This is a genomic window from Vreelandella titanicae, assembly GCF_014697095.1.
GTDB classification, from domain to species: domain Bacteria; phylum Pseudomonadota; class Gammaproteobacteria; order Pseudomonadales; family Halomonadaceae; genus Vreelandella; species Vreelandella titanicae.
The window spans coordinates 1604076-1834761 of sequence record NZ_CP059082.1 but is presented as its reverse complement, the minus strand read 5'-3'; the positions used below and the strand labels follow the sequence as shown (position 1 = coordinate 1834761).

Annotated in this window: 207 protein-coding genes and 2 pseudogenes (2 of these 209 only partly in view); 97 read left to right on the top strand and 112 right to left on the bottom strand. The window is 55.5% G+C overall.

The window, feature by feature from the left end; all coding sequences use genetic code 11:
* The 4 genes from hydA to HZS52_RS08530 form a co-directional block, all read left to right on the top strand.
* Positions 1–455 carry the 3' portion of a dihydropyrimidinase gene (gene hydA / locus HZS52_RS08545; protein ID WP_190374562.1) on the top strand. It extends 985 nt beyond the left edge of the window, so the window shows 455 of its 1440 coding nt (coding positions 986–1440); its start codon lies beyond the left edge, outside the window; the stop codon is at positions 453–455.
* 34 nt (positions 456–489) lie between these two features.
* Positions 490–1869 carry an NAD(P)-dependent oxidoreductase gene (locus HZS52_RS08540; RefSeq protein WP_022521816.1) on the top strand — a complete coding sequence of 460 codons (1380 nt, stop codon included), beginning with the start codon at positions 490–492 and terminating at the stop codon, positions 1867–1869.
* Complete coding sequence (gene preA, locus HZS52_RS08535) at positions 1866–3200, top strand: NAD-dependent dihydropyrimidine dehydrogenase subunit PreA (protein ID WP_159177409.1); 1335 nt, start codon at positions 1866–1868, stop codon at positions 3198–3200. Before HZS52_RS08540 ends, preA begins: the two co-directional genes overlap by 4 nt.
* A gap of 178 nt (positions 3201–3378) precedes the next feature.
* Positions 3379–4242, top strand: coding sequence for an ABC transporter substrate-binding protein (locus HZS52_RS08530; protein WP_190374561.1), 864 nt, complete (start codon positions 3379–3381; stop codon positions 4240–4242).
* A 70-nt stretch (positions 4243–4312) separates the two neighbouring features.
* On the opposite strand, the gene HZS52_RS08525 is transcribed toward HZS52_RS08530, so the two are convergent.
* The 3 genes from HZS52_RS08525 to HZS52_RS08515 form a co-directional block, all read right to left on the bottom strand.
* Positions 4313–6016 carry a methyl-accepting chemotaxis protein gene (locus HZS52_RS08525; RefSeq protein ID WP_190374560.1) on the bottom strand — a complete coding sequence of 568 codons (1704 nt, stop codon included), beginning with the start codon at positions 6014–6016 and terminating at the stop codon, positions 4313–4315.
* A gap of 296 nt (positions 6017–6312) precedes the next feature.
* Positions 6313–9360: an efflux RND transporter permease subunit gene (locus HZS52_RS08520; RefSeq protein ID WP_190374559.1), complete on the bottom strand. Its 3048-nt coding sequence runs from the start codon at positions 9358–9360 to the stop codon at positions 6313–6315.
* A gap of 1 nt (position 9361) precedes the next feature.
* Complete coding sequence (locus HZS52_RS08515; RefSeq protein WP_190374558.1) at positions 9362–10456, bottom strand: efflux RND transporter periplasmic adaptor subunit; 1095 nt, start codon at positions 10454–10456, stop codon at positions 9362–9364.
* Between the two features lie 180 nt (positions 10457–10636).
* Here HZS52_RS08515 and HZS52_RS08510 point away from each other — a divergent pair, with 180 nt between their 5' ends.
* Positions 10637–11260, top strand: coding sequence for a TetR family transcriptional regulator (locus tag HZS52_RS08510; protein ID WP_039857303.1), 624 nt, complete (start codon positions 10637–10639; stop codon positions 11258–11260).
* Between the two features lie 38 nt (positions 11261–11298).
* Here HZS52_RS08510 and HZS52_RS08505 read toward each other — a convergent pair whose 3' ends face one another.
* Genes HZS52_RS08505 through HZS52_RS08495 form a run of 3 tightly spaced genes read right to left on the bottom strand, consistent with a single transcriptional unit; the run spans position 11299 to position 14389 of the window.
* Complete coding sequence (locus tag HZS52_RS08505) at positions 11299–12201, bottom strand: amino acid ABC transporter substrate-binding protein (RefSeq protein ID WP_027957033.1); 903 nt, start codon at positions 12199–12201, stop codon at positions 11299–11301.
* A 12-nt stretch (positions 12202–12213) separates the two neighbouring features.
* Positions 12214–13107 (bottom strand): amino acid ABC transporter substrate-binding protein, encoded by an 894-nt coding sequence (locus HZS52_RS08500; protein ID WP_141440597.1) that lies wholly within the window; start codon positions 13105–13107, stop codon positions 12214–12216.
* A gap of 4 nt (positions 13108–13111) precedes the next feature.
* Positions 13112–14389, bottom strand: a complete 1278-nt coding sequence (locus HZS52_RS08495; protein WP_223828096.1) for a diguanylate cyclase domain-containing protein — start codon at positions 14387–14389, stop codon at positions 13112–13114.
* A gap of 446 nt (positions 14390–14835) precedes the next feature.
* On the opposite strand from HZS52_RS08495, the gene codB reads away from it, so the two are divergent.
* The 5 genes from codB (at position 14836) to HZS52_RS08470 (ending at position 18530) form a co-directional block, all read left to right on the top strand.
* A complete protein-coding gene (codB, locus tag HZS52_RS08490; protein WP_190374556.1) occupies positions 14836–16101 on the top strand; it encodes a cytosine permease in 1266 nt (421 codons plus the stop codon).
* Positions 16102–16117: 16 nt separating this feature from the next.
* Complete coding sequence (gene codA, locus HZS52_RS08485) at positions 16118–17371, top strand: cytosine deaminase (RefSeq protein ID WP_190374555.1); 1254 nt, start codon at positions 16118–16120, stop codon at positions 17369–17371.
* 77 nt (positions 17372–17448) lie between these two features.
* Entirely contained in the window at positions 17449–17925 is a 477-nt protein-coding gene (locus HZS52_RS08480) for a YbaK/EbsC family protein (protein ID WP_190374554.1), read from the top strand.
* 94 nt (positions 17926–18019) lie between these two features.
* Entirely contained in the window at positions 18020–18274 is a 255-nt protein-coding gene (locus tag HZS52_RS08475) for a type II toxin-antitoxin system Phd/YefM family antitoxin (RefSeq protein WP_022521757.1), read from the top strand.
* A complete protein-coding gene (locus HZS52_RS08470; protein ID WP_022521756.1) occupies positions 18267–18530 on the top strand; it encodes a Txe/YoeB family addiction module toxin in 264 nt (87 codons plus the stop codon). The genes HZS52_RS08475 and HZS52_RS08470 overlap by 8 nt, the downstream gene beginning before the upstream one ends.
* A 1-nt stretch (position 18531) precedes the next feature.
* Here the strand turns inward: HZS52_RS08470 and HZS52_RS08465 are convergent, their stop codons facing one another.
* Together HZS52_RS08465 and HZS52_RS08460 are read right to left on the bottom strand one after the other, a co-directional pair.
* Positions 18532–18987, bottom strand: a complete 456-nt coding sequence (locus tag HZS52_RS08465; protein ID WP_190374553.1) for a rhodanese-like domain-containing protein — start codon at positions 18985–18987, stop codon at positions 18532–18534.
* Positions 18988–18997: 10 nt separating this feature from the next.
* Positions 18998–19447, bottom strand: coding sequence for a GNAT family N-acetyltransferase (locus HZS52_RS08460; protein WP_190374552.1), 450 nt, complete (start codon positions 19445–19447; stop codon positions 18998–19000).
* 92 nt (positions 19448–19539) lie between these two features.
* Between HZS52_RS08460 and pdxR (HZS52_RS08455) the strand changes: the two genes are divergently transcribed.
* The 4 genes from pdxR (HZS52_RS08455) to HZS52_RS08440 all read left to right on the top strand — a co-directional run bounded on the left by pdxR (HZS52_RS08455) (position 19540) and on the right by HZS52_RS08440 (position 22941).
* Positions 19540–21015 (top strand): MocR-like pyridoxine biosynthesis transcription factor PdxR, encoded by a 1476-nt coding sequence (pdxR, locus tag HZS52_RS08455; RefSeq protein WP_190374551.1) that lies wholly within the window; start codon positions 19540–19542, stop codon positions 21013–21015.
* Positions 21016–21213: 198 nt separating this feature from the next.
* On the top strand, positions 21214–21897 hold the full coding sequence (pcsA, locus tag HZS52_RS08450) for a phosphatidylcholine synthase (RefSeq protein ID WP_342211988.1): 684 nt from the start codon (positions 21214–21216) through the stop codon (positions 21895–21897).
* Between the two features lie 14 nt (positions 21898–21911).
* Positions 21912–22514, top strand: coding sequence for a DNA-3-methyladenine glycosylase I (locus HZS52_RS08445; protein WP_022521751.1), 603 nt, complete (start codon positions 21912–21914; stop codon positions 22512–22514).
* A 22-nt stretch (positions 22515–22536) separates the two neighbouring features.
* A complete protein-coding gene (locus tag HZS52_RS08440) occupies positions 22537–22941 on the top strand; it encodes a VOC family protein (RefSeq protein WP_022521750.1) in 405 nt (134 codons plus the stop codon).
* A gap of 8 nt (positions 22942–22949) precedes the next feature.
* Here the strand turns inward: HZS52_RS08440 and HZS52_RS08435 are convergent, their stop codons facing one another.
* From HZS52_RS08435 to HZS52_RS08425, 3 genes are all read right to left on the bottom strand, one after another.
* Complete coding sequence (locus HZS52_RS08435; RefSeq protein ID WP_190374550.1) at positions 22950–23906, bottom strand: zinc-dependent alcohol dehydrogenase family protein; 957 nt, start codon at positions 23904–23906, stop codon at positions 22950–22952.
* Positions 23907–24100: 194 nt separating this feature from the next.
* On the bottom strand, positions 24101–24718 hold the full coding sequence (locus HZS52_RS08430) for a class I SAM-dependent methyltransferase (protein WP_190374549.1): 618 nt from the start codon (positions 24716–24718) through the stop codon (positions 24101–24103).
* 42 nt (positions 24719–24760) lie between these two features.
* Positions 24761–26203, bottom strand: a complete 1443-nt coding sequence (locus HZS52_RS08425; protein ID WP_190374548.1) for an aminotransferase-like domain-containing protein — start codon at positions 26201–26203, stop codon at positions 24761–24763.
* A 165-nt stretch (positions 26204–26368) separates the two neighbouring features.
* Between HZS52_RS08425 and HZS52_RS08420 the strand changes: the two genes are divergently transcribed.
* Both HZS52_RS08420 and HZS52_RS08415 read left to right on the top strand, forming a co-directional pair.
* On the top strand, positions 26369–26581 hold the full coding sequence (locus HZS52_RS08420; protein ID WP_027957044.1) for a YjiS-like domain-containing protein: 213 nt from the start codon (positions 26369–26371) through the stop codon (positions 26579–26581).
* Entirely contained in the window at positions 26568–27440 is an 873-nt protein-coding gene (locus HZS52_RS08415) for a PhzF family phenazine biosynthesis protein (protein WP_022521746.1), read from the top strand. Before HZS52_RS08420 ends, HZS52_RS08415 begins: the two co-directional genes overlap by 14 nt.
* An 80-nt stretch (positions 27441–27520) precedes the next feature.
* On the opposite strand, the gene HZS52_RS08410 is transcribed toward HZS52_RS08415, so the two are convergent.
* From HZS52_RS08410 to HZS52_RS08395, 4 genes are all read right to left on the bottom strand, one after another.
* Entirely contained in the window at positions 27521–27919 is a 399-nt protein-coding gene (locus HZS52_RS08410; RefSeq protein WP_022521745.1) for an Hsp20/alpha crystallin family protein, read from the bottom strand.
* Between the two features lie 37 nt (positions 27920–27956).
* The gene (locus HZS52_RS08405; RefSeq protein WP_022521744.1) at positions 27957–28418 is read right to left on the bottom strand and encodes an Hsp20/alpha crystallin family protein; all 462 of its coding nucleotides are present in this window, start codon (positions 28416–28418) and stop codon (positions 27957–27959) included.
* A gap of 187 nt (positions 28419–28605) precedes the next feature.
* Entirely contained in the window at positions 28606–28881 is a 276-nt protein-coding gene (locus HZS52_RS08400; protein ID WP_082116848.1) for a PAAR domain-containing protein, read from the bottom strand.
* Positions 28882–29006: 125 nt separating this feature from the next.
* Positions 29007–30059 carry a class I fructose-bisphosphate aldolase gene (locus tag HZS52_RS08395; protein WP_190374547.1) on the bottom strand — a complete coding sequence of 351 codons (1053 nt, stop codon included), beginning with the start codon at positions 30057–30059 and terminating at the stop codon, positions 29007–29009.
* Between the two features lie 255 nt (positions 30060–30314).
* Here HZS52_RS08395 and HZS52_RS08390 point away from each other — a divergent pair, with 255 nt between their 5' ends.
* Genes HZS52_RS08390 through HZS52_RS08375 form a run of 4 tightly spaced genes read left to right on the top strand, consistent with a single transcriptional unit; the run spans position 30315 to position 35504 of the window.
* On the top strand, positions 30315–31373 hold the full coding sequence (locus HZS52_RS08390; RefSeq protein WP_009285902.1) for a FecCD family ABC transporter permease: 1059 nt from the start codon (positions 30315–30317) through the stop codon (positions 31371–31373).
* Positions 31370–32167 carry an ABC transporter ATP-binding protein gene (locus HZS52_RS08385; protein ID WP_138799314.1) on the top strand — a complete coding sequence of 266 codons (798 nt, stop codon included), beginning with the start codon at positions 31370–31372 and terminating at the stop codon, positions 32165–32167. The genes HZS52_RS08390 and HZS52_RS08385 overlap by 4 nt, the downstream gene beginning before the upstream one ends.
* 23 nt (positions 32168–32190) lie before the next feature.
* A complete protein-coding gene (locus tag HZS52_RS08380; protein WP_190374546.1) occupies positions 32191–33336 on the top strand; it encodes an ABC transporter substrate-binding protein in 1146 nt (381 codons plus the stop codon).
* A gap of 47 nt (positions 33337–33383) precedes the next feature.
* Complete coding sequence (locus tag HZS52_RS08375) at positions 33384–35504, top strand: TonB-dependent siderophore receptor (RefSeq protein ID WP_190374545.1); 2121 nt, start codon at positions 33384–33386, stop codon at positions 35502–35504.
* 94 nt (positions 35505–35598) lie between these two features.
* Here the strand turns inward: HZS52_RS08375 and HZS52_RS08370 are convergent, their stop codons facing one another.
* The gene (locus HZS52_RS08370) at positions 35599–36249 is read right to left on the bottom strand and encodes a LysE family translocator (protein WP_190374544.1); all 651 of its coding nucleotides are present in this window, start codon (positions 36247–36249) and stop codon (positions 35599–35601) included.
* Between the two features lie 102 nt (positions 36250–36351).
* Between HZS52_RS08370 and HZS52_RS08365 the strand changes: the two genes are divergently transcribed.
* On the top strand, positions 36352–37329 hold the full coding sequence (locus HZS52_RS08365) for a LysR family transcriptional regulator (protein WP_223828095.1): 978 nt from the start codon (positions 36352–36354) through the stop codon (positions 37327–37329).
* A gap of 21 nt (positions 37330–37350) precedes the next feature.
* Here the strand turns inward: HZS52_RS08365 and HZS52_RS08360 are convergent, their stop codons facing one another.
* Positions 37351–38313 carry a LysR family transcriptional regulator gene (locus tag HZS52_RS08360; RefSeq protein WP_190374542.1) on the bottom strand — a complete coding sequence of 321 codons (963 nt, stop codon included), beginning with the start codon at positions 38311–38313 and terminating at the stop codon, positions 37351–37353.
* Between the two features lie 160 nt (positions 38314–38473).
* Here HZS52_RS08360 and HZS52_RS08355 point away from each other — a divergent pair, with 160 nt between their 5' ends.
* From HZS52_RS08355 to HZS52_RS08320, 8 genes are all read left to right on the top strand, one after another.
* Complete coding sequence (locus tag HZS52_RS08355; RefSeq protein WP_190374541.1) at positions 38474–39301, top strand: transporter substrate-binding domain-containing protein; 828 nt, start codon at positions 38474–38476, stop codon at positions 39299–39301.
* Between the two features lie 49 nt (positions 39302–39350).
* The gene (locus HZS52_RS08350) at positions 39351–40007 is read left to right on the top strand and encodes an amino acid ABC transporter permease (RefSeq protein WP_190374540.1); all 657 of its coding nucleotides are present in this window, start codon (positions 39351–39353) and stop codon (positions 40005–40007) included.
* Positions 40008–40020: 13 nt separating this feature from the next.
* On the top strand, positions 40021–40716 hold the full coding sequence (locus HZS52_RS08345; protein ID WP_190374539.1) for an amino acid ABC transporter permease: 696 nt from the start codon (positions 40021–40023) through the stop codon (positions 40714–40716).
* On the top strand, positions 40703–41521 hold the full coding sequence (locus HZS52_RS08340) for an amino acid ABC transporter ATP-binding protein (RefSeq protein WP_317890278.1): 819 nt from the start codon (positions 40703–40705) through the stop codon (positions 41519–41521). The genes HZS52_RS08345 and HZS52_RS08340 overlap by 14 nt, the downstream gene beginning before the upstream one ends.
* Positions 41522–41576: 55 nt before the next feature.
* The gene (locus tag HZS52_RS08335) at positions 41577–42296 is read left to right on the top strand and encodes a DUF1989 domain-containing protein (protein WP_223828094.1); all 720 of its coding nucleotides are present in this window, start codon (positions 41577–41579) and stop codon (positions 42294–42296) included.
* Between the two features lie 20 nt (positions 42297–42316).
* Complete coding sequence (locus HZS52_RS08330; RefSeq protein ID WP_190374538.1) at positions 42317–43606, top strand: M20 family metallo-hydrolase; 1290 nt, start codon at positions 42317–42319, stop codon at positions 43604–43606.
* A 10-nt stretch (positions 43607–43616) separates the two neighbouring features.
* Complete coding sequence (speB, locus tag HZS52_RS08325; protein ID WP_190374537.1) at positions 43617–44603, top strand: agmatinase; 987 nt, start codon at positions 43617–43619, stop codon at positions 44601–44603.
* Between the two features lie 93 nt (positions 44604–44696).
* Positions 44697–45323 (top strand): LysE family translocator, encoded by a 627-nt coding sequence (locus HZS52_RS08320; protein WP_159177425.1) that lies wholly within the window; start codon positions 44697–44699, stop codon positions 45321–45323.
* Here HZS52_RS08320 and HZS52_RS08315 read toward each other — a convergent pair.
* Positions 45306–46268 (bottom strand): nucleoside recognition domain-containing protein, encoded by a 963-nt coding sequence (locus tag HZS52_RS08315; protein WP_159177426.1) that lies wholly within the window; start codon positions 46266–46268, stop codon positions 45306–45308. The genes HZS52_RS08320 and HZS52_RS08315 overlap by 18 nt on opposite strands.
* Positions 46269–46393: 125 nt before the next feature.
* Between HZS52_RS08315 and HZS52_RS08310 the strand changes: the two genes are divergently transcribed.
* Complete coding sequence (locus tag HZS52_RS08310) at positions 46394–46864, top strand: Lrp/AsnC family transcriptional regulator (RefSeq protein WP_159177427.1); 471 nt, start codon at positions 46394–46396, stop codon at positions 46862–46864.
* Positions 46865–46870: 6 nt separating this feature from the next.
* On the opposite strand, the gene HZS52_RS08305 is transcribed toward HZS52_RS08310, so the two are convergent.
* From HZS52_RS08305 to aptA, 18 genes are all read right to left on the bottom strand, one after another.
* Complete coding sequence (locus tag HZS52_RS08305; protein ID WP_190374536.1) at positions 46871–47326, bottom strand: nucleotide triphosphate diphosphatase NUDT15; 456 nt, start codon at positions 47324–47326, stop codon at positions 46871–46873.
* 49 nt (positions 47327–47375) lie between these two features.
* Positions 47376–48122 carry a GntR family transcriptional regulator gene (locus tag HZS52_RS08300; RefSeq protein WP_190374535.1) on the bottom strand — a complete coding sequence of 249 codons (747 nt, stop codon included), beginning with the start codon at positions 48120–48122 and terminating at the stop codon, positions 47376–47378.
* 282 nt (positions 48123–48404) lie between these two features.
* Positions 48405–49010 carry a flavin reductase family protein gene (locus HZS52_RS08295; protein WP_159177429.1) on the bottom strand — a complete coding sequence of 202 codons (606 nt, stop codon included), beginning with the start codon at positions 49008–49010 and terminating at the stop codon, positions 48405–48407.
* Between the two features lie 60 nt (positions 49011–49070).
* Positions 49071–50657 carry a DUF6351 family protein gene (locus tag HZS52_RS08290; protein ID WP_190374534.1) on the bottom strand — a complete coding sequence of 529 codons (1587 nt, stop codon included), beginning with the start codon at positions 50655–50657 and terminating at the stop codon, positions 49071–49073.
* 84 nt (positions 50658–50741) lie between these two features.
* Positions 50742–51350, bottom strand: coding sequence for a carboxymuconolactone decarboxylase family protein (locus HZS52_RS08285; RefSeq protein WP_159177431.1), 609 nt, complete (start codon positions 51348–51350; stop codon positions 50742–50744).
* Positions 51347–52540, bottom strand: coding sequence for a CaiB/BaiF CoA transferase family protein (locus tag HZS52_RS08280; RefSeq protein WP_190374533.1), 1194 nt, complete (start codon positions 52538–52540; stop codon positions 51347–51349). The genes HZS52_RS08285 and HZS52_RS08280 overlap by 4 nt, the downstream gene beginning before the upstream one ends.
* A gap of 12 nt (positions 52541–52552) precedes the next feature.
* A complete protein-coding gene (locus HZS52_RS08275; RefSeq protein ID WP_201304244.1) occupies positions 52553–53206 on the bottom strand; it encodes a glutathione S-transferase family protein in 654 nt (217 codons plus the stop codon).
* On the bottom strand, positions 53203–53997 hold the full coding sequence (locus tag HZS52_RS08270) for an alpha/beta fold hydrolase (protein WP_159177433.1): 795 nt from the start codon (positions 53995–53997) through the stop codon (positions 53203–53205). Before HZS52_RS08270 ends, HZS52_RS08275 begins: the two co-directional genes overlap by 4 nt.
* The gene (locus HZS52_RS08265; protein WP_159177434.1) at positions 53997–54758 is read right to left on the bottom strand and encodes an enoyl-CoA hydratase-related protein; all 762 of its coding nucleotides are present in this window, start codon (positions 54756–54758) and stop codon (positions 53997–53999) included. The genes HZS52_RS08270 and HZS52_RS08265 overlap by 1 nt, the downstream gene beginning before the upstream one ends.
* A 43-nt stretch (positions 54759–54801) precedes the next feature.
* Positions 54802–56004 (bottom strand): 3-oxoadipyl-CoA thiolase, encoded by a 1203-nt coding sequence (gene pcaF, locus HZS52_RS08260; protein WP_159177435.1) that lies wholly within the window; start codon positions 56002–56004, stop codon positions 54802–54804.
* The gene (locus tag HZS52_RS08255) at positions 56004–58100 is read right to left on the bottom strand and encodes a 3-hydroxyacyl-CoA dehydrogenase NAD-binding domain-containing protein (RefSeq protein WP_223828093.1); all 2097 of its coding nucleotides are present in this window, start codon (positions 58098–58100) and stop codon (positions 56004–56006) included. The genes pcaF and HZS52_RS08255 overlap by 1 nt, the downstream gene beginning before the upstream one ends.
* A gap of 40 nt (positions 58101–58140) precedes the next feature.
* Positions 58141–60090, bottom strand: coding sequence for a TRAP transporter permease (locus HZS52_RS08250; RefSeq protein WP_223828092.1), 1950 nt, complete (start codon positions 60088–60090; stop codon positions 58141–58143).
* A 105-nt stretch (positions 60091–60195) separates the two neighbouring features.
* On the bottom strand, positions 60196–61338 hold the full coding sequence (locus HZS52_RS08245) for a TAXI family TRAP transporter solute-binding subunit (RefSeq protein WP_159177436.1): 1143 nt from the start codon (positions 61336–61338) through the stop codon (positions 60196–60198).
* A 158-nt stretch (positions 61339–61496) separates the two neighbouring features.
* Positions 61497–62618, bottom strand: coding sequence for a DcaP family trimeric outer membrane transporter (locus HZS52_RS08240; protein WP_190374532.1), 1122 nt, complete (start codon positions 62616–62618; stop codon positions 61497–61499).
* 100 nt (positions 62619–62718) lie between these two features.
* Positions 62719–63597, bottom strand: a complete 879-nt coding sequence (locus HZS52_RS08235; protein WP_201304246.1) for an alpha/beta fold hydrolase — start codon at positions 63595–63597, stop codon at positions 62719–62721.
* A 178-nt stretch (positions 63598–63775) separates the two neighbouring features.
* The gene (locus HZS52_RS08230; protein ID WP_027957058.1) at positions 63776–64396 is read right to left on the bottom strand and encodes a TetR/AcrR family transcriptional regulator; all 621 of its coding nucleotides are present in this window, start codon (positions 64394–64396) and stop codon (positions 63776–63778) included.
* A gap of 94 nt (positions 64397–64490) precedes the next feature.
* Positions 64491–65987, bottom strand: coding sequence for a CoA-acylating methylmalonate-semialdehyde dehydrogenase (locus tag HZS52_RS08225; RefSeq protein WP_159177438.1), 1497 nt, complete (start codon positions 65985–65987; stop codon positions 64491–64493).
* 31 nt (positions 65988–66018) lie between these two features.
* Positions 66019–67392 carry an omega-aminotransferase AptA gene (gene aptA, locus HZS52_RS08220; RefSeq protein ID WP_159177439.1) on the bottom strand — a complete coding sequence of 458 codons (1374 nt, stop codon included), beginning with the start codon at positions 67390–67392 and terminating at the stop codon, positions 66019–66021.
* 325 nt (positions 67393–67717) lie between these two features.
* Between aptA and HZS52_RS08215 the strand changes: the two genes are divergently transcribed.
* From HZS52_RS08215 to HZS52_RS08195, 5 genes are read left to right on the top strand one after another with little or no spacing between them, the layout of a single operon-like run.
* Positions 67718–67960 (top strand): hypothetical protein, encoded by a 243-nt coding sequence (locus tag HZS52_RS08215; RefSeq protein WP_041158699.1) that lies wholly within the window; start codon positions 67718–67720, stop codon positions 67958–67960.
* 15 nt (positions 67961–67975) lie between these two features.
* Positions 67976–69499, top strand: coding sequence for a sodium:solute symporter family protein (locus HZS52_RS08210; protein ID WP_190374531.1), 1524 nt, complete (start codon positions 67976–67978; stop codon positions 69497–69499).
* 11 nt (positions 69500–69510) lie between these two features.
* Positions 69511–70365: a FadR/GntR family transcriptional regulator gene (locus HZS52_RS08205; RefSeq protein ID WP_190374530.1), complete on the top strand. Its 855-nt coding sequence runs from the start codon at positions 69511–69513 to the stop codon at positions 70363–70365.
* Positions 70366–70383: 18 nt separating this feature from the next.
* On the top strand, positions 70384–71673 hold the full coding sequence (locus HZS52_RS08200) for a Zn-dependent hydrolase (protein ID WP_190374529.1): 1290 nt from the start codon (positions 70384–70386) through the stop codon (positions 71671–71673).
* Between the two features lie 2 nt (positions 71674–71675).
* Positions 71676–73076: an amidase gene (locus HZS52_RS08195; RefSeq protein WP_190374528.1), complete on the top strand. Its 1401-nt coding sequence runs from the start codon at positions 71676–71678 to the stop codon at positions 73074–73076.
* Between the two features lie 16 nt (positions 73077–73092).
* Here HZS52_RS08195 and hmuQ read toward each other — a convergent pair whose 3' ends face one another.
* Complete coding sequence (hmuQ, locus tag HZS52_RS08190; protein WP_022521683.1) at positions 73093–73395, bottom strand: heme-degrading protein HmuQ; 303 nt, start codon at positions 73393–73395, stop codon at positions 73093–73095.
* Positions 73396–73546: 151 nt separating this feature from the next.
* Here hmuQ and HZS52_RS08185 point away from each other — a divergent pair, with 151 nt between their 5' ends.
* Entirely contained in the window at positions 73547–75127 is a 1581-nt protein-coding gene (locus HZS52_RS08185; protein ID WP_190374527.1) for a cryptochrome/deoxyribodipyrimidine photo-lyase family protein, read from the top strand.
* A gap of 180 nt (positions 75128–75307) precedes the next feature.
* On the opposite strand, the gene HZS52_RS08180 is transcribed toward HZS52_RS08185, so the two are convergent.
* From HZS52_RS08180 to HZS52_RS08165, 4 genes are all read right to left on the bottom strand, one after another.
* The gene (locus HZS52_RS08180; protein WP_190374526.1) at positions 75308–76279 is read right to left on the bottom strand and encodes a hypothetical protein; all 972 of its coding nucleotides are present in this window, start codon (positions 76277–76279) and stop codon (positions 75308–75310) included.
* A gap of 312 nt (positions 76280–76591) precedes the next feature.
* Complete coding sequence (gene gabT, locus HZS52_RS08175) at positions 76592–77863, bottom strand: 4-aminobutyrate--2-oxoglutarate transaminase (RefSeq protein WP_190374525.1); 1272 nt, start codon at positions 77861–77863, stop codon at positions 76592–76594.
* A gap of 11 nt (positions 77864–77874) precedes the next feature.
* The gene (locus HZS52_RS08170; RefSeq protein ID WP_190374524.1) at positions 77875–79326 is read right to left on the bottom strand and encodes an NAD-dependent succinate-semialdehyde dehydrogenase; all 1452 of its coding nucleotides are present in this window, start codon (positions 79324–79326) and stop codon (positions 77875–77877) included.
* A 45-nt stretch (positions 79327–79371) separates the two neighbouring features.
* Positions 79372–80787: an APC family permease gene (locus HZS52_RS08165; RefSeq protein WP_190374523.1), complete on the bottom strand. Its 1416-nt coding sequence runs from the start codon at positions 80785–80787 to the stop codon at positions 79372–79374.
* Positions 80788–81065: 278 nt separating this feature from the next.
* Here HZS52_RS08165 and HZS52_RS08160 point away from each other — a divergent pair, with 278 nt between their 5' ends.
* The 8 genes from HZS52_RS08160 (at position 81066) to HZS52_RS08125 (ending at position 89393) form a co-directional block, all read left to right on the top strand.
* Positions 81066–82484, top strand: coding sequence for an aminotransferase-like domain-containing protein (locus tag HZS52_RS08160; RefSeq protein ID WP_190374522.1), 1419 nt, complete (start codon positions 81066–81068; stop codon positions 82482–82484).
* 87 nt (positions 82485–82571) lie between these two features.
* Positions 82572–83252, top strand: a complete 681-nt coding sequence (locus HZS52_RS08155) for a transglycosylase SLT domain-containing protein (RefSeq protein ID WP_190374521.1) — start codon at positions 82572–82574, stop codon at positions 83250–83252.
* Positions 83253–83263: 11 nt separating this feature from the next.
* A complete protein-coding gene (locus tag HZS52_RS08150; RefSeq protein ID WP_190374520.1) occupies positions 83264–84004 on the top strand; it encodes a sulfite exporter TauE/SafE family protein in 741 nt (246 codons plus the stop codon).
* A 69-nt stretch (positions 84005–84073) separates the two neighbouring features.
* A complete protein-coding gene (locus tag HZS52_RS08145) occupies positions 84074–85261 on the top strand; it encodes a M24 family metallopeptidase (protein ID WP_190374519.1) in 1188 nt (395 codons plus the stop codon).
* A 161-nt stretch (positions 85262–85422) separates the two neighbouring features.
* Positions 85423–85794, top strand: coding sequence for a hypothetical protein (locus tag HZS52_RS08140; protein WP_190374518.1), 372 nt, complete (start codon positions 85423–85425; stop codon positions 85792–85794).
* 172 nt (positions 85795–85966) lie between these two features.
* Entirely contained in the window at positions 85967–87361 is a 1395-nt protein-coding gene (locus HZS52_RS08135) for a YfcC family protein (RefSeq protein ID WP_022521668.1), read from the top strand.
* An 18-nt stretch (positions 87362–87379) separates the two neighbouring features.
* A complete protein-coding gene (locus HZS52_RS08130; RefSeq protein ID WP_190374517.1) occupies positions 87380–88081 on the top strand; it encodes a DUF1028 domain-containing protein in 702 nt (233 codons plus the stop codon).
* A gap of 52 nt (positions 88082–88133) precedes the next feature.
* Positions 88134–89393: an allantoate amidohydrolase gene (locus HZS52_RS08125; RefSeq protein ID WP_190374516.1), complete on the top strand. Its 1260-nt coding sequence runs from the start codon at positions 88134–88136 to the stop codon at positions 89391–89393.
* Between the two features lie 20 nt (positions 89394–89413).
* Here HZS52_RS08125 and HZS52_RS08120 read toward each other — a convergent pair whose 3' ends face one another.
* The gene (locus HZS52_RS08120; RefSeq protein ID WP_180089754.1) at positions 89414–90169 is read right to left on the bottom strand and encodes a FadR/GntR family transcriptional regulator; all 756 of its coding nucleotides are present in this window, start codon (positions 90167–90169) and stop codon (positions 89414–89416) included.
* Between the two features lie 182 nt (positions 90170–90351).
* On the opposite strand from HZS52_RS08120, the gene HZS52_RS08115 reads away from it, so the two are divergent.
* Positions 90352–91470, top strand: coding sequence for an alkene reductase (locus HZS52_RS08115; protein ID WP_190374515.1), 1119 nt, complete (start codon positions 90352–90354; stop codon positions 91468–91470).
* Positions 91471–91542: 72 nt separating this feature from the next.
* Here the strand turns inward: HZS52_RS08115 and aguA are convergent, their stop codons facing one another.
* The 3 genes from aguA to HZS52_RS08100 all read right to left on the bottom strand — a co-directional run bounded on the left by aguA (position 91543) and on the right by HZS52_RS08100 (position 95497).
* Entirely contained in the window at positions 91543–92673 is a 1131-nt protein-coding gene (gene aguA, locus HZS52_RS08110; protein WP_190374514.1) for an agmatine deiminase, read from the bottom strand.
* Positions 92670–94016 (bottom strand): Na+/H+ antiporter NhaC family protein, encoded by a 1347-nt coding sequence (locus HZS52_RS08105; protein WP_190374513.1) that lies wholly within the window; start codon positions 94014–94016, stop codon positions 92670–92672. Before HZS52_RS08105 ends, aguA begins: the two co-directional genes overlap by 4 nt.
* Positions 94017–94090: 74 nt before the next feature.
* Complete coding sequence (locus tag HZS52_RS08100) at positions 94091–95497, bottom strand: aminotransferase (protein WP_223828091.1); 1407 nt, start codon at positions 95495–95497, stop codon at positions 94091–94093.
* A gap of 154 nt (positions 95498–95651) precedes the next feature.
* On the opposite strand from HZS52_RS08100, the gene HZS52_RS08095 reads away from it, so the two are divergent.
* Entirely contained in the window at positions 95652–96899 is a 1248-nt protein-coding gene (locus tag HZS52_RS08095; RefSeq protein WP_190374512.1) for a M20 family metallo-hydrolase, read from the top strand.
* Positions 96896–98425, top strand: a complete 1530-nt coding sequence (locus HZS52_RS08090) for an aldehyde dehydrogenase (RefSeq protein ID WP_190374511.1) — start codon at positions 96896–96898, stop codon at positions 98423–98425. The genes HZS52_RS08095 and HZS52_RS08090 overlap by 4 nt, the downstream gene beginning before the upstream one ends.
* Here HZS52_RS08090 and HZS52_RS08085 read toward each other — a convergent pair.
* The gene (locus HZS52_RS08085) at positions 98400–99245 is read right to left on the bottom strand and encodes a helix-turn-helix transcriptional regulator (RefSeq protein WP_190374510.1); all 846 of its coding nucleotides are present in this window, start codon (positions 99243–99245) and stop codon (positions 98400–98402) included. The two genes, HZS52_RS08090 and HZS52_RS08085, sit on opposite strands and share 26 nt — an antisense overlap.
* 216 nt (positions 99246–99461) lie before the next feature.
* Between HZS52_RS08085 and HZS52_RS08080 the strand changes: the two genes are divergently transcribed.
* Positions 99462–99725, top strand: a complete 264-nt coding sequence (locus HZS52_RS08080; RefSeq protein ID WP_223828090.1) for a TspO/MBR family protein — start codon at positions 99462–99464, stop codon at positions 99723–99725.
* Between the two features lie 40 nt (positions 99726–99765).
* Positions 99766–100368 carry a cell division protein ZipA C-terminal FtsZ-binding domain-containing protein gene (locus tag HZS52_RS08075; protein WP_039857361.1) on the top strand — a complete coding sequence of 201 codons (603 nt, stop codon included), beginning with the start codon at positions 99766–99768 and terminating at the stop codon, positions 100366–100368.
* Positions 100369–100414: 46 nt separating this feature from the next.
* Here HZS52_RS08075 and HZS52_RS08070 read toward each other — a convergent pair whose 3' ends face one another.
* Together HZS52_RS08070 and HZS52_RS08065 are read right to left on the bottom strand one after the other, a co-directional pair.
* Complete coding sequence (locus tag HZS52_RS08070) at positions 100415–102004, bottom strand: ABC-F family ATPase (RefSeq protein ID WP_022521655.1); 1590 nt, start codon at positions 102002–102004, stop codon at positions 100415–100417.
* Between the two features lie 114 nt (positions 102005–102118).
* Complete coding sequence (locus HZS52_RS08065; protein WP_190374509.1) at positions 102119–102973, bottom strand: sirohydrochlorin chelatase; 855 nt, start codon at positions 102971–102973, stop codon at positions 102119–102121.
* A gap of 130 nt (positions 102974–103103) precedes the next feature.
* On the opposite strand from HZS52_RS08065, the gene HZS52_RS08060 reads away from it, so the two are divergent.
* On the top strand, positions 103104–103676 hold the full coding sequence (locus tag HZS52_RS08060) for a gamma-glutamylcyclotransferase (RefSeq protein ID WP_190374508.1): 573 nt from the start codon (positions 103104–103106) through the stop codon (positions 103674–103676).
* A 2-nt stretch (positions 103677–103678) separates the two neighbouring features.
* On the opposite strand, the gene HZS52_RS08055 is transcribed toward HZS52_RS08060, so the two are convergent.
* The 3 genes from HZS52_RS08055 to HZS52_RS08045 form a co-directional block, all read right to left on the bottom strand.
* Complete coding sequence (locus HZS52_RS08055; RefSeq protein ID WP_022521653.1) at positions 103679–104206, bottom strand: HPP family protein; 528 nt, start codon at positions 104204–104206, stop codon at positions 103679–103681.
* Between the two features lie 203 nt (positions 104207–104409).
* Positions 104410–104706, bottom strand: coding sequence for a YciI family protein (locus HZS52_RS08050; RefSeq protein WP_022521652.1), 297 nt, complete (start codon positions 104704–104706; stop codon positions 104410–104412).
* A gap of 21 nt (positions 104707–104727) precedes the next feature.
* Entirely contained in the window at positions 104728–105021 is a 294-nt protein-coding gene (locus HZS52_RS08045; protein WP_027957100.1) for a hypothetical protein, read from the bottom strand.
* A gap of 243 nt (positions 105022–105264) precedes the next feature.
* On the opposite strand from HZS52_RS08045, the gene HZS52_RS08040 reads away from it, so the two are divergent.
* The 6 genes from HZS52_RS08040 (at position 105265) to HZS52_RS08015 (ending at position 111924) form a co-directional block, all read left to right on the top strand.
* The gene (locus tag HZS52_RS08040) at positions 105265–106938 is read left to right on the top strand and encodes an isovaleryl-CoA dehydrogenase (RefSeq protein WP_190374507.1); all 1674 of its coding nucleotides are present in this window, start codon (positions 105265–105267) and stop codon (positions 106936–106938) included.
* A gap of 178 nt (positions 106939–107116) precedes the next feature.
* On the top strand, positions 107117–108043 hold the full coding sequence (locus HZS52_RS08035) for a LysR family transcriptional regulator (RefSeq protein WP_009285954.1): 927 nt from the start codon (positions 107117–107119) through the stop codon (positions 108041–108043).
* A gap of 126 nt (positions 108044–108169) precedes the next feature.
* A complete protein-coding gene (dctP, locus tag HZS52_RS08030; RefSeq protein WP_009285955.1) occupies positions 108170–109204 on the top strand; it encodes a TRAP transporter substrate-binding protein DctP in 1035 nt (344 codons plus the stop codon).
* A gap of 122 nt (positions 109205–109326) precedes the next feature.
* The gene (locus tag HZS52_RS08025; RefSeq protein WP_035538735.1) at positions 109327–109842 is read left to right on the top strand and encodes a TRAP transporter small permease; all 516 of its coding nucleotides are present in this window, start codon (positions 109327–109329) and stop codon (positions 109840–109842) included.
* Positions 109839–111113 carry a TRAP transporter large permease gene (locus HZS52_RS08020; RefSeq protein ID WP_022521647.1) on the top strand — a complete coding sequence of 425 codons (1275 nt, stop codon included), beginning with the start codon at positions 109839–109841 and terminating at the stop codon, positions 111111–111113. Before HZS52_RS08025 ends, HZS52_RS08020 begins: the two co-directional genes overlap by 4 nt.
* A gap of 49 nt (positions 111114–111162) precedes the next feature.
* Positions 111163–111924, top strand: a complete 762-nt coding sequence (locus HZS52_RS08015; protein ID WP_223828089.1) for a M15 family metallopeptidase — start codon at positions 111163–111165, stop codon at positions 111922–111924.
* Between the two features lie 29 nt (positions 111925–111953).
* Here HZS52_RS08015 and HZS52_RS08010 read toward each other — a convergent pair whose 3' ends face one another.
* From HZS52_RS08010 to HZS52_RS07995, 4 genes are all read right to left on the bottom strand, one after another.
* Positions 111954–112721, bottom strand: coding sequence for an amino acid ABC transporter ATP-binding protein (locus HZS52_RS08010; RefSeq protein WP_190374506.1), 768 nt, complete (start codon positions 112719–112721; stop codon positions 111954–111956).
* Positions 112714–113379, bottom strand: coding sequence for an amino acid ABC transporter permease (locus HZS52_RS08005; RefSeq protein ID WP_022521644.1), 666 nt, complete (start codon positions 113377–113379; stop codon positions 112714–112716). Before HZS52_RS08005 ends, HZS52_RS08010 begins: the two co-directional genes overlap by 8 nt.
* 22 nt (positions 113380–113401) lie before the next feature.
* Positions 113402–114043 (bottom strand): amino acid ABC transporter permease, encoded by a 642-nt coding sequence (locus HZS52_RS08000; protein WP_022521643.1) that lies wholly within the window; start codon positions 114041–114043, stop codon positions 113402–113404.
* Positions 114044–114108: 65 nt separating this feature from the next.
* Positions 114109–114966, bottom strand: a complete 858-nt coding sequence (locus HZS52_RS07995; RefSeq protein WP_190374505.1) for a transporter substrate-binding domain-containing protein — start codon at positions 114964–114966, stop codon at positions 114109–114111.
* 301 nt (positions 114967–115267) lie between these two features.
* On the opposite strand from HZS52_RS07995, the gene pdxR (HZS52_RS07990) reads away from it, so the two are divergent.
* Positions 115268–116755, top strand: coding sequence for a MocR-like pyridoxine biosynthesis transcription factor PdxR (pdxR, locus tag HZS52_RS07990; RefSeq protein WP_190374504.1), 1488 nt, complete (start codon positions 115268–115270; stop codon positions 116753–116755).
* A gap of 50 nt (positions 116756–116805) precedes the next feature.
* On the opposite strand, the gene HZS52_RS07985 is transcribed toward pdxR (HZS52_RS07990), so the two are convergent.
* A complete protein-coding gene (locus HZS52_RS07985; RefSeq protein ID WP_223828088.1) occupies positions 116806–118152 on the bottom strand; it encodes an aspartate aminotransferase family protein in 1347 nt (448 codons plus the stop codon).
* A 247-nt stretch (positions 118153–118399) separates the two neighbouring features.
* Between HZS52_RS07985 and HZS52_RS07980 the strand changes: the two genes are divergently transcribed.
* On the top strand, positions 118400–119161 hold the full coding sequence (locus HZS52_RS07980; RefSeq protein ID WP_022521639.1) for an SDR family NAD(P)-dependent oxidoreductase: 762 nt from the start codon (positions 118400–118402) through the stop codon (positions 119159–119161).
* 129 nt (positions 119162–119290) lie between these two features.
* On the opposite strand, the gene HZS52_RS07975 is transcribed toward HZS52_RS07980, so the two are convergent.
* Positions 119291–122398 (bottom strand): efflux RND transporter permease subunit, encoded by a 3108-nt coding sequence (locus HZS52_RS07975; protein ID WP_190374502.1) that lies wholly within the window; start codon positions 122396–122398, stop codon positions 119291–119293.
* Complete coding sequence (locus tag HZS52_RS07970) at positions 122385–123545, bottom strand: efflux RND transporter periplasmic adaptor subunit (RefSeq protein ID WP_190374501.1); 1161 nt, start codon at positions 123543–123545, stop codon at positions 122385–122387. The genes HZS52_RS07975 and HZS52_RS07970 overlap by 14 nt, the downstream gene beginning before the upstream one ends.
* Before the next feature lie 100 nt (positions 123546–123645).
* On the opposite strand from HZS52_RS07970, the gene HZS52_RS07965 reads away from it, so the two are divergent.
* The gene (locus HZS52_RS07965) at positions 123646–124296 is read left to right on the top strand and encodes a TetR/AcrR family transcriptional regulator (RefSeq protein WP_022521637.1); all 651 of its coding nucleotides are present in this window, start codon (positions 123646–123648) and stop codon (positions 124294–124296) included.
* Positions 124297–124331: 35 nt separating this feature from the next.
* Here HZS52_RS07965 and HZS52_RS07960 read toward each other — a convergent pair whose 3' ends face one another.
* The 10 genes from HZS52_RS07960 to ltnD form a co-directional block, all read right to left on the bottom strand.
* Complete coding sequence (locus tag HZS52_RS07960) at positions 124332–125204, bottom strand: NAD(P)-dependent oxidoreductase (protein ID WP_022521636.1); 873 nt, start codon at positions 125202–125204, stop codon at positions 124332–124334.
* A 23-nt stretch (positions 125205–125227) separates the two neighbouring features.
* Positions 125228–126688 carry an aldehyde dehydrogenase family protein gene (locus HZS52_RS07955; RefSeq protein WP_138799268.1) on the bottom strand — a complete coding sequence of 487 codons (1461 nt, stop codon included), beginning with the start codon at positions 126686–126688 and terminating at the stop codon, positions 125228–125230.
* 63 nt (positions 126689–126751) lie between these two features.
* On the bottom strand, positions 126752–128029 hold the full coding sequence (locus HZS52_RS07950; protein WP_138799267.1) for a TRAP transporter large permease: 1278 nt from the start codon (positions 128027–128029) through the stop codon (positions 126752–126754).
* Positions 128026–128589, bottom strand: coding sequence for a TRAP transporter small permease (locus tag HZS52_RS07945; protein WP_009285964.1), 564 nt, complete (start codon positions 128587–128589; stop codon positions 128026–128028). Before HZS52_RS07945 ends, HZS52_RS07950 begins: the two co-directional genes overlap by 4 nt.
* Positions 128590–128649: 60 nt before the next feature.
* On the bottom strand, positions 128650–129669 hold the full coding sequence (locus HZS52_RS07940; protein ID WP_159177477.1) for a TRAP transporter substrate-binding protein: 1020 nt from the start codon (positions 129667–129669) through the stop codon (positions 128650–128652).
* Positions 129670–129773: 104 nt separating this feature from the next.
* Positions 129774–130736, bottom strand: a complete 963-nt coding sequence (gene denD, locus HZS52_RS07935; RefSeq protein WP_190374500.1) for a D-erythronate dehydrogenase — start codon at positions 130734–130736, stop codon at positions 129774–129776.
* A 63-nt stretch (positions 130737–130799) separates the two neighbouring features.
* Complete coding sequence (gene otnI / locus HZS52_RS07930) at positions 130800–131597, bottom strand: 2-oxo-tetronate isomerase (RefSeq protein WP_190374499.1); 798 nt, start codon at positions 131595–131597, stop codon at positions 130800–130802.
* Between the two features lie 43 nt (positions 131598–131640).
* Positions 131641–132300 carry a 3-oxo-tetronate 4-phosphate decarboxylase gene (otnC, locus tag HZS52_RS07925; protein WP_190374498.1) on the bottom strand — a complete coding sequence of 220 codons (660 nt, stop codon included), beginning with the start codon at positions 132298–132300 and terminating at the stop codon, positions 131641–131643.
* A complete protein-coding gene (otnK, locus tag HZS52_RS07920; protein WP_190374497.1) occupies positions 132297–133595 on the bottom strand; it encodes a 3-oxo-tetronate kinase in 1299 nt (432 codons plus the stop codon). The genes otnC and otnK overlap by 4 nt, the downstream gene beginning before the upstream one ends.
* Position 133596: 1 nt before the next feature.
* Positions 133597–134532: an L-threonate dehydrogenase gene (gene ltnD / locus HZS52_RS07915; protein WP_190374496.1), complete on the bottom strand. Its 936-nt coding sequence runs from the start codon at positions 134530–134532 to the stop codon at positions 133597–133599.
* Positions 134533–134714: 182 nt separating this feature from the next.
* Here ltnD and HZS52_RS07910 point away from each other — a divergent pair, with 182 nt between their 5' ends.
* Complete coding sequence (locus tag HZS52_RS07910) at positions 134715–135764, top strand: LacI family DNA-binding transcriptional regulator (protein WP_190374495.1); 1050 nt, start codon at positions 134715–134717, stop codon at positions 135762–135764.
* Between the two features lie 13 nt (positions 135765–135777).
* Here HZS52_RS07910 and HZS52_RS07905 read toward each other — a convergent pair whose 3' ends face one another.
* From HZS52_RS07905 to HZS52_RS07880, 6 genes are all read right to left on the bottom strand, one after another.
* A complete protein-coding gene (locus HZS52_RS07905) occupies positions 135778–137178 on the bottom strand; it encodes an amidase (RefSeq protein ID WP_190374494.1) in 1401 nt (466 codons plus the stop codon).
* Positions 137179–137201: 23 nt separating this feature from the next.
* Positions 137202–137669, bottom strand: coding sequence for a RidA family protein (locus HZS52_RS07900; RefSeq protein WP_190374493.1), 468 nt, complete (start codon positions 137667–137669; stop codon positions 137202–137204).
* Between the two features lie 36 nt (positions 137670–137705).
* Positions 137706–138980 (bottom strand): TRAP transporter large permease, encoded by a 1275-nt coding sequence (locus HZS52_RS07895; protein ID WP_190374492.1) that lies wholly within the window; start codon positions 138978–138980, stop codon positions 137706–137708.
* Between the two features lie 16 nt (positions 138981–138996).
* A complete protein-coding gene (locus HZS52_RS07890) occupies positions 138997–139518 on the bottom strand; it encodes a TRAP transporter small permease (protein ID WP_190374491.1) in 522 nt (173 codons plus the stop codon).
* A gap of 62 nt (positions 139519–139580) precedes the next feature.
* On the bottom strand, positions 139581–140582 hold the full coding sequence (locus HZS52_RS07885; RefSeq protein ID WP_179915540.1) for a TRAP transporter substrate-binding protein: 1002 nt from the start codon (positions 140580–140582) through the stop codon (positions 139581–139583).
* Positions 140583–140659: 77 nt separating this feature from the next.
* A complete protein-coding gene (locus HZS52_RS07880) occupies positions 140660–141655 on the bottom strand; it encodes an asparaginase (RefSeq protein ID WP_027957126.1) in 996 nt (331 codons plus the stop codon).
* A 276-nt stretch (positions 141656–141931) separates the two neighbouring features.
* Here HZS52_RS07880 and HZS52_RS07875 point away from each other — a divergent pair, with 276 nt between their 5' ends.
* The gene (locus HZS52_RS07875) at positions 141932–142630 is read left to right on the top strand and encodes a FadR/GntR family transcriptional regulator (protein ID WP_223828087.1); all 699 of its coding nucleotides are present in this window, start codon (positions 141932–141934) and stop codon (positions 142628–142630) included.
* Here the strand turns inward: HZS52_RS07875 and HZS52_RS07870 are convergent.
* Complete coding sequence (locus tag HZS52_RS07870; protein WP_190374489.1) at positions 142627–143532, bottom strand: LysR family transcriptional regulator; 906 nt, start codon at positions 143530–143532, stop codon at positions 142627–142629. The genes HZS52_RS07875 and HZS52_RS07870 overlap by 4 nt on opposite strands.
* A 110-nt stretch (positions 143533–143642) precedes the next feature.
* Between HZS52_RS07870 and HZS52_RS07865 the strand changes: the two genes are divergently transcribed.
* Both HZS52_RS07865 and HZS52_RS07860 read left to right on the top strand, forming a co-directional pair.
* The gene (locus tag HZS52_RS07865) at positions 143643–144281 is read left to right on the top strand and encodes an NAD(P)-dependent oxidoreductase (RefSeq protein ID WP_190374488.1); all 639 of its coding nucleotides are present in this window, start codon (positions 143643–143645) and stop codon (positions 144279–144281) included.
* A gap of 460 nt (positions 144282–144741) precedes the next feature.
* Complete coding sequence (locus tag HZS52_RS07860; protein ID WP_190374487.1) at positions 144742–145587, top strand: alpha/beta fold hydrolase; 846 nt, start codon at positions 144742–144744, stop codon at positions 145585–145587.
* 117 nt (positions 145588–145704) lie between these two features.
* Here the strand turns inward: HZS52_RS07860 and HZS52_RS07855 are convergent, their stop codons facing one another.
* Positions 145705–146598 (bottom strand): LysR substrate-binding domain-containing protein, encoded by an 894-nt coding sequence (locus HZS52_RS07855; protein ID WP_190374486.1) that lies wholly within the window; start codon positions 146596–146598, stop codon positions 145705–145707.
* Positions 146599–146785: 187 nt separating this feature from the next.
* On the opposite strand from HZS52_RS07855, the gene HZS52_RS07850 reads away from it, so the two are divergent.
* On the top strand, positions 146786–147118 hold the full coding sequence (locus HZS52_RS07850) for a hypothetical protein (RefSeq protein ID WP_190374485.1): 333 nt from the start codon (positions 146786–146788) through the stop codon (positions 147116–147118).
* 87 nt (positions 147119–147205) lie between these two features.
* Here HZS52_RS07850 and HZS52_RS07845 read toward each other — a convergent pair whose 3' ends face one another.
* Entirely contained in the window at positions 147206–149341 is a 2136-nt protein-coding gene (locus tag HZS52_RS07845; RefSeq protein WP_190374484.1) for a PhoX family protein, read from the bottom strand.
* Positions 149342–149551: 210 nt separating this feature from the next.
* Between HZS52_RS07845 and hemP the strand changes: the two genes are divergently transcribed.
* The 7 genes and pseudogenes from hemP to HZS52_RS07810 all read left to right on the top strand — a co-directional run bounded on the left by hemP (position 149552) and on the right by HZS52_RS07810 (position 156139).
* Positions 149552–149734 carry a hemin uptake protein HemP gene (gene hemP / locus HZS52_RS07840; protein ID WP_141440563.1) on the top strand — a complete coding sequence of 61 codons (183 nt, stop codon included), beginning with the start codon at positions 149552–149554 and terminating at the stop codon, positions 149732–149734.
* Between the two features lie 119 nt (positions 149735–149853).
* On the top strand, positions 149854–151830 hold the full coding sequence (locus tag HZS52_RS07835) for a TonB-dependent receptor domain-containing protein (protein ID WP_190374483.1): 1977 nt from the start codon (positions 149854–149856) through the stop codon (positions 151828–151830).
* A 31-nt stretch (positions 151831–151861) separates the two neighbouring features.
* Positions 151862–152917, top strand: coding sequence for a ChuX/HutX family heme-like substrate-binding protein (locus HZS52_RS07830; RefSeq protein WP_159177509.1), 1056 nt, complete (start codon positions 151862–151864; stop codon positions 152915–152917).
* A complete protein-coding gene (locus HZS52_RS07825; RefSeq protein ID WP_190374482.1) occupies positions 152914–153858 on the top strand; it encodes a heme/hemin ABC transporter substrate-binding protein in 945 nt (314 codons plus the stop codon). Before HZS52_RS07830 ends, HZS52_RS07825 begins: the two co-directional genes overlap by 4 nt.
* Positions 153855–154895: a FecCD family ABC transporter permease gene (locus HZS52_RS07820; RefSeq protein WP_190374481.1), complete on the top strand. Its 1041-nt coding sequence runs from the start codon at positions 153855–153857 to the stop codon at positions 154893–154895. Before HZS52_RS07825 ends, HZS52_RS07820 begins: the two co-directional genes overlap by 4 nt.
* Positions 154896–154948: 53 nt before the next feature.
* A pseudogene (locus HZS52_RS07815) lies at positions 154949–155650 on the top strand (ATP-binding cassette domain-containing protein); the annotation flags it as partial.
* Between the two features lie 111 nt (positions 155651–155761).
* Positions 155762–156139: a YbaN family protein gene (locus tag HZS52_RS07810; protein WP_190374480.1), complete on the top strand. Its 378-nt coding sequence runs from the start codon at positions 155762–155764 to the stop codon at positions 156137–156139.
* Between the two features lie 82 nt (positions 156140–156221).
* On the opposite strand, the gene HZS52_RS07805 is transcribed toward HZS52_RS07810, so the two are convergent.
* The 5 genes from HZS52_RS07805 to HZS52_RS07785 are packed head-to-tail and all read right to left on the bottom strand — an operon-like array spanning position 156222 to position 162164.
* A complete protein-coding gene (locus tag HZS52_RS07805) occupies positions 156222–158024 on the bottom strand; it encodes an alkaline phosphatase family protein (protein WP_190374479.1) in 1803 nt (600 codons plus the stop codon).
* Positions 158025–158055: 31 nt separating this feature from the next.
* A complete protein-coding gene (locus HZS52_RS07800) occupies positions 158056–159201 on the bottom strand; it encodes a mandelate racemase/muconate lactonizing enzyme family protein (protein ID WP_190374478.1) in 1146 nt (381 codons plus the stop codon).
* Between the two features lie 33 nt (positions 159202–159234).
* Positions 159235–160755, bottom strand: coding sequence for a tripartite tricarboxylate transporter permease (locus HZS52_RS07795; protein ID WP_190374477.1), 1521 nt, complete (start codon positions 160753–160755; stop codon positions 159235–159237).
* Position 160756: 1 nt separating this feature from the next.
* Complete coding sequence (locus HZS52_RS07790) at positions 160757–161194, bottom strand: tripartite tricarboxylate transporter TctB family protein (RefSeq protein WP_190374476.1); 438 nt, start codon at positions 161192–161194, stop codon at positions 160757–160759.
* 37 nt (positions 161195–161231) lie between these two features.
* Complete coding sequence (locus HZS52_RS07785; protein WP_041158759.1) at positions 161232–162164, bottom strand: Bug family tripartite tricarboxylate transporter substrate binding protein; 933 nt, start codon at positions 162162–162164, stop codon at positions 161232–161234.
* Positions 162165–162519: 355 nt separating this feature from the next.
* Between HZS52_RS07785 and HZS52_RS07780 the strand changes: the two genes are divergently transcribed.
* Positions 162520–163506, top strand: a complete 987-nt coding sequence (locus tag HZS52_RS07780; RefSeq protein ID WP_052475657.1) for a LacI family DNA-binding transcriptional regulator — start codon at positions 162520–162522, stop codon at positions 163504–163506.
* A gap of 124 nt (positions 163507–163630) precedes the next feature.
* Here HZS52_RS07780 and HZS52_RS07775 read toward each other — a convergent pair whose 3' ends face one another.
* A complete protein-coding gene (locus HZS52_RS07775) occupies positions 163631–164137 on the bottom strand; it encodes an Lrp/AsnC family transcriptional regulator (RefSeq protein ID WP_041158761.1) in 507 nt (168 codons plus the stop codon).
* Between the two features lie 203 nt (positions 164138–164340).
* Here HZS52_RS07775 and HZS52_RS07770 point away from each other — a divergent pair, with 203 nt between their 5' ends.
* Positions 164341–165357, top strand: coding sequence for a 1-aminocyclopropane-1-carboxylate deaminase (locus HZS52_RS07770; RefSeq protein WP_041158762.1), 1017 nt, complete (start codon positions 164341–164343; stop codon positions 165355–165357).
* A gap of 389 nt (positions 165358–165746) precedes the next feature.
* Entirely contained in the window at positions 165747–167102 is a 1356-nt protein-coding gene (gene mgtE, locus HZS52_RS07765; protein ID WP_190374475.1) for a magnesium transporter, read from the top strand.
* A 67-nt stretch (positions 167103–167169) separates the two neighbouring features.
* Here mgtE and HZS52_RS07760 read toward each other — a convergent pair whose 3' ends face one another.
* The 9 genes from HZS52_RS07760 to HZS52_RS07720 form a co-directional block, all read right to left on the bottom strand.
* Positions 167170–168291, bottom strand: coding sequence for a Gfo/Idh/MocA family protein (locus tag HZS52_RS07760; RefSeq protein WP_190374474.1), 1122 nt, complete (start codon positions 168289–168291; stop codon positions 167170–167172).
* A gap of 75 nt (positions 168292–168366) precedes the next feature.
* Positions 168367–169869, bottom strand: coding sequence for a CoA-acylating methylmalonate-semialdehyde dehydrogenase (locus HZS52_RS07755; protein ID WP_190374473.1), 1503 nt, complete (start codon positions 169867–169869; stop codon positions 168367–168369).
* A gap of 28 nt (positions 169870–169897) precedes the next feature.
* The gene (iolE, locus tag HZS52_RS07750) at positions 169898–170800 is read right to left on the bottom strand and encodes a myo-inosose-2 dehydratase (RefSeq protein WP_190374472.1); all 903 of its coding nucleotides are present in this window, start codon (positions 170798–170800) and stop codon (positions 169898–169900) included.
* 31 nt (positions 170801–170831) lie between these two features.
* Complete coding sequence (gene iolD, locus HZS52_RS07745; protein WP_190374471.1) at positions 170832–172679, bottom strand: 3D-(3,5/4)-trihydroxycyclohexane-1,2-dione acylhydrolase (decyclizing); 1848 nt, start codon at positions 172677–172679, stop codon at positions 170832–170834.
* A gap of 1 nt (position 172680) precedes the next feature.
* The gene (locus HZS52_RS07740) at positions 172681–174639 is read right to left on the bottom strand and encodes a bifunctional 5-dehydro-2-deoxygluconokinase/5-dehydro-2-deoxyphosphogluconate aldolase (RefSeq protein ID WP_190374470.1); all 1959 of its coding nucleotides are present in this window, start codon (positions 174637–174639) and stop codon (positions 172681–172683) included.
* A gap of 100 nt (positions 174640–174739) precedes the next feature.
* Entirely contained in the window at positions 174740–175537 is a 798-nt protein-coding gene (locus HZS52_RS07735) for a TIM barrel protein (protein WP_089691901.1), read from the bottom strand.
* A gap of 9 nt (positions 175538–175546) precedes the next feature.
* On the bottom strand, positions 175547–176437 hold the full coding sequence (locus tag HZS52_RS07730) for an ATP-binding cassette domain-containing protein (protein WP_159177520.1): 891 nt from the start codon (positions 176435–176437) through the stop codon (positions 175547–175549).
* 1 nt (position 176438) lies between these two features.
* Positions 176439–177569 (bottom strand): ABC transporter permease, encoded by a 1131-nt coding sequence (locus HZS52_RS07725; RefSeq protein WP_035581260.1) that lies wholly within the window; start codon positions 177567–177569, stop codon positions 176439–176441.
* Positions 177570–177625: 56 nt separating this feature from the next.
* Complete coding sequence (locus HZS52_RS07720; protein ID WP_027957148.1) at positions 177626–178576, bottom strand: sugar ABC transporter substrate-binding protein; 951 nt, start codon at positions 178574–178576, stop codon at positions 177626–177628.
* A 238-nt stretch (positions 178577–178814) separates the two neighbouring features.
* Here HZS52_RS07720 and HZS52_RS07715 point away from each other — a divergent pair, with 238 nt between their 5' ends.
* From HZS52_RS07715 to HZS52_RS07670, 11 genes and pseudogenes are all read left to right on the top strand, one after another.
* Complete coding sequence (locus HZS52_RS07715; RefSeq protein WP_190374469.1) at positions 178815–179678, top strand: MurR/RpiR family transcriptional regulator; 864 nt, start codon at positions 178815–178817, stop codon at positions 179676–179678.
* 43 nt (positions 179679–179721) lie between these two features.
* Positions 179722–180717, top strand: coding sequence for an inositol 2-dehydrogenase (gene iolG / locus HZS52_RS07710; protein ID WP_190374468.1), 996 nt, complete (start codon positions 179722–179724; stop codon positions 180715–180717).
* Between the two features lie 90 nt (positions 180718–180807).
* Positions 180808–181614, top strand: coding sequence for a 5-deoxy-glucuronate isomerase (gene iolB, locus HZS52_RS07705; protein WP_190374467.1), 807 nt, complete (start codon positions 180808–180810; stop codon positions 181612–181614).
* A 102-nt stretch (positions 181615–181716) separates the two neighbouring features.
* A complete protein-coding gene (locus HZS52_RS07700; protein WP_190374886.1) occupies positions 181717–182460 on the top strand; it encodes a sulfite exporter TauE/SafE family protein in 744 nt (247 codons plus the stop codon).
* Positions 182461–182663: 203 nt separating this feature from the next.
* A pseudogene (locus tag HZS52_RS24375) lies at positions 182664–184655 on the top strand (type VI secretion system Vgr family protein); the annotation flags it as partial.
* Between the two features lie 123 nt (positions 184656–184778).
* Positions 184779–188516 carry an RHS repeat-associated core domain-containing protein gene (locus HZS52_RS24370; protein WP_223828127.1) on the top strand — a complete coding sequence of 1246 codons (3738 nt, stop codon included), beginning with the start codon at positions 184779–184781 and terminating at the stop codon, positions 188514–188516.
* A 1-nt stretch (position 188517) separates the two neighbouring features.
* Positions 188518–188766, top strand: coding sequence for a hypothetical protein (locus tag HZS52_RS07690; RefSeq protein ID WP_190374465.1), 249 nt, complete (start codon positions 188518–188520; stop codon positions 188764–188766).
* Between the two features lie 123 nt (positions 188767–188889).
* Positions 188890–190242 (top strand): RHS repeat-associated core domain-containing protein, encoded by a 1353-nt coding sequence (locus HZS52_RS07685; RefSeq protein WP_190374464.1) that lies wholly within the window; start codon positions 188890–188892, stop codon positions 190240–190242.
* A 533-nt stretch (positions 190243–190775) separates the two neighbouring features.
* A complete protein-coding gene (locus HZS52_RS07680) occupies positions 190776–191114 on the top strand; it encodes a hypothetical protein (protein WP_190374463.1) in 339 nt (112 codons plus the stop codon).
* A gap of 14 nt (positions 191115–191128) precedes the next feature.
* Positions 191129–192031 (top strand): ankyrin repeat domain-containing protein, encoded by a 903-nt coding sequence (locus HZS52_RS07675; protein WP_190374462.1) that lies wholly within the window; start codon positions 191129–191131, stop codon positions 192029–192031.
* Between the two features lie 361 nt (positions 192032–192392).
* Positions 192393–193154 (top strand): hypothetical protein, encoded by a 762-nt coding sequence (locus HZS52_RS07670; protein WP_190374461.1) that lies wholly within the window; start codon positions 192393–192395, stop codon positions 193152–193154.
* A 100-nt stretch (positions 193155–193254) separates the two neighbouring features.
* On the opposite strand, the gene HZS52_RS07665 is transcribed toward HZS52_RS07670, so the two are convergent.
* The 9 genes from HZS52_RS07665 to HZS52_RS07625 all read right to left on the bottom strand — a co-directional run bounded on the left by HZS52_RS07665 (position 193255) and on the right by HZS52_RS07625 (position 204409).
* Positions 193255–194148, bottom strand: a complete 894-nt coding sequence (locus HZS52_RS07665; protein ID WP_190374460.1) for an EamA family transporter — start codon at positions 194146–194148, stop codon at positions 193255–193257.
* Positions 194145–194963 carry a phosphonoacetaldehyde hydrolase gene (gene phnX, locus HZS52_RS07660; protein ID WP_190374459.1) on the bottom strand — a complete coding sequence of 273 codons (819 nt, stop codon included), beginning with the start codon at positions 194961–194963 and terminating at the stop codon, positions 194145–194147. Before phnX ends, HZS52_RS07665 begins: the two co-directional genes overlap by 4 nt.
* Entirely contained in the window at positions 194963–196123 is a 1161-nt protein-coding gene (locus HZS52_RS07655) for a 2-aminoethylphosphonate--pyruvate transaminase (RefSeq protein ID WP_190374458.1), read from the bottom strand. Before HZS52_RS07655 ends, phnX begins: the two co-directional genes overlap by 1 nt.
* 63 nt (positions 196124–196186) lie before the next feature.
* Complete coding sequence (locus tag HZS52_RS07650) at positions 196187–197881, bottom strand: putative 2-aminoethylphosphonate ABC transporter permease subunit (protein ID WP_190374457.1); 1695 nt, start codon at positions 197879–197881, stop codon at positions 196187–196189.
* Positions 197878–199002 (bottom strand): putative 2-aminoethylphosphonate ABC transporter ATP-binding protein, encoded by a 1125-nt coding sequence (locus HZS52_RS07645; protein WP_081742640.1) that lies wholly within the window; start codon positions 199000–199002, stop codon positions 197878–197880. Before HZS52_RS07645 ends, HZS52_RS07650 begins: the two co-directional genes overlap by 4 nt.
* 46 nt (positions 199003–199048) lie before the next feature.
* The gene (locus HZS52_RS07640) at positions 199049–200086 is read right to left on the bottom strand and encodes a putative 2-aminoethylphosphonate ABC transporter substrate-binding protein (protein WP_223828086.1); all 1038 of its coding nucleotides are present in this window, start codon (positions 200084–200086) and stop codon (positions 199049–199051) included.
* 116 nt (positions 200087–200202) lie between these two features.
* On the bottom strand, positions 200203–200913 hold the full coding sequence (locus tag HZS52_RS07635; RefSeq protein ID WP_050712999.1) for a UTRA domain-containing protein: 711 nt from the start codon (positions 200911–200913) through the stop codon (positions 200203–200205).
* Positions 200906–201631, bottom strand: coding sequence for an HAD family hydrolase (locus HZS52_RS07630; protein ID WP_190374456.1), 726 nt, complete (start codon positions 201629–201631; stop codon positions 200906–200908). Before HZS52_RS07630 ends, HZS52_RS07635 begins: the two co-directional genes overlap by 8 nt.
* A gap of 102 nt (positions 201632–201733) precedes the next feature.
* Positions 201734–204409, bottom strand: coding sequence for a bifunctional diguanylate cyclase/phosphodiesterase (locus tag HZS52_RS07625; protein WP_138801139.1), 2676 nt, complete (start codon positions 204407–204409; stop codon positions 201734–201736).
* Positions 204410–204604: 195 nt separating this feature from the next.
* Here HZS52_RS07625 and HZS52_RS07620 point away from each other — a divergent pair, with 195 nt between their 5' ends.
* Positions 204605–205687, top strand: a complete 1083-nt coding sequence (locus HZS52_RS07620) for an HDOD domain-containing protein (protein WP_223828085.1) — start codon at positions 204605–204607, stop codon at positions 205685–205687.
* Positions 205688–205776: 89 nt separating this feature from the next.
* On the opposite strand, the gene HZS52_RS07615 is transcribed toward HZS52_RS07620, so the two are convergent.
* The 4 genes from HZS52_RS07615 to HZS52_RS07600 all read right to left on the bottom strand — a co-directional run bounded on the left by HZS52_RS07615 (position 205777) and on the right by HZS52_RS07600 (position 209927).
* The gene (locus tag HZS52_RS07615; RefSeq protein ID WP_009286009.1) at positions 205777–207081 is read right to left on the bottom strand and encodes a TRAP transporter large permease; all 1305 of its coding nucleotides are present in this window, start codon (positions 207079–207081) and stop codon (positions 205777–205779) included.
* 110 nt (positions 207082–207191) lie between these two features.
* Complete coding sequence (locus HZS52_RS07610) at positions 207192–207755, bottom strand: TRAP transporter small permease (RefSeq protein ID WP_027957165.1); 564 nt, start codon at positions 207753–207755, stop codon at positions 207192–207194.
* Positions 207756–207923: 168 nt separating this feature from the next.
* The gene (locus HZS52_RS07605; protein ID WP_190374884.1) at positions 207924–208907 is read right to left on the bottom strand and encodes a TRAP transporter substrate-binding protein; all 984 of its coding nucleotides are present in this window, start codon (positions 208905–208907) and stop codon (positions 207924–207926) included.
* A gap of 36 nt (positions 208908–208943) precedes the next feature.
* The gene (locus HZS52_RS07600; RefSeq protein ID WP_009286012.1) at positions 208944–209927 is read right to left on the bottom strand and encodes a LysR family transcriptional regulator; all 984 of its coding nucleotides are present in this window, start codon (positions 209925–209927) and stop codon (positions 208944–208946) included.
* Between the two features lie 392 nt (positions 209928–210319).
* Here HZS52_RS07600 and HZS52_RS07595 point away from each other — a divergent pair, with 392 nt between their 5' ends.
* The 3 genes from HZS52_RS07595 to HZS52_RS07585 are packed head-to-tail and all read left to right on the top strand — an operon-like array spanning position 210320 to position 212732.
* Complete coding sequence (locus HZS52_RS07595) at positions 210320–211072, top strand: 5-oxoprolinase subunit PxpA (protein ID WP_190374455.1); 753 nt, start codon at positions 210320–210322, stop codon at positions 211070–211072.
* 5 nt (positions 211073–211077) lie between these two features.
* Complete coding sequence (gene pxpB / locus HZS52_RS07590; RefSeq protein ID WP_422822541.1) at positions 211078–211785, top strand: 5-oxoprolinase subunit PxpB; 708 nt, start codon at positions 211078–211080, stop codon at positions 211783–211785.
* A complete protein-coding gene (locus HZS52_RS07585; protein WP_223828084.1) occupies positions 211782–212732 on the top strand; it encodes a 5-oxoprolinase subunit C family protein in 951 nt (316 codons plus the stop codon). The genes pxpB and HZS52_RS07585 overlap by 4 nt, the downstream gene beginning before the upstream one ends.
* Positions 212733–212785: 53 nt before the next feature.
* Here HZS52_RS07585 and HZS52_RS07580 read toward each other — a convergent pair whose 3' ends face one another.
* The 5 genes from HZS52_RS07580 to HZS52_RS07560 form a co-directional block, all read right to left on the bottom strand.
* Complete coding sequence (locus HZS52_RS07580) at positions 212786–213817, bottom strand: 2,5-dihydroxypyridine 5,6-dioxygenase NicX family protein (RefSeq protein ID WP_022521542.1); 1032 nt, start codon at positions 213815–213817, stop codon at positions 212786–212788.
* A gap of 129 nt (positions 213818–213946) precedes the next feature.
* Positions 213947–215455, bottom strand: coding sequence for a sodium:solute symporter family protein (locus HZS52_RS07575; protein WP_022521541.1), 1509 nt, complete (start codon positions 215453–215455; stop codon positions 213947–213949).
* Entirely contained in the window at positions 215448–215636 is a 189-nt protein-coding gene (locus tag HZS52_RS07570) for a hypothetical protein (protein WP_022521540.1), read from the bottom strand. The genes HZS52_RS07575 and HZS52_RS07570 overlap by 8 nt, the downstream gene beginning before the upstream one ends.
* Before the next feature lie 21 nt (positions 215637–215657).
* Positions 215658–218669: a c-type cytochrome gene (locus HZS52_RS07565; protein ID WP_223828083.1), complete on the bottom strand. Its 3012-nt coding sequence runs from the start codon at positions 218667–218669 to the stop codon at positions 215658–215660.
* Positions 218662–219150 carry a (2Fe-2S)-binding protein gene (locus HZS52_RS07560; protein ID WP_035581321.1) on the bottom strand — a complete coding sequence of 163 codons (489 nt, stop codon included), beginning with the start codon at positions 219148–219150 and terminating at the stop codon, positions 218662–218664. Before HZS52_RS07560 ends, HZS52_RS07565 begins: the two co-directional genes overlap by 8 nt.
* A gap of 463 nt (positions 219151–219613) precedes the next feature.
* On the opposite strand from HZS52_RS07560, the gene HZS52_RS07555 reads away from it, so the two are divergent.
* The 4 genes from HZS52_RS07555 to HZS52_RS07540 are packed head-to-tail and all read left to right on the top strand — an operon-like array spanning position 219614 to position 223097.
* Positions 219614–220774: an FAD-dependent monooxygenase gene (locus HZS52_RS07555; protein WP_009286019.1), complete on the top strand. Its 1161-nt coding sequence runs from the start codon at positions 219614–219616 to the stop codon at positions 220772–220774.
* Positions 220771–221589, top strand: coding sequence for an alpha/beta fold hydrolase (locus HZS52_RS07550; RefSeq protein WP_159177540.1), 819 nt, complete (start codon positions 220771–220773; stop codon positions 221587–221589). The genes HZS52_RS07555 and HZS52_RS07550 overlap by 4 nt, the downstream gene beginning before the upstream one ends.
* A 42-nt stretch (positions 221590–221631) precedes the next feature.
* A complete protein-coding gene (locus HZS52_RS07545) occupies positions 221632–222381 on the top strand; it encodes a maleate cis-trans isomerase family protein (RefSeq protein WP_445533562.1) in 750 nt (249 codons plus the stop codon).
* Between the two features lie 50 nt (positions 222382–222431).
* Positions 222432–223097, top strand: a complete 666-nt coding sequence (locus tag HZS52_RS07540) for an N-carbamoylsarcosine amidohydrolase (RefSeq protein WP_190374453.1) — start codon at positions 222432–222434, stop codon at positions 223095–223097.
* Between the two features lie 44 nt (positions 223098–223141).
* Here HZS52_RS07540 and HZS52_RS07535 read toward each other — a convergent pair whose 3' ends face one another.
* Entirely contained in the window at positions 223142–223621 is a 480-nt protein-coding gene (locus tag HZS52_RS07535) for a MarR family winged helix-turn-helix transcriptional regulator (protein ID WP_022521534.1), read from the bottom strand.
* 209 nt (positions 223622–223830) lie between these two features.
* On the opposite strand from HZS52_RS07535, the gene HZS52_RS07530 reads away from it, so the two are divergent.
* The 4 genes from HZS52_RS07530 to htc1 all read left to right on the top strand — a co-directional run bounded on the left by HZS52_RS07530 (position 223831) and on the right by htc1 (position 229891).
* Positions 223831–226101, top strand: a complete 2271-nt coding sequence (locus HZS52_RS07530) for a xanthine dehydrogenase family protein molybdopterin-binding subunit (RefSeq protein WP_190374452.1) — start codon at positions 223831–223833, stop codon at positions 226099–226101.
* On the top strand, positions 226101–227069 hold the full coding sequence (locus HZS52_RS07525; protein ID WP_190374451.1) for an XdhC family protein: 969 nt from the start codon (positions 226101–226103) through the stop codon (positions 227067–227069). Before HZS52_RS07530 ends, HZS52_RS07525 begins: the two co-directional genes overlap by 1 nt.
* On the top strand, positions 227059–227724 hold the full coding sequence (locus HZS52_RS07520) for a nucleotidyltransferase family protein (protein ID WP_022521531.1): 666 nt from the start codon (positions 227059–227061) through the stop codon (positions 227722–227724). Before HZS52_RS07525 ends, HZS52_RS07520 begins: the two co-directional genes overlap by 11 nt.
* A 181-nt stretch (positions 227725–227905) precedes the next feature.
* Positions 227906–229891, top strand: coding sequence for a methyl-accepting chemotaxis protein Htc1 (htc1, locus tag HZS52_RS07515; protein WP_035538718.1), 1986 nt, complete (start codon positions 227906–227908; stop codon positions 229889–229891).
* A 319-nt stretch (positions 229892–230210) separates the two neighbouring features.
* Here htc1 and HZS52_RS07510 read toward each other — a convergent pair whose 3' ends face one another.
* Positions 230211–230686: the 3' portion of a GntR family transcriptional regulator gene (locus HZS52_RS07510; RefSeq protein WP_009286024.1), read on the bottom strand. The gene runs 292 nt beyond the window's last position; the window shows 476 of its 768 coding nt (coding positions 293–768); the start codon falls outside the window, past its right edge — the gene reads right to left on this strand; the stop codon is at positions 230211–230213.

Genomic DNA, 230686 nt, shown 5'->3' with positions numbered 1-230686 from the left:
AGGATGACTTTACTAAAATCCCCAACGGCACCGCTGGCGTGGAAGACCGCCTCGCCGTGTTGTGGGATGAAGGCGTCAACACCGGCAAGCTGTCGCCCCAGGAGTTTGTCGCGCTGACATCGACCAACACCGCCAAGATTTTCAACCTCTACCCGCGCAAAGGGGCGATTCAAGTAGGTTCCGATGCAGATATCGTGGTGTGGGATCCCAACGGCACCCGGACGATTTCTGCCAAAACCCACCACCAGAACGTCGATTTCAACATTTTCGAGGGCAAAACGGTGCGCGGCATTGCCCGTCACACCATTAGCAAGGGCAAATGGGTGTGGCGGGATGGTGAGCTGCGTGCCGAGCGCGGTGCGGGCCGCTATTTGGAGCGCCCCGCCTACCCCGGTGTCTTCGAATTGCTGGCCAAGCGCGCCGAGCTGAATGCGCCGATGGCCGTAAAAAGATAACAGCTGTGCCCATAACAACAGCGGAGGCTTTACTGTGACTAGCCCACTGAACCACCTACCCAGCGCAAAAGAGGTCGGCACCTACGACCCGGATACGCTGGCAAGCAACTTTAGCGATCTACATCCGCCGCTGACCCATCGCCAGGCGATGATCGAAAGTCAGCGTTGTCTCTATTGCTTTGATGCGCCCTGCGTCGAAGCTTGCCCGTCGGATATTGATATTCCCAGCTTTATTCGCCAGATCAGCGAGAACAATATCAACGGCGCGGCGGAAACCATTCTGGAAGCCAACATTTTAGGCGGCAGCTGCGCCCGGGTGTGCCCCACGGAAATTCTTTGCGAGCGCAGCTGCGTGCGCAACCACGACGCCGAATGCCAGCCGGTGCTGATCGGTTTGCTGCAGCGTCATGCCACCGACCACATGCAGTTCGACGGCCACCCCTTCAAACGCGCCACTTCTACCGGCAGTCATGTGGCCGTGGTCGGCGCCGGACCTGCCGGGCTCTCCTGCGCGCACCGACTGGCGATGCTCGGTCATCAGGTGACCATCTTTGAAGCCGAACAAAAGCCTGGCGGGCTGAACGAGCACGGCATCGCCCGCTACAAAATGACCGACGACTTCGCCCGCAAGGAAGTGGAATTCTTGCTTGAGATCGGTGGCATCGAGATCCAGTACGACCAACGGCTGGGCGCAAACCTGGAGCTTGCTACGCTCCATAATCAGTACGATAGCGTGTTTCTCAGCTTGGGCCTGGGCGCTAGCCGTGCCCTGGGTTTAACCGGGGAGCAAGCACCCGGTCTGATGCCTGCGGTGGACTACATCAAGGTTCTCCGCCAGACCGACGATCTGGGCAGCCTTGCGGTGGCCAAACGCTGTATCGTGATTGGCGCGGGCAATACCGCTATCGATATGGCCACCCAAATGGCCCGCTTGGGCGCTACGGAGGTAACGCTGGTTTACCGTCGCGGCATTGAAGCCATGTCCGCCACCGACCATGAACAAGAGATTGCCAAAGCCAACGGCGTGCGGATGGTGACCTGGGCCCAGCCCGACGAGATTCTGCTGGATGATCAAGGCCGCGTGACGGGCATGCGCTTTGCCAAGACCCATGATCAAGCGGGCCGCTTAACCCCTACTGGAGAAACTTTTGAGATCGCCGCCGATGCTGTCTTCACCGCCATCGGCCAAGGCTTCGAAGGCGCGAGCCTAAGCGATACCACCGCCGCTGAGCTTGCCCGGGACGGCGAGCGCATTCACGTTAATGAGATGTTCCAAACCTCACTGCCCAATGTGTATGCCGGTGGCGACTGTGTGAAGCCCGGTCAAGACCTTACCGTTCAGGCCGTGCAACACGGCAAACTGGCGGCTCACGCCATTCATCAGGCGCTTGTCGCCAAGCAGGAGGCCGCATGAACACACTCACTTTTACACCACCGGGTAAGAAAGACAGCGGTGACAGCGTGGTCAATGGCGTTGACCTATCGGTTAACTTTGCCGGTATTAAAGCCCCCAATCCATTCTGGCTGGCCTCTGCACCGCCCACCGATAAAGCCTACAACGTGGTACGCGCCTATGAAGCTGGCTGGGGCGGCGTGGTATGGAAAACCCTTGGCGAAGAGCCGCCTGCGGTGAATGTCTCCTCCCGCTACTCAGCCCACTACGGAAAAAACCGCGAGGTGATCGGCTTTAACAATATCGAGCTGATTACCGACCGCTCGCTGGAGATCAACCTTAAAGAAATCACTCAGGTGAAAAAGGACTGGCCCGATCGTGCGCTGATCGTTTCCATTATGGTGCCCTGTAATGAAGAAGCCTGGGCCTACATTCTGCCGCTAGTGGAAGCCACTGGCGCGGACGGCATCGAGCTCAACCTGGGTTGCCCCCACGGAATGCCGGAGCGCGGCATGGGCGCGGCGGTGGGCCAAAACCCCGACCTGATCGAGAAAGTCACCTACTGGTGCAAGAAGCACTACTCCAAACCAGTCATCGTCAAACTCACACCTAATATCACCGATATTCGCGTCGGTGCCCAGGCGGCGCTGCGCGGCGGGGCCGACGCGGTATCGCTGATCAATACCATCAACTCGATTACCAGTATCGACCTGGACAATATGGTCGCCAAGCCCACCGTGGGCCACCAGAGCACTCACGGCGGCTACTGTGGCAGCGCCGTGAAGCCTATCGCGATGAACATGGTGGCAGAAATTGCCCGTGATCCGTCCACTCCAACGCTACCCATTTCCGGCATTGGCGGCATTTCCACCTGGCGGGATGCGGCGGAGTTTATCGCCCTAGGTGCCGGCAGCGTGCAGGTGTGTACGGCAGCGATGCTCAACGGCTTTAGGATTGTGGAGGAGATGAAAGACGGCCTCTCTCGCTGGATGGCGGAAAAAGGCTACGACTCCATCGAGGCGTTCTCCCGTAAGGCGATACCGCAAACCACCGACTGGAAACACCTCGACATCAACTTCAAAACCATCGCCAAGATCGATCAGGATTTGTGCATCGAGTGCGGCCGCTGTTATATCGCCTGCGAGGATACCTCCCACCAGTCGATTGCCAAGCTCACCGAGCAGGACGGCGCGCGACGCTATGAAGTGATCGAAGAGGAGTGTGTGGGCTGTAACCTTTGCCAGATCACTTGCCCAGTAGATAACTGCATCACCATGGTGCCCCAGGAGACCGGCCAACCCTTCCTGGCCTGGGATAACGACCCACGCAATCCTTTCCGGGTCGCCTCTTAACCTCTTTACCCTCTTTTTTTTAAACAGCCGTTAGCGCTACCCACCGCCCTCAGTTTGTGAGGGCGGTCGCGTTTTCTGCAACATACTGTTCCATCACCCAGTAGCGACAAAAGTCAGCATCCTTGAGAACATGAGAAAATATCGCATATAAAATTCTTTCTCACAAAAAGGAAACCCAATGAAGTTCGCTACCACTACCACCGCTATACTCTTAGCAACTGCCAGCGCCACCGCGAGCGCCGACCAGCGAATCGCCACCTTCGACTTAGGCAGCCTGGATACGCTGGATGCACTAGGTTTAAACGAGCAGGTAGTGGGTGTACCGAAAGCCAGCCTGCCTGGCTATCTTGAGCAGTATGCAGCCGATGACGTCACCGATATTGGCGGCCTGCGCTCACCGGATATGGATGCCCTTGGCGAAAGCGAGCCTAGCCTGATTCTTTACACTGGCCGCCAGGGTGAGTGGGAAGAGGGGCTTGGCGAAATCGCCCCGCTGCTCAACACCAGCCTACAGGGTGACGACTACCTGGCTACTTTTGACGCCAATGTACGCGAACTAGCGAGTCGTTTAGCAGTGGAAAGCAAAGCCGAAGAGGCGCTTGGTACACTGCATGCCGAGATTGAGACCCAGCGCGAAGCGCTAAGCAACGCTCCTCGCACGCTGGTGGTAACCCACAACGGCGGCAATCTGATGCTGAATCAGCACCCGGTCGTTCACGACGTACTGGGCATTGCAGCATTAGCGATGCCCGAAAGTGTCACTTCTGAAACCCGCGGTACCCGTACCTTTACCCCGCTTTCTCCTGAGGCGATTAGCGAAATTGATCCGCAGGTCGTACTGGTGATTGATCGCAGCGCCGCGATTGGCGATGAACCCGCCGACGCGGATGCCTTAGCGCAAACGCTCTTAGATGCGGGAGCTGAGAAAGCGCGGGTCATTATGCTAACGCCCGCGCTGTGGTACCTCTCCGGCGGCGGCCTGCAGAGTCTGGCGCTACAGGTTGAAGAAGTTGCAGTAGCACTAAACTCGTCAGGTAACTAAGCGCTCACTACCCCCCCTCTTACAGCAATGGCGGAGGGGGAACGCAGCCTAAGCGGCGAGAAACGCTGGCTTAAAAAGCTTCCCAATCATCTTCAGCGCTAGCCGCGGTTTTGCTACTGGTTTGTCTACGCGTCGCTGGCCGCATCAGCGCTGGTGTCTGTTGAGATGAGTGTTGTGGCGTGTGCTGGGGCGAGGTAAGCGGGGCGTGTTGCGTACGGCTCTCCCCCTCAGTTAAACGAAAAGCCGAGACAACGCTTTCAAGCCGCGCCGCCTGTTCTTCCAACGAGCTGGCCGCTGACGACGCCTGTTGAACCAGGGCCGCGTTCTGCTGGGTTACTTCATCCATTTGGGCAACCGCTTGGTTGACCTGCTCAATGCCCGAACTCTGCTCCTGAGAAGCCGCGGAGATTTCATCCATAATATCGGTCACCCGGCGCACAGAGGAGACCACATCCCGCATCGTAGCACCGGCGCTTTCGACTAATGCTGAGCCCTCTTTCACCTGGGTGGATGACGCCTCAATCAGTGCTTTGATCTCTTTGGCGGCATCGGCACTGCGGCTGGCCAGGTTACGCACTTCACTCGCCACCACGGCAAAACCACGACCCTGTTCGCCTGCCCGCGCTGCTTCCACAGAAGCATTGAGTGCCAAGATATTGGTTTGAAAGGCGATAGAGTCGATAACGGTAATAATATCCGCCACTTTTTGCGAGCTGCTAGAAATACCGTGCATGGTGGTAATCACCTGCTCAACCACTTCACCACCGTTGCTTGCAGTGCTTGAGGCATCGTTCGCCAACTGGCTGGCCTGGCGGGCGTTATCGGCATTCTGTTTAACGGTAGCGGTTAACTGCTCCATGCTGGCGGCGGTTTCCTGCAGGGAAGACGCCTGCTGCTCGGTACGCGAGGATAGATCCGAGTTACCACTGGCAATCTCACGCGCCCCGATATGAATCGAACCGCTGCTATCGCGTACCTCAGAAACGGTTTTAACCAAATTACTTTGCATATGCTGCATAGCACTAAACAGCTTGCCGATCTCATTGCTACCACGGTCATCTACTTTACCAGAGAGATCATTTTGGGCAATACGCTCAAAATGCTCCACTGCTTCGTTTAGTGGTTTTACAATAGAGCCCACCATCGCGATGCGAACAAACAGAACGATTAACGCGGCAATCAAAAGTACAGCGATATCAATATAAGTAAGAAACTGCATGCCGCTCTCATAATCGGCAATCATCGACTTGTTTCGTTCAGCCCGATGATCATTGTAAGCACTAACAGCCTCAATTAACTGCTGATTTAAGTCACTCACCATTTCCCTTGCGGTATTAAACTGACTGCTGTTACCCGTATTTAATGCCTCCTCTAAGGGGATAATCCCCCGTTGGATCAAGCTCTCATAGGTGGCAGTCACGGTATCAGAAAGTGCCGACTCAGGCTTGGTGGCTTCAAACTCTGTAAAGTAATCTTGCGCAACTCGCTGAGCATCTTGGGCCCGAGCCAGGTAGTCACGGAATGAACTGGCATCACCTTTCTCAAACGCATCGAAGCTACTAACGTAGAAAAGCTGAGCGTAAGCTATGGATCGTTGACTGCGGCTAAGCGCTAAAGTGCGATCACCTGATAGGTCAAGCTCTTTTAACGAAGTACTGCCCTCTTCGCCTGCCTGATAGCCTAGAAAAGCAATGGTTATTATTAATAATGAAAAGATGGCCAAAACAAGGGTTAAACCCAGTTTGACGGATAGATTACTAAGTACACGATTCATATGCGGAATGCCTCCAGGCCAGATCCATTAGCTTTTGGCAATTTATATAATCTAGCTAGAGCACTTCCAGCGGCTTTAGATTAACTTAAATCGACCAATATCTTTTACGAGGTACTGCTATCGGCCTGGGCAGCATAGACTTTAGTCTAGTTTGAAAATTATTTTCACAAATTAAAATGGAAACGATTTGCAAACAGCAGTGAGCGAAGTGGTAGGCGCATTGAATATCGGTGCAGAGGCTATCTTAGCCGTGGATTGGTCAAGGCCACGGCTAAGATGAAAGAAGTCTGCTCGAGTTATTGATCAGGATGTATGCGAATCCGGTAGAGCACGCAGTAAACTACCGGCAGTACGATTAAGGTTAATAGCGTGGCGACACCCAGGCCACCGATCAGCGCGACCGCCATGCTGGCGAAAAAGGCATCGCTAATTAGCGGGATCATGCCCAACATGGTGGTCAGCGCGGCCATGGCGACCGGACGCACGCGGCTGACCGCAGCTCGCACCACAGCGTGGTAGCGGTCTTGATGCAACGGCAGTTGCACGTTGATCTCCTCTACCAACACGATGGCATTTTTGATTACCATGCCGATCAAGCTCAGCGTACCCAGCAGAGCCATAAACGAGAAAGGTAACCCGGTAACCAACAACGCGCCCACTACGCCAATAATCGTCAGCGGTACCAGCGACCAGATAGCCAACGGCTGGCGGAAGTTATTGAACAGCACCACAGTGAGAATAAACATCATCACTATGCCCAGCGGCAGCGAGGAAAATAACCCACTCTGCGCTTCGCCAGCGGTCTCAAACTCACCACCCCACTCCAACCGGTAACCTGCTGGTAGATCCAAGGCCTCCACCCTTGGTCGAATGTCGGCCAATACGCTGGCTGCGGTCACCCCGCTTAGCGGATCCGGCTCACCGTACACCGCCAGCATGCGTTCGCGATTGCGGCGCATAATCAGCGGATCCGCCACCTGTGTTGTGATATCGCCGATGACTTGATCGGCGGAGATATAGCGGTTTTGCTCTGCGCTCCAGACGTTAAGTGAGCCTAGGTTATCCACATCGTGACGCTGTTCGGGGATTGCCCGCGCCACTATCGGAATCAGGTCGCTGCCGTCGCGGTAAATGCCCACCTGGCTGCCACTGGTACTTAGCGCCAGGGTGCTGGACAGGTCTTCACGGGTCACACCCAGCCTACGTGCAGTATCTTCAAGAAAAACGGGCTCAATCGCCTGCACGCGGTTACGCCAACTGGTGCGCACGCTGGTCAAATTCGGTGTATCAAGGAACATGGCCTCAACCTGATCGCCCAACTGGCGAAGCACCGCTGGATCGCTGCCGTAGAAGCGCGCCTCTAGCTTGGCTTTGGGAGCGGGGCCGACCTCCAACGGGGCGATTTTGTAGTCGATATCGCTATGATCCCGCTCCAACACTTGCTCTACGTCAGCCATGCGGTCGTGTTGAGTCGCTTTATCGTCGGTTTCGACAATCAACTGCGCATAGCTTGCATAGCGGTCTTCCGGTGAATAGGTGAGGGTAAAGCGCTGCGCTCCGCCGCCCACGGTGGTGGTCAGGTGGCGAACGCCGTCCATCTCCATCACGCTCTTTTCAAGCTCGCTAACGCGGCGTTGGGTTTCGAGAATATCGGTACCTTCCGGCGTGCGATAATCGACAAAAAAGATCGGCGTATTAGAGGCCGGAAAGAAGGCATTTTTAACCGAACCAAAGCCGACCACCGCGCCAGCCAATATCGCTACCATCAGCGCCAAGGTTAACCAGCGCCAACGAATACCGGTGATAATGACACGGCCTACAAAACGATAAACCACGCCTTTATAGGGGTCTTCCTGTCCATCGCCGGGGGCAACATTGCGGAAAAACAGCTTGAAGTAGAACGGCGTTAACGTCAGCGCCGTGATCCAGCTCAGCAGTAGCGAGTAGAGCAGCACGAAAAATAACGAGCCGATAAACTCACCGGTGGTGTCTGGCGATAAACCGATGGGCGCAAAGGCTGCAATCGCGATCAGCGTTGCGGCCAGCAAGGGCCAGGCATTTTGGCGAACCACTTGATGCGCCGAATCACGAATCGTGCTGCCGCGCTTTAACCCCACCAGCATGCCTTCGGTGACCACAATGGCGTTATCTACCAGCATTCCCAGGGCGATAATTAACGCACCCAGCGAGATTTTTTCCAGCTGCAAACCATGAAAGCGCATCAACATAAAGGTGCCAATAATGGTGATCAGCAGGATAAAGCCCATTAACAGACCACTGCGCCAGCCCATAAACAGCATCAGCACCACGATCACGATAGCCACCGCCTGGATCAAGCTGACCAGGAAACCGGATACTGCGTCATCGACCACCTGGGGCTGGTTATAAACGACATTCAGCTCCATACCCAGTGGTGTGCGGGTTTGCAGTTCATCCAGACGCTGCTGTAGCCGTTCTCCCACCTCGACAACATTCACTCCGCTTTCAAAGGAGACGCCCAACGAGATCGCCGGCCTGCCCATATCGCGGTAAAGCTGCTGGGGCTGCTCCGCCAGCTCGCGGCTCACATCGGCAATATCGCTCAGCCGCACCAGTTCACCGCCGCCCTCACTGACAATCAGGGCGCGCAGAGCTTCAATATCTGCCGCACTGCCCGTGGGGGTGATACGAAAACGGCGGCCATCCTGTTTAAGATGCCCTGAGTCTGCCACTGCATTTTGGGTCTCAAGCAGTTGCTGTAATCGTGTTAACGGAATATTCAGTGCGCGCAGGCGTTCGCGATCAACTTCGATATAGATGCGCTCTTCGTGCTCACCGCTTAGCGACACCTTCGCGACGCCCTTCACCAAAGCGAGCTCGCGCTTGAGAAAATCAGCATGGTCAGCCAGATCCGGCATGCTATAGCCATCGCCCGTCAGGTTGACCATGAAACCAAATACATCGCCAAAGTCGTCATTTACGCGAGATTGACTCGCACCCGGCGGAAGCGCGGCCTGGGCATCCTGTACTTTACGGCGCAGCGAATCCCATAATTGCTCCAACTCCTCGTTCTGCACCGTACTTTCGAGTTCAACGGTGATCTGCGATAGGCCATCAGAACTCACCGAGCTAACCCGTTTGATCGATGACATCTCCTGAATTGACTCTTCGAGTGTCGAAGTGACTTCCTGCTCTACCTCTTCAGGCGTCGCACCAGGGTACTGCGTGGTGATCAGCGCATTGCGAATGGTAAATTCGGGGAACTCCAACTGGCCCATGCCCAAAAACGACAGCGCGCCACCCGCCAGCAGCACCACGGTCATTAAATAGCTGGTCGCCCGGTGGCGTAGAAAGTAGTCGACCATGTTAAAGCCCCTGCTCTTTTTCCCACGGGGTCACCCTGGTGTCCTCGGTTAAACGGTGGGCTCCGGCCGCCACAACGCGATCGCCCGCTGCCAACTTTCCGCTAACTTCCAGGCCGTTTGAGGTTAACCGACCGACCTCCACCGGCACCGCTTCCACGTTTTCTGGCTCGATGAAGCGCCATACCTGAGCCTGGTCGGGATCATCACCGGCATAGCTCACCGCATCAGTGGGCAGTAGCCACAGCGGGGTGCTATTTTCGGTTTGCAGCGAACTCAAATCGAGCCGCACATTGGCACTCATACCGTCTAACAGGGTGATATCGTCCGGCTGGGGCAGCGTTAGGGTGACTTCATAAGCCAAACTCTGTGCGCTGGCTTGGGTGGTGTAAGAGGCTAGCTGGGCAAGATAGGGTTTATCGCTATTACCAAAGCGCACTTCAAACGCCAACGCATCACCGAAGGGCGTTCCATTATTTCGCGGTATGCGCTGCACGATCTGCTCGGGCAGATGAAACACCACGTCTAGCTGCCCTGGCTGCTGGATCACCGCGACCGTTTCTTGAACTTGAACTATCTGGCGGTTATCCACTGGCACCTGGGCAATCACACCATCGTAAGGGGCGCGTAGCTTTGTATGCTCGACCTGCTCTTGTGCCTGTTCGAAGGTGGCCCGGGCGGCCCGCCACTCGCTTTCCGACTCATCAAACTGGGATTGGCTAACCGCCCCACGCTGCAGGGTATAGCGCATGCGTTCTAGCGTTGCCTCGGCGAGCTCCAAGCGCGAGCGGGCGCTGTCCAGCTCGCTTTGCACATTGCGATCATCAATGCGCGCAATCACCTCGCCTTCGCTCACCTGTTGGCCGGGGCTCACATTGAGCTCCAATAATTCCCCGGCCATACGAAATGACAAATTGCTGCGCGTAGAGGCTTCCACCCGCGCGGGAAACTGCCGTAAGGCCGTAGCATTTGCCGACTGCAGTGTCATCAATTTTACCGGTCGTGTGGCATCAGTCGACTGCGCCAGGGGTTGCTCACAGCCCGTTAGCACAAGCAGAGCCAGTATGATGGGCAGTGAACGGAGAAGAGTAACGGGCACGAGTAGCTCCTTGATGGCGGTCAGTGATGATTTTCAAACCTGCATTCAGGGTACAAGTTGAATAATATAGTCACCTCACTGACATTCATGAATGTCAGTGAGGTGTATAATAATCACCCACCCGCGACTTTGCTATCCATCACTGCCAAAATACCGCTTATTTTAATAATAGGAGCCGCTATGTCCCGTCGTAAGGCCGACGCCGAACGTACCCGAGAAATCATTCTGGACGCGGCAGAGACCACCTTTTTAGCCCAAGGCGTTTCGCGTACCACCTTGGCGCACATCGCCCAGGCAGCAGGCGTGACACGAGGGGCCATTTATTGGCACTTTGAAGACAAAGCTGCATTGTTCGATGCACTCTTGGAGCGCGTGCGTGTCCCTCTGGATGAAATTGTCGATGAGGTGGTGGAACGCCTAGGCTCAGCACCGGCAGACTGCTTACGCGACATTGCTCTACGCTCGCTGGCAGCCATTTCCCACGACCTGCCACTGCAGAGAGCAGCCACTATCGTGTTGCACCGCTGCGAGAAACTGGAAGAGGAGCACCCGCGGATTTGCATGATCACTCGACTCTCTGAGCACGCAGAGGCGCGAGTAGAGCAATTGTTTGAACAGGCCCAAATCGCTGGCACTTTACGCGCTGACTTAACCCCAGCCAGCGCCCGGCGCCAATTTCATGGCTTTTTGATTGGCGTCTGTTTCGACTGGCTGCAGGATCCCCAGCAGCATTCTCTGGCGGATGAGAGCAGTGGTATCGTGGAAACGTTAATGCGTGGTTTATTTAACACTCAAACCGTATGAACCTGCGCTAAATCTTAATCTATATTTATCTAATGCACTTAATCTGCGTTTATCTCGCGAGGGGTGGCAAAGTGCTCAGCCAAGACGGCACTCATTGGTACATTAAGCGTAATGTCTTTGCCAGGGAGAGGTTGCTGAAACCACCGTTCGTAAAGCAACGGCATTTCCGGACTGGTATAAATATGTTCGAGGGCTTTATTTACCTCTGCTGCAAAGGCATCGTCGCCCAATTGCATTAAAAAACCGAGAGGCTCTATCGACGTAATGGCTTCTTCGGAAAGCGCGTACGCGTCAGGGTGATCGGACTCAGCAATCATTGTGCTTAGTAATATATCATCCATTGCAAAAGCCGCTACGCGCCCATCAGCAACTAAATCAAACGCTTCCTGCAATGTACCTACGGGCACCACCGATAAATTCAGTTGGCGTTCTCGATTTACCTGATTAATCTGGCTGACATTGACGGTGCCACGCGCCACGCTCACGCTACGCCCGGCCAAGTCCTCCAAGGTGGTAAAGCCATTTTCCTTCAGGGCCACATAACGCACCGAGACAAAGAAATGGCTAAGTGCAAACTGCGCGCTCTGCCGCCGCTGTTGTGTATTAGTACTGGCATTACACTCAATATCGATATCGCCACTATTGAGCAGTTGCACCCGGTTACTGGGTGTACGATACACATAGGCTATCTCAAGAGAAGGCAGACCTAACTGCACTTGCAGCTGTTTCGCTAAGCGTTGGCAAATATCGATAGAGTAACCGACGACGTTACCCTGACTATCTAAATAAGAGAATGGCGCTGTATCACCATAGCCAACCCTTAACACGCCGGTTGCTTCTATGCGTTCAAGCGAATCGATAGGTGTCGTTGCATGTGCTGCTTCTCCACCAGACATCATTACCAGCAAACTACACCACCCAAGCAATAAACTTCGGCGCATAACACACCTCCTCTACTCTATGTACTGCTCAGGATTGGCGAAAATAGCGGCAAGCGCTGGCGCTAGCGGCAAGTTCAATACTCGGTTATCGGGAGGGAGAGGCTGCAAAAACCATTTTTCATAAAGAGTGTGAATAGTTTCACTCTGATAAATGTTACGCAGTTCCTTATTGACCAGCTCAACAAAAACAGGATCATCAGGCGGCATCATTAAGCCATAGGGCTCGGCACTACTCAGTGTTGCTTGAGAAATATGAAAAGCGGCAGGGTCAACGGCAGACGAAACCAAACCTGCTAACAAAACCTCATCCATCACAAACGCGGAAGCCTGTCCTGAAGCCACCATATCAAAGGCTTCTTCATGATTACGGCTTAGCATTACCGATATTGCTAGCCCCTCGGTGCGATTGAGTTCGTTGAGCTGGGCAATATTGATAGTGCCCGTTGTTGATACCACGCTGCGGCCCGCCAAATCCTGCAAACTGTCCATATGCTGCTCGGCGAGGGATACATAGCGCGTTGCGGTCAGAAAATGAGGGTATGAAAAAGCGGCCTGACGGCGACGTTCAGGGGTATTGGTGGTCACTCCACACTCGATATCCACTTCACCATTACGTACTAATATGAACCGATTTGCAGGCGTTACCGGCACATAATTTACCTTGAGATCACCTAAGCCCAATGTTTCCTCCAGACCTTCGATGACGTTTAGGCACAGGTCAATCGCATAGCCTGTTGGCTGGTCGTTAACCAGGTAGGAGAAGGGGGCTTCGCTGGTACGATGGCCGATAGTAATCTCACCAGCAGACGCAATACGCGACAATGTCGGCGAGGAGTCGATCTCCTCACCAGCAGCGGCACCTTGCCACATCGCACTGGTCATTAATAACGCTACTAGCCACTTCATAGGCTTACCTTTGTTCAATGATCCCGGAATCCATTGTCATCCCTGCGGCATAGAGCATATAACGGTCGCGCCCTTTCGCCTTGGCCGCATAGAGCGCCAGATCTGCGTGACGCAGCAGATCGTGGCTATTGCGGCCATCAGCGGGCGCGGTTGCAATGCCAACACTCACTCCAATGTTAATTTCCTGGTTATTAAACTGATACGGTTCACGTAGAACAGACACAATTGCTTCTGCCAGTACTTTTGCCTCATTGGTGGCACTACGCACAACGCGTTGAATGATGGCAAACTCATCGCCACCAAGGCGCGCCACCAAATCATCGTCGGTCAGCAGCCCCTGCACCCGCTGACTAACTTCAACGAGCAAAGCATCACCCGCCGCGTGCCCCAGACTATCGTTAACTGCTTTAAAATGGTCAAGATCAAATAGCATGACATTAAATACGTCGCCTTGAAGCAGTGAGTGCACAGCGGTTTTTAAAGCATTATTTAATTGCACGCGGTTGGGCAATTTGGTCAGCTCATCATGATGAGCAAGATGCTGAAAGCGCAGCGCTTCGTCTTTAACTTCAAGTAAGTGTTCACGCTCAATGACTTTCTTACGAAGCGCATCTATGGCCTTTGCCATCCGGCCAATTTCATCGTTACGGTCGGTATAAGGCGTGCTGTCAGCAGTCTGGTTTTTAGCGATTTCGGTGAGCGACTTAATTAATACTGGCACGGGTGTAAATAACTGACGCATCAAAACAGTGACTAGCAGGGCTGTTGCGACCAATACCACCAGTAGCGCTACAAATGCTTTACTGATCAGATCATTACGCATCTGATACAGCCCACCTTTCTGGCCTATAGTGGCTACCAGCACGCCTAACAGTTGACCATCAGGAGTAACAATGGGCAGCGAACTAATGAAGTGCTCTTCATTGCCAATGCTGGCAAATCCAACATAAAAATCAACGGCATCCGCTTTTGTTTGCCATGTATCTACCGCCAAGTTGGCAGGTGAGTCTGATGGTGTGTTAAGCGCATCAGCCACTACGGTGAGAGAACCTTCTGATGACTTAGTGAACAGCCATACGTTGTTACGTGTTTGTGCACTTGCTAACGCTAATACATCAATCGGGCTAAACCCAGTTTCCAGAACCGACTCTTCATCGCCAATTGGGCGCTGGGAAATGATATGCGTGACTTGACCCGTGCCATCGGTCTTAACCGCCACGGACGTATAAATACGCCTAATAGTCGCGCTCACTATCTGGGCATTCACCTGCGCTTCGCGCAACCACTGCTCCCGAGCCCCACGCTCAACCATAAAAAAACCTGACAGCGCCCCCGTTACATACGCAAACAGCACGCCCATCAGCATAAACATCACCACCTTACCCACCAGGGTATGATGCCAAGGAAGTTTAGCCGCAGGCAGTGAAGCACTCCTATGCTGGGGTTCTGGCATCTACTCCGGTTCCTTCATGGCTATAGCTGCAGCGGGCGTGTCTGGCCGTAATCACAATGAGCGATCATTTTTTTAACAAACAAGCTTTTTTGACCACTATTTTATTCGGCAAACGTACACAAACAATTAGGTTTTATTTACTAAAGTATCATTAAAATGAGTGGGCATGTCTTAAAAAATGACAAGCGTAATCATTCTTATTGACATACCCTTTTGGCATATCTCTTGCTTTATAAATAGCTAACAGGTTCGCTGATTTATATTAGGAGGGCGTGATGCATCATTCTGACTATCCACTCAGTGAAGTCCCTACCAGCGCCCGCAAGGGCCTGCTATCTACCTCGGCAGTACTGCTTGGGTTTACGTTTTTCACCGCCACCATGTGGGCGGGCGGCACGTTAGGCCAAGCCTTTCCGATTGGCCAACTGCTATGGATCATAGCGATTGGTAACTTGCTGCTGGGGGTGTATGCGACAGCCCTCGCCTATATTGCTTGTAAAAGCGGGCTCAATTCGGTGCTGATGGGACGCTTCTGCTTCGGCGAAAAAGGCAGCAAACTCTCCGACTTTATTCTCGGTTTTACCCAGATCGGCTGGTACGCCTGGGGCACTGCCACGATTGCCCTAGTGTTAGTACGCACCACCGGGATGCCTGAATGGCTGGAAATCCCCTTAATGGTGCTATTTGGGTTTGGTTTCTGCGTGACCGCCATGATTGGCTACAGAGGTATGGACTGGCTATCGCGCTTTGCCGTCCCCGCCATGATGCTATTTATCGTCATCAGCCTGTTTACCGGCCTGGTGGATGTGCGCGGCTTTGCGGGACTGAGCCAGCAGACGCCCACGGAAAGCATGAGCGTAGCAGCGGCGATTACTGTGATTATCGGTACCTTTATTAGCGGCGGCACTCAAGCGACTAACTGGAGCCGCTTCGCCAAAACGCCGAAAATTGCCGTGATCGCGACCCTGGCGGCCTTTTTTGTCGGTAACGGCTTAATGGTTCTGACCGGCGCTCTTGGCACCATGATTTACCAGCAGGCGGATATCGTGGATGTATTGATCGCTCAGGGCTTTGTCACCATCGCCGTGCTGATGCTGTTCCTGAATATCTGGACAACCCAGGACAACACTATCTACAACTTCGCCGTGGCGGGCTGTAATTTGCTGCGCACCGAAAAGCGCCGCCTGGTCACTGTGGGCGGCGCGGCGATTGGCACGGTGCTGGCGGTAGGCGGCATGTATAACCTACTCATCCCATTTCTGGTGTTACTCGGCACCTTTATACCGCCCATGGGCGGGGTGATCATGGTGGACTTTTGGCTCAAGCATAAAGGCCGCTACCCCACATTGGATAAAGCACAACTACCCGACTTCAACCGCCGAGGGTTAGCTGCGTATGCGCTGGGCGCCGGAGCCGCTTACTTTTCCCCGTTACTGCCACCACTGATAGGTGTTGTAGTGGCAGCAGGAAGCTACGCCGTGCTGCTGCGCCTAAATCACGCTACGCTGGGTGATAGCCTTCCATCCACTGCCAAACAATAAGCGAGCAGTTTTTTATATGAGCATGCAAATTATCAACGCCCGCCTACGCCAGCGCCCTGAGCTTTACCGACTTGAGATTGAGAACGGCACATTCACGTCAATTACCGTGCAAGACGCACCACAAACAGCGAGCGAAGGGCAGATCGATGCGGGCGCTAAGCTCGTTTGTGCGCCTTTTATTGAGCCACACATTCATCTGGACGCCGCCCTCACCGCCGGTGAACCAAGCTGGAACCAGAGCGGCACGCTGTTTGAAGGCATTGAGCGCTGGGGCGAGCGTAAGCCTATGCTCACCGAAGCGGATATTCGCGAGCGCGCGCTTAAAACCCTAAACCTGCTAATCGGCAACGGCGTTCAGTTTGTGCGCACCCACGCCGACACCAGCGACCCTAGCCTGATTGGGCTTAAAACCCTGTGCGCCTTGCGCGACGAGTTAAAAGATAAAATTGATATTCAGGTAGTCGCCTTCCCTCAAGATGGCCTGCTCTCTTACCCAGGCGGCGATCGGCTGATGGAGGAGGCACTAGAGATCGGCGCCGATGTGGTGGGCGGCATCCCCCACTTCGAATACACCCGTGAGCTGGGCGTGGCCTCCATGAAGCGAGTGATCGAATTGGCGATCAAGTACGACCGCCTGGTGGATGTGCACTGTGACGAGATTGACGACCCCAACTCGCGCTTTCTCGAAGTATTGGCCTGCGAGGCACTGTTTAATGACTTGGGCAGCCGCGTGACCGCTAGCCACACCACAGCAATGCACTCCTACGACAACGCTTACTGCTCCAAGCTGTTTCTGCTGCTAAAACGCTCGGGTATTAACTTTGTCTCCTGCCCCACCGAAAGTATTCACCTGCAGGGGCGCTTTGACACTTACCCCAAGCGGCGTGGCGTGACACGTGTGAAGGAGCTCAACGCAGCGGGCATTAACGTCTGTTTTGCCGAGGACTCCATCTTCGATCCCTGGTACTCCTTGGGGAATGGCAAGCTGTTGCGAACGCTGGATTTTGGCCTGCATATCTGCCAAATGATGGGCTATCAGGACTTCAGCCAGGCGCTTTCACTAATTACCGATAACAGCGCCCGCACGCTCAATATTGAAGAGCGTTATGGTATCGCGGTCGGCAAACCCGCCAGCTTCAACCTGTTGGAGGGCGAGGATGACTACAGTGTGCTGCGCACTCAAGGCGAAGTGCTGCTTTCCGTACGTCACGGCGAGATCATCATGCAGCGCGAGCCTGCCAAAATCACCACGCCCCAGTGGCTTGGCTAATCTACCAAAGGCACGTTAGATTAGTCATTGAACCGTCTAATGTTACCGACGAATGTTAATGACCGAGGAAATCCAAGATGGGCATCGAAACCGTTCGCCAGTTTTTTGCCGAGCACGCGCCGGATGTAAACATCGAAGAGCTTGAAACCAGTACTGCCACGGTACAACTTGCCGCTGATGCCCATGGCGTAGCACCAGGCCAAATTGCCAAAACCCTAGCGTTCAAAGTCGGTGACAAACCGCTACTCATTGTGGCCAGTGGCGATGCGCGTATCGACAACCGCAAAATTCTCGATACCTTCGGCGGCAAGGCCAAAATGCTTGACGCCGAGACGGTGATGGAACTCACCAGCCACCCGGTTGGCGGCGTTTGTCCCTTTGGCCTCGCCACCGACCTGCCGGTTTACTGCGATGAATCGCTCCACGCCTATGACGAAGTGCTGCCCGCCGCTGGTTCGCCCACTAGCGCCGTACGCCTAAGCCCCAAGCGATTGGCCGAGCTGGTCAATGCCAAGTGGGTGGATGTGTGCAAGCTGCCGGAGAAGGTGGAGTAACCCACAAGCATCTCACTACTCAAGATGTCTTTAATACTGTACATATTGAAGTAGAGCGCTATACTTGTACCACTCACTGTACAGGATATAAAATATGCGTGTTATATCGTTTACCGAAGCGCGTAATGGTCTAAAAGGCGTACTGGACGGTGTGGTCAATGATGCCGATACCACGATTATCACCCGCCGCGACGCAGAAGATGCAGTGGTCATGTCACTTGACTACTATAACAGCCTTATGGAAACCGTTTACTTGATGCGCTCACCTGCTAACGCAGAGCACTTAAACAAGTCCATTGCTCAATACCGTGCAGGGCAAGCTCAACCAAGAGAGCTAATGGATGAGTAACCGCTTACTATGTTGGACTAACGAAGCTTGGAGCGACTACCTCTATTGGCAGGGGCAGGATAAAAAGACCTTAAAGCGCATCAATAAACTTATCTTAGATACGCAGCGTTCTCCCTTTGAGGGCATTGGAAAACCTGAGCCCCTAAGGGAAAACCTCTCTGGCTTCTGGTCACGACGCATCGACGACTCGCATCGTCTGATTTATGCCGTCGATGAATCCACTCTCACTATCATTGCCTGTCGCTACCATTACTAAGCTAACACCCACATGCCACAGGCTCTGCATTTATTAAACTTCCCTGTTGTTCACCTGTTTCGATGAGGTGTTGATCACGACGCCAAAAATCCAACCCTCCGAGCAATTCTTTTACCTGCAGCCCTGCGCTCGCTAGTTTCCAGGCGCCTTTAGTTGAGCCGTTACAGCCAATACCGTCGCAGTAAGTGATGTAAACAAGGGTATTATCCAGCCCAGCTAAGCGTTCCGGCGTCATCTCCTTATGCGGCAAGCTTATTGCCCCTGGAATATGCCCGGCGCAGTAGTGTTCAAAGCTGCGGGTATCGATCACCACAATACCTGCAATACCATTGGCCAAGTCCTGCGCCACATCCCAGGCATCCGTGTGATAGCAGAGCTTATCGTACATCGCGGCGGCCATTGTGGCGGGTTTAGCAGGCGGAAACTCCAGCACCGCAGACTGATGCTCGTTAGTCATCGTTTGCCCCTTATTTGATATCCAACAAATAACCGTAAAACGCCGTATTACGCTGCCAGCCCAATGATTCATAAAGGTGTTGGGCGCGTTCGTTCTCTACCTGGGTCATTAATATCAAACGTACAACGCCGTGATCATGGGCAAGCTGGGTGGCGGCTTCCATTAATGCCCTTCCGGTGCCTTTATCACGGTAATTGGGCAGCACAAAGAGGTCATTTAGCGTCCAGCGGGCATTTAAGCCCACCGTGGAAACACCTGGGTAAAGTTGCACAAACCCCGTGAGCATGCCTTCGCTATTCTCGCTAACCAGAATGAATGAATCCCCTAGCCCCATGCGCTGATCTAAAAAATCACGCGCCGCCTGAATATCACTCGGTTGCTTATAAAACTGACGATAGCCATCAAGTAATGCGCTAAGAGGCTCTAAGTCATTGAGTACCGCCGAACGAACATTAACCATAACGACTGCTCCCTTTGAGTGGTGATTCAACACAGCTTGCCGTCATAGTGGTCTATGATAAAGAGCCACTTATCGCTAAATTGAGGGAACCAGTGAAAAGACGTGACGCTGCCAGCGACTGGATTGCGGAGGCGCTAGCGCTAAGGCTAACTGCGAATGAAGCAGCCACACTTGTTCAGCAGCTTTACTGCTCGCTTAAGGAGTGGATTCAACACGGTGAGCTGACGGCTGGCGATACGCTTCCCTCTTCCCGCTACTTGGCTCGCGCTTTGGGTATTAGCCGTAATACGGTGCTGGCCACCATGGATCGGCTACTGGCGGAAGGGTTACTGATTGCCCGCCAGGGAGCGGGGCTCTATGTGGCGAACCTCCCCGCGCTGTTAACCCGAGCAGAGCTTCCACCACCTTTGCCTGTTCGCTACTCAAGCCGGGGTAACAAGCTATTAACACTCAGCGGAACGTTGAGCCACGACCATCGCGCCTTTGCCCCAGGCGTCCCGGCGCTCGACCTGTTTCCCCGCGAGCAGTGGCAGCGCCTTTTACGGCGTCACTATTATCACGCGGAAATGGCATGGATGGATTATCAAACCAGCGGTGGTCTACCTGTACTCAAAGCGGCTCTTTGTGACTATCTAAGACTCTCCCGCGCGGTGCGCTGCCAACCAGAACAGATTGTGATTACCCAAGGCGCCCAGCAGGCATTTGAACTGATTACCCAACTACTCACCGATCATGGGGATTCGGTTTGGATGGAGGAGCCGGGTTACGGTGGCGCCCAGGCCTGTTTTCTGGCGTCAGGATTAACGGTAACGCCCATCCCCGTCGATAAAGAAGGGTTAAACCCTTCACTTGCCCCTGAGAATGCGCCAGCACCTCGGCTAATTTACGCGACACCCTCCCACCAATATCCCAGCGGCGTGACCATGCCAGTGCCCAGGCGACTGGCATTACTTGAGCATGCTTCTCGCACCGGCAGTTGGATCATTGAAGACGATTACGACAGCGAATTTCGTTACGGCACGCCACCAACGCCCTCTCTACAGGGCCTTGCGGAACAGGCATCGGTTATTTATGTAGGTACCTTTAGTAAAGTGCTCTATCCCGGCTTACGCTTAGGCTATTTGGTGCTGCCTGATACACTTGCCCATGACTTCAGACGTGCCCATGCCCGACTGCACCGTGAAGGTAACTATCCCGTGCAATCGGCGCTTGCTGAATTCATTACCAGCGGGCATTTTACCCGCCACATCGCCCGTATGCGGACCGCTTATCGTCAGCGACAAGCGTGTTTACGCACGGCATTAACGCCTGCAGTGGCCGCTGGGCTTCGGCTTTCTGACGGCCATGCGGGTATGCATCTATTAGCTGAACTCGATACTATCGAGGAAGAAGAGATGCTCGTTAAGCGTGCCAGTGAAGCAGGCATTACGCTTTCTCCACTTTCCCGCTATTACCTTTCCAAAAATAAGCGCCCTGGGTTAGTGCTTGGCTATGCGGGCTCGACTGAAAGCGAACTAATGAACGCAGGTGAGTGGTTAAGTGAGGCATGGCGGCGCTTACACCATTAGTGAATGCATAGCGTGTGAAGTCCAGTATCAATCACGTCATCACAGGATAGGCTTCCGACATATTCTCTGGAAGCATTCTTGTAGTAGTGTATCTTTCTTTACAGGCTTATTTATAAATTCAATTTAAAGGGGACCCACGTTCCCAATGGGGTTAATGTGGTTCAATTTCTCTCTTCGCACACAGAATCCCGCACCTCGATATGGAAGGCATGGAGCGTGCACATATTTACCGCCAGCGGCGTGCTACTCGGCACCATGGCGCTGCTCGCTCTGGTCGACAATAATCCAGTCGCCTGCCTGCTCTGGTTAGGGGCCGCGATGATGATCGATGGAATCGATGGCACTCTGGCCCGCAAGTATGAAGTGAAGGCCATACTGCCCCATTTCGATGGTTCAACACTCGATATGGTGATTGATTACCTGACCTGGGCCTTTATCCCTGCCCTTTTCATCTACTACTTTATTGAGTTGCCGCCCAATTTTGCACTGCTCTCAGTATTCATTATTTTGCTTTCATCGATGTTCTGTTTCTGCAATGTTGATATGAAAAGCCAGGATAATTACTTCGTTGGCTTTCCTGCCGCCTGGAATATCGCCGCAGCCTATTTCTATATTCTCGATTTCCCGCCTTTTATCACCTTTGCCGCTATCACCTTTCTGGCCATCCTCACCGTGACTAATATGAAATTCCTCCACCCCTTTCGGGTGCGCCAGTTCATGCCGCTCAATATCACCGTCACACTCGTATGGTGCGCATGTATAACATCGTTAGTACTCTCAAGCCCCGAGCACGCCGCCTGGGCATTATGGGGGTGGGGGATTACATCGATTTATTTCATCGGCATATGCCTGTGGCGTACTGCCCAAGAGTGGTTCAATTAATAGGTGAGCAGTTGATGGACAACGATTTTATCGCCCCCGATGGGCATCCCCGCTGCAAGTGGTGTGGCGGCGCGGCAGAGTTTCTGCCCTATCACGATAATGAGTGGGGCTTCCCGGTAGACGATGATCAGCGGCTATTCGAGAAGCTCTGCTTAGAGAGCTTTCAATCGGGCTTAAGCTGGCGCACGATTCTTAATAAACGCGACAACTTTCGCGCCGCTTTTCACCGCTTCGACTTCCATCAAGTCGCCAGCTTTAATGAAGATGATGTGCAGCGTTTACTCCAAGATGCAGGCATTATTCGCCACCGCGGAAAAATCGAAGCGACCATCAACAACGCCCAACGTGCAAAGGAAATGGTTGAGCAAGAAGGCTCTTTGGCCGCTTTTTTCTGGCGCTATGAGCCGACCGAATTAGCGACACCACAGACTCAGACCACCTCGCCCGAATCCGTAGCAATGGCGAAAGAACTGAAAAAGCGCGGTTGGAAATTCTTCGGCCCCACCACCGCTTTTGCCTTTATGCAGGCAATGGGGCTGCTCAACGACCACTCGCTAAACTGCATTACACGCGAACGCGTAGAGCAGTCGCGGCAGCAGTTTCAGCGACCCGGCTAAAGCTATCTATTAGGAGCACCTCATGAAGCCGAAAATCAGTCTGATCACCCTTGGTGTACATGACCTGCAACGCGCCATCCGTTTTTATCGTGAAGGTCTGGGCCTGCCGGAGCATGAAACGGACAGCGAGGAAGTTGCCTTTTTCAAAATGGAGGGGGCCTGGCTATCACTTTTCCCACGTGAAGCGCTGTCCAGAGATATCGGCATTGCTGATGATGCACCGAGCGGTTTCAGCGGTATAACGTTGGCTCATAATGTCGCCAGCCAAGCGGCCGTTGACCAAGTGCTTGAACAAGCGGTTGCCGCCGGCGCAGAGCTTATAAAGCCTGGGGAAGAGGTATTCTGGGGTGGTTATTCCGGTTACTTTCGCGACCCAGAAGGTCATTACTGGGAAGTCGCCTACAATCCGTTTATGGATCTGACATAAAGCAGCTTTCATTGCCCAAGAGTGGACAAGTCCAGAAGCACTTTCTGGCCACTCGGGCAAAGCGCCCTCTCGACAGCTTGCCGCCAGTCCTGACCTGGAAACACTTGATAATCAAGCATCGCTGACTGGTCTAAAAGCCCCCAGATAGCCAAGAATTTTTGCTGCCAAGCTTCCGCGGACATCCTGGACAAAGGGTCGCGCAAATGAAACTTCCTATAGAGAGCCCTGGGTTTCGAATCCACTTGAATCGCCTGTCCCGTCAATAACCCGTAGGCGATAAATGTCGTTTCCGGTGCCATGAGTTGCAATATATTTGCCGCAACTGGCCCCCCTAAAGCGTCGAACACCACGTCAGACTTACGGGCCACACGCGAGGTCAGGGACATATCCTGAATCGATACCGGTTTAATACCGAGCTTTTCCAGCCGGGCAACTCTACTCTCGGAGCGGTATATGCCGATAACCTCCCTGGCGCCGTGCTGATATGCCCACGCCCCAAGATAGTCAGCGCAATTGGAACCCGCTCCACTGAGAAGAACACGTTTTCCCTCGACAGGCCAAGTCTCAAGCATGGTCAGGGCAGCCAAGGGATTAATGTAGGCCCGTGCGGCAACGGCGTCAGAAATGGTATCGGGGACAGGTACTGCGAGTGCAGCATCACAATCTAGAATCGTCTGCCAAGTGCCCTCGCCTCGTAATGGGAGCACTCGCTTTCCGATCAGAGAGGCATACTGTATAGGTGCCTCAATAACGCGCCCCACTCCTTCGTAGCCGGCGACCGCGGGAAGCGTTATACGGTGCGAGTAAGCACCGCTGATGGGTATCAGATCAGACGGGTTCACTGGAGCACATAACATTCTCACCCTGAGCTTGCCCTCAACCAAACGTGGAACTTCCGCGGTTTCCACGTTCAATGTTTCAAGCGGCCTTCCGAACGCGCGATAGGTGAGAGCATGACGACGCATGGGTACCTCGAATCTAGGGAGTCAATTCCGCTTACCTGCATATAAATAAGGCTGAATGATTAAGGTGTCACCTGGTCGCCGAGTCAATTGAAGGTGACGGGGCTGCGCAATGATCACTCGCTCACTTGTATCACGCGCGAACGCGCTGAGCGGGCGCGGCAGGCATTTCAACGGCCTGTTAAATAAAGGCGTCGTTACATCATTTTCTTACAAAGACAGTATATAAACTTTTGTTCACTGCCATCAGGCGTTTGATGTGACTCTCTTTCGTGACCGATAAGCTCGAACGGCTCGCCAAACTCTGAGTGCAACGCGCCAGCGCTGTAGCGCACCACGGGGAGCCCACTGCATTGAGTTGGGCCATCTTCGGCAAAGGTAGCCACCATCACAAGCCCACCCGGTTTAACAGCCCCCATCACTTGTTGTACATAACGATGACGCTCTTCTGCACTCGTGAGGAAATGGAAAACGGCGCGATCATGCCAAACATCATAGCCATGCTCAGTAAACTCAGCCTCCAGCACATTTTCTTCACGCCATATGACGTGTGATGCACGCTTGCCAAGCCGTTCTTTGGCTGTGGCCAGCGCGGATGACGATAAATCCAGCACGGTTATCTTTTCATAATCAAGCGCTAACAGGTCATCCACCAGCGTTGAGGCACCACCGCCCACGTCAATTATTGATGCTGATGCGGGAACGGTAGCATTGCGAATAAGCTTTACGGAAAGTGCCGCATGTTCCTGAAACCAGCTGACCTCTGTGGGTGCTTTCTTGGTGTAGACCTTCTCCCAGTGTTCTTTGGATTGCATGATGGCTCTCCCATAGCATTAAACAGCTAAAATGTTGCTCCATCACTCTACCTCCACCGCATGCGCCTGCGCTTCTTCCACCATTTCAGTGGCAATTGCTCCCACGGTGCGCACGGCGTCTTCGATGGTGGGTGTTAGCGTAAACGCATAGTTCAAGCGTAGGCACTGGCGAAACTTACCCGAGGCTGAAAACAGCGACCCCGGCGCAACATGGATAGCATGCTGCGCTATGCGCTGATTGAGATTCACACAGTCCACCGCTTCGGGTAGCTCTACCCATAGCAAAAAGCCCCCTTGCGGGTAGCTAATGCCCGCGCCCTTGGGGAAGTAGCGCTGAACCCAACTGATCATGATATCGCGCTGGCGCTGATATTGGCGGGTGGCGTAACGGATGTGGCGCTCGTAGTGACCTTTGGCGACGAATTCCGCCACTGCCAACTGCGGCAGCGTGGCTGAAGCACCGGTGGAGACATACTTCATATGCAGTGCCTGATCACGATAGCGCCCTGGCGCCAGCCAACCCACCCGTAACCCAGGCCCCACGGTTTTAGAAAAGCCACTGCACAGCATTACGCGCCCGTCGTCATCGAATGATTTCACGGTGCGCGGCCTGGGCAGGGTAAATGACAAATCGCCATAGATATCGTCTTCAATAATCGCCACATCAAAGCGTTGAGCGAGCTGAAATAGCGCCCGTTTGCGTGCCTCGGGCATGGTGTAGCCCAACGGATTATTGTAGGTAGGTGTGACCTGTATCGCGCGGATCGGCCATTGCTCCAACGCCAGCTCCAGGGCTTCAAGGCTGATACCCGCCTGTGGATCGGTGGGGATTTCCAGCGCTTTTAAGCCGTTGGCTTTAAGGATTTGCATGGTGCCATAAAAACTGGGCGAGTCCACGGCCACCACATCACCAGGCTGTGTGAGGGTGTGCAGCGAAATGGACAGCGCTTCCTGGCAGCCAGTGGTCACCATAATGTCGTCAGGGTGCAGCAAGCAGCCGGAGGCAATCGCCAGCCGCGCCACCTGTTGGCGAAGCTCAAGTCGCCCGCTCAGTTTGTCGTAATTAAACCCAACCAGGTCATGACTGCGGTGTAGGCCTGCAAGAATTTTCGACAGCGGGCGAAGCGTCTCATACTCAAGATTCGGCGCGCCACGCCCCAATAAAAGTCGGCTTTCATCCCGATGTGTTGCCACCAATTCCAGTACTTGATCCCACTGGGAAACATCCAATGGCCGCTGGGCCGGGCGCGAGACCGATGGAAGCACCGATGGTGCCCGGCTAGGAAGCACGAAGTAGCCCGATTTTGGTCGAGACTCGATCAATGCAACGTCCATCAGTTGGCGGTAGGCCTCCTGAGCCGTCGAAATGCTAACGTCCAGCTCCTGGCACACCGCGCGAATAGACGGCAGCCGATCGCCTACACGGTAAATACCGTGCTCGATACGCTCCCGCAAAATGCCAGCGACCTCTTCATAGCGTGTCATGACACGTATCCCCTATACAGCCTGATAACGATACAGATGCCCTAGCCAGCGACCATACAGAGGTATAACACGCCTATCTGTATCCTAAAAACAGTAAACTCTATATCTGTATTCAAATGATAGCACTGAGTAATCTGGTTGGGCATATAACACGGAGGATTAGCCATGCCACGCTTCAGCCTCACCCAGCTTCGTTACCAGTTGCGCTATCAACTACAGCAGTACCGTCACTACCGTCGTAGCCGCCGCCACCTGCTGGCATTGGATGATCGGCTACTTGATGATATCGGCATCACCCGCGAACAGGCGAGAAAAGAGGGCCGTAAACCGTTTTGGCATCATTCACTACGTGAAGGAGGAAATTGTGACAACCGCTGAGTATTACCTACTCGATGTCTTTACCGACCAGCCGTTTACCGGCAACCCATTGGCCGTCTTTCTAGAGGCTGATGGGTTGGCAGCCAGTACCATGCAGGCGCTGGCAAATGAGCTTAACCTAGCCGAAACGGTGTTTTTAAGTTCTGCCACTGAACCGAATCACTACCCGATGCGGATCTTTACGCCTACTCGTGAACTACCTTTTGCAGGCCACCCCACGGTCGGCACTGCGCATCTGCTCAGGGAACTGGATTTAGTGAACCGCGAGCAAGGTGTTGTGCTCCACCCTTCCATCGGAAAGCTAGTGGTTAAGTATGAACAAGATAGGGCAACGTTTAAGACCGCCCAACCCGCCATGATCACAGACAGCACTATTGACCGCACCACTGCCGTTGAGCTGCTGGGATTGGACATCCATCAGGTGAAGGGTGATCCGGTGATTGCCTCCTTCGGGCTCCCCTTTCATTTGATCGAACTCACTGACGTGGCAGCGTTAGAGAGCGTGCGTATTTCTACGACGGCTTGGGCAAGTGCTGTTATGTCTAGCAGTGCCGTCCAGATTTACCTGTATGTGATTGAACAACAAGGCGGGGCAGAAACGGTAGTTCACAGCCGCATGTTTTGTATGCATTCCAGCATTTGCGAAGACCCCGCTACCGGCAGCGCTGCAGCGGCCTTAACCGGCTATTTGGCATCACTGCAACCAGGCACCTTGCACTGCAAAATTCATCAGGGTGTCGAAATGGGGCGGCCCAGCGTTATCCATACCGCTGCCAATGGCGAGGTCAAGCCCGGCCTTGTGACGGTGGGCGGTAACGCAAAAGTGGTGGGCAAAGGCGAGTTTTACCTGGAACGATAGCCAACCGCCTCACAAAAAAGAGTGCCCGCTATTTAGCGGACACTCGGCTTTTCGCTCAGTTTGTACTCGGAGACCAGGCCTCAAGCCGCCTGCACTTCTATACGGCGCGTGCGGTGGCTGTCTTTCTTGGGCAGCGTTAGCGTCAATACGCCGTTGACGAGAGTGGCGGTAATGGCATCACTGTCCACTTCGTGACTGAGGTTAAAACGCCGCGCAAAACGCTGGCCGCGAACCTCGGCGTGCAGCGCGCTCAGCCCTTCGGGCATATTTAGCGCTATCTCACCTTCCAGGCTCAGTACGTTGTTGTCGAGCTCTATTTTCAGCGTTTCATTAGTAACGCCAGGCATATCTGCCACCAGTTTGAGCGCATTGGACTCTTCAATGATATCCACCGCTGGCAGCAGGGTTTCTTGAGAAGGTTGCTCCTCGCCACGCTGTAAAAGCGGGGAGTGGTTGGATGAACGAACAACGTTATTCATGATTTATCCCTCCTTATGCAAGGTTAACAAACATGATTTACGCCGCCTGAACATCAATACGCCGCGGCTTGAGTTCTTCGCGTTTAGGCAACACGATCTCGAACACACCATGGGCATGGCGTGCCTCTGCCCGCTCGGCATCTAAGCCATCGGGGAGTGCAATCGCCCTTACAAACTCACCGCTGGCGCGCTCTCGGCGAAATACCGGGCGCGAGCTGCCATCCTCATTGCCACTCGTCACAGAGTCTCGCTTGCCACGTAGCGTCAGCACATTGTCTTGAATATCAATGGTCAGATCAGAGTGTGCCAACCCCGCAGCAAACACATACACACGCACGGCATCATCGCTACGCGCCACATTGATCATCGGGAAACTACCCCGCGGCACCGCACGAATATCCATCGCATTGCCATCGGGGAAGAAGCCGTCCAACAGTTGACTAAACCAGTCAAACTGCCGAGGCGAGCCGGTTTCAAAACGCTTGAGATCATCGAACATATCGAACACCTCCTACGTTAAGCAGACTGTGAGAATTGTCATAAGAGGCAGCCTCTTACGCAACCCACAGAAGCAGCCTCTACGATGTAAAAAATAGGAGCGGTCAGTCGATTTTCAAGGGTCTGGATGGCAATTTTTGAGGCTTTTTTACGGTCGTCAGCGCCCCGATCAATGGAGGCAGACACCACTACTTACCGATAATGACCGTCCCCGATCCGGTGATGACTTCATTACCGTGGGCACCCACACTGCTCAGGACAGCGGCTGGCTTACCGTTGACGAATACGGTGGACGAGACTTCGTGAGTAATAGGACTGCCGCAAGCAGATTTATCGTCTAACCTTGCGGCAGACAAGCTATCGTAAAAAACATCAGGCGAGCCACTGACTAGTGGGTTTGTACCGTGCCCTGGGATAGGGCACGCGGTAAGATCAGTAATACGTGCTGCTGGCTTTCCACTCATGATATAGCTCCTTTAAGCGTATGCCGTTTTAAACATCTCAATAGGACGATTATTTAATATTAATTAATATTCATCAAGTTTGTTAGTGCTCACTTAAGGGCCTACGCTTAGCCAACTGCCAGCCATCAGGCAACCGTAATATCGGTAGAGAGATAGACATCCTGAATCGCATGCAGCAGCTCAACGCCTTCCTGCATGGGTTTCTGGAAGGCCTTACGCCCTGAGATCAAGCCCATACCACCGGCACGTTTATTGATCACCGCCGTGCGCACCGCTTCACCGAGATCAGAATGCCCCTTGGAGCCCCCGCCGGAATTAATCAAACCCGCGCGGCCCATGAAGCAGTTGGCAACCTGGTAGCGAGCCAAATCAATGGGGTGGTCAGTGGTTAGCTCGCTGTAGACATTGTCGTGAGTATGGCCAAACCCTACTGCACGGTAACCGCCGTTGTTCTCAGGCAGTTTCTGCTTAACGATATCCGCCTTGAGGGTTGCGGCCATATGGTTAGCTTGGCTGGTGAGGTCGGCTGCGACATGATAATCAGTACCGTCCTGCTTGAAGGCTGGATTGCGTAAATAAGCCCACAAGACCGTTACCATTCCCAATTGGTGAGCGCGCTCGAAGGCCTCGCTAATCTCCATGATTTGCCGACGGCTCTCATGGGAGCCAAAGTAAATCGTCGCCCCCACCGCCACGCACCCCATGTCGTGGGCCTGGTCTACATCAGCAAATAGCGTCTGATCGTATATCGCCGGATGGCTCAACGTTTCGTTATGGTTAAGCTTGAGCATCATCGGGATTTTGTGGGCATAACGCCGCGCCACCGATGACAACACGCCCAGCGTCGATGCCACGCCGTTACAACCACCTTCGAGTGCCAGCTCAACGATATTGGCCGGGTCGAAGTAGCGTGGGTTAGGAGCAAAAGAGGCGCCTGCCGAATGTTCAATGCCCTGATCTACCGGCAATAGGCTAAGGTAGCCAGTACCCGCCAAACGACCGTGATTAAACAAACTCTGCATATTGCGCAGCACCGCTGGGCTGCGGTCGCTATCCGCCATAACACGGTCAATAAAGTCTGGGCCCGGCAGGTGCAAGCTCTCACGGGGTACGCCCTGGCACGTGTGATTAAGCAAACTCTCGGCGTCACTGCCAAGCAAAGCGGCTATATCAGTCATGATGAGCTCCTTTATATTTGTATGTAACAAAAAGTAAGTGTATGCCAAAAACTGCTTAAATAAAGCGTATCGATTTAATAAAGCCTAGCGCTTCAATAGAGCATAGGGAAAGCACCACCGCAATCAGGTGGCGCTAGGTCTCCCGACAGTTGACAAGACTACGACTAAAAGATGAAAACACAATCAAGAATGAGTGTTAGTCGCAAATAAGACTCCTCTTGTTTCCTTCGCTTCACACTTGGAATCACCTTTATAATGCCCGCCTCTTCGCCACTTATTGCGCCGTTGGCATCCAGCTATCGGCGCTTTATCGTTCTCCGTTTGCTGATTGTCGCGGGTTTAGCCATCGCCTTGGTCATCTCCCTGCTGGCTGATATCGCCAGTGGCCCTGCACATATCCCAATGGCTGATTTAATCGCGCTGTTGTTTGATGCCCATGCTCAAGGCCCGATTCAGCAGGCCATTGTCTGGGAGATCCGCATGCCTGCAGCGCTAATGGCGGTACTGGTAGGCGCCACCCTGGGCCTGGCCGGTGCGGAAATGCAAACGGTGCTGAATAACCCCCTGGCCAGTCCGTTTACCCTCGGTGTGGGCGCAGCGGCCACCCTCGGCGCATCGCTGGTGATTGTCTTCAACTTTTCCCTGTTTGGCTTGAATGCCCACTACGCCACCGCCTTGATGGCGTTTGTGTTTGCGGCTGCATCGATTTTGACCATCAATGCGCTGTCGCGCCTCTACGGGGCCAGTCGTGAGATTATCGTTCTGTTTGGTATTGCGCTGGTCTTTGTACTCAATGCACTGGTTGCACTTTTGCAGCTCATCGCCAGTCCCGATGCGTTACAGCAATTAGTGTTCTGGACGATGGGTAGCCTGTCCCGTGCCTCCTGGGAGACGGTGGGCATCGTGGCAGCAGTACTGGCAGTGTGCTTGCCCTTCTCACTGCGCAGCGCCTGGGCGATGACGGCACTGCGCTCGGGTGATGAGCACGCACGCAGCTTCGGCATTGCGGTTGAACGCCTGCGGCTTATCTCGCTACTGCGGGTGAGTTTACTTGCCGCTGCGGCGGTCGCGTTTGTGGGCACTATCGGCTTTATAGGGTTAGTCGGCCCACATATGGCCCGGCTGGCGCTGGGTGAAGATCACCGCTTTTACTTACCGGGCAGCGCCCTGGCCGGGGCGTTGGTGCTTTCGCTTGCCTCTATCGCCAGTAAAACGCTGGTCGATGGGTTGGTGCTTCCCGTGGGTCTGGTGACCTCGCTGGTGGGTATCCCCTTCTTTATGGCATTGATCATGATGCAGGGGCGAGCACGATGAAGGCAGGTTTTACGCTCAGCAACTTCACGACCGGTTATCGCAAACGGCGCGTCTTCGACCAGCTAAGCCTGCCCACACTGCCCCCCGGTTCGCTGGTCGCGGTGCTGGGGCCCAATGCGGTGGGTAAATCGACCCTGTTAAAAGCTATCGCGGGCTTACAACCGGCCAGCGGGCGAATGCAGCTCAACGATATCGACCTCGCCAGCCTCAGCGGCGCAGCGCGGATGCGCCATGTGGGCTATTTGCCGCAAATGCTCCCTCAGGCCACCACGTTAGTCGCTTATGAAGCGGTGCTCAGCGCCTGCCGTGCGGTGCGCCCCGATTTAAGCCGCGCGGCGATTGAGGCATTGATTGAGCGTGTGTTCGATGCGCTGGCCATTCGACCGCTAGCCTTACGCCCGCTAAGCGAACTCTCCGGCGGTCAGCGCCAGATGGTGGGTCTGGCCCAGGCGATTGCCCGTCAACCGGCGCTGTTACTGCTGGATGAGCCCACCAGTGCGCTGGATTTGCGTTGGCAGCTGGCACTGATCGATACCGTGCGCACAGTGATTGCGGAACGGCAGTCGGTCTGCCTGATGGCTATCCACGATATCAATCTGGCCCTGCGCTTCTGCGACCAAGTGCTGCTGTTTGGCAACGGTGGTCTGTTGGCTGCCGGCGACCCTCACACGGTGATTACCCCCGACGTACTGCACGCCGCCTACGGAGTCGAGTCACGGGTCGAGCAATGCTCGTTGGGGCGGCCAATTGTGCTTAGCGATCGCGTCAGTGAGCAAACTGCGCACTCCATTTAGCGACGTCAATCCAGGATAACCCAATGCGCCACCTGGCTATCAATCTGTTGTGTTGGATCAGTCTGTTAAGCACTACCGCTTGTTGGGCAGCCGGTTCACAGGCGGGCTTTCCCAAACAACTTACCGATCTCGCCGGGCGCCAGGTAACGCTTTCAGCACCGCCATCACGGCTATTTCTTACCCAGCCGCGCCAGCTCTATGCGCTAGCCAGCTTACTGGATAACCCGACCGAACACTTGGCGGGCTGGGTCTATCCGTTGGCCGTGTTCGACCCTTCCATGGCCCAGCGTTTTACTACCCAGTGGCCCGCGCTTGCCCAGCTGCCCACGCTTTCACACGCACCAACCCCCCAGCTCGATAGCGAAGCGCTACTGAATCTGGCTCCGGATCTGGTGCTGTTTGATCTCTCACGTGCCAGCAGCGTTGAAGGCTCCCCTTTGACGCAGCTACTCGACGAGTTGGGCATTGCCTACCTGTTTATCGACTTTAACCGCCACCCGTTGGAAAACACGCCCAAAAGCCTGGCTCTTTTAGGCGAGGCATTGAACGCGACGCCACGGGCCAACCGTATGATCTCTCTGATTGAACAGCGCTTGGCGCGTATCGACCAGGGTTTGGCAGAGCTGAGGTTGACAGAACATCCCACTGAACCGCCCAGGGTACTGATCAATGTCGCCCCTGGAGTAAAAGTTGACTGCTGCCGTACCAATTTAAGAAACGGGCTGGCCGACCTGGTCGCACGGGCAGGCGGCGAGAATATCGCCGATGCATTAACCCCCGGCGCTTCGGCGACGCTAAGCAACGAATGGGTACTGAGCCACCCGCCCGACGTCATTATCAATACCGCGGGGCAGTGGGCCGCGGGGGATGGCATCAGCGTGGGGCTTGGGGTTAGCGATGCAGAGATTGCCCAAGACCTGCGCTCGCTTAGTCAAGAACTGCCCGGCTGGCAACATCTCGACGCCGTTCAGCAAGGGCAACTCTATGCGCTTTGGCACGGGTTCCACCAAGGCCCCTTCGCCATCGTGGCACTGGAGCGTATTGCCCAGTGGTTGCACCCCGCGCTTTTTAGTGACCTCGACCCGGCCGCCACCTTCGACGCCCTGCTCCCCACCACGCCAGAGCTAAGCCGCGAGGGCCACTTCTGGGGTGCCCTCAGCGCTCAATAACGCTTGCTCATTCCACCCACTGACGACCAAAAGGATCAATACCACCCATGTTCCGCTCACGAACCATTGCGCTGTTTTCGCCGCTGCTACTGCTGAACCCGCTGCCCTATGCCTATGCTCAACAAACCGATGAGACCGTTTCAGAAACAGTTTCAGAAACACTGATCGTCACCTCAGATCGCCTCACTGACGTGGCCCCGCAGAGCTATCGTGCCCAGCGCTCCAGCTTGGCCAGCAAACAGCCGGTATCGTTTCTGGAAGAAGCCCGCACCGTAGAGACGGTCACCGCCCAGGTGATGGCCGATCATAATATCGACAGCCTCACCGAGGCGATGGCGATGGTCGCAGGGGTCACCGAAGGCAACAATATGGGTGGCACCGAAGACGGCTTTATCAAACGCGGTTTCGGCAGCAACAGCGATGGTTCGACGTTGATCGACGGCATTCGCCAGCCCCGGGGCACCTTCTCCATGGCGACGGTAGACCATGTAGAAGTACTCAAGGGGCCAGCCTCACTCTTTCAAGGCCAGCAGGATCCTGGCGGGGTAATCAATTTGGTGACCAAACGCCCTGAGTACGAGTGGCAGCGCGAAATCAGCGCCGAAGCCACCTCCTTGGGCGGCGGCAATGCCAGCGTCGATGTCACTGGCCCGCTTGCCGATACCGGCCTGGCGTTCCGCTTTATCGTCCACCATGAAGATGAAGACTCCTTTCGAGCCTTCGGTAACAATCGACGCACTATCGTTGCCCCCTCGCTACGCTGGGAAGGCAGCGACAGTCGCGCGCAGATCTCCTATGAGTATCGCGACTACGACCTGGACCTGGATCGCGGCACGGTGATTGTCGACGGTGAGCCCGCCAAGGTACCCAATGACCGCCGTTTCGATGAACCCTGGTCGCGGGTATTTGGTCACGACGAAGCGGTCACCGCCTGGTGGGAGCAGGATATCAACGACGACTGGTCGACAAGATTGACCTACGGCTGGAACCGCCGCCAGTACAGCGATGGCCAACCGCGGGTATTGCGTGTGAATGAAGACACCGGCGCACTAACCCGCCGTGCAGACGCCAACTACGGCTTTGACCGCCGTGTGCAATACACCGCCTGGGATACCACCGGTACCGCCACTCTGGCTGGCATGCGCCACGACCTGACTGTCGGGATTGATCACGAACGCCGCCGGGACTACGTGGGCGATGTGTATCGCGGTTCGGCGGTCACCGACCAGAATATTTATGATATGAGCTACGGCGGTCTTAATCTGGATAGCGATCGCCTTAACACCTCGCGAAGCAACCGCTTGGATGAGATTAATACGACCGGCGTTTATCTCAATGACCGTTGGCACTTCAACGACCGCTGGACGCTGGGGCTAGGCGGGCGCTATACCCGCTATGAGCAGTTTGGTGGCCGTGGCCGCCCCTTCGTGACCGCCACCGATATCAGCGACGATATTTTCCTGCCGTCGGTCAGCCTGCTGCATCGCCTGACTCCGGATACGTCGGTTTATGCCAGCTATAGCGAAGCCTTTGTGCCCAATGGCGCCGACAGCGATACGGGCAAGACGCTGGATCCTGAGCACAGTATGGGCAGTGAGATCGGCGTCAAACACCTATGGAACGACCAGCTCTCGTTAGCCGCTGCGCTATTTGATATCCGCAAGGAGAATGTCGCCGTCTCCGACAACGGCGTCACCCGCACGGTAGGCGAAGCGGGCTCCCGGGGTGTGGAGCTAACGGTTTCCGGCCAGTTGACCGATCAGCTTTCGCTGTTAGGCGCTTACGCCTATACCGATACCGAGGTGTTGAAAGATACCGAAGGTACCGAAGGTAACCGGCTAACCAACGCCGCACGCCACACCGCAAGCCTTTACTTGGCTCACGACCTGAATACCGGCCCGGAAATGGGCAACTGGCGCTTGGGCGGCGGGGTACGCTACGTGGGTGAGCGCGAAGGCGATGCCGACAATAGTTTCCAGCTAGACGCCTACACCGTCGCCGATGCGTTTATCGGCTGGGATACCCCTTGGCTAGGCGACAACCTGCACCTGCAGCTCAACGCCAAGAACCTGTTCGATACTACTTACTACCCCTCAAGCGGTGGAAGCACACGGGTAGTGGTCGGCGACCCGCTGGAAGTCAGCCTTCAGGCGTCGGTTAAGTTTTGAACAACTCATCGCCTTTGTAGGCTTCAACCAAATGTGACTGCTGCCAAAGCCGGAAGACTAGTGCTTGAATACGCCCGATACAGTACGTCGGGCGTTACATTATCCCTCCGATCCCCCACAACAAACGCATCGAAAAGGCGATGAGCAGCACTCCCATTAACCGCTCGAACCAGTGACCAATACGCAGAAAACGCTCGCGAACAGGCGGGCTGGTGAACACAAGGCTGACCAACACGAACCAACCGGCATTGACCAGGCACATCCAGCCGCCATAAAACATTTGAATGCGCAATGGCGTCGAATCACTGACCACAGTCGTGAACACGGCCAGGAAAAACAGCGTCGCCTTGGGGTTGGTAGCATTAGTCAGAAACCCCAACGCGAACGACTGTCGAAAGCTCCTTGCCCCTCTCTCGGCTGCGGCATCCAGCGCCAACTCGGCTGTGTGCTTGCCTGCCTGCCGGATGAACATGATGCCGAGATATAACAGGTAGGCTCCGCCCACTAACTCGGCCGCACTCAGTAACCAGGGGGTTGTGTGCATCAACGCGCCAACCCCCAGCAAGGTATAGATCACATGTACCGAGATACCGGCACCAATGCCAACCGCCGTAGCGATGCCTAGACGCCTCCCATAGAGCACGCTCTGGCGAATCGTAACGGCGAAATCCGGCCCCGGCGCCACGACTGCAAGAAAGTGGATGGCGGCCAGGGCGAGAAATTCCGCCAGATAATCCGGTGTCATATATCCGCTCCTCTCTCATCGACTATCAATTGTATTGATAAAGAGCAGCTGCGATAATCCAGCGTAAATTCAAATATTTTTTGCCTCATGAGCACAAATAAGATGGTCGCCCTGTTGGGCGAAATGGCAGTCTTCGTCAAGGTGGTCGAAACCGGCAGCTTTTCAGAAGCGGCACGCCAGTTGGGCGCAACACCCTCGGCAATCAGCCGCTCGGTTGCCCGCCTGGAGAAGGCGCTGGGTACCCGGCTGCTCCAGCGCACGACCCGCAAACTGCGGCTGAGCGAAAGCGGGCATGAGGTTCATAGACGTTGCGTCGATATGGTGAGCGCAGCGCAAGCCGTGATGGCCGTTTCCGGGCAGTTCGACCCAGAACCACAAGGTCTAATACGAGTCAGTGTGCCGAAGGCGGTAGGACGTTTTGTCATCCACCCCCACATTCCTGACTTCCTGGCGCGTTATCCCAAAATCGATGTTCTGTTACAGCTCAAGGATAGCTATGTGGACTTGATCGATGATCAGGTGGATCTGGCAATCCGCATTACTGATCGCCCTTCACCAGGTCTTATGGGGCGAAAGCTCATTGACATCGACCACATGCTTTGCGCGACGCCGGACTATCTCAAGCGTCAAGGCACACCAGCGCACCCGCACGATCTGAAAGTGCACAATTGCATTTTTCTGGGCGAGGAGCCCGGTGATTCCCGTTGGAAATTCCAGCGCAACGGCAAGAACGTGAGCGTCAATGTGCATGGCCGCTATGCGGTCAATCACACTGGTGCAAGGCTGGATACGGTGTTGCAACACCTTGGCATTGGCAGCTTGCCGTACTTCACCGCTCGCTATGCGTTGCAGCAGGGGCATATCGTCCAAGTACTTCCGGAATGGGAGTTCAAGACCAGCTATTATTGTGGTGAGGCCTGGGTGCTTTATCCACCGACTCGGTACCTGCCGCCGAAGCTTAGTGCTTTTATCAGTTTTATGGCCGAGCGATTGGATCAGGAGCCCACTTTGTATAATAAGTCACCCCATAAGCTGGAGCTGTTGGCTCCTCCCTACGAATCGCCTGAGACCTCCTTTTAGTGGTCGGCGACCCGCTGGAAGTTAGCTTTCAGGCGTCGGTGAGGTTTTAAAAAGCTCATCCCCCTTATATGCCTCAACCAAATGTGACTGCTGCCAAAGCCTTGCTACCAGTTCCTGAATAAAGGTTCGCACGATAAGCGAGGGGCGTCGCCCCGCTCGGGTAACGACACAAAACGGCGACGCGATTTCGACCTGATCTGGCAGCAGCGCTTTGAGCTCGCCCCGCTCCACCCAGTGGTTGGCATAGTAGCGGGGCAAGTTACCGATAAAGTGGCCACTCAATATCAGCAGAGCCTGGGCTTCCATATTGGAGGCATGGGCGCCCACCTGGGCATTGGGAAAACTCTTAAGCTCTTGCAGGTTGGCATAGGGCCGCACCACAAAGGGGTGATTGATCACTTCTTCTATCGTTAGCTGATCGCTATCACGGGCAAACAACGGATGCCGTTTTGCGCAGTAGATGCCATGCACTTCGGTGTAAACCTGACGATGCTGCAGGCCTTCAATTTGTGCCATTTCCGGTAAGATGCCGAGCTGTACTTCACCATTGGCAATCTCACCAATCAGGCGATCAGGACTGCCTACCGTAATGTTGAGACGCGCTTTAGGGTTCTTGCGCAGAAATTCGCCAATCACCCCCTGCAGATCAAGATCCACATCCATAATGGTGTTATCGACAACACCTAAACGCAGCGTGCCGTAAACGGAGCTGCGCAGCTCGCTCATCTCGCTATCAAAATCATCAACGGAGGCAAGCAACACCTTGGCACGCTCATACACCATTGTGCCCCGCTCAGTGAGCTCAAACCCCTGTCGCCCTCGTCGGCATACAGTGAAGCCTACCCGCTCTTCAAGTGCCCGGATATGAAAACTCACAGCGGACTGACTCATATGCAGCGCCGTTTGCGCGCCCGCAAAACCGCGATGCTCAGTCACGGCAAGGAATACAGAGAGGCTTTTAAGATCGGCAGCTGAGAGTTTCATTAGAGTGCTCTACGTTAGTGCAATTCACATCAATAAAACGGGTACAAACATCGAAAGATAGCAGTTTTATTGTTGCATAACGCCTGCTTTACTCAAGGGGTTGTTGTTCAACGGGCCTTCGCCTTTTGATTCGAGTATCACCACTCCGAGGAGCATCCCCATGCAACGCATCCCGACGATTACCGCAGGCCTCTTACTTGGCGTTAGCTTTGCCTCTACTGCGCACAGTGATTTGCTTGACGATATTCGCTCAGACGGCACCTTTACTGTCGGCACTGAAGCGCGCTTCGCCCCGTTTGAATACATTGAAGAGGGTGAGATTGTTGGCTACTCCGCCGATATCATGGAATACATCATGCCCGAGCTTGAGGGGGTCGAGCTGATCCGTATGGATCTTCCCTGGCAAGGTATTCTGCCGGGCCTTGAGCGCGAGCGCTTTGATTACGTGATCACCTCGGTCACCGCCACACCTGAGCGCATGGAGCGGTATCACCTCAGCGCACCGATTGCCGATGCCACTATGGCGATTCTAAAACGCGCGGGCGAAGAGGGTATCAACTCACCTGAGGATATCGCCGGCAAAGTAGCCGCCGCTCAAGCGGGTTCTGCTCAACTTGAGGCGCTAGAAGCCTTGGCCGCCGAGCTTGAGGAAGCGGGCACCCCTGTTGAAGATATCCGCACTTACACAGGCGTTGACGAGGCATACGCCGAGCTGGGTACCGGCCGCGTTGATGTGGTGATTAACAGCCTGCCCAATTTGCTCGAAGCCGAGCGCACCCGCCCCGAGGTATTTGAAGTGGTCGGCACCTTTGGTGACCCGGTTTACTTTAGTTGGGCAGGTCGTAATGACGAAGAGAGCGCCTCGCTAAATGCCTTTATGGATGAGCAAATTCAACGCCTCAATGAAGACGGCACTCTGAAAGAGCTACAAGAGAAATGGTTCGGCGGCCCGATGGATCTGCCTTTAGAACTGCCAGCGGCCGAGTAACACGCCGCGCAGTTCGCTAAGACGATTCTCTTCTCTCTAAGGGTGCACCATGTTTGAGATTTTACTCAACCACTACCCTGTGCTGCTTAAGGGCTTGACCACCACCTTGGTGGTCTCGCTTTGCGCCATCGCACTGGGCTTGGTATTAGGCGTGTTGCTGGCCTTTGGCTTAACCAGTCGCTACCGTCTGGTGCGCTGGCCCTGTGGGCTTTACCGCAGCTTTTGGCGTGGCACCCCCATCTTGCTGCAACTACTGCTGGTCTACTATTTGCTGCCCGAGATAGGCATTGAGATCGCGCCTATTTCAGCCGCCATTTTGACCTTAACGCTGAATACCACCGCCTTTCAGGCAGAAATTTTCCGCAGTGGCATCAGCCATATTCCCGCTGGGCAAATAGAAGCGGCGCGTATGGCGGGTATTTCGGCGTGGCAAACCAGGCGGCGCATCATCATGCCCCAGGTATTGCGTCTTACCTTGCCGCCGCTAACCAACGAGATCATTACCATTCTCAAAAATTCATCGCTGATCTCGGTGATTGCGGTCACTGAGCTTATGCGGGTGAGTGAGCAAATCGCTTCGCGCACTTTTCAGCCACTGGAAACCTATCTTGCCGCTGCCGTGCTTTATCTTGCCGTCAATCTTGTGCTGGCGCGAATCAGCGCTTACTTAGAACGCCGCATGACCGGCGGCCTAGCCACCGAATAGGGGAGTGTCCGCTATGTTAGATATTGCCCTGCTATGGGAAGCGCGTGGCCTGATTCTGCAAGGCTTGTGGAATACGCTATGGATCTGTTTTTTAGGCTGCCTGCTGGCACTTTCGCTCGGCCTGGTACTCGCAGCGCTACGCTTAGCTAACCCTCGCCTTTTCGGCTACCCGGTGGCCTGTTATGTGGAGGTTTGCCGCGGCACGCCGCTGCTGATCCTGCTGTTTTTACTTTATTACGGTGGCCCCAGTATTGGCCTGCGGTTGGATGCCGAGATTGCTGGAGTCGCCGGCATTGGCTTGTATGGCGCAGGATACTTTGCGGAAATTTATCGTGGTGGCTTCAAGTCGATTGCTAAGGGCCAACTTGAGGCAGCACGCATGCTGGGGATCTCCCCTTGGCACACGCTAATTCGTATTCAGATTCCCCAAATGGCTCGTTTAATCGTTCCTCCGAGTACCAACCAGCTGATTATTTTGGTGAAAGAGTCCGCCCTGATTTCAATCATCTCAGTGGACGACCTCACCAAAAACGCTACCACCATCGTTAACCAAACCTTTCAGGTGATCGAGCCCTATCTGGCGGTCGCCCTACTCTACTGGTTAATGATTGAACTGATTGCCCGGGGAGGCTATGCGCTGGAAAAACGCTTAGCCAATCGTCAACCGCGCCAAGCTGCCCAACCAGGAGCGATCCATGCCAACGGCTGAAACACACTTGCCCGCATCCTCTTCCCGTCAAAAAGCGATGGTTGAAGCACACGGCATCAGCAAACAGTTCGGCGACTTGGAAGTGCTGACCAACATCGACTTCAGCCTTGCGCCCTCCGAGGTGGTCTGCGTCATTGGCCCTTTCGGTTCCGGCAAATCAACGCTGCTGCGCTGCCTGGCATTTTTAGAGCCCTACGATCACGGCAGCGTCTACATCGACGGCCAGCTGTTGGGCTATGAAGACCGCGCCGGTAAACGCGTTCGTACCAGTGAAAAACGCGTCGATGAAGTGCGCGCCCCGGTGGGCATGGTATTCCAACACTTTCATCTCTGGCCCCATCGTACCGCGCTGGAGAACGTCACCGAAGCGCTGCGCTTGGTGAATGGCCTGTCACGCCAAGATGCAGACATTGAAGGCATGGCCATGCTCGAGCAGGTTGGGCTTGCCGATCGCGCGGGTCACTTTCCTGAGAGCCTTTCCGGTGGCCAGAAACAACGTGTGGCCATCGCCCGGGCACTCGCTATGAAACCCCGAGTGATGTTCTTTGATGAACCCACCTCGGCGCTTGACCCAGAACTAGTGGGCGAAGTGCTTGATGTAATGAAAGCGCTGGCCAGCGACGGCATGACCATGGTGATCGTTACTCACGAAATGGGCTTCGCCGCCAAAGTGGCCGACCGAGTGATCTTTATGGATCAAGGTCGGATAGTCGAAAGCGGCTCGCCCGCCACGCTGTTTCGCCAGCCGAAAAGTGAGCGCCTGCAACAGTTTTTGAATACCTGGCGCGAGCGTCATATCGACTGATTCGACTTACATGTACCGATTAGCTAACACCACGACAACACACCTGGAGATTCAAATGAGTACTGACACACGCTTTGACCACGCTCGCATTGAGCAACTACCGCGCAGTAACAGCGAGCCCTGCGGTCACAACCACAGCTTAGACAACCCCATCTCCCCCGACGGCACACCAGTGCTCGGCGAGCGCTACGAAGTCGCCGCCCGTGGCGGCCGAGCGGTGCGTCTAAAAGCCGGCCAAACCATCCGCATTATTAATACCCACGGTACCCAAGTGTGCGACACCTGGGCGTTTAGCACCGATAACATCAACGAGTTCATGTCTTGGGAGCACGGGCGTGCCTGGTTGAGCGCCCTGATTCCCCAGGTAGGTGACCCACTGATAAGTAACCGCCGCCGCCCGATCATGACCCTCACCGCCGACACGTCGCCGGGTATCCACGACACGCTAATGGCCGCCTGCGACCTGTTCCGTTATATGACGCTGGGCGTTGAGGGCTACCACGACAGCTGCGCCGACAACCTGCGGTTAGCGATGAAAGCGATAGGCGTTGTCACTCCCGAGGTACCCCAGCCACTCAACCTATGGATGAACATTCCGGTCAATGACCAGATGAAAGTCGACTGGTGCCCACCCGTTTCCAAACCCGGTGACTATGTGGAACTACGCGCCGAGATGGACTGTATCGTCGCCATGTCCGCCTGCCCCCAAGACATTATTCCCATCAATGGAGCAGACTGTGTACCTGTCGAGGTACATTTCGAAGTCTACGAATAAACATCGCCCAGGAGAGCCTGATGACAAGCCGCCTTAATGAGCCAACCGACAAGCCCGCTATCGACCTGGCGACTATCGCCGCAGCGGTAAGTCCAGAACGCCTGGCCAATGACCTGGCAAACGTAGCGATGATAGGCGGCCGTTCAGATGGCGGCGTGGCGCGTTTGGCGCTTGATGATAACGACACCCGCGCCCGGCTTTGGTTGATCGAGCAGGCAAGCGCCCTGGGTGCAAAAGCCAGCGTAGACGCTATCGGTAACGTTTTTATTGATGTACCTGGCAGTGATCCCTCGCTTGAACCTGTCGTCACCGGTAGTCATTTGGATAGCCAACCGGCGGGTGGCAAGTACGATGGCGCGCTGGGCGTGCTGGCAGGACTCGAGGCACTACGTGCACTGAAACAGGTTGGTTTTACACCGCGCCGCCCGCTATCGCTGGTGAGCTGGACCAATGAAGAGGGGGCGCGGTTTTCCCCTGGCACCTCGGGTTCGGCGGTATTCTGTGGTGTACGTAGTTTGGAGGAAACCCGCCAGATCGAAGACAGCGACGGCGTCAGTCTGGGACACGCCCTGGATATTTGCTTGGCCGAACTGGACGCTGCAGGCGTTCCCCGCCGCCCGCTGGCAACGCCGATGCACGCCTTTCTTGAGCTGCATATTGAACAAGGCCCGATTCTGGAACGTGAAGGGCCTGCCGTGGGCGTGGTCGAAGGTATTCAGGGGGTCAGTTGGTTTGAAGTCACCGTTTCCGGAAGCGCCAACCATGCAGGCACCACCCCGAGCGCCATGCGCCGCGATGCATTAGAAGGCGCCTGTGCGCTGGCAACCGCGCTGCGGGAGGCCGCCCGGGATAGCGAAGACCGCGTGCGTTTTACCATTGGCAAGTTTGCCGTCAGCCCTGGCTCGGTGAACACCATTCCCGACCATGTCACCTTCACTATTGATTTACGTCACCCGGGAGCCGCGACGCTAAAAGCGCTGGAAGCCGAATTCAACGCTCTCGCCCAGCAGACCTGGGCAGGCTGTAAAGCAACACTGACATCACTCTCGCGCGTTGAGCCCGTCACGTTTCCCGCTACCTTCACCGCCCTGCTGGATGACACCGCCCACGAACTGGGGATTACGGCACCCCGATTAGTATCCGGCGCCTTTCACGATTCGATTCACCTCGCCAACCACTGCCCAACGGCGATGCTTTTTGTGCCCTGCAGCGATGGCCTGAGTCACCACCCCGATGAGCATACCGAACTCAGTGATGCCATCGCAGGTACTCAGCTACTGGCCGCCAGCCTGGCGAGCTTAACCCGATAAGGAGAGCCACATGGCCAAGGGCACCGACGGCACTCGCCGCAATGCCGCCTCCGGCGAAAGTTACCTACCGCATCAGGAGCCACGCTATCGTGAAATAGCCAGCTTCTTGCGTGCGCCGCTAGCCGAATCGTTAGAGGAACTCGATATTGCCCTGGTCGGCATTCCGTTTGATGGCGGCGTTAGTAATCGCCCGGGCGCTCGCCACGGCCCGCGGGAGATTCGCAACCAGTCAAGCATGATGCGCAGCCTGCATCATGTTACCCGTCTAGACCCTTTTGCTCAGGCACGCATTGCCGACATAGGTGATGTTCGCTTTTCATCGATCTACGACCTTGAGCAGGTCTCTAATGATATTGCCGCTTATTACTCAGCTATTCGCCGAGCAGGCGTTATCCCGCTAAGCGTTGGTGGAGACCATTCGATTACCTATCCCATCCTGCGCGGCTTGGCAGCCGATGGCCCGGTGGGCTTGATCCATATTGATGCTCATACCGACACCTGGGACGAGTTTCAGGGCTCAAAATTTCACCACGGCGGCCCCTTCCGGCTTGCCTGTGGACATGGATTGATTGATGCCAAACGCACGGTACAAATTGGTATTCGTGGCGCCCAAAACACCACTCAAGGCTGGGACTACTCCGATGCCAGTGGCATGCGGGTGATGTTTATGGAGGAAGTGGATACGCTTGGCATTGAAGCGACGGTCGCCGAAGCACGCCGCGTTGTAGGCAGTGGCCCAGTATATCTATCCTTCGATATCGACAGCATCGACCCCGCCTTCGCCCCTGGCACCGGCACCCCTGAAGTAGGTGGCCTCACCAGCCTGCAAGCACTTCAACTAGTGCGCGGCTTTCGAGGTTTACCGCTTATCGGCGCTGATGTAGTGGAAGTCTCCCCACCCTTCGACCCCAGCGGTAACACGGCCCTGCTTGGCGCTACCGTTATGTACGAGCTTTTGTGCTTAATGGCAGAGCAGGTAGGCAGTGAGAGGCAATAAACTTACCAATGGTTGATAAGGAGTCGTCTACACGGGTGTTATCCATTAGGATTAATGCGATGAGTCACTTCAACCCCGTCAGGAGATGCGCCCATGCTGCTTTCCACTTGGTTGCTTTTTGTTGCCGTGGCACTGGTCAGCATTGCCAGCCCCGGGCCCGCTTTTCTAGTCGCGGTGCGCAATGGCATGGCAGGAGGAGCCAAGCGCGTGGCGCTTTCGTCGCTGGGGAATATCACTGGCCTACTCATACTGGCCAGTGCAGCAGTCTTGGGGCTGGGGGTGGTGTTGAACGCCTCGGAAGTGCTGTTCAACCTGCTTAAACTGGGCGGCGCAGCCTACTTGATCTACCTGGGCATTCGTCAGTGGCGGAGCAAAACCTCCCTTGCGGTCTCAACCAGCCCGGCAAACCCCACTCCCAGATGGCGCACTGTCAGTGAAGGTGTACTGGTCGCCATGAGCAACCCTAAGGCGATCCTGTTCTTCACTGCCCTGTTTCCACAGTTTTTGGATACGCAGCGCGCCTTGCTTCCTCAGTTCTCCATCATGGTAGGTACCTTCATGGCACTCTCCTTTGTCACCTTGATGACCTACGGCACCCTTGCCAAGCATCTCGCCCGCTGGCTGAGCAGTCGCTCGCGGGTGACATGGGTCAATCGCCTGATGGGTAGTGCTTTTATCGGATTGGGCCTATCCATTTTACGCTTACGGCAGCCGGTGTAGCGCCCTATTGATTGTAGTTGCGGGCCAACGGGCAATCATCGCGGTGACAATAACAGCAAAGAGTAGCCGTGCCCATAAAATGCCCGCTATATCGGCCCCGAGCATCAAGATCAGCAGCGTGTCTTCTATAACGCTATGGCAGAGGCCGAGAAAGCATAGTGCAAGCGTGCTATCGCGCTTGCTGAGGACGCCATTTTGCACATCCCGAATCAGCAGCCCTGCGCCATAGCTTAATCCCAACGTAAAACCAATCACCGTTACATTCGCTGCCGAACGGCCAATACCTAATAGCTTGAGTAGCGGTAGCAAGCCAAGATGAATCCAGCGCTCCAGGCCGAGCTTTTTCAGAAGTTTTAGGAGCACAATCAGCGTTAAAATAATCACAAAGATAAGCGCTAGCGTTTCAAGCTGTGCAATAGCCCAACTGCTTAGCGTTGGCGCTGTCGACAAGCTTGGTTGCCATACCAATGCTACTGGCGCTTGCAACAAACCAAAATACGAATAGAAGCAGTGCAAGAGCCAAGCAAGCAGCAAAGCCCCACCTACGCGCAGGACTAACGTAGCCCACCAAGGTACGCCAGCGCGCTTGGCAACGGCCCCCTCAACAGGAATTGAGTGCCCTACCAGCATTAATGCACCCAGCACTGTCACTTGCTCGGCACTCAAGTGCATATCACCAGCTACTTGAAGAAATACCGCAATGGCGGTGTACAAGTTGGTAAAGAGCGCCGCCGCCCACACAACGCCCAACTGCTCGGGCAAACCGAGTATGCTCATTAAGGGAGCTAATACCTTTCCCAGCCAGCCGATAACACCCAAGAGCTCTAATGCTTTGACGATAAGCAATGCTGGAATCAGGATTTTGAGCAGCGTCAGGTACACGCGCAGCGCGTCTTGTAATAGGTGAGTTACCCAAGCCCATAGATGATGAATTTTTATCTGCATCAAGCCCCCGTTGCCATCATTTGAACAACGGTTATGATAATGGGGCAGATGCAGAATATTCTTTTCAATTCCGCACTAACAATCACTATTCGTTCTTTATGAGCTCAGAAAGGACATTTTATTTCATGGACGCCATTGATCGACGAATCCTTGACCAGCTTCAGCGTAACTCCAGCCTGACCAACCAGGCGCTAGCGGATGCGATAGGGCTTTCGCCCTCGGCCTGTTTAAAGCGCGTTAATCGATTACGCGACGCTGGAATCATTGAACGGGAGGTAGCACTACTCAACCCTGACGCCTTGGGGCAGTGCTTGCACATGGTGGTAGAAGTCACCATGGAGAGGGATAACAAATCACTCTACCAGCGTTTTTTAACAACAGCGCTGAGCGCCCCTGAAGTGAAGCAGTGCTATCAGGTAACCGGCGAGTGTGATTTTGTATTGATAGTGACAGTCGCTGATTTAGATGAGTACGACAGCTTTTGTGATCGCGTGCTCTATGGCGATGATAATCTGCGCAAGTTCCGCACGCTACTGTCGCGTAAGCGGCATAAGTTTGATACGTCTGTGCCGATGGAAAGCTTGCGCTCTACATAGCAAAACTCACTCTGCTTGAGCGATAGGATATGTCTCCCAGCCGCTTGGCGACTCATCGCCAAGCCAATATGACAATACCGCCTGACTTGCCGCGAATAACGGCGAGGGAAGAGCGCCGGAGCTAAACCAGCGCCATTGAGTAAACACCTCTGGCTCAAGCAATGCTGCTTCGGCATCCTGCTTCACCGTAACTAACACTGCACCGGTAACTGTAGAGACTGAGCTACTCAGGTGTTGGGTTATCGCCAGTATCTTCACACGTTGCAGCTCGGAAATCCCCGTTTCTTCTGCAATTTCGCGAACAGCAGCCATCTCAAATGACTCCCCCGCATCAACATGGCCACCTGGTAAGCACCAGCTTGGCGATTCACCGAGCTTATCGCGGTACCCAAGCAGTACTGATCCGTCAGGCCGGACAAGAATAGCGCCAACACCGATAATAGGCTGTCCGATACTGTCCATCATTCGCTCCTTTTCAGATTAGCGAGGCCACTTTCTTGATGTTGTTTTTTTATTTGAGTAATTTCATATCAATACGCACCTTATCTCCACGATAAAGTCCATTAGCCACCAAAATCAGAACACCCTGATCATCGATTGCCAAGCGCTGAACAACCGCAATAGGAGCGCCCAATGAAATCTCTAAATATGATGCTGTTTCTGGGTCCGCCTCCCCAATAGACAGAATCTGTCGTGCATCAACAATTTTTACGCCTGGCAGTTCCGATACTAAGCGCATCGCTGTCGTTGTGGTGTACCTCTCCTCTGGAATTAATGAGCGTAGCCTTTCATCGATGTAGACATCGGCAATCAAAAAGGGAGTTTCTTCCCGAGTATGCAGTCGCCTTAAGTGCCTATAAGCAGGCGCAACACTACCGTACTCAAGTAGCGATTGATCAAGCGTTGTCCCATGTTGATCAGACAAAACGGAAATTTTTGCGTTTGCACGCGACATCAACATACCGTTCCAGTCTGTCTGTACTTCACACCAAAGATCCTGCCCAGGGCGCTTGCGGACAAAAGTACCTTTGGCTCGAAAGCGCTCAATCAGCCCTTCTCTTTCCAGCTGGGTTAAAGCTTGTCGAATGGTCATATTCGCGACTTGATACTCACTGGAGAGCTCCGCAACCGTAGGAATTTGACTTCCAACTCGCCACTCGCCGGCTACAATTAGGCGTCGAAACAATCCTGCTAACTGTATATAACGAGCCACTGCACTTTTACCCAAAAGCTCAGCTGTGCTTCCAGACTTCTGCATGACAAATGTCTCCCATCAGCGTTATGAGCAAATTATCATCTATAAAGCTATTCTATAGACTCATGATCAGGATGGAAGATTATTTGATCTGGCTCTACATCATCAACCGTTAGAAAATTCAAACAAATGGTCACTCGCGATAGGCAGATCTGTTTCCGTCCATTGGCGGGCGTTTGATGGTAATAGTGGAAATATAATCTGCCACATTCAAGATAAGACTTTCATAATTGCTCATGCGTGCTCATTTAGGGTTCGCGTTTTGGATGCGCCTGATGCCGAGACTTAATCCAGTACGGGCCGCAGCATCTCAAAAGAGCGCGGTGGAACTGTATATTCGCGATAACCCATCCGGCCAAGTGGTCGTAAGAGCTCTACATCGACAAGCCCTTCACGCAGAATCGACTCGTCTATATGAATACCGATCACCTCGCCGATAACAACACGGTTGGTGCACTGCTCGCCGGTCGAGGGCGTCAAGGTAATCAGTTGTGACAGGCGACATTCGATACTCACTGGGGACTCTTTGACCCGGACGCAAGGAATGTTTCGACAGGGCTCGGCGGTGAGGCCTGAAGCTTCAAATTCATCGACCTCTGATGGGTAGGCGGCTGCACTTTGATTCATCGCCTCACGCAACGCATAGGTGGCGATGTTGATACAAAAGACGCCTGTTTTCTCAGCATTGGTCGCGCTGTCTTTGGGGCTATCGGACGAAAACATGACGAAAGGTGGCTTCGAAGAAATCGCATTGAAGCAGCTGTAGGGCGCAAGGTTGGGCGTGCCGTCCACCGATAAGGTCGAAACCCAACCAATTGGCCGAGGCACGATCAGGGCAAGCCAAGGGTTGTGGGGCAATCCGTGGGATTCGGTACGAGGGTCGTAGAACATCGTATCTATGTTCCCTTTCGCTTAGTCAGATCGGCGGCAGAACCAGCCGATCCGACCGGTTCATGTGCAGGAAAAGCTGCCTGCGCTATTAGTATTACCTGAGCCATCATAAAAGGCAGTGGTCGGATAGGGGCAGAGAGGCCACGTTATGCTTGGCATCTCGGTGCTACTAGCCGTCAAGGTTTCGGGGGCGTCATTTTCCTCAACCCAGGCAACGATGGCGGCCAGTGCATCGAACTCATCGAGACCTGTGCCGCCCCGGCAATGCCCCATACTGGGAACCAAGAACAGCCTTGCGAAGTCTGTCGTGGCTGCGAGCCCACCCGACTCTTGCGTCAATTTATCGTAGTAGCGTGCTGTGTCGAAGGCTGATGTGGCTGGATCGCTCGCGCCATGATATATCAGGATCTTGCCTCCCCTATCGCGAAAGGCTGACAAGTCGGCAGACACGGCGTCAGCAAAGTCGGCAGAGGCCTCCATCCTCAGGGGATCGGTATCAAAGTCAAAATTCTGGATGTCAAAATCGCCATCGGCCGGCGTGATGAAGACGTGTTTAATCCCGTTGTTGCTGAGACCCGCCTTGATCGCATTGGGCTCTTTCGTTTCGGAATCACCAAGACGCCATCTGCGCCAGCCTTCATCGGCGATACCCGGGTCAAAGGGCCATGGCACGTACCACGCATGGCCTGCGCTATCGTGGGAGCCAGAATGGATGGTCTGCATCACCCGCACTTGATCCGTTGAAAGACAACTCTCGTTCTTGTCGCCGTTACATTGTAGGCGGGCAGGATCGTAGTCACACTGCCCTACGTCCGAGACCAGTCCGTCCTCGAGCCCGTCAAGCCCGTCGCAGGCTGCGAGGATGTCATCCGACAGCAGCGCAAGATTGGCGTCGCTATAAGCTCGGGCAAGAATAGGGTCGCCGTCATCATTCTCGGGCGCGATCGCCGTGAGGTTCTGGAGCCCCCAGGCTGTGTCGATATGGGATCGACTCAGACGGAAGACCGGAGCACCCGCGACAATGCCGTCGTATAGGTCCGGATAGCGCTGGCTGGCCATCATGCCTTGCCGTCCGCCGTTCGAGCAGCCGACAAGATAAGAATGATGCGGATCCTCGCCAAAATACGCGCTGACCAGCGATTTGCCGGCCAGGGTCACATCCTCAATCGCTCGGTAACCCCAGACCTCTCGTGCTTCCGTGTCGAATCCGAAGGAACCGTCTGGATAGTCGTGGCCCGCATTGGTTGAGATAACCGTGTAACCTTCGGCCAAAGCAGGCGTGTTCCCGTCAGGCTGCCCGCTGCCGATAGCAGGGCGAACTCGCCCGTCGAGCCCCCCGCCACCTTGAAAGTAGAACCGACCGTTCCAATTATCCGGCATCCGCAGGTCAAATTTTTGGCCGAGCGGGCGGTCTCCTGCACCGAGATGAGCGTCTATAATTCTATCGACTCTGCAGTAAGCGGGTAGATCGGCATTGGTGTCATGGTCGGCTCCAGCCTCAACCCAGGTCGTCGCAACGATCTCCAACCGGTCAGTGGACTGAACAACCAAACTGGCGCAGGCATCAGAATTCGCCACTGCAATTTGCGGCAACATCGCGACACAGACGGTCGACGTCGACAGCACCCAGCGTGTCGTGCACTTCATTATGACCTCCTGCTCGCTGCTCAGAATATCTCGGTTGGCTAGATGCTCAAAGCCGCGCCTCACTGACACTGCGACTTTAAAACGTTAAACAGCTGTATCTGCTGCCGGCATTTGTGCCAGCGTCATCGGTGAGCCGGGCAGCGATGCGGTGACGCCGTCTGGTAAAGGAATGCGATGCACGTTCAGTGTCATCGCAACCATCGAGTAATAGCCAATTACTGCGGTCAACTCGACAGCCCCCACCTCTCCCCAGCGCACGACGATGGCCTGATAGACATCGTCCTCGATGTCGCCCTGCTGCAGGACTTGGCGAGAAAATTCGTAGATCTCCCGCGCCGCGTCGTCCTCGCCAAAATCGGGCAACGAGCAGGTACGGATAGCGGCGGCGATCTCAGAGGATAAGCCCGCGCGATCTGCATCGCCGGCGTGTATCGCCCACTCCAATTCGCTGTTCCAGCGGCGAGCGGTTACTAAGATGGCCAACTCGTTCAGATGCGTCGGGATCGAGGTTTCGAAACGCAGCACCTGACCCAATCGTTGCCAGCGATCTGCCAGGACTGGATTATGCAGCGCAGCTCGAAGCGGCCCGACCAGCGTACGACGCGGGCCAGAGACGATTTGTTCATAAACTTCAAGCTGAGCTTCGGTCATCGTTTCCGGTGTCGGAAAGCTTATTCGTTTAGCACCGTTCATTTATTCTCCTTACCAATACCAAGCGGCTTCAGAATTTCATCATTGTGTTCGCCCAGCAGAGGTGGCGCGTTATCAAACGATAAAGGTGATGCCTTGAAACGCATGGGAGAGACCACTTGAGGCACTTTGCCAGCCAGCGGATGAGGTAGATAGCGCAGCATCTGGCGGTGCTTGATTTGTGGCTCGTCCAGCACCATCGGCACCGTATTAATCGGGCCGCAGGGAACCTTGAGCTCCTGAAACGCGGCCAGCCAATCCGCTAGATCCTTCTCGCGAAGACGCTCACTGATCAAAGGATGCAGCGCATCAAGGTTATTCACACGCTCTGCATTGGTGGCATAGCGTGGGTCTTCCGAGAGTTCGGGCTTACCGATAGCCTTGGCGAAGCGCACGAACTGCTCGTCGTTGCCAACCGCCAACACGAGATAACCATCGCGTACCGGAAATACATCCTGCGGCTGAATATTGGGATGTTTATTCCCCTTGCGGGTTGGCGTGTTGCCAGATACTAGGTGGTTCATCGCCTGGTTCGCCAGCATCGCTGTGGCGACGTCGAGCATGGCGATATCGACCTGCTCTCCTCCCCCGTTCTGACTGCGATTAGCTAGCGCTGCCAGTACCGAAATGACGCTGTACATCCCGGTCATGATGTCGACGATTGGCACACCGACTTTCTGCGGCCCCTCGCCCGGCTCGCCATCTGGCACGCCGGTGACACTCATAAGCCCGCCCATCGCCTGGATCATGAAATCGTAAGCGACATCATTGGCCCTGGGGCCATCCTGGCCAAAACCGGTAATAGAGCAGTAGATCAGATCGGGGTTGACCTCGTGCAGCTGCTCAGCGCCCAAGCCATAACGCTCCAACGTTCCCACCTTGAAGTTCTCGAGTAAAATGTCCGAGGTGCGGGCGAGTTCACGAATATTTGCCTGGCCAGTCTCAGACGTGATATCCACCTCGACAGATTTTTTGCCGCGATTTACCGACAGATAGTAGCCGGACTCCTGAGTTTCTTCCCCGGACTCAGACTTCAGAAAGGGAGGGCCCCAGCGACGCGTATCATCGCCTACCCCGGCGCGCTCGACCTTGATGACTTCAGCCCCCAGGTCGGCAAGAATCTGTCCGGCCCATGGGCCTGCCATGATGCGGCTCAGATCAAGCACGCGAATATGTGAAAGCGGTCCTGACATATCGAACTCCTATTAAAATTGCAGAACGCTGACGTCATCTCCCGCGGGAGCATCGTCAACGATAGGGTGAGCCGCGACAGATGGGCGCTGACAAAGATCCTGATACACCGTAAACAGGGCCGGAAAACGCTGCTCCCAACCACTGCCAGACCACCGGAAGTCAAGCTGACCCAAGGCGCAGACCAGTGCCACATGGCCAATACCAAAGCCCGTTGCACTCAGCGCCTTGGCTTCTTGGTCGAGTTGCGCCATCGTCGCTTTTACCTTGGTCTCGTAGCCATCGCAGACAACCTGCCATGGACCGCCATCTCGGTGTAGCTCGTTGCGCCAAAGCAGCAGAATATCGGTCAACCCATCGGCCAATGCCTGCCAGCGCAACTGTTGGATACGCACATCCATGGCGTCAGGAAAGAGTCCTGCGTGTGACTGATGATCGAGATACTCACAGATGACTCGACTATCGAACAGCGCCATGCCCTGCTCGGTGACCAGCGTAGGAATTTTCGCTAACGGATTGTCTGACAACACATCCGGATTAGGCGGAGAGGCCATGGCGACGACCGAGCGCACCCGCTCGACCTGCTCATCAAGGCCTGCTTCATCCAAAACGATCATCACCTTGCGCACGAATGGCGAGCGCGGCGACCAATGCAGCTTCATGCTCATTGCCAAGCTCCCACACGCTGTAGAAAGCCAGTCAGCACACGATTGACCGCCGCTGGCTGTTCGAAACAAGGAACATGACCGGCATTATCAATAGCCTCAAAATCCGCGCCTTCCAGTTGAGCGGCCAAGCCACGCAAGTTCTCCGGCATTTTGCCGTCCTCAGCACCGGCGATGCATTGCACGGGGCAATCGATCTGCTTAATTACCTCGGCATAGTCATACTTCTGGAGGGCTGTCGCGCCAGCAACAAATCCTTCCAGTGGCGTCGCTGAAATCATGCGTTCAAGCGGGCCCAGTCGTTCAGCGTGACTATCAGGCGTTAGCCAGCGCTGTGCCGTTGCTTGAGCGAAATTCAACATTCCTTTTTCTTGGGCGAAGTCGATACGCTCACCCCAAGTCTCAATCGCATTGGGTGCCGAGCTCGCCTGCCCGTCCATAAAGACCAGTGCTTCAAAACGTTCCGGCGCCTCGCTATAAGCTGCCAAGCCAGTCGGAACCCCCATGGATAACCCAACGTAAACACAACGTTGGATACCGCATTGGTCAAGCAGCCTCAGCAGATCGCTTCCCAACAGATTAAAATCGACAGGTACTGGCGATAATGCCGAATCACCATGCCCGCGCTGATCGTAGCGCAGCACGTTGCAGTGACCCCTTAAGGCTTCTGCCTGGGCTCCCCAAACGGACAAATTGGTCACTAGGGAGTTACCGAATACGATCCAAGGGGCGTCGGGTGAAACTTCTTCAACCTGGTAAGCAAGCTGTGTACCGTTGATATTTGCCGTTAGCATTAGCGCCCCCTGAATTCCGGTTTGCGTTTTTCAACAACCGAGCGTGTCGCTTCGCGGGCATCTTCGGTCGCCATCAATAGAGTGCTGAAGCGTTGTTCGATGGCATACCCTTCATCCACGGGCAGAAATTCGATCTGATTGAGCGCCTGCTTGCCATAACGCAGCCCAAGAGGCGCTTTGGCGGCGATTTTCATTGCCAAAGCACGGGCGGTTTCCATCAGGTCTTCTGGCGACGTAACCTCTTGTACGAAACCCAAACGCCAGGCTTCCTGGGCATCAATCGGCTCGCCAGTGAAGAACATCTTCCGCAACATTCCTTGCGGAAGATGCCGACCCATGTGTGCCGCACCACCACAGCGCCCTACATTGATTTCCGGCATTCCGAAGCGAGCCGTTTCAGCGGCAATGCGAATGTCACAAACTGATGCCAGTACCGTTCCAGCCCCTAGTGCTGGCCCGTTCACTGCTGCAATCGTTGGGATGGCTGCCTCGCGAATCGAGGCAAAGCAGCGACGTACGATCCGTGCTCGCGCCGGATCTTCTTCAATCGTGGCAGCGAGAAACTCGTTGAGATCCAAGCCTGCGCAGAAAGCGCGAGTACCCGCGCCGGTGAAAACGATACAGTGGATATTTTGCCAAGTTTCAGCGACCTCAAAGGCTTCACCGATCTGCTGATATATATCCAGCGTAATAGCGTTGACAGGCGGGCAATTGATGGTGATTTCGGCCACACCGTTGTTAAACGCAATATCCAGTCCCATGCGGTATTCCTATTCGTCAAAATTATTGGCTGATTTAAAAAGCTCAAACCGCTTCGAGCGCGATTGAAATTCCCTGACCGACCCCAATACACATCGTAGCCAGCGCTCTCTTTCCGCCATTTTCCGCCAGTCTGCGTGCTGCGGTTCCGGTGATCCGTGCTCCGGACATGCCCAGCGGGTGACCCAGCGCAATCGCACCGCCGTATGCATTAACGTGCTCCGCATCGTCGGGCAGGCCTAATCGACGCAGTACGGCCAGCGCCTGGCTAGCAAAGGCTTCGTTGAGTTCGATGACATCGAAATCACGGGGCGTTAGTTTCAATCGTTCGCATAATTTTTCCGTCGCTGGCGCAGGCCCCATACCCATGATGCGGGGTGGTACGCCAGCGGTAGCACCGCCAACGATTCGCGCCAGTGGCTTTAAACCGTGACGCGCGATACCGGCTTCACTGGCCAACACCAGCGCCGCGGCACCATCGTTAACGCCGGAGGCATTACCAGCGGTGACGCTGCCATCGCTGCGAAAGGGCGTCGACAATGCCGCCAGTTTTTCGATTGAGGTTTGCCGAGGATGCTCATCGGAGTCGATAATCAGCGGGTCACCCTTGCGCTGCGGTACGCTTACTGGAATGATCTCGTTGGCATGCCAGCCTTCACGCATCGCGACCGCCGTACGCTGTTGACTGCGTAGGGCAAAAGCATCTTGATCTGCACGTGAGATGGCGAAGTCCGCCGCCACGTTCTCGGCCGTTTCCGGCATGGCATCAGTACCGAAACGCTTCTGCATCAGTGGGTTAATGAAACGCCAACCGATGGTGGTATCTTCAATTGAGGCCTGACGTGAAAATGGTGACATCGCTTTAGGCATCACGAATGGCGCACGGCTCATGCTCTCTACGCCCCCGGCAATAGCCAAATCGCTCTCGCCTAAGGCAATCTGGCGGTACCCTGCGAGTACGGCATCCATTCCAGAGCCACAGAGCCGATTGATGGTGGTACCCGATACGCTCTCCGGCAGCCCCGCTAACAACAGCGCCATGCGTGCCACCGAACGGTTATCTTCGCCAGCTTGATTGGCACACCCGTAGATGACATCACCCAGCGAGCCCCAATCCATTGATGAATAACGTGACATCAAGGCCTTTAACGGTAGAGCCGCCAGATCGTCTGTTCGAATCGACGACAGTGCACCGCCGTAGCGGCCAATCGGTGTTCGAATGTAATCGCAAATAAAGACATCCTGCATCAGGTGCTCTCCTCTGTTTCTGCCTTAAGTGACTCGAGCACTGCGCGTACCGGGCCCGCACGATATTCGTGGCCGATACCCGCCGCCAATTTATCGAAATCGATAGCCAGCGCATCGCTTGGCTGTCGGCTGGCCCAATACAGAGGCCCACCGCGCCAGCGTGGAAATCCGTAACCGTTGGCCAGCGTGACATCGATATCGGAGGGGCGCTGGGCAACGTCCTCTTCTAAAAGGCAGGCCGCTTCGTTGACCATTGCCGCCAGCAGTTGCCGCTGGATCATTTCGCTGTCGAAGGTTGTGGGAGTAACCCCCGCCTCTCGGCGTGCTTCGTCAATGATGTTAGTGACCATAGGATCCGGCTTGCCCCGGCCATCGCTATAGTCGTACCAGCCTTTACCGGTCTTGCGCCCTAGGCGGCCTGCTTCGCAAAGACGATCAGCAATGGTCACATAGCGAGCTGAGGGATCTCGATCAGCGGCTTGGCGTTTACGCATGGCCCAGGCAATATCCAGCCCAGACATGTCGGAAACCGCAAACGGGCCCATGGCGAAACCGAACGCTTCTACTGCCGTATCAACATCTTCAGGGCGCGCACCATCAAGCACTAACAATTCAGCTCGGCGGCGATAGGCGGCGTAGATACGATTGCCGATAAAACCTTCAGCAACTCGCGAGACGACGGGCTGCTTGCCCAACCGCCGTGCCAGCTTCAAAGCAGAGGCCAAAGCCCAATCTGCCGTTGCGTTAGCTCGCACAATTTCCAGCAGCGGCATGACGTTAGCTGGACTGAAAAAGTGAAGCCCCAATAGTCGCTGCGGGTGATCGAGCGTCTGCGCCATAGCATCAATATCAAGGTAGGACGTGTTGGTCGCGATCAAAGTCTCGGCCGGTAGCACGGTTTCAAGTGCGTTGAGCACCATTCTCTTGGCATCCAGATCTTCAAACACTGCCTCGATGACAAGATCGCAATCCGCCATGGCATCCAGTTCCGTCACACCAGATAGACGCGCCAACTGCTCATCGCGCTGGGCGTTGTTAAGCCGGCCCTTATCGACTTGGCGCTGAAGAGTGTCACGCAGGCGGTTCAGCGCCGCACCCAAGACCTCTGCATCACGCTCGGCAATCACGACGTGATGCTGCTTGGCCAGAAACGCCAATGCGATGCCTTGGCCCATGGTGCCCCCGCCCACAACCCCCACGCCGGAAACATTGCGGGCTAGCGTACTATCAAGACCGTCGACGGCAGCCGCCCGCCGCTCAGCGAAAAACAGATAACGCAGCGCGAAGGCGTCGTCGCTCAATCGCAGCTGTTGGAAAACGCGACGTTCTTCGGCAAGCGTTTTATCAACACCACCATCAGCGGTACTTTCCACCAAGCGGATGGCCTCAGCAATATTTGGACGGTGCTTGCCGCGCTTAAGAGCACGCTCAGCACTAGTGCTGAGCCGTTCGGCGGACTCTTCAGGTACCCGAATCGCTTTGGCCAGACGTTTGGTGCGAAGCTCAGCTTTCAGCCACTGTTTCGCCGTAGCCAGCAGATCCTCTTCGGCTAAGGCATCGATTAGCCCCAGCGCCAGGGCTTCATCGGCTTCAATTCTCTGCGCACCGCAGATCATTTCCATAGCGCGGCTTCGCCCGATCAGTCGCGGCAGGCGCTGCGTGCCGCCAGCGCCGGGCACCATACCCAGCGAGACTTCCGGAAGCCCCAGCTTGGTACCTACAGACGCGATGCGATAATCACAGCCAAGCGCCAACTCTAGCCCCCCACCAAGCGCGACCCCATGGAGTGCCGCCACAACCGGCAACTCCAGTGTTTCGATGGCGGTGATGACATCCGGCAGTTCCGGCGGACCAAGCGGCTTACCGAATTCTTTCAAGTCGGAACCAGCAATGAAGCTACGCCCCTCACCGATAATCACGACACCTGCCAGCGTATGGTTTGCCGTCTGGGCTAGAGCTTTAATCAAGCCTGAGCGCACCGCATGCGAGCCAGCATTAACCGGTGGATTATTGATACGGATGATGGCGACATCGCCTTCCACGCTAAATGAAACTTTATCCAGCATTGGTGCAGTCTGTAATGACGTATGCGGCATTAGATACTCCTCCGTTGCGGTATGTGAGAAAAGTCGTCTTTCATTGATTGACCGATTTCAACGCTTCCGAAGGGTTTCGCTTATGCAACATACGAGTAGTCATGGCGACGCCCATTAGCACCACGAAAGCGCCAGCATCCGTGATGTATCCCGGCATCACTAAGCCGATTGCCGCGAGACAGAGCAATATCCGCGAAAGTACTGAAAGACGCCCTACGCCGTGCAGCCAACCTTCAGCACTGCATGCCATTAACCAAACGGCAATTAACGCCGTGCCAACGTTATGAATGATGTCGCCCATATCCCCACGCAGAACAAGGGTGGGGTTCAGCACAAAAAGAAAAGGCAATACAAAATTAATGGCACCCAGACGCATAGCGAGAAAGCCGGTGCGCATTCCTTCTGATTTGGCGATTACTGAGGCGGCAAAAGCAGCCAGAGCGACGGGAGGCGTGATGTAAGACAGCATGCCCCAGTAGAGAATGAACAGGTGCGCGGCCACTGGGTCTAATCCGACATCTGTCAATGCAGGCCCTAATACAATGGCCAGGAAGATGTAGCAGGCACTGACGGTCATCCCCATACCCAGTATGAAGGATGCCAGAGCACCCAGTATCAAAAGCAAGACAGTGCTATCGCCTGCCAGCTGTACCAATCCGCCGGAAAAAGCACCACCTACGCCGGTATAAGACAACGCGCCGACAATTAAACCGATACCCGCAAGGATGCCGACGATATTGGCGATATTACGAATACTGTCTTCCAACAGGGCGCTGAAGTGAGTCAGCGTGATGCGATCTTTGCCGGTTACCCAACCCTTTATAATGCTGGTCAAAAACAGCATCGCAGCGGCGTAATAGGGTGCCTGAGCTTCAATACCAGTGCTAACAATCAAGTAAACCAGAACAACCAGCGATAGCAGAAAATGCCAGCCAGACTTGAGAACTGCACCGACCTTGGGAATCTCTGCTTCATCCTGACCAGCGAGCTGGTTGCGTGCAGCATAGCAGTCTGCCTGCAATAGCAAGGCGAGGTAGAAGAGTACTGCCGGTACAATCGCAGCAACCATAACGGTGGCATAAGAGACGTTGAGATTTTCGGCCATGATGAATGCCACCGTGCCCATGACCGGTGGCATTAGCGCTCCTCCAGTGGAGGCGCAGGCCTCAATGGCCGCAGCGTAACGCGCTGGGTAGCCAACCCGCTTCATGGTAGGAATCGTCATTTGCCCCGTAGTCACTACGTTGGAAATCACGCTGCCCGAAAGCGATCCAAAAAAGCCACTGGAAAGGATGGCAACTTTGGAGGGACCACCACGGGTTCGGCCTAGTAACGCCGAGGCAAAATTCATAAAGAACTCTCCACCACCGGTCACGACCAGCGCAGAGCCAAACACCAAAAAGCCGATCAACAGCCCAGCGACTACCCTCATGGGTACGCCAATGATGCTCTCTGTACCTAATGCATGCATCATGACTAGGCCGGATAAATCTGTAGAAGGCCCCCACAGAAAGCCTGGCATTTTCTCGGAAAATAACGGATAGACGAAAAACACAAAGCAGATAGCCAACAGCACTAGGCCACCGGTCCGACGCAATGCCTCAAGCACGAGTAAACACAGTAATCCGGCAATGGCCTGAGCCAGCGGAGGCGCGATAATATCCCAGCCTTCCATCAGGATACGCTCACCGCTCCACGCCAAATACCCGGCGGCGATTAGCGTGGTAAGCGTCAGGCTCCAATCAATCGCGGCACTCGCCCTCCCCGCTCCCAACGGATATACCTGAAAGACCAATGCAAGAAAAATCCCCAACAACAGATAGAAGTAGGAGGTATCCAGCATTACAAAGCCGACAAACATTTGGGTATTAAATAAACGATCAATATTGAGAAGTATGCCTATCAGACCAAGGCTGAGCACTACTCCCCGCGCCACTTTATGTTGTGCCGTGACCATATTGTTAGCTGGTTTTTCAGATAGTTGCGTCATAGCGTTTAAATTCCTGAAGCTAGCATCCGTCGCCACCTTAAAGAAGGCAGACCTTCATGAAACAACGATGCTCAGCTGAACCTATTGTTCAGCTGAGCATGGGCCTCAAGTGGACACGTGCTGATTGCGATAGCTGTCCCAGAAAGTCGGCCACTCATCCTCGGGTTGACCAGACTGCTCAAATGCCTCGCGCGCTTCAGACCAGGCCTGTTGAATTTGCTCAAAGCGGCTTAGCCTTGCTTCCTGCCACTGTTGAGCTTCTTCAGTCCAATATCCCTGCTCTTTTGCATAACGGATGGCACCTTCATGCCAGGGTGCATCAGCAGGCGGAACAATAGACTTTGAGACATCCCAGTTACTTGCTTGCGAGGTAGCATCTTTAAATAATCCATAACTTTCATCGATCGCTTTCACTAAGTTATAAACTTCTTCTTCAGATGTATCTGCGTAAGTCGTCAGCATGGGGTAGCGATAGCCAAGCATCCATACGGGCTCTTCTTCAGAGATGCCCGCCCCCACCGCCTGTTGAATGGGCTCAGCAAAGCTTATCAGCGACCTGGCTGCCTCCCACCCAGCGGTATCTTCGGGCGGGAATTCCAACCACGTCATGCCGCGAGAGGATGATTCAATTTCGCGAGCTAAAGAGGAGGTTGGTACCATTCCCATGGCGTCCAGCTGTCCCGCGATGATGGCATCCTTAAGAGCGCCATAGCTGCCATACCACACGACATCGACATCGTCGCGGGTTAATCCACCAAACGCTAAATAGGCGTCGGTTTTGAGATTAAGCGCGGGGTTGCCTCGCACAAAGCCAACCCGATGTCCTCTTAGGTCTTCGACTTCCTCAGCGCCCAAATCACCAGCAGCAATCAAGCCGACTGAGGCGGGCCGCCCCAACATGACTCGAATCTCTTGCGGCCCCCATGTTGGATCCGCAAACTCGTGTGTCCCCTCAGAAGCGAAGAAAACTTCATTGGAAAGAAATCCAAATTGTGCTCTGCCTGTTTTGATGGGTAGTAACCGACCTATCGACGTACCAGAAGGCAATACGCGCACTCTCGTATCAAACTTATTCTGAACCGCATTGGCGATAGCTGACGCCTCAGAATATCCAGCTGAACCTAGGTCGTAAGAACTCCATACCATGGATTGAGGTAAATTATTGGTCTCTTGCGCCACTGCCACCGCAGTTGATGCAGCCATCGCTAGAACTGATACAAAACATACATTTTTCAAAGTATTGAACATGCCAACACCCCCTTTGAGCCACACGTTAGGTCAAAACCACTTACCTGCGGCTGATTATTTTGGCGTACCACGCACCCGGTCTAGCTGTGCAACACAAAACAACTATAAGCTATATATATAGCTTTTATCTTTAAGCCTTTCGTCGAACAGCCGGATTTTTAGAATGCGTACTTAACCATTCCCTGAATTCTTACAGCATCTCCAGCGGCCCCATTTACCGTTTCTCGACGATGCCAACCAACTTCTACCCCATAGGTAATGGGAGAGGCTGGCGACCAGATATAGTTCAGCCACGCCTCTTCAAATGACTCATTACGATTTAGATAAGCCGGATTACTATCCAGGTCAGCACTAACCAAACTGTAAGCTGCATTAATGTTCCCTGGGCCTGCTTCAAGACTAGCCCCCAACGTCCCCCCCGAGGTGCGAATCGTTTCAAGATCGCCCCCCTCGTTTACATACGCAGGGCTTGGATTAACGCCACCATTTATATAGCCACCAATACCATCCCCCTCGGCGTATCCAGCGCGCAGTGTTAGCGCACTCGTTACGTCCCACGCGGCCTCTGCGGCTAATCCCCAGCCAAACGCACTATCGCTGGAAGACCCTGCACTCGTGCCCTCACTGTCATATTCTAGTGAACGCGCTACAGTAGACAAGGAGTACCCGAACCGGCCGGACCGGTCGGTATAGCGTGCGGTAACGTCTGGCAACGAGCTTTTAGTCCCCGGCGCATCTTCTAAACCACCAATTTCCTCAGGGTCTTCCAATGAGAAAGAAAAATTATCCATCGTGTAACGTAGCTGTGCCTGTCGAGCAGCGCGTGGCCGCCCCCCTGGTCCCGTAAAATCGACAAGCGGCGTTACTGCTACTAAGCCCGTAAAGTTGGTCCAGGTCTTACCCGCCAATAATCCTTGCCACTCACCGTATGCATGACGTAACCGAAAGTCGCCTCCACCATTACCATAGAAGTCCCCTTCCAGCTTTGTCTTGAGCAGACTTCCTTCAACAAGCGTTGCGGTACTGAAGCCCACTCTGCTCTCGTAAGCATGTAGACGCGTATGCCCATCACTTCCAGGAGCACCCGAGAGTCTCGCCCCTCCTCGATTGGTACTGTTACCTAAATCATCATTAACATCATAGATAACGTCCAACTTGGCATAGCCATAAACAGACACATCCGTTTCATCCACCTTGAAGTCTAAAGCACTTACATAAGGTGATATAAAACCCGATAAAAACAGCATTTTAACTATTGTTTTTCGTTTATCTTTAAGCATCTAAACACGCTCTTTTAATTATTAAATCAGCTAAGATAGTCACATCACTAACTTGCGCGATGCATCTATCTGTTATGAGTATTTTAAGTATTGATTACACTTATTGGCTTGGCAGTTGATCTGCCCATTCGGCTATAGCGTCAGCGGTTTCGATCGGCTTTTCCGCAGGCAGTGCATGACTCGCCTCAGGAATAATCACAACACTCACACGACTGCCAAATTCATCTGCCAGTTCTTGGCGAGATGCATCAGGACGGAAAGGGTCCTCTCCACCTTGCAGGTCAAGAATAGGAGCAGAGCCCGCGACCCACCAACTATCACGGTCAGTTAACTTGCGTGCAGCACGCTGACTGACCGTGACGTCCGGATGCCATCCTTCCAACCAAGCCGTTGGATCACTACTGTTGGCAAAAAAAGCAAGCCGTAGCCCAGCAAGTCTTTGATCTTGGGTCGAATCTGGATCATTAATCATCGTAATGGCATCGCTAAGCTCAGAAGGCCAATTTTTGGCTCCTGCCGCGACGAGAGCAACACCGCGCACAAGCTCCGGATGATCAGAAGCTATCGTTCTTGCGATCCAATTTCCGTATGCATGGCCTGCTACAATAGCGCTGCCGCCTTCAGCATTAATCACCGCTGCAAAGTCATCTGCAAAGTCGTGAAAGTCGACCTCACTCATTGGCCCGTAACTAGGCTCAATACCCCTAGGCTCAGGCAGGGCAACGCGATAACCCAATTCTACAAGACGATCTGCTAAAGGCGAAAACTCTGCAGTACCACGTCCAGTCGATGCAATCACAACAATTAGGGGTCCCTCTCCCTGAACGCTATAACCAATAGAGGCCTCACCATTACTGGCGTGATGCATTGAGGTTGGATTTGCACTGGATAACGAGATACTCCCAAACGTTAAAGCAATGGCGATAGCGGTGTAGGCTGCCGCATTTCCAAAAGCTATTTTTTGTTTAAGCTTCATCATAAATTCCTCTATTTATTGTTTATTGAGCTTGATGCATCAACTATTAATGAGAAAATTAAGCATCTTTAGCTTAACTAATATAGGTCATGCCAAAGATGAAAACACAATAAGCTATATATATAGCTTTTTAACTTATACTTTAGTCACAATTTTTGTTTCTATAACCGTGTTGGATGAACTAAGCCGTCAGCCCAATGCCCCTCAAGATCACCGAGGTGACCGACTGCACAGCTTTTTCGAACTGTAAGTCGTCCAGCGGTTGGTCGTCGTTGAGCAGGTAGATCTGGTAGTCAAAATCAGCGTAGTGCTGGGTGGAGGCCCAAATCATATAAAGGAGGTATGAAGGCTCGACGGGGTTGATTTGACCTGACTCGACCCACTCGCGAATTTTCGACTCTTTGAGCTTGGCCCATTCATAGAGGTTGTCGCGCAGGCGCTCTTTAAGGATCGGCGCGCCCTGCATGACTTCGGCTGCCCATACTTTCGAGCCGTGGGCGCGGTTACGGGAGTGGTTCATCTTGGCGCGAATGTAGGTGGAAAGCACGACGCGAGGATCATCGTAGAGCTCGAAGCAGAGAGCATCCTGTTTCCACACCTCAAGAAGCTCTAACAGAACATCTTGATACAGCGCATTTTTGGTCGAGAAATAGTAGTGCACGTTGGACTTGGGAATCTCTGCCAGTTGTGCGATTTCGCCCATGGAAGCACCTGCATAGCCCTTTTCGGCAAACAACTGCTCTGCCGCCTGGAGAATCTTTTTTACGTTGGTTTGCCGAATTTCGTCCTGGGTTCTCGCCACGCTGTTCTCGTCCCTATACGTCTGAAGTACGCACCAAAAAAAGCACCATCGCAGAGCGACGGTGCTGAGAAGATGTCCTAGTTACTCTAAGACGTCAACTTTGATTGTTGGGGAACGAGAACTCGGCCCGGGTGGCCTCGCTCACCGACGGCCAGCGCTGGGAGACCGCCTTGCGGCGAGTATAGAAGCGCACCGAGTCCGGCCCGTAGGCGTGAAGATCCCCAAACAGCGAGCGCTTCCAACCACCAAAGCTGTGGTACGCCACGGGCACCGGGAGCGGCACATTCACGCCCACCATGCCAACCTCGATACCATCGGTAAAGCGGCGGGCGGCTTCGCCATCGCGGGTGAACAGGCAGGTGCCGTTGCCATACTCGTGGTCGTTGATCAGTTGCATGGCGTCATCCAGGCTACCCACGCGCACCACGCAAAGCACCGGCCCAAAGATCTCTTCCTGGTAGATGCGCATTTCGGCGGTGACGTTATCGAACAAGCAGCCGCCCACGAAATAGCCCTCTTCATAGCCTGAGACTTGAAGGTCGCGACCATCGGCAACCAGTGTCGCGCCAGCCTTTACGCCATCTTCGATGTAGCCGAGGACTTTATCCCGGTGCTCAGCGGTCACCAGCGGCCCCATATCCAGATCCCGCTTGGTGCCGGGGCCAACTTTTAATTGAGCGATTTTAGGAAGTAGGGTTTCAACCAAACGGTCTGCGGTCTCGTCGCCCACGCATACCGCTACCGAGATCGCCATGCAGCGCTCGCCGCAACTACCAAACGCTGCGCCCATTAATGTGTTGGCGGCGTTTTCCAGGTCGGCATCCGGCAGCACCACGGCGTGGTTCTTCGCCCCACCTAACGCCTGAACGCGCTTACCCGCGGCGGAACCACGAGAGTAGATCGCCTCAGCCACTGGCGTTGAGCCGACAAAGGAAATGGCTTTAACGGCCTTGGCATCCAGCAGCGTTTCCACCGCTTCGCGACCGCCGTGGACTACATTCATTACACCTTTGGGTAGCCCCGCTTCTTGAAGCAGTTCGGCTACTGCCATGGCCGCCGAAGGGTCTTTCTCCGAAGGCTTCAATATAAACGTATTACCGCAGGCAATCGCCATGGGGTACATCCACAGCGGCACCATGGCGGGGAAGTTAAACGGGGTGATACCTGCCACCACACCCAATGGCTGGAAGTTTGACCAGGCATCAATGCCCGGCCCTACATTGTGGGAATACTCTCCTTTGAGCAGCTCTGGCACCCCACAGGCGTACTCGACGTTCTCAATGCCGCGCTTGAGTTCGCCCATGGCGTCTTCGGGAGTTTTGCCGTGCTCTTCACTGACCAGTTGCACCAAGCGGTTAGCGTTATCTTCGAGCAACTGCTTAAAGCGGTACATCACCTGGGCGCGCTTGGCGGGCGGTGTATCGCGCCAAGCGGGAAATGCCGCCTGGGCGGCGGCAATTGCACGCTCTACGTCAGCGGCATCAGCGTCAGCCACTTGGCGAACCACCTTGCCCGTTGAGGGGTTGGTGACATCCAGCGTGCGTTGGCTTTGCACTAATTCACCGTTAATCAGATGGGAAACATTACTCATATTCAAACTCTCTGAAGTTTAGATCAGTCACTTATGCCAACGAATCCAAGGTGGTCGCCACCGCGTCGAACAGCCGCTCTAGCTCGGCCTCGGTGGTGCCAAAGGGCGGGCCAAACTGTAGGGTGTCGCCGCCGTAGCGCACGTAGAAGCCAGACTCCCAAAGCACCATATGCGCATCCCGGGGGCGAATCGTTGGGTCGCCATCGCGGGGTGTTAACTGAATAGCGCCAGCCAAGCCGTAGTTACGAATATCGACGATATGATTGCGACCTTTCAGGGCGTGCAGCTTCTGTTCAAAGGCGGGCGCAATGGCGCTAACCTGGGCGGGGAAGTTTTCACGCTCCATCATCTCAAGCGCCGCCAAACCTGCCGCGCAGGCCACCGGGTGAGCGCTGTAGGTATAGCCATGGGAAAATTCAATGGCGTGTTGGGGGCCACCGGCGTGCATAAAGGTATCGAAAATCTCGCTAGAGGCGATCACTGCGCCCATGGGGATGGCGCCGTTGGTGATCTGCTTGGCCACGTTCATGATATCCGGCGTGACGCCAAAGGCTTCGGCGCCGGTGGTCGCACCACTGCGGCCAAAGGCGGTGATCACTTCGTCAAAGATCAGCAGAATATCGTGGGCACTGCAGATCTCACGCAGCCGATCCAGATAGCCTTTAGGTGGCACGATCACCCCCGCCGAGCCGGACATCGGCTCAACGATCACCGCTGCAATGGTTGAAGCGTCGTGCAGGGCGATTTGATCCAACAGCGCATCGGCAAGCTCGGCACCGGTTTCCGCTTGACCACGGGTGTAAGCATGGCCCGCTTGTAACGTATGCGGCAGATGCGATACATCCAGCAACTGACCGTAGTGTTTACGATTACCACCGATACCGCCCAGGCTGGTGCCGCCAATATTCACCCCATGATAGCCCTTGGCGCGGCCGATCATACGAGTCTTCTCCGGCTTGCCTTTTAAACGCCAGTAGGCTTTGGCCATCTTGACTGAGGTATCGGCGGCTTCAGATCCTGAGTTGGTGAAAAATACATGATCCAGCCCGGCAGGCGTGAGGCTAGCCACCTTTTCCGCCAGCTTGAACGCCAGCGGATGGCCAATTTGAAAACCGGGGGCAAAATCGAGACTGCCGAGCTGCGCCGCCACGGCTTTCTGTATCTCTTCACGGTTATGGCCAGCGCCGCAGGTCCAAAGCCCGGAAAGGGAATCAAACAGCTTACGGCCCTGATCATCAATGTAGTAACGCCCTTCCGCCCCGGCGATAACGCGCGGGTTAGCACGAAAATCGCGGTTGGCGCTAAACGGCATCCAATAGTGCTGGTTAAGCGCCGTTTTTGAGGGCGTCTCTGCTGACGGGGCACTCGAGGTTTCAGCGGGGGTTTTGCTTTTTATTCCAAACATGCTGTCCAGCTCCATCGCTATAAGACTTGGTCTCAGCATGCGCCAGCAAACACGTTTATAAAATTATGCTTTTCTTTTGTTCACGTTAGAGAATCTATACGTAACAAGGCATCTTGACGTGCTTCTTGAACTTGACGCCGGTTAAAAAAGCACCTAATCATTATATTTATACGAATAAATACAATAAATCTATGGAGCACTCCCAACCAGTAATTGGCACCTATAACGATGCTTCCAAGAAGCTCGCTGTTGGTGGCTGCGTACTGAAAATACCGTTCACAAACTCAATATAAACAATTCACTATGGACATAGGGCAAACTCGCTATGAAGTATTTAACTCCCCTCAAGCTGTCGATTTACAGCGTCATGCTTTTCAGTTTCTTTATGCTGGAAAGCCCCGTCATTATGCTGGCTAACCGGATAGAGCCCCTGTTGATGGGTATCCCTTTCCTGTTGGTGTGGAACTTGTTTTGGTGGTTTGTGCTAACGGCGCTTTTTTTGGTGGCCTATTTCACCAACTGGGGCAGCCCAACATCGACACCGGAAAGCGCCACTAAACAACACTAAGACGGGGGATTAAACATGACCGGCAGTCTATTAATTATTGCGGCATTTATGATTATCCCCTTGATGGTGGGGGTTCTATCAGCACGCCAATCGCAAGAAACCAGTGAAGACTTTTTTGTTCAAGGTCGCGCCATGGGCAGTATTGCGGTATTTTTCACCGTGGCGGCAACCTGGTGGAGTGCCTTTGCGTTCCTTGGTTCTAACGCCACCTTTTATACCAATGGGCCGGTATTTCTTACCGCGCTAGCCTGGAACCTGCTGTTTGGTTTTATGTACTACTGGATCGGTAAGCGGGTTTGGTATTTAGGCAAACGATTTAACTATTTAACGCCCTCAGACTTAATAGGTGACTTTTATAACAGCGAAGCGCTGCGTATTACCGTTGCCGCTATCACACTGATTTTTACCGTACCCTATCTACAAATACAGCTAACTGGCGGTGCCTACTTAATCGAAGTCGCCTCGGGTGGGCTGATTCCTTTCTGGCTCGCCGCGCTGCTGTTCTACTTCATTATTATTATCTACGTATGGATTGGCGGCATCCGCGCCATCGCCTGGACTGACGTTATTTATGGCGCGCTGCTGTTCTTCGGCATGCTGTACGCGGGTTACTACATTTCCAACCAAGTAGGCGGGCCAGCAGCGCTATTTAGCCAGCTTCAGCAAACATCTCCTGAACACCTCACCATGCCAGGGCCTAACGGCACGATGGGATACCCCATGTGGTTCTCGCTGTTTGCCATTACCGCGATTGGTGCTTTTATGGGCCCACAAATCTGGTTGCGCATGTACTCGGTCAAACATGGCAAGCTGTTTAACTTAATGCCCTTTTTGCTTGGCTTAGCCGCCTTTGCCTATGTGGGTTCGGTGCTATCTGGCTACTCCGGCGTGCTGCTTGAGCCCAATGTAGAAAATCCCGATCAAATTCTGCCCATCATGCTGATGGAGTATGCCCCCTACCTGCTTGCCTCGCTGATTATGGCGGCGGGCGCGTCTGCTGCCATGTCTACAGCGAATTCGCAGATTCATGCGGTTTCCACCGTAGTGACGATGGATATCTATAAGCGCTATGTGAACCGTGAAGCAAGCCAGGCACGGATCGTTTATATCGGTCGTTTATCGTTAGTAGGCTTCTCTCTGGCAGCTTATATCATGGCACTAACCGTTCCCGGCGTATTGGTGACTATCGGCATTGCTGCGCTGGCAGGCACCGCACAACTGGTTATTCCTACCATTGGTGCTATCACCTGGAAAAAAGCCCACCCCACTGCAGCGCTCGCTGGGCTTTGGGCCGGTGTTGCCTGTGTACTACTGATGACCTTTGGCCCGCTAAGCGCCCCCTTTGGTTACCACGCGGGCATTTGGGGGCTGTTGCTGAATGCTGTGCTGTTTGTGGGCCTAAGCCATGGGCTGCATCGTCGCGATACAGCGGTAGTAGAGCGCTTTACCCAGGCACGCTACGACTATGATGCCGAGTACCACCCCGAACGTTTGCCTGCTTACACCCAAGAAACGACCAACGCCGCTAACTACAAATAAGGAGTGAGTTGATGGCTCAAGCCCCTGTTTCAAAGACAGTTTCAACCACTGGTTCAGCCGCTAAGCGCCGCCCCAAGCTTGCCGAGCTGATTAGCGATGATATCAAGCGCTGGATTGCCGCCGAGTCATTAGGGGAAGGTGATCGGCTGCCGAACGAAAAAGCGCTGATGGAGCTTTACGGTAGCGCCAAGGCCACTGTGCGCGAAGCGCTCAAGATCCTTGAGGTTGAGGGGCTGATCACCTTAAAAACCGGGCCTAAAGGGGGCGCGGTGATTAATCAGCCAGGCATGGAACCCGCCAGCCGTATGCTGCGTAACTTTCTGCATTTCCAGCAACTGGATGGCAAGCAAGTTTACCAGTTGCGCAAACTGTTGGAAGTAGAGCTGGCGGCATCAGTCGTGGGAAAGCTCACCGAGCACGACTTCCAGCAGTTGGAAGCCAATATGTCGGCCTGCGCCTGTTGCGCGAGCGATGCAGAGGATCACCGACACCAGCGCTTTTTGGAGCTCGAATTTCACCAACTGCTGGCCCGTGTCTGCCCTAACCCGTTGCTCACGTTTATGTGCCAGTTTTTAAACGACATGTTGCGCGACTTGGTGGTGATCAAAAAAGCTTACGTTCCCGAACGTAAGCAGTTCGATCACGCCAATCAGGATTACCACCGCCAGTTGGTGGACGCCTACCGCGCTGAAGATATCCAGCGTGTGCGTCAGGTAATGGCCGAACACATGGCCGATGCCGAGCACCATATGAGCGCGCTGGAAGCGGAAATGGCCGCGCAAATGCTGATCAGCAATGATTCTCCCAATATTCAGAACCATCGCTCCAAGCTACATGATTTACCAACGGAAAACCTGTCCGTTTAACCTTGCGAGGATACTGAGATGAACACCTACGTTTCGCCAACACCTGATATCACCAGCCTACGTACAGACAGTGACCGCCTCTGGGAAGCATTAATGGAGATGGCCAAGCTGGGCGCCACCCCTAAAGGCGGTGTCAATCGTCAGGCGCTTACCGATCTAGAACGCCAGGGGCGCGACCTGTTTATCCAGTGGTGTCGCGCCGAAGGCTGCACAATTCGCATTGATAATATCGGCAATATCTTTGCCCGCCGTGAAGGCAGCGACCCCAACGCCAAAACGGTGATGGCGGGCAGCCACCTGGATAGCCAACCCACCGGCGGTAAGTATGATGGCTGCTTTGGGGTACTCTCCGGTCTGGAAGTGATTCGCACCCTTAACCAGCACAACATCACCACGCAATCCCCTATCGAAGTCGTCGCCTGGACTAACGAAGAGGGTTGCCGCTTTCCCCCTTGCATGATGGGTTCCGGAGTATTTAGCGGCGAGCTGGAATTTGACGCTATGATGGCGCGCACCGACGCCGATGGCGTCACGGTCAGCGATGCCCTGGACGCCATTCACTACCGCGGTAGCGATGAGGTCTCGCCAAGCGAAATAAAAGCCTACTTTGAACCGCATATCGAGCAAGGCCCTATTCTCGAAGACACCGACACTACCATTGGTGTGGTCATTGGTGGTCTTGGCCAGAAGTGGTTCGATTTAACCCTGACCGGGCTTGAAGCCCACGCTGGCCCTACACCGATGAACCTACGTCGGGATGCCATGATGGGCGCAGCCGAAGTCACCCAAGCGCTCAACCGTATCGCCTTTGAACATCAGCCCCACGGGCGTGGCACGGTAGGCTGTATGACACTGCACCCCGGTTCGCGCAATGTGATTCCCGGCCAGGTCAAAATGACCCTGGATATGCGCCACTGGGAGCCAGAAGCGCTTGAGACAATGGGTCAGGCAGTCACCGCCGCTGTTGAGGAGATTTGTCAGCGCCATGGCCTTGAATACCACCTGGAACCCACTGCCAATTTCGCCCCTGAATACTTCGACAAAGCGTGCGTGGACGCAGTACGCCAAAGTGCAGAGCACCTCGAACTTTCCCATATGGATATCATTAGCGGTGCAGGCCACGATGCGATGTTTGTCGGCCGTGTTGCTCCCGCCGCGATGATCTTTATTCCCTGCAAGGATGGCATCAGTCACAACGAGATCGAAAGTGCGACACCAGAGCATGTCCACGCAGGCTGCAATGTGTTGCTCCACGCCATGCTGAATGCCGCTGGCATCGTCAGCAGCGTTGGCGGAACAGGGGAGTAACGATGGCCGAGACGTTTGAAACACTCACGGCAGTCGACGCATTGGCGCGCTTTGGCGAGGGTTCTCTCTCGCCAGAAACGCTGATTGATGACTGCTTGGCACGGATTACCCGCGATAACCCCAAGGTAAATGCGTTTACCTGTGTGAACGAGGTAGAAGCCCGGCGTTTGGCAGCAGAATCTGCACAGCGCTGGCAGGCAGGTACGCCGCTTGGCCCGCTGGACGGAATACCTGTCACCATCAAGGATTTAACCTTAACCAAAGACCTGCCTACACGGCTGGGCTCGACAACCACGCCACCGGATGGCCCTTGGGAGGTGGATGCACCGATCAGCCGCCATCTACGCAACGCCGGGGCTATCATGATCGGCAAGACCACCTCGCCGGAGTTTGGCTGGAAAGGCGTCACCGATAACCCGCTACACGGCATTACCCGCAACCCCTGGAATATCCAACTAACGCCAGGAGGATCATCAGGCGGTGCAGGGGCTGCCGCTGCACTTAACCTTGGTATGCTTCACCAGGGCAGCGACGCGGGGGGCTCTATTCGCATCCCATGCAGCTTCACCGGTACCTTTGGTATTAAACCCACCTTTGGCTGGGTGCCTCAGTGGCCCGCCAGCACCATGAGTACGCTTTCTCATTTAGGCCCTATGACCCGCACCGCCGCTGACAGCGCGCTTATGCTTAGCGTGATAGCGCAGCCGGATGTGCGGGATGGCTATTCCGGCAACCCACTCGGGCCAGACTGGCTAACGCCACCCCCTGTTGACCTACGCGGCTGGCGCATCGCCTTTAGCGCTGACTTTGGCTATGTAGAAGTAGCCCCGGATATTGCGCAGCGGGTTGAGGAAGCCGTGGCCCATTTAGAAGCATTGGGCGCGACGGTAGATCGAATTGACCCTGGCTTTAGTGATCCGCTTAAGACGTTTAATACGCTCTGGTTTTCGGGCGCCACCCAAGCGCTCGAAAAACTCAACGAACAACAGCAGGCAGCACTCGACCCTGGGTTTCTGGATATCGCACGGCGCGGGCAGGATGTATCGCTTTCCGCCTACCTCGCCGCCCGACGTGAGCGCAGCGAATTAACGGCGCAGATGGCGGCGTTTCATCAGCGCTATGATTTGCTGGTCACGCCTACGATGCCCATTGCGCCCTTTGCCGCGGGCCACAACGTGCCACCGGGCGAGCGCTATAAAGACTGGATGGACTGGACGCCGTTTAGCTATCCCTTCAACCTTACCCAACAGCCCGCCGCATCACTGCCTTGCGGGCTGGATAACCAGGGGCTGCCGGTAGGGTTGCATCTTGTGGCAGGCAAATACCAAGATCTAAAAATACTGCATGCCGCTCAGCTGCTGGAGCGCTATTTGCCACCGCTGACGCCGCCAGTTATTGCCTAGATTAATGAAGCATGACTTACAGCACGACTTCATAACCTTCAAACTTAGGTGGGCCAAGATAAATACCTTCGGGTGACTTGGCATTGGCATGGGCTTTCCGGAACGCATCTGACTTGGTCCAGGCGCGGAAGGCTTCTTCCGACTCCCACACGCTGTGGGAGATAAACACGGTGTGATCTTCCTGGCTTTCGCCCTGCAGCATCTTGAACTGTTTGAAGCCCGGCACTTCATCCAGGTGAGAGTCGCGGTTACGCCACACCTCTAAAAAGTCCTCTTCGCGGCCTGGGGCAATCCGAAAACGGTTCATGGCAATATACATCGTTACTCTCCTAGGGGGTTGTTCCTGCAGAGTTGACCCTGCTGGGTTGGTCCTGTTGGGTTGATTTGGCAAACGGTAGCTTGATGGTAACGTCACATTTCAGTGGCGAATAGACTTAGCGGCGTAAAGCCGCTCAACCGCAAGGTACGGCATGGCTAAGGCATCTATCCAGGTTGTTTGGTTCAAACGCGATTTACGTATTCATGATCATGCGCCGCTTGCCAACGCCGCCATGGCAGGCCCAGTACTGCCCGTATTTGCCATTGAACCCGGCCAGTGGCAAGCGCCGGATAGTGCCCTGCGCCATTGGCAGTTTGCCGCTGACTCACTTGTCGATCTTTCTCACGCTCTGAAGACACTTGGCCTACCGCTGTGTATTTGGCAGGGCGATATTATCGATTTGCTGAATGCCCTGAAAACCCATTACGGCGAGTTTGCTCTTCACTCCCATGAAGAGACCGGCAACGCCTGGAGCTTTGCCCGCGATCTTAGCGTCAAGGCATGGTGCCAACAGCAAGGCGCGCTATGGCATGAAGCACGCCAGCACGGCGTAATACGCGGCCTGAAATCCCGGGTGGCAAAGCGCGTTGCATGGGAAAAGCAGTGGGAAACGTTAATGACCGCTCCTACCTGCCCAGCACCGCAAAACGCTCAAGCGGCAGAGGGGTGGCAATACTTTCACCACATTGACGTTGGTCAGCTTCACAGCCTGACGCTGGGGTTTGATACCACGCCCTGCCCCGAGCGGCAGTCAGGTGGCCGCAGCGAAGGCCGCGCAGTGTGGCGTAGCTTTATCAACCAACGCGGGCGGCGCTATCGCGGCTCGCTGTCTAAACCGCTGCTGGCCTGGGAGTTTGGCTCACGGCTTTCTCCCCACTTGGCTTGGGGCACGCTCTCCATGCGCGAAGTGGTGCAGTCGCTGCGCCGCCAGCGAAAAAAGCATGCTGAAGACACCGCTTGGTCGCGCTCGCTGCGCGCCTTTGCTTCTCGGCTTCACTGGCACTGCCATTTTATTCAAAAGCTCGAAAGTGAGCCGATCATAGAGTTGCAAACGCTGCACCCAGCGCTGCGCGGCCTGCGGGAGCGCGACCCCGAACACCCCAACCTGATCGCCTGGAAGCGTGGGCAAACCGGCGTGCCGTTAGTAGATGCCTGTATGCGCAGCCTGATCGCCACCGGTTGGATTAACTTCCGCATGCGTGCCATGCTGATCTCTCACGCCACCTTTGGTCTTGGGCTGCATTGGTACGAACCTGCCCTGCACTTGGCGCGGCTATTTACCGACTTCGAGCCCGGCATTCACTACCCCCAGGTGCAAATGCAGGCAGGCGCCACGGGCACCAATGCCCTTCGGGTGTATAACCCCATCAAACAGGCAGAGGATAACGACCCCAGCGGTGAGTTTGTCGCCCGCTGGGTGCCGGAATTAACCGCCCTGCCGTTAGAGTGGCGCACCAGGCCCTGGGCACTGCCGGAAAGCCTGCGACAACGATTCGGTTTTCAGCCTGGCGAGCACTACCCACTACCCAACGACTTTGAATGTGAGGCGCGCCACTGGAAGAAGATGCTGTATGAGCTTCGCCGCACCCCGGATGCCAGAGAAGCCAGCAAAGCCATTGTGGATAAGCTTGCCAGCCAGCGCCGACCGCCCGCTAAGCGCGCTAAAAAAGCAAAACCCGCTAACCGCCAGCAGCTTTCGCTGTTTGATGAGGGCGGGTTGGAGGATAGGTAGCGGTTATCGGAAGGCGCGATCGTTTTGGCGCTGACTTTGCGCAGCTGATGATGCCACTAAGTGCCAGTTTTATTCTATTTAACTATGCCATCACGGGCACCAGCCACATCGGGTAAAGCCCCGGGGAAGGCGAAGTGTGACCAAATCCTACAGAATTAGCGGTAAAATCATCGAGCCATTCTATTTGTAAATTTTTCTTTTCATACAGCTATCTACGTGCTTTTTCAGTTGCTCTTTACTTGTAGTCATACTTTCATCAGTGTTAATCACACAACTAATTTCACTGCTAATAACTCCAGTCGAATATTTCCACGGAGCTGTAAAGTCGTCATCCTCTAGTGGCCGCGTAAACTTACAACTACCATCTTCAGCTCCATTTAATATTTTCAAAGCGGAAGTAACGTTATTGATAGACATTGATACCAACTGCAGCAACAACGCAGTTTTTTCGAATCTCCAATTTAGAGACTGCTGCCTTGAACGATAACTTCGCTCCCCCTGATTAGAGCTTATTGCTTCTAGCTTTATAATTGTCGTCCCATGCTCAGAATGGCCTATATGTGTCAGTTCATCTTGTGGTGGAGGTATCCCATACTCATGTTCAAGACCAAAAGCTAGAGAAAAACCTCCTGATCGAATCCTAAAACCATGCTTTATACTATTGTATTCATCAATATGGGCATTATTTAAAAACTCATATGCTAATCTAGACCACAACTCTGCAAACAAACTAACAGAGCGCTCATTTTTTTTCGTACCTGGAAGATAGCTTGCAAATACGCACCTAGATATTGCACCCCACGTCACGTTGTCGATATTCAACTTTGTGAACAATGAACCTCCGTCCTTATTCACATTATTGACAAAGTTCCTCAGTTGATTATTTGAACACTTTGCGATCCAAGCATAAGTACAATCAGGGGCTTGAACATAAGCTCCAATTAAAGAAAACAAAGTTTCTAAAGCGTGATGAAAGGCCGCTCTTAATGCTATAGCGGCTCTTCCCTCATCATCAGAGTTTAAATTTATTTCAGCTAAATATGAAAAATAGCCTGGATCGATTCCGTTCAAAAACCCCATATTACGTTCGCTAACATCCACTTCCCAAATGCAATATGGCTCTTTATTAACTACAAAAACTGAGTTTTGCACAGATTCTCCCTGGTAATTTTAATGCCGCGAAACGCGCCAGCATGTTTGATCGAAAAGTGCAGCCTACAAAAACTCTTACAACCCTATGATTCTTTTAAATATTAACAGGCGGCATTTCAAAAATGCGCGCCACTGCTGCTTTTCCCAGCACCTCCACCTTGGGGGTTACCGTACTAAATCCAGCTTAGCACAGGGCGTTTAGGGCGACTGACTATCTCAGCGTTGTACTTTCAACGCCCATAAAAAACCCGCCATCGCCAGCAGCTTTCGCTGTTTGACGATGGCGGGCTAGATGAGACTTAGAAAAGAGTATTAGCTAAGCGCCTCCAAAGATTGCTCGATAATACCCAAGCCCTCTTCCAATACCGCAGAAGAAACCGTCAGCGGCACCAAAATCCGAATGCTGTTGCCGTAGAAGCCGCAGGAGAGCAGGATCAAGCCTTTCTCGCGGGCTTTGGCACAGAGCGCGCCGGTCATTTGTGCATCTGGCTTGCCGTCGCTATCGAGTAGTTCAAACGCCGCCATGGCGCCGAGCTGGCGGCCGTGGGCCACGGCGGGGAAACGCTCTTCCCATACCGCAAAGCGTTCTGCCAGCATCTTGCCCATCTGCTCGCTGCGCTCAAGAATATTTTCCTCTTCGATCACCTCGATCACCGCCAGCGCTGCCGCGCAGGAGAGCGGATTGCCGCTGTAGGTGCCGCCTAGCGAGTTGGGGCCGGAGGCGTCCATTACCTTGGCGGTACCCACAACAGCCGACAGCGGCATGCCGTTAGCGAGGCTTTTGGCGGTGGTGAGAATATCCGCTTCGATGTCGCTATGTTCGAGGGCAAATAGCTTGCCGGTGCGGGCGAAGCCGGACTGCACTTCATCGGCGATCAGTAGAATGCCGTGCTCGTCGCACAGCGCGCGCAGCGCTTTAAGGTAATCCGGTGACGCAATATAGAAGCCGCCTTCACCTTGAACCGGCTCAATCACGATGGCCGCTGTACGGTGCGGGGCGATATCGGTTTTGAACAGCGTGCGAATGGCATCCAAAGACGCTTCTTCGCTGATGCCGTGCAGCGGATTCGGGAATGGGGCGCGGAACACGTCGCCCGGCATCGGGCCGAAGTCGTTCTTGTACGGTAGCACCTTGCCGGTCATGGCCAGGGTCATCATGGTGCGTCCGTGGAAAGCGCCGTCGAAGGTAATAATGCCGGTGCGGCCAGTGGCAGCGCGGGCAATCTTCACGGCGTTTTCCAGCGCTTCGGCACCGGTGTTGACCAGCATCGCTTTGCGCTCAGGGCCGCGCACCGGGCTTAGTTCGCAAAGCTTTTGGCACAGCTGCACATAGGGCGCGTAGGAAATGACCGCGGCGCTGGTGTGCATAACTTTCTTGAGCTGCGCTTCAACGGCGGCGACGATTTTCGGGTGGCGGTGGCCCAAGTTCAGCACACCAATACCGCCCGCGAAGTCGATCCAGCGGTTGCCGTCGGCATCCCACAGCTCAGCATTTTCAGCGCGCTCGGCAAACTGGGTTGTCGGCGTGGCAGCACCGTTAGCCACGTAGCGGTTTTTCAGGTCGTTCAATTCTTGGTTAGTCATCATAGCTTTCCTTATAAACCGCCAACGCAGACATATTTAAGTTCAGTAAATTCATCAAGACCGTGGTGGGAGCCTTCGCGACCCAACCCGGACTCTTTAACGCCGCCAAACGGCGCCAACTCGGTGGAGATCAACCCTTCATTCACACCGACCATGCCGTACTCCAGCTGCTCCATGGTGCGCCAGATGCGGCGGTAATCCGTAGCGTAGAAGTAAGCCGCCAGGCCAAAGGGTGTATCGTTGGCCATGGCAATGGCTTCTTCATCGCGCTGGAAGCGAAACACCGGCGCGACCGGGCCGAAGGTCTCTTCGTCGGCCACGGCCATCTTGGTGGTCACATCCGCCAGCACCGTGGGAGTGAAGAAGCGCTCGCCTGCGGCGTGAGGCTTACCACCGCAGAGCAGCCGCGCGCCTTGGTTCAACGCGTCATCGACATGGCGCTGAACCTTGTCTACCGCCGCTTGATTGATCAGCGGGCCGATGATGCTGCCTTCCGCCAGGCCATCGCCAACCTTCAGTGCGTTCACTCGCTCGGTGAGCTTGCTGACAAACGTATCGTAAATGCCGTCCTGCACCAGGAAGCGATTGGTGCATACGCAGGTTTGCCCAGCGTTGCGGAATTTGGAGGCGATTGCGCCATCAACAGCGGCATCTACATCGGCGTCGTCAAACACGATAAACGGCGCGTTGCCCCCCAGCTCCATGGCGGCCTTCTTCACTGTACTGGCGCACTGGGCAAGCAAGTGCTTACCCACCGGGGTGGAGCCGGTAAACGAGACTTTGCGCACCCGTGAATCCGTGGTGAGCACCTCACCCACCGCTGCCGGTTTTGAGGCAGTAATCACGTTAATGGTGCCTGCAGGCAGGCCCGCTTCCAGCGCCAGGTAAGCGGCGGCAAGCGCGGTGAGCGGCGTGGCTTCGGCGGGCTTGATCACCACGGTGCAGCCCGCCGCCAGGGCCGGGGCGCACTTGCGGGTAATCATCGCCAGCGGGAAGTTCCATGGGGTAATTGCCGCCACCACACCTACCGGCTCGCGCAGAACCAATAAGCGTTTGTCCGCGCCATGACTTGGTAGGGTTTCTCCTGCCATACGCTTGGCTTCTTCGGCGAAGAACTCGATAAACGACGCACCGTAGGTGACTTCGCCTTTGGCTTCCGTCAGCGGCTTGCCCTGCTCCAGGGTCATCAGACGGGCCAGGTCGTCGGCGTGTTCGTTAATAAGCTCAAACCAGCGCCGTAGCAGTGCCGAGCGCTGCTTGACCGGCGTGGCCCGCCAGGCAGCGCCAGCGTTGTAGGCGGCGGCCACGGCGTCACGGGTATCATCGGCGCCCATATCCGCCACCCGGGCAATGGTTTCACCGGTGGCGGGGTTATCCACCGCAAAGGTTTGTTGACCTGTACGCCACTCGCCACCCACCAGGGCTGGAACCGCATCGTGCAACCACTGTTCGATAAAGCTCATACGTTGCTCCTAAAAAGCTTAAGTCCAGAAATCTCGTAGGACGGCTTACAGATCCACTTGCATATGGCGATCGCTGTAGTCACGCCCGTAGGTGCGCAGCGCATGCACGTAAAGCACGATGCCCAGCACCGCCCAGCCAGCAAAGATAGTCCACTCCGCGACGCTCAGTGCCGCCGGGCTACCGGGCAGGTAGAGGCACGCCATACCGAAAGAAAGAATGATAGCGAGGGTGCCGCACAGCTTGCCGTTACTTACCTTGAATGGGCGGGGCATATCCGGCTCGCGCACCCGTAGCACCACAAAGGAGATCGCCACAAACAGGTAGGCCAATACGATGCCCAAGCCACCCGCATTAACGATCCACACCAATGCTGGGCGGCCAAAGAAGGGCGCCAAACAGGAGAGAAAGCCCATCATAAAGATGGCATTAGTAGGGGTTCTGTAGCGAGGATGCAGCTTGGCAAACGGCGCAGGTAGCATGCCTGCTTTAGCGAGGGCATAGATTGCCCGGGAACCGCCAATATAGAAGGCATTCCAGCTTGTAATAATGCCCGCAATACCCGCCATGACCATTAAGTTGCTGGCCCACGCGGCGTTAAACAGGCTTCCCATGGCGTCCGGCACACTCAGTGAACTGGCCGCCAGTTCAGTGCTGTTGAGCGCCAGGCTGGTCGCCAGAATAATCAGCGCATACCACACCACCGCCAGAATGACTGACATCATCAGTACTTTGCCAATGGCTTTATAGGGCAGGTTGATCTCCTCCGCCGCCTGGGGAATAACGTCAAAGCCCACAAATAGGAACGGCACCATCACCAGTACCGCCACAATGCCTGCAAACACGCCGCTATCGGCCTGGGTGAAGAGCGGCATCATATTGATGGTTTCACCTTCAAACAGCGAACCGGTGACAAACATGACCCCCACCAGCAGAATTAACCCAGTCACTACCTTTTGCAGCAGGGCCGCGGTGGTCACACCGAAGTAATTGATGATCATCATGACCAACGAGCCACCTACACCTACCGCTACCCAGGTGGCTTTAACTTCCCACCCGGCAATCGTCCACAGATGACCGACGGCATAGTTGGGCGCCAGATGTTCAATCACTGTGGGAAGTGCTACCGCTTCAAAGGCCACCACGCTTAGGTAGCCTAGAATAATCGCCCAGGTGCACAAGAAAGAAGGTAAGTGGCCCAAGGCGCGGTAGCTGTAGACGTGCTCGCCACCGACTTTGGGCATCGCAGCGGCAAGTTCAGCATAGGTAAGGCCAACCAAGACAATCGCTAAACCGCCGATAATAAACGCTATAATGGCGCCTAGGCTGCCAGCGGATTGAATGGCGGTACCGGTGAGTACAATCCAGCCCCAACCGATCATGGCACCGAAGGCCAGCGCTAATACATCGCCACGGGCGAGTACCCGGACGAGCCCTTCCTGTTGTGATGAGGATGTGGTCATTTGAAATTGTCCTGCGAGTTATTGGATGTTGTCGTAGGCGCTCAGGGGCGCAGTATCCTGATCCTGTTTTAACAGCCTCTCTTTGAATAGGCATGTTTTTAACGGTTTCGCCAAACAGGATGGCCACACGCTAGCAGGCGGGAGAGAAAACGCGAACGCACCACTTTTGCGTTCGACTAGACCACTTTTCATGCGCACCGAAAGGGTGCACTATTTTCATACGGCTTTCGTCTAAGTGCCCGCCGTTAGCGGGTTAAGCGGGATTAAGGGGAGTCCAGATGGATCGAAAGGAGGTCGTGCACCAACTTGTACAGCTTTATGCACTCCAACCGGAACGGTTGAGTAAGCAGGTGCGTATTGAGCAAGCATTGCGACAAGCCATTACCCAGCAGTGGCCTGCCGGGCTGCGTCTGCCCTCCCATCGCCAGTTGGCAGATGCCCTTGGCGTTGCCCGCCAAACCCTGGCGCTGGCGATCCATACGCTACTCGAGGAGGCACTGCTTAAAACCGCCCACGGCCAAGGCACCTGGACCTGCCGCCCCGTTACGCCAAGCCCTCTTCTGCATGGCAATGCACAGCTCTCATCACGCGCCCAGCGGGTGTTGGATGGCCCAGGCGCTAGCATGATCCAAAGCGGCGCCTTCGTGCCCGGCATTCCCGATATCGCCCAGTTCCCGATGCGTAAATGGCGGCAGCTCTACGCCAGCGTGACGGTGCCGCAAAACGCCCTGCTGCTCTCCTACTCCACCGGTGGCTACGGCCCATTAAAGCGCGCGATACGCGATTTTCTGGCGCGCTGGCGCAATATTAGTTGCGACACGGAACAGATCATCATCACTGACGGTACCCATAACGGCATTGAGCTATGCGCCGTGGCACTGGCTGATGTGGGCGACACTGTTGCCATGGAGTCGCCCTGCTACTGGGGAGCGCGCAACGTCTTTACCGCCGCAGGTTTGGAAATCGAACCGGTGGCGTGGCTGCCAGGTCAGGGGCACATGCTTCCGCCTGCTCCTGGCCCGGTCAAACTGGCCTACTTGACCGGCTCGCACCATTACCCGCTCAGCGTGCCTACCAGTGCGGTGGATAAACAGCGCTTATGCGATGTCCTAGCGCCCGCGTATATTGTCGAAGATGATTACGAGTTTAACCGCGACGACCACTCCAATCTGCTCTTTGACCCGCACTCGGAGCGCCACTTGCTGGTGGGCTCGTTTTCCAAGATGATGTTTCCAGGACTGCGCTTAGGCTATTTAGTGGTACCGCGTCATTTAGCGGGGCCAATGAACCGCTTGCGCAGTGAACTATTCCGCGAAGGACGCATGCTGGATCAGGCCGTACTAGCACAATTTATTTTTGATGGTGATTTGGATGCCTGGTGTCGGCGCATTCAACGCGACTATCTAGGGCGCCAACAGGTGCTGCATGATCAACTACGTTCGCTGCCGCAGGTGCGCAGCGTTTCGCCACCGAGCAGTGCTATTAGCCTTTGCGTCGAGTTTGAGCCGGGCGTTAACGATGTGGGAATCGCTCAGTCACTGCTGAAAGAGCATTTAATTGTGCGTCCATTAAGCCCAGTGTGTGCACCAACCGATCCGCGCGTCGGCTTAGTAATGGGCGTCGGCATGCTATCAGGGGAAACGCTGGTGCGTGAAGCACAGCGCCTGCGTCGCAGCCTGGAAGCACTGCTGCGCTAGGCGTTATTAATAGTGCACAGGTAAGGAAGGAAGTGTTTCTCAACACCTTATCCACAAGCTTTGAACGGTTTATACACAAGGACTTTTATGCGTCACCCTGTTGATAATTTCATCGTCGCCTCTTCGGCTGCTTTCGCTAGGCTTCGCCTCTGGGCATCACTAAGTCTTGTGCTCCTGCTCTCGGGCTGCGCCACCTTTGCGCCCAACCCGCCTCAGGATCAAAGCAATATCTGCGAGATATTCCGCGAGCAGCCAAGCTGGTACGACTATGCCCAGGAGTCAGAGGAGAAGTGGGGCACACCGATCGCCACCCAGATGGCGTTTATTCAGCAGGAGTCTTCGTTTCGTAGCCATATCCGCCCGGATCGCAAGTACTATCTAGGCTTTATCCCCGGCCCCCGGCCCTCTTCTGCCAAAGGCTACGCCCAGGCCCAAGACCCCGTTTGGGGGGAGTATGAGGATCAAGCGGGCAGTCTGTTTGCCCGGCGTACTCATATGAAACACGCCACGGATTTTATTGGCTGGTACAACCGTCGTTCCCAGCAGCAAGCAGGCATATCGCTAACCAATCCTGAGCACCTCTACTACGCCTATCACGAAGGCGCAGGCGGCTATCAGCGGGGTTCTTACCGCGGCAAACCACAGGTATTGAGTGCGGGGAGACAAGTAGCTGCTCGCGCTAACCGTTACCAAGCCCAGCTCAATGCTTGCGAAGCGGAGTTTCAATGCCGCAAGTTTTACCAGATCTGGCCATTCTGTCGTAGTTAAGGAAGCTGACGATGTCACTATGGATGGGTGCTGCCCTGGTTAGCGTGGTGTTTTTTACCTCGATGCTCTCCGGGGTGTTTGGTATGGCGGGCGGATTGGTACTGCTATGGTTTCTGCTGCTGATCTTTCCCGCGGGCACGGCGATGGCGGTGCACGGCGTTATACAGCTCACCGCGAATGGGTCGCGAGCATGGCTATCGCGACGCTATATTGTCTGGCCTATCGTCGCTTTTATGACGCTGGGTGTACTAAGCGCCGCGGGCCTGCTTCTGCTGTTCAACTACAGCCCCAATGCCGCCAGCGTCTCACTTTTGATTGGCCTAATGCCGATTTTGGTATGGCTGCCCAAGCGCTGGTTTCACCTGGATGCCAACCGCGCCAGCCACGCACTGTGCTGCGGCATCGCCTCTGGCGGTTTGACGATAGCCGCAGGGGTTTCCGGGCCGCTAATCGATATATTCTTTGTGCGCTCACGCATGGATCGTCGCCAAGTCGTGGCGACCAAGGCAATGATTCAGGTAGTGGCGCACAGCATTAAAATCATCTTCTATCTCGGCGCCGCCATGGCGCTTAGTACCGGCGAATGGGGCATTGTGCTGCTAGCGGCGCCGTTTGCGATCTTTGGCACCCACACCGGCAACCGCATTTTACACCGCCTCACCGATGCCAACTTCCGCACCTGGACGCGCTGGATCGTGACCGGTATTGGGGTCTTCTACTTTTTTCAGGGGATCTTCCTACTCACTCGCTAGCGTTGAGGCAGATAAAAGCGAGCTTAAAGCAGGTGCCTATACTGACCTTACCTATTAATGGAGGTCGCTATGGATTACCACCACTACCGCACAGCCCTTGCGGAAACGCTCGCCCAAAGTGAGCTGCCTTTTCCCGCTGCCGAATACCAGGTGCGCCTGGAGAAGGTGCGCAAGGGTATGGCAGAGCATGGATTAGACGCGCTACTGCTTACCGACCCCGCCGATATCAATTACCTCACCGGCTACCACACTTTTGAAGTCTCGGTGCATGCCTGCTTGGTTTGCACCCAAGCGCGGCTAGTGCTGCAAGTCGCCTCAATTGAAACCGGTGCGGCAGTGGTCACCGCCCGGGTTGATGAGATCATCGGCTACCGCTGGGAAAACCTGGATGAAATCATCACACCGTTGGCAGACCTGCTTTCTCCTTGCTCGAAAATTGGTATTGATGGCTGGAGCAGCGGGCTGCGTTTTGGAGTAATCGATGCGCTGATGCAGACTATTGGCCGTGAGCGTTTTAGCGAAGCAGGCACAGTGGTCGATGCGATTAGGATCGTAAAAAGCCCCGCCGAGCTTGAAATGCTGCAAGAGAGCGCACGAATCACCGCTCTCGGGTTAGAGACCGCGATACAGAGCATTCGCCCCGGTATGACCGACAACGATATTGCCGCCGTGGGCGCCAAAGCGCTGCTCGAAAACGGCAGCGAGTTTATGAGCCTCCAGCCAATTGTGACTAGCGGGCACCGAATTGGGGTGATTCACGTTAATCATAAGCGGCGTGTTATCCAGCCTAACGAGCCGGTTTTCCTAGAGTTCGGTGCCGCCTATCAACGCTATACGGCACCCATGATGCGCACTGCCGTGACGGGTGCTCCAAACCCGGCTCTCTCCGCCACTCGGGATCTTTGCCGCTCACTGTTTGAAGCGCTCTGCGACGCCATGCGTCCAGGCAATACCTTTGATGCCGCGGCCCAGGCGGCTGATACCCTACTCGCTCCCCAGCGTGACCAGTATTTTTTCTCCGGTGTCTTTGGCTATGCCGTGGGCGCTCAGTTTCCGCCTAGCTGGGTGGAGGGCACCGGCTTTATCGCCAAAGGGCAGGCCCGCACTTTTGAAACCAACATGGTGTTTCACCTGCCACTCTGCCTGCGGGTGCCCGGCCAGTGGGGCGTTGGCATAAGCGACACCGTGGTGGTGACTGAAAATGGAGCAAAACCACTGACCAATAACGACTGGCAGCTGTTTGAGGCGGGCTCATAAGCTACTGCGCCTTATAGCCATAGCATTGACAGGTCGATGGAGTAGCGCTATCGTCAACAAAGATGCAAATGAGAAACACTCTCTTTACTTCAAATAGTAGATGGTCGGGTCTATGCCCACATTATGCCCACAGGAAGCAACCAGTGTGAGGGAGCAGTGGAATGACTAGCGAGCAGCGGCAACTTCGCCAAACGGTCATATTTTTGCGCACCTCTTTTGAAGCGGTACAGCACTCTATTGCCGGCCGCCTGGAAGACCCGCTGCCCTGCTGGATGGATACCAGCATGCTTTCCATGCTGTCGCGGGAGCTCACTCGCTGCTGCCAGCAGTCCAAGCCGCTGTTTGCCCCAGCCGTCACCGAACAGCTCTATATCGCCTCACAACAGTGCGAGCTGCTACTCAAACAGTGCCCAGGGGTACTCAGCAGCGCGGTCTGCTATCGCCAGTTGGGAGCCATTATGCTGCCACTCTCTAGTGCGCTCCAGCAGATCGACACTCCTGCCAAACGGCGCTGGCCTTGGCAACGACGTTAATTCCCTTTTCCACAAACAAGCGTGCGATTAAGGCCTCCAAATCGGTCTAATCGGCGCGTTCCTGGCGTTTGAAAATTCAGCCTTGCTTGACCCTGCTATTTATCATGATAAATTCAAGGTGAGGCGCCAACGAGCGTCAACGCTGAGACACATCACAAGACAGGGTATCCTCATGGCTGAACAACAAACCGCGGCAGCCTCTGGCTCGCGTAAAAAGTGGTATCAGGCGGTTCCCGACCCCATGGTGCTAATCTTTATTATTCTGGTTGCTACCTATTTTCTGACCTTCATTATCCCCGCTGGTGAGTTTGAACGTGTTACCCAAGATGGCCGAACGGTGGTGGTGCCGGGCTCTTTTGCCTACTTGGAAGACGTTGCCAACATCCCACTCTTCAATATTTTTGTGGCGATTCCTGAAGGGCTTATCTCCGCCTCGCAGTATTTATTTATCGTCTTTATCGCCGGTGGTCTGTTTCATATTCTGCAAAAGACCGGCGCGTTAGAGAACGCGATCGGCGTAGCGGTTAATCGTGTTGGCGTTGAGCGGCGTAACGTGATTATTGTCGTCGGTACCTTTATCTACGGCTTTTTTGGTGTCGCCGTCGGGTTTGAAAACAACATTGCATTAGTCCCCATTGCGGTTCTCATCGCCAGCGCCATTGGCTGCTCCAGTTTGGTGGGTACCGCTATGGCCGTTGGTGGTATTGGGATTGGTTTTGCGCTCTCGCCCATCAACCCCTATACCGTGGGGGTTGCTCAAGGGATCGCGGAACTGCCGACCTTCTCTGGCGCTTGGCTACGTACGTTGCTGGTGCTTTCGTCACTTGCACTGCTCTCGCTGTATATCTGCAAACGCGTCGTCAAAATGGAGTTTGAAGAGCCGGATAACGCGGAAGCACTGAGCAAGCCGCTTAGCGAATACTCTCTCACCAAACGCAACATTCTTACGATGGTCGTGTTTGTGGGTGGACTAGTCGCTATGCTCATTGGCGTGTTCACTCGCGGTTGGTATATCAATGAAATTGCAGGCACGTTCTTGCTGCTGGCGATCATCATTGGCGCCTTAAACGGCCTATCGGCGAACGGCATTGTTAAACAGATGATGGAGGGCGCAGCCAGCGTGACCGCAGGCGCGCTGGTGATCGGGGTGGCAGCCTCTATTCAGGTCATCCTTGAGCAAGCAGTGATTATTGACACCATCGTTAACTCGCTGAGCGCTATGATCGACGGCATTCCGTCAATATTTTCCGCGATTATGGCCAGTGTGGTGCAGGGTATTATCAACCTCTTTATCCCTTCCGGTTCTGGTCAGGCACTGGTGACAATGCCCATTCTGATTCCAGTGGCCGATCTTGTGGGTATGAGCCGTCAGTTGATGATCACTGCATTCCAAGTCGGTGACGGCTTAACGAACCTGATTGTTCCCACGTCTGGCGGTACACTCGCCATGCTGGCGTTGGGGCGCGTCTCATACGCCCAGTGGTTGAAGGCGATTATGCCCTTTATGGCGTTGGTGTATGTATTAGCCTGGGTAGGGTTGGTGATTGGCCATCTCGTGGGTTACTGAACAACATAGGAAACCGCGATGACGCTTTCACTTGTTCATTGCAATCCTGACACGGGCACCGTCGCTACCATCACCGCTACAGGCGGAGTGGCGGTGGGAGGCTATGTACATCACTGTTGGCGAGGCATTGGGGCATGCGCCACCCAAGGGCGCTTTACCAACCCGTGGTACCCAGCTCGGATATACAAAGCACTTGCCGCGGGCGCCAGCGCCCGGCAGGCGCTTAGAGCCGCCGTAAGCGAGGACAACGACTCGGGATCGCGCCAATGTTTGGTGATGGATTCTCAGGGCCGCACATCAGCACATTCAGGTGCAGAGAATGTGCCGGAAGTGGCTGAAACCTGCTTCCCTAGCGTCGCTGCCGCTGGGAATATGCTGCAGAGCACCGAGGTCGTGAGGATTTTTGCAGAGCAATTTTTACGCCTTAGCGCCACTAATAGCAGCGCTGCCATTCAGCGCGACGAGTCGCCCCGCTTCCCTATTCATCACGACCAACATCTGCTTACGCATCTGATTGATGCTCTTGATGCTGCTCTATCAGCGGGTGGCGATAAGCGCGGTGCGCGCTCGGCCGCGCTGCGTATCGAATCTTTTCATCAAGCGCCTATCGATTTGCGCATCGACTGGTCGGAGGACGTCGTCGGCGCATTGCGGGCGTTAGTCGATGAGTTTATGGCCGAGAACTTTCAAGCCTTTTGGCGTCAACTGCCGCTGCGCTAAAAGCATTTCTACTCTTTTGCTGGCCCCTCTGCCAGCACCTATTGGAGAGTTTATGATCAACACGGTTGCTCACACTGCTTTTAACCAAGGCGAACTGGGAACGGCATTGATTGAACGCCTGGACGAAGCTGCCCAATACTCTGAGCCAGGCCCCGGTGTCACGCGACTGTTCTGCTCCCAGGCGCATCGTCAGGTACTGCCGTTAATCAGTCGCTGGATGGAACACGCGGGGCTTACTCCCCAACTGGATGCCGCAGGCAATCTTGTGGGTCGCTGCCCCAAGGCTCAAGCGGGTGAGAAAACCTTCATTATGGGATCTCATCAAGATTCAGTGATAGAAGGCGGCAAATACGACGGCATGCTGGGCGTGGCCCTACCGCTATTGGCCTTGGAGGCACTTAAACGCGAAGGCGTGACGCTGCCATTCGGGATAGAAGTGGTCGCGTTTGGCGACGAAGAGGGCGTTCGCTTCCCTACCACGCTGGTCGGCAGTAAAGCGCTGGCCGGGAGCGTGACACCTGACCAACTGGAAGCCCAGGATGCCGAGGGAATCTCTCTGCGAGAGGCATTAATAGCCTTCGGTTGCACACCTGAGGATATCCCCGCTACCGCCCGCGACCCTGCCAACACCTTGGGATTTTTAGAAGTACATATTGAACAAGGGCCAATCCTGGAACAGCGCGATCATGCCGTGGGGATCGTTACGGCTTTAACAGGCATTGAACGCCACCAAGTCACGCTAAGCGGCAAGGCCGGACACGCAGGCACTACACCGATGGGCATACGTCATGACGCGCTAGTCGGCGCGGCGGAAATGGTGCTTGCCATCGATAGCGTACTGCAGAATACCGATGAGTTGGTCGGCGTGGTGGGCAGGCTCGATGTCCACCCCAATGCGGTCAACGTTATACCTGCTCAGGTAACGTTCACGATAGAGCTGCGCTCACCCAAAGCGAGCATTCGCCAGCAAGGGCGAGACGTCGTAACAGCCGCCTTAACGGAAGTCGCCGCTCGCCGCGGATTAACCATTAATATTGAAAACACTTACAGCGCCGATGCGGTGGCCTGTGCAGACTGGATGATGACCGCCCTCGAACAGGCGTGCACCCAGGTTGGCCAACCGGCAGAGCGAATGTTTAGCGGCGCTGGGCATGATGGCTTAGCGATGCAGGCATTAACCGATATCGGCATGCTGTTTGTACGCTGTAAAGATGGGCTTAGCCACCACCCAGACGAAGCTATTACCGCCGAAGACGGCGAAGTCGCGACGCGAGTGATCATGGCATTTTTACAGCAGCTGCCACGTCCATAGCGTTTTCCGCCCTCAGCCCGTTACGCTAGTGGCTCAGGTAAAAAGCCTCGGCGTACCTGAGCCTCCTGCTGATTCATCACTTGTTGGGCATCAAGCATATGCTCGCGCATGATGTTATAGGCGCTTTCGGCATCGCCAAGCTCAATGGCATCCAAAATTTCTGCATGATAACGACAGCCAGTCTGTCCTAAATCGTGGGTAACTGGCTCATAAAGACGGTGATAGATCGTCAGATCTGAGAGCACCTGTATGGTGAAGCGGATAATAAATGTCAGCAGTTGATTGCCACCGGCCAGTTCAGCGAGCATTAGGTGGAAATGCAGCGAATCAAGATGTTGCTGACGCTCAGTCTCACTATCGTCCGCAGGGTCTGCGTAACTATGCAGGCTTTCACGTAAGCGTGTCATATCGCTGGCAGCCACTTTCCCCGCTAACGAAGCGGCTAGTTCAGGCTCTAACGCCAAGCGTATCTGGTAGATATCCTTGATTGATATCTCTTTGAAAAACAGGTAATTACTTAATAGCGATACCGCTTTGGCCTCGCTCATCTCACGCACAAAAGCGCCACCTCCGGGCCCTGTGCGAGTTTCGACCAACCCCTGGGCTTCCAGTACTCGCGTACTCTCGCGCACTGTCCCTTTCGACACCTGCAGGGTCTCCATCAGTTCCGACTCGCTAGGTAGCCGGTCACCCGGCTTTAGGTGCCTGTCCACGATCCAGCATTTAATGGTTTCCGCCACCTGATAAGGGCGGCGCTGAGGGGCGTTTTTTAACATGCTATCAACAACATCCTTGGTAATAAGCAGCAAGAGTACCAGAGAGATCGCGAGTTTGGATGCCACATAAAAGGTTATCTAGCGCATAAATACGTTTAAAAATATCTGGCTGGCACTAACTAGTAAACTGGTCTATTCTGGTGCGTACTATTTCATCGAAGCATTCAAAAGGAGCTTAATTGATGGCTTTCGAAACACTGTTTACTTCCTTCCAACTGGGTAGCCTATCGATTCCTAACCGGGTTGTTATGGCGCCACTGACACGTGCGCGTACACCCGATAGCGTACCGGGTGAAATTCAGGAAGCTTACTATGGCCAGCGCGCAGGAGCGGGACTGATCATCAGCGAAGCCACCAACATATCTCCCACTGCCCGTGGCTACGTGTATACACCCGGTATTTGGACGGATGAGCAGGAAACAGGCTGGAAAGGCGTTGTTGACGCAGTACACGCCAAAGGTGGCCGTATTGCTCTGCAACTGTGGCACGTTGGGCGAGTTTCTCACGAAATGGTTCAACCTGACGGCCAACAGCCGGTAGCACCGAGTGCCTTGAAAGGCGAAGGCGCCCAGTGTTTCGTAGAGTTTGAAGATGGCACCGCAGGTCAGCACCCCACCAGCACGCCGCGCGCGCTGGAAACTGACGAGATCCCCGGCATTGTCGAAGATTACCGCCAAGCGGCCGAGCGTGCCAAGCGTGCCGGTTTCGATTTGATCGAAGTCCACGCGGCGAACGCCTATCTGCTTAACCAGTTCCTGGCGACGGGCACCAACAAGCGTACCGACCAGTATGGCGGATCGCTGGAAAACCGGGCTCGCTTCCCGCTGGAAGTGGTTGATGCGGTGATTGACGTTTACGGGGCTGACCGGGTCGGCATCCGTATGACACCATTTATCGAGTTGTTTGGTTTGACCGACGATGAGCCGGAAGCGATGGCATTTTACATGGCCGAGCAGCTTTCCAAGCGCGGCCTTGCCTACCTGCACCTGAACGAACCCAACTGGGCCGGTGGCGATATCACCTTCCCTGACGGTTTCCGTGAGCAGATACGTGAGCGCTTTAGCGGTAGCCTGATCTACTGCGGTAACTACGATGCAGAGCGCGCTGAGGCCCGCATTAGCGAAAACACTACCGATGCAGTGGCTTTCGGCCGCCCCTACATTGCTAACCCCGATCTACCCGAGCGCTTCCGCGTTAACGCACCGCTCACCGAGCCGAATCACGAAACGTTCTATGGCGGTGATGAGAAGGGATACACCGACTATCCATTTATGAATAATGGCTATGACCGTATCCAGTAACGACCAAGAGTGATTTTTATCACCACGCCTTGTTCAGCCTGTGGCTGAACAAGGCGTTTTTCCTGCGAAACGCTATACGCGTGGTTGCTGCTGAGTTATGCAGTGAATGTTCCCGCCGCCAAGCAGTATTTCCCTTGCCGCAACGCCGATCACCCTCTTCGTGGGAAATAACCGGGATAGAATGCCTTTGGCCTGTTCATCGTAACGAGGATCCAGCAAGGGCATCACAATGGCCGAGTTACTAATATAAAAGTTGACGTAAGAGCCTGCCATGCGATCCCCAGGTAAGCGGGGATGCGAGCTGTTCAGGCGATCAATCCCACTGGCCTCATCCTCGGCAATATGTAGAGGGCCTGGCTGGGGCAGCTTATGAATAGTGAGCCGCCTACCTTGAGCATCCGTGGCGTTTTCCAGCACACGCAAGGCTTCCCGGCAAATAGCGCCCTGGGGATCTTGCTCATCCTCACACCACGTTAGCGCAACATGGCCTGGCGCAATAAAGCAGCACAGGTTGTCAACGTGGCCATCGGTCTCGTCGAGATAACAGCCACGCGGTAACCAGATGATGTGACTGACACCTAAATACTCCTGCAGCCAGTGTTCGATCGTGGCGCGGCTCATCTCCGGATTACGATTAGGATTCAGCAAGCACTCTTCCGTGGTAATGAGCGTACCTTCACCATCCACATGAATGGCTCCTCCTTCTAATACGAGCGGGGCCTCGAATCGTTGAATACCCAGCATCTCACTGATTTTACAGCGAACCCGCTTGTCTTTGTCCCATGGGAAGTAGAGCCCCTCCTTCAACCCGCCCCAGGCATTGAACTCCCAGTCCACCATGGCGAGTCGCCCATCGGGATGGGTAATGAAGGTGGGGCCGACATCGCGCATCCAAGCATCATTGCTGGACAACTCAACCACCCGAATATGCGCAGGCAACTGGTTGCGGGCATTTTCATACTGCTCATCGTTAACCCCCACGAAGACCGTCTCGCTCTCAGCAATCGCCACAGCCACATCCACAAAGGCTTGCTGAGCGGGCTTCGCACCGTAGCGCCATGTATCGGGGCGCTGGGGCCACAGCATCCAGCAGGCTGCATGAGGCGCAAACTCCGCCGGCATTGAAAAGCCTAATGCTCTGGGTGTTGGCTCACCCGCCAGAGGTTCGGTGGCCGTTGTAGGAAAGGTCGTCGCGTGTTTCATATATTCCCCACCACTATAAAGAAGCCGGTTGCCACGGCAGCGGCTATTAGGACATAGGGAAGTTGCGTTAACGCATGGGCCATTGGCGTACACCCCGCCCCTTGGGCAGAAAGGACGGTAGAATCACCGTAAAAGCAGGCGTGGCTGCCAAAGGCACTGGCGGAGATTAAAGCCCCCACCACGAGCGGCATATGCGCATCCATACTACTGGCAAGCGGTAATACGATAGGCATCGCCACGGCAAACAGTCCCCAGAAGGAGGCGGTCGCAAAAGCGAGAAAGGCCATGGTGACGAAGACAACCGCCGGTAGCATACCCGCGGTCATTAAAGGTTGAACACTCTCGATCACATAGTTGGTTAAGCCAAGTAGGTCATTGACCTCCTTAAGCACAAACCCAGCCACCAGCGTGCCGAGTGGCATAATCATGGCTTTGAAACCATCTAGCGCGGTATCAAACGTATCGTTAAAGCTTAATAGCCGTTGCACCGCGATAAGCACTAGCGTCACTGCAAGCGCCACAATCACGCCGCGCAGCACATCAATCTCAAAATACCAGGTGAAGAAAATCAGCGTCGCAATGGGAAGCAGAAAATTGAGCAGATGAGGGCGTTTTTTGCCTGTATCTTCTATTTCCAGCGCGCTGTCGTCAGCGCCATCTGGTTGCGGCTGGCCAGCTTCAGCGCGGGCCTCCGCTGCTCGCATCGGGCCAAGGTTGGGGATAATGCCCAGTGCCACCAGGGGCACCAGCGCCGCCGCTATCCAGGCGTAAAACATAAACGGTATGGCTTGGATGTACAGCTCCATGCCGTTACCAGCGACATTGTTCTCTTCCAGCAAACCTGCAAAGAACACAGCCCAGGTGGAAAACGGTACGAGAATACAGATCGGCGCTGCAGTGGAGTCTACGATATAGGCCAACTTCTCACGGGATATGTTAAAGCGATCAGTGATTTTCTTCATGGAAGCGCTAATGGTCAGCGCATTGAGATAGTCATCGACAAAAATGATTAGTCCCAGCCCCCAGGTAGCTAACAAGCTTTGTCGGCGGGTATGGATGCGTCGGGTAACGGCATCACCAAAGCTTAACACCCCTCCGGTTTTTACCAGCAAGGCAATCAAGCTACCAAATAGCCCGCACACCAGAATAACCCACGTCACCGTGTCATTACCCAATACCGATAGAAGTATATCCGACCCTTGGGTAATGACATTGAGGGGTTGAAACATTAATAAGCCTACCAGCGCGCCTGCCAGAAGGGACTCAATCGTGCGCTTGGTAATAATCGCCATGACTAAAACCACTAACGTGGGTATAAGGCTTAAAACTCCATACTCTTCCATTGGTTATTCCCCTTTATCGTTGTCGTAGGTCACTACTGAAGACGGGCGCTAACGCCCGTCCCGAATAGCAGTGTTTATAGGTAACCATCCGCTTTAAGTGAGCGCGTGGTGGCGGCAAACGCTTCGTCGAGAATAGCAACGACGTCGTCGACTACTTGACGCGTCCAGATCAGGGGCGGCGAGATGATATTGAGATGACCAACCGGCCGAATAATCAAACCACGTTTCTGTGCTTCAGCGGCCACGCGGTCACCTACGCGCGCGTCAACGGGGAGTAATTCTTTGGTTGTTTTATTAGCCACATTTTCAATCGCCATCATGAAATGACTGCCACGTATATCACCTACCGTTTCATGAGAGGCGAGCGTTTTGAGCTTGGATTCAAGATAGGGGCCAACTTCGCGAACATTCTCACAAATGCCTTCACGCTCAATGATTTCGATATTTTTAAGCGCTGCAGCACAGCTCACGGGATGCCCGGAATAGGTGAAGCCGGTGCTCAATACCCCGCCGGGGCCTTGAGGAGTACTTAGTACCGCATACAGGGCGTCAGATATCAGCGTTGCACCTAATGGGGCATACCCAGACGAAAGCCCTTTCGCCACATTGATAATATCGGGCTGGGTTTCAAACACGGCTTCTGAGGCAAAGAAGTGCCCTAAACGTCCAAAGCCCGTCACCACTTCATCAGCAATGAACAGAATATCGTTGGCACGGCATATGGCCTGCACGCGGGAATGGTAGCCCTGTGGTGCCATCAACACGCCCCCCGCGCCCATGATGGGCTCAGCAATAAAGGCCGCTATGTTATCCGCTCCTAGCCGGTCAATGGTTTGTTCGAGTTCGTCGGCCAAGTGATCACAATACTCGGCCTCACTCATCCCCTCTGGACGGCGATAGCAGTTGGCTTCGCTCAGATGGGTCACCAGATCAAGCGTATCGAACTGCCAGTTATTGCTGGCGATACCGGTCAGGCTCGCCGCCATGTAGGTGGTGCCGTGGTAGGCGTTGGTGCGCGACAATATCCGCTTTTTCGAAGGCTTGCCCAAGCGATTGAAGTAGTAATGCACAAGCCGGATGGTGGCATCGTTTGCCGTTGACCCGCCGCAGCTATAAAACACATGGTTCAAGTGGGCAGGCGCAAGCTCTGCGAGCTTGGCCGCCAGCTCGGTGGCCGGGGCATTGGAGAGATTGTTAAAAGTGGAAAAGTAGGCCATGCGTGTGGCTTGCTCGGCCATCGCCTGGCCAATTTCGGCACGGCCGTGGCCCACATTGACACACCACAGGCCGGCAATCCCATCGATAAAGCGGTTGCCGTGTGCATCTTCGACATAGATACCATCACTGTCGGTAATTAAGTCACAGCCATTTTCGTGGAACACACTGAAGTCGGTAAAGGGATGGATAAAGTGATTTTTATCTTTTTGCCAAAGGTCTTGCGCGTCGTAAGAGCCTTTCGCCTGCTGTTGAGTCATCGTCATACCCTCGCTTATTAGGAAGCCGTTGTTGAGGTGACTTCACAGGCTAGCGGGGAAAACAGTGTCGGGAATATATCCCCATTGGGGTATATCGGTTGCGCGAAAGGCCTCCTATGGTGGATCTCCTTAACCCAACAAACACAACAGGAGACACGCCATGCAAGTGTCCATTGATGGCCAGCGATTGTGGTCAAGTTTAATGGCCATGGCAGAGATCGGCGCTACCCCCAATGGCGGCAGCAACCGCTTGGCATTGACACCCGAAGATACCGCCGGTCGGCAGCAGTTGATCGAGTGGTGCGCCGATATTGGCTGCCATGTTCGCAGTGATGCCGTGGGGAACCTTTTTTTCCGCCGACCCGGTGCACGTGACGACCTGGAGCCCGCCGCTGTCGGCAGCCACCTGGATACACAGCCCAAAGGCGGTCGTTTCGACGGCGTGCTGGGGGTTCTCGCGGGTCTGGAAGTGTTTCGCACCCTGCACGACCAGCAAATCGTTACCGAGCGCCCCCTTGAGCTGATCGTTTGGACGAACGAGGAAGGCAGCCGTTTTGCCCCCGCGATGATGGCTTCCGGCACCTATGCGGGGGTGTTTACTGTGGAGGAGACCCTAGCTCGCCAGGACGAACAGGGGATTAGTTTTGGACAGGCCCTTGAGGAGACAGGCATGAAGGGAAGCCTGCCTATTGGCGAGCCTCGGTTAGCCAGTTTTCTGGAACTGCATATCGAACAGGGGCCGGTACTTGAAGAGGAGGGCTTAGATATCGGTGTGGTCACTGGGGTGCAAGGGATGCGCTGGTTTGACCTGACGATTGAAGGCAGCGCTGCCCATGCGGGCACCACCCCCATGGCATATCGTCACGACGCCCTGGCCGCTGCCGCCCGGCTCATTGATCGGCTATACGCCATCGCCGCCACCGACACCAGCGGTGACAGCAAGGTGACCTTTGGCTGCCTGGAGATCGATACGCCTTCTCGCAACGTGATTCCCGCCCAGGTCACCATGACTGTCGACCTCCGTCATGTGCACGATGATCAACTAGACGCGCTGGAGGCCCGCTTCTATAGCGAGCTAGATGCCTTGGTAGAGACCTTTGGTGTTGTGATAACGCCGCAACGCCTCTGGAACTCCCCGGTGGTGGCATTTAACGACCACTGCATTGCCTCCATCGAACAGGCGACCAGGGCGCGAGGTATTGCTTACCGCCGTATGCTCAGTGGTGCGGGCCATGATGCGGTGTATGTATCACGGGTGGCGCCCACCGCGATGATTTTTATTCCCTGCCGCGATGGCATCAGCCATAACGAAGCCGAGTACTCAACACCAGAGCAGTGTGCACTTGGCACCCAGGTGCTGTGCGACGCGCTACTGCATAACGCTAACGACCTTGAGGTTACCCAATGAGTACAACTGTCCCAACGAACCAGTCCGAGTGGCAATCACTGGCAGACACACTCTCCTTTGAAACCCGCGCCTATATCAACGACACCTTTGTCGATGCGCAGCGCGGCGCCACACTCACCACGGTGAACCCAGCCACCGGTGAAGTGTTGGCAGAGGTCGCCAGCTGCGATGACGCCGATGCCGAGCTCGCTACCCACGCAGCTCGACAGGCCTTTGACCGGGGGGAGTGGTCGCGCCGCGCGCCAGCTCAGCGCAAAGCCACGTTACTTGAACTGGCGGCGTTAATGCAGGCCCATAGGCACGAGCTTGCCCTGCTGGACACCCTGGACATGGGTAAACCGATTACCAGTGCGCTGGGGGATATTGACGGCGCCATTGGCTGCCTGCGTTATACCGCCGAAAGTATCGATAAGCTGTACGGTGAGGTGGCCCCGACGGGTGATCATCACCTCGGCTTGATTGTGCGCGAGCCACTCGGGGTGGTGGTATCCATCGTTCCCTGGAACTTCCCATTGATGATGACCGCCTGGAAGATTGCACCGGCATTGGCGGCTGGTAACAGCGTTATTCTCAAACCGTCAGAAAAGTCGCCGTTATCGGCGCTACGCCTTGCTCAACTAAGCCAACAAGCGGGCCTACCCGCCGGGGTGTTTCAAGTACTCCCCGGCTATGGCCACACCGTGGGTAAAGCGCTGGCCCTGTCGATGGAGGTCGACTGCCTCGCCTTTACCGGCTCCACTCAAGTGGGCAAACAGCTCATGCAGTACGCAGGCCAATCCAATTTGAAACGCGTTTATCTGGAGTGCGGCGGCAAAAGCCCCAACATCATCTTTGCCGACTGCAAAAATCTAGACGTTGCAGCTCAAAACGCAGCCGCTGCGATTTTTCATAACCAAGGTGAAGTCTGTATCGCTGGCTCGCGGCTGTTGGTGGAAAATAGCATTCGCCACGCTTTCGTCGAGAAAGTGGTGGACGCTGCGGCTGCCATGCAACCAGGCGACCCACTCGACCCGCAAAGCTTTATGGGGGCGATGGTCGATAACACTCAATACCAGCGGGTGCTTGATTATATCCGCCAGGGGCAGGAAGAGGGTGCCACGCTTCGTACCGGGGGACAGCCATTAGATAGCTCCGGGCTCTTTATTCCTCCCACCGTGTTTGACGATGTCACCCCGGCCATGACCATAGGTCGCGAGGAGATCTTCGGGCCGGTGCTGTCGGTGTTTGGCTTCGATACCGAAGAGGAGGCATTGACACTTGCCAACGACAGCGACTACGGCTTGGCTGCCGCCGTCTGGAGCCAGGACATTGATCGTATTATGCGCGTCTCACGCAAGCTGCACTCCGGGCAAGTCTACGTTAACAACTGGGCAGGCCCGGACATGACAGTGCCGTTCGGTGGGGTTAAGCAATCCGGTAATGGGCGGGATAAATCGCTTCACTCGCTTGACGAGTATACCGAGATCAAAACCATCTGGATGGCGCTACAAACCTCGCACCTTAGCCTCTCAACTGCCGGGAAATGAGAGCCACGTGTTCAAGAAATAGCTGGAACAAATGCGATTGACTGGAGACATCCAGACGCTGGTAAATATGCTTGCGGTGTACCTTCACAGTGCCATCGCTGATATCCAGTTCCCGGGCCGCCGATTTGGTGGAGTGCCCTGCGAGCAACAGACGAACGATTTCCTGTTCACGTGCCGTTAAAACCTCTCGGCCAAAGCTTACGAAGGCAGCTTCCACCGGGGCGTCCTTTTCCAATGTCGGCTGGAAGAGGACGCCCTGCCACTTCCAGAACTCCATCAACAAGGTTTCGATCATCGGCACTACATTCTTCAACACCTGCAACGCACGTCGTTTCAAGGGAGCCTCTGCCTGAAAGCCCAGCGATACCACCATCAAGACATCATCCCCCACACGTGCGAAGAGGCCAACCTCATCCGCTAATCCTAACGCACGATAATAGTGAGCATAGTAATCACTGGATTCAAAACGATCAGGGGCTAGCTCCCGCAACCGGTGCACACCGCTATCCAGGCCACCACTCATGGCGGTAAAAAAAGGATCCAATAAATACGCACCGCTGAGGTAGCGATCTATCGCTTGAGGGCGATTTTCTGACGGGTAATCGTCGTGAATCAGTAGTGGTCTATGACGCCCTTTGTAGGTATTGATCAGAATCGTATCGAAACCGGTTAGCGCGCGCAGCACTTGCTCCAGACGAACGGGGAAATCGCGCTGTCCCGATGAGCGTACCAAGCTCGCCATATGCCGATGCCAAGCTGCACTTCCCGCACTTGCCAGAAAGGTACTATCGATATCATCGGTTGTTGAGCAGTATTTCATGAGTAGCGCTTCATTAGGTTGTTTGACAAAACAATACTGCCTTGCGCGAACACGGTAAACTCAGGCAATACAATTGACTCATTACGGCTCGTGATTACTTTGTGTTGAGCCTCTTGGATAAACGCTGCTAGGCTATTGATTCTTTCGTTTGAACATACAGGTAATGAATGCTTGCTTCGCTATTAGCGCTGCTGGTGTCTCTACTGCTCGTCGGCCTTGCCGCCACGACTGGGTGCGCACTTTCGGCCTGATGGTTGGTTCCGCGAACTAAGTAAGCCAAGCTGGACACCACCGAATACCGCTTTCCCCTTCGCTTGGGGCATACTGTATTTGTTGATGGCTATCGTCGCTTGGCGTATTTATATGGCGGATGACTCAGTATGGCGCTCAGCAAGCTTAGCGGCTTACGCGCTGCAGCTTATGGTCAATGCCGCGTGGTCGTGGCTATTCTTTGGGCGTAAACAAACTGTCGTCGGCTAAATAAAGCCTGAGCGCTGATTAAAAAAAGGATTCTGAGAGTATGGATCGCACCACTACTATAATAGTACTCGCCTTCGCATCGCTGGTATTAGGCGCAATGGCAACAGCGATATTTATATATGTCATTGTGCCCTGGCGCCGCCGACGGCGCGCAGCGAAAGCGAAAGCCGCTGCGCCTCGTCCGGTACAAGCAGACAACTCTGAAAAAGCTCAAGAACCTGACACCCCTGCACCCTCAAAGCAAACTAAAAAAGTTAAGCAGCATTCGCTTTTTATAATCTTTGATCAACCCAGTGAAGATTCAGACGAGCGCCTTACCCAGTGGCTGCGGGAGAAAGACGCTCACTACGACGCGCTTAAGAAGATATTTTTAATCGACGGCCAACAGCCTTCCAACCCAGTCACTATCGCCAACGCCTTTCCACCGGGGGAAATGCCTGACCTGCTGCGCGGGGAAACCCATGAGCCCATCAAGGGTATTAGCTTATTAGTGAAACCACCGCTACGTAAGCGACGTAATCAACAAATGCATGTCTACGTAGAACTCGCCAAAGAGATGCAGACGGTGTTTAGCGGCAAAATGCTCAATGACGAGCGCGAACTCGCCACCGACAGCACCTTTGAGCAAATTATCGGCGAATAGATTTACAGAGCTATTCTTACAAAGAACCATGCTGAAAAAAACAGCGTCACACGACTCCTTGGCTGCGCAGGTAGTCATCGTAGCTGCCGCTGAAATCGACAATGCCTTCCGGCTGCATATCAATAATGCGCGTGGCCAGTGACGAGACGAACTCACGGTCGTGGCTCACAAACATCAGCGTGCCGGGGTAGTTCTCCAGGGCCAGGTTCAACGCCTCGATAGACTCCATATCCAGGTGGTTAGTCGGCTCATCCATCAGCATTACGTTGGGCTGAGTAAGGATTAACTTACCAAACAGCATGCGCCCCTGCTCGCCACCGGAAATGACCTTCACCGATTTTCCAATATCGTCGCTGGAAAACAGCATCCGCCCCAGAGCACCGCGAACCACCTGCTCGCCACCTTGAGTCCATGCTGACATCCACTCAAACAACGTGGCATCGACGGCAAAGTCGTCGCTGTGATCCTGAGCAAAAACCCCCACTTCAGCGGCTTCGGTCCACTTCACTTCGCCCGCGTCCGGGTGTAACTCGCCCGCCAGGGTTTTCAGCAGCGTGGTTTTGCCGATGCCGTTGGGGCCGATAATAGCAATGCGCTCACCGGCTTCCACGGTCATGGAAAGACGCTCGAACAGCGGCTTGTCGCCCTCATAGCTCTTGGTAATGCCGTCCACGTTGACGGCATTACGGTGGATTTTCTTCGCCTGATCAAAGCGGATAAAGGGGCTTACGCGGCTGGAAGGCTTGATATCTTCCAGCTTGATTTTATCGATTTGACGCGCTCTAGATGTAGCCTGCTTAGCCTTCGAGGCGTTAGCGGAGAAGCGGCTCACGAACTGCTGCAGTTCGGCAATCTGGGCCTTTTTCTTGGCGTTATCCGAGTGCTGACGCTCGCGCACGGCGGTGGCGGCGGTCATGTAATCATCGTAGTTACCCGGGAACAGGGTGATTTCACCGTAATCCAGATCCGCCATATGAGTACAAACGCTGTTCAGGAAGTGGCGATCGTGGGAGATGATGATCATGGTGCTGCTGCGCGCTTTAAGAATATCTTCCAGCCAGCGGATGGTGTTGATATCCAGGTGGTTGGTCGGCTCATCCAGCAACAGTACATCCGGGTCAGCGAATAGCGCCTGGGCAAGCAGCACACGCAGCTTCCAGCCGGGAGAAACTTCGCTCATCGGACCTGTGTGTTGCTCAATGGGAATGCCCAGGCCTAGCAGCAGTTCGCCGGCGCGGGGCTCGGCGGTATAGCCGTCCAGCTCGGCGAAGCGCACTTCCAGGTCAGCGACGGCCATGCCGTCCTCTTCGCTCATCTCTGCCAGGGAGTAAATGCGTTCACGCTCAGCGGCGACCGACCAGAGCTCTACATTGCCCATGATGACGGTATCGATCACCCGCTCGTTTTCAAACGCAAACTGATCCTGACGCAGCTTACCCAGCCGTGTACTGCTATCCAGCATCACCTGGCCGGAAGTGGGCTCCAAATCGCCACCGAGAATTTTCATAAAGGTGGATTTGCCGCAGCCGTTCGCGCCAATCAGGCCGTAACGGTTGCCGTTATTGAATTTAACGGAGACATTTTCAAACAGGGGCTTGGCCCCAAACTGCATGGTGATATTGGCGGTAGCGATCACAAAAGGAGCCCTGGTTAGCGCATTGTCAGTAACGACGACAGCTTACAACGAATAGAAAGGCTCGCGATTCTACGCGCTATTAGGCGTGTATTCACCCATCAAACCCTAGTGGCGTCAGGCGATTGCCGGGATATCGAGTAGAAAGCGTTCATCATCAAGCGCTTGGCGCAGCCGCGAGTGCAATATATCAACGATCCCTTGATGCTCCCCCACCAGCTTCGTCGTGGTAACGGAAAGCCCTGGATACTGCTGTTCAGCCGCTGCACAAATCTCGGCAATATCGCCGCCCTCCCCGGCGTGGCGCCCCGGCGAAAGAAACAGCATCGCCAGGATCACCGAGCCTATCTTAAACTCGGGTAGCGCCAGCAAGTTTTCCAGCAGTGGCTCATTAAAGCGGTACTCATCGCCCTCGCGCCGCTCCATGGAAGCAGCGGCAACACACGCTACGTCATCGGCTAGCAGCACGCTAAGCTGCCCCGCCAGGCGGTTGCGTACGGCGGTAACCTCAGGAATCGGGCTGCCGTGATCCACCAGCGCCACATGCGGTTTAGTACCTGGGCGAAGCTTGTCGCGCACGTTATCGGCCAGCAGATGGGCTAAACGCAGGTCGTTATCGCCGAACTCATCCACTAAGGGCTGGGCTACCCGCACCTTAACGTGGGGAAAGCGCTCCTGCAGCGTGGCCATGCGCTCGGGCAGATAACCCGTCAGCGCTTTGCTGGGGCCAAAAAAGAACGGTAGCACGATAATCTCCGTTGCCCCCTGTTCGGCACTGCGTTCCGCGGCGGGGCCAAGGGTAGTGGCGGGAATACCTCCCACCTCATCCGCAGGAATCTTATTGGAGTGCAGCAGCGAGGCCGCCTGCACGGTTTCGCCTACAAGCCCGCTAAGCGAAGCCGCCACGCGGCGTAAATTCAGCGTTGCCTGCGCTCGTAGCGAGCCGTTATCCACCAGAAAAATCGCGCGCATGGCTGCCTCCAGTCGTGGTCTTGGCAATCGTGTGGGTGATCAACCGTGACATGTTAAGATGGTGGTTTTACACCGTCGTTGGCCCCCATGTTACTTGAAAAATGTGCCTTAAAAACGCTGCCTGATACCGATGCTTGATACCACTGCACTTAACCAGCAAAGAAACTTCTTCGAAGGCCATGCGGCGATATGGCTATTCGGCTACGGCTCACTGATTTGGAAGGCTGATTTTGCCTACCTGGAGCGCCGTCCGGCCTATATACACGGCTGGGAGCGGCGATTTTGGCAGGGTTCCCACGACCACCGCGGCACGCCTGAAGCGCCTGGGCGGGTGGCGACGCTGGTTCGCGCCGAGGGTTCGATTTGCCACGGCATGGCCTACCGCATTACCCCGGAAGTGCTCGCGCCGTTGGATGTGCGGGAGAAGAACGGCTATTTGCGGGAAAAAGTACCGCTGACGTTTATGGACGAGAAAGGCAACGGAACCGAACAGAGCGAAGGGCTTATTTATCTGGCCAGCGATGACAATCCGGCCTTTTTGGGCGACGCGCCGCTTGATGAGATCGCCCAGCAAATTGCCAACGCCCATGGGCCCAGCGGCCCCAACCGCGACTACTTGGTCAACCTCGCCGTGGCGCTGCGGGAGCTAGGCGCCAAAGATGCCCATATCTTTGCTCTGGAACAACAGCTGAGCCAATTTTAACATTACCAGTAGCGCGGATAACGGCGGTGACGGGCAAGGTTATTGACCAATATGGCGATTACCAGCATCACTATACTGCCCGCTCCGATTGGCAAAAGAGGATACCACCACCCCAGTTGATGAACGCTGGCACCCCCGCCTACCGCAATCAGAGCCGCCGCGGCTCCTGGTGGGTGAACCGTATGGGTTAGCTGCATACCCAGCACCGACAGTGATACGGCCAGAGCCATTGAGAGGGGGGTCGCTCCCAGCAGTTGGTAGCAAGCAACGCCAATACCCGCGGAGAGCACGCTGCCAAAGAGTACATGGCTGGGCTGGGCAAAAGGGCTTTCAGGTGCTGCGTAGATGAGCACCGAGGTTGCGCCGAAGGAGCCTACGATGAGCAGTTGTTGTGACAGCCACGCCGAGCTTAACCAGCAAATGACCGCCATACCGGTAAAGGCCCCGACCCATGACCAAAAAGCATCCTGCCAGCCTACCCTGGCACGCTTGACTGGCTGCCCCCGCATCTTGCCAAGATAAGTTTTCATTACACTCGCTTTGCACAAAATGAGTGCAAATGATGCCAAAATGCACCAAATAAGCAAATGACAATCTATCATGCCCCTGATGAAACTGACTCAAGGGCAACGCGATTGCTCATCATCAGTGTATGGGGTGTTAACCAAGGAGAGAAACGGGGGCATTATTTTATGACATTTTTTATAAACAATACCCGAGCTCGTTCGTCATACTATATAGAGGGATCAAACAGCTTAACTTCGCGTATATCGACCTGCTCCCAGACACGCTCAGTCATATAAGGCTCTTGCGCCAGCCAAGCCTCTAAATCTTCTCGAGTAGCAAATCTGAAATGTGCATTTGAACCGATCATTTTACCTTCATCGTTCAGCACTACCCCACCACTTACGAAATTACCCGACCGATAGAGATTACGCAGTCCTTCCAGGTGCAGCTCGCGACAAGCCAGGCGGCGGTTTAAGGCCCCCTCATCGGTGTAATCATAGGCGATCAACGCAAACTGCTTCATCTACTCCTCCTCTCAGTGTGTCTACATCATCAACCACGAAAGAATAAACAGCCCCAATACGGTACGTACAATACCGCCGATTATCGAGCCTCGCAGAAAAGCGCGCAAACCGCCCCACAGAATCAGCAGCCCAATCACTAAGACAGCAATGCTGAAAAAGGAATCACTGATTCCCAGCGAACGCGTCAAGCCATCGATGAAATCGCCGAACGCACCGAAGAAGTTGGTGAAAATGCCCAGCAGAAACTCAACCACCACGCGGATGGCTTCACCGATAGTTTCGCCAATTTCGTCAAAAAAGCCGTTTGTCTGCATCGCGTTTGCTTGCATTGATAATACCCGTGACTGAGAAGGATAAGCGGCATTGTCGGTTAAATTCGCTGACTGAGCAAAGCAGGATCCATCCCTCCCCTCTTCGCCCTCCGTTTTTAGCGACTTTTCCGTCCAGCAACTACTCCGTCCAGCAACTATGCTCTCATAAACGCTCCAAAATATATGAGCCGTAAAACGTTCGTTTAAACAATCACCCTTATCGTCGTTACACGCTAGGAGCCTGCCATGAACCATCATTACCCCCTGGCCGATCAACTCCAAGCTAATACCCATCAGGTGGAAAACCAGCCGCCGACGCTTGCAAACTACAATAGTTACATAGCTGATCGCGCTCTTCAGGAAGGCGTTAACCGTGAAAGCGGGTCTGACGACGATGCCCCACTCAAGACGTTTGGCCAGTGGGCGGGCTCTGCTGAGGCGATTGCCTTGGGGGTTGAGGCCAACCGTTACTCCCCCCAGTTAGTGACCCACGACCAGCAAGGCCATCGGGTCGATTTGATCGAGTTTCATCCCGCCTATCATCAGCTTATGCAAACGGCGATAGAGCACGGCTTGCATGCTAGCCCCTGGCGAACCCCTCGGCCCGGTGCGCATGTTTATCGGGCCGCCAACTACTTTTTACAGGCCCAGGTAGAAGCGGGCCACGGCTGTCCGATTACCATGACCTTTGCAGCCCTGCCCGCACTGCGCCATCAACCCAGCCTGCTTGAGAGCTGGGGCGATAAAATCACCGCCCCACATTACGACCCGCGCAACGTCCCCTATTTCGAGAAACAGGGCCTCACTCTGGGCATGGCAATGACCGAAAAGCAGGGCGGCTCCGATGTGCGTTTGAACACCACCCGCGCCTACCCGATTGATCAAGGCGGGCCGGGGGAAGCTTTTGAGCTGGTGGGGCATAAATGGTTTGTCTCCGCGCCAATGTGCGATGCATTTCTGGTACTCGCCCAGGCGCCCAGTGGCTTGAGCTGTTTCTTGCTGCCACGCTGGCGGCCCGACGGCAGTAAGAACCCGCTTCATATACAGCAGCTAAAACGTAAAATGGGCAACGTATCGAATGCTTCCAGCGAGACCGAGCTGCGGGGCGCCTTTGCCTGGATGGTGGGCGATGAAGGCCGCGGCGTGCGCACCATTATTGAGATGGTCGCCATGACCCGCTACGACTGCATGATTGGTTCAGCTGCCGGAATGCGCCAAGCCACCGCCCAGTCGATTCATCACGCCTCTCATCGGCATGCCTTTGGGAAGCGGCTCAGCGAGCAGCCGCTGATGCAAAATGTGCTCGCTGACTTGGCTATTGAGAGCGAAGCCGCCACCACCTTAATGCTGCGTATGGCCCGCGCCATGGATCATCAGGACAACGAGCATGAGCGCCTGCTTTCGCGAATCGCCACCCCTGTGGGCAAGTACTGGATATGTAAACGCACGCCCCACCACGCATACGAGGCAATGGAGGTGATTGGTGGAAGCGGCGTCATGGAGACCCACATAATGGCGCGTCTGTTTCGCGAGTCGCCCATCAACGCCATTTGGGAAGGCAGCGGAAATGTGCAGTGCTTGGATATCCTGCGCGCGATTGAAAAACAGCCCGAAGTACTCGACGCCTACTTCGCCGAACTCGGCCTTTCACAGGGCGCCAATGGGCATCTTGACCGTTTTATCCACCAATTACAGCGGCAGATGCAGGATACTCAAACGCTCCAGTACCGCGCCCGCCAACTGGCGGACGGCATGGCCCTAGCGTTACAGGGCGCCCTGCTGGTTCAGCACGCCCCCGCTTATGTGGCCGATGCATTCTGCGCTGGTCGCCTTGCCGACCGCAGTGGCCTCAATACAGGCACGCTACCCACCGGGCTGGATTGCGCGGCAATCATCCAGCGTGCCCGGCCCGTGGAATAACACCCTTGGAGTGAGTCCTTGGAATAAGCCTCGTGGAATAAGCGTTCACGACTATGGCCGTCTTCCAGGCTAAAACCGATCGCGTAAAACTAATCACATTAAAAAACTATTTACATTAAGAGCCAGCAATAATGTGATAGCGGGTAAGATATAAAACACTCCACTACAGGCGTGTTTTATGCTTAACCAGCGTGCATTAACCTACCTCAATGAAGTGATTCGCCGCGGCTCGCTCAGGCGCGCCGCGGCCCACCTGAATGTCGATGCTTCTGCCGTTAGCCGCCAACTAAAAGCACTAGAAGAAGAGTTGGATACCCAGCTATGCGAGCGGCACGGAAGAGGGATGCGCGCAACCGCAGCGGGCCAGCTACTGGTGCACCATTTTCATGCCCAGCGGGCTTCAGAAGAAGCGGTGCTCTCCCAGCTAATGGCACTTCAAAGCCTAACGAAAGGAGAAGTTCGTATTGCCGTGGGAGAAGGGTTTATCGCTGACCTGATCGCCGCACCGTTAGGCACTTTTATGTCAGCGTTTTCCGGTATCAATGTCGAAATTCGCATGGCGGGTGTCAACGAAGCGATGTCGTTACTCAAAGATCGTGAAGTGGATATAGCGCTACTTTATGCACCGCCGGTAGACCCGCAACTTTTCTGCCACGTGGAAACGCGCCAGCCGCTCGATGTGATTGTGCCCCCCAATCACCCACTAAGTGATCTTAACCGCCCGGTAACCCTGCATGACTTAAAGGGGTGGCCCCTGGCGTTAATGGACAATCCTTTTGGTATGCGGCAAATGGTCAATATGGTGGCCCACCAGGAGCGCATTCATCTTGAAGCACGCCTGCACACCAACTCTGTTTCGGTGTTAAAGAATTTCGTCCGCTCAGGCATCGGCGTTACGTTTATGCCCGAACTCACCGTAGCGGATGAGATTGAGCGCGGTGAGATCTTCACACTACCCATGCAGTACCCGGTGATGAACGGTACGCGGGCACAAATTGTTAGCCTGAAAGGGCAGGAACTCCCGGTCGCCTCAATCACTTGCATCGATCATTTGCACAAAGGCATGCGCTTTTTCTCCGCCGATGCACCACGACTGTTGCAATAAAAGCCACAGTTTAGGTATTGCATAGTCAACACCTCAATACATAGTCTTCTAGTAAGCACTCCTTATAAATCCAATAACGCGCCCTTAGCGCCTCATAGCTCACGACAATAAACCAGGAGACTTACGATGTTTACTCAGCACTTTTCACCCAAACGACTCATCTCGGCTTGCCTGATTGGCTCTGCCATGATGGCAGGAAACACTCTTGCAGCCACCACCATTAATCTGAGTTACAACGGTGCCCCAGATCCCGAAAAGAATGCTGTCCACGTCTTTGCAGAGAACCTTAAAACGTTGGTAGACGAAAAAACTGACGGTGAGATACAGCTTGAGCTCTACCCGAATAGCATGCTGGGTGATGAAGAGGAGCGCATGGAACAAACCATGAATACGCCCATGCTCAACGTGGCGTCATTTGCAGGCGTCTCTCCTCTCGTTGATGAGATCTTCGTCAGCGCTATTCCGTTTCTGTTCGACGACTTTGCGGCGGCGCGTAGCTTCTTCGATGAAGGAGAGTATTGGCAGGAAGTCAGCAATGCTCTGCAGGAGCGTGCCGGTATCGATATGCTGGCGGTCGTCGAAGAGGGGGGCTTCCTGGCATTCACCAACAATGAACGGCCTATCAGCCACCCGGACGACTTCGAAGGGCTGCGTTTCCGGGCCATGGATCCCAGCCAGGTAGCCCTCTATGAATCCTTCGGTGCCTCCGGTACTCCCATTCCCTGGACAGAGACCTACATGGGACTGCGTACAGGAGTGGCCGACGGCCAGATGAACCCGCCGATGTATATCATCCTGGGCAGCCTCTACGAAGTGCAGGATTACCTGACCTTGGCCAATATCCAGTACTCCGATCAGTTCCTGGTGGGCAATAGCGACATGATCGCAGGTTGGGACGATGAGCTTCGCAGCACCTTTATGGAGGCCGTCTCCGAAGCTAATCACAATGCCCGTGAGCACAACGAGGAACAGGTTGAGGCACGTATCGCCTACCTGGAAGAGCAAGGTATGGAAGTGATTCGCCCTTCTGAAGAGGAGCTCACCGCTTTCCGCGACATTGGCCAGCCCGCCTATCTTGAGTGGCTCGAAGAACGTGATATCGAGCAACGCTGGATCGATATGGCGCTGGAAGATGCAGGCATGAGCGAACTGCTCGACTAACGGCTGTTAACACCGTTGCAAAACAGGGGCTGGAACCTTACCGGCCCCCTATTTCCAGTACTTAATATCCCAGTACTGAATGTTCTAGTGCTTAACGTTTCTGTGCTTCCTGGAAGGCTGCCATGTTTAATACGCTTCGATCCCGTCTATTGGCGATCAGCCGCCCGGTGTCCCTAACCCTGGCGGGCGCGCTGCTATCCCTCAATGTTGCGGCCATATTGTATGGGGTGTTTGCCCGCTACATCGCCGGTGGTGCCCCCATTTGGACAGATGAGATATCGCGATTTTTGATTATCGCCACCGTGATGCTCGCGGCTGGCACCGTCTGGTCGGAAGGGGGTCACATGCGCGTTGGTCTGTTGGAGAAGCTACTGCCACCCCCTCTCGCGCGTTTGCTGAACGTGTACCAGTGGCTGCTCACCCTGCTGATTGCAGCGGGGGGTGCCTGGGTCAGCTATCGCTATGCACTCTCGGTCAGCATGTTTACCACCTCAGGGCTTGGCATTAGCCGCACGGTGCCCCTCCTCTCGCTACCCGTTGGCTTTTTATTACTGGCTTGGCATGCGCTTCTCTATGGCCCCGCGCCACTTAAAACTGTCGAGGACTCTCCATCCACAACCGTTGAGGACTCCTTATGATTGTGACGATGCTGGTGGTTTTCCTCGGCCACGTTTTGCTTGGGCTTCCTCTGTTCATCGCGCTACTGACCACGGCGATAGTAGGCTTTCTGTTTGTCGACCCCTCGATGATTCCACGTATGCTGCCCCAGCAATTCTTTGGCGGTATCAATGTGTTCTCCTTGATGGCTATTCCGTTATTCATCTTCGCTGGCAACCTGATGAACGTCAGCGGCTTAACCGAGCGCCTGATGGGGTTCGCCCGCCTGATAGTGGGGCACTTGCGGGGCGGTATGGGCCACGTCAACGTGGTGTCGAGCGTTTTCTTCGCAGGCGTCAATGGCTCAGCGGTGGCGGATACCTCGGCACTGGGGTCGCTGTTAGTACCTGCCATGGAGAAGGAGGGCTACTCAAGGGCTTTTGCCGCTGGGTTGACCGCCGGTAGCTCGCTGATCGGCCCGATTATTCCACCCAGTATCTTTATGATCCTCTACGCCTCACTGACCAACACCTCAGTAGGCGATCTATTTCTGGCGGGCGTAGTACCAGGTCTGCTGCTGGGGGTTGCCTTTATGGGCATGAACGCCTGGTATGCCTGGCGCCACCGATTACCCAAAAGTGGCCAGTTGCCCTCAATCGGCCAACTTGGCATAGCCTTCGCGGCCGCTCTGCCCGCGCTTATCGCTCCCTTTATTATTGTTGCTGGCATCGTGCTGGGCTTTGTGACGCCTACAGAATCGGGCGCGTTGACAGCGCTGTATGTGGCCTTATGTGGCTTTGTGCTGGGAGGGTTACGCTTTAAAGAGTGCTGGCAAGCCATCCTTGATACGGCACGCTTAACCTCGGCGATTTTTCTCATCATGGCGGCCTCGGCGACGATTAGCTGGCTGCTCTCCTATGCGCAAGTACCTGCGCAGTTTGTATCCCTGCTATCACCCTACGTGGACAATAGCGTGGTTATTTTATTGCTGCTTAGTGCGATCACCTTCATCACGGGCATGTTTATGGAGGAGGTGTCGGCATTGATGCTACTGACGCCGATCTTTGCGCCGGTGGCTATGATGGCGGGTATAGACCCCATTCATCTGGGCGTCATCATCACACTGAACATTACCATTGCATTGATCACGCCACCGCTGGGCGCCTGTGTGTTCGTGGCCGCCGCGGTTAGTCGGCTTGAGATAGTGTCGCTATTCAGAACCATTTGGCCCTTTGTACTGACGGCAATTGCGGTGCTTATTCTACTCATCCTTTTTCCATCGCTGACGCTGTGGCTGCCTACTCAGTTTTGACAACCAGTTTTAATAACCAGCTTGGATAACACTCTGCTTGGATAACATAATGCCTTTGAGCACACTATTGAAGGCCTTGCCGCCTATACCCAGCCATTCAGCTCCCTGCTGGGAACAGCTGCGCCGCGCGCCTATTGAAGATAACGGCGAGCGCTTGGTACCGATGAGCCTCGCCCCGGCACCGGTCAGCGTGTTCCCCGCCTATGCTCGGCTGGGTATTCCGGGTGCGGTGCCGGAGTGTTTCGTTCGTGAGGGGGTTTATCGGGCGCTACTCGCTGCGGCACGTAGCTTACCCGAGGGCATCGGGTTGATCGTACTGGATGGCTGGCGGCCATGGCGGGTGCAGCAGTACTTGTTTGATACCCTGCATGAAGCCATCCACCACCACCATCCAGACCTCAGCGACGCGGAGCTATTGGAGCGTACAAGAGAGTTCGTATCGGTACCCAGCCGCGACCCTTTAGCCCCCAGCCCGCACCTCACCGGCGGCGCCGTCGATGTCACGCTTTGTGATGCCGATGGCCTGCCACTGGATATGGGCACCTTGTTTGATGAAGCGCTCCCCGCCTCCCATAGCGACTATTTCGAAAAGCTGGAAATGCTTACCCCGCAGCAATATAAGGCGCGGGATAACCGCCGCCTGCTCTATCACACCCTGCAACAACAAGGCTTCACCAACCTGCCCAGCGAGTGGTGGCACTTCGATTATGGCGATCAATTATGGGCCTACTACGGGCCGCATGATCATGCGCACTACGGCCCGGCAGAGCTGGATACCATAGAGAACCGCTGGCGCAGGCAGTTGGGGTAATGATCTAGCCAGCGCCAGATTCAGTGTGCTCACACCGCAGGCGCTTCAAGTTCCAGAAAGCGCCGTACTCGGTCGGTTTTAGGGTTCTCAAAGAACTCGCTGGGGTGGGATTTTTCAATGATGATGCCTTTGTCGAGAAAGACCACTTGATCGGAGACTGCCCGGGCAAACTCCATTTCGTGGGTCACCAGCACCATGGTGTAGCCTTCTTTGGAGAGGTCTTTGATCACCCCAAGCACTTCCCCCACCAGCTCGGGGTCGAGGGCTGAAGTGGGCTCATCGAACAGCATCACCTTAGGCTGCATGGCCAGCGCTCGGGCAATCGCGACCCGCTGCTTCTGCCCGCCTGAAAGCGTGTAAGGGTACTGCTCGCGTTTGTCGGCCATGCCGACTTTTTCGAGCAGCGCCATGGCCCGCTCGTCAGCCTCGGCTTTGCTTAGCCCCTGAACATGAATTGGCGCCTCGGTGACATTACGCAGCACACTCAGGTGAGGCCAGAGGTTAAAGCCCTGGAACACCATGCCCAAGCGCGCGCGCATGCCTGCCAGCTCACGGCGCGACATGGGTTTTCCAGTGTCACTCACGCCGATACGATCACCGGCAATACGGATGTCGCCCCGGTCGGGTTGCTCAAGCCAGTTAATGCAGCGTAGCAGGGTAGATTTACCCGAACCCGATGAGCCCAAAATACTCACCACTTCGCCGGGCTGAACTTCCAGCGATACATCCCGCAGCACCTCAATGCCATCGAAGCTTTTGGAAAGGTTACGAATACTAACAGCGGCGGTCTCAGGCATTTTCGAATCCTCGCTTGGCGCCAAAACGGCCAATCATTTTGATAAATAGTTCTAAACCAATACTGATCAGCCAGTAGAAGCCGATCACCACGATGAACGCTTCCATGGGAATGAAGTAGGTGCTCGACAGGCTGCTCGCCGCCGCGGTGAGTTCGCGCACGGTGATGATCACCAGAAAGGCGGTGTCTTTGAGTAGGATAATCAACTGATTACCCAATAAGCCGCGGGTTTTCAAAATCAGCTGCGGCAAGATAATGCGCATAAACATTTGGGGCTGCGAGAACCCTTGGGCGATTGCTGCCTCTACCTGCCCTTGGGCGAAGGTAGCGCGGCAGCCGCGCAGAATCTCCGCGAAGTATGCGCCATGGTAGATCACCAGGGCGATAATCCCGGCCGTCCAGGCACTCATGCGGATGCCTGCACTAGGTAAGCCGTAATACAGCAGGTAGGCCAGGATCAAAAATGGCAGCATACGCATGCCATCGATAAAAATCCGCAGCGGAACCTTTAACCGTGGGCGGGAACCCTCCAATAAAAACACCATGGCGCTGCCCATTAAAAAAGCCAAGACAGCGGATAAACCAAATAGCTTTAAGGTGTTATAAAAACCACTTAAAAACACATCGTAAGATGACCAAAGAATTTCCCAGTTGCTCATAGAGACTCCCTAAACGACCACCTTAAACGGCCAGCCGGCTGGCTTTACGCTCAGCCACACGTTGAAACCACACCAACAGACTGATAATCAGCATATACAGCGCCGCAGCCGCTAAAATGGGTGGCAGTGGGTCGTAGGTCACCGCCGAAATACGGTTGGTCACACGGGTCAGGTCGACGACGCCGATGACCGCAATAGCGGGGCTGCCTTTAATCAGAAATGACATTTCATTCACCAAGCCCGGCAGGCTGGTAATGGTGATTTGTGGCAGCATAATACGGCGGAAATAGACCCACGGTGTCATACCGATGGCCAGGGCCGCTTCACGCTGCTCTTTGGAGAAGTTGTTAAAGGCAGAGCGCCAGATTTCAGCGTTAAAAGCAGTGGTATTGAGGGTTAACGCGATAATACCGGCCACATTGCGGTTGAGGTTAACGCCCATGGTCGGCGCGGTTAAGAAGATAAACAGCACCAGCGTCACCAGCGGCGTTGCCCGCGCCAAGCTAATGTAGACGCCTAGCAATTGATGCAAAACGGGAATTTTGGCCACCCTAAGCAATGCAATCAAAAGCCCCATTACCACACCGATGGCAATGGAGATGCCGGATATCCAAAGCGTTGTCCAGGCGCCCTGGATGAGAAGCCCCCATGCGCTACTGTCCATGCTCACCCCCTAATTCGCGATAAGAAAACCGCCGCCCAGGCTGGGCGGCAGGCGAATGTGATGGCTTACATACCGGCCATTTCGTGGAACTCTTCCACTGAGGTGATAGGGGTTGTCGGCAGGTCGTCAAAGGACTCGCCAAACCACTTTTCCTGCAGCTCGGCCAGGCGGCCAGAATCACGCAGGTGGCTCATAAAGTCGGTGATATAGGTCAGTAGTTGTGGGCTGTCTTTAGGCATCGGCCAGGCCACGAAGCCTGGACCGGAGACGGCTTGACCGGCTTCAAATACGTCAGGGCGTTCACTGATCAGGTCATTAACCGGCACGATGGAGTTAATCACGTAATCGACACGACCGTTGGCCAGGTCAGCGTAGATTTCTGGATAGGCCTCATACTGCATTACGTCGCCCAGCTCGCCACCACTCTCTTCCAGCATGACCTCCAACTCTGGCAGGCGCGATAGCAGTGCACTGCCCGCCTGAACACCCAGCGTCATACCACTTAAGTCTTCAATGCTGTTGATACGCTCATCACCTGCCCGCTTAATGTAAAAGTGCTGTGCCGATGCAAACGGCGGCGCGTAGTTAAATACCCGCAGGCGTTCGTCGGTCACCGACGCGCCGGTAAGTGCCATGTCGTATTGGCCCGATGAAACCGAGGCCAAAAGCCCCGTCCAAGGCAAAATATCCTGGCGGATCTCGAAGTCAGAGTACTCCTCCAGTTCAATCAATATATCTTTGATAAAGCCATCGGGGTCGCTGCCACTCATAAAGTTGAACGGCGCGTAGTTATCTTCGGTGGCCACGCTCATATAGCCACGGCTCTCTATTTCATCTAAATCCGCAGCGGAAACGGTCAGTGACGCACTTAAAGCAAGCGCGCCGATGCTTATTGCGGAGGCTAAGGCAGCTATTTTTTTCATCGTCTGATATCCCCTAGGTTTTCAAAAATACGCTTTTAAAAAATAGGTTTTAGAAAAAGCAGTCAAAACATCGCTCGCCTTTGCGTTTGCAGTGGGTCTGCAAACAGTTGGGCGATATGCAGAAGCTGACTTCACCCTAGATTTTTATCCTCTCTGCGATTAGAGCCAGTTAGCGCAAATTAAAAGGACAGTTACCGATAGCCGCTGCCGACAACAGAACTGGCACGAAAGATGCTTTTGTTTAAGGAGAGATGCTTGAGTGAATGGGCTAGACGGCCAGGGTTTTGAAGAGGAGATGTGCATGACATCGCTGTGTCTTGAGGTCGACCCTAACACTGGCGCCTGCCTGCAAGAACAACTACGCAAAACGCTGCTGGAAGCGATTCGTATGGGCAGTTTACCCAGCGAGGACGCGCTGCCCTCCTGCCGCAAGCTTTCACAACAGCTGGGTATTTCGCGTAATACGGTGGCGATTGTTTACGAAAAGCTGGTCGAGGATGGCTATTTAATAAGTCGCCCTCGTAGCGGCTACTATTTACACCCTGATTATAGCGACCCTCAATCAACGCTTAGTTCATCACTAACAGCGTTAACCGAAACCAATAACGGCGCAATAAGCGCACCAAACTGGCACAAACGCATTGCTCAGCGCCCTACTAACTACCAAGGAATCCTCAAGCCCGGCAATTGGTCGGAATATGCCTACCCGTTTATTTACGGCCAGTTAGATACGCGACTTTTTCCGTTAGCCCAGTGGCGAGATGTTTCTCGGCGCTTATTGAGTTCGCAACGCGATAAACCCTGGCTGCGCGACCGTATTGACCAGGACGACCCGCTTCTGATTGAGCAATTGCGCAAACGTATTTTGCCGCGCCGGGGAATTTTTGCTCGCTCAGAAGAAATTCTGATCACCATGGGAACGCAAAATGCACTCTATTTGATTGCCCAGTTGCTCTGCCATCGGGGCACCCGAGTGGCCCTGGAATCTCCCGGTTACCGCGAGGCAATGAATGTGTTTGCTCAGCGCGGAGCCAGTCTGCAGTTGCAAACCGTGGATACGCAAGGCATGCGTCTTGAGGGGTCTCAGCAGTGTGACTATCTGTACGTCATGCCCAGTCATCAGGTGCCCACAGGTGTGACCATGAGCCGCGAGAGGCGCGAAGCTCTACTGGCCCAGCTACCCCATCGCGACCAAATCGTGATTGAGGATGACTACGACGCCGAGATTCATGGCGACCAGTTCGCACTGCCAGCCCTCAAAGCCAGCGCGCAGAGCGCCCGAATTATCTACATGGGCAGCTTATCCAAGGCGCTCTCGCCTGGTCTGCGCATGGGTTATGTCGTGGCCGATGCCGAGGTGATCGACGAGCTGCGAGCGCTGCGCCGTATGATGTACCGTCACCCACCCGCTGCGTTACAGCACCAGCTGGCACAGTTTATTTCTCAAGGCTATTACGAGCGCTACCTCAAACTGCATGTGGAGGAGATCGACCGGCGGCGCGACACGATGCGGCTCGCTATTGATCAGGCATTGCCCGGCTGCCTCAGCCACAGCAGCAGTCGCTCCAGCGCCTTCTGGATGGAAGCGGATGCTAGCATCGACACTCAGCGGCTAGCCTGGCATGCCGCCCAGCGGGGTGTGTTGATTGAACCCGGCTTTCAGCACTTCTTCGATGCCGCTCCGCCGCGGCGCTTTTTCCGGCTAGGGTTTGGCGCCATCGAGAGGGAGCGTATCGACCCAGGCATACAGCACCTGGGCCTCGCCTACGATAACGCTCTAAGCACTTGAGAACGGGTACTTTAACAACGGGCACTTAAAACGGGCATTTAAAAACCAATCTAGCGTGATGCCGTATAGTTTTTCAGCACGCGATCCAAGATGGCTAAACCCTCCTCTACTTCAGCGGCCGTTACGATACACGGCGGTACCACATGGATGCGGTTCTCAACGGTAAAGACCAGCAGTCCGTTTTCCATTAATTGCTGCTTGAGTTTCAGCACTTCCGCCCCTGGCAGTGGCGTTTTGTAAACCGGATCGCTGACGAGCTCTAAAGCGTGAAACACTCCAACGCCCCGCCAATCTCCAATGATGGCGTATCGTTCGGCAAGCTGTTGCAACCCTGCGGCTAACGGGCCATTACCCACCGCGTCAGCGTTTTCAACCACGCCCTCTGCTTCCATCGCATCCAGGGTCGCGACTATCGCCGCCATTGCCAGCGGGTGGCCGGAATATGTCAGGCCACCGACAAAAAAGTGGTCATCGAAATAGCGTGAGATGGGCTCAGAGATAATCACACCCCCGGCGGGTACATAACCCGAGTTCACCCCTTTGGCGAAGACGATTAAGTCCGGCGCCATGTCGTAATGTTCAAAAGCGAACCAACGCCCCGTGCGGCCAAAGCCAGCCATCACTTCATCGAGAATCAGCACAATGCCGAACTCGTCAGCGAGCTTTCGGACGCCCAGCAGATACGCCTTCGGTGGTAACAGCACGCCAGCAGTACCGGGGATGGTTTCCAGCAGGATAGCCGCGACCGCGTTAGCACCTTCGCACTCAATCACCCGACGTAGATGTTGCAACGCCCGTTCGCACTCCTCCTCTTCATCCCGCGCCCAGAACTCGCTGCGATAGAGATAAGGGTTGAAGAAGTGCACGTGGCCACTGGCGTACTCGTTGGGCACACGCCGCCAATCGCCGGTGGCGGCAATCGCTGAACCGGTATTGCCATGATAGGAGCGGTAGGCGGATAGTATTTTGCTTCGCCCGGTATACTGGCGCGCCATGCGGATGGCGTTCTCGTTGGCATCAGCCCCCGCATTGGTGAAAAACACCTTACTAAACCCAGCGGGCGCTTTGGCGATAATACGCTTGGCCGCCTCACCGCGGGCTAAGTTGGCATGGGCTGGAGCAATGGTACACAGGCTTGCGGCCTGGGCTTGAATCGCGCTCACCACTTTGGGGTGCTGATGGCCGATATTGGTATTGACTAACTGGCTACTAAAATCCAGATACGAGCGCCCCACATAGTCCCATACGCGACACCCTTCAGCCCCTGCAATCACCATGGGGTCTAAACTGCCTTGCTGTGCCCAGGAGTGGAACACATACTGGCGATCTAAGGTGTGTACATAAGTATTATCCACAACGCTTTCGGGTGGATGTGAAGCGGCAATATTGGTATTCATAGCAAGCACCCTAATTAACTCGTTTAGAAATAGCGTGCTTGCCAGCCTAGTGAGTCAACCGTTTAGGCTGTAGGGCCAGTCTTTACGTGCCAAAGGGACAGACGCATTGGAAAACAGCGATGTCACAGTAACAGGCACGAACTGGCCCTAAAGGCTTGAACCAGCGTTGCTTACAGTGATGTAAGAACGCGCCCATCGCCTTTAATTATTTGCCTTTAAATAGCTTGAATAACGTGGAGAAATTGCAATGCCTAGCGTACTTATTACCGGAGCGACGTCAGGGTTTGGTAAAGCGGCTGCCCAGCGCTTTGCCAAAGCGGGCTGGTCATTGATTTTAACCGGGCGACGCGTAGAGCGCCTCAAAGCACTTGAGGAGGAGCTTTCCAAGCAGGTGCCCGTGCTAACACTGGCGCTGGATGTCCGCGATAGTGACGCGGTGACTGATGCCATTAGCAACTTACCGGAAACGTTTCTGCCGCTGACGTGTTTAATCAATAATGCGGGGTTAGCCCTGGCACCGGAACCGGCGCAAAAGGTGGCGCTGGAGGATTGGCACACCATGATCGACACCAATATCACGGGACTGGTCAATGTGACACACGCGGCGCTGCCGCTGCTGCTGAAAACCGGTAAAGGCGCGAGTATTCTCAATCTCGGCTCGGTGGCGGGTCAGTGGCCTTATCCTGGCGGGCATGTGTATGGCGCGTCGAAAGCCTTTGTTCAGCAGTTCAGCTACAACCTACGCTGCGATCTGTTAGGTACTGGCGTGCGAGTCACTGACCTGGCGCCCGGCATGGCAGAAACCGAGTTCACGCTGGTCAGAACTAAAGGCGACCAGGCCGCTTCGGATGCACTTTACCGGGGTACGACGCCACTTCAAGCAGAAGATATCGCCGAGCAGCTTTACTACTTGGCCACGCTGCCCGCCCATATCAACATCAATCGCTTGGAAATTATGACCGTTCGTCAGGCATGGTCAGCGTTTGCGGTTGATCGCGACCCGGCTTAAGCCTGCTGCGCCGATTTTAATAGGCCACCCGTTGAAACGCGATACCGCCCTTGCTCTTTGACTAGATAAAGGGCGTTATCCACTCGCTTCATTACGCTTTTGACCGATTGTTGATACATTCTATTTTACTCATCCTTGTAAAATAGTCGTGCGGTCATGAGACTCAACATCAACAGATCTCGATACCCACAGCCGATAAAGGGCAGGGGTAAAGAAAAACGACACTAGCGTCGCTAAGAGCAGTCCAAAACCAACGGTTTGCGCGAATGGTGGCCATAGCCCGCCGGTAGCCAACATCAACGGAATTAAGCCTGCAAAGGTAGTGACCGTGGTCGAAACGATATGCCGGCTGGTGGGGCCACTGATCACCGCCAGCATGGCATCGATATCGCCTCGGCGGGCGGCTTCATCGTCATCAAAGGCAGCAATAATGATAATAGTGGCATTAATCGCTACTCCCACCAGCCCCATGATGCCGACGATAATCACAAACCCAAACGCATGCCCGCTTAGTAGCAGCGCCACAATACCCATACCCATCGCCTGGGCTCCGGCAATAAATACGATGGCGGCCCGCCGAAAGGAGTTAAATGCCAATACCACGGTGGCCACCATGGCTATGACCAGCAGCACCACCGAGGCAAGCAACTTGCCCACGGCGTCATCTCGCTCGGCGGCTTCACCACCGGTTTCGATTCGGTAACCAGGGGGCAATTGAAACGCCCCCGACGCCAACGCTGCCTGAAGCTTGGCATCCAACTGAGCCATGGAGACCGCCGGAAGAGCGTCGGCCACCAGGTACCCTTGTACCAACTGCATCCGTTCAGCGTTACGGCGGGTAATCACGCTCCAGGCAGGCGTGAGTGACACCTCTGCCACCGCCGCCAGTGGCAGTCCCTCAGCTACTTGATCGCTGACCAGGCGCAGCGCCGCCAGCTGTTCTGCGTTAGTGCGCCACTCATCGGCGTAGCGCACCCGCACAGGCAGTTGCTGCGTATCCTCCAGCAGCATGCCTGCCGATTGCCCCGAGAGCGCGGCCCCCACTTGTTCCGCTAGCCGCTGCGGCGTTAGACCCGCATCACTCAGTGCGGTGTGGTCGATATCCAGGGTTAACCTGGGCAAATCACGCTGCATGCCAGCGCGCACATGGGTCACCTGAGGCAGTTGGTGCATCAGACCCGCTAGCTCAAGTCCCAGCGATGACAGCACCGCTAGATCATCACCATAGACACGTAGCTCAATCGGGGCTTTAAACGGCGGCCCCTGCTCATACTTGCGCACTACGCTTTGGGCCTGAGGGAAACGCCGATCAAGCGCCTGCTGTAAGGCGGGCACTCGTTCATTAGTGATTTGTAAAGACGCTGTGTCCACAATCAGGTGCAAAAATGCCGGGTTGTTATCCTCATTGGTAAGCACGTTGTAGTACATCATTGGCGCGCTTTCACCGACAAACGCCGAGACGCGGGTGATGCCCGGCAACTCACGAATCATGGCATCGACTTCATGGGCCAGTGCTTCGGTGTTGGCCATACTGCTGGCGGGGGGCAGGCGCACCTCAATGTGAAACTGGTCGCGGTCTGCGGGAGGAAAAAACGCCACATCCAGCGTGGGCATCAACGCCATGCCACCCACGGGCACACACAGGGTGATGATCATGGCGGCCCAGGGGTGACGCAGCGCGCTGCGTACCGTACGGCGGAAGCCGCGCTTGAGCATCCCACTGACGCCGTTATTTCGAGGCGTTGGAGGTTTATCAGCGACCCTGGCTAACAGCATGGGTGACAGCGCAGGCACCAGCAGCAGCGAAACCAGATAAGAACTTACCAGTGCGACCATCACCGCCATGGCCAGGGGCCCCACGAACTCCCCCGCTGGGCCCGGCATCAACACAATCGGCATAAACGCCAATATGGTGGTTAAGGTGCTGGCCAGCAGCGGCACCGCTAAGTGGCGCAATGTGTCCCGGGTAGCGGCAAGCGCTGAATCGCCTTTCAAAAAGCGCTCGCGCAGGGCGTTGGTCATCACAATGGCATTGTCGACCATTAGCCCCAGCGCCACGATAATGCCGGTAATGCTCATCTGGTGAATATCGATACCCAGCGGCTTGAAGAACGCCAGGGTGAGCAGAGCCGTGGCGGGGATCGCCAACCCCACCGTCACCGCCGAGCGCCAGCCCATAGTGATGAACAGGATCGCCACCACCAGCGCTAGCCCCATCAGCAGGCTGCCAGCCACGTCACTTAAGCGCTGGTTGGTGTAACTGGCCTGTTCGAAAACCTCTTCAACCGCGATGCCGACAGGCAATTCATCGGCGAACACCGCCAACTGCTCTTGTGCTTTTTCCACCCAGTTATCGATTCGCTGGCCGGGAGCCATACGTGCGCCGACATACACCGCTCGTTCGCCGTTAAGCAGTGCCACTGCGGCGGGCGGGTCTTGCACGCCCCGGCGTAGCTCAGCCAACTCGCCAAGTCTTACGGTGTGCCCCTGCCGAGTCGTCACTTCTATCTCGCGTAGCCTATCGAGCGCATCAAACTCACCGCTTAGCCCCACCGTCAGCCGGTGGCCGTCGGTGACCACTTCACCTGCGGTACGTCGTCCATCGCTTGCCTCAATAGTGGCCGCTAATTGCCCGACGGAGAGCCCCAAGGCGTTCAGTTCAAGCGGGTTAACCCTCACCTCTACCTGCTCCCCCGCCACGCCAAAGCGGTGGGTATACTCCGTGCCAGGGACGTTTCTAAACGCTGCTTCCAAACGCTCGGCGTAGCGCTCCATCAGTTGGGGATTGGGCGGGGTATCCAGTGTCCAGCGCAATGCGGCCACGATGCTAAATGCGTAGCCCCGATCATCCAGCAGTTCCGGCGTTTGCACGCCGTCAGGCAGTGTAGGGGCGGCATCGGCCAGCTTGTCGCGCACGCGGCTCCACACCGGCGTTACATTGGTCACGGCATCCTCAAGCTCAAGGCTAATCACCGCAATGCCCTGGCGTGAGGTGGATTCCAGCACGTTAATCTCAGCGATGGTGCGTAGCTCATCCTCAATGGGACGCGCCACTAAAGCTTCGACTTGCTCGGGGGTGGCGCCAGGAAAAGGCGCAAGCACGGTGGCCATGCGCGCCACCAAATGGGGGTCTTCCGCGCGTGGCAGCGTTTGAATGGCCGACAGTCCGGCGACAACGAGAAGGCCCAGGGCTAGCGCTAACAGTCGACGGTTAAATAACCACTCAAGGCGCTTCATAGGCCACTTCCTCGCTTAGCGTGACCTGCTGACCTGGCGTTACACGGTGGGTGCCACCGGTAATCAGCCGCATGCCCGACGCCAGCGTGCCGCGTACAAAGGCCTGGTCTCCTTCGCTATGCAATAGCTCCACGCTGGCCTGGGCCACACGGTAGTGATCGTTCTCTAACGGCTCGGCCACCAATACGTTCCACAGGCCACGGTCGGCGGCTTGCAGGGAATCCAACGGCACCCAGTATCCGTTTGCGGGCTCTGTGATCTTGTAGCGCAGCTCTGCCAGATCGCCGGGCACGGCATGGTCTGGGGTTTCCAGCGATACCACCAGCGTCTGGGTGCGACTGTCGCTATCAACCTGGGGGAGCCGAGCACGTACCTTACCGCTGACTTCCTCACCATTCACCATCAGCTCAACGGCTTCACCTGGCGTAAACGTCGCGGCCAGCGCTGCGGGTAGGCCAAGATGCGCTTCTAACTGCTCGACATCGATAAGATCGAAAGCGGTAGTGCCGCTACTCACCAAGCTGCCGACACTGACATGGCGCTCGATCACTCGTCCGCCGAAGGGCGCTTTTAACGTGCTGTCATCCAAATCGGCGGTAAGGCTATCGCGCTCGGCTGCCAGCGCCGCCAGGCGAGCCTGGAGGGTCAGTCGATCTGTCCGGGCCTGATCCAGCGCCGTGCGGCTGGCAAAGTTATTCTGGTTTAGCTGCGCTTCACGCTCCTCCTGGCGCTGAGCCAGGGCGAGGCTGGCACGGGCTTCTTCACTGCGTGCAGCTACCTCCGCTAAGCGGCTTTCCAATCGACGGGTATCCAGCGTGGCAAGCACATCCCCCTGTGCAACCGCATCGCCTCTGTCTGCTGACACAGCACTAACCCGCCCCGCGGGTTCGAACGCCAGCGATACCGACTGGCGCGCCACCACACGTCCGGTTAAGCGCACATCGCGTTGCAGTTGCTCGGCTTGCTCCAGGGCCTTGGTCGACACCTGTAACAGGGCGTTATCAGCGCCTTGCTGGCGGGCCTGCTGAGCACTGCTGTGCTGACTGGAGAGAGAAAATACCGTCGCCAGTGTGGCACCTACCATCAACAGCGCCGCCAGCGTGCCGCGAAACCGGTGGTTCCAGGAAGTTTTTAGAGGAGTGCCCATGTTGGCCTCGAAATGGTTTATTCTTGAACGATACCGTTCACTATAATATTTGTACGCTCACGTTCAATATTTATTTACTCAATAGCCCGGATTGCACCGAATGACAGAGCCCCAACATACATCGCCTGAACCAAAGCGCCGCGCTGGCCGACCCAAGGATATGGTTAAACGGGATGCCATGATGGATGCGGCGGCGTGTCTGTTTTTTCGCCACGGTTTAGAGGGGGTAACGATGGAAGCCGTTGCCCGAGAAGCGGGTGTTTCCAAAGTCACAGTCTACGGCCACTTTGTGACCAAAGAGGCACTGTTTGGCAGTGTGATACGGCGCGAAACCGAAATCATCCGCAGGGGATTAGATAAACTGCCCGACACCCACGAGGGGGTTCGCCAATCATTGATCGAAGTCGGCATGAGCTTAGTGCACTTTTTGTTGGAACCCCATGTCTTGGCGGTTGAGCGGGTGATGAACACTCAGGGAGAGCAGCACCCTGAGCTGCTACAGGCTTTTTTTGAGGCAGGCCCTTGGGCCACTAAGCAGTGGCTGCAGGAGAAATTGGAGGGACTAGCCCAAACCGGGCATTTAACGCTTGGCACACCCACGCTTGCCGCCAGCCACCTGTGCAGTATGTGGCAAGGCATGTTGGTCACAGAAGTCCGCATGGGCGTTCGCCACCTCCCCAGCGATGAAGAGCTGCATCATCAGGTCAGTAGCGCCGTGGATGTGTTTTTGGCGGCGTATGGGAATACCTAGGCCAAACACAGCCCATTGAAAAATCACAATCTGTTTTAACGCCGCTCTAGCACACCGATTAGCGCGGGTATTGGCAGGCTTTGATCCTCTACCGATTTATACAGGTTGCGGACGGCTTCAGCGATACCTCCCTCCACGGCGAGGTCTTCGGTCATCGTATGGTAGTAACCGAGGTCTTTGCTGGCATTGGCAACGCTAAACTTAAAGCCTGAAGGGTCATTGTCAGCGATATAGGGGCGCAGCCGCTCGAGTACTACCCCACCGCCGCCGCCTGCGCCAAGCACTTCAAGCAAGGCGGTATCGCTGATGCCCGCTTTACGTGAAGCGACAGTGGCCTCCGCCAATACCGCAGAAAACCCAAGCGAAACAAAATTATGCAGCAGTTTAAGGGTATGCCCCGCGCCCACATCGCCCGCATGGGCAATATTTTCGGCAAAGCCCTGCAGCAGAGGCAGCGTTTCATCGAACAGTGCCTTCGGCGCACCAACAATCAAGTTGAGCCGCCCTTCAGCCGCTTCTTTGGGGGTGCGCGTCATGGCGGCATCCATAAAGCGCCCGCCAGCCTCTGTGACTCTGGCAGCGACGTTTTCTGTTGAACTGGGCAAGGCGGTGGAGCAATCCACCACGATACTACCGGGCGTTATCCCTTCCAAAACGCCGTTAGGTTCAAATAGCACCGCTTCTACTTGGGGTGAGCCGGTCACGCACAGAATCACCACCTCAGCGCTCTGTGCTACCTCTCGGCCTGAATTCAACGCGGTAGCACCGGCGGCCAGCAGGTCATCTACGGGCTGATTGCCCGAGTGATTGAGAAAGCTGACTTGGTGGCCTGCGCGCAGCAGACTGCTGGCAATCCCATGGCCCATAAGGCCTACGCCGACGATGCCTACCTGGCGAGATGTTGTCATTGTCATTGCTCCATTAATGGTGATTAGTCGTGCTTGATAGCAACCGTCTTAATTCGGGTATAGCTACGCAGACCTTCAAAGCCTTTCTCTCGGCCATGGCCGGAACGCCCAACGCCACCAAATGGTAGCTCTACACCACCGGCGGCACCGTAGTTATTGATGAATACCTGACCGCTGCGAATACCTTTGGCCAAACGGAGCTGGCGACCACCATCGCGCGTCCAAATACCGGCACAGAGGCCAAAATCGGTAGCATTAGCCAGCGCCAGAGCTTCCGCTTCGTCCTCAAACACCTGCACCACCAGCACTGGGCCAAACAACTCTTCTTGAAGCACTTCATGCCCTTCGGGAATATCGGTGAGTAGTTGAGGCACTACGAAGTGGCCGCCGCTTGGCGCGCTTGCGGCTAACTGACCTTTTGCTGCCACGCGAATACCGTCGGCTTCGGCGGCCGCCAAGCGCGCTTCCAGCTTGGCTTTTTGACGCGCATTGATCAGTGGGCCGCAGTCAGCATCCGCTTCGCCTGCATCACAGCGCAGTGCAGCGAAGCGCTCGCTGAGGTTAGCGACCACGCTCTCAGCGATCTCCCGCTGCACCAGCAAACGGCTGCCTGCGGAGCAGGTCTGCCCGGCATTCTGAATAATGCCGCGCACCACCGCAGGAAGCGCGGCATCAATATCCGCATCGGCAAACACTAATTGGGGAGACTTACCGCCAAGTTCCAGGGTGACGGGTACATGGTGCTGCGCGGCCGCCTGGGCGACATGGGTGCCGGTCTCTGGCGAGCCGGTAAAGGAGAGATGATCAATGTTTGGGTGGGCAGCAAGGGCAGCGCCCGCTTCAGCACCAAGCCCTGGCACCACGTTGAGTGCACCCGCCGGAAGGCCATGATCCACTGCCAGTTGCGCTAAACGCAGTACGCTTAAACAGGCATCCTCCGCGGGCTTGAGCACAACGGTATTACCCGCGGCCAGCGCCGCCGCTACGCAGCGCCCGAAGATCTGCGATGGGTAGTTCCAGGGAATAATTTGCGCACACACGCCGTAGGGCTCACGCAGGGTCATGACCGCGAAGTCGGTCTCAAAGGGGATGGTTTCACCGTGAAGCTTGTCCGCCGCACCGCCATAGAAGCGAAAGTAGCGTGCGCAGGCACCAATATCGCCCCTGGCTTGAGTCATAGGCTTCCCGGTATCAGCACACTCAAGCTGTGCCAGTTGCTCGTGATGCGCCTCGATAATATTTGCAAAGCGTAGCAACCATTCGCTGCGCTGCCGGGCAGACCAACTCGCCCACTCGCCCAATTGGCCGGAAAACGCCTGGTGTGCCGACTCAACGGCTGCCTTTACGTCACCCTCCTGGCTACGTGCTATACGTGCCAAAGGCTCACACGAAGCTGGTGCTTCTACTTGTAAGGTAGTGGCCGTATCAACCCACTCACCACCAATCAGCGCCTGCTGAGGCGGTAACACTAATGCATCTTGCATATCGCACTCCTTTAATTGTCATTGTTCGGGTAATGCTAAAAAGCGACAGGATTCAGTAAAAAATTAACCGTAAAAAGCAGTCACCAGCCCCATGGAAATCCACGGCATATAGGTAATCGCCATTAGGCAGGCCAATACCACCAGCACAAAGCGCACCAGCCATGGCAGCATTTGATCGATCGAGATTTTGGCAACCGCACAGGCAGCAAAGAGGTTTACGCCGAGCGGCGGCGTAATCATGCCAAGCGCCAGATTAACCACCATCACCAGCCCAAAATGGACGGGGTGGATGCCAAACTGCATTGCAATCGGGGTCAATATCGGTGCCAACACCAGAATAGCGGCGGAAGTTTCGATAAACATGCCGACAACCAACAGCAATGCATTGACCACCAGCAAAAACATCAGAGGATCATTGATGGTATTGGTGACCAGGGTGGCGATTTGTGCAGGTAGCCCCGTGCGGCTAAGCAGAAAACTAAATAGCGAGGCCGCGGCAATAATCAACATAACGGCGGCGGTAGAGATCACGCTCTGGCGCATAATCGGCCACAGGTCATCGACCTTCAGTTCACGGTAGTAGAAACCTCCCACGATCAGGGCAAAAAACACGGCCACGGCGGAGGCTTCAGTCGGGGTAAATATCCCGCCATAGATACCGCCAATCACGACCACCGGCATTAGCATGGCCACCCAGGCACGCTTTACCGAGATCATAAATCCGGTGCTGTCTTTATAGTCGTCCTTGCCGTAACCGCGCACCTTGCAAAACAGGTAGAGAAAGAGTATCAGCGCGCTGCCAATCAATATGCCGGGGCCAATGCCGGCGAGGAACAGCTGACCAATGGACGTATCGGTACTCACGCCATACAGAATGAGAGGAATCGACGGGGGTATAAGCACACCCAGCTCAGCGGATGACGCCTGAATGGAGGCAGCCAATGGCTTTGGGTAGCCATGTTTCACCATCGCCGGAATCAGGATGGCGCCAATCGCGAAGGTGGTGGCCACACTGGAGCCTGACACCGCCGCAAACATCATGCAGGTCAGTACGCAGGACATGGCCAAGCCACCCTGCACCTTCCCCACGATAGATTTGGCTAAGTCCACCAAGCGCTGGGAGATGCCCCCTGCGGCCATCAAATTCCCGGCAAGAATAAAAAATGGGATCGCCATGAGCGGGAATTTATCAATACCGATAAACATCTGCTGCGGCACCAGCAACAGTGGCAAGCGAGTAAAGAATTCGATGCCGATAATTGACGCCAGGATAATCGAAATCGCGATCGGCACGCCGAAGGTGAATAGAATGATCAGCGACAGGCCAATAACCATATTCATGACTGCGCCCCTCCTTTAGGGAGATGGCCATCTTCAACCAACGCCTTCTCAGGAGTAATTTCGCTATTCTCCGGCCCTACCTTTTCACGTCCACTGAGCTGCGCTAAAAGCCGAGCCGCAACAGCCACAATGGCAAAACTTGAACCCGTGGGAATCGCCGCATAGGCCCACGACATCGAAATATTCATTCCCGACATTGTTTGATTGCTCACCCGCATCGTCATTTGGATGCCGTAATGGATCAGCACCCCAAGCACCAGCAGGCAGCACACCACAATGAGCACCTCTAAAAGAGTGAGAAAACGCGCAGGTACCACTTTATAAACGACCTCCACCGCCATCATGTAACCGCCCCGAAAGGTGGCGGCAGCGGCCATAAATACGCACCAGATCATGGCAGCGCGGGAGGCGACTTCCGTCCAGGTAGAAGGGGCGTTAAACACAAAGCGGGTGAGCACCTGATAAAAGCTGAGGGTTACCGATATCGCCAGCATCACCACTGCAATCAGCATTGCAAGCCGGGTTAACTGATGCTCAAAACGAAGAAATACCGCTAGCATAAGAGATCACCATGCCAAAGCGGCCTCCGGCTACGCCGAAGGCCGGGGAGGAAGAAGCGCTCAGCAACTGCTGGCTTTGTCCTGAATGCGCTCCAGCATTTCGGTGCCGTACTCAGAAGTAAATATCTCATAGGCGGGCTGAACCGCTTCCTGGAAAGGAGCAACATCAATGTCGGTCTTTACCGTCATACCATTCTCTTCCAGCAGCGCCACGCCTTCACGCTCTAGCCGCGAGACCTCTTCACGGGTTGCTTCAGCAGATGCGACAGCAGCTTCCCTAAACCAGCCACGCTCTTCGTCACTTAAGCCATCTAGCAGAATCGGCGACCCCAGGACGATGGCCGGCGAATAGACGTGCCCGGTTAATGAGAGATAATCCTGCACTTCCCAGAAGTTGGTGGCGACGATGACCGTAATCGGGTTCTCCTGGCCATCGACGGTACCCTGTTGAAGTGCCGTGAACAGTTCCGGGAAGGCCATCGGCGTTGGCCGAGCACCCATCTGACGGAAAGCCTCCTGATGCACCTCGTTCTCCATGGTGCGAACGCGCAGGCCTTCGGCATCTGCTGGTGTGGCAATTTCTCTCTGGCTATTGGTCAAATGGCGGAAGCCATTCTCTGTCCAAGCCAGGCCGATCAAATCATGATCGCCCATTTTTTCCAGTAGCTCGTCGCCAAGCTCACTATCCAGCACGCAGCGCGCCTGGTCGTAGTTTTCGAACAGGAACGGCAGGTCGAGCACATAGGTTTCGGGAACGAAGTTACCTAGCGGGCCGGTGGAGGTAATCACCACATCGACGGTGCCAATTTGCAAACCTTCGATCATCTCCCGCTCGCCACCCAGCGACCCCGAGGTGTGCTCGGTTACCGTAAATTCGCCATCAGACAAACGCTCCAGCGCCTCTTTAAAGGCATCTGCACCCACTGAGTAGTGGGAGCTATCAGAAAGGGTGTGCCCCAGGTTCACTTCCGTCGCCGCATGGGCTTGTAGTGCAATGCCAACGGTAGCAATACCGCTAATCGCCGCCACCAGGGCATGGCGTGTAATTGTGGGTGTCTTTGTAGAGTGTTGCTTAGTCATTGAAGTGCCCTCTTTATGTTGTTGTGAGGGTGGAGTGTGGAGCGACACACGCTATTGGTAGCGTCGCCCCAGGCTGTTGCCTACCTCGGGTGGCAGGCCGGAACTCACGACGGTTCAGTAACGAACGCATCAATAATCTGTTTAAAGTTGTCGTCGCCCACAAAACCAAGCTGCTTGGCTTTCGCGGTTTCAAAACGCGCAGGCCAGCTCGCCACAATGGCTTCAATGCGCGGGTCAGGCTCATGGCGTACCAGCGAAAGCGCTTTCTCGCCGGCCACATCGCGCAGTGCTGCCAGCATATCGGCTACCGTGACGGTAATGCCGGGTAGCATAAAGGCGCGAAAAGAGGCCAGGGCTTCGCTCGGCACTTCCGCACCATGAATCAGCGCCTCCACCACTTTGCCCGGTGACATCACAAACATCGGCAGCTCGGTAGGCACCGGGCAAACCGCCTCTTCGCCCTTGAGCGGCTCACGTAGGATGCTGGAAGCAAAGCTGGAGGCCGCAGCATTAGGGCGGCCGGGTCGAATCACAATCGTCGGTAGGCGCAGCACTAAACCATCAATGAGCCCTCGGCGGCTGTAATCGTTGATGAGCAGCTCGCACATGGCTTTTTGTGCACCGTAGGAGTTTTGCGGATGGAGTGCCGTCATATCATCCAGTACCTCCGGCAACTCACCGCCGTAGGCCGCCACGGAGCTGGCCATAATCAAGCGAGTATCGGATAGCTCCTGCTCCCGGCAGCCTTCCAGCAGCGCCCGTGTGGCATCGAAATTCACCCGCATACCGAGTTCCAAATCGGCTTCTGCGGCGGAGCTTACCACCGCCGCCAGGTGGTAGATCACATCAGGTCGCTGCTCTAACACGCTATCCAGTGCGTCGGGTTGGGTAATATCCAGCGCCACTGATGTCACAGCAACGCTTTCCGCTGCAGGCTGCGGCGCTTCGATCTGGTCAATCAGTGTCAAGCGCGTAATAGGCTGCTGGCGAAGCTCACCACGTTCAAGCAATTGCTTGACTAAACGCTGGCCGAGAAACCCAGCAGCACCGGTAATGGCAATATGCATCGTGAGGATCCTGTTGTAGTGTTGTTATTGTTCATTCAGTTGGGGCAGATTAGTGAGTGTCGATCAGTGTGTGATTAGGCCCCACGCCTCGCCCCACCCCAGCCCCGCGCGAGTGTCGACCTTAGGCCGATACTCGCAGCCAATCCAGCCGCTATAGCCCAGCGCACTTAAGCGCTCGAAGATGGCGGGATAGTGCACCTCCCCCACATCCGGCTCGTGGCGCCCGGGTACGCCTGCGACTTGAATATGCCCGATGGCGCTGAACTGGCGTTCAAGGTGGCGAATCAGGTCGCCGTCCATAATTTGGCAGTGGTAGAGATCAAACTGTAGCTTTAGATTTTCTGCCCCTACTTCTTCCAATACCGTCATGGCCTGGGCCTGGCGAGAGAGAAAAAAGCCGGGCATATCGCGCGTATTAATCGGCTCGATCAGTATCTCTCGGCCAACTTTCGCCGCCTCTTCCGTAGCAAAATGCAGATTGCGGATATAGGTGGCGTGGTGTTCAGCCTGGGTCGCGGCATCGGCATCTTCCGGGAGCAGCCCCGCCATGGCATGCACCCGAGGGCAGTTGAGCGCCTCGGCGTAACGTAGCCCTTCAATCACCGAGTCACGAAACTCCCCTTCTCGACCCGGCAGGCTCGCCAAGCCCCGCTCACCTGCTTCCCAATCGCCTGGCGGCAGATTAAACAGCACTTGCTCCAGTTGGTGCTTGTTCAGCGCATCTCTTAACTCATCGGCGGCATAGGCGTACGGGAACAGGTACTCAACGCCTTTAAAGCCCGCCTTCGCAGCAGCGGCAAAGCGATCCATAAAGGCGTGCTCGTTAAACAGCATGCTGAGGTTGGCGGCTAATCGAATCATCGTGGTGCTCTTGTTGTTCAGTACGTCATTGTTAAGTGCGTCGTTAATCCCGTGGAAAGCGCGCTTCCAGCTCCGCCACCTGTTCCGGCGTTAGCCCTCGCGGGTTTTCGCCCCTTAACAACAGGTAGAGCTTGGCGGTTTCTTCCAGTTCTTCGGTGGCGTAGATCGCTGCCTCGAGGTTTTTACCCGCCACCACCGGGCCGTGGTTGGCCAGCAATACCGCGCTGTGTTTGCCCGCTAATCCCCGCACTGCATCGCCCAGCTTGGGGTCGCCAGGAATGTGATACGGCACCAGCGGCAGTTTCCCCACCCGCATCACGTAGTAGGCGGTCAGCGGTGGAATACACTCGCAGGGGTCGACCTCCGGCAAGCAGGAGACCGCCACCGAGTGGGTAGAGTGTAGGTGCACAATCGCGCCGGATTGCGGGCGCTCCTCATACATCGCCATATGCAAAAACTGCTCTTTGGTGGGCGAGTCGCCACTCATCAGTTGGCCGTTACTGTCCAAATGAGAGATTCGCGCAGGATCCAGCCGCCCCAAGCATGCGTTAGTGGGTGTCATCAGCCAGCCGCCATCGTCCAGGCGCACGCTGATATTACCGCTAGAGCCCATGGTCAGGCCGCGGTCAAACAGCGACTTGCCCAGGGTGCTGATCTGCTCCCGCAAACTGTTTTGGGGATGGCGATGCAAGTGGATGCTCATACCAGCACCTCAAACGCCCGGGTAAAGAAATCGACACCACCAAAGTTGCCAGATTTCAGCGCCAGCGACAGCGGCACTTCGCGACCCGTCATGAAAGTTTGCGTCCAGGGCACGCCGGGGTCGATCTGCTCGCCAATGCGCAGAGTGGTAATGCCCAACGCCGAGACTACTGCACCTGATGTTTCGCCCCCGGCGACCAGCAACCGGCCAACGCCTTCATCTACAAGCTTGACAGCCAACTGGCTCAGCGCCTCTTCCACTAACGCACCCGCATGCGCAACGCCAAGGGCTTGCTGGGCGGCGTTAACCTTTTCAGTATCAGCCGAGGCATAGAGCAGTACCGGCGCCTCTTGAGATAAGCGCTTGCGGGCAAAGGCCAGCGCCTGCTCCTGCTGTTGTCCTTCTTCGGCCAACGCCAAGGGATCCAGGGCGAAGCCACCAGCAGGGTGCTTGGCCAGAAAATCCGCCACCTGGGACAGCGTGGCCCGGGAGCAACTACCGGAGAGCACCAGCGCCCCGCCCGAGGCAGGCGATAAACGCCCCGGCTCACTGATCGTGCCCAGCCAGCCCTGGGCACGATACTGGGCGGGCAACGCCTGCCCTAGCCCTGAACCGCCGGTAACCAAGGGCATCGCAACCGTAGCTTCGGCAAGTACATCCAGATCCTGCTCATCCAGGGAATCACAGATCACATGGCGACCCCCCTGATCTGCCAGTATCGTTAAGTGAGTGCGGGTCGCCTCTGCACCTTGAACCAGCACCGCGCGGTTGGCTAAGCCCACCGGGTGCGGCGTTTGGCGGGAGAGTACTCGCACGAGATCTGCGTCCTGCATGGGGTTCAGTGGGTGGTGCTGCATACCGCTGTCGTTGAGCAAGCGGTCGCCTACAAACAGATGGCCCTGATAGACCGTACGGCCGTTAATCGGGAAGGCGGGCACCATCACCGTCTGGTACGCGTCCAGGGCTTCCAGCAGCGCATCCGCCACCGGGCCGATATTGCCCTGTTCAGTGGAGTCAAAGGTGGAGCAGTACTTGAAGAACAGCTGCCGGGCGCCCTGCTGGCGAAGCCACTCAAGGGCAGCCAGTGAGTCCGCCACGGCTTCGTCTACTGGGCAGGAACGCGATTTCAGCGCCACGACCACTGCATCGATATCAGTGAGGTCAACCTCTTGCTGGGGCACGCCAATCACCTGCAGGCAGCGCATACCGCCGCGCACCAGGTTATTGGCAAGGTCGGTCGCTCCAGTGAAATCATCAGCAATGGCGCCCAGTACGATGCTCGCTCCCATCCCCATTTTATTCGTCTCCCTGGGCGTCGTTGGCAGCTTCTGGCAACTCGATGCCCGATAACCGCTGGTAGACTTTAATCACTGCCGAGTCATCTTCGCGACCAAAACCTGCACCGCTGGCAGCGGTAAACTGCTGCAGAGCGCTGGACGCTACCGGTGTTGCCAATGCCAGCTCGCGGCCGGTTTGATGCACAATGTTGAGATCTTTGACGAAGATATCCACCGCCGAAAGCGGCGTGTAGTCACCACTCAGGATATGCGGCACGCGGTTTTCGAACATCCAGGAGTTGCCCGCCGAGTGGGTAATGACGTCATATATCACCTCTGGGTCGAGCCCCATGCGAATGCCCAGCGCCATGGCCTCAGCAGCGGTGGCGATATGCACACCTGCCAGCAGTTGATTGACCAGTTTCATACTTGAGCCAACGCCAGGCGCATCGCCAAGGCGATAAACCTTGGCAGCCATGGCGTTTAGCACCGCTTCGGCGTAGGTAAATGCCTCCGTTGCCCCGGATGCCATTACCGATAGTTCACCACTTTTGGCTTTAGCAGCACCGCCGCTAATCGGCGCATCCATCAGCAGCAAGCCCTCTGCCGCCACACGCTCACCAAGCTGTTTGGCCTGACTGGGCGCCACCGTGGCGCACTGTATGATCAGACTGTCTCGAGCCAAGTGGCTTACCACACCCTGCTCACCGAACAGCACTTGCTCAACCTGCGCCCCGTTAACGACAACCACCAACACGATATGGCAGTGAGCAAGCTCGGCAGGAGTGGCTACGCTTTGCCCCCCTGCTGCCACGAAGGCATCGCGTGCCCCAGCGGAAATATCACACCCGGTCACATTAAAGCCCTGCTTGAGCATAGCGGTGGCCGTACCCATGCCCATGGCGCCCAGGCCAATAAGACCTACTTGAAGTGATTGCTTATCGTGTTGGCTCACCTAACGGCACCTCTTTGTTGTTGAGACGGTGGTTGAGACTGTTACTGAGAACGTTGTTGTGTTTGTTGCTATCGTCGCGGTGCAATTAGAAGCTAAATGGTAGCGCTGTCATGATAGCGCTACCATTCGTTTTAGATTATTGTTGGCGTTACGACAAGCTGAAAATCAGGGACGTGCGACCAATGTCTAAAGACTCGCCCAACGCTGCCTCTCCCAGCCCTGCCAGGCAGCGCCGAAGCTCCGACCAAGTCACGCTCAGCCAAGTGGCGCAAGCGGCAGGGGTATCACCGATTACCGCATCTCGAGCACTGAACAACCCTGATAAGGTCAGCGATAGTGCACGCCTGAGTGTTCTACAAGCCGTAGAGAAACTGGGCTACGTACCCAACTTGGTAGCCGGTAGTCTGGCCTCATCCCGATCACGGCTGATTGCCGTGATCGTGCCGTCACTGATCAATAGCGTGTTTGTGGAAGTCATCAAGGGGCTGCAGGAGACGCTGGAAGCCGAGGGCTACCAGATACTGCTAGGTAACACCGACTACGATCTAGACCGCGAGTATCAGTTGGTACGTACTTTTCTGGGCTGGTCATGCTCTGCACTGGTCACCGCTGGGCTGCGCCATAACAAGGCGTGTCATACGTTGCTGGCGAACTGGGATCACCCCATTATGGAGGTGATGGAGCTGGGCAAAGGCATGGATCTTAACGTTGGCCTGGATCACGTGGCGGCAGGTCGCTGCATGGCCGGCCATCTTATCGAAAAAGGCTACCGCCAGATTGTTTATGTAGGCGCCCGGCTCTCGCAGGATTATCGCGCCAGCATGCGTTACGAAGGCCATAAAGCGGTACTAAAGGAGAAAGGAATCGACGCCCCACTACTGGAACTAGATACCCTGGGCAGCCTACAGGTGGGCGCTGAAGGACTGGCCCAAGTGCTCGCGCAATACCCTCATACCCAAGCCATTCACTTTGCCAACGACGACCTGGCGGCAGGCGCCCTGCTGGCGGCTCAACGTCAAGGGCTAAGCGTGCCAGGGGATATCGCCATTGCCGGGTTTAACGGCCTGCCCCTTGGTCAGCATGTAACTCCTCAGCTCACTACCATTCTTTCACCCAGAGAAGAGATGGGCCGCTTAGCCGCCAAAGAACTCATTCGCCGGCTAAGCGGCAAGAACGTCTACCGCCGCCAGCACGATGTGGGCTTTACGCTCCAAACCGGCGGGAGTACTTAGGCTACCTCAGCGCTCATATCGCTGGCGGTTGACCAAGAATCTCCAAGCCTGATCCCAGCTCGTTTTCAATTGCCTGACCGATTGCCAGCAGGCTGGCGTCTTGCCACGGCCCGGCCAGCACTTGCAGGCCAACGGGCATACCTGCGGCGTCTTTCCCAACCGGCAGCGTTAAGGCACACAGGCCTAGGAAATTAGCGATCACGGTGTTGCGCAGAGCATGCATGTTGGCTTTGGGATAGGCGCCTTCTGGCTCGAGACTTTCGATAGTGGGCGGGGTAATCGCTACCGTGGGAGTAAGGACTGCATCTACATCGGCCATGCGAGCGGCAGCAGAGGCGGCAAGCGAGTCCAGCACCGTGCGACGACGCACATACTCCCAGGCAGGCATGTCATCTGCCGCTTTAACGCGGGCGGCGACGTTAGGATCCAGGGAGTCAATCATCTCGGGTAGCTCGGTGTTTAGAAACGCTGCCAATTCCGGCGCAGCCACACCGCCCAGCTTGAAGAGTTCGTACGCTTCGTCGATGCCGGGCAACTCGAGGGTCACTATTCGCGCCCCGGCGGCTTCCAGCTGCTTAATGGCACCGCGTACGGTTTCCGCGATACCTGGACTGCAGTCATCCCAGAAAAACGTTTCTGGCACCCCAAAGGTCAAACCGGCAAGCATTGGTGTTGCGGGCACTCGATCGTCCTGACCGCAAAGGCCGCCATCCAATGCATCGAACGCAAAGGCAAGGTCATCGACCCGACGCGCCAGTAATCCTGGGGTATCCAGCGTGCTTGAAAGCGGCACAATCTGCTCGGTCGACCAGCGCCCGGCAGTGGTTTTCAATCCCGCTACGCCGGTCATAGAGGCAGGAATGCGCACTGAACCGGCGGTGTCTGTTCCCAACGCCAAGCTTGCCGTGCCGCCCACTAACGAAACACCCGCGCCGGAGCTGGAGCCGCCAGGCGTGCGGTGCTGATGAACATCCCATGGATTGCGCGGCGCCCCCCAGTGGGCATTGGTACCCAAGCCGCCAAAGGCAAACTCAACGGAGTGGGTTTTACCCATCACAGAAGGCAGCTGTTTCAATAGCGTGCTCACCACCGGGCCGGGACGCTCCCAGCGCTTCGGCAGGCGTTGAGAAGAGCCCGCATAAGTGGGTAACCCCGTCACGGCGTAGATATCCTTGATCGATACCGCCATGCCCATTAGCGCCCCCGCATCACCGCCCTGAGCGAGCACCGCATCGGCCGCTTTTGCCATTGCCAGTGCCTGCTCGCCGTTCCAGGTGAGGTAGGCGTGGTCGTGTTTGCCGCGCTGTTGATAAGCCGCAATTGCCGCTTCGGCCAGCGCGGTAGCTTTCAGAGTGCCCGCCCGAAGCCGCTCGCGCTGCTCACGTAACGGTAGAAAAATGGGTGAATCCTGCATGCTTTATGTACCTCTTTGAGGGCTTAACGCACTTCAAAAATCGCTTCGACTTCCACCGCCGCATTGCCGGGTAGTGTCGCTACCCCGATGGCGGTTCTGGCGTGACGTCCTGCATCGCCAAACAGCGCGACAAAAAGCTCGGATGCCCCGTTAATTACCAGCGGCACATCGTGAAAGCCCGGCGCCACATTGACGAAGCCATTCATGCGCACGCAGCGCACCACGCGGGAGAAGTCGCCATCGACAGCATCGCTCAATTCAGCCAAGAGGTTTAAAGCACACGCCTGGGCCGCCAGTTTGCCGGTTTCAAGATCGAACTCACTCCCCACCTTGCCAGGATAGAGAACATCACCGTCACGTTCACAAATCTGGCCCGCTAAAAACAATTGGTTGCCCAACCGGGACCAGGGCAAAAACAGGCCACGCGGCGTTGGAATCGCCGGTAGTGTGAGGCCCTGCTCCGCCACCGCTTGTTCAATCTTTTTGCTCATGGTTCGTTGTCCTTATTAATGTCTTCAAGTGATTTATTAATAAATCAGTGAGGGCAGCCAGGTACTTAGCCATGGGACGTAGGTGATGATAATTAGCGCTATCAGCATCAAGCCAATCAACGGCAAGCAGGCCTTGAACACTTCCTGCAGCGACATTTTGGATATCGCCATGGCCACGAACAGGTTGAGCCCAACCGGCGGTGTAATCATTCCGACCGAGAAGTTAATCAGCGTAATTACCCCAAAATGCACCGGGTCCACGCCCACCTGAGCGGCAATAGGCTGCAGCAGCGGCGAGAGCACGATGATGGCCGAGGCGCTATCGAGGAAGAAGCCAGCAACGATCATCACGACATTAAACAGTGCCATGACCTGAAACGGATCGTCGGTCCACGACAGCACTTCGCCTGCCAACTGGCTGGGCGTACCGGTAATCGCGAGCAGCCAAGAGAAAGCAGAGGCCCCTGCGGTAATCAGCAGTAGCGTCGCGGAAACCAACCCCGAGCTTCTTAGCGTTCCCACCAGTTCCGTTACGTTAATGGTGCGATAGACCACCATGCCGACAAAAAGACCATATACGCAGGCGACCGCCGCTGACTCGGTCGGTGTAAAGACACCACTGTAGATCCCTCCCAGCAGAATCACTGGCAGCCCAAGGCCCCAGGCAGCATCTTTAAAGGCGACTAAAATTTGCCGCAGCGAAGGAAAGGGAGCGCGTTCATAGCCTTTGATGCTGCTAAAGACGATGCAGTAGGCGATGAGGATCGAGGCAATCACAATGGCGGGCAGCAGGCCCGCTGCAAACAGCCGCCCCACCGACGTACCGGTCACTGAGCCGTAGATAATCAACGCAATACTCGGTGGTACAATCGGCCCCAAGGTACCGGCGGTAGCGATCAACCCAATCGCAAAGCGCTTATCGTAGCCAGCAGCGACGAGTGCCGGAAACATGATCGAGCCAATGGCCACCACCGTGGCCGGGCTTGAGCCAGAAATGGCCCCGAAGAAGAGACAAGAGAGCACCGTGGCGGCTGCCAAGCCCCCTGGCACCCACCCTACCAGCGCCTTGGCAAGATTGATCAGCCGGTCGGAAAGCCCGCCAATGCGCATCAGTTCAGCCGCCAGGATAAAGAACGGGATCGCCATCAGCGAAAAGTTATTCATACCGGTAAACATGCGCATCGGCACGATGACCGGATTGGTGGCACCAAAGAATTCAATGGCAAGAAACACCGCCAATGCCAAGGAAGCAAAGATGGGCAGCCCGAGCAGTAGAACGGCAAAAAAGATCGGTAATAATGCAGTAATCATGGTCGCTCTCCAGGGGTTAAATGAGCTTATCCGAACCGGCTACAAGCTCTTCGGAGAGTCCTACCGGAGGCTTTTTCCAGACTTCACTGATGACCCATAGATAACGCAGAATCAGCAGCACACCGGATATGCCAATCGGTAGATAGAACCATGCCATTGGCAGGCGGAGTGCCGCAGTCAATTGGCCGCGATCCAGCGTACTGAAATAGAGCACAAAGCCGTAATAGGTCATGAAGCCAGCGAACACGATACCGATCAGTGCTGCGATCATGTGCAGCCAGCGGTTCACAGCGGGCGTAGCAATGGCATTCAGCACATCCACCGAAATATGCGTGCCATGGCGCACACCCATACTGGCGCCGACAAAACTCATACAGATAATGGAGTAAATAACGACTTCTTCAGCCCAAAATAGCGAACCGCTAAAGCCGTAGCGATACACGACTTGGATGGTAGTGAGGATGGTCGCAATCGACATGAAAACGACCATCGCCACACTTTCCAAGCGATCAAGACATTTGTTGAGCGCTTCGAACATGAGATATCCACACCCTGAAAGGGGTAAGAAGAGAGGAGCTAGGTCTTAGCAGACCCGCTGGATCAATACTCGATACCCACCGCGTCATATACCTTATGCAGCAGCTCGGTAGTGACGATTTCTTCGTACTCTTCGTGCACCGGCATGCTGGCTTCAATAAAGGCGCTGCGCTGTTCAGGGGTGAGCTCGTTGATCGCAATTTCGTCTTTGATCTCTTCCATGATGGTCTCTTCGTCCTGCAGCGTTAGCGCGCGTGACGTGTCTCGACCGTTATCGAAGGCTTCCAGCATGACCGCTTGAAGATCTTCCGGCAGCGAGTCCCAGGAGTCCTGATTTATTACCGCCGCATAGGCGTGGTAGGCGTGATTGGTCAGCGAGAGATAATCCTGCACCTCGTGGAAACGCATGGTGTAGATGTTGGCCAGTGGGTTTTCCTGCCCGGACACCACGCCCTGCTGCAAGCCGTTGTAGACCTCGGTAAACGCCATGGCGGTGGCGTTAGCGCCCAGGTTTTCATAGGTGGAGATAATGATCGGCGCCTGCATGGTACGCATGCGGATGCTGTCCATATCTTCGGGATTTTCGATCGGGCGGTCATTGTTGGTGATATGACGGAAACCTGCGCCCCAGAAGTTGACGCCGTACATATTATGGCCATTCAGGGTGTCGAGGATTTCGCGACCCACTTCACCATCCAGGGTTTCCACCATGGTGTCGTAATCGGCAATCAAGAACGGCAGATCCAAAATCTGCATGCGCGGTTCAAAGTTGCCCAGCGTGGCCGTTGGCGGGATACCGATATCGACCAGGCCCATCTGAATCTGCTCAATGATTTCAACGTCGCCCCCCACTTGAGCAGCGGGCAGTACGTTAATCTCAATACGACCGTCGGATTTCTCCTCTACCTCCTCTTTAAAGCGCAACGCCGCTTGGCCGTTTGGCGTTTCTTCAATCAACACGTGGGCGAAGCTGAAGGTATAGTCGGCCGCATGGAGTTGAGCCGCACTTAGAGAAGCGACAGCAATAGCCGCGGAGAGGGAGGCTTTTGTCAGCGTTAGTTTCATGTCCAGCACCTTATTTAGTTATGGTTAATTGCTTTTTAGTTTCCTGTTACTGCCGTTGAGCAAGGTTGAAAGGCCGCTCACGCCATCAAGCGTTCCATCGCATCCCCCAGCGCTTCGCGCGGGGTACTACTCAGCAGTAAGGCAAGTGCAAGCCTTGCCTTACGTGCGCTGATATCGTTGAGCGCGATCACCCCAGCCGAGACTAAATCGGCCAGGCTGCCGCTAAACTCATAACTGGTATTCACCGGCCCTTGAGCGCAACTACTCACGACCGCTACAAGGACACCTGCGCTAACCAATGCTCGTATTTCGTTCATCCAGCCAGGTGGCACGTGGCCCCGGCCTAAGCCATCGATCACCACCCCCTTCGCGCCACTCTCTAAGCAGGCTTTCAGCAGTGCTGGCGAGGCATCCAGATAGGCGGGCAGTAGATCGACACGCGGCAGCGGAACATCCCAGCCTTCAATGGGGGGCTCAATCGCAGTCCCTGTGTGATAAAGCTTGAGCCGTTGACCGTCGATATACCCCAGCGAACCAGCGCCGGGGGCATCAAATCCATGCAACTGGAAACTGCTCACCTTGCGGGCATAGCGCGCAGCAAACAGCGACTCGTTGAATACCACGACACAGCCAAGCTGACTCAGTTGGGGGCTGACCGCCGCCACGATGGCATCGCAGATGTTTTTAAAGGCGTCGGTACCTAACTGGTGAGGCGCCCGCTGGGAACCGGTGATCACACACGGTTTATCCGCTGGCAGCGTGAGCGATAGAAAGTAAGCGGTCTCTTCCAAGGTATCGGTACCGTGGGTAATCACCAGACCGTCCACATCGGCTCGCGACAATGCTCTCCGCCCTTGGCAATGGAGTTCAGCAAGATCGGCGAGAGTGACGGCATTACTGGGTTTCTGCAGGATCGACATCACTTCTAACGTGACGTCGACACCCTGCGGCAGCGCTACCTGATCCAGCAGCTGCTCGCCGCTTAGCTCCCCTGACTGGCTTCGGCCTGAATCACTGGGCTTGCTGGCAATAGTGCCGCCCGTGGTCAATACCACGATGTGCTTTTTGGTCATTCAGGTTCCCATCTTTTATGCTTTGCGTCACAGACAACAGACATCAGATGTCTGATTTCAGACTAGACTAAAGAACAAACCATTAGCAAGGCAGTCACTTAAAACAATGGAAAATAAGAATATGTCTTTTAAATATATGCAATCGGCTGTCTTAAGCCGCTAGGCTTAGGGCATTGATAAAATGCAGGAAACACCGATGAGCCACGCGAGGCCCTCATGAGTTTTAAACGCCAGCCCGAGATTAGCTCGACCCGTACAGCCTCTTTTGGAGATTCAATGGATCGCAGTTCAGTTGCGCTGCAACTGCTAGAGCGTATTAAAAGCGCTCTTATACGAGGCGACCTCAAGCCAGGGGATTACCTGCCCTCGGAAACGGAACTCACTCACACCCTGGGCATTGGTAAATCCAGCGTGCGTGAAGCCATCAAGATGCTGCAAGCGATAGGGATCGTTGAGGTCAAACGGGGTCAAGGCACCATGATCCGCCGCGAACCAGGCACGCCGCTCGTCGACCCGATGGCGTTCGGGATGATCCTGGCGCGAGGCATGACGCGGGATGTACTGGAGTTTCGCCGTATGTTCGAACCGGCTTACACGCTTCAAGCAATGAGCGGGGCAACGGCAGAGGATCATCAACGTATTCAGCAGAGTATCGACGCCATGGAAGAAGCCATCCGCGCGGGTGCTCAAACCTCCAAGCACGATATTGCCTTCCATCGCGCCATTCTGCACAGCACCCATAACCCCATGACCATCCGCGTCGGCGAAACCTTGCTGCAACTGATCGAAGCCGCACTGGAAACCTCTATGCGCTCACTACCGGAAACCGCCTTGAAGGACCATAAAGCTATCTATGCGGCCTTCAAAGCAGGCGATACCGCCGGTATTCATGCAGCGATAGCCGTTAGCAGCGAAAGCTGGGAAACCAACCTAACTTATGACAGTGACAGCGAATTAAATGCAGCACCCCGTTAAGGCTCTTCTTGTAACCAGGCGTCAAAAAAGGTCATAAATGCGCGCGCTTTGGCGGTTATGTGCCGCCCTGGCGGATAGACTGCATAGGCGCCGCCTTCCGGCAGTGTCCACTCTTCAAGCACACGCACTAAACGCCCAGCCGCGATCTCTGGCGCCGCGGTCATATCCGGCAATACGGAGAGACCGCCGCCAGCGACCATCAGTGCGACTAAGCTCACCGTTGAGTTGGCTGCCAACCCTGCGCTCATTTGCACCTCATACCGCTCATCGCGTCGCTGGAAAGCCCAAGTTAACGGTGCTTTTAACGGTGTAAAGGCGATCCACGCATGGTCTTCCAGCGCCTTGGGGTGTGAAGGCGTGCCGTAGCGTTTCAGATAATCAGGAGCAGCCACCACATGCTGTTGAAAAGTGCCTATTCGACGGGCGCGTAGCGTGGAGTCTTTTAGCCAGCCTAGACGAAACGCTAAATCGATGCCGTCCTGCACCATATCGCTTACTTGGTCGCCGCTACGTAGTTCTATATGCAGCGCAGGGTGCAAGCGGCTAAACGCCACTACCGCGTCGCTCAACACCCCGGCGGCGTAATCTTCGGGCGCCGTGATACGCAACTCACCGTGCAGCTGTTGGGTGTCGCTCACAGCACTGGCAAGCGCCCCCTGTAGATCTATTAACAGCGGGTGGCACTGATGGTAGAGCGCCTCTCCGGCCTGAGTGAGCTGAACCCGCCGAGTGGTGCGTAGGAACAGCGTGACACCCAGGCGCGTTTCCAGCTGCCGAATTTGCAGGCTGACACGGGTTTTCGTGCAGCCTAGCCGCTCCGCTGCTTTGGTAAAGCTGCCGGCTTCCACCAGAGCGACAAAGATCGGCAAACCGTTTAAATCGAACTCGTTGGCGGTGGTCATTCATCGCCCTACTGTTATGAAATCGATAACAGTAAATTACGTTAATCGCTATTTTTCAAATCAATAAAGCGTCCGACAATGCAGCGACAACCCACTTAAGGAGAACTGTTATGAAGATTGCACTGATTGGCGCTAGCGGATTCATTGGATCCGCCCTATTAACCGAAGCGCTCTCCCGCGGCCATCACGTGACGGCGTTAGTGACTCGGCCTGAACGGGTAGCGCCACAGGAGAATCTCACTACCGTTAAAAGTGATGTGTTAAATACCGAGGCACTTGCAGAGCAGCTACGCGGTGCCGAGGCCGTTATCAGCGCCTTTAGTGGCCATGCCCAAGAGGATGTTTACGGCTATTACCTCAAAGGCTTTCACTCGATTTTGTCAGCCACTCAACAAGCTTCCGTGCCTAGGCTACTGATAGTGGGTGGCGCGGCGACGCTCGAGGTAGCGCCGGGTAGGCTGTTGTTAGATGCACCGGGTTTTCCAGCAGAGTACCGGGCCACGGCGGAAGGGGCGCAAACGGCCCTTGAAACACTGCGTACGCAAACAACTCAAGCGTGGACGTTTCTCTCCCCCGCTGCTGAGATTTTCCCCGGCGAACGCACGGGCAACTTCCGGTTGGGCGGCGATACGCTACTGACCGATAGCGAAGGCAACAGCCGTATTTCAGTGCAGGATTATGCCATCGCCATGATTGATGAGCTGGAAAACCCACATAACACCAACCAACGTTTCTGCGTCGCGTACTGATCAAATCGCTATTTAAGTCGTTATGCCCCTCACTGGAGATAGGTGAGGGGTTGCCTCTTTCTTCTATTTCCCCGCCCACTTTTCCCGTTACCCTCACCTATTTACTCTTTCACCTTTTTGCTGAACTTATCGTTCATCGCCGTAAAACCATCAGTCATATTTAACAATGTTAATTAATCCAATCTCACTTGACCACACATTACTTAACAACTGTGTATTAAAAAATTACTTATAAGACATTTCTTACATAAGCATAGCGAATCTCTTACAAATGCTGTCAGCAATATCCTACATACGCAGTCGCCTATACCTTCAACAATCAGGTAAACACAAATAAAGAAATACTAAAAAACTTGCACACTTGTGACAGCTAATGAACTTATTAGGTTCAGAACCCATTACGCAGACATGCACGCACTAGACTCGCATTAACTGACCCAATTACTGCAAGGAAAACATCATGAAAGCCAACACCGAGCTCGTTAAGATAGGCAATCATTGCGTGCATGTAGAAATCTATCAACAGCCACAAAATACTGAAAGTATTATTATGGTCAACGGCGCGCTAGCTACTACCGCCTCTTTTACCAACTGTGTTAAATATTTGAGTGACGGGTTAAACGTTATCCTGTTTGACTTGCCTTTTGCTGGCCAGTCAAAACCACATAACCCTGTGGGTGGCATCATTACCAAGGAGGATGAAGTCAATATCCTCCTAGCTCTGATTGAACGTTACCAACCAACGTCGTTACTTTCCGTTTCTTGGGGAGGCTATGCCGCCATGATGGCATTGGCGCAATCCCCCTCATCGATTAAAAGAGCAGTGCTAGCCTCATTTTCAACTCAGCTTAACGACGGCATGCTGCGCTATATCAATGGTGCTCGCCATTATATTCAAATTGGCGATGTTAAAACCGCGGCTAACCTGCTTAATGAAGAAGTGGGCAAATACTTACCCCGCTTACTAAAATATATTAATTACCGGCATCTCTCACGGTTAGATGATCAAGAGCTTCAACAGGTCTGCTTTCATATTGAACAAATACTCTCCATGAACGACACCGACTACGAGCAGCTACTGGGTAATATTGAGATACCGACGCTGTTCGTGAATGGCAAACTGGATGAGTACACAACACCAGAAGACATCCTGACCGTCGACGACTATATGCCGAAATGCGAGTTCGAAGTCGTGCCCAATGCAGGGCACTTTCTTGACCTTGAGCATGCTGACGCACGGCAGCGAATGGAAAAAATCCTGCGCGGCTTCTTGATTCCTAGCGAGTTTGAAAGTCAGGTTGCCTAACCACTTTCGTTACCCCATTACATGGCCTCACTAAGCAAGAGTGTGGTCATGTAATCTTTAGCACCATCACGCTAAAAAATCATTACCGCTCAAAAGCTAATGATAATTCATTACCACTCACCCCTCACGAAACGCCTCCACCACCCGCTCAGCCAATACCTCGCTGGCATCACCACTGCCTGCACGCTTCACCAGCGCTACTTGATAATCCCCTAGCGGTGGCAGTGACTCGTTGTGGAGACGCTTGAGCGGTGGTCGAATCAAGCTTTTTGGAAAAGCCGTCACGGCCAGATCGGCCAGCATGGCCGCTTCCTGCCCGGCACAGTGGTCGCAGGAGTAAGCGATTCGGTAAGCAATCCCCGCTTGATCAAGGGCATTAAGGGTAATTCTGCGCCACGCACACCCCTGCTGGGCCAGGGTCACAGGCAGTGGCGTTCGCTGCACGGCAACGCCATCCTCACGGCCCGCCCACACTAGCGGTTCGCTGTGGACGATTTCTCCCCGTGCCGCCTGACCAAGTCCTCCGGCCATCACCAGGGCCAAGTCAAGCTCGCCTTCATCCAGCCTAGCGAGAAGGTCTTTGCTACGTCCCACTTCCACATCGACCTGCACTGCCGGATGTGAACGTGCAAACTGGGCGAGCACCGTCGGCAGGATACGCCCGACGACATCATCCGTTATCCCCAGCCCCACACGCCCTTCTATGGTGGGGGCTAAAAACTGTGTGACGGCTTCCGCATTGAGCTTAAGCAGCCGCCGCCCATAGCCCAGCAGCACTTCCCCTTCGGCAGTCAGGCGTACGTGCCGCGCCTCGCGCACAAACAGCGTTTGCCCGAGCGTCTCTTCCAGGCGTTTGATCTGCATGCTTAGCGCGGAAGGGGTACGAAACAGCTGCTGGGCGGCACGGGTGAAGCTGCCGCTCTCCGCAATTGTCACGAAGGTGCGCAACACCTCGCTATCCAGTAGCGGTAAGGCAGCTCGGCTGGGAGCTATGGTCGATAGTTGATTCATCACGCCCACCTTTCAGAAAAACTTAACACTCAGTGTAGATCTTTTCGTTTGATTGATCCAGGGCAAAGTACCAAGCTGATAACCAGAGGTCGCGATCCTCCCATTTATTAATCACTGATCACAGCTGCCCAGTTAGCGCCCTGGCGCCATTGACTGTACAGCCGTTGTGAATAAAAGGAGGTGCGCGATGAAGTATGAAGAGCTTACCCAACATGCCCATACCGCCTGGGAAAAAGCTAGCCAATTGGCGCCGCCGCCCAAGCCGCCGCAACTACAGTTTTACATGCCGGCCATGCCGTCGATGCGGCTAATTCGCACGTTGGATATGGGCATGTGGCACTGCCGGCGGCGGTGGCTTTTCCGCCGTCATATAGTGCCGCTGCTGGCCTACGACGACCAATTACTGCAGGATATTGGTCATAGCCGCGAAGATATTCTCTGGGCCAGCCAGCTTCCACTGAAGGTCGATGCCATTCACGCGTTAGAAACTCGGCAGAAAACGCGTCAGGCTCATCACTAGAATAAAAAAGCTTCGAACCTAAGAGAGGTTCGAAGCTTTAATATAGTGGCGTCTTATCGCGGCAGCGCTTTGCCTCAGCGCGTGATTTTAAACCCCTATTGGCCCGCCATCGCGCTTCTGAATAACAACGGTCGACGCCCGAGGGCGTACTTGGCCGCTGGCCGCAACGGTGGCGTCTTGCACTAGCTCGCTACCATCCGCGGGCCAGTTACCGGGGTGCTGAATGTTAATAAACAGCGCGGTTTTATCCGGCGTGGCAAAAATACCGGTGACTTCACAGCCGTTCGGCCCTACCGCAAAGCGCTTAAGTTGCTGCTGGTTGCTGCTGTTAATCACCGGGCCGGTTCCCTGGATGTCGTCTAGCCCATTCGGTACCACGGCAAGCAGCTGATCGTTGGTGTACTCGGTTACTCCATCATAACCGTTATCGGTTTGGATCCAGAGGATACCCTGACCGTCCTCTCGCTCGTCGAACCAGAGCCCATCGGGACTGGCGAACTGATTCATTTCTGTCAGGCCCGAGTGATTATCGGCATCGTCAGCGGCCGCGCCAAACACAAACACCTCCCAAGTAAAGGCGTTGGGCAACCGGCTTTCGCGCCAGCGAATAATATGCCCTGCTTCGTTATTGGCGCGAGGGTTGGCGGCATTGGTGGGCGCTAAATCGTAACCAACACCTACTTGTTCCAGATGCTCACCGTCATTAGTGTAAGTTGGGGTTGTCTCTTCAGCGGTACGCTGAGTGTTATTGGTTAGGGTGAGATACACCTCGCCGGAGGCAGGATCGACGGAAGCCCACTCAGGGCGGTCCATTGGCGTGGCACCCAACAAATCCGCTGCATCGCAGGTGTTGATGATGATACCTGCCGCATCGTCGTCGGCTAGCCCCAACGCCGCCGCCAGCGTGCGGCCATCGCGCGTTTGAGCACTAGGCGTTAGCGGTAGCCACTCACCGCTGCCATCGGCATGGAAACGAGCCACATAGAGGGTGCCGTTATCCAAATATTTGTTGCCAATGGCAAGACGATCATACTCTTCCCCTGGACGGTTGGCATCGGCGGGATCCCAGGCAGCATCAGAAACATATTTATATACGTACTCGTTGCGGGAATCGTGCCCCGAGTAGTAAACCACTGGCTGACCGGCTTCCAGCTTGCCTAACCAACACCCTTCATGGCGGAAACGGCCAAGTGCCGTACGCTTAACCGCCAATGCATCACTATAGGGGTCGACCTCCACCTGGTAGCCGAACGTGCGTGCTTCGTTGCGATAATCATCTTCAGCACGCTCGCCGCGCGGGGTAATGTCGAAGCGAGCAAATTCGTCATTCTGTTCAGAGGCGTCTCCCGCCGAAGTATCCCAACCATAGCGGCTTTTAGCGGTGGGAATACCAATCCGCGCGTCGTCCTGGAAGCGTTCGCCATGATTAACGAACACATTGGGCCAGTTCTCTTCACAGGCAATATAGGTGCCCCAGGGCGTTACCCCGTTACCACAGTTATTGTTGGTACCACGGGTTTGGGTACCCTCAGGCGAAAAGCGCGTTTTGACGTAGTCACTGCCCGCCACTGGCCCGGAAAGTTCCATCACCGTCGCACTGGTGAGGCGACGGTTATAACGCGAACCCGGCACATGCGCCCATTGGCCACTGGCGTTCTTTTCGACCTCAACAAGGGTGACACCGTGAGCGTTGATCTCAGTGCGCGACTCAGCTGCTGGCCGCTGGCCCTCATCCGCATTAGTGGGGCCTCCTTGGGGCGCCCATAGCGCTGCTTGGTCGATATACTCATTGTTGAGCGCCAGCACAAAACGGCGCGAGGCGTTGTCGGTATCCAGGGCAAAACCGGCCATGCCGTCATGGTGCATGCCCACACTCTCCGCCTGACGCTCAGCGGTCATCGACTGCTCGGGCTGCCAGGTAACATTTTGGTTCAGCGGCGTGCCCCACGGCACCAAGACTTGGGCCACATAACCTTCCGGCACCACCACGGCATCGGTGCGTGATCCTTGAACCGCCTCAAACGCCAGTGTCAGGGGTGTTTTTTGGCTGCTGCTTGAGGCAAGCGCTTGAGCAGCGCCACCAAAACTAAGCATCGAGGCAGCCGCCATGCTCAAACCACCGCGCATCACATCACGCCGGGATACATGACGCGCCAATACTTCCGCGAAAGGTTGGTTGCCGCTGTGGTTAAACAGGCGATGATCTTCGATCTCTTTACTCATTTTAGTCTCCCCCTGATCGTTTGTAGGTCAACGATTGAACGTTACGAGACACTAAAGAAGCTTAATGACAGCACGATGACGGAGCGCCTGCATTTAGATGAAGAAAGGTCGAATGCTAGTCACTTTTACTCCCCAAACCCTATTGAGGGATGTCTGCAACTCTGCTAAATTAACGCTAATAGTTATCATTAACACAGGAGTTACTCTCTCATGCAGTTACCCGCTAAGGGCACTGGCCAGGGAGATACGTCGGCCTCGACGACCCGCGAGGTGGCCCACGAGGTGAATAGCAAAGAATTACTTGGCAACTCAGACCAGTTGGTTATCCACCATGAACAGCGCCGCTATGTGTTGCGCCGTACTAAAAGCGGCAAGTTAATTCTTAACGCCTAAAGCTCTTAATATTTCAGCCCCTGATTAATTTAAAGACTTATACAGCAAAGCCAGCCAGGTAGCCCATCGCACCCAGCCAGCGACCTCTTCCACTTATCCCTGTTGGAAATCTCTGGCTTATGAACCACACACGCGCTTTTGGTGGCCTCTTTTTAACGCTGCTTCCACTGTTAACCGCCCAAGCAGACGACGCCGAGCTTAACCCAGTGACGGTCACCGGCACCCGAGCGCCTACGGACCTTTCACGGGCACCGCTGATTATCGATATTATTGATCGCGATGATGCTGTGCTGGCCACCGCCAGCCGGGTTGAAGACGTACTTAGCCGCCAACCCGGCCTACATGTGGCTGGCCAAGGGCGCCGAAATGGCCAAACCTTAGGTATGCGCGGCTTTGGCAGCAAAGGGGTGCTGGTACGTTTGGATGGCGTTCGTCAGGATATCTCCACCGGCCACATCGGTAACTTCTTTCTCGACCCTGGCCTGATTCAAGAAGTACAGATAGCACGCGGTGCGCTCTCCAGCTTGTACGGCAGTAATGCCATGGGCGGTGTCGTCAGCTTCACCAGTGTGAATGCCAACGACCTGCTTGCCCCCGGCGAAGATAGCGGCGTACGCCTTTCCGTAGGCGGTGCGACGGCCAGCAACGAAATGCGGGGGAGCCTGACTGGCTTCGGCCGCCGCAATACCGCCAACGGCCTGGTGGATGGCCTGTTTTCAATCGGCCGCAGTGAATCCGGCGATATTCGCCGCGCCGGGGGCGATGAAGCCGAAGAGGATGCAACGCTCAATAGTCTGCTGCTAAAAGGCGGTTGGGAGCCAAACGACGACCAGCGGGTATTTATCAGCTGGCAGCACTACGACGAACGCGCCACCCAGCCCGCCAACCCACAACAGCTTTCAACCGATGCCAGCAATCCGCTGCGCGACCGCGATGTGGAAAGCAACAACGTCCAGTTGGGCCACCGCTGGCAGCCCAGCGCTGCCACCGAAGTCACTTCGCAGCTTACCTTTAGCCAGCAGGATATCGACGAGCCCGAGGCCAACCGCACCCTAGAGCGCGTCGGGCTTCAGAGCGACGGCTTCCACACTATGGATCACGGCTGGCTCTCGCAAACGCTGGTGTTCGGTGCCGAACTGGAGCAGGCCCGCCAACGGCCAAGTGGCGATGCCAATGGCTTTCCTAAAGCCGATATCGATACCCAGTCAGCCTATCTCGACACTACTCTTACCGCTGGTCGCTATTTAGCCGATGGCGGCGCCGGGCAGTTTGATATTGGCCTGGGAGCCCGCTACGACCGTTACGACGCCAGCGGCCAAAATGAATCCGATAGCGTCCACGACCAAGTGTCACCGCGCTTTCGTCTTGCCTGGCGGCCCGATGACGCCTTGATGCTGTTTTCGGGCTACGCTGAGGCCTTCCGCGCTCCTAGCCTATCCGAGCTTTACGCCAACGAGCGCCACTTTGCCGGTTTCTGCGCCGGGCCAGCCTTCTGCACACCGGACAATTACTGGATTCCCAACCCTAGTCTCTCGCCTGAATCCAGCCACACCTGGGAAAGCGGCGTGGTCTGGCATCAGGGCGACTGGCAGGTTCGTGCCAGCTACTTCGACACCCGCGCCGACGATTTTATCGACACCCACGTCGACATCATGGCGGGCACCACCCAGGCAGTGAACGTTCAGCGCGCCCAGCTATGGGGCTATGACGCCCGGGTGACCTGGCAGCCCAGCACTTTCCCGCTACTCACAAGCTTTGTGGGCCTTTCGGAAGTCTCCGGTAAAGACCGCGATTCTGGCGAGCCCCTAGGCAGTCAAACACCGTTGGAAGCCACCCTGGGAAGCGAGGTGGTTCTGTATAACAGCGATATCCGCCTGGGCTGGCAAGCGCGTTTTGCCCAATTTTTCGATAAGCAGGGCGATGACGAGCGCCTGCCCGGCTATGGGTTGCACGATGTGCATCTCGCTTGGCAAATCACCCCGGCCGTGGATACCTCGCTGCGCCTTGCCAATATTGGCGACAAGGTGTGGTACCGCCCCGACGGCAGCCTGGGCGATGGGCGCAGCCTGTTCGCCACCCTCAACTGGCAGTGGTAAATCCACGCAGTCAACCCGATAGAGGTGCGTCATGATTACATCCCAACAGATCGCGATTATCGAAGCCTTTGACGCGGCGCGCGCCGCGCAGCCGCGGCTACCTGCGATTGAGATTGCCGAACGCTTATCGATCAGTGAAGGCGAGCTGCAGGCCGCTCGTTTAGGGCGCGACGTATGGACGCTGCCGCTCTCGCCCAGCGATATCGCCGCCTACCTGCCCCAACTGGGGCGGGTTAAAGCGTTGACCCGTTCCCGGCTGGCCGTGCTAGAGCAAACCGGCGACTACCCTGAACTTAGCGGCGGGCCACAAACAGGCCTGTTACTCGACCCAGGTGGCCTGGATCTACGCTTGCTCTATACGAGCTGGCACTGGGCCTGCCTGATTCGTGATTCTATGCCTGCCACCAGTACTCAAGAGGCGCAGTGGCGCTGGAGCCTGCAGATATTCAATCAACATGGCTGCGCCGTTCACAAATGCTTTGCCCTGGAGAACCCACTGCCGCGTCCCTGGGGTGCCTTAGCGGCCTTGGGCACTCGGGATACGCCAGCGTTTACCCAGAGCATGCCTCGCTTGAAGCGCCCACTGCCCGAAGCGCCGACCCTCGCTAGCGAGTGGGGCGCGATGCGCGATGTGCACCAGTTCTTTGCCCTCCTCCAGCGCCATCATCTGGAGCGTATTGAGGCCAACCAGTTAATGGAGGGACGCTATACCCAAACGCTGCCCGTCAATGCCCTGGAAACAGTGCTTCAGCACGCCAGCCTTCGCGCGCTGCCGTTGATGCTGTTTGTCGCTAGCCCCGGCTGCGTGCAGATCCACACCGGCACATTGCCCACCCCTCAACGCGCCCACGGCTGGCTGAATCTATTTGGCGAGCAGTTCACCCTGCACCTTGATGACACTGCGATTGACCAAGTATGGCAAGTCAGCAAGCCCAACCGCGACGGCGGCGTGACCAGCATTGAAGCCTTCGATGCCGAAGGCTCGCTAGTGCTGCAACTTTACGCAGAGCGTCAGGAGGGCCGTGTGGAGCGTCGCGAGTGGAGGCAGTTACTAAGTGAGCTCGGCAACCAAGAGGCGGTGGCATGACCCTCAACCATGTAAAGACACGCTTGTTGGGGATCGTCGTACTGGGATGGCTACTGGCTGGAACACCTCTGGCCCATGCTGACGAGCGCTGGGTGGTGCTGGGCGGCGATATCGCGGAAACCCTGGCCGCGTTAGATGCCGATATCAATGTCATTGCTCGGGATGACACAGTCGTGCATCCACCCGCCATGGCGGAGCTGCCCTCGGTGGGTTACCTGCGCCAGCTCTCCGCTGAAAGCGTCCTATCGGTTAAACCTGACCAGGTGTTAGCCGCCGGGCACGCAGGCCCCAAGGAAGTGCTGGAGCAGCTGACGGCTGTCGGTGTCAGCGTAGAGATTATCAACGCCCCACCCACCCTCAATGCCATCGCCGATAAAGTCCGCGCCGTCGGCCGATTAACTGACCGTCGCGACGCGGCAGAGGCCTTAGCAGACGCCTTGAACGAGAAACTTGACCGGCTAGCCAACCTGCCCGCCCTACCGACGACCCGCGCTATGTTTATCATGCAGCATAGCGGCTTAACCCCCCGTGCGGCGGGCAGCGACACGGCAGCGCATAGCACGCTCGAAGCGGTGGGCCTGGCAAATGCCTTCGCCGAGATGCAGGGCTACCACAGCGTGGGTGCCGAAGCCCTGGCCCGGCAAGCGCCGGAGGTTGTGATTGTCTCCGAGCGGGGCCTGGCGGCAATGGGTGGCGAAGCCGCTCTATGGCAGTTACCCGGTATGGCGTTAACCCCCGCAGGCCGAGAGCAGCAGTTGATTGTCATTGATGACCAAGCGCTGCTTGGCTTTGGCCCGCGCACGCCCGATCAGCTACTCACCCTGCGCCAGGACGTTGAAGCGCTATTGGGCGCACCGACTAGCGCCCAGGCTAATTCTGTCCAAAACAGTTCCGTTCAAAACAGTACCGCTCAAAACAGCACTGCCCAGCTAAGCCCATGATAGCCATTCTTAACACTTACCGTTTCCGGGTGCGGCTGCCGGTTAGCCGCACTACCCGCGTTCTCGTCGGATTAACCGCTGCGTTGCTACTGGCTTTAGGCTGGGCGGCCTCCTCTGGCGCACTGGGCATCTCCCCTTGGGGAGTACTCCGCGGCCAAGCCGATCCACTCAGCGTGCAGGTGTGGTGGCAGCTGCGCCTGCCGCGCTTACTGCTGGGCGTGGCCGTGGGAGCGATGCTTGCCGGTAGCGGCGCCGCCATGCAGGGGCTGTTTCGTAACCCGCTGGCCGACCCGACCCTGCTCGGCCTTGCCAGTGGTGCTGGGCTTTTCGTAGCAGTGTGGATTGTGCTCTTTCAAGACAGCAGCGCAGGCAGCCTTTACGGTCAGTTTGCGGCAGGCTTTTTAGGCGCCTTATGCGTCTGTTTGATTGTCTTTGGCATCGCCAAGCGTCAGGGCGGCGGCAGTGCCGCTGTGATGACCCTGCTACTAGCTGGTTTGGCCATCAACACTCTCGCTGGGGCTAGCGGTGGGGTTTTAGCCTTTATCGCCAGCGATGAGCAGCTTCGCCAGCTTAGTTTATGGGGCATGGGCACACTGACTAACGCCCTGTGGCGCACCACGGCGCTAGCCCTGATACTGATTGCCGCTGCTCTGTGGCTGTTAATGCGCAGCGCACGTGAACTCGACCTGCTCCAGCTGGGCGAAGCTACCGCGCATGCGGCGGGGCTGGATGCAAGCCGCTTAAAACGCCGGGTGGTGGTCGCGACCTCGCTGGGCGTAGGTTTGTGTGTAGCGCTCACCGGAGTAATTGGCTTTTTGGGCCTGCTGGTACCCCACTGCCTACGGCTTTGGTTAGGGCCTGGCCATCGGCTGCTGCTGCCCGCCTCAATGCTCGGTGGCGCGCTGCTTCTAGTCGTGGCTGATACGCTAGCCCGCACCGTTGCTGCCCCGGCGGAGATACCCGTGGGACTGCTTACCAGCCTGCTGGGCGGCCCCTACTTCCTGTACCTACTGATGCGCAGAAACCGAGCATGCTAACGCTCCATCAGGCTGGTTTAACCACCACCCCCGCTATCGCCCCACTAGACGGCACAATTCGCCCTGGCGAGCTACTTGCCATTGTCGGCCCCAACGGCGCGGGCAAGAGCACGCTACTCAGCATGCTGTCAGGCTTTCGCCCTGCCGAGCAGGGCGAGCTACATCTGGATGGCAAACCCCTGCGTGAATGGCCCATCGCCGAACTTGCCAACCGGCGTGCCCTGGTCGCCCAGCAGGAACTGCCCGGCTTTGACTGGCAAACCGACGAACTGTTGAGTCTAGGCAGTAACCCGGCCAAATCACTGGTCGCAGCGCTACTTAACGACCTGGATCTAACCCACCTCGCCAAGCGCAGCGTACTCTCGCTTTCCGGTGGCGAACGCCAGCGGGTGATGATCGCACGGGGCGCCTGCCAACTACTCTCAAGGGGCTCTCCCACCGCCAAGGATGGTGGTATTTTATTGCTGGATGAGCCGACCAGTGCCTTGGATATCGGCCAGCAGCAGCGCTTGATGCGGCAACTACGCGGCTGGGCCGCACAGCACCGCATGGCGATTGTTTGCGTGCTCCACGACCTTAATCTCGCCAGCACCTACGCTGACCGGGTATGGTTGCTGCATCAAGGGCAGCGTATTGACCACGGACTACCCAGCCAGGTGCTTAACCCCGCGACCATTGCGAAGATTTACGCAGCCGAACTTCAGCACATTGAGGGCGGCCCCCATGGCAAGCCTCTGCTCGCCCTGGCGCCTTAAGACAGCTTTCAGCAGCCAACGAGTCGAGTGGCAAAGCCCTCATATAAGTCCATACTTATCCATACGTAACGGGCAATATAGGCATCACCGTGTGCCAATTGGGGAGCAAGAATGAGACTGATCAGCCTCATGTGGGTCGTGTTGGCAGGGATGAGTTTTAGCATCGGTGTATTAGGCATCTTTCTGCCCCTGCTGCCGACCACCGTGTTTATGCTAATGGCTGTTTACTGTGCCTCCAAAGGCTCACCGCGCTTTGAGGCCTGGATCCGCTCCCGCCACTATGTCGGGCCACTGCTGGTTACCTGGGAGCAAGAGCGCGCCATCCCCCGGCACGCTAAGTTGGCGGCTGTTAGCATGATAGCGTTGAGTGCTCTGATCACCGCTTGGTCACTCGGCCCTGGCTGGACTCGCTGGGGCGTGATCGCTCTACTGATGCTGATTGCCGTTTGGCTGGCTACTCGGCCTGAGCCTTCGTCTTCTAATGAGTAAAGCTTGGCAGTGGTGGCTAACACGGCTTTAACGCCGCAAAATTCTGCGCTGTTAACGCCTAACATTTCGCGGCAGCGGCCTGCTATCTAACGTCTCCGTCTAATAGCGCATTCAGCGGCATGCCATCGAGGGTGGTGGTGTCTAGCCCCAGCAAGCGTGCGAACGTGGCCCCGGCATTGTCCATTCGCTGGATGCCGCGTTGGGTATCGAAGGGTAACCTGGAGCCAGGCAGTATTCCTTCACCGTGCAGGATCGCCAAACCATGATTGGAGGCGAATGCGGTGCTGGCGGACGGTACCTGAGGGCCATGGTTGGCTCCGGCACTTTCAACGGCAGCCACGGTATCACCACGTCGGTTAACACCCCAAACGAACCCCGAGGCGTAGGCGAACAGCACATCCCCGGCGTTGTCGCCCCAGTACCCCAGTACACTGGCATCCTGTTTCTTGAGGGCGAAAGCGACCACGTTACGCTCGCCTTGAGGGGTATCGATGTACCACGTGCTTAACGCCTTGAGGATTCGCGTCTGCACCTCGGCCGCATCAGCCTCGGAAACGATTCCCTCGTCCAGGATGTCTCGATTAACAAAGACCTCCAGGCCGCCGCGCTCATCCTTAAGGAAGGCCTGGCTACGCTGACGTATTGGTCGACCATTTTCATCGAGTGTACAGAGCCCAAACGCAGCCAGTCGCCGGTGGATATCACACAGGTAATGGTTCGGCACGTCGCCATGATCCGAAGCGAGCACGATCACGGTGTCCTCGCGGCGCCCAGCCAGCAGGCGACCCACTGCATCGTCGAGCACTTGGTACGCAGTGCGGATGGTGTTCAAGTAACGTTCTTGTCCATCGGAAGTGAAGAATGGAGATTCCGGGTCGCAATAGGCCAGACAGGTATGATGGGTTTCGTCATTGAGACGGAACACCGTGGCGAACAGGCGGAAGTCCTCCTCGTTCAGCAAGGTCAGGGCGCTATCGACGAGCCACTCCAGTTGATAGCGCCCCTCTTCGAAACTGGTTTCATAATAGGGCGAGTCGGGATCCGCTGACACGGTCCACTTGGAGATGAATGGCCCATGGCGTTGTGTCAGCTTCTTGGCCAGGGCCAGGTGGTTGCCCAACTGCTCGGGCATGGTTATCTGCGATTGCAGCAGATCTACGTGTCCCCGCTCGGCATCGTAGGCCAACAGCTTGAAGCTCACATGCCCCCGCTCGTCTCCGGCCTCGACGGGCAACCAGTCGCTCCATTCGCCTACGCCCAGTGTCGCCGCGCGCTCGTTTAGCGTCAGTTGGAGCCGCGTGTCGGTCGCTGGGCTCAAGGTCACTGCTAGGCTATCGCCGGCATTGAGCCGGATAACGGCGTGATAGCCATCCTCCGAGCGCTCGATTGCGTGACGGTTGTGCTTCTGGTGATGGGCCAGGCTACCGCTCGGTGGCCAGCCCAGCGCCTCGTTCTGGGCAGCGTCGGGCCACTGGGAAAGATCCGTGCTATGCACGCCGGCCGGGGCCATCTCCATGGGGGCCGGGCCTTTACCGCTCCAGAACGGCGCCAGACAGAGATCGTTCTTGCCGGTGGGCTTGAGTGACTCGGGGAAGTGCACCAGCGCACAATTTTGTCCCGCTTCGGCCATCAATTCCAACAAGTGCCGCGTACCGCTGGGAGAGATGCGCTGCCCCACCCAGCTGTTCCCTGGTGCCTGCCCGGTTAGAAAGTTAACAAAGTTGGTATCTCCCCAGGTCGAGATATAGGGCATAAGCCGTGTTGTTCCACCCTCGCGACGCAATCGATCGATATGGGGAAGTACACCTTCATGGCAAAACCTATCGACCAACTCGGGAATCAGACCGTCGACGCCCAGCACCAATACTTTTTTCGCGTTGTACATACATTGCTCCCTTGGCTAGAACGTGCGTGCTTCAGAGTCGATAACGGTCGATGACGTCTCGGTCGATCTCGATACCTAGCCCGGGCTTGTCGGGGACCTCCACATAACCCCGTGCGTTGAGCGCGAATTCACCACCAATCAGTTCCTGACGGAAGGGGTGCGCTGATTGGTCGTACTCGAGTATCGGTTCGTCCGGGTTCAGCGACAGCGGCTGTGGCGGCAGTGTGGCAATGAACTGCACGGCAGCGGCAAGGCCGATACCGGTGCCCCACACGTGTGGAATAAGCGGCACGTGCCAAGCCTGGGCAAGCGCGGCGATCTTGCGGCACTCAGTGAATCCGCCGGCGGCTCCTAGATCAGGCTGGATAATATCCAGCGCCCCCTCGCTGATCAGTTCGCGATAGCCAAACTTGGTATATTCGTTCTCACCAGCAGCTACGTAAGTGCGCGACACGCCCTTGAGCTCGCGGTAACCATGACGATTCTCGGGGCTGAGCGGTTCCTCGAAGAAGTGCACCCGCGTATCTTCGAGTTCCATGAGGATGCGACGTGCCGCCGGCACGTTATAGGCGCAGTTGGCATCCATCATCAGTTGCACGTCGTCACCGACCGCTTCTCTCACGGCGCGCATGTCGCGAATGTCCGAATCGACACCGAAACCAGTCTTGATCTTCATCGCCCGATAGCCGTTGGCTTGGTGGCGCAATGCCTCTTCCACGATATCCTCGGGGTAGCACCCGTCTTTGCGACGATAGAATCCGGTCGCATAGGGGCGGATCTCTCGCCGAAACGCGCCGCCCATGAGCCGATGAATCGGCTGTCCCAACGCTTTGCCGAAAAGATCCCATAGGGCAATGTCTATCGCTGCTATGCCAAACAGCGCTGCCCCTTTCTGCCCATAGGGCCGAGTGTGGTTATACATCTCTTCCCAAAGCACCTCGTGATCGAACACCGAGCGACCAATTAGCAAAGGTTTTAGAGCATACTCCACGACGGCCTGGGCGACCTGCGGCGGCTGAAGGCCATGATTGATCGACTCACCCCAGCCGATCAGACCATCTTCTGTATGAACCTCAACCAGCATGGCGGTGCGCTGATGAACCCACCCTTGCGAGAAGGCGAAGGGCTGTTCGAGCGGGGCGGAAAGCACGTGTGTCTTGATATCGGTAATGATCATGTGGCGTATCCAGTAACGAATTCGAAAAGGGCCTTACTTGGCTGAGTCGCTCTCGGCAGGCCGGGGGTTAATCGATGTCTGGCGCTGCTGCGCGATGCTCGACCACACGGTCCAAACGATAAACAGTGCGAGCAACGAAAACAGCGTCATGGAAATCCCGCTATGGGTGAAAAATTCCAGGAAGTCGCCACGCTTGATCAGCAGGCCGCGACGCAAGGAACTTTCCAGCTCTGGGCCCAGCACCATACCAATTACAAGCGGTGCCATCGGATAATCAGCGCGGCGCAGGGCGTAAGCCAGGATGCCGGTCATAGCGGCCACCACCAGATCGAGCGGGTTGCCGCGCACCGTCGCGGCACCGATGAAGCTGAAGATCACGATGGCGGCCATGATGTAGCCCTGATGCAGCCGGAACAGGTAGCGAAACAGGCCAATGGAGGGTTTGCTCAGGATCAGCATGGCGACGTTGACGATGATCAGCACAACGAACAGGGAATAAACCGTCTGTGCTTGATCGACCATCAATCGCACACCCGGCGTAATGCCATGGATCACCATCGCGCCCATCATCATCGCCGTGACGACATCTCCGGGAATGCCTAGCGCCAGCGTAGGAATGAACGAGCTTCCGGTCACCGCGTTGTTGGACGACTCCGACGCAATGATGCCATCGGGCTCACCCTTGCCCAGGCGATCGCGGCGTGGGGAGAGCTTTTGCGCCGTGGCATAGCTGATGAATGCAGCAGCGGCTGCCCCGGTGCCCGGCAGTGCGCCGATAAAGCTGCCGATCAACGAGCCACGCACCAACTCGACCAAGCGCTTTAACCACTCACCGAGCTTGGGAAAGCGTAAGGTGGCCTCAGGGATCTTCGCACCGGGATCGTCTCGCGTGGCAAAGCGCACGAAGATTTCCGAGAGTGCAAATGCACCAACCACTACCGGAATCAGCGTCAGCCCCGAAGACAGGGCATAGCTGCCAAAGGTGAAGCGGTCGGCACCAGTAATGGGATCCGAGCCCACCATGGAAAGGAAGAAGCCGATCATACCGCAAACCAGCCCCTTCATGACGCTACCCTTGGACACGCCCACGATGCACATCATCGCCAGGCAGATGAGCGCGAAGACTTCTATCGAACCGAAGTTGACGGCGAACTTGGCGAGTTGCGGCGCGCAAAAAATCAGTATCACGCATGAAAGTATGCCGCCGAAGAAGGACGCGAAGGTCGCCCAGCCCAGCGCCTCGTCGACGCGCCCCTGCTGGGTCATGGGGTAGCCATCGAAGGTGGTCGCCGCCGACTGGGGCGTGCCGGGGGTGTTGATCAGAATGGCGGTAATCGAGCCGCCGTAAACGGAACCGCAGTAGACACCGATCAACAGCGCCATGCTGGTAATGGTGGACATCCCGAACGTGAAGGGAAGAAAGATTGTCAGCCCCACCACCGACCCGAGACCCGGAAGCCCACCGATGATTATCCCCGCCCAGGTACCGATGACGATGGCGAGTAAAGCCTGCCAAGTGAAGGCATCGCTCACCGCGGCAAGAATGATATCCATGTCACAGCGCTCCGCTGTTTAAGAGTGTCGGCAATCGAATCAGCAACACATGGTGAAACAGGAACCACAGGCCACCGGCGATCACCAGCGTACCCACCGCCAACGGCAGTGGGCGACGCAGGCGAAACATCCAGAGGGTCAGGGCGACGAGCGGCAGCGAGGGGAGCAGAAACCCCAGGCTCGCCACGGCGATGGCAGCGATGAGTACGGCCGCCATCAATACAGGGAGTGTCGACAGCGACCCGCTGCCCAGCCCCGATACCCGTGAAAGCTCGACGAGCGTGATCGCCAAGGCGATCACGCACCACAAGGTCAGGACAATGCGCGGAACCAGCATGGCATCCGAGGGACCGCCCCAGGCATGGAACGCTAGCACGACACCGATCAGGAACAGTCCCAGAGCCAGCAACACCCTGGGGTGGGCCAATCTCGCAACCATGATGCTTACCTCGCTAAATCGTTATGCCTTGGTCGTTTCAATCAAGCAGGCCTGCATCACGCAGCACCTGCTTGTTGGCCTCGAAGCGTTCCTTCACGAACGACTCGAAGTCGTCCGGCCCTAGGTAGGCGATGTTGACGTTGGCCCGTTCGGCAAAGCTCTTGAACTCATCGGACTCCATGGTGGCCTTGCACGCCTGAGTAAACTGTTCGGCACGCTCCTGGCTGATGCCCTTGGGCGCCACGACACCCTGCCAAACGGAGAAGTCCATGTCCGGCACACCCTCGAGTTCGCCGATGGTCGGCACATCGTCGTAGCCTTCCAGGCGTTGCTCCGAGAAAACGGCTAAGGGGCGGAGGTCATAGTTTCCGAGAATGGTCTCGGTATCGGCCATGACTTGGATCTCGTTGCCCGCCAGCGCATTCATCGCCGGGCCGGATCCGCTATAGGGCACATGCTCGGCCTGAAGTTCGCTGTTGATCACCAGTGCTGCCAGTGCCAAATGCGGCAAAGTGCCTGGGCCTGAAGAGCCATAGAGCAGCGGCTGCTCCTGAGAGGCAGCAACAAGCTGGTCGAAGTTTTCGATGTCAGACGACTTAGACACCATCAGAAACATCGGGTTGGACGTGGTTCGGCAAACATAAGTGAAGCTTTCCTGCCCGTAGGGAAGGTTTTTCAATGAGGGTTGAATGCTGAGTGCGCCAGCCGGTTCGTAACCGATAATATTGGGATTGCCTTCACTTTTGGCGACCTCGCTGGTGCCTACCGTGGCGCTGGCGCCAGCAAGGTTACGTATCACAGAGGTGACACCAAGCTTCTCAGAGAAAATCGGTTCGAAACTGCGTGCGACAATATCCGTGGCGCCGCCCGCCGCGAATGGGACAACAATTTCTAAGGTCTCTTGGGCTTGAGCGGCATGTGAGGCCCCGACGAGAACCATCAGAGCCAGAGAGTGGCGTATAGGCTTCATTATTGTAATCTCCTTTTCGTATCGCTACGAAATTTTGCATGTCTGATGCTTTGATTTTGAATTGACCATCAGTTTATGTCATTGATGTACTTTCCACGCCTTAATCGTAGCGCTACGATATGAGAGGTCAATGATGAAATGATTGTCCATTGGTCGAATAGCTAGCTATCGGGTTATCACTCAAGGTCTGCGCTAATACCGCTACCGGCACGTGCTTTATTCAGCATGATCAATTATGAATTCAACGCTGTGGAATAACTGTTCAGCCTAATCGAAAGCATGCAAGGATCTGTTTCAAAAAAACGGGTAGAGAGGGAAAGTGAAAAAACGCAAACGAAGTTCACAACGAGCCACCATGAGCGAAGTCGCACAGCTCGCGGATGTTTCTCCAAGTACCGTATCGCTGTATTTGCGTCGTCCCGATGAGGTCTCTTCTCGTAGGGCCGAGCGGATCCAAACAGCAATTGATAAGCTGAGCTATCTACCCAATACGATGGCTGGTGGTTTGGCCTCATCGCGCTCCAATATCATTGGTGTGATCGTTCCTACGATTACCTTCTCCTTCTTTTCGGAGACCCTTGAGACTCTGGAAAGAAACCTTCGCGCAGCCGGCTATCAACTATTAATAGGCAACACCGAGTTCGATGCATCGCGTGAGGAGGAACTGATCCGCTCAATCCTAAGCTGGAATCCTTCGGGACTCGTACTAACTGGTTTTTCGCATAGCCGAAAGTCAGTCTCACTGCTGAGCAATAGCGATATTCCAATCATTGAAATGTGGGATTACGGTCAGGAAGGATTGGACATGGTTGTGGGCTTTTCGCACCGCACTTGTGGGCGACTGGTGGCGGAACACCTCATGCGTAGCGGATATCAGCACATGGCTTTTTTGAGCACCAACTTCCAGCGCGACATCCGTGCTAACGAGCGTTATCTAGGCTTTCACGACGCGATCGCCGCCGCTGGCGGCTCGGTGCTAGTTCGAGAACTTACCGGGCGAAGTAATACCGCAGAGGCTGGCCAATTGCTATGCACTCTTGTCAACGACCATCCTGAGATTCAAGCAGTGTTCTGCTCCAATGACATGGTCGCCCTAGGCGCAATGCTTGAATGCCAACGACAAGGCTGGTCGATACCCGAGCGCTTGGCTATTGTGGGATTCGGCAACCAAGACTTCACTGACAGCACAGTGCCGCCAATGACCACGGTGGATCCCCCACGGCAAGAGATCGGCACGCATATCGCCCGGTTGTTACTCGAACGTCTCAAAGGCGATGACACAGCAAATATGGACACGAGAGTAGATCTAGGCGTAAGACTCATCATTCGAGAGAGCGCTTGAAATATAGTGTTTTGCCTGAACAAACAGACGGCCTACTGGACTGCCGATCAGTTAGATCATAGCAATACCGTTATCCACACCCACGACGACGGAGCAGGATTATTTTAGCGTAACTCCGACACGCCTAAACCAGCACCTTATGAGTAGAGACCACCTGTCGCAGCCCCATAAACGAGCGGATCTGGCGCACGCCGGGCAGGTAGAGCAACTGTTCAGCGTGCAGCCTGTTGAAGCTTTGGCTGTCCCGGGTGCGTACCAGCATAAAATAATCAAACTCCCCGGTGACCACGTGGCACTCCATACAGCCTGACACCTTCTGGGCCGCCTCTTCGAAGGCGGCGAAGGATTCCGGCGTCGAGCGATCCAGCACCACGCCAATCAATACCACCATGCCCGCCTGTAGTTGCTCCGGGTCTAAATGTGCCACCACCCGGCTGATCACCCCATCCCGTTTGAGCTTTTCCACCCGACGTAAGCACGCCGCCGGACTCAAACTCACCTGCTCTGCCAACGCCACATTGGAGAGCGTGGCATCTTCCTGAAGCAGTTTAAGAATACGCCGATCTGTTCGGTCTAGTTCAGCCGCCTGATCATCAGGCTCAGGGCGTGAACGGGAGATTTTTGAGCGCACTATTATTTACCTTATTCATCTATAAACACTATTTAAGACCACATAAAATATGCATTAGCAACTTTTATTGCTTTAAAACAGACAACTTTGCAACACAAAAATCATGGCTAACACTTACTATAAATAGTAGAGAGCACGCCAATTGTTCACAACAACCTTAGCCGCCCTATATCGCACCCAATGATTTAAAGCTGGAGATTGCTATGAACCTCGAACGCTTCCCACGTTACCCACTCACCTTTGGCCCCTCTCCCATTACGCCGCTCAAACGGCTAAGCGAACATTTAGGCGGTGAAGTGGAGCTCTACGCCAAGCGCGAAGACTGCAACAGCGGCCTGGCCTTTGGTGGCAACAAAACGCGCAAGCTGGAGTACTTGATTCCCGAAGCGATTGAGCAGGGCTGCGATACGCTGGTATCGATTGGCGGTATTCAATCCAACCAGACCCGCCAGGTTGCCGCGGTGGCCGCTCACCTGGGTATGCAGTGCGTATTGGTGCAAGAGAACTGGGTTAACTACTCCGATGCAGTGTATGACCGCGTGGGCAATATCGAGATGTCACGCATCATGGGCGCCGATGTGCGAATGGACGACGCTGGCTTTGATATCGGCATTCGCCCTAGCTGGGAGCAGGCCATGGAGGATGTTCGCCAGCGAGGCGGTAAGCCCTTCCCGATTCCCGCTGGCTGTTCCGAGCACCCTTACGGCGGCTTAGGCTTTGTAGGCTTTGCTGAAGAGGTGCGTCAGCAGGAGAAAGAGCTGGGCTTTACGTTTGACTATATCGTGGTGTGCTCGGTCACCGGCAGCACACAGGCAGGCATGGTGGTGGGGTTTGCCGCCGATGGCCGTGCCCAGCGAGTGATTGGCATTGACGCCTCTGCAAAGCCTGAACAAACCCGTGAACAGATCCTACGCATCGCGCGCAATACGGCCGAGCTGGTGGAATTGGAAGGTGGTATTAACGATGACGATGTTATTTTGGATACCCGCTACGGCGGCCCTGAGTACGGACTGCCCAACGAAGGCACGCTGGAAGCCATTCGCCTATGCGCCCGCCTGGAAGGCGTACTCACCGACCCCGTTTACGAAGGAAAATCCATGCACGGCATGATCGACATGGTGCGTAACGGTGAATTCCCAGCGGGCTCCAAGGTACTCTACGCCCACCTAGGCGGCGTACCCGCGCTAAATGCCTATAGTTTCCTGTTTAGAAATGGATAAGGAATAAAACACCCACCTCGAACCGTCTGATCCAGCGCCTCAATAACGCCGATCAGACGGTTACTGCTGCACAAATAAGGCACACCCTTTAGTCTTGGCGTATAAGATGTTCACGGATACGCCATGTCTTCAACGCTTCCCGCACACCTCCCTCACCCTTGACGAACTTGTCCAGTACCCAGCGCCGCTGGATTTCACCCACGGCACGCCGACCTGGGCCGGCGCCGATGATGAGATGACTAACACCGACATACCGCCCGTTTTGCCCAGCAGCGCATAGCCTAGGGTGTTCGCGTGGCGTTCAACCATACCTGTCTATAACATTCATAAAGCGAGCCGCCAGGAGTTTGCACCTCTTCAACACTTAGCTTCCAACAAGGACGGACTCTATGCGCGATGATGAAAAGTACACCAATTCCGAAGAGCAGCTTCTCTACCTTCAAAACCTGCTAGATGACCCAGACGCAGCGGCACTAAAAGCGCATTTTTCTGAACTCGATATTTTAGACATTGCGCGAACACTGGAATCCTTCCCGGCCAAAACGCGAGATTTTCTTTGGGAGTATGTTCCCGACGATTTAATCGGCGAGGTTCTCGCCGAAGTGGACGAAGACATCCGTGCTGACTACATCGAAGACTTATCGGCCAGCGATGTAGAGGAAATTGTTAAAGGCTTGGATGCTCAAGAAGTTGCTGAAGTTTTGGATGTTGCTGATGAAGCCATAAAAACCAGCGTCTACGCCAGCTTAGAGCAAGAGATCCGCGCCCAGGTTGAGAATCTTCACGCCTATGAAGATGACGTGGTTGGCCGCTACATGGATCCTGAAACGGTCAATGTAAAACAGGGCGTGTCGTTAGAGGCCGTACAGCGCTATATCCGCATCCACCATTTGCTCGACGATGAGTCGCAGCAGATCATGATTACGGATAAGGACAAACGCTTACTCGGCACTTTGACCCTGATTGATTTAATCAAGCAACCACAAGATGCGGTGGTTGATGATTATATGGATGACTTTTTCACCCTAAATGATCAAATGAAAGTCAGTGATGCGGCGGCGTTATTGCGTTCTAAAGAGCTGCACTTTGTGCCCGTGTGCGATAGCGATGGATTATTGGTAGGCCAGCTAAACGCCGCCGACGTACTTGAAATTACCCAAGACGACGCTGACATGACGTTAAAGCATATGTCTGGCGTCAGTAACGAAGAGGAAGTCTTCACACCCGTTTTACGCAGCGCAAAAAGTCGCGGCATTTGGCTGGGCATTAATCTGTTAACGGCTTTTTTAGCGGCCTTCGTTATTGGTCAATTCGAAGCTGCATTGGATCAAATTGTAGCCCTGGCCATTTTGATGCCGGTGGTGGCGAGCATGGGGGGTATTGCGGGTAGTCAAACCCTCACCGTGGTTATACGCGGCCTGGCGCTGGGCCAACTTGCAGGCAACAACATCCGCTGGCTGTATAACAAAGAGATGTGGGTGGGGATGAGTAACGGCTTGGTTTGGGCATTAGTGGTCGGCTTTATTTCCCATATCTGGTTTGGCGACGCCATGATCACGCTGGTGATCACCCTGGCCATCTTTATCAATATGAGTCTCGCCAACTTATCCGGCGTACTCATCCCCATGGTGTTGAAAAAGCTCCAGATCGATCCTGCGTTATCCGGCGCGGTGATCTTGACGACCGTTACCGATGTGGTCGGCTTTTTATCATTCCTTGGGCTCGCGACGCTGATTATTCTGTGACTTTTTCTGCCCAACAGGCGCTTGGGCCTTTATAGAAAGACCCAAGCGCTTAGTGCAGTAGCAACGGCTATACTGTCACCCACTGTCCCGACTGATCTGACCTTTCGATGGCATCAATTAATCGATTAACCCGCGCGGCTTCGCGGAAGTCCGGATAGAGGGGGCGGTTGTTGATGATGCCTTCCACCAGATCGCGAACTTCGATAATTTTCTGATCGTTATAGCCCAGACCATGCCCCGGCGCGGGGCTGAAGGCCGCATAGTCGGGATGTTCCGGGCCCGCTAACAGGGTAGTGAACCCTCGCCTGCCGTGGGCATCGCCGTGGCGATACAGCTGTAGCTCGCTCATGCGCTCCTGATCAAACACAATGGCGCCTTTGGTGCCCGTTAGCGTGTAGGCCAAGCCCATTTTGCGGCCAGCCGCCACCCGTGAAGTTTCGATATTGCCGATTAATCCCTGGTCAAACCGCAGCATGGCCTGGGCCTGGTCATCGTTCTCTACCGCAGCCATACCGCTGCCGTCGGCCTTGGGCCGAGTGGGGATGACGGTTTGTAGTTGGCCGCAAACCTCGTTAATGCGCTGTCCGGTTAGAAACTCGGCCATATTGAGAATATGCGAGCCCACATCGCCTAGCGCACCGGCGCCTGCGGTCGCCCGCTGTGTATGCCAATCGTGGGGCTTTTGCGGGTCGAGCAGGTAATCCTCGTTGTGCCGACCACGCAAGTGAATCAACTCTCCGATGTCGCCGCTGGCAACAATCTGGCGGGCCAGTTGGGTGGCAGAATTGCGAATATAGTTAAAGCCCACCAGGGTTTTGACGCCCGCCTTTTCAGCCGCGGCGACCATTTCGTTCGCGTCTGCCGTGCTCAGCGCCAGCGGTTTTTCGGCGTAAACATGCTTACCAGCGGCAATGGCAGCCAGCGCCATCTCCTTGTGCAGGAAGTTAGGCGCGCAGATATCCACCACGTCCACCTCGCTGTCGGCCACCAGAGCGCGCCAGTCGTCGGTGGCGCGGGCAAATCCCCAGGCCCGCGCCCGGCTCTCCGCGGTGGCAAGATCAACATCCGCCAGTAGTTCGCAAACGGGTTTGGCGGGCAGTTCAAAAACGCTGGACGCCGCGTTAAAGGCAATGGAGTGGGCTTTACCCATAAAACCGGTGCCGATTAGGCCAATTTTGAGGGTTTTCATTGTGATTTTCCCTGTTTTAAAACAATAACGCCGGGCTGGGCCCGGCGTTGAATGGTGGCGTGCCCCGTAGACTGCTTACATGGTCGGCATGGTGAAGTGGTTGGTCTCTTCACGAATACCGCTGGGCCAGCGCTGGGTGATGGTTTTCATCCGCGTGTAGAAACGTACACCGTCGGGGCCGTGCATATGCAGCGGGCCAAACAGCGAGCGCTTCCAACCGCCGAAGCTGTGGAACGCCATGGGCACCGGAATTGGTACGTTAACGCCGACCATGCCGACCTGGATCTGCTCGCAATACTGACGCGCCGCATCGCCATCGCGGGTAAAGATCGCCGTGCCATTGCCGTACTCGTGGGCATTGATCATGCTGACCGCCTCGTCGAAGCTGGCCACGCGAGCAATCGCCAGCACCGGGCCAAAGATCTCTTCGGAGTGAATACGCATGCTGGGCGTCACATGGTCAAACAGACTGCCGCCGATAAAGTAGCCATCGCCTGCACCATCAACCGTGGTCTCACGACCGTCGACCACGAGTTCTGCGCCTTCATCCACGCCGACCTGGATATAGCCCGCCACTTTCTCAAGATGCTCGCGGGTGATCAGCGGCCCCATATCGTTATCCGGGCCATCGACCAGGCCAGGCCCGACCGTCAATTTATCCAGTTCGGCCACCAGTTTGTCACGCAGGCGGTTGGCGGTTTCTTCGCCCACGGGTACGGCCACCGAAATCGCCATGCAGCGCTCGCCTGCCGAGCCATAGGCCGCGCCCATCAGGGCACCCACGGCTTGATCGAGATCCGCATCGGGCATGATCACCATATGGTTTTTGGCGCCGCCCAGGGCCTGAACGCGTTTGCCATGGGCTGATGCGGTAGCGTAGATGTACTCGGCAATCGGCGTGGAGCCCACAAAGCTGACCGCCTGAACACGCTCATCGGTGAGCAGCAAATCCACCGCCTCTTTATCGCCATTGATAACGTTGAAGACACCATCCGGCAGTCCCGCCTCTTTAAGCAGCTCGGCTAGGCGCAGCGGCGTAGAGGGGTCTTTTTCCGAAGGCTTCATGATGAAGGTATTGCCGCAGGCCAGGGCGATGGGGAACATCCACATGGGCACCATGGCGGGAAAGTTGAACGGCGAGATACCGGCGCACACGCCCAGCGGCTGCATCATCGAGTAGCTATCGACGCCAGTGCCGACGTTCATGGAGTGCTCGCCCTTCTGCAGGTGGGGAATGCCACAGGCAAACTCGACCACTTCCAGGCCGCGGGTGACTTCGCCTTTGGCGTCAGAAAACACCTTGCCGTGTTCGCTGGAGACCAGGCGCGCCAGCTCATCGGTGTGCTCCTCGACCAGCGCCTTGAACTTAAACAGGATACGTGCGCGCTTCAGCGGCGAGGTTTTCGACCAGGCGACAAAGGCCTCATCGGCGATACGCACCGCTTCGCGGGTTTCGTCAGCGGTGGCCAGCGCCACCTGGGCGCTCTGCTCACCGGTGGCCGGATTATAAACCGGCGAAGTGCGCTGACTCTGTCCGGCAGAGAGCTGACCATTGAGATAGTGGGATAGCGTCTTCATACAAGCTCCTGATTAAAAGCGGTGCTGTTTAGCTGGCAACGTCGAAGCCTGCCTGCTCGGCAAGTTGGCGTAGGTTGCGGTAACCCAGGCGGGCGTAAGTCAGCGGGTGGGCGACTTCCGGGTCTTGTTCGGCTTCAACCACTAACCAACCCTGGTAGCCCTGTTCGCACAGGTGGGTTAAGGCGGGCAGGAAATCCACATTGCCATCTCCCGGCACCGTAAACAGGCCGTCTAACACGCCGTTTAAAAAGCTTTTGTCGCGGTTGCGTACCGCTTCCAGCACTGGGAAGCGCAGGTCCTTGCAGTGCACATGATGGATACGCTGGCTGTAGTGTTTGGCGATGGCGAGCGGGTCGCCGCCCGCACCGCGCAGATGACCAAAATCAAGCAGCAGCCCCACGCCTTCGCCGGTGTTGTCCATTAAGCGTTCAACGTCGGCCTGGCTTTCGATCACCGTGCCCAAATGGTGGTGATACACCAGCTGAATGCCCTGGGATTTCAGGTAGTCGCCCACGACATCCAGGCCATGCAGCAGTCGCTGCCACTCTTGCTCGGAAAGGTGCGGACGCTGGGAAAGCGGGCGCTCCTGATCGCCGTGTACACAATGGGTGACTTCGCACAGCACCATCACCTTGGCACCGCACTGCTTGAGCAGGTTCATATGATCCTGAATGGCATCAATCTCTTCTTCAGGAGTGCGCTCCAACAGCTGCGCGGAGTACCAGCCCGAAACGAGTGCCAAGTCGTGGGCGCTAAGCACCTGGTTCAAGGCGTCAGGCGTTCGGGGAAACTTGTTACCTAATTCAAAGCCGCTAAACCCCGCTTCGCGGCCCTCTTTCAAACAGGTTTCCAGTGGTGTTGCGCCGCCCAGGCTGGGCAAGTCGTCGTTCGTCCAGGTGAGCGGGTTGATGCCTAAAGTAACCGTTGGCATAGCGTATTCCTTATGATTATGTTTGTTGGTATTAATGGCGTTGGCGCTGCTTGGCTTCGCGGTACCCTTGATAGGCTTTATTGACCGCTTCACGCTCGGAAACCTCGGGCACGGCCACCTCCCACCAGGCACCGCCTTCCTGGGTGCTGGGTAGCGGATCGGTATCCAGGGCAATCACATAGGTCGAGGTGGCGCTGCGAGCGCGCACCAGCGCCTGCTCCAGCTCCGCAATGCCGCTCACTGATTCAGACTCACAGCCCAGAGATTTGGCATGGGCGGCGAAATCGGTTTTGGGAGCGCCTGCTTCCACAGTGCGGCAATCTTGCAGAAGGTTGTTGAACCCCGCGCCGCCTGTGGCCTGCTGCAAGCGGTTGATGCAGCCATAGCCGCGGTTATCCAACACCACCACAATCAGCTTGTGGCCCAGCATCACCGAGGTTGCCAGCTCCGAGTTGTGCATCAGGTAGCTACCATCGCCCACCATCACCACCACTTCCCGCTCTGGCTTGGCCATCTTGACGCCCAGCCCGCCCGCAATTTCATAGCCCATGCAGGAGAAGCCGTACTCCACGTGGTAGCTGCCGGGGCCCGAGCATTGCCAGAGTTTATGCAGCTCGCCGGGCAAGCCACCGGCCGCGCATACTACGGTGGTATCGTTGCCTGCCTGGCGATTAACCGCACCAATCACCTGGGCATCGGTGGGCAGCGCCAGCCCTTGGTCGGCGGTCACGCTGTGCACTATTTCGGCCCACTCGCGCTTGAGCGTTCCGGTTTGTTCGCGCCACTCATCGCTGCCGCGCCATTCGCCCAGCGCCGTGTCGAGTTGGCCCAGCCCGATCAAGGCGTCGCAGCTAAGCGGCAGCGCTTGATGCTTGAGGCTGTCGAAGCGGCCAACGTTTAGGGAAATCAGTGTTTTATCGCTGCCTTCAAACAGCGCCCGGGAGCCGGTGGTAAAGTCCTGCAGCCGCGTACCCACCGCCAGAATGACATCCGCCTGCTCCGCCAATTGGTTAGCAGCTGCGCTGCCGGTCACCCCAATGGCCCCCACCGCGCAAGGGTGGCTATCGGCCAACGCCCCTTTGCCTGCTTGGGTTTCGGCTACGGGGATGCCGCGTGCTTTGGCAAACTCGGCCAAGGCGTCGCAGGCAGCGGCGTAATGCACGCCGCCACCGGCAATGATCAGCGGGCTCTTAGCCTGTTGCAGCGCGGCGATGGCTTGACGAAGCTCGTAAGCATCCGGCGGCGAGCGGCGAATGCGATGTACCCTGGGGGCAAAAAAGGCCACCGGGTAATCGTAGGCAAAGGTTTGCACATCCTGGGGTAATGCCAGGGTCGCCGGGCCGCAGTGCTCGGGATCAAGCAAAGTAGCAATCGCCTGAGGCAAGCTGGTCAACAGCTGTTCCGGGCGGTTAATGCGGTCGAAGTAACGCGACACCGGGCGAAAACAGTCGTTGACGGTAATGGTCGGGTCACCAAAATGCTCCACCTGCTGGAGTACCGGATCCGGTTCGCGGGTGGCAAAGGTGTCCCCCGGCAGCAGCAAAATTGGCAGTCGGTTGGCATGGGCGAGCGCCGCGGCGGTGACCATATTGGTCGCCCCTGGGCCAATCGAGCTGGTCGCGGCCATTAAGCGCTGGCGGCCATTGGCTTTGGCAAAGGCAATCGCCGCGTGGGCCATGGACTGTTCGTTGTGGGCGCGAAAGGTCGGCAGCGCGTCTTGTACGTGGTAGAGCGCTTCGCCTACCCCCGCCACATTGCCATGACCAAAAATCGCAAACACGCCTTCAAACAGCGCCACTTCTTGGCCATCCACCTCTATACGTTGTGCAGCAAGGTACTTGACCAACGCCTGGGCCATGGTGAGTCGAATGGTGCTCATTTTACGCCTCCTCCGTGTGAGACAGCGTTTGCGGCTGCGCCTGCCTTAATTGCCGCCACGCCTTTATCAGCTCGGCATAGTTCTGGGCGACCCGATCTACCAAGCGGGCGTCGTCGATACGCCCGGCCAGCCAATCACGGCTCGCGCTGGCAAATAGCGTGCGCCCAACGGTGAAACCTTTACAGCAGGCATGATTGGCCGCTGCTTCGAAACCGCGTTTCATGTCGTCCATGGGGGCGTCTAGCCCAAGTAGCACAACCCCACGGCAGTAGGTATCTTCCCGCTCAATGGTTTCACCCACCGCCTGCCAGGCAGCGTCTGACATGGCAGGTAGTTTCCACCAGTCTGGGCGAATGCCCAGGTTGTAGAGTCGCTGCAGGCTGCGCGGCAAGGTGGTGTCGTCATTGGGCATGTTCGCGGGGGGAATGACCTCAATTAGCAGTTCCAGCCCATAGGCACAGGCCGCTTGGTAGAGCTGGCGCAGCCGCTCCTCCTGCTCTAAGCGCAGCGAGATTTCATCGTCGGGGTGGTAGAACACCAGGCATTTAATAATCTGTTCTCTAGGCCAGTTGCGCAGGCAGGCACCTAAATCATCGCCATGCTGGAAACGCAGCGGGCGTGAGCCTGGTAGCTCCACCGGTCGACCAATCCACCAGCCTTTTCCACTGGCTTGATTGAGCGCGTCCTGACCCAGCACGTCGTCGACCAAAATCGCGGGGGTGGTAATGCCGCCCAGCTTGGCACCCTCTTCGGCGGCGGTGACCAGGAGTTTTTTGAGTGCTGGCAGTCGCGCACTGTCGGCATACGCTTCGCGGGCCATATCGGTGAGCTGACGGCGGTGGTCAAACGCCAGGCCCAACACTTCGGGCCACTGAGCAGGCACTCGGGTGGTGACCCGGTGCAGATGATTTAGGCGTTGATCGGTATCCGGACGAGGCACCTCATCGCGGCGCGCCAGGTAATCAAATAACTCGTCTTCGGTGGGCATGGCCGGGGCGCAGCCGTGGCGGGAGACCACCAGCGCGCCGCAGGCATTGGCATAACCGGCGCTGGTTTGCCAGGGTTCATTGCGCAGCCAGCCGCGTAGCAAGCCACTCATAAAGGCATCCCCGGCACCCAGCACATTGAGCACCTCGACCTGTACGCCCTTAACTAAAATACCGTCTTCAATGCGGCCAGGAATCGCGCCTTCAAACACCACACAGCCCATGGGCCCCAGCTTGCATACCAGGGTAGCTTTGCTAACTTCACGCACCGCGCGCAGAGCCACTAAGGTGTCCGTGCTGCCGCCGGCAATATGAAACTCCTCTTCGGTACCTACAATCAGATCAAAATCTGGCAACCAGCGCTGCAGGTCGGTGGTCACTTTATCATCGGCGATAAAGCGGGTTTCACCATCACCAGGGTTAGTCAGCCCCCACAGCACGGGGCGATAGTCGATATCCAGCACCCGCTTCACGCCATAATGGGCGGCGGCGTCCAGTGCCTTGCGACACGCCCGCCGGGTGGTATCGGTAGAAAGATGGGTGCCGGTAATTGCCAGCGCTTTTGCTCGAGCAATAAATTCAGGGTCGATGGCGTCGGCGTCGATGGCCATATCGGCACAGTCGCGGCGATAAAACAGCAGCGGGAAGCTTTCGCGGTCTTTTAAGGCTAGCAGCACCAGGCCGGTGTGGCGCTCGGGGTCGGTTTGAAGCGCGGAGGTATCCACGCCCACCCGCTCCAGCTCTTCGCGCACGAAGTTGCCCATCTGCTCGTCGCCGACCCGCGAGAGCATGGCGGATTTCAACCCGAGGCGAGCGGTGCCGTAGGCCATATTGCCCGAGCTCCCGCCTAGGTACTTGGCAAAGCTGGCCACGTCTTCTAAACGGCTGCCAATCTGCTCGGCGTAAAGATCGACCGCCACGCGTCCAAGACAAATCAGGTCAAGCGGTCGGTGTTGACTATTGTTATTCAGCATAAATGTCTCCCCACGTCACAAATTCGTGGTACTAGTCACAGGATGGCACTGGGCATAAAAGCGTCTTGGCTGGCAATCGATAAGGCTTATCAACCGTGGATTAAAGTGTGAAGGCGGCACGGAATCGGTCGAGCGCGAGGTCGTCGTCGCCAGAGGCCCAGCCTTCCAGTCCTACGGTGCCGCGATAACCTATGTCGTTCAGCACTTTGGCAATGGCCGGGTAGTTAATCTCGCCGGTTCCCGGTTCGCAGCGCCCTGGCACATCAGCCACTTGCACTTCACCAATGTACGGCCCACAGCGGCGAATCAATTCAATCAAATTACCTTCGCCAATTTGGGCGTGATAAACGTCCAACATAATGCGCAAGCTGGGCCGATCAACACTTTCCACCAGCGCTAGAACATCTTCCAAGCGCGCAAACGGCACTCCTGGGTGATCAACGTCGGTATTGAGATTTTCAAGCACAAAGGTGACGTCGTTCTGCTCGCCGAGATCCGCCAGCCGATTGAGGGTATCGCGTGCTTTTAACCACATCGCGCCGGTCATCTGTTGGCAAGGTTTCACGGGAAGACCTTCGCCATCCAACCCTGTGCCGTGCAGGTTGAGACGTGGAATACCCAGTCGTTTGGCCACCTCAACCGACTCAGCGGCGGTGCGTAGCAGTTCATCTGCCCCGGCGGCATCCGCTAAGGTGCCGGTGACATAGCCGGTCATGGAGGAAAATGTCGCCCCGCTATTGGCCAGTGCGTCAATGTCATGCTTAGTCCAGTCCCAGATTTCGACCTGAAAACCCAGTTCAGAAATACGCTTAACACGCTCCAACACGGGCAAGCGGCGGAACACCATTTCAGCGCAGACGGCCAGCGTGAACGGGGATGATGGGGTAGGTTTATTCATCATGGCTCCTTAATAGCCGCTCGCCGTTCGCGGTGAAGGGGGTTCAGTGCTGCTTGTTTCATTCACGGGCTGGGCGTCTTGTTCGGCTAAGCTGGCCTTCTTGGCTTTATCGTCCCGCTGGAATTCCGCAAGCTCCGCATCCAGGCTTTCAAGCTCAGCGCCACCCGCCATCATGTTGAGCACTTCTTCGCGGCTGACTTCTTCTTTGCGGAATGAGCCCAAACTGCCGCCGCGTGACAATAAGGTGAACGCATCGGCCACTGGGTAAGCATGGTGAACATTGTGGGTAATAAAGATGACCGCCAGGCCATCCGCGCGGGCTTTGGCAATGTAGCGCAGTACGACAGAGGCCTGCTTAACCCCAAGCGCTGACGTAGGCTCATCAAGAATCAGCACTTTAGCGCCAAAATAGACGGCACGGGCAATCGCCACACACTGGCGCTCCCCGCCAGAAAGCGTGCCCACCGGCTGGCTTGGGTCGCGCACATCAATACCGATTTTAGCCATTTCCTCTTTGGCAACCCGGTCGGCATACTTCCAGTTAATGCGCTTTAAAGGCCCCCAGCCCACCGTCGGTTCGCGGCCCATAAAAAAGTTACGGGTAATCGACATCAACGGCACCATCGCCAGATCCTGGAAAACTGTCGCGATACCGGCGTCGAGCGCGTAAGCCGGGGACTTGAAACGAGCGGGCTTGCCATCCAGTAGCATCTCGCCATGGGTGGGCTGGTGAACACCGGAAAGGGTTTTAATCAACGTTGACTTGCCAGCACCGTTATCACCCAGCAGGCACATAACCTCACCGGAATAGACCTGCATCGAGATATCACTGATGGCGATGACGCTGCCGAAGTGTTTGCTGACACTGCGCATTTCAATCATTGGAGTGCGTGTAGTCATGTTATTTAGCCTCCATCGCCTTTTTGCGCATGTAATTGTTGAATAGCACCGCCACCAGCAACATCACGCCCAGGAAGACCTGGAACCAGTCGGTGTTAACACCGGTGTAAAAAATGCCCATTTGCACCATGCCGAAGATCAGCGCACCCAGGGCGGCACCTATAGCGGAGCCATAACCACCGGTCAGCAAAGCGCCACCGATCACCACAGCAATAATGGCTTCCAGTTCTTTTAGCAGGCCACGGATAGTGTCCGCCGAACCAGTATCCATGACTTGTATGCAGGCAAAGATGGTGGCGGAGAAAGCGGTGAACATGAACAGTGAAATCTTGACGCGGTGGACGGGGACGCCCGAATTGCGCGCCGCATTGGCATCACCACCGCTGGCGAAGATCCAGTTGCCGTAAGGCGTGCACAGCAGCACCCAAGTCGCTACAGCGGTTAAGCCCAGCCACCAGACAATTGAGACGGGAATACCGGTGACCGTGGGGTTGCCCGCAAAGTTGGTCGCCATCCAGCCATTTTCCGCCATCCAACTAAATAGTCCCGTAGCAACTTCTCCAGAGAAAAGCGCCGCGAACCAATCACCGGGGATATGATCCTGAACGCCCCCCACCTGAGTACGTCCCGTCAACAACCGGCTAGTACCGATAGCCAGACCACGCAGAATGAACAGGAAGCCCAGGGTAACGATAAATGACGGCAACCCCGTTTTATTGACCAGATTACCGTTAATCCAGCCCACCAGGCCCGCACAGGCGAACGCCAGTAAAATTGCGGCCCACAGCGGCCAGCCATACTCCACCGCAGGGATGGCAATCAGAATGCCTGCCAAGCCAATCATCGAACCAATCGAAAGATCAAACTCTCCGCCGATCATCAGCAACGCAGCCGCCGTGGCGATAATGCCGAGCTGAGCGGCGACTTCAAGAAAATTAATAATACCCGCTGGGGTAAACATCCCGGTGCCGCTGGAAGCAGCGATAAAGAAGGCAAGCACCAGCACGGCACCGGCCAGCGCCCCCAGCTCCGGGCGATTAAGCGCTTTCTTCCAGAAAGAGACTCTCTGGATACGCTCATCTTGAGGAGCGGTTGCTGGCGCAACCGACTGTTTCGTTTCAGTAGAATTCATGGCGATCGACCCCCAAGGCTCGACACCGCGCCGAGCCTTTTTCGATTAGGTAGTTATCAACGGATGCCCTGGCTACTCAGCTCAATGACCTGTGCAGCGTTTTCTTGAGTGACAAACCCTGGGCCGGTGGCAACATCCCCTGCGGGTAGCAGGCCGTTTTTGACGAACTGATCTAGGAACATGACAGGCAAATAACCCTGCATGTACTGCTGTTGGTCGATCGCAAAGTCCAGTTCACCTGCATCCAAGGCTTCCAAAATACCGGGTGAAAGGTCAAAGGTGCCGAGAGTGAACATATCGGTTGCCCCCTGCTCACGCATGGCCCGAATCATCGGATCAGCGGCCAGTGCACCCAAGGTCAGCACACCACGCACATCACTGTTCTCGTTGAGGTAAGCGACAATGGCATTGCGAATATTGGTGGGGTCGTAGGTGGTCGCTAGCTGCTCAGCATTGCCGTCAAATCCCTCTACAAAGCCATCACAGCGCTGATCAAGCCCCTGGTTGCCTTGCTCATGGTTAACGCAGACGCCTTTCTCAACGCCCAGTTCCTGCATGCGCTCGGCGGCCTGTTTGCCCGCCTCATATTCACTCTGCCCAATGTGCAGCCGGGCACCATAATCTCTCGCCACGTCGCCACCGGAGTTAATGGTAATCACTGGGATGCCGTTATCGACAGCATTTTGGACAGCGCCGCCCAGGGCATTTTCGTCGGTAAAAGAGAGGATCAAGCCATCCGGATCAGATGCCACCGCTGCCTGTACAAGTTGCTGCATCTTGGCCATATCAAAGGTCGATGGTGCACGGTACTCCAGCTCAGCGCCGACGAGATCAGCGGCTGCCTCTGCGCCGTTTTTCACCACGGACCAGAAAGGATCAGAGGGAACACCATGGGTCACCATGACGAAACGGCTCGCTTCTTGTTCCGGTTCTTGTGCTTGTGCAGCTCCCGCCATTAATACCGTGGTGGCGGCAGAGGCTAGAAGCCATTGAGATAGACGTGCCATAAATAATTCCTCATAACGTTATCGTTGTTGGTAGGGAAGTGGCATTAAATGCCTTGGCGCTATGAAATATAGATTCCAAATATCAATTCCTGCAAATTATTTATTCTATACTTTGGTATAAATGGAATTTTTATTCCAGTCAACTAGACTGCATAACAACCAGCCACTTTGCTCAGCGCTACTACCCAGGCGTACATGAGTGAATGAGTGGTACATCAGTTAACGCGAAGGAATTTGTATGCCACAGCCACCACAAAGCTACCGCGAGCTGGAAACGCTGATCACCGCCGAGTACGCCACGCTAAGCAAACGCTTACAGCAAACCGCTCGTTTTGTGCTTGATCACCCCCAGGAGGTTGCTCTGGCAACTGTGGCCAAAATTGCTGAGCAGGCAGATGTCACTCCATCCACCTTAATCCGCTTGGCCAATAGCTTGGGCTTTAAGGGTTTTTCCGAAATGCAGCAGCTGTTTCGCAGCCGCCTAGTCGATGAATTGCCTAACTACACAGAACGGATTCGCGCAGTACGTAGCGCCACCGGGGAAACACCCGACAGCACCCAGCTGTTGTGGGAGTTCGCCGATGCCAATCGCGCTGTTCTGGAGCAGCTTCCCAGCCGTATCGATCCAGAGAGCCTGGAGAAGGCGCTGGATATTTTTGAAAAGGCTCATGCGATTCATGTGATGGGGGCACGGCGAAGCTTTATGGTCGCCAGCTACATGACCTATGCCTTGGCGCATGTGGATAAACCTGCGCTGCTGGTCAATGGTTTGGGCGGGATGTACGGCGAGCAGCTGCGCGCCATGAGCCAACACGACGCTCTGCTAACGATTAGCTTTTCTCCCTATGCCGAAGAGAGCCAAAAAGCCTGCGAAGACGCCCATCAGCGCGGTCTACCTATTGTAGTGATTACCGATTCGAACCTCAGCCCGCTGGCCCGTTTCGCGGATGTCGTCTTCGTGGTCAACGAAGCCGAAGTAAAAAGTTTCCGGAGTTTGACCGCGTCGCTCTGCTTGACCCAGACCTTGGCAATTGCCCTGGGCGTGCGGCAAGACAAAACACGCGACAAAGAAAAGGGCCGTGACAAAAAACGTAAGGCCTAAACACCAAAAGCAAGCCAACAGCAAAAACAAAATAGGAGAGCTTATGAAACTCGCACTCATCGGCGCTGGACGCATCGGCAAGGTGCACGCCCAGGCCATTCACTCGCACCCAAACGTTACCCTGGCCGCCGTGGCCGATTTTCATCAGCCTGCCGCAGAAGCGTTGGCCGAGCAGTACGCCAGCCGAGCGGCCTCTGTGGATGAAATCTTCGCGGATGACACCATTGACGCCGTACTGATTGCTTCAAGCACGCCCACCCATGCGGAGTATCTGGAGCGTGCCGCCCGCGCTGGCAAGGCGATTCTGTGCGAAAAACCCATCGCCCTGGATTTAGCCCGCACGCGAGATGCTCTGCAGGTACTCAGTGAGCATCCAGTGACCTGTGCACTAGGCTTTAACCGCCGCCACGATCCTCAGTTTGCAGCATTGAAAAAAGCGATTACCGAAGGGCGTATTGGCGCACTTGAAACGCTGACGATTATTAGCCGCGACCCCTCTCCCCCGCCTGCCGAGTATGTGGCTGAGTCCGGCGGCCTGTTCAGGGACATGATGATTCACGATCTGGACATGGCGCGCTGGCTACTTGATGAATCCATCGAAAGTGTTTTTGCCGTCGGCAGTAGCATTATCGACCCAGCCATTGGTGAAGCAGGTGATGTGGATACCGCAATGGTCACCCTTACCACCGCCAGTGGAAAACTGTGCCAGATCAGCAACTCAAGGCGCGCTTGCTACGGCTACGACCAGCGTATCGAAGCCTTTGGCAGCCAAGGCATGCTGCAAGCCCAGAACGAGAGCGACACCCGTCTGCGCTTCACTGGTGAAGCGGGGCAGGTGGAGGAGAAACCCAAGTGGTTCTTCCTAGAGCGTTATGCCCAGGCCTATCAACTTGAAATTGGTGATTTTGTCGCCGCTTGGCAAGAGAAACGTGCACCACTCGCAGGTGCCCAGGATGGCCTAGAGGCGTTGCGCTTAGCCGATGCAGCGGAGCGTTCATTGCGAGAGGGTCGCAAAATTCTGCTCGACGCTTCGGTGTAAACAGACACCAACGTGTCTGTTTTTTCATACTTTTTATATCGTAAACGGCTAGCTGCCAACCGATCAACTAGCCATCAGAAGGAGCGACATATGGCTTCCCTACTGGTACGCCCCACCGCCCCAGATGCCCAAGGCACCGTGATTGACGTGACCCCTGAATCGGCTGGCTGGACGCACGTTGGCTTTCGGGTACACAAACTCGCCAAGGGCCAGCGTCTGGAGACCAGCAGCGATGACCAGGAAGTCTGCCTGGTGCTGCTTACCGGGCGCGCCACGGTAACCTGCGGCGAGCACCGCTTTGAAGATATCGGCCAGCGCATGGATATCTTTGAACAGATCCCGCCCTATGCGGTTTACCTGCCTGACCATGTTAGCTACGCGGTAGAAGCGACCACAGACTTAGAGCTAGCGGTGTGCGCCGCCCCTGGGCATGGCAACCATGCCCCTCGGCTCATCGCGCCTGACCACATCAAGCAAAGCACCCGTGGCCAGGGCACCAACACCCGCCATGTTCACGATATTCTGCCGGAAACCGAGCCCGCCGATAGCCTATTAGTAGTCGAAGTATTCACACCTGCGGGTAACTGGTCGAGCTACCCGCCCCACAAACACGATGTGGATAACTTACCCCACGAATCACATCTGGAAGAGACCTACTACCACCGCATTAACCCTGAACAAGGGTTCGCCTTCCAGCGCGTTTACACCGATGACCGCAGCCTTGATGAAACCATGGCGGTGGAAAACGGCTGCTGTGTGTTGGTTCCCAAGGGTTACCATCCGGTGGGCGCCTCCCATGGCTACTCGCTCTACTACTTAAATGTGATGGCGGGGCCCAAGCGGGCATGGAAATTCCACAACGACCCCGACCACGAGTGGTTGATGAACGCTGGATAGATCGACACTTTGCCCGCTAACGTTTATCTAATGCTATGCTAACTAGCCCCGCCGATGCGGGGCTTTTTTGTGGTTCACTTTTTTGAGTATCCAGAGGCCTCAATGCTCCCCGACTACTCCGTCATCGCCTGGTTGTTAATTGCATTTTCCGTTTACCTGACCGGCGTTTCAAAAGGTGGCTTTGCGGGTGGTTTTGGTACGCTCTCGGTACCGCTAATGGCGCTGGCGATCAGCCCCGCCCAGGCAGCGGGCTTACTACTGCCGCTACTGCTGGTGATGGACGTGTTTGCGGTGAAAGCATGGTGGGGCAAGCAGGACGCCACTGAGGTCTGGCGCTTTGTGCCGGGGCTGTTTATCGGCGTGACGGTAGGGACGCTGCTGTTTGGCAGTTTGAGTGAACAGGGCTTACGCCTGACTCTCGGCGTGATCACCCTGCTGTTCGCCGCTTACATGTTGCTCAAGCCCGTTGCCAAGAAACCGATCTCCCCCCGTTGGGCTTTGCCAGCGGCAAGCGTTTGCGGCTTTACCAGCTTTATGGCTCATGCGGGCGCGCCGCCGCTGAACGTTTACCTGCTGCCGCGCAAACTATCGAAAGAGACGTTTATCGCCACCTGCGCAGTGACCTTTGCCGTAGTCAACGTGATCAAGCTAGCGCCCTATATGTGGCTTGGCGAAATCAACGTTACCAGCGCCTGGGCCTCGCTGCTGCTCGTACCCATCGCCTGGATCGGTGTACGCAACGGCCTATGGCTGCAAAGCCGCGTCAACGAGACGCTGTTCTACCGACTGGTGATTTTTGCCATGTTTTTAGTCGGTTTTAATCTGATTTGGCAGGCGCTGAAATAGGATGGTATTCAGTACGGAGTGCAGCTCATTTTTCATACGATCATTCTTTGAGCGTTTAAGCTGTAAGACATCGCTTAAAATTTTGTAAGCGATCTCTTACAAACGTGTAAGAGATCCCTGTCACTTGCCTTCCAGGCCTTGCTCTCTGGCCCCGGCCCGCTACCCTGATCGTTTCTCATTTACTTGATCCAAGGAGCGGAGCGATGGCAGACGGCACAGGCCTACAGTTTACCCTGACCCTACCCGGGGCCGATGACACCGCCGTGGTGCGCTTTACCCATCACGAGGCGCTGTCGGAGCCGTTTGCGCTCTCGGTTGAGTTTGCCAGCCGTACCCACAACCTATCGCCCAGCGACTGCTTGGATCAAAACGCCACGCTGACCATCTGGCAGGACGGCGAGCCGCTCCGCCGCGTGCATGGCATTATAAGTGAGCTGCACCGCGGCGACAGGGGACACCGGCGCAGCTTTTATCGGGTGGAGATTCGTCCGGCACTGTGGCGGTTATCGCTGCGCCATAACTCGCGTATCTTTCAGGACGCCTCGCCGTTTGACGCCATCACGACGCTCGCTAACGAGCGCAGCCTCACCGATATCGGCTTTGCCACCACCCGCACGCCCCCCGATCGGGAGTTTCTGGTTCAGTACCGCGAGACCGATCTGGCCTTTATCGAGCGTTTAGCCGCCGAAGAGGGCTGCTTCTATTTCCATGAGTTCGAGAACGCCGAGGGCGGCAAACACCAGCTGGTATTTGCGGACGCCACGGTGGTGTTGCCCAGCGTGGGCGAGCGCACCTACCACGGCCGCGCCGGGGGCACGCCGCCCCGACGCCACGTGCGTAAATTGCGTCAGGCCAACCGCGTGCGTCCCGCCTCGGCGATGCTCAAGGACTACACCTTTAAAAACCCGCCCTATGCGCAGATCCATGAGCACCTGGCGCCAGGGCTGGGCGAACACGCCCAGCGGGAGGATTACGAGCACTTTGATTACCCCGGCCGCTACAAGAAGGACGCTTCCGGTAAGCCTTTTACTCGCCACCGGTTAGAGTCACTGCGCGCCGACGCCACCACCGCCGAGGCCGAGAGTGACCTCCCCGAGCTCGCCCCGGGGATCTGCTTTACCCTTACCGACCACGATATCGACAGCCTTAACCGCGCCTGGCAAGTGGTCTCGGTGGTTCACCACGGCGAGCAGCCCCAGGCCCTGGAAGAAGATGGTATGGCCCGGGGCGGCAATGGGAGTGGAGCCAGTTCAGCTCAGGCAGGCGAGCTGATGACCCGCTACCACAACGACGTGGTGATCATGCCCCGGGATCAGACCTTTCGCCCGGTGCCCAACCCTAAACCTCGCGTCGACGGCCCCCAGGTGGCCTTTGTGGTGGGGCCGGAAGGTGAAGAGATCTACTGCGACGAACACGGCCGGGTTAAGGTGCAGTTCCCCTGGGATCGCTACGCCGAACCTAATGAGACGGCGAGCTGTTGGGTACGGGTCGCCCAGGGCTGGGCCGGCGGTGGCTATGGCAGCATGGCGATCCCCCGGATCGGCCATGAGGTCATTGTCTCGTTTTTAGAGGGCGACCCTGATCAACCGCTGGTCACCGGCCGCACTTACCACGCGGTGAATACCCCGCCTTACCCGCTGCCGGAGCACAAGACCCGCACGGTGATCCGCACCCAGAGCCATAAATCCGCAGGCTTTAACGAACTGCGCTTTGAGGATGCCACCGGGGAAGAGCAGATCTGGCTCCACGCCCAGAAAGACCTGGAGCTGTTAACGCTTAACGACCGCACCGAGGAGATTCGCCGGGACAGTCACCTTAAGCTCCATCGCAACCGCTTGAGCGAGATCCACAACGACGATCACCTGACCGTACACGGTAAGCGCTACACCCAGATCAAGGGCGACGATCACCTTCAGGTGGATCAAACCCGCCATGAAGTCTACGGCGAGTCCCAGCTGGTGGAGACCGGCCGCGAGCTGCACCACAAGGCGGGCAGCCAGATCGTGTTGGAAGCGGGCAGCGAGATCACCCTCAAAGCGGGCGGCAGCTTTATCAAGCTCGACCCCGGCGGCGTGACCATTGTCGGCCCCCAGGTCAAGATCAACTCCGGCGGTAGCCCCGGGCGCGGCCAGGGCCACGCCATTGTGCTGCCCCGCTTACCCGGGGAAGCCGAGCCTGAGGAGAGCGAGGACGTTACCCTCGAACCGCACCAGACCCCACTGCTCAGCAGCGACATCACCGCCGCCACGCCGTTGGCGTTAGACGATATCGACATCACCGATGGCCTGGCCGACGACTGCAGTGCCTGCCAACCGGCGGTGGGTAGCCCGGTGAACCCGCTGCTGGGCGCCAAGCTGCTGCCCGCCGAGACCGATTTTGCACTCCCCGCGCCACGGCCGTTTGTGTTTAGCCGTGGTTATCTCTCCAGTAACGGGCGGATTGGGATACTCGGTCAGGGCTGGTCGGTACCCGGCGAAAGCCTCTCCCTCACCCTTAACGATGACGCCTGTATCGTTCACGATGCCCAGGGCCGAGCGATTACCTTTGGCGCACTGGCCCCCGGCCAGGCGCGCTTCTCGCCTACAGAGCAGCTGTGGATCCGTCGTGGAGGCGCCTCAGTCGATGAAGAGAGCAACGCGCCCCGCTGGCAAGCCCTGGACGAGACGTTGCGCAGTGATCCTGAGCGTATCGTTTTAAGCGATGCCAGCGGGCTTTACTATGTGTTTGCCAGCCCAGCCTCTGCCCAACCAGCAGACGTGGCGGCCACCACGGATGCGACTTCAGGTGAGAACTCAAGCGATAACGCTGCTCGCTGGCTCTTAATCGAAGAGCGCGACCGCAACAGCTACACCACCCAGTACCGCTGGGAAGGTGGCCTGCTGGTGCGAGTGATCGACAGCGCCCAGCGCCACTACCAACTGGTTTACGATGCGCTGTTACCCGCCATGCAGGGCGATACCGGCCAGCGCTTAACCGGCGTTAAGCTGGTGAAGGAACACGATGGCAGTCCCCAGGACGACTGGCTGGTACGCTACTCGTTTAGTCCCGTGGGGGATTTAATTGCGGTGCGCCATCGCCACGGTGAGGTGGTACGCGAGTTTGAGTGGCAAGACCACATGCTCACCGCCCACCGGGTACCTGGGGGCATGGAAGCCCACTACACTTGGGATCGCCACGCCCCGGATGGCCGGGTGGTGGGCCAGCAGGAAGCCGGTGGCTTAGCGCGGACGTACAGCTACCAAGTGGATCACACCCTGGTCACCGACAGCCTGGGCCGGGAGGAACGCTACCACTTTGTGGGCAGCGGCCCCGGTCGCCGCTGGACGGCCCACACCCGCGCCGACGGTTCGCGGATTGAGTTTCGTTACGACCGTGCGGGTCTCAAGGTAGCCACCATCGATCCGCTAGGCCGCGAGACGCTGATCGAGCGCGATGACCACGGCCAGGTGATCGCGCAGACCGGCCCGGACGGCACCCGCTGGGCCATCGAGCGGGATGCCCTGGGCCAGCCGGTGAGTATCGAAGGGCCTGAGGATCAAACGTGGCAAATAACGCGCAACGAACAGGGGCTTCCAGTGGAAGTCACCGGGCCGGAAGGCACTACCGCCTTCGCCTACGATCACGATGCTTTGCCTGATCGACCCACGACTATTACCGATGCCGTTGGGGCAACCCACCAACGCGAGTGGAACGCCCTGGGCCAGGTCACCGCCCAAATCGACTGCTCCCAGCAACGCACCGAGTATGCGTACGACCGCCACGGCTATCTGGCCAGCGTCACCAACGCCTTGGGCGAGACCACCCGCACCCAGCACGACAAGATGGGTCGACGACTCGCCACGCAACTGCCGGACGGCACCCACTGGCACCACCACGTGGATGCGCTTGGGCGGCTGGTGGAGCTGGAAGGCCCCCAAGGGTTTAGGCAGCAGTTCTTCTTTGATGACCACGGCCGCCCGGTGCAGCGCATCGAAGCCGATGGCAGCCAACTGTTTACCGCCTATGATGACGTGGGCCGCTTAAGCGAACTCACCCTGGGTAACGGCGCAGTGTACCGCTTTGCTTACGATGAGATGGATCGCTTAGCCAGCGAGACCGGCCCCGATGGCCGCGAGCAGCAGTACCGCTACGATGACGCCGGGCGCTTGATCGAACGTATCGAAGCCAACCGAGCAGGCCCCGACGGCCAGCCGCTGGTGACCCGTTACGATTACGATGAAGCCGGTCGCCTCACCGCCCGGCACCTGCCCGCCACGGAACACGCCCCGGCCAGCACGGAGCAGTACCAGTGGGGCGTGAACGGCCAGCTACTCAGCGTCACTAACGATAACGGTGAGGTCAGTTTTAACTACGACCACGCCCAGCGCTTAATCGGCGAACAGCAGCGGCATACCGGCCTAGAAGAAGCTAGCGGTTGGACATGGCAGCACCAGCACACCTTGACCGCCAACGGCGCGCCCCAGGCCAGCCAGTTCGGTGACCTACCCGCGCTTAACTGGCACACCTACGGCAGCGGCCACCTGCACGGCCTAAGCGCCCCCGGCCTGGATCTTGAGATCGCCCTGGAACCCGATGCTTTGCACCGGGAGACCCAGCGCCGCCTCAGCGGTAGTGAGCAATCACAGCCGCTAATTTTAGAACGCGGTTATACCCATCTCGGTCAGTTAGACCACCTTACCCTGCGCGGTGCCAACAGCGCCGCCAACGAACAGCAGTACCAGTACGACGCCCTGGGGCGGATGAGTTTCCGCAATATAGAAGGCGACCAAGCCTCCAAGGTGATTGCTTACAGTTACGACGCCGCCGGACGCTTGATCGGCAGCCAACACGGCGACCACGCCCACCGCTACTCTGTGGACGCGGCGGGTAATCGGCTAGAGCAGGGGGTAGACAAGCAGCAAGGACTGACTGATAACCGCCTCACTCAGCTCAACGGCACCCGCTACCGCTATGATGGTGCAGGCAACCTGATCGAACGCCAACAGCCCAACGGCGAACGTTTAACCCTGGGCTATGACGGCGCCAACCGTTTAGTGCACCTAATCCACGCCAGCGAGCTGGGGGCGACCCGCGAAGCCACCTACCGCTACGACGGCCTGGGAAGACGAATCAGCAAAACCGTACGCCACCCCAACGGCACCACCGCCACCACCCACTACGGCTGGGACGGTGATCGCATCGTGCGGGAAGAAACGGATAACCAGCGCACCACGATGGTGTATGAACCGGGTAGTTTTGTGCCCATGCTGCGTATTGATGATACTGAACAAGGCCAAGTGCTCAGCGCCTACATCACCGATGCACTGGGTACCCCGATGCAGCTGGTCACCCCCAACGGCCAACCCCGCTGGCTCGCCGAACCCGACGACTGGGCAGCGGTCAAAAACCAACGCGCCGTGCGCAACCTCACCCAACCGATCCGGTTCCAGGGTCAATGGCACGATGAAGAGAGCGGCCTCTACTACAACCGCCACCGTTATTACGACCCGCAGCAGGGCAGGTATATTAGTCAGGATCCGATTGGGTTAAGAGGCGGGGTAAACATGTATCAATATTCGGTTGCACCAAGCATCGAAGTAGACCCACAAGGGCTCAGTGGAGTCTATGGCCTGGGAGGCGGGCCTTATAGCCAATCCAACACTGTGAGTAGGGCTGCAGAAAATATTGTTATAACCGGTGAAGGAAACGCTTCTGTAGAAACATTCGGCGGTGTATTCGGCCAAACAGTGTCGACGGGCTTAAAGTTCGACAATGTTGGTAACGCTGCCTGGGTCATGACTGAATGCCAACAGTATGGCCTAGGTATGTTTAGAGGGGCAGGCGTTGGAGGAAATGCGAGTGTTGGCTCCGCTCCCCTTGAAGATGGCGTTTCAGAAACTTGGGGGCCTTTTGTGCGCGGTGCTGTTATTAAAGGAGGCGGTGCATCTATTGATGTTGGTGGAGGGGCTTTAGCTGGAGCAAGCGGTTGGCTTGGCCCTAGTTTTGGCCTAGCAGGTGGGATTCAGCACTGTAAAACAACCACGACAGTTTTAAGAAAGGGAGATAGGGAGAAATGATATGAAGTTAATCAATAAAATCCGACTCTCATCTTTTATGATTTTTTTTGCGAGTGGCGCCATACTCGCGCTTGGATCTGATAAGAGTTTCGTAGTGGAGAAGTGGGAGCTACTGATGTGGGTGTTAAGGATCTCTGGCGTAATAGCGATTGGCACCACATTCATACTTCTCATACAAGGCTTCGGTGACTACCTAGATAAATATCAAAAAGAAAAGGATGTAAAAAGGGATAAAAAGAATCGCCGATAAGTCGCTCCTGAGACTAAGCAATAAATAATAGCAGCACGAATCACTGTAGCTTGACCGTCTGGGAAGCCTTCCTTTCACCTTACCAGACGGTAATCTGCCTAAAAGCCAAATCACCCTAGCACCATGGCTCACACCATCGACCAAATGCTAGCCGCCCACCGCTACTCAGTAGACGCGGCGGGTAATCGGTTAGTGCCTCAAGACGACCAGCAGGCCCTGCCGGATAACCGCCTCACTCAACTCAACGGTACCCGCTACCGCTACGACGGTGCCGGTAACCTGATCGAACGCCAACAGCCCAACGGCGAACGTTTAACCCTGGGCTATGACGGCGCCAACCGTTTAGTGCACCTAATCCACGCCAGCGAGCTGGGGGCGACCCGCGAAGCCACCTACCGCTACGACGGCCTGGGAAGACGCATCAGCAAAACCGTACGCCACCCCAACGGCACCACCGCCACCACCCACTACGGCTGGGACGGTGATCGCATCGTGCGGGAAGAAACGGATAACCAGCGCACCACGATGGTGTATGAACCGGGTAGTTTTGTGCCCATGCTGCGTATTGATGACACCCAGCAAGGCCAGGTACTCAGCGCCTACGTCACCGACGCCCTGGGCACCCCGATGCAGTTAGTCACAACTAACGGCCAACCCCGCTGGCTCGCCGAACCGGACGACTGGGCAGCGGTCAAGAACCAACGCGCCGTGCGCAACCTCACCCAGCCGATCCGGTTCCAGGGCCAATGGCACGACGAAGAAAGTGGCCTCTACTACAACCGCCACCGCTACTACGACCCACAGCAAGGGCGTTACATTAGCCAGGATCCTATTGGCCTCAATGGCGGCACGAACTTGTATGGCTACGTCACTAACCCAATAAGCATGGCGGACCCGTTGGGGTTGTTTGGGGCGAATATGCATCATTTAGATCCGCTTAGTATTCCAGCAGGTCAAGCCTATGGGCGAAGTATGTCTCCTCAGAACCAACAAACTGGAGTAGGTGAAGAACATATTTTTTGGCGAGCGCTCAAAGATGTCCCGAGAATGTTTGGGCAATATGTAGATGAGAGGAGCACAGCTTCTGCTCAGTCAATGTGCTCTGCATTAAGCGTCTTAGATAACAATGAAGCTATGCTTTCTGTAGCGGGCGGACAGGGCTTGGCAGCCGAATTAGCACTGAAAGCATCAAGTAAGGGTATATCAACCATTGCGGGAATAGGAGCTGGTGGTGGAGCAGCCATAGTTGGGTCTGTTGGTCGAAGTGCAAATTATGGTGCACCTGAGAATCAACGTGGAACTGATTGGCGAGGGTTTACATCTATTTCTGCTGGTACTGGTGTATGGGGAGGCGACACTTCACTATCAGCCGGTACTGATGGAGTTACAGGCGGGATTAGGGGAGGTTATGGCTTTGGTGCTGCTGTCGTATCTGGGGTTCAAGCAGAACAGTACATTTTAGACTGTAACGACTAAGGAGCTAACAGCTAATGCCTTGGCTTTATATATTTTACATTGTGGGAATTGCAAACCTACTAACTTATCTGAAGTTAAAATCAGAAATTAAAAAGGAAAAAAAAATCTATGAAATGTATTTTAACGTAAAATCCGAACCAAACCCTGCAAAGAGGTCAAGAACGTTTACTAAGTACATACTGTCCCCAAAAAGGTGGAATGATGATTTTAACCCAAAGCTTTTATTCTGGGTAAGGCTGTACATATTTATTTCTTATGGATACATGCTTTTTGGTGTGATCGGTATCATAGTTTTTTTTATACTAGCATCAACTGCCTCGGTGCAGTAAGGCCTGAACTCAACTAGTAACTATAACATGGACCTTGCTTTGTTCAACATATACTAAGAGGGGCATCCAGCTGCTTTCCTTGGCGGTAGGCGGTAGCATTGCCAACAAAAATCTTAACTGGTAGTGCTAACCAGCGGCCACCTGTACAGCATGAGCGCCCCAGGCCTGGATCTGGAAGATGAGCGAGCCTGTATAGGACAAGGAATGGCAGTGAATAGAGATGGCCATTGTCAATATCTTGACAATTCAGGTAGGTACAGCGGCGGTCTGAGTCCTTCAACCGCAACCCATGACGATTCAACATCAGGTATCCTTGGTTGTGCGATTATTTCGACAGCATTAGGAGGAGGCGAGGTTCCAGATGAAATTGAAACAGTAGGACAGATTGCAGATGGGGCTAATAAGATTCAAGAATTAATTTCAGACACCAAAGTCATACCAAATTCAAAGCTATTAACCATACCTGCAAGGTTTGGTGACAACATGGACAGTTGTAGAGAAACTGCTGGAAAACAAACATGGCAGATTGATAACTGGAATTAGAATAAGGATATTAAATGAATATCAAGAGAAGCTTTAGCGCCATTGCTACATCAATATTATCAATGGTGAGCTTTAGTGTAATCGCAGATTGCGCATGCGAGCATGAAAATGATCCTGACACACCGATTAATCAAGCTATACTGGCAATGGATAATAACTCTTTAGCTTTCGAGCTGCTTAGTAGTGAATCTAACCCTGATATCACAAATGCTTGTGGTGCAGGGCTTTTGCTTATGGCAGCAATTTACAATGATATTGCTTTAGCTGAAAAATTATTAGCGGAGAGTGCAGATCCTAACATTACTAACTTTCAGGGTGAAACTCCTGTGGAAGCAGCCGCAAAATGGTCTAGCAATGAAGTTTTGGCTATGCTGTTAGAAAATGGAGGGGATCCAAATCCAAAGATGCATCCGTGTTTGGAAACAGCAACATATAATACGCCACTTCTATTAGCTTCTGTGAATGACAACTTGATAGGAGTTGAGCTACTACTGGAGCATGGCGCCGACTTTACTGTTGTTAGCCCTAAAGGCGCTACCTTCTTTGATATTTTATTAAAGAGGGGCAATGATTTAGATGAAATATTAGATTTAATAGAATCTATACCTGAAAAAAATAGAACTCAAGCTAATAGCGAACTTTTATTCGAGGTAGCAAGAAGGGAAGATATGCTATCTAAACTAAATCACCTTTTATCAATGCCGCTCAACCCTAACTATAGCGTTGATGACAATGCTCCATATAACACCCCTCTCTTAATAGCAGCTATTGCTGAAAATATTGATGGCGTAAAGGCGTTAATCGAACATGGCGCAGACATCCATTACACCAATTCGGTAGGTTACTCTTTAGAGCGCATCGTTCATGAGAACAATATTGAGGAGCTGTATTATTTATTCCCCTCAACAGAGGAATAAGCTCTAGCACATTATTAAAAAAATGGATATTGCCCCATCCACTACCCGTCAGGGAAGACATAAAGCTGTCTTCCTTAGCGATAGCGTTGCAGAAGCATCATCGTCTTAAAGTTTTTCCCAGCCGCCAAAATGGGATGAATTGAGCCACAGGATAATTATAAAAACTTTCTGAATAAAACTTAGCACCAACAAAGTAAGTATTCGAAGAGTTAAACTAGCAGAGAATTAATACTCTGTGGTCAAAATTCTCGATGTATCTATTTACAGAAACGCAACAATCTCACTTTACCACCTTTCTTATAGGTGTTTTTAAACTTACCAACCTGTCTGCCTGACAACACACTAAAACTAAGGAAATTGCATGTTTGCAAAATTCACTCTAGGTTCACTGTATCTTATGATCCAACATAGGAGCGCTATATTAAAAGGCGTTATCTTGCCTTTCATTTTTTATATTTTACTCCAGCTCGTGCGCTATGGATCAGCTTATACAGGATTTTCATATGGCAGTGCCAGCTCACTTTTATATATACTTTTCTTTGTTGCTGACATGGCCATTCTGACGATCATCTCAATAAATACAACACGGACAATTTTACTCGACGAACAGCCAGAGCCTTTTAAATTGAAATTCAAAAAGCGCGAAATAAAATATCTTTTGTACAGCATTGGATTCTTGGCTTTATGGATAATACCAAGCATGTTTATCGGAGCCTCTTTAACTCTAATCATGTATAACGTCTTGATGGGCGTTATCCCCTTAACTTTCTTCTTAGTGACTTTATTTTTCACATTAAGGCTGTCACTTATTTTTGTAGGTGTAGCGATTGACAGAAGCATATCGTTGAGAGAATCTTTGAGCATGACTAAAAATTGCCAGTGGTCGCTATTCTTTTCACTTGCCTTATTAATCGCTCTGCTATTTATTTTTGAATATTGCATTGGACTTTTTTCTAGCTTGATTGGCGGTCAATTCTTTAGCCTGATATCTTTTGCTTTGATAACCCCACTAGTAAACACGTTCATATATATATTCACTGCCATTATCTTGACCATCTTATATTCCACTGCTTATCAACCAAATGACAGCCCCCAAGCGGAATCGGCTGGGGATGCCCAATAGCATCGAAGACCTGACAATCCGCTGGCAGCCGAAAACAACGACGATGGCTGGCTAGATCACCTCACGCTGGCGGTGCCAATAGCGCCGCCAGCGTAATGGCCTAAAGCGCCACCAGCACCAGCCCCGCCAACATCACCAGAGTGCCGACAGCTTTTGCCCTGGATGCGGGCTCCTTCAGCCACAGCACACCCATTAGCACGCCCACCGGAATGGAGAGCTGACGCAGCGCCACCACATAACTCACCTCGTCGGTAAGCGCCATGGCGATTAATACCAAGCCATAGGTGCAGGTCATCATCAGCCCGGTGACGACCAGCATGGTCAGCCCCTGCTGGCGGAGTGCAGGCAGGCGGCGGCGCTCTGCCGGTAGCAACGCCAGTAGCGGTACCGACCAGCTTAGCGTCATCAGCGCTTGCAGCACCATAAACACCGCTCCGGCGGTTAACCCGCTATGCCCTGCCCCCTGCATTAGCCCCAGGGCCTGCTTGTCGATCAGTGAATAGCCAACGGTGCCCGCCGCTGCCAGCAACGCAAACCCCATGGCGGGCGTGAGGTAGGTGGATAACCTGCGCGCCTGCGGATGGCTAAGCGGCAGGCAGAGCGCGCCTGCCACGACTAGCACCATACCAAGGCCGTCCCAGCGATCCAGCACCCGACTACCCAACAGCACAATGGATACCAGCGGCACTAACACTACCGGCAATGCACGGGCGATGGGGTAGAGTACGCTAACGTCCCCTCTCGCGTAGGCCCAGGCTAACCCGCCCATGTAGAGCATTTGGCATAATCCCGAAAGCGCCAACCAGCCCCAGAATGCACTTGGTAATGCAGTGAGTGACGGCCCAATCAACACCAGCGGCAGCATCACCGCACCACCCGCGCCGTAAGCCAGGGTAAAAGAGGCTAACGACGGCGCATTGCGTTTGCCCAACACGTTCCATCCGGCGTGCATGCATACCGAGACCAGCACCAGAGCAAGCGCGGCTGGACTCAAGGACGCTCTCCCTGTTGAAGACGTGTATTAATGGCATCGACCACGCTAAGTAGCTCGGCAATGGTCTCAATGCAGTAGTGTGGTGCTGAGGGGGCAAATTGCGCGGCCACCCGCTCGTGGGCGGCGTGGCGCTCGGCATCACTCAACGCTTGATATTGCGCATAGGTTAGCCCCAGCGCATTGCCCGAGCAGGTAAGCGCCACCGTCCACATCCCCGCGCTGCGCCCTTCAAGAATGCCCGGCGTGGTGTCGTCCACTTTAATACACGCTGCCACATCGCTGATGCCTAACGCGATCACATTGGCCAGCGCCTGAGCAGGATACGGACGGCCATTGGGCACCTCATCCGTCGCCACTACGTGATCAACTTGCAGGCCGTTATCCGCAGCCAAAGCGACGACTTTTTCCATCACCACCGCCGGGTAGCCAGAGCAGGAACCGATTTTCAGCCCCTGGGCGCGCAGCGTAGTTAAGGTGTCGAGCGCGCCGGGAATCACCGCCGAGTGGTCGGCAATTTTGGCAATCTGCAGCGGCATAAAGCGCTCATAAAGCGCCGTTACATCGTCATCAGAAGGCGCGTGGCCTACCGCCTGAACAAAGCGTTCGGCGATGTCCGGATGGTTGCAGAGTGTCCGAATATGATCCCACTTACCCATACCCATGGGGCCGCGAGCTTCTTCCAGGCTAATCGCCACGCCCAGCTCAGCAAACGCTTCGACGAAGATCTGGGTAGGCGCAAAGGAGCCAAAGTCGACCAGCGTGCCTGCCCAGTCACAGATAACCGCTTGCAAGCATTGGGGAGATTGATACTGCATTAGGCGCTCCCTGATTGTGAAGATAGGCCTGGAAAAAGGCTAACGCCCATCTCGGCAAGTGTGTTTTGAATGGCGCTTAGCAGTTCCGCGATCACCGTGGTGCCTAGCTGACCAATGCAGCCGATACGAAAACTCTCCACTTCAGTCAACTTGCCGGGATAGATCAAAAACCCGCGCGCCTTTAGCGCCGCGTAGAAAGCGTTAAACTCAAACGCTGGATCGGTTGGGCTTAAGAAGGTAGTGATGATCGGCGATAGCCATTCGTCTTCTAACAGCGTGCTGAAGCCTAGCGCTCGCATGCCTTTTACCAGCGCATCACGATTGCGGGTATAGCGCGCGCAGCGCCCTGGCACACCGCCTTCTTCCCGGTGCTGGGCAAGTGCGGCCTGAAAGGCCACCACGGTGTGAGTGGGCGGCGTAAAGCGCCACTGACCAGTGCGTTCCATATACGACCACTGGTCGTGCAGATCCAGGCTCAGTGAGTGGGCGCGCCCCTTGCCTGCTTCAAGCAGCGCTTTGCGAATAATCACAAAACCAAATCCAGGCACGCCCTCGATGCACTTGTTGGCAGAGGAAACCAGCACATCGATGGGTGTTTTCGCGAGGCTGATGGGTACGCCGCCAAAGGAACTCATCGCATCGACGATGAGCGTTTTACCATGAGCGTTCACCACCTCTGCAATCGCCTCTAACGGGTTCAAAATGCCCGAGCTGGTTTCACAGTGCACTAAAAATACCGCTGTAATATCAGGATATTGCTCCAGCAGCGCCGCCACCTCATTGGGCTGGGGTGGCAGATAGTCGCCTTTATCCAAGGTGATATAGACGCGCCCTATGGTATCCAGCAGTTGGCCGGCTCGCTTACCGTAAGCACCATTCATCAGCACCAGTACTTTACCGTTGGGATCAGTGGCGCAAGCCAGCGCACTCTCAACAGCAAAGGTGCCGCTGCCCTGCATAGGCACGCAGGCGTACTCGTCGCTTGCTGCCTCGGCCATGGCAAGCAGCTGGGTGCGAATGCCGGCAGTCACTTGGTTAAAGTCGTCATCCCAGGAGCCCCAATCACGCAGCATGGCGGCTTTGGTCGCATGGGAAGTAGTCAGCGGCCCGGGGGTTAGTAAATAGGGGTCTTTTATGTCCTTGCTCACGTTATCGGTCATTTTGGTATATACCAGATTTTTAAAACACTTTAATAGTAAGCACAGCGGCTGTCTAGGTGTCAGCTAGCACGCATGGCGCCAGCGCTGGGCGTTATTTAATAAAACATGGGTGAGTGCGGTGTGGAGCAGCTTCACCACCAGCGAGGTAAGGAAAATCAGCACCGCCATAGCCGCAGCGCTGGCGAAGTAGCCCGCTTCATCCAGGTGCAGCACCGCCACCGAGGCCAGCCGCGTGTCACTGTTATAGAGAAACACCACCGCTGAAACTGTCGTCATCGCATTGACGAACAGATACACCGATATATCCAGCACCGCGGGCAGCGACACCGGCAGCGTCACCCGGCTGAACGTGATCCAAAACGGTACTTTCAGTGAAGCCCCCACGGCTTCAAACTCAGGGTCGAGCTGTTTAAGCGCGGTTACCGAGGTGAGGTGACACACCGTATAAAAGTGCACCAACGTGTTGAGCACCAGAATCGTCAAAGTGCCGTACAGCCAGTTAAACGGGTTGCCCGCCTGATTGAAAAAGAAGATATAGGCAAGCCCCAGCACCATGCCAGGCACCGCCATGGGCAGCATGGCCATAAAGTGCAGCCCTTGGCGCAGCGGGCGAAAGCCTTCACTCTTTTCGATTAGCCAGGCGTTAAAGAAGATCACTAACGTGCCCACCAAGGCCACGCTAAACGCTAACTTGAGCGAGTTAAACCACGCCCCCCAACCACCATCGGCCATGCCTTGGAAGGTATAATGCTCAAAGGTTATCGATAAGTTGTAGGGCCAGAACTGCACCAGCGACGCATACACCGCTGTGCCGATCACCAGCACAATGGCCCCCGCCACCGCGTAGCACAGCAGTGTAAATATCCAATCCCGCAGCGGGCTGGGGCTAGGCTGCCACGGCACGGCCCGTGCCGAGAGTTGCGCCACTTGGCGCCGCTGTATCCAGCGGTCAACGATAAACGAGAGCACCGCGGGCAGCAGCAGAATCACGCTGACTACCGCGCCCATCTGAAAGTTCTGCTGCCCTACCACTTGGCGGTAGACGTCGGTGGCCAATACGCTGAACTGACCACCGATAATTTTAGGCACGCCGAAGTCAGTAATCGCCAGGGTAAACACCACAAACAGGCAGGAAATCAGCCCGTAGCGCACGCCGGGCAAGGTAATAGTCAAAAATGTACGCCACTTAGGGGTTCCCAGCGCTTCAGCCGCTTCGTAGAGCCGCGCGTCGCTGTTGGTCAGCGCGGTGGTCAGCAGCATTAGCGCGTGGGGAAATATCCAGAAACTCATGCCCATGACAATGCCGATGGGTCCATAAACCGATTGGCCGGCCAGTAAATCGCGCAGAAATCCCTGATTGCCAAACAGATAGACCAGGCTAATCGCGGGCAGCAGCGATGGCGCCAAAATGGGCAGAATCGCCAACATGCGAAACAGCCGCTTGCCCGGCATGCAGGTACGGGTAATCCCGTAGGCGCATAGAAACGCTAATCCGACCACCACACCGGTGGTCATCAACGCCACCCGCAACGAGTTGGCAATCGAATTGACCAGCGCCGGGGTTTGAAAATAGTGCGCGAAGTTAGCCAGGCCGATAAAGTCGCCGGCGCGGTCATGCAGGCTCTTGATCAGCATGGTCACGAGTGGGAACAGCAGCCCCACCACCAGCAATGCAACGCCAGCGAGTAACGCCAACAAGCGGATCAGCGACTCTAGCGACGGCTTGGTCGCCGATTTTACAAAGCTCTCGGCGATCATTGCTGGCTGCTCCCGGCGGGATAAAGACGGGCGGCTTCGGCGGGCAGGTGAATGCCTAGAACCTGCCCCTGGTAAAGGTTTAAGTCGGTACTATCGCGGCTAGGCACATCGGCAATTAGCGTTTGGTCAACGTCCGTTAGGCGCAAAGTGACCCTCTGAAAGGGACCTAAAAACTCGATGCCGATCACCTCACCGTTCAGCGCTCCCGCTTGACGGCTAAGTGCCACTGCTTCGGGCCGAATAGCCAGTTGGGCGGCTTGACCCACTTTTAAGGTATGCGATAGGCAGGCGCAGGGCATGGTACCCAGCAGCGCTTGGTTATCGCCCTGAGCGGTCACTTCCAGGAAGTTCATGCTGCCGATAAACGAGGCCACAAAGGCGCTGGCAGGCTGATGGTAGATCTCCGCCGGGGTACCCACTTGCTCGATCACGCCGTGGTTCATCACCACGATGCGGTCGGCCATGGTCAGCGCTTCTTCCTGGTCGTGGGTCACCATGATGGTGGTCACCCCGAGGCGCGCCTGCAGGGCTTTAATCTGGCTGCGCAGGTGGCCCCGCACCCGGGCGTCCAACGCCGAAAGCGGCTCGTCCAGCAGCAGCAGGCCAGGCTCGGTGGCCAATGCCCGCGCCAGCGCCACGCGCTGTTGCTGCCCGCCGGAAAGCGCCGCCGGGTACTTGTTTTCGCTGCCCGTCAAGTTCACCAGCGCGAGCAGCTCACCCACCCGTGCTTGGATGCGTGACCGCTCTACCCGCCGGTTGCGCAACCCATAGGCCACGTTGTTGAACACCGTGAGGTTGGGAAACAGCGCATAGGACTGGAACACAATGCCGAAATCCCGCGCCTGGGTGGGCAGCGTGGAGATATCCTTGTCACGCTGAATAAGCGTGCCCGTCGTTTGCTGGGTCAGCCCTGCAATCGTGCGTAACAGGGTGGTTTTGCCGCATCCGGAGGGGCCCAAAAAGCAGACAAATTCGCCCTCGTTTATGGTTAGGGAAATACCATCCAGCGCGGTAAAACTACCAAAACGCTTAGTGACTGCTTCAATGGTTAAATGGGGAGTAGTGGGAGTCATCACCGTTGGTGTGTCGGCCGCCAGCAGCGATGTCATTGTCGTGTGCATAACCTCTCCAAGCCCCGGCAAACCGGCCGGGGCAACTGATCGCGGCTTATTGTTCGGTTTTACCATCGTAGCGACGCTGCCACTCGGCCAGCACGCGTTCACGATTGACGGCAGCCCACTGGAAATCGGCGTCGATCATTCGATCAGTAATATCGGAAGGGTAGTTTTCAATCGGCTGTGCCACACCTGGGTAAGCCACCACCGCATAGCCTTCGTTATACAGTTCGTTGGCTTCACGGGAGATTGCCCAATCCATCAGCGTTTGCGCGGCTTCCTGCTTGTCGGTACCGGCCACAATAGCGGCGGCTTCCATATCCCAGCCCAGCCCTTCTTCAGGGAAGATAACTTCAATAGGCGCACCCTGGGATTTCAAGCGCGCACCGCGGAAGGCAAATGACACACCCACTACGGTTTCACCGGTAGCCGCCAGGCTACAAGGGGCGGAGCCCGAATGGGTGTAACGGGCAATGTTGTTATGTAGGCGATCCATATAATCCCAACCCTGATCCTCTTCCCATAGCTGCAGCCAGCTGGCTACATCCAGGTAGCCGGTACCCGACGAGTTGGGGTTAGGCATGATCACATGGCCTTCAAACTCAGGCTGGGTAAGGTCTTCCCAAGAGGTCGGCATCGGCACGCCCTGGCGCTCGCCCTCAATGGTGTTGTAGCAAATAGCAGCGACCCAGGCGTCCATACCCACCCAAGCCGGGTCTTCACCATCACGATAGGCCACATCGACAAATTTGGGGTCGAGATTCTCAACGCCAGCGGGAGCGTAGCGCTCCAGCATGCCCTCCTCTTCCAACACCAGCAGGCTGGTAGCGGCCAGGCCCCAGATCACGTCAGCCTGGGGATTGTCTTTCTCGGCCAGCAGGCGGGCGGTAATCACGCCGGTGGAGTCGCGCACCCAGTTAATCTCGATATCCGGGTGGGCCGCGTTGAAGCGTTCAGCATATTTTTGCAGGTCGTCCGACTCAACGGCGGTATACACCGTTAATTCAGTTGCTTGGGCGTTGGAAGCAAGCGCAACAGCAGCAGCACCTGCTAACAACGTTGAAGGGAATAAACGGCGTGGCATCATCATGATAGTCTCCCGGCTGATTGGTATAGACCAGAAGTTTGCAGGCGTTAAATGACACTGCGATGACGCTTGTTTGACCGTTTTTTTAAGGGGTGATGACCGCGACTAGGTCGTTTCCGCTAGCGCTGACCGGATAGCTCCACGCTGATACACAGCGAATCGTGCAGCCAGTGCTCTTCATCAAACTCAATAGGGCGCTGCTGGTCGTCTAAAATGGCACGGTTAATATTTAACCCGGCAGTGCCGGGTGCAACGAATAGCTCTTCGGCATCCATTGGCGAAAGCGCTTCTGAGACCATGCGAATAGAGCGATTGGCCAGGTAGTGCCCCCAGCGCTCTCGCAACAGCCCCCAAAGCGATTGCCCACTATAGATATCTAGCAACTCTGGGGCACGCTCGGGTACTACCCACAGCGACTCCACCAGCACCGCGCGGTCATCCACGTAGCGGCGGCGGCGAATATGCTGAAACGGCTGGTCATCCGGCAGCCCCAGCGCCCGAGCCGCGGGCGGGTGAGCGCGGCTTTCCAGCTTCAAAACGGCCGTGCGTGGCTGCCGCCCCTGGGCGCGTACATAGTCGTTAAAGCCCGCGTCACGGGTGGGGTCGTAAACCAAACGGGCGGGAGAAATAAACCAGCCGCGTCGATTGCTGCGGTGTATCAGACCCTCCCCTTCTAGCTGAGAAAGCGCTTGGCGCAGGGTCACGCGGGTGGTGGCAAAGCGCTCGGCCAATGACCGCTCTGCGGGAAGCTTGCCTTCCCACAGGGCGGCATTTTGATCGATTAACGTGCGAAGCTGTTCGGTTAACTGTAAATAGTAGGCATCAGACATGCGCCGATTTTCCTGGCAGAGCATTAGGCGACGAAGCGCTTGAGGGCGTCCGCCAGTCTAAGCGCCGCCAACCTTCAACGCTAGCCACCTCGGCCAGTACCGGGTCTGGGTTAACTGCCACGGGGCAATCGACATATTGCAGTAACGGTAAATCGTTGCGGGAGTCTGAATAGAAGGTGGTGTGGCAAGCAGTGATCTGCTGTTCGGCCAGCCACTCTTTCAAGCGCAGCACCTTGCCGCCGCGATAGGAAAAAATACCTTCGCTACCGCCGGTATAGCGCGCGTCTTCATTCACTCCGTGCTCCACGCTTAGCTCGACCGCCAGCACATGCTCAATCCCCAGGGTGGTGGCAATCGGCTCGACCAGATGGCGAGAGGCAGCGGAAATCAGTAGCAGGGTATCGCCAGCCTGGCGGTGCGCTTCCAGGCAGGCCCAGGCTTGTTCAAAAATACGCGGTTGCAGATGCGTGGCCACAAAGCGCTCGACCTCTTTTTGCACATCTTTCACCCGGCGTCCGCGCAGCGGTGCCAGGGTCATGGCCAGATACTCTTCAAGTTTTAGCTTGCCCGCGTGATAGGCCAGATGCATCTTTTCGGCACGAGCCATAAAGGCCTCGGCATCGCTGATCCAACCTTGCTCTATCATCCATAAATTCCAGCGGTCGCTGCAGTCTCCGTCCAGGAGGGTGTCGTCAAGATCAAACAGGGCCAGGCGCATGGGAGCACTCCTTTCATCGCGGGTTGGCGGCGCGTAGGGTATGCCAAAGGTGATGACAGGACGATGACGCTAATAGAAGACGACGATGAGCAAACTAGAAGACTAAGTAGTTAACCACTGCGTCGCAAACTCATCGGCAGGCAGCGGGCGGCCAAACCAGTACCCTTGTGCCTCATTGCAACCCATTGCGGCAAGCAAATTCGCTTGGTCGCGCGTTTCAACGCCTTCCGCCACGGTTTTCATCTCTAGCGCTTTTGCCATGGCGATGATGGCCTGAACAATGGTGCGGTCATTTTTGTTTTCGAGCATTTCACGCACAAAGGAAATATCAATTTTCAGTGCGTCGGCAGCGAAGCGCCGTAGGTAGGAAAGCGAAGAATAGCCGGTGCCGAAATCATCGATAGAGAGAGCATAGCCCGCTTGTCGCATGGCGTGGGTGATCTCAACGGCCTGATCTGGGTCGCGCATAAAATCACTTTCAGTGAGCTCCAGGGCGATAGCGCTCGACGAAACGCCGGCGGTGAGTTGCGCAATGTGGTGGGTAAGCTCAGGATCGGCAAACTGTTGGGCGGAAATATTGATCGATAGCCTCCCTGGCAGCCCACCCTCAGGCTGTTCACGCCATGCCAGTAGCTGCCTTGCGGACTCTTCCAGCACCCAGTCTCCCAAGGCACGAATCAAACCGCGCTCTTCAGCCAGGGGAATAAACTCGCCGGGGCTCACCCAGCCCCACTCGGCATCGTGCCAGCGGCACAGGGCTTCTGCACCAGTCAACTGACCACTGGTAAGGTTCACCTGGGGCTGAAAGTAGAGTTCTAACTTGTGTTCAGTAATTGCCGCGCTGAGTCGCTCGGTCATCTGTTGGCGTCGATGTAGCGCGTGGCGCATCGTTTGGGAATAGGGGCAGATACTATTTTCGCGCCGCTTGGCGTGGTGGAGAGCAATGCTGGCAGCGTTAAATAGTTCGCCCGCCTCGCTCACATGCTGCGGATAATGAGCAAAACCGATGCTGACATCGAGGTGAAAGACACGCCGCTCCAGATGAAGCGGCGGCTTAACCACTAAGCGTAGCTGCTCCACAAGGCTGCCAATGTCACGAGGGGTGGTATCGGCCACCAGCAGGGCAAATTCATCCCCTGACAAACGCGCCAACGAGCCGTATGAGTGGCTGATCTTCGCTAAACGATCAGCCACTGTCACCAGCAGTTGATCGCCCACTTGGTGACCGTGCAGATCGTTGACCTCTTTAAAACGGCGGATATCCAATAACAGCAGTGAAAGCCCATGCTCGCCTTGCTGGGCTTCTTGCCACATTTGCGCTAGCAACTCCATAAAACGGACGCGGTTAGGTAAACCGGTGGTACTGTCGGTATAGGCTAACTGGTGCATGTGCCGATGGTCGCGCCGACGCTCAAGCTCTGCTGCAGCACCGGTCGAAAGAATTTGCAGCACAGAGGTGGCGAACGCATTGGTGGTCAGCGGCTGTCGATAAAATACCATCATCACGCCAATGGCCTCGCCGTTGGCATTATCCAAACGCCGCCCAATCCATGCTCTTGTGGGTAGCAGTGTGCCTGGTAATAACAGCGGCGAACCATCATGCATGACTGCTTCACGCTCCAACACTACCTGCTCGCTGGGCGAGCCTCGCAGCGCAAAGGTGTGCTGTTCTCGCTGAGCCCCATCAACCACCATGCTGACAGTCGTCGCCTGCCCATAGACATTTTCATCGCCCTGGGGTGAAGTATGCAGCAACGCAATAAAGCCTGCATCGGCTTCCAGCACCTTGACCAAGGTCACAATCAACTGCTGAAAATAACCATCCCCGACTTGGGTCGTGACCGTAGAAGCCACTTGAACCACAGCGTTTTGCACCCGCTGCGACTCTTGCTGGTCGGTCACATCCGAGATAAACCCTTCCAAGCATACGATTTCGCCCGCCTCATCTATGACGGCTTGGCCTTGCTCCCACATCCACCGATAACCACCGTCGCGATGGCGCAGCTGGTAGATCACACGGTAAGGGCATCTGTTGGCAATGGCCGACTGTACCTCATGGAAGACCTTGTCCTGGTCATCAGGATGAATCAGGGCAGCAAAACTGATCAGCCGATTACCCTGTAATTCGTCAGGCCGGTACCCGGTCAGCGTTTCGGCCCCTTGGCTCACCAGTTGCATAGTCCAATTGCGGTCATTCAGGCAGCGATAGGCCATGCCCGGCAGATGGTTGAGCAGCGTATCCAAACGGCGTTCACTTTCCCGCGCGACCTCTTCGCTCTTTCTTAATGCCTGCTCTGCTTTTTGTCGGCACAGCTCTGCACCCGCCTGGGCGGCGGCGATTTGCAATATCTCATTGGCTAGATCGTCCAACTGCATGGGGGCGTTTTTGAGTACCGCTAACAAACCAACTAGCGAACCATCCGCCGCATAGAGCGCCCGCCCCAAATAACTCTCGGCACCCAGTTCACAAAGCAGTTTATCGTCAGGAAAGCGTGACTGAACATCATGGTCATAAAGGCAGGTTTCGCGTCCTAACACAGTCTCGCAAGGGGTACCGGTCAGCGTGTAAGTAACATTGCTCAGCAAGTTGCCATTTGACCAAACGGCCAACGTCTCAGCCCGATGCAATTGAGTTACATCGGCGACTAACACATGATCAACGCCTAGTATCGTCGCTAAACGTTCCACCAACGTTGCATAAAAACGCGGGCTCCCACTGTGCCCTACGCCTTCTGCCAATTGGCGGAATATATCGGCCGCGTCGTTCTTTGTGTGCATTGTTGCACTCACTTTTTTAATTCTGAAGCGGCTTGGGCGCCTGCCACTAACCTCATAAAGTATATATAGCGGCCTACAAAGCACAAACCGCTCTTTTCCAACTATAACAACGTCAACAGTAGCTGGATATATGGTAAAATTAGGTATCGCCTCATAATGGCTGGCGGCTACGCTACAAAGTGCGCAGGAGATAACGTGACTAATACATCGACCAAGGATGAAGCACTGTATGGAATGCTAACTGAAGCACTGCCTGGTTTTCTGATCAGCGATTTCCTCAAGTGCCAACGCTTACCTTCGCTTCCCTCAATCGCATTACGCATCCTCAGATTAACGCAATCGTCAAAAGCGACTATCAACGATGTTGCTGACACCATTGAACACGATCCAGCATTGACCACTCGGTTAATATCTCTCGCCAATAGCGTCCACCACACCCGCTCCGCCAATCCGACACAAACATGCCTGGAGGCTATCCAGCGACTAGGGCTAGATGCAACGTTAACGGTCGTGTTGAGCTTTAACCTTTTTCAGCACCCCAGTAAAGGGCCGCAGCATACTCATATTTGGCGACGGTCTATCATGTCTGCGCTGATAGCGCGCCAACTTGCTGAACAAGCGTGCCCTAAACAGGCAGGTAATGCGTTTACAGCAGCGCTGCTACAGGATATTGGCATATTGGCACTGAGTGCGACTTACCCCGAGCAAGCAGACGAACTCTATAGTGATAGTGCTATCTCCCATACCCAGCTTATTGCGGAGGAGCAGCGTTACTTTGGTGGTGACCACACCGTTATTGGGGCATGGCTGGCAGCCAAATGGGGGCTCCCATCGGCGATGGTCAACACCATACGTTTTAGTCACGCCTGCTATCAAAGCGATAGCTTAATGGATATGTGTGTTCGTCTATCCGGCCCCACGGCGGATGCCTGCCTATCAAAAGCTCCTGAAGAACAGCTGGCCGCCCTGATAGCCGATATAAGCACGACAGCGGATGTGCCCTCTCTCTCATTTAAAAGCGTTCTACAAGAAGTTCAGCCCAAAATGGAGTTGATCGCTAAAACGCTGATGATTGACACCCCCGCGGCTATTGATCCCAAAGAGCTGCTTGAAAATGCTCAGCAGCTCTTGCTAAATCATACGCTTATACTCAATAGCCGTAGAGAAGCCCAACACAAAGCATTAACGATGTTGCGTAAAGGGTACAGCGACCCGGATGGATTCAACAAAAACATTGCTTTCAAAAAACTTAACCCCCAATCCCGCGCTAAATCTTAAACCTCTGGCCAGAACATGCATGCCATCAGGCGTTCCGGCCAGAGCGTTTTCTCTACTTCATGCTTAACCGTCTTTCTTTTATAAGCACCTCACCGAGTCATTGCCTCAGGTAGATAGAGAGCGATACCCGGAAAGATGTGCATTAAGGCAATCGCCAACAGCATGAGAAGAAAGAACGGCAACGTGGCTTTGGTAATGGTCAGAATATCTTTACCGGTTAGCCCCTGAATCACGAACAGGTTGAAGCCCACCGGTGGGGTAATCTGGGACATCTCGACCACCACGACCAGATAAATACCGAACCAGATCAGATCGAACCCAGCGGCGCTCACCAGCGGCATGATAATCGCGGTGACTAGCAGGATCAGCGAGATACCGTCGAGAAAACAGCCCATCACCAGCAGCAGCAAGGTAAGCGCAATTAGCAGCATGGTAGGTGAAAGCCCCATCTCACCAATCGCCTGCGCCAGCTTCATGGGTACCTGGGTAAAGCCCATCGCCGAGGTTAAAAACGACGCACCGGCAATAATAAAGGCGATCATGCAAGCAGTACGCACGGCGGCAAACAGCGAGCTTTTAAAAATGTCGCGATCAAAGTGACCGTTAAAGCGCGCAATCACGATTGACAATACCACACCGACTGCCGCGGCCTCAGTAGGCGACGCTAACCCGCCATAGATCGAAAAGATAATCCCGCCGATCAACAGCAGAATAGGTACCAGCGACCAGGTATTGCGCAGCTTTTCAGCAAAGCTCATACCGGATTCATCTTCGCCGGTCAGCCCTTCACGGTTGCCCTTGAGCAACGCCCACAAAATGAGGTAGCTCATAAACATGGCCAGGATCATCAGTCCCGGGCCAATACCGGCCATAAACAGCCTGGAGATCGACTGTTCGGTGACCACACCGTAAACGATGAGCACAATGGAGGGTGGAATCAAAAGTCCCAAAGTGGAGGCGCTGGCCAAGGTGCCAATCGCCATATTGCTGTCGTAACCCCGCCGCTCGAGCTCTGGCAGGGTCATTTTGCCCACCGTGGCACAGGTGGCCGCCGAAGAGCCGCACACCGCTGCAAACATGCCGCTGCCAATAATATTGGTATGCAGTAAGCGCCCCGGCAGGCGGTTTAACCAGGGCGACAAGCCACGAAACATATTGTCCGCAAGCCCAGAGCGAAACAGAATTTCCCCCATCCAGATAAACATAGGCAGCGCGGTGAGATCCCAACCGTAGCTGGCGCCCCAAAAATCGGAGGCTAAAATAGCGCCCGGCGAGAAAGAGCTGAAGAACTCTAGCGCTATCCAGGCAGTGCCGATTAGCGCAAAGGCAATCCACACCCCGCTCCCTAGCAGAACCACGAGGGTGAAAATGGTGGCGAGACTTAGTAGCAGCACAAGGATCTCTCCAATTTAAAAGGCAGAAGCAGTGTTAACAGTGGCCCCGTTAACCGCTGCATACTCAACACAGACGACGTACTCAACCAAGACATAGCTATCGTCACCATTTAGTGGCCCTCGCTTTCATCTGGGGCAGTCGCTTCACGAAAACTCGCAGGATCGCGAATGGCAATCCGTAGCGCCATAAACAGGGCTTCAGCGAGCGCCAAACAGAGCAGCCCTACGCTGGTCGCGAGCACAAGCTGGGGGATCCAGAGCGGAATCGACACAAAGCCTGAAGAGACATCGTTGTATTGCACGCTCTCCCTCGCCAACCCAATGAGGCCGTAACTGAGCATTAGGCTGATCGCCAGGGCGATGATGAGGCAAAACACTTCAAACCACACACGGATTGCCGGTGGTAGCCGGGTAATCAACAGCGTCACGCGAATATGGGCGTGATGCACAAAGGTGTAGGCCAACCCCAGAAAGGTCGCCCCCACCAATAGATAAGAAGCGATTTCCGAAACGCCGGTAATACTGATGCCCAGGCGGCTCAGCCCCACGAGCACCAGCAGGGCGTCTACCAGGCGGAAGGTCACCTGAAGCGCTATCAGCGTGCAAATGGCAACCATGCAGGCCGCCGCACCCCAAGCACCCAGGCGATAGAGCTTGTCGAATTTAAACGTCATGTTCGCAGCCTCACGAAGCACGCGGGAAAACGTACTTAGAAAACGTACTTAGGAAAAGCGCGTAGCAAAAGCAGGGGCAGCGCCAAAATCACCGCCCCTGCGGAAACCATCACGATAGAGCCTAGTTAAAAAGTATTTAGCTTAAACCGTGTTTAGGCTAAATAGCGCTTAGCTGTCGCGCTGCTCGCGATAGGATTCCAGTGCCTGTTTGGCTTCGTCGTCAGCACGGGACTGCCAATCTTCAAACAGTTTGTCACCGGCTGCCTGGAGTGCCTCTGAAACAGCTTCGTTAGGCTCTGAAACAGAGATACCGTTCTCTTGCAGAGCTTCTAAGCTCGCCTGATTATCTTCGCGGCTCATCTCCCAACCACGTTTTTCAGCCTCAGCGGCGGCTTCCATCAGAGCGTCCTGAGTCGCTTCATCCAGGCCATCAAAACTACGTTGGCTAATGAAGACGATATTTTTTGGCAGCCATAGGTTAGCGTCGGTGTAATCAGTCACGTAATCCCACGCCGCCATGGAGTTACCGGTAGAGCTTGAGGTGATCATGGCATCCACACGGCCAGTGCTAAACGCAGTGGGTATATCAGACTCTTCGGTTTCGGTGGGGCTACCGCCCAGATTATCGACAAAGCGCTGGGTATTGATGTTAGGTGCACGAACGCGCAAGCCTTCAAACTGCTCAGGGTCAGTAAGAGGTTTAGAGGTATAGATACCTTGCGCAGGCCAAGCGACGGCGTAGAGCGGAATCAACCCCTCATAGGCAAACAGCTCGGTGATCATCGGCTTGGTGGCTTCCCACAGCGCGTAGGCGTCGTCATAGCTGCCGGCCACACCGGGCAGTGTATCCACTTCGAAAATGGGATCATCGTTGGAAAGAACGGAGAGGAATACTTCACCCGCATCAATCGTGCCACGGCGAACCGACGGCTTGATTTCACCATGCGATACCAACGAGCCGCCGCTATGTACGGTAATGGTTAACTCGCCATCGGTAGCTTCGGCCACGTCCTCAGCGAACTGCTTGTTGTTTTGGGTATGAAAGCTGGCATCACCGTAAGGCGTGGCCATGGTCCATTCCGCGGCATGAGCCGTCACCGTTAAACCGCAGGCGGTCGCCAGGAGCAATGAAGTCGTTATTGTCTTGCGCATCATAAGAACCCTCTTATTTCTATTAATAGTATGGTGCTAATAGTGTGTTGCTTCGGTGGTACCAGAGGAGGCACTGGCAGTAACCCAGCGCCCGGAGAAAAGTGTTGTTGTCATATCGGCACGGCGCGCCTGAGCATAGCTGCAGGCACACTGCTGAGCCAATCGGGCAACGCCACGACAAAAGCGCGGGTGGTTAGCGTTGCGCCATATCACATCATAGTGCATGGCCGGTAACGGCACCGGTAGCGAGAGACGGTAGAGCTCCCCTCGCTGCCACTCATCCAGCACAGTGGCGACAGGCAGCGCGCCAATCCCCAACCCTTCGGTGGTCATTCGTACAATGGTCATTAGTGTGCTGACGCTATGGATACGAGGATTAGCGATTCCCTGCTCTGCCAAATAACTCACTAACTCTGCATAGGGACGAGCCTGCTTACCAAATGAAATAAACGGCAACTGCTTGCCCCAAGTGTCGGCACTTTCGCCCAGTTGCTTGACGTGCCGCGGAGAGACAAACATGCCCATTTCATAAGGGCTCAAGGACTCGTACTCGATCTGCTTTTGCGGTGAATAGCCATTCATCGCCAATACAATATCCAGTTCGTTGCCCAGTAGCCGCTCATTGAGCACCGGCGAGTAATCGACCGTCAGTTCAATGGTCAAACGCGGATACCGCTCGGTTAAACGGCGCATAAATTCGGGAAACCAGCTATGGGCGATGGTTTCAATCGTGCCGAGCCGCAATGGTGCAGAAAACGCCTCTTCGTCATCGAAAAGCTTCATCGCCTCGTCACGCTGGTGCAGCATCCGCTCAGCATGCACAAAGAACTCGCGGCCTCGCATAGTCGGCTGAATAGGCCGGGCGGCACGCTCCAGCAGCAGCTCTCCTACTGTGGTTTCCAAGCGTGAAATACGCTCAGAAACAGAGGGCTGAGTAAGGTGCAGGCGGGTCGCCGCCTTACGGAAGGAGCCGAGCCTCACTGCCCATACGAACGCCTCAAGTTCTTTAAAATCGAGCATAGTGACTCGCCTACAAATATGACTTACTGGAGTAAAAACACTGCTGTGCTGATACGCAAAGAGACCGGCGGAGTGCTACGGCTCATGACGACCTGATAACTATGCAACTTGAAGACCACTACGCAACTTTAAGACCACTATGCAACTTTAAGACCAATCCCAGCAGCGCTATGTCACCAACGTTATTATCACGCCCCGCTCCTAATGTGATAAGCGTATCGTGCCCAAGCGTCAACCCTTTTTCCAATAAATAACAATATGATAGAAGCACCCGATAGTTAGTATCGTCAAAAACGATTGGCACTGGGCAAGCCATGTTCATATATTGGTGGTGGACTACAATTCAGCGCTAACCAATCAAGCGCACCCACTGCATCGACATAGGAGTCGCTATGGCCATCCCCCTGCTTAATTGCGATATGGGCGAAAGTTTCGGCAACTGGCACCTCGGCCTGGATGCCGATGCGATGCCTTTCGTCGACTGCGCCAACATCGCCTGCGGCTTCCATGCCTCCGACCCCCATGTCATGCGCCGCACCGTCAAACTAGCGGTTCAAAATGGCGTGCGCATTGGCGCGCACCCGGGTTATCCGGATTTGATGGGCTTTGGCCGCCGCTCAATGGCCTGCTCGCCGGAAGAAGCGGAAGATATGGTGCTCTACCAAGTGGGAGCTTTGGCGGGCATCTGCCAAGCCGAAGGCACCCAACTGAGCTATATCAAACCGCACGGTGCGCTGTACAACGACATGGCTGCCAACCCGGCGCTGCTCGAAGGCGTCATGCGCGCGGTACGTGCGTATGACGCCAGCCTGCCGTTAATGATTATGTCCACCGCGGACCCCGAACCACATCGCGAGCTGGCCGCCAAAATGGGCATTACCCTCTGGTTCGAAACCTTTGCCGACCGTGCTTATGACGGTAACGGCCACTTGGCCTCACGACGGCTGCCTAACGCTGTGCACCACGACCAGAACACCATCGTCAATCAAGCCATCAAGCTGGCCAAAGGCGAGCCGCTCACCGCACTCGACGGCACAACGCTGCATTTACCCTGCGATACGCTCTGCGTTCATGGCGACAACCCCGAGTCAGTGGCCGCCGTGCGCGCTATTCGCGAGGCCTTTCAGGCGCTGGAGCAGGCGTGAAACCCATTAGTGAAAGAAGAGTTGAAACTGCCGCGATGGACGCCCTGATGGTGCGATTGTTCGACACCATCGATGAGGCCAATATGGCCTGGGTCATCGCTGCCGACCAAAAGTTGCGTAGCACCTTTGGTTCAGCGTTAATTGATCTAGTGCCCTCTTACACCACGCTGTTGCTGCATTACGACTGCCAGCAGTTAACCCATAGCGAGGCGATTCAACTTATTCACAAGGCGCTTTCTGGTCTTACCCCTGTGGATACTCAAGCCGGTGAGCTGCACGATATCCCGGTGTGGTACGACGAAAGCGTGGGCCCCGAGTTACCCATGGTCGCCAAACGCGCAGGCTTAAGCATTGATGACTTGATAGCGCAGCACTGCAACCACGACTACTGCGTGTTCGCGCTGGGGTTTGCCCCCGGCTACGGTTTTATGGGTTTGGTAGACGAATCTCTCGCTACGCCGCGCTTGAAAACGCCGCGCCGTAAAGTCGCAGCAGGTAGCGTGGGGATTGCCGATCGTCAAACCGCGATCTACCCACTGCTCTCGCCGGGCGGCTGGAATATTCTAGGGCGCACCAACGTGCCGCTATTCGAGCACGCCAAACGTGGCGATCCCCTGTTTCGCCCCGGCGATAAGGTGCGCTTTAGAGCGATCTCCCGGGAAGAGTTTGAAGCAGATGGTGGCGATACCACGCCCATGGAGGAGCGCCCATGAGTCACGTCACCATGAATGAAGCACACAAGGGGCTGGTGGTTAAGCAAGCGGGACCACTAACGCTGATTCAAGATGCCGGACGATTTGGCGTCGGCCACTTAGGCGTTACTCAGGGCGGCGCTGCCGACTGGATCTCTTTTCGCTGGGCTAACTGGCTGCTGGGTAACGCTTTAAACAGCGCTGCGCTGGAAATCGTCATGGGCGGCGGCTTGAGCTTTGAAACCGAACGCGAAGTGCGTCTGGCGTTGACCGGCGCCGATCTAGACGCCCAGTTGGATGGCAAACCGTTTGCACCCAATACCAGTTTCAAGCTACTGCCGGGCCAGCGCCTGGTATTTCGCCAACCGCGCCAGGGTTTGCGCGCCTATCTCGCCTTTCCCGGCGGGCTAAATGCGCCAGAAGTGCTGGGCAGCCGCTCCTGCACTGCCCGCGAGCAATTGGGGGGCTTACAGGAAGATGGCAAACCGCTAAAAGTGGGCGACCGGTTAACCTGGAAAGGCACCGCTCCGGCAGTGCGGCGCATTCCTGAAAGCCAGGGCCCGCGCATGCCTGCGTCTGGCTGCCGCTTACCCATCGTGCTCGGCTCGCAAATCGCCTCCTTCAGTGGCCATGCACTTTTCCAGGCGTTCAACCAACCCTGGACAGTGGATAATCGCGCCGACCGGATGGGCGTACGCCTCACCGGCCCAGCCCTACACGGCTCACTAAAGGGCATTATTTCCGAAGGCATTCCGCTGGGAGCAGTTCAAGTGCCGCCGGACGGCCAGCCAATTGTGCTGATGAATGACCGCCAGACAATCGGCGGCTACCCGCGCCTAGGCGCCCTCACCCCCATCGCCTGCGCTACGCTGGCCCAGTGTTTACCCGGCACCCAGGTTTGGTTAACCCCTGCCAGCGCCAGCCAAGCGCAAGATGATTACCGACATCAGCTAACGGTTTGGCACTAAAGTAAAAAAGCCCCGAACCAGGGGCTTTATCAGTATCTCGTGTCTCAAGAGCGCTAGCTTCTAGCCATCTGCAGTTCCTTAACGACGATATCGCCATCAATGACGATGGGCTCATCGTCCAGGAAGAGCGAGCAGTTGCGCATGGGAATATCCAGATGGCAGGCGGTATCGTTAGACCCGCCCAGTTCGCTGTTAGGGCCGGTGGAGAACATTACGTTGCCATAAAAGCTACGCGGTTCCATCCCCATGCCACCCGGGAACTCCCCCGGCACCATGCGGTGCCATTTGGCATTAGGGTTCATGCCCCAGCCTACGTGGCTCATGCCCATGCCGCGCGGGTCGTTAAAGCTATCCATATAGGATTTCACTAGCTCCGCATCGAGCCCACCACGTATATCGGTAATCCAGCCCTTTTCAATGGTGTAGGTAATAGGCTCTCGAACATACATGTTTTGGGGAAGCAGAATATCGCCCGGCGCCACCACAATGGTGCCATCAACGCCATCGTCATCACCGCCGGTGAACACAAAGCCAGAGGGCCAGTGATCCCAACGCCCCGGTTCGTCGGTACAGGCATACTCAGCAACCGTCTCATAAGTATTCAGTTGGTAGGTGACATCCGTGCCGTGGGGCGAGGTGATGCGCATCACTTTGGCTTTTTCCAGCAGCGCGGCGGCCAGTTCGACCTTTTCCCTTAGCTCTTTGGTGGGCAACATTCTGGCCAGCAGTTCTGGCGGTTCAACCGCCGTCAATATACGCGTACCCGCGGCTTGGATCGCCATTTGTTCGGGAGAGAACAGCAGGAAAATACAATCGATCAACATGTCGCAGTTTTTAAGCGCTTCCACCGCATCGGGCATGCTAGCAAGCCCCGTTGCTCCCACGGCCCAGCCGCCGGTAGGTAACGGCGCGGGTAACCGCATGTGGTACATATTGGCGCCTAAACGCTGCCCCGCCGCCATAAAGGCATCCGCATAATCAAGGCGTTCGCTGCCCTGGGTCAGTACGACGAGTTTTTCGCCTTCATGTACGCCGGACATTTTTAGCTGATGGAGGCAAATTTCGGCAAAGCTTGCGTGATCCATAAAGTCTCCTAACTCCCCAGGCGAAAGCACAGCTGTAACGTACCGGGAAGTGTTAGCTGAGAGCGCTCGTGCTCGCCTTTGGGCACACCAAGCGCTCTATGGTGTTATCGGGTCAAAGCTGAACGTCAATTAGGCAGCCGCCTCTTTCGTCGCTTGATCGGTGGTAGTACTGCGCTTTTTGCTCAGCTCTTCAGAGATAGCCGCAAAGAAAGCATCCGTGGTGGCTTGATGAGGCTTGGTGGCTAAACTAACGCCAACAAACAGCACACTAGCGACCACAATGCCCCATACACCGGCGGGCAGGCCCAGCAGTGAATTACCAGTGGCATACATCAGCAGTACAAAGGCGCTGGTGCCCACCACGCTTACCAGTGCACCGACGCCAGTACCGCGCTTCCAATAGAAGGCACCGATAAGGGCGGGCACCATGGCTACCAGACCAGAGGAAGCAGCCACCGACAGCACCGCAATAAGGTCAAGCTGCAGCTCGGCAAAGGCCAGCGCCATCAGTGCGATCACCGGCACCACGAACTTGCCCACCAGCAGTTGGCGCTTTTCACTGACGTTCGGTTTAACGTTCGCATAGACGTCGCGGGAGACCATGGACGCCAGGGTCAGCATGATCGAATCGATGGTGGAGACGGCGGCGGCCATGATGCCGATCATTACGATGACGCCAAGCACTGGCGGTACAAACTCCGAGGCCAACAGCGTGGGCGTGGCTAAATCTGCACTTGCAAGACTTGGGAAAGCGGCTAAGGCAGAGAAACCCCAAAGCACAGAGACCATGGTGTAGATAAAACCAAACACCAGGAAGCCAATCAGCATGTGGCGCATGGAGCGCAGCGAGGAGGGCATAAACAGGCGTTGACTGACCTGTGGGTTGGAGATACTAAAGAAGAACCAGGGAATGGTGAGCCCCAGGAAAGTGACAAAGCTGAACAGGCCAGGGCCAGGCACCGTGAGTGACTGCGGATGTTCCGTTGCCAGCGTATCGAATAGTGCGCCGAAACCACCCAAGCCCTGGATCACCAGGAAGGCCACCAGGGTTGAGGCAACAATCATCATGATGGCCTGGAGCGAGTCGGTCCACATCACCGAACGAATCCCCGCGATATAGGAGAAGAAGATAGCGATCACCGTGGCCAGCACCACCCCGGTAGTAAAGGTAATCGCGCCATCAGTAATCCCCTGCAACAGGTAACCGACACCCGCGAGCTGAACGGCCGAGTAGGGAATCAGGAAGATACAACTGGCAATCGAGACAGCCATGGCCACATGTTTGCTGTTGTAGCGGTGGCCCAGCATCTCGCTGGGCGTCACATAGCCGAACTTCTTGCCGACTGCCCAGAATTTGGGACCGAAAACAGCCACCAGAGAGACACCGGCGAAATAGATGATTTCAAAACCGAGCGCGCCAACGCCGCCTGCATAGGTAAGACCTGCCAAGCCCACCATCATAAATGCGCTATACGTCGTGGCACTGTAGCTCAGCGCCGAGACAAAGCCGTTCATTTGTCGGTTACCCAGGAAGTATCCCGACATACTTTCGGAAGGGCCTTGGCGAGACATAATCGCAATGCCAATAGCGATCAATAAGTAGATGGCAATGGACCACCAGATAAGTGACTCAGTCATTGCTGTGCTCCTCAAAGTCTTTAGTGATAAACACATTCAGCGCAATGATGGCCAACCCTGCCAACATCCAGAACAGGAAACTGCCGTACCAAAGCGCGACACCGCTCAAGAGGGTATAAGGCACCAGGTAGCTCAGCAGGACCACTGCCCATACTAGCCATATCCATTTACTGCGTTTCATAATCCACCTCGTTTTATTACGTCAGGGAGAAGAGTGAGTGTTGTTGTGGTGAGGCTGGCGTATATCTGCGATACGTTGTTTTACTTTTTGCCAAGGCGCTTTCTCTGGGGCAAAACGCGCTCGGAGATAGGTCGTCAAATCAGCGACCTGGGTATTACTAAAGCTGTCGGCAAAGCCGGGCATGCTACCAATACCGGGAATGTGTTCGGCGTGGACACCCCCCAAAATTGACTGAATAACGTTATCGGGATGATCGCTGTGTAAATTGGTATTCAGCGCCAGATTAGTGCCCGCCCTCGAAAAGGTAGGAACGCCAGAATCGACATGGCACGCCGCACAGGCGCCCTCGAAGAGCCGCTCCCCTGCCTCCATTTCTGTTGAGCTAACAGCTGCACTGGTCACGCGCTGCGTAGCGTCTGCCACGGCCGCATCGCTATTACTTGTGGGCGCCTGCATCTGGGCGGCCACATAGTGGGCAATAGCCCGCACATCGTATTCAGGCAGCTCAGCCAGCCCCGCTACCACCGGGGCCATAGGGCCAGAGGCAACGCCGTGAAGCTCAGATTCACCGTGGCGCAGATAGTCGTAAAGCGATGTTTCACTCCACGGGATGGGCGCACGCGACAGCGTATTAAGCGGTGGTGCTTCCCAACCATCTACAAAGGCACCGGCAAAGTACGCCTCGCCGCTTTTCTCAGCGCCCATGGCATTGCGGGGACTATGGCAAGCGCTGCAGTGGCCTAATCCTTCGGCAAGGTAGGCGCCCCGGTTATACAGTTCGCTCTGCATGGGGTCAGGCTGGAAAGGAGTTGCGTCATGATAAAGCGTATTCCAGCCTGCCATTAAGCTACGCACACTGAAGGGGAAAGTGAGCGCATTGGCTTTTTTTTCAGTCGACACGGGGGGCTGAGCCATTAAGTAGGCGTAAAGCGCCTGTAAATCGGCATCACTGATCTTAGCAAACGCCGTATAGGGGAACGCGGGATAAAGGTGGCTGCCATCACGGCTAATGCCGTGGCGCATGGCGCGCTCAAAGGCTGCGTAAGACCACTGACCAATCCCCGTCGCCTCATCCGGTGTAATGTTAGTGCTGTAGAGCGTCCCGAAAGGTGTCTCAAACCCACGCCCACCGGCATTGGTCACGCCACCTTCGGTGGTATGACACGCCGCGCAGTCACCTGCAGCCGCAACGAGTCGCCCGCGCTCAATGGTCTCGGCAGAATAGAGATTGGCGGCTGGCCGAGAGACAGGCGCAATGGCCCCTTTCCACGGCCATGCCATGGCCGCAGTGCCCGCAATGGTGGTAAACGCTGCGGCGGCTAACCAGCGCCGTTTCGTTGACCGCGGCGGTTTCAATTTAGATGGGCTCCCTGCCTCCTCGGTGGACGAAGCTTCGAGTGCCTGGCGCACGCGCTTGGCGGTAAACGGTGGTTGGCGAAAACGCAGGCCGGTGGCATCAAAAAGCGCATTGGCTATTACCGCAACACCCGGCGATAGCTCCGCACCGGTTAATACGTCTTCACCGACGGTTTGATTAACACCTTCCTCAACAGGGCTCGGCGAAGAAGGGGTGGTTGGTAATCCTGCTGAATATTCACTTTTAGTCAGTGTACGACTGCCGTCACCCCACTCGTCGAAACTGGGTGCCTGCCCCAAAAGGGGGCGCGCTTCACCCAAGACCCGGGCCTGTAGCGTTTGCTGAAGGCGATCAGTATCCACATCAGAGCCGACGTCCTGACCAACTACCAAACGGGTAAGCTGAACATCGCCGGTAACGCGATTGACCTCCACATCGGCAATCCAGGCAGAGCGCACTCCCGATTCCACGCGTTGTTCACGGTCAGGTAGTTGAGAGTAGGCAAAACCCCGCCCGCGCAATAGATCCTGGGGTAAAGAGTCCGCTGATGGATTGAACGCCCTTTGCCACTCGGCCCGTTTAGCAACGGACTCAATCAGCTCAATACCACGCGCATCGTCAAGATGTCGAAGTCGCAGCGCGACAGGGTCTTGGTCACTCTCGCGGGCAACCTCATCTAAAAAAGATTCCCGAGCGAACGTCTGCTGTATACCCATCAAGGTGGAATTGGTGGAGAGCGAGTCTGGCTGGGAGCGTGCGGCAAGGTATTGGTCGCGAAATACATAGGGCGAGAACGGCGTTGTGTCTTGCTCGCCGGCGGTGGCCTCAGCGCTGGACGTTGTTATCGCGGCCCTGCCACTTAACAACAACCCTACGGCAGCCACCTCACCAGTGAGATTGGCCTGCTGATAATGATAACGGGCTATCTCACCACTACTGGCAATATCCGCGTTTAGGGTAATTCGCTGCGCTTGGCCCAATGCCTGAACATCTTTGGCGTAGCGGGCATCGAGCCAAACGGCTACCGGGCCGCCCACCGTCCGCGACATCAACGCCGCATCCACGGCGGCATCGTCACCGCAATGGCGACCCAGCCCTGAGGCCTGATTTGATGCGTGTTCACCATCGGCGCCGTAAAGCTCAATCTGGCTAATATCCAGCGCGGTTAACCGGCTTAGATTCTGTTTAAGCGCCGCAGGGGTGACGGTTTGCCCCCACACACTCAATTGTTGGTCGCCACAATCGGCAATTACCCAGCTGGGGTGATTGCCCCAGCGCATGCGACTCGGCCAGCCATACCCATGGTTCGAATGCATGTACGACTGGCTAGGCCTTACAAGAGGCGAATCAGAGGGCGCTTGATCGCTTTCAGGCGCTTTTTCGGGCGTCTGGTGAACGGCCTGCCACTCAACCTTCAGCTGTTTAGCAGCATCGGTCGCCAAGGCCAAACTATCGGCAACCACCCCCACAAAATTCCCTTCCACCACGACTTCAATAGATCCAGATAGTGAGGCAATGCTGCTGCTATCGACGCCAACTAAGCGATCACTCTCAAAACACTCACCATTCCACCGGTAGTAAGGTGGACGCACGACGACACCAAAACGTGCCTGCGCTAGCAGCGCGGGGATGCCGGCCTGTTTTTGCTGGCCATGGAGCATCGACCCTTCACTCATGAGAAGCCTCCTGCAACGCGGCCGCGTTAATGACCACGGCACGCTCCGCTGCCTGGAGAATTTCAACATGGGTGCCACATCGGCAGAGGTTATGCTCTAAAGCGGTGCGAATCTGCTGCGCAGAGGGTTGGGTATTATGATTTAGCAGCGCACGAACAGTGATGATCATACCGTTCAAACAGTAGCCACACTGGGCTGCCTGAGCATCGATAAAGGCTTGTTGTACAGGGTCAAGCTCACCGCCCTGGGAAAGACCATCAAGGGTGGTGACCTCATGACCAACGGCAGCAGACACGGGCAGCACGCAGGTGCGTGCTGCCATGCCATCAATCAATACACTGCATGCCCCGCACTCACCCAAACCACAGCCATACTTGGGCCCATTGAGCGCCAGGTCGTTACGCAACACATTGAGCAATGGTGTCTGCGGCGGCACGGCCAGCTCATGTTCTTGCCCATTGATAGTTAGCTTTAGCGTCATAGGGGATCATCATCGTTATTGTTAAGCCCGCACTCTTGCTCTGGATAGGGCTTGGATATGACTTAGATGTTACTAATAAATACTGCCTGCCAAACACGCTTCGTAGCACCTTAAACCAGCCTATTTTCATCTACCTTTCACATACGGCCAATCGACTTGCACCAGCTAAGTGCAGAGCTAATACCCATCGAGCATTAAAGGTGCGTACGCTATAAAAACAAGCCTAATAAACGTATAGCACTCAATGTACACGTTGTTCAAGTTTTTGCACAAAACCAAAAAAACATCAATAAATCCATTAAATTCATACATTTATTTAAAAATACCGTCTTGTTTTCGTAAAAAAATAATTTCGAAACTAATTCTTGACCAAAAAATAAATGGTGTATACGTTGTTTTATAGCATTCACGAACGCATTTAGAAACGAGTGATAGGCGAATAAAACAGCGAGGAAACCAGGATATGAACAATAAACCCACCATAGCCGTTATTGGCGCGGGCCTTGGCGGCGCCGCTGCAGGCGCACTACTGCAGAAAGCGGGTTACCCCACCAAGGTGTACGAACAGGCACCAGCGTTTGCGCGCCTTGGGGCAGGCATTCACCTTGGCCCCAACGTGATGAAAGTAATGCGCCGCATTGGTATTGAAGAGAAGCTCAATGCCATGGGCTCACACCCCGATTACTGGTTCAGCCGCAACGGCATGACCGGCGAATATCAGTCTCGCATCCCGCTAGGCGAGTTTGCTCGCGAAAACTATGGGGCGGCCTACATCACCGTACACCGTGGTGATCTGCACGAATTGATGGTCAGCACGCTCGACCAGGACAACCTATATTTCGATAAGCGCCTGGTCGATGTCGACGACAGCGGCAACAAGGTCGTCATGACCTTCGCTGACGGTTCGACGGAAGAGGCCGACCTGGTAATCGGCGCAGACGGTGTCAATTCTCGGCTGCGCGAGAAGCTACTGGGCCCAGAGGCTCCGATCTATAGCGGCTGGGTCGCTCACCGGGCAATTATCTCTGCCGAAAAACTCAAGGCATATGACCTGGATTTCGAAGCCTGCGTGAAGTGGTGGTCGGAAGACCGGCACATGATGGTGTACTTCGTGACCGGCGACGAGAAGGAGTATTACTACGTGACCGGCGTGCCTGAACCCGATTGGAACCACGGCACTTCCTTCGTCGACAGCTCACGGGAAGAGATGCGCAAAGCATTCGAGGGTTACCACCCCACCGTACAAGCGCTGATTGACTGCACTGAAACCGTCACCAAATGGCCCTTGCTGGAGCGCAACCCGCTGCCACTGTGGCATGAAAATCGACTGGTGCTGCTGGGCGATGCCTGCCACCCGATGAAGCCTCATATGGCCCAGGGCGCTGCCATGGCCATCGAGGATGCCGCCATGCTGGTACGCTGCCTGGAGGAAGTAGGCGCCGAGCACTACCAGCAGGCATTCGAACTTTACCGCACCAACCGTTTTGAACGCGCCTCGCGGGTTCAGCAGGTTTCCCACGACAATACCTGGTTACGGGAAGACGAAGACCCGGCCTGGGTATTCGCCTATGACCCCTTTGAAGTACCGCTGAAGCAACCAACCAGTCAAGGGAGCCCAGCATGAACAGCACCTATCTCTATGGCGCCAACGTGCACGCCAATGGTATTCGTCAGCACTACCTGCGCTTTGCCGACAGCGCCGAGACTTCGCGCCAACCGCTGGTACTGATACCGGGCATTACCAGCCCAGCCATCACCTGGCGTTTTGTGGCCGAGCGGCTCGGCCAGCATTTCGACACTTATGTGCTGGATGTTCGTGGACGCGGCTTGTCGTCTACCGGACCCGAGCTCGATTATGACACCGACACTTGCGCCGACGATGTGATCGCCTTTATCGATGCGCTGGGTCTGAGCAATGTCATTCTGGCGGGCCACTCCATGGGGGCGCGCTTTGCGCTACGCGCCATGAGTCGCGGCGCCACGGGAATCGACAAACTGGTACTTATCGACCCACCGGTTTCAGGGCCAGGACGCCGTGAGTACCCCAGCAAGCTGCCCTGGTACGTGGATTCGATTCGAGACTGCACACGTGGTGCCGATATCGAGACCATGCGCCACTACTGCCCCACCTGGAGCGACGAGCAGCTGCGGTTACGCGCCGAGTGGTTACATACTTGCTTTGAGCCCGCCATTGTTCAGGCGTTTGAAGAGTTCCACAGCGTCGATATCCACCAGGATTTCCCCGCTATCAAAGTGCCCACGCTGCTGATGTGTGCAGGCAAAGGCGGTGTTATCCAGGATGAAGATCGCGCCGAAATACGCGCCCTTCTACCGACGGTTCGTATTTCTACCGCGGAAAAAGCGGGTCACATGATTCCCTGGGATGACTTCGACGGTTTTTTTGCCGCGTTTGAAGACTTCCTGGGCAGCGAGCTCTAAGAGAGGCCAAATACCATGACCAGCAACTATATAAAGAACGAGATCAAAAGCTACCGTATCGGCCAGATCGTCCCCAGCTCCAATATCACCATGGAGACCGAAATACCCGCCATGCTTACGGCGCGGCAGTTAATCCGCCCGGAACGCTTTACCTTTCACTCCAGCCGCATGCGCATGAAGAACGTCAGCAAGGACGAACTGGCTGCCATGGATGCAGAGTCGGATCGCTGCGCCCTGGAGCTTTCTGATGCAGCGGTGGATGTGATGGGGTATGCCTGCCTGGTTGCCATTATGGCGATGGGGCCCGGCTACCACCGAGAGTCGCAAAAGCGTTTGCGCAGCCGCACCGAAGAGAACGGTTGCGACACGCCGGTGGTCACCAGCGCCGGTGCTCTGGTTGATGCCCTGGGTGTGATGAAAGCCAAGCGCGTGGTGGTAGTGGCCCCCTACATGAAGCCGCTGACCGAAATGGTGGTCGACTACATACGTCAGGAAGGCATTGACGTGCTCGACTACCGAGCGCTTGAGATCCCCAATAACCTGGATGTCGCTCGCCACGATCCCGCCAATCTTCCCGAGATCGTCGCCAGTCTCGATTTAAGTAACGTGGACGCTATCGTCTTGTCAGCCTGTGTGCAAATGCCATCACTACCGGCCGTCGCCAAGGTCGAAGCCCTGACCGGCAAGCCGGTGGTTACCGCAGCTATCGCGACCACCTATGCCATGCTCAAGGCACTCGACCTGGAGCCCATCGTACCGGGCGCGGGCGCCCTCTTGTCAGGGGCTTACTAACAAGATCAGGTACTTATTGACGATATAGAGTGCTGATTAAGGAGACGACCATGTCGCCACACACGACTGATAACAGCGATGGCGTTAGCGATAACACTGCCACGGACAACTACCGAGGCGTGTGGGATGGGCGCATCGGTTTTGGCAAAACGCCCGCGCTGCTGGTGGTTGATTTTATGCAAGGCTACACCACACCAGGTTCGCCGCTATTTGCCCAGGGCGTGGTGGATGCGGTGGCCAATATGCCTCCGCTACTCAATACCGCACGGCGCACTGGCACGCCTGTTATCCACACCAACATCCTGTATCACGCCCCGGATCAAATCGATGGTGGCATTTGGGTCAAGAAGGCGCCGGTCATGCGGGCGATGGTGGCGGGCAACCCTTACGCCGAGTTCTGCCCCGAGGTGGCCCCCCGTGAAGATGAGCTGGTAATGACCAAGCAGTATGCCAGCGCGTTCTTTGGAACTTCGCTTGCCTCCACACTGGTCGCCATGGGTATCGATACACTCATCATTACCGGCTGTTCCACCAGTGGCTGCATTCGCGCCACCGCTGTTGATGGCGTACAGCACGGCTTTCGGGTGATGGTCGTGCGTGACTGCGTGGGTGACCGTCACCCCGCGCCCCATGAAGCTAACCTGTTTGATATCGATAGCAAATATGGCGATGTGATTGGACTGGATGAAACACTGGGATACTTAATGAAGCGTTAGGAGTATCCGAAAACGCAGGTGAAGCGGACGTCTCTGTTGAGTCATCAGTCCGCGTTCATTTTTTCCAGCAGATGCATTAAGGCAACCCGCTCTGCCGGGTTGAGATTTTTCATGGTCTGATCGCTAATTTGCTTGGCACTGGGCACCATAGCCTCGACTAATGTCTCCCCGGCCTCAGTGATCACGACCATGACTTTGCGTTGATCATTAGGGTCGGTGGTTAGCGAGATCCACCCCCGCGCTTTAAGACGTTTAATGACGCCACGGATAGTGGCGGGATCAATCGCCGTGGCGTTGACGATATCGGTTAACGAGCTGGGGCCGCGCTCCATCACCGTGCACAGCGTTACAAATTGAATGGCCGTGAGCTGTTTATCGCTGCTGTAGCGCTGAAAAATAGCCGTATGCCGCTGGTAGGCTTTACGCAGTAGATGCCCTACTTGCTCAGAAAAATCATACCCTTGCTCTGAAGGCGTAGAGTGCTCGCCGGAAGACGAGTGTTTGAACGCACTATCCGTTGTCATTCCATATCCTTAATCTATTGGCGACGTCGTGTATCGAGTATGGCACTGCTTAACAAAATGATGCATCAACGTATGAAATACTCCTTGCGCTGGATCAATTCATCATGCTTTTATGGCGTACACGCTATAATTTTACCTTAGTTATCGCTCTTTCATCACCTAAAATTCATCCGCACTGATCATCGTAAACGCGAGCGTGGGAGGCAGACATGGCTGATAAATCAGACTATACAAGAGAGTCACTGCTGTATGGGTCTGATGTTCTGGTGATCTATCGCGACCCGGTTACGCCCCCCAAGCCCGCGCCCGGACAGCCAGGTACACACTCAAACTTCACCCCACATGAGCCTGAGATATTCATTGCCGTACTGAGCGATAGTCATATCGTGGCTTTCAACGGCCACGTAGACCTGGGCACGGGCATACGCACGGCGCTCGCTCAAATTGTTGCAGAAGAGCTCAGCGTCGCGTTCGACAGCGTCACCATGGTGCTGGGCAACTCCGTTGAAGCCCCCAACCAAGGCCCCACCATAGCCAGTGCATCGATTCAGATCACTGCCGAGCCTTTACGCCGAGCTGCGGCACAGGCGCGGGAGTACCTATTAACCCTGGCAGCAAAGCACTTTGACACTGAGCGCTCACTACTTAGCTGCCAGAACGGCGCTATTACGCCAAGTGATAATAACCGCTCACCCGTTAGCTTTGGGGAGTTACTGCTAGGTACCCGTCATGCGTTAAAGCTTGCCGATGAGGTGCCGCTTAAGCCGGTCAGCCATTATACCCTGGTCGGCCAATCGACCTCCCGCGTGGATATACCCGCCAAGGCCACCGGGCAATTGACTTTTATCCACGACCTACGCCTGCCCAACATGCTGCATGGGCGAGTGATTCGTCCGCCTTATGTAGGCCATGATAGCGGCGACTTTATTGGCAACAGTTTAATCGCGGTAGATGAAAGCTCTGTGGCGCATTTGCCAGGTGTGATAAGCGTCGTGGTGGTCGGTGACTTTGTTGGCGTGGTGGCCGAGCGTGAAGAGCAGGCTGCCGCCGCAGCCAAACAGCTAAAGATCCAGTGGCGCCCAATCGAAGGCTTGCCTCAGTTGGACAACATAGGGCAAGCACTGCTCGACCTGCCCAGCAAGCAGCGCATACTCCTCGAAGAGGGTGATCTCGATAACGCTCTGGCTGCCGCACAGCATCCGCTCAATCGTCACTATGTGTGGCCATTCCAGCTGCATGGCTCCATCGGCCCTTCGTGCTCTGTCGCCGATGCCAACGAAGATGGCCTTCACGTATGGTCGGGCACCCAAAATCCACACAGCCTGCGCGCCGACCTCGCCCGCCTTACCGGTTTGGATGAAGGCGTTATCACCATTACCCGCATGGAAACCTCAGGCTGCTATGGCCGCAACTGCGCCGACGACGTTGGCGCGGATGCAGTGCTGCTCTCTCAGGCGGTGGGTCGACCTGTTCGTGTGCAACTAACCCGTGAGCAGGAGCACACCTGGGAGCCTAAAGGGGCTGCTCAGTATATGGCCATCCAGGGCGGCTTGAACGCAGATGGCAGCCCAGCAGGCTATCGCTTTAATACGCGCTACCCCTCTAACAGTGCGCCCACCCTGGCACTACTGCTGACCGGCGCTGCCTCACCGATTGATATCCCCTTTGAAATGGGGGATCGAACATCAGTGCCGCCCTACCGCTACCCTCATCGCCAAATAGTGTGCGACGACGTCCCGACCCTGGTGCGCGCCTCCTGGCTGCGTGGTGTCTCGGCGCTGCCCAGCACCTTCGCCCACGAAAGCTATATTGATGAGCTCGCCTATTTGGCGGGTGAAGATCCTGTCGCCTATCGGTTGCGCTACTTAGCCGATAACCGCGCCTGCGAGCTTGTCGAAGCGCTAGCCGAACGTGCGAACTGGAAGCCCTGCACCGCTAACGCCAATCCGAGTAGCAATGGCGAGTGGCGCTACGGCCGAGGCTTCGCTTACGCTCAGTACGTACATAGTAAATTTCCCGGCTTTGGCGCCGCGCTCGCCGCCTGGGTGATTGAGCTAAAAGTCAATGTGAAGAGTGGGCGGGTTGTCGTCGAGAACTTATATGTAGGCCAGGATGCAGGCTTGATGGTGAACCCCGCCGGCGTTCGCCATCAGGTGCATGGCAATGTGATCCAGATGCTCAGCCGCACTTTAAAGGAGCGGGTAACCTTTGAGGATGGTTTACCGACCAGCAGAGAGTGGGGCGGCTACCCTATTCTGCGTTTCTCGGAGCTGCCTCCCATCGACGTCATGCTGCTTGATCGCCCTGAACTGCCCCCACTCGGTGTTGGGGAGTCCGCCTCACTGCCCGGCGCTCCCGCGATTGCCAACGCGCTTTTTGATGCCACGGGGGTACGCTTTACCCATCCCCCTTTTACCCCTGACACCATTCGCGATGCACTGAAAGCCGCCCTTCGACTCCCCATGGAGGCGGCGATTTAATGCACCATCTTGATCTACAGGTTATCGAACATGCGTTGAAATGGGCCAACCAGGGGCTGACCGTTTGGCTATGCACAGTTCTGAAAACTTTTGGCTCGGCCCCCCGGGAGCCGGGTGCCATGCTGGTCGCATGTTCGACAGGCGACTATCTGGGGTCACTGTCAGGTGGCTGTGTCGAAGAAGACTTTATCGCAAGGCTTCAAAAGGGTGAGTTTAACGAACCGGTTCAACGGGTGCGCTATGGCGGTGACGCTGGTTCAGCGAATATTCGTTTACCCTGCGGTGGTCGCCTTGAAGTGTTGGTTGAACGGCTAGCGCCCAACACCGAAAACCTCACTCACCTAGAAGTGATGCATGCCACGCTACTGGGTCGCCAACCGCTAACCCGCTGTATCACACTGGATGGCAGCGGCAAGCGCTTTAACCCATCGAATAACACCGAGCCCACCGTTACTTTCGATACAGATAGCGTCAATATTCGCATAGGCCCTGCGCTACGGCTGATTATCGCGGGGATCTCTTCAGTCTCTGCGCCCTGTGCGCTGTTTGCCCAAACGCTTGGTTTTGAAGTGATTGTCTGCGACCCCAGAGACGCGCCTAGGCAAAATTTTGCTGTCGCCGGAGTGGAGGTGCAGGCGGTACTGCCCTCAGTGTTTATTGCCTCTGGCGGTTGCCATGCCAATACCGCCGTTGTGGCCTTGACCCATGACCCGCGTATCGATGATTTAGCGATGATCGAAGCCGTCCGAACGGAAGCCTTTTACATTGGCGTTATGGGCTCTCAGCAGACATCACAGCAGCGTGCCGAACGACTGCTACGTTCTGGCGGCCTGACGGAAAGCCAAGTAGCAAGAATTGCCATGCCCATTGGGCTTAATCTGGGTAGCAAAACACCGGCTGAAATTGCGCTAGCCGTGATGGCCGATATTGCTCGCCTCTCTCGCGGAAAAGAACGCCATGCCTTGTAGCGATATCATAGTCATCGTGATGGCGGCAGGGCAATCAAGCCGCTTTGGCAGCGATAAAAGAGTCGCCAAGTTAGGCAATGGGGAAACGCTGCTTAGCTCCACTTTACGAACTATTCAGAAAACTTTTTCTAATAGCCGTGTTGTTATCAAACCCGAAGATAACGCCCAGTCACTCGGCCTTATACCAACGAATCACATTATTATTAGTCAGCGCAGTCATTTAGGCCTTGGTTACAGTATTAGCGATGCTTTTAGACAACTCTGCAGCGATGAAAGCGTACATCATTTTCGTGCTGCCGCAGTATGGTTGGCCGACCTCCCCTGGGTAAGCGAAGAAACATGCAATGTATTAACAAAAACGGCCACTCCAGACAGTATTGTACAGCCGCTACACCAAGGAAATCCGGGGCATCCTGTTGTGTTTGGAAGAAAATTCTGGAGCGAACTGGCACTTTTAGAAAACGACAGGGGTGCAAGTCCTGTCATCAAAAAGCATAGCAAACGTGTTATTTATGTCTCTCTCAACGACCCAGGCGTGTGCACTGACGTCGACTACCCCGATGATTTAACAAAATCACTAAAAAATACAAGAAGCGCGCAAGCGCCATACAAAAATACAACAAAAATTACATTAAAAGCCAAAACAGACTTTTAGCTTAACATTACTATGTAAGCCAAAAAGATATTAAAAAACTCAAATATTTAAGCAAGTGCAGGATCGGCCGTTAATGATTAGCGGTAGCAAGAATAACACCCAGGGAACCATTAAACAGTCAAAGCATGGCACTCATCAACATCCTCGTGCTTTGCTTCTGGCCAACATATCGAGGCAACAAATGAAAAAAATTTCTCGTCTTTCACTGACGCAGAAACTGCTGGTCGCTGTCGCTATACCTCTCTTAGTGGTAGCCGTCATTTTAGGCTTTGTGGTCAATCAACAGCTTAACCAGGCTATTCCAGCGTTAATCGATAATGCCGGTAAGCGGCAGGTAGAAGCACGGGCAGATGAAATCAGCCGCTGGATTACCGGGTACCGTAATTGGATCTCCGTACTTGCTCAGGATGAGCGTTTGGTGGAAGACGTGCCGCTTGCGTCTCACCGCGCTTGGCTCGAAAAGCGCTACCCACCAGGGGGCACCATCGAGTCACTGTTCTTTGCTGACGCATCCGGAGCAACCCTAACTCACGCAGGCGTCAACTTGGAGATAGCCGAACGTCCTTATTTCAAAGCCTTAGTGACTGACGGCACCCAGGATAGTTTGCTAAGCGATCCGGTTATCTCCATGGTGAGTGGCCTGCCAACGGCTATTGTCGCTGATACTGTATTCGATGAGCGTGGCAATCGAGCGGGACTGCTGGGCATGACCGTTTCCATGGCCGCCGTATCTGATATTACCTCCGATATTAATGTTGGCGATGGCAGCTACGGCTGGCTAATCGACAGCCAGGGGCAAGTCATTGCTCATCCGGTTGAAGAGTATCGCATGTCGCTCAATTACACCGATGCCGACCAGCAGGGCTACCAAGGCCTGGATGCATTGAGTCAGCAAATACTCAGCGGCACGGCAGGCTCCGGTGAAATAACCATGCCCAGCGGTGAGCAGACCGTGCTCATGTGGAGCCCAGTGGAAGGCACTTCCTGGGTGGTCGGGGTCACCGTGCCCATCACTGCCTTTACCACCGTGACTAATAGCCTGCTGCAGTCGCTGTTGTTGGCGGGTGGACTGCTATTGGCATTGCTGTTGGTGGTGGTTGCCTATGCGGCGCGGCGCTCACTTGCCCCCATCAAGCATACCGCCAGTGCCATGGCTGATATTGCCAAAGGAAAAGGTGATTTAACGCGCCGTTTAGAAGCCAAAACCCAGGATGAAATTGGCGACCTCGCCCACGGCTTTAATGCCTTTGTCGAGCGTATGCAGTCTACCCTTCAGGAAGTGCGCCAAAACGCTCGCACGGTATTATCCGATGCCAGCGATATGGCGGATGGTACTCATGAGCTTTCATCGCGTACCGAACAAGCGGCGGCTAACCTCCAGGAAACGTCTGCCTCAATGGAGCAAATTCACTCCACGGTAGCGCATACTTCCCAGGCCTCCGAACAGGCGAATAGCCTCGCGCTAGAAGCCGCCAATGCCTCAGAACGTGGCACCGATTCGATGAATCAAATGGAAGCCAAGATGGCCGCGATTAGTGATTCGGCCAATAAAATAAGCGACATTATTGGCTTGATTGACTCGATTGCATTTCAAACCAATATATTGGCACTGAACGCATCGGTGGAGGCTGCCCGCGCTGGCGAGCAGGGCCGTGGTTTTGCTGTTGTAGCGAGCGAAGTCCGCACACTCGCCAGTCGCTCGGCATCTGCGGCACATGATATTCGTGCACTGATTGATATGTCCGTGAGTCATTCAAAAGAAGGCGGTGATATTGTCAAGGCGGCGGCTGATCGCATGAAGGAGATTCGCCACAGCGTTACTCAAGTGTCGGATGTGATCGCCGAGATTGCTGCCGGCGCCCGGGAACAAACCACTGGCATCCAACAGGTCAATACCGCAGTGGCAGAGATGGATATGATGACCCAGCAGAATGCTGCCATGGTCAGCCAGAGCGCCACGCTTGCCACCAATATGCGCGATAATGCGCAACGGCTGGATCAACTGATGAGCGAGTTTGTGCTCAGTGAAGGCGGCGCTGAGAACTCTGCGCTACCCTATACGGCAGCACATAAAGCGCGGACAGGCACTGCACTACCTCAAGCACCTAGCCGCCCTCCCCAGGCCACTCAGCAAAAGCATGAAGTGGCAGAATGGGAAGAGTTCTAATTTCTCATCATTAATAAGGCTAAAAGGCACCCGCTTGGGTGCCTTTTAGCTTAAAGTTCGTAAACTTTCGTGACCAATATGCAAAAGTATATAGAGAGTTTCACTGGCATAGCATTCATACCGCCGAACTTAGTTCACCTCCCTGTAAAAGATCACGCTGCTCATGCCATAGCTCCTTAATGAAGCCCCTGCTCTGTTTCGCCCAAGAAACCTATGATCTGCTCTTCGCTGAAAAGCCTGTTCATTATGTTCAACCCCTTTGTGAGCATGATTGAACTCTTAAGTGTGGCGCCCATCAAGTTGGGGCTATTCAGTGCTTTTAAATTTCTAATATTAACAAGTCAGAAGGTGCATAGATATCCTGATAGTAGAACGGGCTACCATCGCCTAGTGATGTACAGGCTGTTACACAGAATGTCGCGTTATCAGGCCGCATTTCAAACAAAGCAGCATGACGGAGAGAGAGGTGGTTTATTGCAATGAGCGTATTTGCTTGATGAGAGCGTTGCCCCAAAAATGCTTCAAGGCAGATGCGAAGATTGACGCCTTCTAATTCACTCAATTCAATATCATCTATATTTATCAGTCTCTGCGGTAAGTACATTTCTGCACCAAGGTTGATGTTATCACCAGTGAGACGTCGACGAATGACAACGTAAGGCCCGGGGCCCAAGTGTTCGCTCCAGGGGCCACGTTCATTGGTGCGGAGTACCTCGACCTTGACCTGTGTCAGGCGTAGTGGACGATTTGTGGCGGCAACACGGAAGCGGAAATGCCAAATATTAGGGCCTAGCG

Excerpts from the sequence above, each read along its gene's own strand:
- preA (WP_159177409.1), top strand. The coding sequence starts at position 1,866 with ATGAACACACTCACTTTTACACCACCGGGTAAGAAAGACAGCGGTGAC.
- HZS52_RS08530 (WP_190374561.1), top strand. The coding sequence starts at position 3,379 with ATGAAGTTCGCTACCACTACCACCGCTATACTCTTAGCAACTGCCAGC.
- HZS52_RS08525 (WP_190374560.1), bottom strand. The coding sequence starts at position 6,016 with ATGAATCGTGTACTTAGTAATCTATCCGTCAAACTGGGTTTAACCCTT.
- HZS52_RS08520 (WP_190374559.1), bottom strand. The coding sequence starts at position 9,360 with ATGGTCGACTACTTTCTACGCCACCGGGCGACCAGCTATTTAATGACC.
- HZS52_RS08510 (WP_039857303.1), top strand. The coding sequence starts at position 10,637 with ATGTCCCGTCGTAAGGCCGACGCCGAACGTACCCGAGAAATCATTCTG.
- HZS52_RS08505 (WP_027957033.1), bottom strand. The coding sequence starts at position 12,201 with ATGCGCCGAAGTTTATTGCTTGGGTGGTGTAGTTTGCTGGTAATGATG.
- HZS52_RS08500 (WP_141440597.1), bottom strand. The coding sequence starts at position 13,107 with ATGAAGTGGCTAGTAGCGTTATTAATGACCAGTGCGATGTGGCAAGGT.
- codB (WP_190374556.1), top strand. The coding sequence starts at position 14,836 with ATGCATCATTCTGACTATCCACTCAGTGAAGTCCCTACCAGCGCCCGC.
- codA (WP_190374555.1), top strand. The coding sequence starts at position 16,118 with ATGAGCATGCAAATTATCAACGCCCGCCTACGCCAGCGCCCTGAGCTT.
- HZS52_RS08480 (WP_190374554.1), top strand. The coding sequence starts at position 17,449 with ATGGGCATCGAAACCGTTCGCCAGTTTTTTGCCGAGCACGCGCCGGAT.
- HZS52_RS08475 (WP_022521757.1), top strand. The coding sequence starts at position 18,020 with ATGCGTGTTATATCGTTTACCGAAGCGCGTAATGGTCTAAAAGGCGTA.
- HZS52_RS08470 (WP_022521756.1), top strand. The coding sequence starts at position 18,267 with ATGAGTAACCGCTTACTATGTTGGACTAACGAAGCTTGGAGCGACTAC.
- HZS52_RS08465 (WP_190374553.1), bottom strand. The coding sequence starts at position 18,987 with ATGACTAACGAGCATCAGTCTGCGGTGCTGGAGTTTCCGCCTGCTAAA.
- HZS52_RS08460 (WP_190374552.1), bottom strand. The coding sequence starts at position 19,447 with ATGGTTAATGTTCGTTCGGCGGTACTCAATGACTTAGAGCCTCTTAGC.
- HZS52_RS08445 (WP_022521751.1), top strand. The coding sequence starts at position 21,912 with ATGGACAACGATTTTATCGCCCCCGATGGGCATCCCCGCTGCAAGTGG.
- HZS52_RS08440 (WP_022521750.1), top strand. The coding sequence starts at position 22,537 with ATGAAGCCGAAAATCAGTCTGATCACCCTTGGTGTACATGACCTGCAA.
- HZS52_RS08435 (WP_190374550.1), bottom strand. The coding sequence starts at position 23,906 with ATGCGTCGTCATGCTCTCACCTATCGCGCGTTCGGAAGGCCGCTTGAA.
- HZS52_RS08430 (WP_190374549.1), bottom strand. The coding sequence starts at position 24,718 with ATGCAATCCAAAGAACACTGGGAGAAGGTCTACACCAAGAAAGCACCC.
- HZS52_RS08425 (WP_190374548.1), bottom strand. The coding sequence starts at position 26,203 with ATGACACGCTATGAAGAGGTCGCTGGCATTTTGCGGGAGCGTATCGAG.
- HZS52_RS08420 (WP_027957044.1), top strand. The coding sequence starts at position 26,369 with ATGCCACGCTTCAGCCTCACCCAGCTTCGTTACCAGTTGCGCTATCAA.
- HZS52_RS08410 (WP_022521745.1), bottom strand. The coding sequence starts at position 27,919 with ATGAATAACGTTGTTCGTTCATCCAACCACTCCCCGCTTTTACAGCGT.
- HZS52_RS08405 (WP_022521744.1), bottom strand. The coding sequence starts at position 28,418 with ATGTTCGATGATCTCAAGCGTTTTGAAACCGGCTCGCCTCGGCAGTTT.
- HZS52_RS08400 (WP_082116848.1), bottom strand. The coding sequence starts at position 28,881 with ATGAGTGGAAAGCCAGCAGCACGTATTACTGATCTTACCGCGTGCCCT.
- HZS52_RS08395 (WP_190374547.1), bottom strand. The coding sequence starts at position 30,059 with ATGACTGATATAGCCGCTTTGCTTGGCAGTGACGCCGAGAGTTTGCTT.
- HZS52_RS08390 (WP_009285902.1), top strand. The coding sequence starts at position 30,315 with ATGCCCGCCTCTTCGCCACTTATTGCGCCGTTGGCATCCAGCTATCGG.
- HZS52_RS08385 (WP_138799314.1), top strand. The coding sequence starts at position 31,370 with ATGAAGGCAGGTTTTACGCTCAGCAACTTCACGACCGGTTATCGCAAA.
- HZS52_RS08380 (WP_190374546.1), top strand. The coding sequence starts at position 32,191 with ATGCGCCACCTGGCTATCAATCTGTTGTGTTGGATCAGTCTGTTAAGC.
- HZS52_RS08375 (WP_190374545.1), top strand. The coding sequence starts at position 33,384 with ATGTTCCGCTCACGAACCATTGCGCTGTTTTCGCCGCTGCTACTGCTG.
- HZS52_RS08370 (WP_190374544.1), bottom strand. The coding sequence starts at position 36,249 with ATGACACCGGATTATCTGGCGGAATTTCTCGCCCTGGCCGCCATCCAC.
- HZS52_RS08365 (WP_223828095.1), top strand. The coding sequence starts at position 36,352 with ATGGTCGCCCTGTTGGGCGAAATGGCAGTCTTCGTCAAGGTGGTCGAA.
- HZS52_RS08360 (WP_190374542.1), bottom strand. The coding sequence starts at position 38,313 with ATGAAACTCTCAGCTGCCGATCTTAAAAGCCTCTCTGTATTCCTTGCC.
- HZS52_RS08355 (WP_190374541.1), top strand. The coding sequence starts at position 38,474 with ATGCAACGCATCCCGACGATTACCGCAGGCCTCTTACTTGGCGTTAGC.
- HZS52_RS08350 (WP_190374540.1), top strand. The coding sequence starts at position 39,351 with ATGTTTGAGATTTTACTCAACCACTACCCTGTGCTGCTTAAGGGCTTG.
- HZS52_RS08345 (WP_190374539.1), top strand. The coding sequence starts at position 40,021 with ATGTTAGATATTGCCCTGCTATGGGAAGCGCGTGGCCTGATTCTGCAA.
- HZS52_RS08340 (WP_317890278.1), top strand. The coding sequence starts at position 40,703 with ATGCCAACGGCTGAAACACACTTGCCCGCATCCTCTTCCCGTCAAAAA.
- HZS52_RS08335 (WP_223828094.1), top strand. The coding sequence starts at position 41,577 with ATGAGTACTGACACACGCTTTGACCACGCTCGCATTGAGCAACTACCG.
- HZS52_RS08330 (WP_190374538.1), top strand. The coding sequence starts at position 42,317 with ATGACAAGCCGCCTTAATGAGCCAACCGACAAGCCCGCTATCGACCTG.
- speB (WP_190374537.1), top strand. The coding sequence starts at position 43,617 with ATGGCCAAGGGCACCGACGGCACTCGCCGCAATGCCGCCTCCGGCGAA.
- HZS52_RS08320 (WP_159177425.1), top strand. The coding sequence starts at position 44,697 with ATGCTGCTTTCCACTTGGTTGCTTTTTGTTGCCGTGGCACTGGTCAGC.
- HZS52_RS08315 (WP_159177426.1), bottom strand. The coding sequence starts at position 46,268 with ATGCAGATAAAAATTCATCATCTATGGGCTTGGGTAACTCACCTATTA.
- HZS52_RS08310 (WP_159177427.1), top strand. The coding sequence starts at position 46,394 with ATGGACGCCATTGATCGACGAATCCTTGACCAGCTTCAGCGTAACTCC.
- HZS52_RS08305 (WP_190374536.1), bottom strand. The coding sequence starts at position 47,326 with ATGGACAGTATCGGACAGCCTATTATCGGTGTTGGCGCTATTCTTGTC.
- HZS52_RS08300 (WP_190374535.1), bottom strand. The coding sequence starts at position 48,122 with ATGCAGAAGTCTGGAAGCACAGCTGAGCTTTTGGGTAAAAGTGCAGTG.
- HZS52_RS08295 (WP_159177429.1), bottom strand. The coding sequence starts at position 49,010 with ATGTTCTACGACCCTCGTACCGAATCCCACGGATTGCCCCACAACCCT.
- HZS52_RS08290 (WP_190374534.1), bottom strand. The coding sequence starts at position 50,657 with ATGAAGTGCACGACACGCTGGGTGCTGTCGACGTCGACCGTCTGTGTC.
- HZS52_RS08285 (WP_159177431.1), bottom strand. The coding sequence starts at position 51,350 with ATGAACGGTGCTAAACGAATAAGCTTTCCGACACCGGAAACGATGACC.
- HZS52_RS08280 (WP_190374533.1), bottom strand. The coding sequence starts at position 52,540 with ATGTCAGGACCGCTTTCACATATTCGCGTGCTTGATCTGAGCCGCATC.
- HZS52_RS08275 (WP_201304244.1), bottom strand. The coding sequence starts at position 53,206 with ATGAGCATGAAGCTGCATTGGTCGCCGCGCTCGCCATTCGTGCGCAAG.
- HZS52_RS08270 (WP_159177433.1), bottom strand. The coding sequence starts at position 53,997 with ATGCTAACGGCAAATATCAACGGTACACAGCTTGCTTACCAGGTTGAA.
- HZS52_RS08265 (WP_159177434.1), bottom strand. The coding sequence starts at position 54,758 with ATGGGACTGGATATTGCGTTTAACAACGGTGTGGCCGAAATCACCATC.
- pcaF (WP_159177435.1), bottom strand. The coding sequence starts at position 56,004 with ATGCAGGATGTCTTTATTTGCGATTACATTCGAACACCGATTGGCCGC.
- HZS52_RS08255 (WP_223828093.1), bottom strand. The coding sequence starts at position 58,100 with ATGCCGCATACGTCATTACAGACTGCACCAATGCTGGATAAAGTTTCA.
- HZS52_RS08250 (WP_223828092.1), bottom strand. The coding sequence starts at position 60,090 with ATGACGCAACTATCTGAAAAACCAGCTAACAATATGGTCACGGCACAA.
- HZS52_RS08245 (WP_159177436.1), bottom strand. The coding sequence starts at position 61,338 with ATGTTCAATACTTTGAAAAATGTATGTTTTGTATCAGTTCTAGCGATG.
- HZS52_RS08240 (WP_190374532.1), bottom strand. The coding sequence starts at position 62,618 with ATGCTTAAAGATAAACGAAAAACAATAGTTAAAATGCTGTTTTTATCG.
- HZS52_RS08235 (WP_201304246.1), bottom strand. The coding sequence starts at position 63,597 with ATGATGAAGCTTAAACAAAAAATAGCTTTTGGAAATGCGGCAGCCTAC.
- HZS52_RS08225 (WP_159177438.1), bottom strand. The coding sequence starts at position 65,987 with ATGAGTAATGTTTCCCATCTGATTAACGGTGAATTAGTGCAAAGCCAA.
- aptA (WP_159177439.1), bottom strand. The coding sequence starts at position 67,392 with ATGTTTGGAATAAAAAGCAAAACCCCCGCTGAAACCTCGAGTGCCCCG.
- HZS52_RS08215 (WP_041158699.1), top strand. The coding sequence starts at position 67,718 with ATGAAGTATTTAACTCCCCTCAAGCTGTCGATTTACAGCGTCATGCTT.
- HZS52_RS08210 (WP_190374531.1), top strand. The coding sequence starts at position 67,976 with ATGACCGGCAGTCTATTAATTATTGCGGCATTTATGATTATCCCCTTG.
- HZS52_RS08205 (WP_190374530.1), top strand. The coding sequence starts at position 69,511 with ATGGCTCAAGCCCCTGTTTCAAAGACAGTTTCAACCACTGGTTCAGCC.
- HZS52_RS08200 (WP_190374529.1), top strand. The coding sequence starts at position 70,384 with ATGAACACCTACGTTTCGCCAACACCTGATATCACCAGCCTACGTACA.
- HZS52_RS08195 (WP_190374528.1), top strand. The coding sequence starts at position 71,676 with ATGGCCGAGACGTTTGAAACACTCACGGCAGTCGACGCATTGGCGCGC.
- hmuQ (WP_022521683.1), bottom strand. The coding sequence starts at position 73,395 with ATGTATATTGCCATGAACCGTTTTCGGATTGCCCCAGGCCGCGAAGAG.
- HZS52_RS08185 (WP_190374527.1), top strand. The coding sequence starts at position 73,547 with ATGGCTAAGGCATCTATCCAGGTTGTTTGGTTCAAACGCGATTTACGT.
- gabT (WP_190374525.1), bottom strand. The coding sequence starts at position 77,863 with ATGACTAACCAAGAATTGAACGACCTGAAAAACCGCTACGTGGCTAAC.
- HZS52_RS08170 (WP_190374524.1), bottom strand. The coding sequence starts at position 79,326 with ATGAGCTTTATCGAACAGTGGTTGCACGATGCGGTTCCAGCCCTGGTG.
- HZS52_RS08165 (WP_190374523.1), bottom strand. The coding sequence starts at position 80,787 with ATGACCACATCCTCATCACAACAGGAAGGGCTCGTCCGGGTACTCGCC.
- HZS52_RS08160 (WP_190374522.1), top strand. The coding sequence starts at position 81,066 with ATGGATCGAAAGGAGGTCGTGCACCAACTTGTACAGCTTTATGCACTC.
- HZS52_RS08155 (WP_190374521.1), top strand. The coding sequence starts at position 82,572 with ATGCGTCACCCTGTTGATAATTTCATCGTCGCCTCTTCGGCTGCTTTC.
- HZS52_RS08150 (WP_190374520.1), top strand. The coding sequence starts at position 83,264 with ATGTCACTATGGATGGGTGCTGCCCTGGTTAGCGTGGTGTTTTTTACC.
- HZS52_RS08145 (WP_190374519.1), top strand. The coding sequence starts at position 84,074 with ATGGATTACCACCACTACCGCACAGCCCTTGCGGAAACGCTCGCCCAA.
- HZS52_RS08140 (WP_190374518.1), top strand. The coding sequence starts at position 85,423 with ATGACTAGCGAGCAGCGGCAACTTCGCCAAACGGTCATATTTTTGCGC.
- HZS52_RS08135 (WP_022521668.1), top strand. The coding sequence starts at position 85,967 with ATGGCTGAACAACAAACCGCGGCAGCCTCTGGCTCGCGTAAAAAGTGG.
- HZS52_RS08130 (WP_190374517.1), top strand. The coding sequence starts at position 87,380 with ATGACGCTTTCACTTGTTCATTGCAATCCTGACACGGGCACCGTCGCT.
- HZS52_RS08125 (WP_190374516.1), top strand. The coding sequence starts at position 88,134 with ATGATCAACACGGTTGCTCACACTGCTTTTAACCAAGGCGAACTGGGA.
- HZS52_RS08120 (WP_180089754.1), bottom strand. The coding sequence starts at position 90,169 with ATGTTAAAAAACGCCCCTCAGCGCCGCCCTTATCAGGTGGCGGAAACC.
- HZS52_RS08115 (WP_190374515.1), top strand. The coding sequence starts at position 90,352 with ATGGCTTTCGAAACACTGTTTACTTCCTTCCAACTGGGTAGCCTATCG.
- aguA (WP_190374514.1), bottom strand. The coding sequence starts at position 92,673 with ATGAAACACGCGACGACCTTTCCTACAACGGCCACCGAACCTCTGGCG.
- HZS52_RS08105 (WP_190374513.1), bottom strand. The coding sequence starts at position 94,016 with ATGGAAGAGTATGGAGTTTTAAGCCTTATACCCACGTTAGTGGTTTTA.
- HZS52_RS08100 (WP_223828091.1), bottom strand. The coding sequence starts at position 95,497 with ATGACGATGACTCAACAGCAGGCGAAAGGCTCTTACGACGCGCAAGAC.
- HZS52_RS08095 (WP_190374512.1), top strand. The coding sequence starts at position 95,652 with ATGCAAGTGTCCATTGATGGCCAGCGATTGTGGTCAAGTTTAATGGCC.
- HZS52_RS08090 (WP_190374511.1), top strand. The coding sequence starts at position 96,896 with ATGAGTACAACTGTCCCAACGAACCAGTCCGAGTGGCAATCACTGGCA.
- HZS52_RS08085 (WP_190374510.1), bottom strand. The coding sequence starts at position 99,245 with ATGAAATACTGCTCAACAACCGATGATATCGATAGTACCTTTCTGGCA.
- HZS52_RS08075 (WP_039857361.1), top strand. The coding sequence starts at position 99,766 with ATGGATCGCACCACTACTATAATAGTACTCGCCTTCGCATCGCTGGTA.
- HZS52_RS08065 (WP_190374509.1), bottom strand. The coding sequence starts at position 102,973 with ATGCGCGCGATTTTTCTGGTGGATAACGGCTCGCTACGAGCGCAGGCA.
- HZS52_RS08060 (WP_190374508.1), top strand. The coding sequence starts at position 103,104 with ATGCTTGATACCACTGCACTTAACCAGCAAAGAAACTTCTTCGAAGGC.
- HZS52_RS08055 (WP_022521653.1), bottom strand. The coding sequence starts at position 104,206 with ATGAAAACTTATCTTGGCAAGATGCGGGGGCAGCCAGTCAAGCGTGCC.
- HZS52_RS08050 (WP_022521652.1), bottom strand. The coding sequence starts at position 104,706 with ATGAAGCAGTTTGCGTTGATCGCCTATGATTACACCGATGAGGGGGCC.
- HZS52_RS08045 (WP_027957100.1), bottom strand. The coding sequence starts at position 105,021 with ATGCAGACAAACGGCTTTTTTGACGAAATTGGCGAAACTATCGGTGAA.
- HZS52_RS08040 (WP_190374507.1), top strand. The coding sequence starts at position 105,265 with ATGAACCATCATTACCCCCTGGCCGATCAACTCCAAGCTAATACCCAT.
- HZS52_RS08035 (WP_009285954.1), top strand. The coding sequence starts at position 107,117 with ATGCTTAACCAGCGTGCATTAACCTACCTCAATGAAGTGATTCGCCGC.
- dctP (WP_009285955.1), top strand. The coding sequence starts at position 108,170 with ATGTTTACTCAGCACTTTTCACCCAAACGACTCATCTCGGCTTGCCTG.
- HZS52_RS08025 (WP_035538735.1), top strand. The coding sequence starts at position 109,327 with ATGTTTAATACGCTTCGATCCCGTCTATTGGCGATCAGCCGCCCGGTG.
- HZS52_RS08020 (WP_022521647.1), top strand. The coding sequence starts at position 109,839 with ATGATTGTGACGATGCTGGTGGTTTTCCTCGGCCACGTTTTGCTTGGG.
- HZS52_RS08015 (WP_223828089.1), top strand. The coding sequence starts at position 111,163 with ATGCCTTTGAGCACACTATTGAAGGCCTTGCCGCCTATACCCAGCCAT.
- HZS52_RS08010 (WP_190374506.1), bottom strand. The coding sequence starts at position 112,721 with ATGCCTGAGACCGCCGCTGTTAGTATTCGTAACCTTTCCAAAAGCTTC.
- HZS52_RS08005 (WP_022521644.1), bottom strand. The coding sequence starts at position 113,379 with ATGAGCAACTGGGAAATTCTTTGGTCATCTTACGATGTGTTTTTAAGT.
- HZS52_RS08000 (WP_022521643.1), bottom strand. The coding sequence starts at position 114,043 with ATGGACAGTAGCGCATGGGGGCTTCTCATCCAGGGCGCCTGGACAACG.
- HZS52_RS07995 (WP_190374505.1), bottom strand. The coding sequence starts at position 114,966 with ATGAAAAAAATAGCTGCCTTAGCCTCCGCAATAAGCATCGGCGCGCTT.
- pdxR (WP_190374504.1), top strand. The coding sequence starts at position 115,268 with ATGACATCGCTGTGTCTTGAGGTCGACCCTAACACTGGCGCCTGCCTG.
- HZS52_RS07985 (WP_223828088.1), bottom strand. The coding sequence starts at position 118,152 with ATGAATACCAATATTGCCGCTTCACATCCACCCGAAAGCGTTGTGGAT.
- HZS52_RS07980 (WP_022521639.1), top strand. The coding sequence starts at position 118,400 with ATGCCTAGCGTACTTATTACCGGAGCGACGTCAGGGTTTGGTAAAGCG.
- HZS52_RS07975 (WP_190374502.1), bottom strand. The coding sequence starts at position 122,398 with ATGAAGCGCCTTGAGTGGTTATTTAACCGTCGACTGTTAGCGCTAGCC.
- HZS52_RS07970 (WP_190374501.1), bottom strand. The coding sequence starts at position 123,545 with ATGGGCACTCCTCTAAAAACTTCCTGGAACCACCGGTTTCGCGGCACG.
- HZS52_RS07965 (WP_022521637.1), top strand. The coding sequence starts at position 123,646 with ATGACAGAGCCCCAACATACATCGCCTGAACCAAAGCGCCGCGCTGGC.
- HZS52_RS07960 (WP_022521636.1), bottom strand. The coding sequence starts at position 125,204 with ATGACAACATCTCGCCAGGTAGGCATCGTCGGCGTAGGCCTTATGGGC.
- HZS52_RS07955 (WP_138799268.1), bottom strand. The coding sequence starts at position 126,688 with ATGCAAGATGCATTAGTGTTACCGCCTCAGCAGGCGCTGATTGGTGGT.
- HZS52_RS07950 (WP_138799267.1), bottom strand. The coding sequence starts at position 128,029 with ATGAATATGGTTATTGGCCTGTCGCTGATCATTCTATTCACCTTCGGC.
- HZS52_RS07945 (WP_009285964.1), bottom strand. The coding sequence starts at position 128,589 with ATGCTAGCGGTATTTCTTCGTTTTGAGCATCAGTTAACCCGGCTTGCA.
- HZS52_RS07940 (WP_159177477.1), bottom strand. The coding sequence starts at position 129,669 with ATGACTAAGCAACACTCTACAAAGACACCCACAATTACACGCCATGCC.
- denD (WP_190374500.1), bottom strand. The coding sequence starts at position 130,736 with ATGCATATTGCCATTACCGGTGCTGCTGGGTTTCTCGGCCAGCGTTTA.
- otnI (WP_190374499.1), bottom strand. The coding sequence starts at position 131,597 with ATGATTCGATTAGCCGCCAACCTCAGCATGCTGTTTAACGAGCACGCC.
- otnC (WP_190374498.1), bottom strand. The coding sequence starts at position 132,300 with ATGAGCATCCACTTGCATCGCCATCCCCAAAACAGTTTGCGGGAGCAG.
- otnK (WP_190374497.1), bottom strand. The coding sequence starts at position 133,595 with ATGGGGATGGGAGCGAGCATCGTACTGGGCGCCATTGCTGATGATTTC.
- HZS52_RS07910 (WP_190374495.1), top strand. The coding sequence starts at position 134,715 with ATGTCTAAAGACTCGCCCAACGCTGCCTCTCCCAGCCCTGCCAGGCAG.
- HZS52_RS07905 (WP_190374494.1), bottom strand. The coding sequence starts at position 137,178 with ATGCAGGATTCACCCATTTTTCTACCGTTACGTGAGCAGCGCGAGCGG.
- HZS52_RS07900 (WP_190374493.1), bottom strand. The coding sequence starts at position 137,669 with ATGAGCAAAAAGATTGAACAAGCGGTGGCGGAGCAGGGCCTCACACTA.
- HZS52_RS07895 (WP_190374492.1), bottom strand. The coding sequence starts at position 138,980 with ATGATTACTGCATTATTACCGATCTTTTTTGCCGTTCTACTGCTCGGG.
- HZS52_RS07890 (WP_190374491.1), bottom strand. The coding sequence starts at position 139,518 with ATGTTCGAAGCGCTCAACAAATGTCTTGATCGCTTGGAAAGTGTGGCG.
- HZS52_RS07885 (WP_179915540.1), bottom strand. The coding sequence starts at position 140,582 with ATGAAACTAACGCTGACAAAAGCCTCCCTCTCCGCGGCTATTGCTGTC.
- HZS52_RS07880 (WP_027957126.1), bottom strand. The coding sequence starts at position 141,655 with ATGACCAAAAAGCACATCGTGGTATTGACCACGGGCGGCACTATTGCC.
- HZS52_RS07875 (WP_223828087.1), top strand. The coding sequence starts at position 141,932 with ATGGATCGCAGTTCAGTTGCGCTGCAACTGCTAGAGCGTATTAAAAGC.
- HZS52_RS07870 (WP_190374489.1), bottom strand. The coding sequence starts at position 143,532 with ATGACCACCGCCAACGAGTTCGATTTAAACGGTTTGCCGATCTTTGTC.
- HZS52_RS07865 (WP_190374488.1), top strand. The coding sequence starts at position 143,643 with ATGAAGATTGCACTGATTGGCGCTAGCGGATTCATTGGATCCGCCCTA.
- HZS52_RS07860 (WP_190374487.1), top strand. The coding sequence starts at position 144,742 with ATGAAAGCCAACACCGAGCTCGTTAAGATAGGCAATCATTGCGTGCAT.
- HZS52_RS07855 (WP_190374486.1), bottom strand. The coding sequence starts at position 146,598 with ATGAATCAACTATCGACCATAGCTCCCAGCCGAGCTGCCTTACCGCTA.
- HZS52_RS07850 (WP_190374485.1), top strand. The coding sequence starts at position 146,786 with ATGAAGTATGAAGAGCTTACCCAACATGCCCATACCGCCTGGGAAAAA.
- HZS52_RS07845 (WP_190374484.1), bottom strand. The coding sequence starts at position 149,341 with ATGAGTAAAGAGATCGAAGATCATCGCCTGTTTAACCACAGCGGCAAC.
- hemP (WP_141440563.1), top strand. The coding sequence starts at position 149,552 with ATGCAGTTACCCGCTAAGGGCACTGGCCAGGGAGATACGTCGGCCTCG.
- HZS52_RS07835 (WP_190374483.1), top strand. The coding sequence starts at position 149,854 with ATGAACCACACACGCGCTTTTGGTGGCCTCTTTTTAACGCTGCTTCCA.
- HZS52_RS07830 (WP_159177509.1), top strand. The coding sequence starts at position 151,862 with ATGATTACATCCCAACAGATCGCGATTATCGAAGCCTTTGACGCGGCG.
- HZS52_RS07825 (WP_190374482.1), top strand. The coding sequence starts at position 152,914 with ATGACCCTCAACCATGTAAAGACACGCTTGTTGGGGATCGTCGTACTG.
- HZS52_RS07820 (WP_190374481.1), top strand. The coding sequence starts at position 153,855 with ATGATAGCCATTCTTAACACTTACCGTTTCCGGGTGCGGCTGCCGGTT.
- HZS52_RS07810 (WP_190374480.1), top strand. The coding sequence starts at position 155,762 with ATGAGACTGATCAGCCTCATGTGGGTCGTGTTGGCAGGGATGAGTTTT.
- HZS52_RS07805 (WP_190374479.1), bottom strand. The coding sequence starts at position 158,024 with ATGTACAACGCGAAAAAAGTATTGGTGCTGGGCGTCGACGGTCTGATT.
- HZS52_RS07800 (WP_190374478.1), bottom strand. The coding sequence starts at position 159,201 with ATGATCATTACCGATATCAAGACACACGTGCTTTCCGCCCCGCTCGAA.
- HZS52_RS07795 (WP_190374477.1), bottom strand. The coding sequence starts at position 160,755 with ATGGATATCATTCTTGCCGCGGTGAGCGATGCCTTCACTTGGCAGGCT.
- HZS52_RS07790 (WP_190374476.1), bottom strand. The coding sequence starts at position 161,194 with ATGGTTGCGAGATTGGCCCACCCCAGGGTGTTGCTGGCTCTGGGACTG.
- HZS52_RS07785 (WP_041158759.1), bottom strand. The coding sequence starts at position 162,164 with ATGAAGCCTATACGCCACTCTCTGGCTCTGATGGTTCTCGTCGGGGCC.
- HZS52_RS07780 (WP_052475657.1), top strand. The coding sequence starts at position 162,520 with ATGAGCGAAGTCGCACAGCTCGCGGATGTTTCTCCAAGTACCGTATCG.
- HZS52_RS07770 (WP_041158762.1), top strand. The coding sequence starts at position 164,341 with ATGAACCTCGAACGCTTCCCACGTTACCCACTCACCTTTGGCCCCTCT.
- mgtE (WP_190374475.1), top strand. The coding sequence starts at position 165,747 with ATGCGCGATGATGAAAAGTACACCAATTCCGAAGAGCAGCTTCTCTAC.
- HZS52_RS07760 (WP_190374474.1), bottom strand. The coding sequence starts at position 168,291 with ATGAAAACCCTCAAAATTGGCCTAATCGGCACCGGTTTTATGGGTAAA.
- HZS52_RS07755 (WP_190374473.1), bottom strand. The coding sequence starts at position 169,869 with ATGAAGACGCTATCCCACTATCTCAATGGTCAGCTCTCTGCCGGACAG.
- iolE (WP_190374472.1), bottom strand. The coding sequence starts at position 170,800 with ATGCCAACGGTTACTTTAGGCATCAACCCGCTCACCTGGACGAACGAC.
- iolD (WP_190374471.1), bottom strand. The coding sequence starts at position 172,679 with ATGAGCACCATTCGACTCACCATGGCCCAGGCGTTGGTCAAGTACCTT.
- HZS52_RS07740 (WP_190374470.1), bottom strand. The coding sequence starts at position 174,639 with ATGCTGAATAACAATAGTCAACACCGACCGCTTGACCTGATTTGTCTT.
- HZS52_RS07735 (WP_089691901.1), bottom strand. The coding sequence starts at position 175,537 with ATGAATAAACCTACCCCATCATCCCCGTTCACGCTGGCCGTCTGCGCT.
- HZS52_RS07730 (WP_159177520.1), bottom strand. The coding sequence starts at position 176,437 with ATGACTACACGCACTCCAATGATTGAAATGCGCAGTGTCAGCAAACAC.
- HZS52_RS07725 (WP_035581260.1), bottom strand. The coding sequence starts at position 177,569 with ATGAATTCTACTGAAACGAAACAGTCGGTTGCGCCAGCAACCGCTCCT.
- HZS52_RS07720 (WP_027957148.1), bottom strand. The coding sequence starts at position 178,576 with ATGGCACGTCTATCTCAATGGCTTCTAGCCTCTGCCGCCACCACGGTA.
- HZS52_RS07715 (WP_190374469.1), top strand. The coding sequence starts at position 178,815 with ATGCCACAGCCACCACAAAGCTACCGCGAGCTGGAAACGCTGATCACC.
- iolG (WP_190374468.1), top strand. The coding sequence starts at position 179,722 with ATGAAACTCGCACTCATCGGCGCTGGACGCATCGGCAAGGTGCACGCC.
- iolB (WP_190374467.1), top strand. The coding sequence starts at position 180,808 with ATGGCTTCCCTACTGGTACGCCCCACCGCCCCAGATGCCCAAGGCACC.
- HZS52_RS07700 (WP_190374886.1), top strand. The coding sequence starts at position 181,717 with ATGCTCCCCGACTACTCCGTCATCGCCTGGTTGTTAATTGCATTTTCC.
- HZS52_RS07690 (WP_190374465.1), top strand. The coding sequence starts at position 188,518 with ATGAAGTTAATCAATAAAATCCGACTCTCATCTTTTATGATTTTTTTT.
- HZS52_RS07685 (WP_190374464.1), top strand. The coding sequence starts at position 188,890 with ATGGCTCACACCATCGACCAAATGCTAGCCGCCCACCGCTACTCAGTA.
- HZS52_RS07680 (WP_190374463.1), top strand. The coding sequence starts at position 190,776 with ATGGCAGTGAATAGAGATGGCCATTGTCAATATCTTGACAATTCAGGT.
- HZS52_RS07675 (WP_190374462.1), top strand. The coding sequence starts at position 191,129 with ATGAATATCAAGAGAAGCTTTAGCGCCATTGCTACATCAATATTATCA.
- HZS52_RS07670 (WP_190374461.1), top strand. The coding sequence starts at position 192,393 with ATGTTTGCAAAATTCACTCTAGGTTCACTGTATCTTATGATCCAACAT.
- phnX (WP_190374459.1), bottom strand. The coding sequence starts at position 194,963 with ATGCAGTATCAATCTCCCCAATGCTTGCAAGCGGTTATCTGTGACTGG.
- HZS52_RS07655 (WP_190374458.1), bottom strand. The coding sequence starts at position 196,123 with ATGACCGATAACGTGAGCAAGGACATAAAAGACCCCTATTTACTAACC.
- HZS52_RS07650 (WP_190374457.1), bottom strand. The coding sequence starts at position 197,881 with ATGATCGCCGAGAGCTTTGTAAAATCGGCGACCAAGCCGTCGCTAGAG.
- HZS52_RS07645 (WP_081742640.1), bottom strand. The coding sequence starts at position 199,002 with ATGCACACGACAATGACATCGCTGCTGGCGGCCGACACACCAACGGTG.
- HZS52_RS07640 (WP_223828086.1), bottom strand. The coding sequence starts at position 200,086 with ATGATGATGCCACGCCGTTTATTCCCTTCAACGTTGTTAGCAGGTGCT.
- HZS52_RS07635 (WP_050712999.1), bottom strand. The coding sequence starts at position 200,913 with ATGTCTGATGCCTACTATTTACAGTTAACCGAACAGCTTCGCACGTTA.
- HZS52_RS07630 (WP_190374456.1), bottom strand. The coding sequence starts at position 201,631 with ATGCGCCTGGCCCTGTTTGATCTTGACGACACCCTCCTGGACGGAGAC.
- HZS52_RS07625 (WP_138801139.1), bottom strand. The coding sequence starts at position 204,409 with ATGCACACAAAGAACGACGCGGCCGATATATTCCGCCAATTGGCAGAA.
- HZS52_RS07610 (WP_027957165.1), bottom strand. The coding sequence starts at position 207,755 with ATGACGTTTAAATTCGACAAGCTCTATCGCCTGGGTGCTTGGGGTGCG.
- HZS52_RS07605 (WP_190374884.1), bottom strand. The coding sequence starts at position 208,907 with ATGCGCAAGACAATAACGACTTCATTGCTCCTGGCGACCGCCTGCGGT.
- HZS52_RS07600 (WP_009286012.1), bottom strand. The coding sequence starts at position 209,927 with ATGCTCGATTTTAAAGAACTTGAGGCGTTCGTATGGGCAGTGAGGCTC.
- HZS52_RS07595 (WP_190374455.1), top strand. The coding sequence starts at position 210,320 with ATGGCCATCCCCCTGCTTAATTGCGATATGGGCGAAAGTTTCGGCAAC.
- HZS52_RS07585 (WP_223828084.1), top strand. The coding sequence starts at position 211,782 with ATGAGTCACGTCACCATGAATGAAGCACACAAGGGGCTGGTGGTTAAG.
- HZS52_RS07580 (WP_022521542.1), bottom strand. The coding sequence starts at position 213,817 with ATGGATCACGCAAGCTTTGCCGAAATTTGCCTCCATCAGCTAAAAATG.
- HZS52_RS07575 (WP_022521541.1), bottom strand. The coding sequence starts at position 215,455 with ATGACTGAGTCACTTATCTGGTGGTCCATTGCCATCTACTTATTGATC.
- HZS52_RS07570 (WP_022521540.1), bottom strand. The coding sequence starts at position 215,636 with ATGAAACGCAGTAAATGGATATGGCTAGTATGGGCAGTGGTCCTGCTG.
- HZS52_RS07565 (WP_223828083.1), bottom strand. The coding sequence starts at position 218,669 with ATGAGTGAAGGGTCGATGCTCCATGGCCAGCAAAAACAGGCCGGCATC.
- HZS52_RS07560 (WP_035581321.1), bottom strand. The coding sequence starts at position 219,150 with ATGACGCTAAAGCTAACTATCAATGGGCAAGAACATGAGCTGGCCGTG.
- HZS52_RS07555 (WP_009286019.1), top strand. The coding sequence starts at position 219,614 with ATGAACAATAAACCCACCATAGCCGTTATTGGCGCGGGCCTTGGCGGC.
- HZS52_RS07550 (WP_159177540.1), top strand. The coding sequence starts at position 220,771 with ATGAACAGCACCTATCTCTATGGCGCCAACGTGCACGCCAATGGTATT.
- HZS52_RS07540 (WP_190374453.1), top strand. The coding sequence starts at position 222,432 with ATGTCGCCACACACGACTGATAACAGCGATGGCGTTAGCGATAACACT.
- HZS52_RS07535 (WP_022521534.1), bottom strand. The coding sequence starts at position 223,621 with ATGACAACGGATAGTGCGTTCAAACACTCGTCTTCCGGCGAGCACTCT.
- HZS52_RS07530 (WP_190374452.1), top strand. The coding sequence starts at position 223,831 with ATGGCTGATAAATCAGACTATACAAGAGAGTCACTGCTGTATGGGTCT.
- HZS52_RS07525 (WP_190374451.1), top strand. The coding sequence starts at position 226,101 with ATGCACCATCTTGATCTACAGGTTATCGAACATGCGTTGAAATGGGCC.
- HZS52_RS07520 (WP_022521531.1), top strand. The coding sequence starts at position 227,059 with ATGCCTTGTAGCGATATCATAGTCATCGTGATGGCGGCAGGGCAATCA.
- htc1 (WP_035538718.1), top strand. The coding sequence starts at position 227,906 with ATGAAAAAAATTTCTCGTCTTTCACTGACGCAGAAACTGCTGGTCGCT.